Origin of the sequence: Neobacillus sp. NPDC093127, assembly GCF_044754175.1 — a bacterium.
In the GTDB taxonomy this organism is placed as follows: domain Bacteria; phylum Bacillota; class Bacilli; order Bacillales; family Cytobacillaceae; genus Neobacillus.
Genome location: NZ_JBIVOP010000009.1, coordinates 1 through 204,843, shown reverse-complemented (window position 1 = coordinate 204,843; position 204,843 = coordinate 1). Strand labels below are relative to the sequence as shown.

227 protein-coding genes, 1 other RNA gene, 1 riboswitch and 1 other annotated feature are annotated in these 204,843 nt (G+C 40.2%); of the genes, 40 read left to right on the top strand and 188 right to left on the bottom strand.

Translation table 11 applies throughout. The features are described 5' to 3' along the window. Positions 1 to 327 precede the first annotated feature (327 nt). Both ACIQCO_RS14730 and ACIQCO_RS14725 read right to left on the bottom strand, forming a co-directional pair. Positions 328 to 897, bottom strand: coding sequence for an isoprenylcysteine carboxyl methyltransferase family protein (locus tag ACIQCO_RS14730; RefSeq protein ID WP_400429817.1), 570 nt, complete (start codon positions 895 to 897; stop codon positions 328 to 330). Further along, complete coding sequence (locus tag ACIQCO_RS14725; protein WP_400429816.1) at positions 898 to 1,986, bottom strand: type III polyketide synthase; 1,089 nt, start codon at positions 1,984 to 1,986, stop codon at positions 898 to 900. A 679-nt stretch (positions 1,987 to 2,665) separates the two neighbouring features. Here ACIQCO_RS14725 and ACIQCO_RS14720 point away from each other — a divergent pair. From ACIQCO_RS14720 to ACIQCO_RS14710, 3 genes are read left to right on the top strand one after another with little or no spacing between them, the layout of a single operon-like run. After that, positions 2,666 to 2,815, top strand: a complete 150-nt coding sequence (locus tag ACIQCO_RS14720; RefSeq protein ID WP_400429814.1) for a cytochrome c oxidase subunit 2A — start codon at positions 2,666 to 2,668, stop codon at positions 2,813 to 2,815. A gap of 21 nt (positions 2,816 to 2,836) precedes the next feature. Further along, positions 2,837 to 3,313 (top strand): cytochrome c oxidase subunit II, encoded by a 477-nt coding sequence (locus ACIQCO_RS14715; RefSeq protein ID WP_400429811.1) that lies wholly within the window; start codon positions 2,837 to 2,839, stop codon positions 3,311 to 3,313. Continuing rightward, positions 3,313 to 4,980, top strand: a complete 1,668-nt coding sequence (locus ACIQCO_RS14710) for a b(o/a)3-type cytochrome-c oxidase subunit 1 (RefSeq protein ID WP_400429808.1) — start codon at positions 3,313 to 3,315, stop codon at positions 4,978 to 4,980. The genes ACIQCO_RS14715 and ACIQCO_RS14710 overlap by 1 nt, the downstream gene beginning before the upstream one ends. Positions 4,981 to 5,016: 36 nt before the next feature. On the opposite strand, the gene ACIQCO_RS14705 is transcribed toward ACIQCO_RS14710, so the two are convergent. The 3 genes from ACIQCO_RS14705 to ACIQCO_RS14695 form a co-directional block, all read right to left on the bottom strand. Beyond that, the gene (locus ACIQCO_RS14705; protein ID WP_400429805.1) at positions 5,017 to 5,937 is read right to left on the bottom strand and encodes a DMT family transporter; all 921 of its coding nucleotides are present in this window, start codon (positions 5,935 to 5,937) and stop codon (positions 5,017 to 5,019) included. Then, positions 5,934 to 7,436: a carboxypeptidase M32 gene (locus ACIQCO_RS14700; protein ID WP_400429802.1), complete on the bottom strand. Its 1,503-nt coding sequence runs from the start codon at positions 7,434 to 7,436 to the stop codon at positions 5,934 to 5,936. Before ACIQCO_RS14700 ends, ACIQCO_RS14705 begins: the two co-directional genes overlap by 4 nt. Positions 7,437 to 7,643: 207 nt before the next feature. Further along, the gene (locus tag ACIQCO_RS14695; RefSeq protein ID WP_400429799.1) at positions 7,644 to 7,877 is read right to left on the bottom strand and encodes a DUF2249 domain-containing protein; all 234 of its coding nucleotides are present in this window, start codon (positions 7,875 to 7,877) and stop codon (positions 7,644 to 7,646) included. A 117-nt stretch (positions 7,878 to 7,994) separates the two neighbouring features. On the opposite strand from ACIQCO_RS14695, the gene ACIQCO_RS14690 reads away from it, so the two are divergent. Continuing rightward, positions 7,995 to 8,147, top strand: a complete 153-nt coding sequence (locus tag ACIQCO_RS14690; RefSeq protein ID WP_400429796.1) for a hypothetical protein — start codon at positions 7,995 to 7,997, stop codon at positions 8,145 to 8,147. 267 nt (positions 8,148 to 8,414) lie between these two features. Here ACIQCO_RS14690 and ACIQCO_RS14685 read toward each other — a convergent pair whose 3' ends face one another. Then, positions 8,415 to 9,917: an RNA-guided endonuclease InsQ/TnpB family protein gene (locus ACIQCO_RS14685; protein WP_400429793.1), complete on the bottom strand. Its 1,503-nt coding sequence runs from the start codon at positions 9,915 to 9,917 to the stop codon at positions 8,415 to 8,417. A 465-nt stretch (positions 9,918 to 10,382) separates the two neighbouring features. On the opposite strand from ACIQCO_RS14685, the gene ACIQCO_RS14680 reads away from it, so the two are divergent. From ACIQCO_RS14680 to ACIQCO_RS14660, 5 genes are read left to right on the top strand one after another with little or no spacing between them, the layout of a single operon-like run. After that, on the top strand, positions 10,383 to 11,075 hold the full coding sequence (locus ACIQCO_RS14680; RefSeq protein WP_400429837.1) for a Crp/Fnr family transcriptional regulator: 693 nt from the start codon (positions 10,383 to 10,385) through the stop codon (positions 11,073 to 11,075). A 31-nt stretch (positions 11,076 to 11,106) separates the two neighbouring features. After that, positions 11,107 to 11,340, top strand: coding sequence for a DUF2249 domain-containing protein (locus ACIQCO_RS14675; protein WP_400429791.1), 234 nt, complete (start codon positions 11,107 to 11,109; stop codon positions 11,338 to 11,340). A 17-nt stretch (positions 11,341 to 11,357) separates the two neighbouring features. Then, complete coding sequence (locus ACIQCO_RS14670; protein ID WP_400429788.1) at positions 11,358 to 11,564, top strand: DUF2249 domain-containing protein; 207 nt, start codon at positions 11,358 to 11,360, stop codon at positions 11,562 to 11,564. Positions 11,565 to 11,578: 14 nt separating this feature from the next. Next, complete coding sequence (locus tag ACIQCO_RS14665; protein WP_400429785.1) at positions 11,579 to 12,823, top strand: hypothetical protein; 1,245 nt, start codon at positions 11,579 to 11,581, stop codon at positions 12,821 to 12,823. 13 nt (positions 12,824 to 12,836) lie between these two features. Continuing rightward, on the top strand, positions 12,837 to 13,136 hold the full coding sequence (locus ACIQCO_RS14660) for a metal-sulfur cluster assembly factor (RefSeq protein WP_400429783.1): 300 nt from the start codon (positions 12,837 to 12,839) through the stop codon (positions 13,134 to 13,136). 37 nt (positions 13,137 to 13,173) lie between these two features. Here the strand turns inward: ACIQCO_RS14660 and ACIQCO_RS14655 are convergent, their stop codons facing one another. The 8 genes from ACIQCO_RS14655 to ACIQCO_RS14620 form a co-directional block, all read right to left on the bottom strand. Further along, entirely contained in the window at positions 13,174 to 15,096 is a 1,923-nt protein-coding gene (locus ACIQCO_RS14655) for an ATP-dependent DNA helicase (protein WP_400429780.1), read from the bottom strand. Positions 15,097 to 15,120: 24 nt separating this feature from the next. Beyond that, positions 15,121 to 16,272 carry a THUMP domain-containing class I SAM-dependent RNA methyltransferase gene (locus ACIQCO_RS14650; RefSeq protein WP_400429777.1) on the bottom strand — a complete coding sequence of 384 codons (1,152 nt, stop codon included), beginning with the start codon at positions 16,270 to 16,272 and terminating at the stop codon, positions 15,121 to 15,123. Positions 16,273 to 16,443: 171 nt separating this feature from the next. Beyond that, positions 16,444 to 16,843, bottom strand: an RNA gene (gene rnpB, locus ACIQCO_RS14645) — RNase P RNA component class B. Positions 16,844 to 16,924: 81 nt separating this feature from the next. Then, positions 16,925 to 17,227, bottom strand: coding sequence for a cell division regulator GpsB (gpsB, locus tag ACIQCO_RS14640; protein ID WP_400429774.1), 303 nt, complete (start codon positions 17,225 to 17,227; stop codon positions 16,925 to 16,927). Positions 17,228 to 17,352: 125 nt separating this feature from the next. Next, entirely contained in the window at positions 17,353 to 17,910 is a 558-nt protein-coding gene (locus ACIQCO_RS14635; RefSeq protein WP_400429835.1) for an SLOG family protein, read from the bottom strand. A 132-nt stretch (positions 17,911 to 18,042) separates the two neighbouring features. Further along, a complete protein-coding gene (locus ACIQCO_RS14630) occupies positions 18,043 to 18,396 on the bottom strand; it encodes a CotD family spore coat protein (protein ID WP_400429771.1) in 354 nt (117 codons plus the stop codon). Positions 18,397 to 18,809: 413 nt separating this feature from the next. Continuing rightward, positions 18,810 to 20,075: a ribonuclease H-like domain-containing protein gene (locus ACIQCO_RS14625; protein ID WP_400429768.1), complete on the bottom strand. Its 1,266-nt coding sequence runs from the start codon at positions 20,073 to 20,075 to the stop codon at positions 18,810 to 18,812. Further along, complete coding sequence (locus ACIQCO_RS14620) at positions 20,075 to 22,369, bottom strand: DEAD/DEAH box helicase (protein WP_400429766.1); 2,295 nt, start codon at positions 22,367 to 22,369, stop codon at positions 20,075 to 20,077. Before ACIQCO_RS14620 ends, ACIQCO_RS14625 begins: the two co-directional genes overlap by 1 nt. 401 nt (positions 22,370 to 22,770) lie before the next feature. On the opposite strand from ACIQCO_RS14620, the gene ACIQCO_RS14615 reads away from it, so the two are divergent. Both ACIQCO_RS14615 and ACIQCO_RS14610 read left to right on the top strand, forming a co-directional pair. Then, a complete protein-coding gene (locus ACIQCO_RS14615) occupies positions 22,771 to 23,469 on the top strand; it encodes a Crp/Fnr family transcriptional regulator (RefSeq protein WP_400429764.1) in 699 nt (232 codons plus the stop codon). Between the two features lie 96 nt (positions 23,470 to 23,565). Continuing rightward, positions 23,566 to 24,069 (top strand): Hsp20/alpha crystallin family protein, encoded by a 504-nt coding sequence (locus ACIQCO_RS14610; protein ID WP_400429762.1) that lies wholly within the window; start codon positions 23,566 to 23,568, stop codon positions 24,067 to 24,069. A gap of 34 nt (positions 24,070 to 24,103) precedes the next feature. Here ACIQCO_RS14610 and ACIQCO_RS14605 read toward each other — a convergent pair whose 3' ends face one another. Beyond that, positions 24,104 to 24,661: a YppG family protein gene (locus ACIQCO_RS14605; RefSeq protein WP_400429760.1), complete on the bottom strand. Its 558-nt coding sequence runs from the start codon at positions 24,659 to 24,661 to the stop codon at positions 24,104 to 24,106. A gap of 188 nt (positions 24,662 to 24,849) precedes the next feature. On the opposite strand from ACIQCO_RS14605, the gene ACIQCO_RS14600 reads away from it, so the two are divergent. Continuing rightward, entirely contained in the window at positions 24,850 to 25,059 is a 210-nt protein-coding gene (locus ACIQCO_RS14600) for a YppF family protein (RefSeq protein ID WP_400429757.1), read from the top strand. A 38-nt stretch (positions 25,060 to 25,097) separates the two neighbouring features. Here ACIQCO_RS14600 and ACIQCO_RS14595 read toward each other — a convergent pair whose 3' ends face one another. The 3 genes from ACIQCO_RS14595 to ACIQCO_RS14585 all read right to left on the bottom strand — a co-directional run bounded on the left by ACIQCO_RS14595 (position 25,098) and on the right by ACIQCO_RS14585 (position 27,130). Then, positions 25,098 to 25,457: a YppE family protein gene (locus tag ACIQCO_RS14595; protein WP_400429755.1), complete on the bottom strand. Its 360-nt coding sequence runs from the start codon at positions 25,455 to 25,457 to the stop codon at positions 25,098 to 25,100. A gap of 81 nt (positions 25,458 to 25,538) precedes the next feature. Further along, complete coding sequence (locus ACIQCO_RS14590; RefSeq protein ID WP_400429752.1) at positions 25,539 to 25,814, bottom strand: hypothetical protein; 276 nt, start codon at positions 25,812 to 25,814, stop codon at positions 25,539 to 25,541. A 338-nt stretch (positions 25,815 to 26,152) separates the two neighbouring features. Beyond that, on the bottom strand, positions 26,153 to 27,130 hold the full coding sequence (locus ACIQCO_RS14585; protein WP_400429749.1) for a DUF2515 domain-containing protein: 978 nt from the start codon (positions 27,128 to 27,130) through the stop codon (positions 26,153 to 26,155). Between the two features lie 190 nt (positions 27,131 to 27,320). Between ACIQCO_RS14585 and recU the strand changes: the two genes are divergently transcribed. Continuing rightward, on the top strand, positions 27,321 to 27,923 hold the full coding sequence (recU, locus tag ACIQCO_RS14580; protein ID WP_400429746.1) for a Holliday junction resolvase RecU: 603 nt from the start codon (positions 27,321 to 27,323) through the stop codon (positions 27,921 to 27,923). Positions 27,924 to 27,967: 44 nt separating this feature from the next. Continuing rightward, on the top strand, positions 27,968 to 30,562 hold the full coding sequence (locus ACIQCO_RS14575) for a PBP1A family penicillin-binding protein (protein ID WP_400429743.1): 2,595 nt from the start codon (positions 27,968 to 27,970) through the stop codon (positions 30,560 to 30,562). Between the two features lie 15 nt (positions 30,563 to 30,577). Here the strand turns inward: ACIQCO_RS14575 and ACIQCO_RS14570 are convergent, their stop codons facing one another. The 18 genes from ACIQCO_RS14570 to ACIQCO_RS14485 form a co-directional block, all read right to left on the bottom strand. Further along, positions 30,578 to 30,940 (bottom strand): YpoC family protein, encoded by a 363-nt coding sequence (locus ACIQCO_RS14570; protein ID WP_400429741.1) that lies wholly within the window; start codon positions 30,938 to 30,940, stop codon positions 30,578 to 30,580. Beyond that, positions 30,933 to 31,595 carry an endonuclease III gene (nth, locus tag ACIQCO_RS14565; RefSeq protein WP_400429739.1) on the bottom strand — a complete coding sequence of 221 codons (663 nt, stop codon included), beginning with the start codon at positions 31,593 to 31,595 and terminating at the stop codon, positions 30,933 to 30,935. The genes ACIQCO_RS14570 and nth overlap by 8 nt, the downstream gene beginning before the upstream one ends. Positions 31,596 to 31,651: 56 nt before the next feature. Continuing rightward, complete coding sequence (locus ACIQCO_RS14560; RefSeq protein ID WP_400429737.1) at positions 31,652 to 32,350, bottom strand: DnaD domain-containing protein; 699 nt, start codon at positions 32,348 to 32,350, stop codon at positions 31,652 to 31,654. Between the two features lie 123 nt (positions 32,351 to 32,473). Then, complete coding sequence (locus ACIQCO_RS14555) at positions 32,474 to 33,661, bottom strand: pyridoxal phosphate-dependent aminotransferase (protein WP_400429834.1); 1,188 nt, start codon at positions 33,659 to 33,661, stop codon at positions 32,474 to 32,476. Positions 33,662 to 33,693: 32 nt separating this feature from the next. After that, positions 33,694 to 34,167, bottom strand: coding sequence for a cell wall elongation regulator TseB-like domain-containing protein (locus tag ACIQCO_RS14550; protein WP_400429735.1), 474 nt, complete (start codon positions 34,165 to 34,167; stop codon positions 33,694 to 33,696). A 12-nt stretch (positions 34,168 to 34,179) separates the two neighbouring features. Continuing rightward, the gene (locus ACIQCO_RS14545; protein WP_400429733.1) at positions 34,180 to 34,350 is read right to left on the bottom strand and encodes a YpmA family protein; all 171 of its coding nucleotides are present in this window, start codon (positions 34,348 to 34,350) and stop codon (positions 34,180 to 34,182) included. A gap of 305 nt (positions 34,351 to 34,655) precedes the next feature. After that, the gene (locus ACIQCO_RS14540; RefSeq protein WP_400429731.1) at positions 34,656 to 35,507 is read right to left on the bottom strand and encodes a ComEC/Rec2 family competence protein; all 852 of its coding nucleotides are present in this window, start codon (positions 35,505 to 35,507) and stop codon (positions 34,656 to 34,658) included. A 52-nt stretch (positions 35,508 to 35,559) separates the two neighbouring features. Further along, on the bottom strand, positions 35,560 to 38,364 hold the full coding sequence (gene dinG, locus ACIQCO_RS14535; protein ID WP_400429728.1) for an ATP-dependent DNA helicase DinG: 2,805 nt from the start codon (positions 38,362 to 38,364) through the stop codon (positions 35,560 to 35,562). 103 nt (positions 38,365 to 38,467) lie between these two features. Continuing rightward, positions 38,468 to 38,851: an aspartate 1-decarboxylase gene (gene panD / locus ACIQCO_RS14530; protein ID WP_400429725.1), complete on the bottom strand. Its 384-nt coding sequence runs from the start codon at positions 38,849 to 38,851 to the stop codon at positions 38,468 to 38,470. A 33-nt stretch (positions 38,852 to 38,884) separates the two neighbouring features. Then, entirely contained in the window at positions 38,885 to 39,733 is an 849-nt protein-coding gene (gene panC / locus ACIQCO_RS14525) for a pantoate--beta-alanine ligase (protein ID WP_400429722.1), read from the bottom strand. After that, the gene (panB, locus tag ACIQCO_RS14520) at positions 39,730 to 40,566 is read right to left on the bottom strand and encodes a 3-methyl-2-oxobutanoate hydroxymethyltransferase (protein ID WP_400429719.1); all 837 of its coding nucleotides are present in this window, start codon (positions 40,564 to 40,566) and stop codon (positions 39,730 to 39,732) included. The genes panC and panB overlap by 4 nt, the downstream gene beginning before the upstream one ends. A gap of 259 nt (positions 40,567 to 40,825) precedes the next feature. Next, positions 40,826 to 41,803 (bottom strand): biotin--[acetyl-CoA-carboxylase] ligase, encoded by a 978-nt coding sequence (locus ACIQCO_RS14515; protein WP_400429832.1) that lies wholly within the window; start codon positions 41,801 to 41,803, stop codon positions 40,826 to 40,828. Further along, positions 41,788 to 42,987, bottom strand: coding sequence for a CCA tRNA nucleotidyltransferase (locus ACIQCO_RS14510; protein WP_400429717.1), 1,200 nt, complete (start codon positions 42,985 to 42,987; stop codon positions 41,788 to 41,790). Before ACIQCO_RS14510 ends, ACIQCO_RS14515 begins: the two co-directional genes overlap by 16 nt. A gap of 11 nt (positions 42,988 to 42,998) precedes the next feature. After that, positions 42,999 to 44,126, bottom strand: coding sequence for an N-acetyl-alpha-D-glucosaminyl L-malate synthase BshA (gene bshA, locus ACIQCO_RS14505; RefSeq protein ID WP_400429714.1), 1,128 nt, complete (start codon positions 44,124 to 44,126; stop codon positions 42,999 to 43,001). Between the two features lie 3 nt (positions 44,127 to 44,129). Continuing rightward, complete coding sequence (gene bshB1, locus ACIQCO_RS14500; protein ID WP_400429711.1) at positions 44,130 to 44,840, bottom strand: bacillithiol biosynthesis deacetylase BshB1; 711 nt, start codon at positions 44,838 to 44,840, stop codon at positions 44,130 to 44,132. Next, positions 44,830 to 45,249 (bottom strand): methylglyoxal synthase, encoded by a 420-nt coding sequence (mgsA, locus tag ACIQCO_RS14495; protein ID WP_400429709.1) that lies wholly within the window; start codon positions 45,247 to 45,249, stop codon positions 44,830 to 44,832. The genes bshB1 and mgsA overlap by 11 nt, the downstream gene beginning before the upstream one ends. A gap of 11 nt (positions 45,250 to 45,260) precedes the next feature. Next, positions 45,261 to 46,064: a 4-hydroxy-tetrahydrodipicolinate reductase gene (gene dapB, locus ACIQCO_RS14490; RefSeq protein WP_400429707.1), complete on the bottom strand. Its 804-nt coding sequence runs from the start codon at positions 46,062 to 46,064 to the stop codon at positions 45,261 to 45,263. A gap of 5 nt (positions 46,065 to 46,069) precedes the next feature. Next, the gene (locus ACIQCO_RS14485) at positions 46,070 to 46,408 is read right to left on the bottom strand and encodes a nucleotide pyrophosphohydrolase (RefSeq protein ID WP_400429704.1); all 339 of its coding nucleotides are present in this window, start codon (positions 46,406 to 46,408) and stop codon (positions 46,070 to 46,072) included. Between the two features lie 200 nt (positions 46,409 to 46,608). Between ACIQCO_RS14485 and ACIQCO_RS14480 the strand changes: the two genes are divergently transcribed. Then, positions 46,609 to 47,481, top strand: a complete 873-nt coding sequence (locus tag ACIQCO_RS14480) for a YitT family protein (RefSeq protein WP_400429702.1) — start codon at positions 46,609 to 46,611, stop codon at positions 47,479 to 47,481. Positions 47,482 to 47,524: 43 nt separating this feature from the next. Here the strand turns inward: ACIQCO_RS14480 and ypjB are convergent, their stop codons facing one another. The 28 genes from ypjB to ACIQCO_RS14340 all read right to left on the bottom strand — a co-directional run bounded on the left by ypjB (position 47,525) and on the right by ACIQCO_RS14340 (position 72,274). Next, a complete protein-coding gene (gene ypjB / locus ACIQCO_RS14475) occupies positions 47,525 to 48,322 on the bottom strand; it encodes a sporulation protein YpjB (RefSeq protein WP_400429699.1) in 798 nt (265 codons plus the stop codon). A gap of 77 nt (positions 48,323 to 48,399) precedes the next feature. Beyond that, positions 48,400 to 48,993: a lipoprotein heptaprenylglyceryl N-acetyltransferase LhaT gene (gene lhaT / locus ACIQCO_RS14470; RefSeq protein ID WP_400429696.1), complete on the bottom strand. Its 594-nt coding sequence runs from the start codon at positions 48,991 to 48,993 to the stop codon at positions 48,400 to 48,402. Between the two features lie 59 nt (positions 48,994 to 49,052). Beyond that, positions 49,053 to 49,838 (bottom strand): menaquinol-cytochrome c reductase cytochrome b/c subunit, encoded by a 786-nt coding sequence (locus tag ACIQCO_RS14465; RefSeq protein WP_400429693.1) that lies wholly within the window; start codon positions 49,836 to 49,838, stop codon positions 49,053 to 49,055. A gap of 61 nt (positions 49,839 to 49,899) precedes the next feature. Continuing rightward, positions 49,900 to 50,574: a menaquinol-cytochrome c reductase cytochrome b subunit gene (gene qcrB, locus ACIQCO_RS14460; protein ID WP_024030495.1), complete on the bottom strand. Its 675-nt coding sequence runs from the start codon at positions 50,572 to 50,574 to the stop codon at positions 49,900 to 49,902. Between the two features lie 3 nt (positions 50,575 to 50,577). Beyond that, positions 50,578 to 51,084: a QcrA and Rieske domain-containing protein gene (locus ACIQCO_RS14455; RefSeq protein WP_066089270.1), complete on the bottom strand. Its 507-nt coding sequence runs from the start codon at positions 51,082 to 51,084 to the stop codon at positions 50,578 to 50,580. Between the two features lie 147 nt (positions 51,085 to 51,231). Beyond that, complete coding sequence (locus ACIQCO_RS14450; RefSeq protein ID WP_400429690.1) at positions 51,232 to 51,690, bottom strand: YpiF family protein; 459 nt, start codon at positions 51,688 to 51,690, stop codon at positions 51,232 to 51,234. A 104-nt stretch (positions 51,691 to 51,794) separates the two neighbouring features. Then, complete coding sequence (locus tag ACIQCO_RS14445; protein ID WP_400429688.1) at positions 51,795 to 52,361, bottom strand: ReoY family proteolytic degradation factor; 567 nt, start codon at positions 52,359 to 52,361, stop codon at positions 51,795 to 51,797. Positions 52,362 to 52,393: 32 nt separating this feature from the next. Beyond that, positions 52,394 to 53,659, bottom strand: coding sequence for a tetratricopeptide repeat protein (locus tag ACIQCO_RS14440; RefSeq protein ID WP_400429686.1), 1,266 nt, complete (start codon positions 53,657 to 53,659; stop codon positions 52,394 to 52,396). Positions 53,660 to 53,685: 26 nt separating this feature from the next. Then, entirely contained in the window at positions 53,686 to 54,582 is an 897-nt protein-coding gene (locus ACIQCO_RS14435; RefSeq protein ID WP_400429683.1) for a hypothetical protein, read from the bottom strand. Positions 54,583 to 54,686: 104 nt separating this feature from the next. After that, positions 54,687 to 55,976, bottom strand: coding sequence for a 3-phosphoshikimate 1-carboxyvinyltransferase (aroA, locus tag ACIQCO_RS14430; protein ID WP_400429680.1), 1,290 nt, complete (start codon positions 55,974 to 55,976; stop codon positions 54,687 to 54,689). 26 nt (positions 55,977 to 56,002) lie between these two features. Then, a complete protein-coding gene (locus tag ACIQCO_RS14425; protein WP_400429677.1) occupies positions 56,003 to 57,109 on the bottom strand; it encodes a prephenate dehydrogenase in 1,107 nt (368 codons plus the stop codon). Positions 57,110 to 57,145: 36 nt separating this feature from the next. Further along, on the bottom strand, positions 57,146 to 58,234 hold the full coding sequence (gene hisC, locus ACIQCO_RS14420; protein ID WP_400429675.1) for a histidinol-phosphate transaminase: 1,089 nt from the start codon (positions 58,232 to 58,234) through the stop codon (positions 57,146 to 57,148). Between the two features lie 51 nt (positions 58,235 to 58,285). Next, positions 58,286 to 58,657 carry a chorismate mutase gene (aroH, locus tag ACIQCO_RS14415; protein WP_400429673.1) on the bottom strand — a complete coding sequence of 124 codons (372 nt, stop codon included), beginning with the start codon at positions 58,655 to 58,657 and terminating at the stop codon, positions 58,286 to 58,288. Between the two features lie 17 nt (positions 58,658 to 58,674). Continuing rightward, a complete protein-coding gene (aroB, locus tag ACIQCO_RS14410; RefSeq protein WP_400429671.1) occupies positions 58,675 to 59,745 on the bottom strand; it encodes a 3-dehydroquinate synthase in 1,071 nt (356 codons plus the stop codon). Continuing rightward, positions 59,745 to 60,917 carry a chorismate synthase gene (gene aroC, locus ACIQCO_RS14405; RefSeq protein WP_400429830.1) on the bottom strand — a complete coding sequence of 391 codons (1,173 nt, stop codon included), beginning with the start codon at positions 60,915 to 60,917 and terminating at the stop codon, positions 59,745 to 59,747. Before aroC ends, aroB begins: the two co-directional genes overlap by 1 nt. Positions 60,918 to 61,084: 167 nt before the next feature. Further along, entirely contained in the window at positions 61,085 to 61,531 is a 447-nt protein-coding gene (gene ndk / locus ACIQCO_RS14400) for a nucleoside-diphosphate kinase (RefSeq protein ID WP_024030642.1), read from the bottom strand. Positions 61,532 to 61,625: 94 nt separating this feature from the next. Beyond that, a complete protein-coding gene (gene hepT / locus ACIQCO_RS14395) occupies positions 61,626 to 62,588 on the bottom strand; it encodes a heptaprenyl diphosphate synthase component II (protein WP_400429669.1) in 963 nt (320 codons plus the stop codon). Between the two features lie 41 nt (positions 62,589 to 62,629). After that, entirely contained in the window at positions 62,630 to 63,334 is a 705-nt protein-coding gene (locus ACIQCO_RS14390) for a demethylmenaquinone methyltransferase (protein WP_400429668.1), read from the bottom strand. A 6-nt stretch (positions 63,335 to 63,340) separates the two neighbouring features. Continuing rightward, positions 63,341 to 64,162, bottom strand: a complete 822-nt coding sequence (locus ACIQCO_RS14385) for a heptaprenyl diphosphate synthase component 1 (RefSeq protein WP_400429666.1) — start codon at positions 64,160 to 64,162, stop codon at positions 63,341 to 63,343. A 194-nt stretch (positions 64,163 to 64,356) separates the two neighbouring features. Continuing rightward, a complete protein-coding gene (mtrB, locus tag ACIQCO_RS14380) occupies positions 64,357 to 64,593 on the bottom strand; it encodes a trp RNA-binding attenuation protein MtrB (protein WP_024030638.1) in 237 nt (78 codons plus the stop codon). Positions 64,594 to 64,628: 35 nt separating this feature from the next. Next, positions 64,629 to 65,195 (bottom strand): GTP cyclohydrolase I FolE, encoded by a 567-nt coding sequence (gene folE / locus ACIQCO_RS14375; protein WP_400429663.1) that lies wholly within the window; start codon positions 65,193 to 65,195, stop codon positions 64,629 to 64,631. 295 nt (positions 65,196 to 65,490) lie between these two features. Then, a complete protein-coding gene (gene hbs / locus ACIQCO_RS14370; protein WP_024030636.1) occupies positions 65,491 to 65,763 on the bottom strand; it encodes a non-specific DNA-binding protein Hbs in 273 nt (90 codons plus the stop codon). A gap of 363 nt (positions 65,764 to 66,126) precedes the next feature. Further along, positions 66,127 to 67,605, bottom strand: coding sequence for a stage IV sporulation protein A (gene spoIVA, locus ACIQCO_RS14365; RefSeq protein WP_400429660.1), 1,479 nt, complete (start codon positions 67,603 to 67,605; stop codon positions 66,127 to 66,129). A 379-nt stretch (positions 67,606 to 67,984) separates the two neighbouring features. Continuing rightward, positions 67,985 to 68,695 (bottom strand): hypothetical protein, encoded by a 711-nt coding sequence (locus ACIQCO_RS14360; protein ID WP_400429658.1) that lies wholly within the window; start codon positions 68,693 to 68,695, stop codon positions 67,985 to 67,987. 25 nt (positions 68,696 to 68,720) lie between these two features. Next, complete coding sequence (locus ACIQCO_RS14355; protein ID WP_400429655.1) at positions 68,721 to 68,906, bottom strand: DUF2768 domain-containing protein; 186 nt, start codon at positions 68,904 to 68,906, stop codon at positions 68,721 to 68,723. 198 nt (positions 68,907 to 69,104) lie between these two features. Continuing rightward, entirely contained in the window at positions 69,105 to 70,160 is a 1,056-nt protein-coding gene (locus tag ACIQCO_RS14350; RefSeq protein WP_400429653.1) for an NAD(P)H-dependent glycerol-3-phosphate dehydrogenase, read from the bottom strand. Positions 70,161 to 70,181: 21 nt separating this feature from the next. Further along, positions 70,182 to 71,492, bottom strand: a complete 1,311-nt coding sequence (gene der / locus ACIQCO_RS14345; protein WP_400429650.1) for a ribosome biogenesis GTPase Der — start codon at positions 71,490 to 71,492, stop codon at positions 70,182 to 70,184. Between the two features lie 173 nt (positions 71,493 to 71,665). Beyond that, positions 71,666 to 72,274: a YphA family membrane protein gene (locus ACIQCO_RS14340; protein WP_400429647.1), complete on the bottom strand. Its 609-nt coding sequence runs from the start codon at positions 72,272 to 72,274 to the stop codon at positions 71,666 to 71,668. Positions 72,275 to 72,381: 107 nt separating this feature from the next. On the opposite strand from ACIQCO_RS14340, the gene ACIQCO_RS14335 reads away from it, so the two are divergent. Beyond that, on the top strand, positions 72,382 to 72,522 hold the full coding sequence (locus tag ACIQCO_RS14335; RefSeq protein WP_149870810.1) for a YpzI family protein: 141 nt from the start codon (positions 72,382 to 72,384) through the stop codon (positions 72,520 to 72,522). 36 nt (positions 72,523 to 72,558) lie between these two features. On the opposite strand, the gene fni is transcribed toward ACIQCO_RS14335, so the two are convergent. The 14 genes from fni to ACIQCO_RS14265 form a co-directional block, all read right to left on the bottom strand. Beyond that, the gene (gene fni, locus ACIQCO_RS14330) at positions 72,559 to 73,617 is read right to left on the bottom strand and encodes a type 2 isopentenyl-diphosphate Delta-isomerase (protein ID WP_400429643.1); all 1,059 of its coding nucleotides are present in this window, start codon (positions 73,615 to 73,617) and stop codon (positions 72,559 to 72,561) included. Between the two features lie 12 nt (positions 73,618 to 73,629). After that, entirely contained in the window at positions 73,630 to 74,769 is a 1,140-nt protein-coding gene (gene rpsA / locus ACIQCO_RS14325; protein ID WP_400429640.1) for a 30S ribosomal protein S1, read from the bottom strand. A gap of 164 nt (positions 74,770 to 74,933) precedes the next feature. Further along, positions 74,934 to 75,515, bottom strand: coding sequence for a lysophospholipid acyltransferase family protein (locus ACIQCO_RS14320; RefSeq protein WP_400429638.1), 582 nt, complete (start codon positions 75,513 to 75,515; stop codon positions 74,934 to 74,936). Further along, a complete protein-coding gene (gene cmk / locus ACIQCO_RS14315) occupies positions 75,512 to 76,192 on the bottom strand; it encodes a (d)CMP kinase (protein WP_400429635.1) in 681 nt (226 codons plus the stop codon). Before cmk ends, ACIQCO_RS14320 begins: the two co-directional genes overlap by 4 nt. Before the next feature lie 115 nt (positions 76,193 to 76,307). Next, the gene (locus tag ACIQCO_RS14310) at positions 76,308 to 76,487 is read right to left on the bottom strand and encodes a DUF5359 family protein (protein ID WP_400429632.1); all 180 of its coding nucleotides are present in this window, start codon (positions 76,485 to 76,487) and stop codon (positions 76,308 to 76,310) included. A 112-nt stretch (positions 76,488 to 76,599) separates the two neighbouring features. Next, positions 76,600 to 77,949: a germination protein YpeB gene (gene ypeB / locus ACIQCO_RS14305; RefSeq protein WP_400429629.1), complete on the bottom strand. Its 1,350-nt coding sequence runs from the start codon at positions 77,947 to 77,949 to the stop codon at positions 76,600 to 76,602. 14 nt (positions 77,950 to 77,963) lie between these two features. Further along, on the bottom strand, positions 77,964 to 78,845 hold the full coding sequence (sleB, locus tag ACIQCO_RS14300; RefSeq protein WP_400429624.1) for a spore cortex-lytic enzyme: 882 nt from the start codon (positions 78,843 to 78,845) through the stop codon (positions 77,964 to 77,966). Positions 78,846 to 78,947: 102 nt separating this feature from the next. Continuing rightward, positions 78,948 to 79,637 (bottom strand): glutamic-type intramembrane protease PrsW, encoded by a 690-nt coding sequence (gene prsW, locus ACIQCO_RS14295; RefSeq protein ID WP_400429620.1) that lies wholly within the window; start codon positions 79,635 to 79,637, stop codon positions 78,948 to 78,950. Between the two features lie 101 nt (positions 79,638 to 79,738). Further along, a complete protein-coding gene (locus tag ACIQCO_RS14290; RefSeq protein WP_400429617.1) occupies positions 79,739 to 80,695 on the bottom strand; it encodes an asparaginase in 957 nt (318 codons plus the stop codon). A gap of 6 nt (positions 80,696 to 80,701) precedes the next feature. Then, positions 80,702 to 81,673, bottom strand: a complete 972-nt coding sequence (locus tag ACIQCO_RS14285) for a YpdA family putative bacillithiol disulfide reductase (protein ID WP_400429614.1) — start codon at positions 81,671 to 81,673, stop codon at positions 80,702 to 80,704. Between the two features lie 83 nt (positions 81,674 to 81,756). Next, the gene (locus tag ACIQCO_RS14280; protein ID WP_400429611.1) at positions 81,757 to 83,034 is read right to left on the bottom strand and encodes a Glu/Leu/Phe/Val family dehydrogenase; all 1,278 of its coding nucleotides are present in this window, start codon (positions 83,032 to 83,034) and stop codon (positions 81,757 to 81,759) included. 246 nt (positions 83,035 to 83,280) lie between these two features. Further along, positions 83,281 to 83,862, bottom strand: coding sequence for a genetic competence negative regulator (locus ACIQCO_RS14275; RefSeq protein ID WP_400429608.1), 582 nt, complete (start codon positions 83,860 to 83,862; stop codon positions 83,281 to 83,283). Between the two features lie 77 nt (positions 83,863 to 83,939). Continuing rightward, on the bottom strand, positions 83,940 to 84,719 hold the full coding sequence (locus ACIQCO_RS14270) for a metallophosphoesterase (RefSeq protein ID WP_400429605.1): 780 nt from the start codon (positions 84,717 to 84,719) through the stop codon (positions 83,940 to 83,942). Between the two features lie 131 nt (positions 84,720 to 84,850). Next, complete coding sequence (locus ACIQCO_RS14265) at positions 84,851 to 85,483, bottom strand: CBS domain-containing protein (protein WP_400429603.1); 633 nt, start codon at positions 85,481 to 85,483, stop codon at positions 84,851 to 84,853. 146 nt (positions 85,484 to 85,629) lie between these two features. Between ACIQCO_RS14265 and ACIQCO_RS14260 the strand changes: the two genes are divergently transcribed. The 3 genes from ACIQCO_RS14260 to cotJC are packed head-to-tail and all read left to right on the top strand — an operon-like array spanning position 85,630 to position 86,707. Continuing rightward, positions 85,630 to 85,860, top strand: a complete 231-nt coding sequence (locus ACIQCO_RS14260; protein ID WP_400429601.1) for a spore coat associated protein CotJA — start codon at positions 85,630 to 85,632, stop codon at positions 85,858 to 85,860. Then, complete coding sequence (locus ACIQCO_RS14255) at positions 85,857 to 86,117, top strand: spore coat protein CotJB (protein WP_400429598.1); 261 nt, start codon at positions 85,857 to 85,859, stop codon at positions 86,115 to 86,117. The genes ACIQCO_RS14260 and ACIQCO_RS14255 overlap by 4 nt, the downstream gene beginning before the upstream one ends. A gap of 20 nt (positions 86,118 to 86,137) precedes the next feature. Then, positions 86,138 to 86,707 (top strand): spore coat protein CotJC, encoded by a 570-nt coding sequence (cotJC, locus tag ACIQCO_RS14250; protein ID WP_400429595.1) that lies wholly within the window; start codon positions 86,138 to 86,140, stop codon positions 86,705 to 86,707. A gap of 27 nt (positions 86,708 to 86,734) precedes the next feature. Here cotJC and ACIQCO_RS14245 read toward each other — a convergent pair whose 3' ends face one another. The 5 genes from ACIQCO_RS14245 to ACIQCO_RS14225 all read right to left on the bottom strand — a co-directional run bounded on the left by ACIQCO_RS14245 (position 86,735) and on the right by ACIQCO_RS14225 (position 91,186). Then, positions 86,735 to 87,190, bottom strand: coding sequence for a DUF2663 family protein (locus ACIQCO_RS14245; protein WP_400429593.1), 456 nt, complete (start codon positions 87,188 to 87,190; stop codon positions 86,735 to 86,737). A 102-nt stretch (positions 87,191 to 87,292) separates the two neighbouring features. Further along, the gene (locus ACIQCO_RS14240; RefSeq protein WP_400429590.1) at positions 87,293 to 88,042 is read right to left on the bottom strand and encodes a LysM peptidoglycan-binding domain-containing protein; all 750 of its coding nucleotides are present in this window, start codon (positions 88,040 to 88,042) and stop codon (positions 87,293 to 87,295) included. Continuing rightward, a complete protein-coding gene (locus ACIQCO_RS14235) occupies positions 88,039 to 88,644 on the bottom strand; it encodes a CPBP family intramembrane glutamic endopeptidase (RefSeq protein ID WP_400429588.1) in 606 nt (201 codons plus the stop codon). The genes ACIQCO_RS14240 and ACIQCO_RS14235 overlap by 4 nt, the downstream gene beginning before the upstream one ends. Further along, a complete protein-coding gene (locus ACIQCO_RS14230; protein WP_400429586.1) occupies positions 88,641 to 90,149 on the bottom strand; it encodes a RecQ family ATP-dependent DNA helicase in 1,509 nt (502 codons plus the stop codon). The genes ACIQCO_RS14235 and ACIQCO_RS14230 overlap by 4 nt, the downstream gene beginning before the upstream one ends. Next, complete coding sequence (locus ACIQCO_RS14225) at positions 90,149 to 91,186, bottom strand: YpbB family protein (RefSeq protein WP_400429584.1); 1,038 nt, start codon at positions 91,184 to 91,186, stop codon at positions 90,149 to 90,151. Before ACIQCO_RS14225 ends, ACIQCO_RS14230 begins: the two co-directional genes overlap by 1 nt. A 268-nt stretch (positions 91,187 to 91,454) precedes the next feature. Here ACIQCO_RS14225 and ACIQCO_RS14220 point away from each other — a divergent pair, with 268 nt between their 5' ends. After that, positions 91,455 to 91,703: a ferredoxin gene (locus tag ACIQCO_RS14220; protein WP_066060880.1), complete on the top strand. Its 249-nt coding sequence runs from the start codon at positions 91,455 to 91,457 to the stop codon at positions 91,701 to 91,703. Between the two features lie 302 nt (positions 91,704 to 92,005). Here the strand turns inward: ACIQCO_RS14220 and ACIQCO_RS14215 are convergent, their stop codons facing one another. The 18 genes from ACIQCO_RS14215 to ACIQCO_RS14130 all read right to left on the bottom strand — a co-directional run bounded on the left by ACIQCO_RS14215 (position 92,006) and on the right by ACIQCO_RS14130 (position 109,025). Continuing rightward, positions 92,006 to 92,581: an ECF transporter S component gene (locus tag ACIQCO_RS14215; RefSeq protein WP_400429581.1), complete on the bottom strand. Its 576-nt coding sequence runs from the start codon at positions 92,579 to 92,581 to the stop codon at positions 92,006 to 92,008. A gap of 161 nt (positions 92,582 to 92,742) precedes the next feature. Further along, positions 92,743 to 92,877: riboswitch (FMN riboswitch) on the bottom strand. Positions 92,878 to 93,018: 141 nt separating this feature from the next. Next, complete coding sequence (locus tag ACIQCO_RS14210) at positions 93,019 to 93,780, bottom strand: peptidoglycan DD-metalloendopeptidase family protein (protein ID WP_400429579.1); 762 nt, start codon at positions 93,778 to 93,780, stop codon at positions 93,019 to 93,021. 171 nt (positions 93,781 to 93,951) lie between these two features. Beyond that, positions 93,952 to 95,148: a negative regulator of sigma-X activity gene (locus ACIQCO_RS14205; RefSeq protein WP_400429576.1), complete on the bottom strand. Its 1,197-nt coding sequence runs from the start codon at positions 95,146 to 95,148 to the stop codon at positions 93,952 to 93,954. After that, entirely contained in the window at positions 95,123 to 95,674 is a 552-nt protein-coding gene (gene sigX, locus ACIQCO_RS14200; protein ID WP_066089412.1) for an RNA polymerase sigma factor SigX, read from the bottom strand. The genes ACIQCO_RS14205 and sigX overlap by 26 nt, the downstream gene beginning before the upstream one ends. Positions 95,675 to 96,070: 396 nt before the next feature. Then, positions 96,071 to 97,852: an ATP-binding protein gene (locus tag ACIQCO_RS14195; RefSeq protein WP_400429573.1), complete on the bottom strand. Its 1,782-nt coding sequence runs from the start codon at positions 97,850 to 97,852 to the stop codon at positions 96,071 to 96,073. Then, entirely contained in the window at positions 97,849 to 98,565 is a 717-nt protein-coding gene (locus tag ACIQCO_RS14190; RefSeq protein ID WP_066089418.1) for a response regulator transcription factor, read from the bottom strand. The genes ACIQCO_RS14195 and ACIQCO_RS14190 overlap by 4 nt, the downstream gene beginning before the upstream one ends. A 195-nt stretch (positions 98,566 to 98,760) precedes the next feature. Continuing rightward, positions 98,761 to 99,948, bottom strand: a complete 1,188-nt coding sequence (ccsB, locus tag ACIQCO_RS14185; protein ID WP_400429569.1) for a c-type cytochrome biogenesis protein CcsB — start codon at positions 99,946 to 99,948, stop codon at positions 98,761 to 98,763. Then, entirely contained in the window at positions 99,949 to 101,571 is a 1,623-nt protein-coding gene (gene resB / locus ACIQCO_RS14180) for a cytochrome c biogenesis protein ResB (RefSeq protein WP_400429566.1), read from the bottom strand. Positions 101,572 to 101,592: 21 nt separating this feature from the next. After that, positions 101,593 to 102,117, bottom strand: coding sequence for a thiol-disulfide oxidoreductase ResA (gene resA / locus ACIQCO_RS14175; protein WP_400429563.1), 525 nt, complete (start codon positions 102,115 to 102,117; stop codon positions 101,593 to 101,595). Between the two features lie 99 nt (positions 102,118 to 102,216). Next, positions 102,217 to 102,954 carry a 23S rRNA pseudouridine(2605) synthase RluB gene (gene rluB / locus ACIQCO_RS14170; protein WP_400429557.1) on the bottom strand — a complete coding sequence of 246 codons (738 nt, stop codon included), beginning with the start codon at positions 102,952 to 102,954 and terminating at the stop codon, positions 102,217 to 102,219. Between the two features lie 216 nt (positions 102,955 to 103,170). Then, positions 103,171 to 103,707, bottom strand: a complete 537-nt coding sequence (locus ACIQCO_RS14165; protein ID WP_400429555.1) for a spore maturation protein — start codon at positions 103,705 to 103,707, stop codon at positions 103,171 to 103,173. A gap of 6 nt (positions 103,708 to 103,713) precedes the next feature. After that, the gene (locus tag ACIQCO_RS14160) at positions 103,714 to 104,301 is read right to left on the bottom strand and encodes a nucleoside recognition domain-containing protein (RefSeq protein ID WP_066089436.1); all 588 of its coding nucleotides are present in this window, start codon (positions 104,299 to 104,301) and stop codon (positions 103,714 to 103,716) included. After that, positions 104,294 to 105,439 (bottom strand): D-alanyl-D-alanine carboxypeptidase family protein, encoded by a 1,146-nt coding sequence (locus ACIQCO_RS14155; protein ID WP_400429552.1) that lies wholly within the window; start codon positions 105,437 to 105,439, stop codon positions 104,294 to 104,296. Before ACIQCO_RS14155 ends, ACIQCO_RS14160 begins: the two co-directional genes overlap by 8 nt. A gap of 139 nt (positions 105,440 to 105,578) precedes the next feature. Then, positions 105,579 to 106,475, bottom strand: a complete 897-nt coding sequence (locus ACIQCO_RS14150) for a superoxide dismutase (RefSeq protein ID WP_400429550.1) — start codon at positions 106,473 to 106,475, stop codon at positions 105,579 to 105,581. A 107-nt stretch (positions 106,476 to 106,582) separates the two neighbouring features. Next, positions 106,583 to 107,071 (bottom strand): YpuI family protein, encoded by a 489-nt coding sequence (locus ACIQCO_RS14145; RefSeq protein ID WP_400429548.1) that lies wholly within the window; start codon positions 107,069 to 107,071, stop codon positions 106,583 to 106,585. Between the two features lie 82 nt (positions 107,072 to 107,153). Further along, positions 107,154 to 107,573, bottom strand: coding sequence for a hypothetical protein (locus ACIQCO_RS14140; protein ID WP_400429828.1), 420 nt, complete (start codon positions 107,571 to 107,573; stop codon positions 107,154 to 107,156). Between the two features lie 105 nt (positions 107,574 to 107,678). After that, positions 107,679 to 108,266 carry an SMC-Scp complex subunit ScpB gene (scpB, locus tag ACIQCO_RS14135; RefSeq protein ID WP_400429546.1) on the bottom strand — a complete coding sequence of 196 codons (588 nt, stop codon included), beginning with the start codon at positions 108,264 to 108,266 and terminating at the stop codon, positions 107,679 to 107,681. An 18-nt stretch (positions 108,267 to 108,284) separates the two neighbouring features. Beyond that, on the bottom strand, positions 108,285 to 109,025 hold the full coding sequence (locus ACIQCO_RS14130) for a segregation/condensation protein A (protein WP_400429544.1): 741 nt from the start codon (positions 109,023 to 109,025) through the stop codon (positions 108,285 to 108,287). A 209-nt stretch (positions 109,026 to 109,234) separates the two neighbouring features. Here ACIQCO_RS14130 and ACIQCO_RS14125 point away from each other — a divergent pair, with 209 nt between their 5' ends. Together ACIQCO_RS14125 and ACIQCO_RS14120 are read left to right on the top strand one after the other, a co-directional pair. Continuing rightward, positions 109,235 to 109,321, top strand: coding sequence for a YjcZ family sporulation protein (locus ACIQCO_RS14125; protein ID WP_101650965.1), 87 nt, complete (start codon positions 109,235 to 109,237; stop codon positions 109,319 to 109,321). 182 nt (positions 109,322 to 109,503) lie between these two features. Continuing rightward, complete coding sequence (locus ACIQCO_RS14120) at positions 109,504 to 110,013, top strand: DUF309 domain-containing protein (protein WP_400429543.1); 510 nt, start codon at positions 109,504 to 109,506, stop codon at positions 110,011 to 110,013. Between the two features lie 28 nt (positions 110,014 to 110,041). Here the strand turns inward: ACIQCO_RS14120 and ACIQCO_RS14115 are convergent, their stop codons facing one another. Further along, positions 110,042 to 110,392 (bottom strand): GNAT family N-acetyltransferase, encoded by a 351-nt coding sequence (locus ACIQCO_RS14115; protein ID WP_400429540.1) that lies wholly within the window; start codon positions 110,390 to 110,392, stop codon positions 110,042 to 110,044. 482 nt (positions 110,393 to 110,874) lie between these two features. On the opposite strand from ACIQCO_RS14115, the gene ACIQCO_RS14110 reads away from it, so the two are divergent. Continuing rightward, complete coding sequence (locus ACIQCO_RS14110; protein ID WP_400429538.1) at positions 110,875 to 111,738, top strand: DUF1002 domain-containing protein; 864 nt, start codon at positions 110,875 to 110,877, stop codon at positions 111,736 to 111,738. A gap of 38 nt (positions 111,739 to 111,776) precedes the next feature. Here the strand turns inward: ACIQCO_RS14110 and lysA are convergent, their stop codons facing one another. The 18 genes from lysA to ACIQCO_RS14020 all read right to left on the bottom strand — a co-directional run bounded on the left by lysA (position 111,777) and on the right by ACIQCO_RS14020 (position 127,644). Then, positions 111,777 to 113,081 carry a diaminopimelate decarboxylase gene (gene lysA / locus ACIQCO_RS14105; protein ID WP_400429535.1) on the bottom strand — a complete coding sequence of 435 codons (1,305 nt, stop codon included), beginning with the start codon at positions 113,079 to 113,081 and terminating at the stop codon, positions 111,777 to 111,779. A 153-nt stretch (positions 113,082 to 113,234) separates the two neighbouring features. After that, on the bottom strand, positions 113,235 to 114,716 hold the full coding sequence (locus ACIQCO_RS14100) for a spore germination protein (protein WP_400429533.1): 1,482 nt from the start codon (positions 114,714 to 114,716) through the stop codon (positions 113,235 to 113,237). After that, positions 114,667 to 115,278 carry a stage V sporulation protein SpoVABEA gene (gene spoVAEA / locus ACIQCO_RS14095; protein WP_400429531.1) on the bottom strand — a complete coding sequence of 204 codons (612 nt, stop codon included), beginning with the start codon at positions 115,276 to 115,278 and terminating at the stop codon, positions 114,667 to 114,669. The genes ACIQCO_RS14100 and spoVAEA overlap by 50 nt, the downstream gene beginning before the upstream one ends. 90 nt (positions 115,279 to 115,368) lie before the next feature. Next, positions 115,369 to 115,794, bottom strand: a complete 426-nt coding sequence (locus tag ACIQCO_RS14090) for a stage V sporulation protein AB (protein ID WP_400429529.1) — start codon at positions 115,792 to 115,794, stop codon at positions 115,369 to 115,371. Then, positions 115,781 to 116,404, bottom strand: coding sequence for a stage V sporulation protein AA (locus ACIQCO_RS14085; protein WP_400429527.1), 624 nt, complete (start codon positions 116,402 to 116,404; stop codon positions 115,781 to 115,783). The genes ACIQCO_RS14090 and ACIQCO_RS14085 overlap by 14 nt, the downstream gene beginning before the upstream one ends. Positions 116,405 to 116,496: 92 nt before the next feature. Next, positions 116,497 to 117,255: an RNA polymerase sporulation sigma factor SigF gene (sigF, locus tag ACIQCO_RS14080; protein WP_066089476.1), complete on the bottom strand. Its 759-nt coding sequence runs from the start codon at positions 117,253 to 117,255 to the stop codon at positions 116,497 to 116,499. Positions 117,256 to 117,267: 12 nt separating this feature from the next. Continuing rightward, positions 117,268 to 117,708: an anti-sigma F factor gene (gene spoIIAB / locus ACIQCO_RS14075; RefSeq protein WP_066089479.1), complete on the bottom strand. Its 441-nt coding sequence runs from the start codon at positions 117,706 to 117,708 to the stop codon at positions 117,268 to 117,270. After that, complete coding sequence (gene spoIIAA / locus ACIQCO_RS14070) at positions 117,709 to 118,059, bottom strand: anti-sigma F factor antagonist (protein ID WP_024026752.1); 351 nt, start codon at positions 118,057 to 118,059, stop codon at positions 117,709 to 117,711. Between the two features lie 295 nt (positions 118,060 to 118,354). Beyond that, entirely contained in the window at positions 118,355 to 119,530 is a 1,176-nt protein-coding gene (locus tag ACIQCO_RS14065) for a D-alanyl-D-alanine carboxypeptidase family protein (protein WP_400429523.1), read from the bottom strand. A gap of 147 nt (positions 119,531 to 119,677) precedes the next feature. Then, the gene (locus ACIQCO_RS14060; protein ID WP_400429521.1) at positions 119,678 to 120,982 is read right to left on the bottom strand and encodes a pyrimidine-nucleoside phosphorylase; all 1,305 of its coding nucleotides are present in this window, start codon (positions 120,980 to 120,982) and stop codon (positions 119,678 to 119,680) included. A gap of 33 nt (positions 120,983 to 121,015) precedes the next feature. Further along, positions 121,016 to 121,837: a purine-nucleoside phosphorylase gene (locus ACIQCO_RS14055; RefSeq protein ID WP_400429518.1), complete on the bottom strand. Its 822-nt coding sequence runs from the start codon at positions 121,835 to 121,837 to the stop codon at positions 121,016 to 121,018. 4 nt (positions 121,838 to 121,841) lie between these two features. After that, positions 121,842 to 123,032, bottom strand: a complete 1,191-nt coding sequence (gene deoB / locus ACIQCO_RS14050; RefSeq protein ID WP_400429515.1) for a phosphopentomutase — start codon at positions 123,030 to 123,032, stop codon at positions 121,842 to 121,844. 287 nt (positions 123,033 to 123,319) lie between these two features. Continuing rightward, positions 123,320 to 124,213 carry a site-specific tyrosine recombinase XerD gene (xerD, locus tag ACIQCO_RS14045; protein ID WP_400429512.1) on the bottom strand — a complete coding sequence of 298 codons (894 nt, stop codon included), beginning with the start codon at positions 124,211 to 124,213 and terminating at the stop codon, positions 123,320 to 123,322. 5 nt (positions 124,214 to 124,218) lie between these two features. Next, positions 124,219 to 124,446 (bottom strand): YqzK family protein, encoded by a 228-nt coding sequence (locus tag ACIQCO_RS14040; protein ID WP_400429510.1) that lies wholly within the window; start codon positions 124,444 to 124,446, stop codon positions 124,219 to 124,221. 136 nt (positions 124,447 to 124,582) lie between these two features. Further along, the gene (gene fur, locus ACIQCO_RS14035) at positions 124,583 to 125,047 is read right to left on the bottom strand and encodes a ferric iron uptake transcriptional regulator (RefSeq protein ID WP_400429507.1); all 465 of its coding nucleotides are present in this window, start codon (positions 125,045 to 125,047) and stop codon (positions 124,583 to 124,585) included. A gap of 108 nt (positions 125,048 to 125,155) precedes the next feature. Further along, positions 125,156 to 125,803 (bottom strand): stage II sporulation protein M, encoded by a 648-nt coding sequence (gene spoIIM / locus ACIQCO_RS14030; protein ID WP_400429504.1) that lies wholly within the window; start codon positions 125,801 to 125,803, stop codon positions 125,156 to 125,158. 126 nt (positions 125,804 to 125,929) lie between these two features. Beyond that, positions 125,930 to 127,093: an endonuclease Q family protein gene (locus ACIQCO_RS14025; protein ID WP_400429501.1), complete on the bottom strand. Its 1,164-nt coding sequence runs from the start codon at positions 127,091 to 127,093 to the stop codon at positions 125,930 to 125,932. Then, positions 127,090 to 127,644 (bottom strand): NUDIX hydrolase, encoded by a 555-nt coding sequence (locus ACIQCO_RS14020; protein ID WP_400429498.1) that lies wholly within the window; start codon positions 127,642 to 127,644, stop codon positions 127,090 to 127,092. The genes ACIQCO_RS14025 and ACIQCO_RS14020 overlap by 4 nt, the downstream gene beginning before the upstream one ends. A gap of 72 nt (positions 127,645 to 127,716) precedes the next feature. On the opposite strand from ACIQCO_RS14020, the gene mciZ reads away from it, so the two are divergent. Both mciZ and ACIQCO_RS14010 read left to right on the top strand, forming a co-directional pair. After that, entirely contained in the window at positions 127,717 to 127,848 is a 132-nt protein-coding gene (gene mciZ / locus ACIQCO_RS14015) for a Z-ring formation inhibitor MciZ (RefSeq protein WP_400429497.1), read from the top strand. Positions 127,849 to 127,912: 64 nt separating this feature from the next. Beyond that, a complete protein-coding gene (locus ACIQCO_RS14010) occupies positions 127,913 to 128,824 on the top strand; it encodes an aldo/keto reductase (protein WP_400429495.1) in 912 nt (303 codons plus the stop codon). A gap of 26 nt (positions 128,825 to 128,850) precedes the next feature. Here the strand turns inward: ACIQCO_RS14010 and ACIQCO_RS14005 are convergent, their stop codons facing one another. From ACIQCO_RS14005 to ACIQCO_RS13990, 4 genes are all read right to left on the bottom strand, one after another. Next, positions 128,851 to 129,120, bottom strand: coding sequence for a YqkE family protein (locus ACIQCO_RS14005; protein WP_400429492.1), 270 nt, complete (start codon positions 129,118 to 129,120; stop codon positions 128,851 to 128,853). 284 nt (positions 129,121 to 129,404) lie between these two features. Further along, positions 129,405 to 130,073 carry a CoA transferase subunit B gene (locus tag ACIQCO_RS14000; RefSeq protein WP_400429490.1) on the bottom strand — a complete coding sequence of 223 codons (669 nt, stop codon included), beginning with the start codon at positions 130,071 to 130,073 and terminating at the stop codon, positions 129,405 to 129,407. 23 nt (positions 130,074 to 130,096) lie between these two features. Continuing rightward, positions 130,097 to 130,786, bottom strand: a complete 690-nt coding sequence (locus ACIQCO_RS13995; protein ID WP_400429487.1) for a CoA transferase subunit A — start codon at positions 130,784 to 130,786, stop codon at positions 130,097 to 130,099. 29 nt (positions 130,787 to 130,815) lie between these two features. Further along, positions 130,816 to 132,003 carry an acetyl-CoA C-acetyltransferase gene (locus tag ACIQCO_RS13990; RefSeq protein ID WP_400429826.1) on the bottom strand — a complete coding sequence of 396 codons (1,188 nt, stop codon included), beginning with the start codon at positions 132,001 to 132,003 and terminating at the stop codon, positions 130,816 to 130,818. Between the two features lie 143 nt (positions 132,004 to 132,146). Between ACIQCO_RS13990 and ACIQCO_RS13985 the strand changes: the two genes are divergently transcribed. From ACIQCO_RS13985 to ACIQCO_RS13975, 3 genes are all read left to right on the top strand, one after another. Further along, positions 132,147 to 133,052: a hydroxymethylglutaryl-CoA lyase gene (locus tag ACIQCO_RS13985; protein WP_400429484.1), complete on the top strand. Its 906-nt coding sequence runs from the start codon at positions 132,147 to 132,149 to the stop codon at positions 133,050 to 133,052. 78 nt (positions 133,053 to 133,130) lie between these two features. Continuing rightward, positions 133,131 to 133,271, top strand: coding sequence for a hypothetical protein (locus tag ACIQCO_RS13980; RefSeq protein ID WP_400429481.1), 141 nt, complete (start codon positions 133,131 to 133,133; stop codon positions 133,269 to 133,271). 124 nt (positions 133,272 to 133,395) lie between these two features. Continuing rightward, complete coding sequence (locus tag ACIQCO_RS13975) at positions 133,396 to 134,316, top strand: alpha/beta hydrolase (RefSeq protein WP_400429478.1); 921 nt, start codon at positions 133,396 to 133,398, stop codon at positions 134,314 to 134,316. 22 nt (positions 134,317 to 134,338) lie between these two features. Here ACIQCO_RS13975 and ACIQCO_RS13970 read toward each other — a convergent pair whose 3' ends face one another. Beyond that, complete coding sequence (locus ACIQCO_RS13970) at positions 134,339 to 134,671, bottom strand: iron-sulfur cluster biosynthesis family protein (RefSeq protein ID WP_400429476.1); 333 nt, start codon at positions 134,669 to 134,671, stop codon at positions 134,339 to 134,341. 149 nt (positions 134,672 to 134,820) lie between these two features. On the opposite strand from ACIQCO_RS13970, the gene ACIQCO_RS13965 reads away from it, so the two are divergent. Beyond that, positions 134,821 to 135,027, top strand: a complete 207-nt coding sequence (locus ACIQCO_RS13965) for a CDGSH iron-sulfur domain-containing protein (protein WP_400429475.1) — start codon at positions 134,821 to 134,823, stop codon at positions 135,025 to 135,027. Between the two features lie 39 nt (positions 135,028 to 135,066). On the opposite strand, the gene ACIQCO_RS13960 is transcribed toward ACIQCO_RS13965, so the two are convergent. Together ACIQCO_RS13960 and ACIQCO_RS13955 are read right to left on the bottom strand one after the other, a co-directional pair. Then, positions 135,067 to 135,402 carry a YolD-like family protein gene (locus ACIQCO_RS13960; RefSeq protein WP_400429472.1) on the bottom strand — a complete coding sequence of 112 codons (336 nt, stop codon included), beginning with the start codon at positions 135,400 to 135,402 and terminating at the stop codon, positions 135,067 to 135,069. Positions 135,403 to 135,464: 62 nt separating this feature from the next. Then, the gene (locus tag ACIQCO_RS13955; protein ID WP_400429470.1) at positions 135,465 to 136,724 is read right to left on the bottom strand and encodes a Y-family DNA polymerase; all 1,260 of its coding nucleotides are present in this window, start codon (positions 136,722 to 136,724) and stop codon (positions 135,465 to 135,467) included. Between the two features lie 149 nt (positions 136,725 to 136,873). Between ACIQCO_RS13955 and ACIQCO_RS13950 the strand changes: the two genes are divergently transcribed. Further along, positions 136,874 to 137,065: a YqzH family protein gene (locus ACIQCO_RS13950; protein WP_400429468.1), complete on the top strand. Its 192-nt coding sequence runs from the start codon at positions 136,874 to 136,876 to the stop codon at positions 137,063 to 137,065. 68 nt (positions 137,066 to 137,133) lie between these two features. On the opposite strand, the gene ACIQCO_RS13945 is transcribed toward ACIQCO_RS13950, so the two are convergent. Then, positions 137,134 to 137,931, bottom strand: a complete 798-nt coding sequence (locus tag ACIQCO_RS13945) for an SDR family NAD(P)-dependent oxidoreductase (protein ID WP_400429466.1) — start codon at positions 137,929 to 137,931, stop codon at positions 137,134 to 137,136. A 33-nt stretch (positions 137,932 to 137,964) separates the two neighbouring features. After that, positions 137,965 to 138,927: an MBL fold metallo-hydrolase gene (locus tag ACIQCO_RS13940; protein ID WP_400429463.1), complete on the bottom strand. Its 963-nt coding sequence runs from the start codon at positions 138,925 to 138,927 to the stop codon at positions 137,965 to 137,967. A 203-nt stretch (positions 138,928 to 139,130) separates the two neighbouring features. Next, positions 139,131 to 139,355, top strand: a binding site (T-box leader). 76 nt (positions 139,356 to 139,431) lie between these two features. On the opposite strand from ACIQCO_RS13940, the gene proC reads away from it, so the two are divergent. The 3 genes from proC to namA all read left to right on the top strand — a co-directional run bounded on the left by proC (position 139,432) and on the right by namA (position 142,593). Then, on the top strand, positions 139,432 to 140,274 hold the full coding sequence (proC, locus tag ACIQCO_RS13935; protein WP_400429461.1) for a pyrroline-5-carboxylate reductase: 843 nt from the start codon (positions 139,432 to 139,434) through the stop codon (positions 140,272 to 140,274). 75 nt (positions 140,275 to 140,349) lie between these two features. Then, positions 140,350 to 141,498, top strand: a complete 1,149-nt coding sequence (locus ACIQCO_RS13930; protein WP_400429459.1) for a glycosyltransferase family 2 protein — start codon at positions 140,350 to 140,352, stop codon at positions 141,496 to 141,498. Between the two features lie 75 nt (positions 141,499 to 141,573). Further along, on the top strand, positions 141,574 to 142,593 hold the full coding sequence (namA, locus tag ACIQCO_RS13925; protein ID WP_400429457.1) for an NADPH dehydrogenase NamA: 1,020 nt from the start codon (positions 141,574 to 141,576) through the stop codon (positions 142,591 to 142,593). Between the two features lie 98 nt (positions 142,594 to 142,691). Here the strand turns inward: namA and ACIQCO_RS13920 are convergent, their stop codons facing one another. Further along, entirely contained in the window at positions 142,692 to 142,922 is a 231-nt protein-coding gene (locus ACIQCO_RS13920) for a hypothetical protein (RefSeq protein ID WP_400429454.1), read from the bottom strand. An 88-nt stretch (positions 142,923 to 143,010) separates the two neighbouring features. Further along, positions 143,011 to 143,934 (bottom strand): ribonuclease Z, encoded by a 924-nt coding sequence (rnz, locus tag ACIQCO_RS13915; RefSeq protein WP_400429825.1) that lies wholly within the window; start codon positions 143,932 to 143,934, stop codon positions 143,011 to 143,013. Between the two features lie 209 nt (positions 143,935 to 144,143). Between rnz and zwf the strand changes: the two genes are divergently transcribed. Further along, a complete protein-coding gene (zwf, locus tag ACIQCO_RS13910) occupies positions 144,144 to 145,625 on the top strand; it encodes a glucose-6-phosphate dehydrogenase (RefSeq protein ID WP_400429823.1) in 1,482 nt (493 codons plus the stop codon). A gap of 44 nt (positions 145,626 to 145,669) precedes the next feature. On the opposite strand, the gene ACIQCO_RS13905 is transcribed toward zwf, so the two are convergent. The 4 genes from ACIQCO_RS13905 to mce all read right to left on the bottom strand — a co-directional run bounded on the left by ACIQCO_RS13905 (position 145,670) and on the right by mce (position 150,206). Beyond that, positions 145,670 to 146,947 (bottom strand): DNA polymerase IV, encoded by a 1,278-nt coding sequence (locus ACIQCO_RS13905; RefSeq protein ID WP_400429451.1) that lies wholly within the window; start codon positions 146,945 to 146,947, stop codon positions 145,670 to 145,672. 85 nt (positions 146,948 to 147,032) lie between these two features. Next, positions 147,033 to 148,154, bottom strand: coding sequence for a tripeptidase T (locus tag ACIQCO_RS13900; protein ID WP_400429449.1), 1,122 nt, complete (start codon positions 148,152 to 148,154; stop codon positions 147,033 to 147,035). Positions 148,155 to 148,242: 88 nt separating this feature from the next. Beyond that, positions 148,243 to 149,793, bottom strand: a complete 1,551-nt coding sequence (locus ACIQCO_RS13895; RefSeq protein WP_400429446.1) for an acyl-CoA carboxylase subunit beta — start codon at positions 149,791 to 149,793, stop codon at positions 148,243 to 148,245. Further along, complete coding sequence (gene mce, locus ACIQCO_RS13890) at positions 149,790 to 150,206, bottom strand: methylmalonyl-CoA epimerase (RefSeq protein ID WP_400429443.1); 417 nt, start codon at positions 150,204 to 150,206, stop codon at positions 149,790 to 149,792. Before mce ends, ACIQCO_RS13895 begins: the two co-directional genes overlap by 4 nt. Positions 150,207 to 150,367: 161 nt before the next feature. Between mce and prli42 the strand changes: the two genes are divergently transcribed. Beyond that, positions 150,368 to 150,463, top strand: coding sequence for a stressosome-associated protein Prli42 (prli42, locus tag ACIQCO_RS13885; protein ID WP_152681152.1), 96 nt, complete (start codon positions 150,368 to 150,370; stop codon positions 150,461 to 150,463). 45 nt (positions 150,464 to 150,508) lie between these two features. On the opposite strand, the gene ACIQCO_RS13880 is transcribed toward prli42, so the two are convergent. From ACIQCO_RS13880 to ACIQCO_RS13840, 9 genes are all read right to left on the bottom strand, one after another. Further along, complete coding sequence (locus ACIQCO_RS13880; RefSeq protein WP_400429822.1) at positions 150,509 to 151,021, bottom strand: L,D-transpeptidase; 513 nt, start codon at positions 151,019 to 151,021, stop codon at positions 150,509 to 150,511. A 51-nt stretch (positions 151,022 to 151,072) separates the two neighbouring features. Further along, a complete protein-coding gene (locus ACIQCO_RS13875) occupies positions 151,073 to 152,032 on the bottom strand; it encodes an aromatic acid exporter family protein (protein ID WP_400429441.1) in 960 nt (319 codons plus the stop codon). Positions 152,033 to 152,092: 60 nt separating this feature from the next. Further along, positions 152,093 to 152,815: an amino acid ABC transporter ATP-binding protein gene (locus ACIQCO_RS13870; RefSeq protein WP_400429438.1), complete on the bottom strand. Its 723-nt coding sequence runs from the start codon at positions 152,813 to 152,815 to the stop codon at positions 152,093 to 152,095. Beyond that, positions 152,808 to 153,467 carry an amino acid ABC transporter permease gene (locus ACIQCO_RS13865; RefSeq protein WP_400429435.1) on the bottom strand — a complete coding sequence of 220 codons (660 nt, stop codon included), beginning with the start codon at positions 153,465 to 153,467 and terminating at the stop codon, positions 152,808 to 152,810. The genes ACIQCO_RS13870 and ACIQCO_RS13865 overlap by 8 nt, the downstream gene beginning before the upstream one ends. Positions 153,468 to 153,538: 71 nt before the next feature. Further along, positions 153,539 to 154,321, bottom strand: coding sequence for a transporter substrate-binding domain-containing protein (locus ACIQCO_RS13860; protein ID WP_400429433.1), 783 nt, complete (start codon positions 154,319 to 154,321; stop codon positions 153,539 to 153,541). Between the two features lie 228 nt (positions 154,322 to 154,549). Next, complete coding sequence (locus ACIQCO_RS13855; protein WP_400429430.1) at positions 154,550 to 154,987, bottom strand: BrxA/BrxB family bacilliredoxin; 438 nt, start codon at positions 154,985 to 154,987, stop codon at positions 154,550 to 154,552. Between the two features lie 73 nt (positions 154,988 to 155,060). Then, positions 155,061 to 156,185 (bottom strand): methylmalonyl Co-A mutase-associated GTPase MeaB, encoded by a 1,125-nt coding sequence (meaB, locus tag ACIQCO_RS13850; protein WP_400429428.1) that lies wholly within the window; start codon positions 156,183 to 156,185, stop codon positions 155,061 to 155,063. Then, positions 156,185 to 158,383, bottom strand: coding sequence for a methylmalonyl-CoA mutase (gene scpA, locus ACIQCO_RS13845; protein WP_400429427.1), 2,199 nt, complete (start codon positions 158,381 to 158,383; stop codon positions 156,185 to 156,187). The genes meaB and scpA overlap by 1 nt, the downstream gene beginning before the upstream one ends. Beyond that, positions 158,364 to 160,238 carry a methylmalonyl-CoA mutase family protein gene (locus ACIQCO_RS13840; protein WP_400429425.1) on the bottom strand — a complete coding sequence of 625 codons (1,875 nt, stop codon included), beginning with the start codon at positions 160,236 to 160,238 and terminating at the stop codon, positions 158,364 to 158,366. The genes scpA and ACIQCO_RS13840 overlap by 20 nt, the downstream gene beginning before the upstream one ends. 241 nt (positions 160,239 to 160,479) lie before the next feature. On the opposite strand from ACIQCO_RS13840, the gene ACIQCO_RS13835 reads away from it, so the two are divergent. Both ACIQCO_RS13835 and ACIQCO_RS13830 read left to right on the top strand, forming a co-directional pair. Next, positions 160,480 to 160,815, top strand: coding sequence for a PadR family transcriptional regulator (locus ACIQCO_RS13835; RefSeq protein ID WP_400429820.1), 336 nt, complete (start codon positions 160,480 to 160,482; stop codon positions 160,813 to 160,815). Continuing rightward, on the top strand, positions 160,808 to 161,473 hold the full coding sequence (locus ACIQCO_RS13830; RefSeq protein WP_400429423.1) for a DUF1129 family protein: 666 nt from the start codon (positions 160,808 to 160,810) through the stop codon (positions 161,471 to 161,473). The genes ACIQCO_RS13835 and ACIQCO_RS13830 overlap by 8 nt, the downstream gene beginning before the upstream one ends. Before the next feature lie 92 nt (positions 161,474 to 161,565). Here ACIQCO_RS13830 and ACIQCO_RS13825 read toward each other — a convergent pair whose 3' ends face one another. The 8 genes from ACIQCO_RS13825 to ACIQCO_RS13790 all read right to left on the bottom strand — a co-directional run bounded on the left by ACIQCO_RS13825 (position 161,566) and on the right by ACIQCO_RS13790 (position 171,965). Then, the gene (locus ACIQCO_RS13825) at positions 161,566 to 162,867 is read right to left on the bottom strand and encodes a dihydrolipoamide acetyltransferase family protein (protein WP_400429421.1); all 1,302 of its coding nucleotides are present in this window, start codon (positions 162,865 to 162,867) and stop codon (positions 161,566 to 161,568) included. A gap of 16 nt (positions 162,868 to 162,883) precedes the next feature. Beyond that, the gene (locus ACIQCO_RS13820; protein ID WP_400429418.1) at positions 162,884 to 163,867 is read right to left on the bottom strand and encodes an alpha-ketoacid dehydrogenase subunit beta; all 984 of its coding nucleotides are present in this window, start codon (positions 163,865 to 163,867) and stop codon (positions 162,884 to 162,886) included. A gap of 12 nt (positions 163,868 to 163,879) precedes the next feature. Further along, the gene (locus ACIQCO_RS13815) at positions 163,880 to 164,881 is read right to left on the bottom strand and encodes a thiamine pyrophosphate-dependent dehydrogenase E1 component subunit alpha (protein WP_400429415.1); all 1,002 of its coding nucleotides are present in this window, start codon (positions 164,879 to 164,881) and stop codon (positions 163,880 to 163,882) included. Positions 164,882 to 164,916: 35 nt separating this feature from the next. Further along, positions 164,917 to 166,338, bottom strand: a complete 1,422-nt coding sequence (lpdA, locus tag ACIQCO_RS13810; RefSeq protein WP_400429412.1) for a dihydrolipoyl dehydrogenase — start codon at positions 166,336 to 166,338, stop codon at positions 164,917 to 164,919. Positions 166,339 to 166,360: 22 nt separating this feature from the next. Further along, entirely contained in the window at positions 166,361 to 167,479 is a 1,119-nt protein-coding gene (buk, locus tag ACIQCO_RS13805) for a butyrate kinase (protein WP_400429409.1), read from the bottom strand. Between the two features lie 240 nt (positions 167,480 to 167,719). Then, entirely contained in the window at positions 167,720 to 168,829 is a 1,110-nt protein-coding gene (gene bcd, locus ACIQCO_RS13800) for a branched-chain amino acid dehydrogenase (protein ID WP_400429407.1), read from the bottom strand. Between the two features lie 23 nt (positions 168,830 to 168,852). Continuing rightward, a complete protein-coding gene (yqiS, locus tag ACIQCO_RS13795) occupies positions 168,853 to 169,758 on the bottom strand; it encodes a phosphate butyryltransferase (protein WP_400429405.1) in 906 nt (301 codons plus the stop codon). A 131-nt stretch (positions 169,759 to 169,889) separates the two neighbouring features. Then, positions 169,890 to 171,965, bottom strand: coding sequence for a sigma 54-interacting transcriptional regulator (locus ACIQCO_RS13790; protein ID WP_400429403.1), 2,076 nt, complete (start codon positions 171,963 to 171,965; stop codon positions 169,890 to 169,892). A 189-nt stretch (positions 171,966 to 172,154) separates the two neighbouring features. Here ACIQCO_RS13790 and ACIQCO_RS13785 point away from each other — a divergent pair, with 189 nt between their 5' ends. Further along, positions 172,155 to 172,388: a DUF2627 domain-containing protein gene (locus ACIQCO_RS13785; protein WP_400429400.1), complete on the top strand. Its 234-nt coding sequence runs from the start codon at positions 172,155 to 172,157 to the stop codon at positions 172,386 to 172,388. 209 nt (positions 172,389 to 172,597) lie between these two features. Here the strand turns inward: ACIQCO_RS13785 and ACIQCO_RS13780 are convergent, their stop codons facing one another. After that, the gene (locus ACIQCO_RS13780; RefSeq protein ID WP_400429398.1) at positions 172,598 to 173,326 is read right to left on the bottom strand and encodes a glycerophosphodiester phosphodiesterase; all 729 of its coding nucleotides are present in this window, start codon (positions 173,324 to 173,326) and stop codon (positions 172,598 to 172,600) included. Positions 173,327 to 173,363: 37 nt separating this feature from the next. Between ACIQCO_RS13780 and ACIQCO_RS13775 the strand changes: the two genes are divergently transcribed. Further along, the gene (locus tag ACIQCO_RS13775) at positions 173,364 to 173,513 is read left to right on the top strand and encodes a YycC family protein (protein WP_400429395.1); all 150 of its coding nucleotides are present in this window, start codon (positions 173,364 to 173,366) and stop codon (positions 173,511 to 173,513) included. A 39-nt stretch (positions 173,514 to 173,552) separates the two neighbouring features. Here ACIQCO_RS13775 and spo0A read toward each other — a convergent pair whose 3' ends face one another. The 22 genes from spo0A to spoIIIAA form a co-directional block, all read right to left on the bottom strand. Next, entirely contained in the window at positions 173,553 to 174,344 is a 792-nt protein-coding gene (gene spo0A / locus ACIQCO_RS13770) for a sporulation transcription factor Spo0A (protein ID WP_400429392.1), read from the bottom strand. 327 nt (positions 174,345 to 174,671) lie between these two features. Next, positions 174,672 to 175,961, bottom strand: coding sequence for a SpoIVB peptidase (spoIVB, locus tag ACIQCO_RS13765; protein WP_400429389.1), 1,290 nt, complete (start codon positions 175,959 to 175,961; stop codon positions 174,672 to 174,674). A gap of 173 nt (positions 175,962 to 176,134) precedes the next feature. Then, positions 176,135 to 177,823 carry a DNA repair protein RecN gene (gene recN / locus ACIQCO_RS13760; protein WP_400429386.1) on the bottom strand — a complete coding sequence of 563 codons (1,689 nt, stop codon included), beginning with the start codon at positions 177,821 to 177,823 and terminating at the stop codon, positions 176,135 to 176,137. 15 nt (positions 177,824 to 177,838) lie between these two features. Next, positions 177,839 to 178,288, bottom strand: a complete 450-nt coding sequence (gene ahrC / locus ACIQCO_RS13755) for a transcriptional regulator AhrC/ArgR (protein WP_400429384.1) — start codon at positions 178,286 to 178,288, stop codon at positions 177,839 to 177,841. A gap of 144 nt (positions 178,289 to 178,432) precedes the next feature. After that, on the bottom strand, positions 178,433 to 179,263 hold the full coding sequence (locus ACIQCO_RS13750; RefSeq protein WP_400429381.1) for a TlyA family RNA methyltransferase: 831 nt from the start codon (positions 179,261 to 179,263) through the stop codon (positions 178,433 to 178,435). A 3-nt stretch (positions 179,264 to 179,266) separates the two neighbouring features. Continuing rightward, positions 179,267 to 181,162: a 1-deoxy-D-xylulose-5-phosphate synthase gene (gene dxs / locus ACIQCO_RS13745; RefSeq protein WP_400429379.1), complete on the bottom strand. Its 1,896-nt coding sequence runs from the start codon at positions 181,160 to 181,162 to the stop codon at positions 179,267 to 179,269. A 166-nt stretch (positions 181,163 to 181,328) separates the two neighbouring features. Beyond that, positions 181,329 to 182,222: a polyprenyl synthetase family protein gene (locus tag ACIQCO_RS13740; protein WP_400429376.1), complete on the bottom strand. Its 894-nt coding sequence runs from the start codon at positions 182,220 to 182,222 to the stop codon at positions 181,329 to 181,331. A 3-nt stretch (positions 182,223 to 182,225) separates the two neighbouring features. Next, the gene (locus ACIQCO_RS13735) at positions 182,226 to 182,459 is read right to left on the bottom strand and encodes an exodeoxyribonuclease VII small subunit (RefSeq protein WP_400429374.1); all 234 of its coding nucleotides are present in this window, start codon (positions 182,457 to 182,459) and stop codon (positions 182,226 to 182,228) included. Beyond that, positions 182,449 to 183,807 (bottom strand): exodeoxyribonuclease VII large subunit, encoded by a 1,359-nt coding sequence (gene xseA / locus ACIQCO_RS13730; protein WP_400429371.1) that lies wholly within the window; start codon positions 183,805 to 183,807, stop codon positions 182,449 to 182,451. The genes ACIQCO_RS13735 and xseA overlap by 11 nt, the downstream gene beginning before the upstream one ends. A 79-nt stretch (positions 183,808 to 183,886) precedes the next feature. After that, complete coding sequence (gene folD, locus ACIQCO_RS13725) at positions 183,887 to 184,744, bottom strand: bifunctional methylenetetrahydrofolate dehydrogenase/methenyltetrahydrofolate cyclohydrolase FolD (RefSeq protein ID WP_400429369.1); 858 nt, start codon at positions 184,742 to 184,744, stop codon at positions 183,887 to 183,889. A 36-nt stretch (positions 184,745 to 184,780) separates the two neighbouring features. Beyond that, positions 184,781 to 185,179, bottom strand: coding sequence for a transcription antitermination factor NusB (gene nusB / locus ACIQCO_RS13720; protein WP_400429367.1), 399 nt, complete (start codon positions 185,177 to 185,179; stop codon positions 184,781 to 184,783). A 202-nt stretch (positions 185,180 to 185,381) separates the two neighbouring features. Further along, positions 185,382 to 185,789, bottom strand: a complete 408-nt coding sequence (locus tag ACIQCO_RS13715) for an Asp23/Gls24 family envelope stress response protein (protein WP_066089685.1) — start codon at positions 185,787 to 185,789, stop codon at positions 185,382 to 185,384. 21 nt (positions 185,790 to 185,810) lie between these two features. Next, complete coding sequence (accC, locus tag ACIQCO_RS13710) at positions 185,811 to 187,166, bottom strand: acetyl-CoA carboxylase biotin carboxylase subunit (RefSeq protein ID WP_400429363.1); 1,356 nt, start codon at positions 187,164 to 187,166, stop codon at positions 185,811 to 185,813. A gap of 19 nt (positions 187,167 to 187,185) precedes the next feature. After that, on the bottom strand, positions 187,186 to 187,701 hold the full coding sequence (accB, locus tag ACIQCO_RS13705; protein WP_400429360.1) for an acetyl-CoA carboxylase biotin carboxyl carrier protein: 516 nt from the start codon (positions 187,699 to 187,701) through the stop codon (positions 187,186 to 187,188). Between the two features lie 1,102 nt (positions 187,702 to 188,803). After that, positions 188,804 to 189,355: a SpoIIIAH-like family protein gene (locus ACIQCO_RS13700; RefSeq protein WP_400429357.1), complete on the bottom strand. Its 552-nt coding sequence runs from the start codon at positions 189,353 to 189,355 to the stop codon at positions 188,804 to 188,806. A gap of 15 nt (positions 189,356 to 189,370) precedes the next feature. After that, positions 189,371 to 190,021: a stage III sporulation protein AG gene (gene spoIIIAG, locus ACIQCO_RS13695; RefSeq protein WP_400429354.1), complete on the bottom strand. Its 651-nt coding sequence runs from the start codon at positions 190,019 to 190,021 to the stop codon at positions 189,371 to 189,373. Next, positions 190,014 to 190,643 carry a stage III sporulation protein AF gene (gene spoIIIAF / locus ACIQCO_RS13690; protein ID WP_400429351.1) on the bottom strand — a complete coding sequence of 210 codons (630 nt, stop codon included), beginning with the start codon at positions 190,641 to 190,643 and terminating at the stop codon, positions 190,014 to 190,016. The genes spoIIIAG and spoIIIAF overlap by 8 nt, the downstream gene beginning before the upstream one ends. Positions 190,644 to 190,656: 13 nt before the next feature. Then, positions 190,657 to 191,856, bottom strand: coding sequence for a stage III sporulation protein AE (gene spoIIIAE / locus ACIQCO_RS13685; protein ID WP_400429348.1), 1,200 nt, complete (start codon positions 191,854 to 191,856; stop codon positions 190,657 to 190,659). Positions 191,857 to 191,869: 13 nt separating this feature from the next. After that, positions 191,870 to 192,259 (bottom strand): stage III sporulation protein AD, encoded by a 390-nt coding sequence (gene spoIIIAD, locus ACIQCO_RS13680; RefSeq protein WP_172800905.1) that lies wholly within the window; start codon positions 192,257 to 192,259, stop codon positions 191,870 to 191,872. Between the two features lie 16 nt (positions 192,260 to 192,275). After that, complete coding sequence (spoIIIAC, locus tag ACIQCO_RS13675) at positions 192,276 to 192,479, bottom strand: stage III sporulation protein AC (RefSeq protein ID WP_007084610.1); 204 nt, start codon at positions 192,477 to 192,479, stop codon at positions 192,276 to 192,278. An 11-nt stretch (positions 192,480 to 192,490) separates the two neighbouring features. After that, positions 192,491 to 193,006 (bottom strand): stage III sporulation protein SpoIIIAB, encoded by a 516-nt coding sequence (gene spoIIIAB, locus ACIQCO_RS13670; RefSeq protein ID WP_400429345.1) that lies wholly within the window; start codon positions 193,004 to 193,006, stop codon positions 192,491 to 192,493. Next, positions 193,007 to 193,930 (bottom strand): stage III sporulation protein AA, encoded by a 924-nt coding sequence (gene spoIIIAA / locus ACIQCO_RS13665; RefSeq protein WP_400429342.1) that lies wholly within the window; start codon positions 193,928 to 193,930, stop codon positions 193,007 to 193,009. A gap of 214 nt (positions 193,931 to 194,144) precedes the next feature. Between spoIIIAA and ACIQCO_RS13660 the strand changes: the two genes are divergently transcribed. Beyond that, positions 194,145 to 194,816 carry an SIMPL domain-containing protein gene (locus ACIQCO_RS13660; RefSeq protein ID WP_400429339.1) on the top strand — a complete coding sequence of 224 codons (672 nt, stop codon included), beginning with the start codon at positions 194,145 to 194,147 and terminating at the stop codon, positions 194,814 to 194,816. Between the two features lie 34 nt (positions 194,817 to 194,850). Here ACIQCO_RS13660 and ACIQCO_RS13655 read toward each other — a convergent pair whose 3' ends face one another. From ACIQCO_RS13655 to ACIQCO_RS13595, 13 genes are all read right to left on the bottom strand, one after another. Next, the gene (locus ACIQCO_RS13655; protein WP_400429336.1) at positions 194,851 to 195,363 is read right to left on the bottom strand and encodes a TlpA family protein disulfide reductase; all 513 of its coding nucleotides are present in this window, start codon (positions 195,361 to 195,363) and stop codon (positions 194,851 to 194,853) included. Between the two features lie 48 nt (positions 195,364 to 195,411). Next, entirely contained in the window at positions 195,412 to 195,543 is a 132-nt protein-coding gene (locus ACIQCO_RS13650; protein ID WP_082805081.1) for a CcmD family protein, read from the bottom strand. 12 nt (positions 195,544 to 195,555) lie between these two features. Further along, positions 195,556 to 196,317, bottom strand: a complete 762-nt coding sequence (locus ACIQCO_RS13645) for a cytochrome c biogenesis protein (RefSeq protein WP_400429333.1) — start codon at positions 196,315 to 196,317, stop codon at positions 195,556 to 195,558. Positions 196,318 to 196,320: 3 nt separating this feature from the next. Further along, a complete protein-coding gene (locus ACIQCO_RS13640; RefSeq protein WP_400429331.1) occupies positions 196,321 to 197,001 on the bottom strand; it encodes a heme exporter protein CcmB in 681 nt (226 codons plus the stop codon). Continuing rightward, positions 196,998 to 197,702 (bottom strand): ABC transporter ATP-binding protein, encoded by a 705-nt coding sequence (locus tag ACIQCO_RS13635; protein ID WP_400429328.1) that lies wholly within the window; start codon positions 197,700 to 197,702, stop codon positions 196,998 to 197,000. The genes ACIQCO_RS13640 and ACIQCO_RS13635 overlap by 4 nt, the downstream gene beginning before the upstream one ends. Positions 197,703 to 197,724: 22 nt before the next feature. Beyond that, positions 197,725 to 198,720: a hypothetical protein gene (locus ACIQCO_RS13630; RefSeq protein ID WP_400429325.1), complete on the bottom strand. Its 996-nt coding sequence runs from the start codon at positions 198,718 to 198,720 to the stop codon at positions 197,725 to 197,727. Then, the gene (locus ACIQCO_RS13625) at positions 198,717 to 199,091 is read right to left on the bottom strand and encodes a hypothetical protein (RefSeq protein WP_400429322.1); all 375 of its coding nucleotides are present in this window, start codon (positions 199,089 to 199,091) and stop codon (positions 198,717 to 198,719) included. Before ACIQCO_RS13625 ends, ACIQCO_RS13630 begins: the two co-directional genes overlap by 4 nt. Before the next feature lie 12 nt (positions 199,092 to 199,103). After that, positions 199,104 to 199,610, bottom strand: coding sequence for a cytochrome c-type biogenesis protein CcmH (locus tag ACIQCO_RS13620; RefSeq protein WP_400429319.1), 507 nt, complete (start codon positions 199,608 to 199,610; stop codon positions 199,104 to 199,106). Position 199,611: 1 nt separating this feature from the next. Further along, positions 199,612 to 201,594 (bottom strand): heme lyase CcmF/NrfE family subunit, encoded by a 1,983-nt coding sequence (locus ACIQCO_RS13615; protein WP_400429316.1) that lies wholly within the window; start codon positions 201,592 to 201,594, stop codon positions 199,612 to 199,614. 25 nt (positions 201,595 to 201,619) lie between these two features. Beyond that, positions 201,620 to 202,072: a cytochrome c maturation protein CcmE gene (locus tag ACIQCO_RS13610; RefSeq protein WP_400429313.1), complete on the bottom strand. Its 453-nt coding sequence runs from the start codon at positions 202,070 to 202,072 to the stop codon at positions 201,620 to 201,622. 13 nt (positions 202,073 to 202,085) lie between these two features. Next, entirely contained in the window at positions 202,086 to 203,144 is a 1,059-nt protein-coding gene (locus ACIQCO_RS13605; protein WP_400429310.1) for a hypothetical protein, read from the bottom strand. A 234-nt stretch (positions 203,145 to 203,378) separates the two neighbouring features. Further along, entirely contained in the window at positions 203,379 to 204,062 is a 684-nt protein-coding gene (locus ACIQCO_RS13600; protein ID WP_400429307.1) for a c-type cytochrome, read from the bottom strand. Between the two features lie 9 nt (positions 204,063 to 204,071). Further along, positions 204,072 to 204,524, bottom strand: a complete 453-nt coding sequence (locus tag ACIQCO_RS13595) for a PCYCGC motif-containing (lipo)protein (RefSeq protein WP_400429305.1) — start codon at positions 204,522 to 204,524, stop codon at positions 204,072 to 204,074. Between the last annotated feature and the right edge of the window lie 319 nt (positions 204,525 to 204,843).

The window sequence follows — 204,843 nt, the reverse complement described above, 5'->3', positions numbered from 1 at the left end:
ACGGTAAGTACCTTGCGCCTCCTTAGTGGTTGGTCGATGTGTACCCCCACAGTGGACTTTCACCACCTAGATAGTTGCCATGCCTGGCACACCAGCAAAAAGGCCAAGGTATGGATCCTTGGCCAATTAAATAGTTATTCATTATTGGGTAACATTCTTTAAGACGTGCTTCATGACAAATGCATAGATTAAAATCGTGCCACCAACAAACGCAAACGCCATATGTAACACCTTCCTTATCAGTCTACCTGAGAATGATTTTCATTGTTGCCTTCATTTTAGCATGGCTGATAATCATTTTCAATATCCGCAGTGCATCTGTCACATTTATTTAACAATCCTTGGGATAAACCGATGGCAGTCTTGAAAGACTTCGTCATATTCCGTAAACATTCTAAGCGCTTTCTCTTCCTCATGTATCCGGATTGACAGGATCATGAAGTTGAATATCGAAAACAACAGTGCCGTATAGAAGGCATTAAACAGCAGCGGGACGACAAGCAGCTCCGTCGCGACAACAAAATAATTAGGATGCTTTAAAAAGCGGTATGGTCCTTTCCTGATTACCAGCGCATGCTTTAAGACAAGTATTTTTGTATTCCAAAACTTTCCGAGTGAGGAAATGGCCCAGCCTCTTATGAACTGCGCAAGTATAAAAATAGCTAGAAATATTGGCCATATCGGTGATAGTCCGCGATTTAATAAAATTTTTTCGGAACAAAGAGTAATGAAAAAAAGCAGGTGCATAAAGACCATATACTTATAGTGCTTGTTACCAAATTCTACGGCTCCCTGCCGCTTCATCCATATTTCATTTCTTTTGGCGATAAAAAGTTCCACAACACGCTGAATGGCGATGAAACCAATTAATAGAACAAATGGAAGAAGATTCTTCATTTACATCCACCTCAAAAGAAGTAATTCTGAACTAAACCCCGGACCAAGAGCGGTTCCAAGTCCAATTGCGTCTTTAGGAATGTCCATCTCCATATATCTCCGCAGCACATAAAGAATAGTTGCCGAGGACAAATTTCCAAACTGTTTTAAAACTTCAAGCGATACCTCGGTCATGGAAACTGGAATATCTAACGCCTTCACGTAAGCATCGATGACTTTTTTTCCACCGGGATGGGCAATAAAGCAGTCTATTTGTTCAAGTTCGATTTCATGCTCATCTAAAAATCCTTTGACATTCGGCTTTAGCCATTCCTCGACAATATGGGGAATATCACGAGAAAACAGGACAAATAAACCTGTATTTCTTATTTCCCAGCCCATCACGTCCAAAGAATTAGGCATGAGGGTCGATTGGGTGGCGATGATGGAAGGTGACGACGCCTTCTTGCTAATAATCTTATGGTTCACAGCATCGCCGCAAACTAATGCACAGGCAACCCCATCAGCAAAAAGAGAAGTTCCAATCAGATTACTTTTCGAAAGGTCATTCCTCTGAAACGTCAAGCTGCAAAGCTCGACTGACAGAACAAGGACTTTTGCTTTAGGGTAAGCCAAGCAATATTCATAGGCCCTTGATAACCCGGCAGCCCCTCCTGCACAGCCCAGCCCCCAAATCGGTATCCTTTTCGTATGCGGATTAAAAGGCAATTGATTCATTATTCTTGCTTCAATACTTGGGGTTGAAATCCCGCTTGTTGATATGAAAAAAATGGCCTCGACCTCTTCGTAAGCAATCGGTCTCTTAAGAAAGTCTTGATTGTTTAAGCATTTGACAATCGCTTCTTTTCCAAGTGTGACTGCGGACTCTATATAAGCATGATTCTTCTCTTCAAAAGAATGGTTTTCTTTAAACCATTCTAGCCCTTTCGCAAAATGTCTTTTTTCAATTTGTCCATTTTGGAAGGCCTTCATTAGTCTCTCAATATCTTTAAATGATTCAGCAAAAAGCTCTCTGGCAAATTGCGACGCTTGATCTTGGTTAATTTCATATGGAGGAATAACCTCTGCAACTGAAATAATCGTAGGCATCATCATACTCCTTCAACGGTCGTAAGGGTATTTTTACCAATTAACCAATAATTATTCATATGACTCAAAAGACAAAAAAAAGCTCCCCATGTAGGGAAGCAAACGTTTTGAAGGTTGTTGTTGTTGTGCACTTCAATTATAGCGCGGATTTTACAACACATCATTACACAATCTTTTCCAGTGGTTTATTAAGTGCCTAACTGATTATTTTTCTGATTGTTTTTGAACTTCGATTTTTATTTTGTTTCCCGCAACTAACCCGCAAATTTTACAGATTGCTGCTTCATTATATAGGAGCCGGCATTTTTCACAATAATACTTCTCCACAAAAACACACTCATTTCTCAAGGAAAATAGGACATTTATTTTTATCATATTTTAACTAATTTGAAATGTGACTCCCATTTTTTAAAAAACAGGAATTCGAAGTATGTGAAGTGTTTATCAATTACTTTTATCACAGGTAAGGTGTGATTGTTCACATTTTATTCACATTTACTCGATGTTAAATGTGATATAAATCACTGTTACATCAAGTTTTTACCATTACCATAGTAAATATCTAAGGAATGAACAATTTGTGAACTTACAAATTTAGTATTTTACTTTCACAATTGTTTTGTATGATGAAAGAGAACTAATTTAGTTAATTTTCTATTTTCGGAAGGGAGTCTTGGGGATGGCAAAAACGGAACTGAAAACAAATCAAAAAACAGAGATGGAAGATCGCTCTTCTCTCAAAGGGACATTAGCATCTGTTTTCTTTTTAGGAATCTTTATCATTGTTACATGGGTAAGTGTTTATTACCTATTCGTAGATCGTTTTTAACTTTTTAGGGGGGAAAAAAGTATGCACATGCATAAATTAGAAAAAATCTGGCTGATTTTCGGGATAAGCTGCCTGGTCATTTTTTTGACAGTCGTTGGGGTTAGCGCCTTCTATCTAGGCAACAAACCGCCAAGCTGTTTAACCACCGTTAATCCGGAAACGGTTGGTCAAGAAAAACCATTTAATGAACCAGGCCTGCATAAAGTAGATGGGAAAGCTTGGGAATATGAATTAGTCTACGTCGCATCAGCTTTCTCTTATAATCCAGCACAAGTAGAAGTCCCGCTTGGGGCAAAGGTTAAAGTAATTGCTACCACAAAGGATGTTATACACGGCTTTGAAGTAGCTGGAACAAATATTAATATGATGCTTGAACCTGGCTATATCAGTGAATATACAACAACATTTGACAAAGCAGGCGAATTTTTAATTGTTTGTAACGAATACTGTGGTGCTGGACACCATTTAATGTTCTCAAAGATTGAGGTGGTAAAATAATGATTACTTCTACAGCTGCAAAAGTAAAAGTTGACCCGCGTGATGCAAAGCTTTCCATGGCACACTTTTTTGTTGCCTTTTCGGCGCTTGCCCTTGGCGGATTAATGGGGCTCCTGCAAACTCTTGTCCGTTCCGGCAAATGGGAGCTTCCATGGGGAATTGATTATTATCAAATCTTAACAGTACATGGTGTATTAATGGGTCTTGTTTTAACTACTTTCTTTATTATGGGATTTCAATATGCGGCGGTGAGCCGAACAACAGGCGGACACTCGAATGCCGCTAGACGGACTGGCTGGATTGGCTTCTGGATCATGTTAGTCGGTACATTAATGGCAGCAACAATGGTTCTTCTGAAGGAAGCATCTGTACTGTACACTTTCTATGCTCCACTAAAAGCACACTGGATTTTTTACTTGGGCTTAACCTTTGTGATTATCGGCAGCTGGATTGACGGTGCAGCACAAATCATGACATATGCGAGATGGCGTAAAAATAATCCTGGTCAACCAAGTCCATTACTAAGCTTTATGGCAGTAATCAATACGGTTATGTGGATCGTTGCTACATTAGGTGTTGCTGCTACGGTTTTATTCCAATTACTTCCTTGGTCACTTGGATTAGTTGATACTGTTGATGTCCTAGTCAGCCGTACATTGTTCTGGTATTTTGGTCACCCATTAGTGTATTTCTGGTTACTGCCAGCGTACATGTGTTGGTATGCGATTATTCCTAAAATTATTGGCGGAAAAATTTTCTCAGATTCACTAGCACGTTTATCGTTTATCCTGTTCCTGCTCTTCTCGATTCCGGTTGGTTTCCATCACCAATTAACAGAGCCGGGAATTGATCCTGCTTGGAAGTTCTTCCAGGTAATCCTTACTTTCATGGTTGTAATCCCTTCATTAATGACGGCGTTCTCTCTATTCGCAACATTTGAGAGATATGGACGCAGCAAGGGAGCAACAGGTTTGTTTGGCTGGTTTAGAGTACTCCCATGGGGCGATGCACGCTTTATCGTTCCTTTCATTGGGATGGCTGCATTTATTCCTGCCGGTGCAGGTGGTATTATCAATGCTTCCAACCAAATGGACCAAGTCGTGCATAACACGATTTGGATTACTGGTCACTTCCATTTAACAGCAGCAACATCGGTTGTGTTGACGTTCTTTGGAATTTCATACTGGTTAGTTCCGCATTTAACAGGACGTAGATTAACAAAAGCTATGAATAAATTAGCGATTATTCAGGCATGGGTTTGGTTCATAGGGATGGCCTTCATGTCAGGGTCGATGCATATCCAAGGGCTGCTGGGCGGACCAAGACGTTCTGCATTCTCCACTTACGGCGGTTCCGAGCAAGCGGCTGAATGGATCCCTTACCAAATTGCCCAAGCAGTTGGCGGGACGATTTTATTCCTTGGTATAATTCTCGTTTTAATCATTTTTGTAAATCTAGCTTTCTTTGCTCCTAAAGGGGAAGAGGAATTCCCTGTTGCTGAAGCAGAAAACCCTGAAGAAAAAGCACCAATGGTGTTTGAAAACTGGAAATTATGGCTTGGCATTACCGCAGCTCTCATTCTTTTCGCTTACACGATACCGTTTATCGATATCATCCAAAACGCACCACCAGGTTCTAAAGGATTCCAGACCTGGAATAAGTGGTGATAAGAAAGTGAAAATCTTGTAAATGCAGAAAAGGCTTCAATCGACGTCGATTGAAGCCTTTTCCTTTTGTATTTTACTAAAAGACCCTTTAGGAAAGTTAATTAATAAAACAGATAATAGGATGATAGTCGATCCAATCCCTTGGATTATCCCAAAACCTTCTCCATAGAGTAAAACACTTAATAGAGTTGCGATAACCGGTTCGACCGTAGCAATGATAGCCGCTTTACTGCTTTCTATCTTCTCAAGCCCTTTTGTATAGCATAAGTAAGCAATGACTGTAGGAAAAAGCCCCAGACCTATTCCATATATAAGAACATCTCCTGTGGCAAGCACACTCCCCTTCTTCCACAGTCCGGTTATTGGAAGCAAGGTAATCGCTGCAACAATAAACGTGTAAAGTGTAACGGTAAATGGCCGATATTTTTTCAAGGCAAATTTCCCAAATATACTGTAAAGTGCGTAGCCAAAACCAGCACCAAGCCCTGTTAATAGGCCTGCGGCGCTAATTGTGGCTGCATCGGTCACATTAAGTCCAGCAATCAAGACGTAGCCTAGAATTGTTCCTGTGACCGAAATAAGTTTGACCGACTCCATTTTTTCCTTTAGAAAAAAATAGGATAATACGGTGACGAACGCCGGAGCAGTATACAATAAGATCACGGCAATCGATAAATTCATTTGATTAATGGCCGAAAAATAGCACCAGTTAAATAAAACAATACTGCAGATACCCGTACCAATAAATAGCGGAACATCAGTGAAGCTTATTTTCAAATGGCCCCGGTATTTTACGATTCCAATTAATGCTAGTAAAACAGCTGCTGTCACTACTCTGACAGCAACAATTTCCATCGGAGTAAATCCAAGGCTCGTTAATTTTCTAACAAAAATAGCAATGATTCCCCATAACCCTGCACTAACGGCGATTAAAACGATGGGAAGGGTTTTCTTCAATTCAACTGATAAACCTTTCCATATTTCTCATAAAGGTAATCAATTAAATATTTAGCATTTAAGTCTTCACCTGTTACATCGTTTACTATTTCCAGCGGCTTTTTCAATTTTCCAAAGCGATGGATTTTTTCCGTCAGCCATTCCTTAATTGGGAGTAAATCCCCTCCCGCTACTAATTGGTCAAAATTCGGAAGCTCCTCGAGCATTTTATGCTTAAATTGAGCTGCATACATATAACCCAAGGCATACGAAGGGAAATAACCAAAACTTCCTCCTGCCCAATGGACATCCTGAAGAACACCTTGAGCGTCGTTTTCAGGTCGAATGCCTAAGTACTCTTCATACATATTATTCCAAATTTCAGGAAGATCTTTGACCTCGATTTCATCATTAAATAACCCTTTTTCAATTTCATAGCGAATAATGACATGGAGCGGGTAGGTTAATTCATCTGCTTCAATTCGAATGAAGGATGGCTTGGATTCATTAATCGCCCGGTAAAAGTCTTCTATTTCCACTTGATCAAACTGACCGTTTGCATATGTTTTTAACAGTTCATAGTTGTTTTGCCAAAATGAAAAACTTCTTCCTACAATATTTTCATAGAAAAGGGATTGTGATTCATGAATCCCCGTTGACGTTCCTGTGCAAAGTGGTGTCCCAATCAAGTCTTTTGAAACATTTTGTTCGTATAAGGCATGACCACCTTCATGAATCGTACCAAAAACGGCTGTACGGAAGTCATTTTCATCATAATTGGTTGTTACGCGAACATCACCAGGATTTAAACCGGTGGCAAAAGGATGAACCGTTTCATCCAGTCTGCCTGCATTGAAGTTATACCCCATTTTCTCTAGGACCTTTAAACTGAATTCGCGTTGATTTTCTTTTGGAAATTCTTCAAATAGAAAGTCCGTTTTAGGTTTATGAGCCGAGTCTGAAATCTGCTTGACCAAAGGAACAATATTATCCCTTAGTTCACCAAATATTTGATCCAAAACGTTCATCGTCATACCTGGTTCGTACATATCTAATAAGACATCATACTTATTTTCTTCATGGCCCCAATAGCTGACGAACTGTTTTGTCATGGCAACCAGCTTTTCTAAGTAAGGACTAAACAAAGCAAAATCAGCTTTTTCCTTTGCTTCCTCCCAAACACTTTCCGCCCTAGATTGGAGAATTACAAACTCTTTGTATTCTTCCGCAGGTATTTTCTTATTTCGATCGTAATCTTTTTTGCATTCTTCAAGAATTTTCCTAGTCGTTTCGGACATTTGCTGTTTAGATAAATTAGCTATGTATGCTGCCATTTCTTCAGAAGTAGACATTTTAAAGACTTCTGATGATAACATTCCAATTACTTTAGACCTTTGCGCCGCCCCCTGCTTAGGTGCCCCTGTTCTTAGATCCCAATAAATTAATCCTAATGCTTCGTTATAGGCAGACATTTTTTTCACATATTCTAAGAACTCTTTTTCTATCTGTGTAACATTCATCGAAGTTCCCCCCTTTTATATCCAAATTTTATCATACTTTTCTGAAAAGTAGAAAGGCGAAGAAATAAAAAAGACAACAGAAATAAATTTCTGTTGTAAAATATATTTATAGGGAAAAGAGGATGTTACTTGGAACGGAAATATTCACGTAAAATGCATAGAGAGAGTTAAGTAAACTAAGGGTTTTTACATTCCTTAGATTACAAATTACTTCTTGCTAATTGCCACTTTCCAAGTTTCCGGACCTTCTTCTTGGTATTCCCAAGAAAATTGTTCAGGTCTTTCCATCATGAACTGATATAAAAGCGGTCTAGGATCATGGTCGTTGACAATCATCATCGTCTCGCCAGATGCTAATTCGTCAAATCCATTAAAGATGGTTGGATGTTTTTCGCGTGGCGGGAAATCTGGCACATTGATAATCTTTGCATAAGTTTGCATTATTACCACTCCTTTTAGTTTGCTAACTTCTCTTTTATTATAAGGAAACATCGTCTTCGTCTTAGTGCGTGGTATCACACTTTAAAGATGATTTTGTTAATACAGGGGGTAGGACATATGCGGGAACTAATTGGAACTTGTAAGAGCTGCGATAAAGAGATTTATTGTTTGGATGGCTTCTTTAATGGTGTCATTACCGAAGAAAAAGAGAATTATTGCTTTGAATGCTATGAGAAATTGGCCAAAAATGATGAAAACCCGCAAAGCTGAACTTTGCGGGTTTTCCTTCCTTATTCTTCATCAAGAGCTAAGTCTTTAACCGGAAGCTGTTCGCCCTCTTTATGCGTTGGTTTACGCAAATGAAAGATTGCTTTCACACAGAATAACAATAATACTATTACACTGATAAGGAAAATGGTGTCACGCACCGCACGCCATGTTAATGGGTATCCCCATAGATAAAGCTAGGGGTTTCGAAAGAATAGGCTAAAAAGCCGCATTGTCTTTACGTGGGCTACCACAGGTCCCGCTAATACATCAGGCCGAAGCCTTCAGCTTTGCTTTTTTCTTACTTTTCAAGATGATGATCTTCATAGGAGATTGAAGGAATTGTTTTTTATCAAGTCCTTCAAAGGCACCACCAACATGTTTCCGAACAATATTGAAAGCCCCATTTACGTCGGCGTGTATTTGAATCTTTGACCCTGTGATTTTGTAAAAGGCTCTTTTCACTCGTTTTCCGCTAAAAGTTGTTTGGTGTTCTTCACCAAATGTCGGAATCGGGTCCTTTGTTAAAAAACAAGACTTGGAGGTGTAGCTTTCTTCGCGGATAATGACCTGAATTCCTTTGCGTTCGGCTTTGTAGCGAATCATGTCAATAAATATTGTGTAGGGGATTTGGATGAAGGTTTGTTTTGTTGATTTTCTCATGTTAACGTCTAATTTCCACCCCGGATTTTTACCAATAATGATGGTGTCGATGTCTCTTTCTAGGGCAATAGTAACCACTTTAACACTTGCCTTGTGTAAGAAATCCATCACTCGATTGTATCTTTTTCGGTCCAATGCAACCAAACGTTCGGTTGTAAATACGCCTTCCTTGTGACTCTTTCCGTTTCGAATGATACCCATGTAATTGGCTCGTAATTTATTATAGTATTGATTGATGGATTTTAACCATGTGCCCTTGATAAGCAGAGGTTTAAGCCCTAAGTTATCGACAATAGTTGCCAGGTTATCTACTCCTAAATCAATACCCATTACTTTTTTCGGTTCGAAAATGAATTTATTGATTTGTTCTGCTGTTCTTACAATCGCCTTTTCTTGCTGTTCAGCTTTGAAAACGACTTCCACAACATATTGACCATAGGAAGGTACGATTCGAATCTGTTGCAGCTTTCCTTCTGAAAGGGCTACCTTTCCTAATTTCAGTTGAAAGCTTGTTCCCGGTAACTTGAGAACATTTCCTTCTTTGATTTCTGTGATTTGATTCGTTAAATAACACGTTGTTCTGCCTGTTTTTGGTTTATATTTTGGAATCTTTGGTTTACCCGAAAAGCAGCCTGGATTTATTTTGTATTTTTTCGATGCTTCGAAAAAACTCTTCCAATCATCAAATACTTTTCTCATCGTTTGTTGATTAGACTGTGAGGGCATGGAAGTGTAATCAACCTGCTTCATGACTTTAAACAAGGCCTCAACAAGACAATACCCAATGAACGATTGATTCTTGGTTGGCATTTTAAAGAGTTTTAGCTTCGGTTCGATTTCTTTGCCCTTTTTATCTACTTTCTTAGGCTTTTTCATTTCCTTTTCATAGTGTTTCTGTCGAATTTCATTCATTATCGGTAAATATGTTTCGATATCCATCAGAACTTGCAGTTGATTGTCATTTTTCTTTTCTGCCTTTAAAGCTGTATATACCTGTCGAACATAGTAATTTGTAATGTTATACAAATTTTTCGCTTTGAAGCAGAGAGAATCGCAATATTCGAATAGTTCATGATTTGAATGGATTTGTATTTTATAGGCGCTATACATTCTTTTCACCTCCCCAAATAGGAATATATGTTCTTATTTTATCAAATAGGTTGATAGAATTCAATGAATTTGCCTCTTCAAAAAATAAAAAAACTGCTTATATCCCCATATTTGAAGCTAGGGTTTTACGCTGCTTTCAGATAATTAAAATCGACTTCAAAAGTGCATTTTTATTTGTTTTCAGCACTTTTTGGGCCTTTGTTCCCCTTTGTATTTCCATGCCATATTCATCCTTTCTCGTTTTATCACATTTCGTATTTTAACTTTGAATAAACCTTCACATAGTGCTGCATTTCATTTCCTCTTATTGATATTTAGCACACTTCTCAATGTTTTTTCACAAAGTTGTCACATTGAGAATTATTTTCAATAAAAATGAATTACCTATGATGGAGGTCACATTATTAGTGTGAAATCATTGCTACAATGAACCTAATTCGAATTACTAATATGAAGGTGATGTTAATGAAGCAAGAGGACATTATTAAACGGTTGTCCGCTGTACCAATCTTTAGAGAATTGTCAGCAGAAGAACTTACACCGTTCGTAAGAATTGCTCAATCGCGTTTTTATAAACAGAAGATGTATGTGTTTATGCAGGATGACCTTCTCGACCGAGTGTTCTTTATTCATAGTGGAAAAATCAAAATTTATAAAACGGATCAATCAGGCAAGGAACAGTTGATCTCTGTTCTCGAACCAGGAGAAATGTTCCCGCATGCTGGCTTTTTTCGCAAAGGAAATTTCCCAGCCCATGCGGAAGTGATGGAAGATGCCAATCTTATCGTAATTCCAATTGATAAATTTGAAGAAATCCTTATTTCCTACCCGGAACTTTGCATAAAGCTTTTTAAAGTGTTGGGCGAAAAGATCGTTGACCTGCAAGGAAGGCTGGAGGCACAAGTTCTCCATAATACGTACGAACAAATTATTTTACTGCTTATCAGGCTATGTAAATCAAATGGTGAAAAAGCGGGAGAACTATTTAAGCTGACAACCCAGTTCACCAATCGGGAATTGGCCAATATGATTGGCACTTCCAGGGAAACGGTGAGCAGGGCCATCAATCATGTGAAGAAAAAAGAGTATGTTTCTCAGGATCAAGAAGGGTTTTACCTAATCAACCGTGAGGCGTTGCAACAAGAGCTTTTCTATTAAAGCGATAATAAATATGAGGAGATGTTAGCAGATGGAACAGAGAATCATTGAACTTGACGTACGCGAGGATTTGAAAAATAAAATCGAACCCTTTCAAAAAATTATGGAGGCTATAACGCAGCTTGGGGCAAATGATATCTTTATCCTTCATGCACCATTTAAACCTGTCCCGCTTTTCGCTGTGTTAAAAGCAAAAGGTTTTAGCCATGAAGAAGAAGAACTGGAGAAAAAGCATTGGAAAGTAACGTTTACGAAAAAAGCATAAAGGAAAGGTGATATCGAATGATTTTAGATAATCGGGGATTAGAGCCGCCCCAGCCGATGATGAGAACGTTAGCTGCCTTGGAAACGCTTGGTGAAAACGAGGTTTTGACGATTATTAATGACCGAAGGCCCATGTTTCTTTACGAGCAGCTTGAAGAACTGGGCTATCAGCAGCGAACAGAACCACAAGAGGACGGAAGTTTTAAAATTGAAATTTTTCGCTAAGAAGGTGAACCATCATGCTTCCTCAAAACATGGGAAGTGAAACAAATATTAAGCTCCCTTTTTCATTTATCTTTTTTAGTATAATTGCTCTAGTATTTTCACAAATACTGCTTTTAGTAAATGGACATATGATGGTGGACGGAAGTTTTCGAATTCCGACCATTTGGTCCTCAGCTCATTTATTAATCCTTGGCTGGGCGTTAATGGTGGCAATGGGGGCAATGTATCAGCTCGTCCCTGTCGCGTTTCTTACAAACATATGGAATGAAAAATTTGGCTTTATCCAATTTTTCGTAACAGCAGTAGGAATTGCGTCGTTTTCAAGTATGCTTTATTGGTCACCGCAAAAGGCCGTCATCCCAGGGGTCCTTACCTTACTTAGTATAGTAATGTTTTTATTTCAAATGGTGATGACCTTAAAAAGCCAGGCAAAACCAACTATTCTCACCGCTTTTGTTGGTTCAGCATTGATTTGCTTGTTTCTAACTATTTTCATGGGAATAACCTTAATTTATTGTTTAAAAACAGGGATTGGAATCGAATACTATCAAACAATTTTTAAGATTCATCTATTAATGGGGATAACAGGCTGGTTTACGTTATTAATCTTCGGATTCTCCTATAAGATGGTGCCGATGTTTTCCTTATCTCATGGGTTTCCGATGGTTCAAGCGCGATATGTTTATGGAATCTATGTTTCCGGCCTAGTGATTACGATTATTTTTTTCATTTCCGATAATAGTGTTCTCTTGAAAATTGGCTTCTTTTTACTCTTGGTTGGATTTTCAATTTTCAGCTGGCATATAAGCATCATCATAAAAAAAAGATTAAAGAAAAAACTGGATAAACCGTTTACGTTCGCGTTAATGGCGATTGGCTTTGGAAATCTCATTCATTTGGCAGCCTTTATCGTCCTATGGACAAAGTCATTTTCAGTGCTTGCTGGCCCACTGATTTATGGCTATTTATTACTGTGGATTGTCCTAAGTATTGTTGGATATTTATATAAGATTGTTCCATTCCTTTGGTGGACGTATAAATATAGTCAGGAAATCGGTAAAAATGCGGTTCCGTCCTTAAAGGATATGATGAACGAGAAGATAGTTGTTCCGTTATTTTCGTTATTCATCGCAGCCGTTTTGATCGTCTTTGCTGCCTTCGTCATTAAAGCAGCAATCCTATTTAATATCGGTCAGTTTATCCTATCAATTGTGTTTATTCTTATTTCATACAGTATTCTTAGCGTCCTAAAAAAATAGTGAGGTGTTTACCTTGAATTTAAAAGAAAAAGTCCTTAATGAGTTAAAAACGGTATATGATCCGGAGTTAAATATTAACGTTGTTGATTTAGGATTAATCTATAATGTTGAGATTACCGATGATGCCGACGTTACCATTACAATGACACTGACAACTCCTGGGTGCCCGCTCCATGACAGTATTACAAAAGGTGTACGCTATTGTGTGGAAGGAATCGAGGAAACAAGAAATGTGGAGGTCAATCTTGTCTGGGAACCTGCTTGGTCGCCTGATAAAATGACCGCTGAAGGTAAAAGTTATTTGGGCAGATAAAAATAAAGAGGAAGCGCCTACTAATGGCGCTTCCTCTTTATTCTATTGCCTCGGTTGGCAGAACTTCTTTGATTCTTTCTAACACACTAGGGGTGATATCTTCGTCCAATAAAATATGAACCGTCCCCTGATCCTGTTCACTCCGAATCAACCGCCCTACTCCCTGACGCAGCCGGAGGAGCATATATGGTAGATCCACCTCTAAGAAAGGATTATCTGCCCCATCTCTCTTTGCCGTAAAAACGGGGTCGTTTGGAGGAAATGGCAGCGAAAAAATTATCACATTTTCAAGCGATCTGCCAGGGACATCAAGACCTTCCCAAAGATGAATCGAACAAAGAACCGCATGTTCTTCATTTTGAAATTTCGACACGAGCGTGCTAATTTCTTCATCCCCCTCGAAATAAATCGGGTATGGGACTGCCTTAGAAAGCCTTTCCTTCACATGGTTCAGCTCGTCTTTATTATTTAACAGAATGAGCGCACGGCCTTCTGATTGGCGCACTTGTTCAAGCAGATAGTCTGTTTTTTTGTCAATATCAATGTTTGCAAACCTTGGCAGGAATAGCTTCATTTTGTCCTCGTAGTCAAAAGGAGATGCGACCGAGAAGGATAAGTATTCCTTCACACCAAGACTACTTGTAATATAATCGAACGATTTTTGATTTGCCAGTGTCGCAGACGAAAAAACAAATGGCTTTTTCTGTGAGAACACCTCATCGCGCATCACTTCTTCGACCATTTTTGGCATGATTACAAGCGTCCGTTCGCCCTTATCCTCTTCAAACCATGTGATTCCGTTCACTTCCTGAAGAAATAGCGATAATGAGTAAGTAATTTGCTCCAAATACTCCTCTACAATTTTCAGGTCATACTCATTAATAACATATAACTCACTTTCAAAGACCAGCTCTTCCTCCAATGTTTGCAAGGTTGAAAGTAGTTTTCGACAAGATTTCATTACTAATGGATGTTTGGTAATGACTTGTTTTTCTGAGCCTAGTGATAGTGCGGAGAATTGAGAAATCGCATCGAAAAATGCTTCATTTTCTAATAAAGCCTCTTCAATCGTATACAACGTCTTCTCTCGCACTTCGTTTTCCATTAACCTTGTTAAGAGGGTATCTAACGTATAATCGGTAAAGCGGTAGCTTAACGCTTTCTGTGCTGCATATTCAAGCAGGTGACCTTCATCAAAAACAACAGAAGAATGCTCCGGTAATAGTGGCAGCTGCCCTTCCCGCTTTCGCGATTCCTTTGTCCAAATATGCTCCATATAAAAATCATGAGAACAGATGATTAAATCGGTTGAATGCCGATAAAAATCCCGATGTAAGGTTAGCCCGCAGCGATGGCGCTTTTCACAGGCAAAGCAATCCTGAAGAGGATCCCAATTAACAGCAGACCATCGTTCATCTGACAAAGTAGGATAATCTCTCCTATCCCCATATTTTTCAAACGACTGCATCGACCCAGCCGTGTGAACGAAATCAGGGAGCTGCTGATAAATGTCAGAAATTTCATCAGAGAAATCATTATTCCTTACCTGGTCTAACTTTTTTAAACAGAGATATTGATCCCGAGATTTTGCCAGTCGAACATCAATATTCAGATTCAAAACCTTTTCTAATTTGGCGATATCGCCTTCTTTTTTGACAAGCTGCTCAATTAAAGTTTCATCCGCACACGCAATAACAGCAGGCCGATTCGTGTATCTTGCGTACATTATTGCGTAAAGTAAATAAACAATCGTTTTCCCTGTTCCGACTCCCGCTTCAGCAAAGATAACTTTTTTATCTTTAAACGCCTTTTCAAGCTGAAAAGCCATGAAAATTTGCTCATCCCTAAGTTCGAAGCCGGCTTCCGGCAAAATATCATAAAATAAGTCGCCAATCCATTCGCTTAATTTATCATAAAACGATTCTGTCTTTGTAACCTCAAATGGCATTCGATTCTGCATTATATTCCCCCCATAAAAAACCGTCTATTTCACGATTGTATTTTGACGCGGGGGCTTTTTACCCCAGTATTGATAAAGGTCCGTCCGGATAAAACCATTAAAAAGCTTTCTCTTTTTTGTTGCCGGCTTCCCGTAAAATTGCTCAAAGTCTTCATTTGACGTCAGGATATATTTGGACCATGTATCAAGTTTGTTGAAGGCCTGGCCCATTTCCTTATACATCTGCTCGACAGCCTTTTTCTCTCCGAGTCTTTCGCCATATGGCGGATTCCCAATAATAACCCCGTATTCCTTGGTGGTGGTAATATCTCTAACCTGCATTTGTTTAAAATGAAGGATGTCCGCAAAACCAGCCTCGACCGCATTTTCTTGAGCCATTTTCACCATTCTGTGGTCAATATCTGTACCCATTATATCTAGCGGCTGGTCATATTTTGCCAAGTCTTCTGCTTCTATCCGGGCATCATCCCATACTTTCGCCGGAATCCACTTCCAGCCCTCTGATGCAAATTCCCGGTTAAAGCCCGGAGCGATATTTTGTCCTATCATTGCTGCCTCAATCGGAATGGTCCCGGAACCGCAGAAAGGATCAATAAAAGGATGGTCAGCCTTCCAATTGGTTAACAAAACCAACGCAGCTGCCAGCGTTTCTTTTAATGGTGCCTCCCCTTGCTCTAAGCGGTAGCCGCGTTTGTGCAGGCCCTGACCGCTGGCATCAATCGTAATCGTAGCAACATCCTTTAACAAAGCAACTTCGATGCGGTAAAGAGCACCCGTTTCCTCAAACCAGCCGTCACGCTTATAATGTTTCTTCATCCGTTCAACCACTGCTTTTTTGACGATTGCCTGACAATCGGAAACGCTGAACAACTTTGATTTGACCGACTTCCCAATGACAGGAAATTCCGCATCTTCAGGAAGATATTTTTCCCATGGAAGTGCCTTCGTCTTCTCAAACAATTCATCAAAAGTGTATGCCTTAAATTCGCCAACTTTTATCTTGATTCTGTCTGCCGTCCGCAGCCATAAATTACTGCGGGCAATCGCAGATTCATCCCCAGAATAAATAATCTTTCCATTTTCCACTTCACAGTCGTAACCTAACGCCCGTACCTCTTTGGCAACAAGAGCTTCGAGACCCATCGCCGCAGTAGCAATTAATTGATAGTTTCCCATATTTTCACCCTTAATCCATTTCAAGTGTATGTATGTTTGTGCTTCCTATGTACTTGGTTTATCAGATTCATTATTGACAAAAAGAAACAAAGGGATGCAGTTTTCGCCAATAAAAAAGCTCCCCATATTAGGAGAGCCGTTTATAATCCAGCAAAATTCCCATTAATAACGTTCTGTAAGCCATGTTCTGTACCATAGTACTGCAAACGGCAGTAATGCCTCGTACTTAGGTGGTAATCATCTATCTACAGATTCACATTGGAACCTGTCCTTCTCCTTGTTGAATTCCTCAGAGAAAGTGCCCCTACCATTATTTGGGTTTCTCGCTCGTGGGGTTTACCCGTTCCACCCTTTCCATTTCCAGAAAGGCTCCGTCACTGTGGCACTTTTATAGGTATTCATACCATATCCAAAGGACTTAGGTATTTTCCCGGCCGTCAACTGAGTCTTGACTCAGCTGCCCTAGCTTATGATTTCGCTAGGCACGAACACTACGAGCATCTCAGCTCGTGCGAGCATGGACTTTCCTCTGCAAGGAAGCAAATGCTTCTTACAGCGATTACCCGAACGTAATTAATGAATACATTTATTATTATATGTATTTCATGCTGTTTATTCAATAGTTTTTATTAGGAAATCCCGGGATAATCTGTTAATCGTAAAGTTTATTGCCAAAAACATGTTTTTCTAAATTGGATAAACGCTTTAAAATGTCAAAGTTCGTTGTTCCAGCTGGCTGTGCCACTGGCTGCCTTTTTGAAGAATCCTCGAGCTGTTTACGCAGTCTAAGATTTTCTTGCTGCAGGTCCTCGACCTCCTGATGAAACGTTTCATAATCCTTAATAATTAAATCCAAGAATTTATCCACATCTTCTTGCTTGTAACCACGTACACCTGTTTTAAACTCTTTTTCCAAAATATCCTTAGCAGTTAATTTTACTTTATCGGATAGCATCTAAATCACCTCAAGTTTAGCCAATCATTCACTATATTTTTTCAAAAATAACCTCTTTTGTCAATTTTCTTTGGTTACAAAGATTACAATCAATTTAATATATGAACAGAATACGTAAACATTCCTTAAAAATCAGTCTGTTTGTACTGTTCTTCCTCAACAATCATTTGTAAGTCGTAAAAAGTAATAAGCTCAAGCGGAAAAGCATTTTCCTTTTGATAGTGTATTGCCATTTCATATAGATATTTTGGGCTTCCTTCCTTTTCATGATCATAAAGAAGCAGGAGTCCATCGCTTTTTTCAATAAAAAATTGATTTTTCAAGCGAAATTGCCATGGTTTCTCATAGCCTTTTTTTATAACTGAATCAATAAAATCTGCTCGGGCAAGCACAGATTCATACCATTCCTTATTATTTTCCTTCCATGAAGCCTCTTGATCCAGAAAAGGAGTAATTACCGCCAGCTTTATATCAGGAAAATCTGTTTGTAAATCAAAAATAACTTCAGCCGCCCACAGTTCCACACCTAATTGACCACTGATCAGCACCCATTCTAATCCTTCTTCAACCAGTGGTATTAAAGATTTCTTGATCGCTGCCTTGATAAAAAGAACAGAAGGATGGTCATTCTTAAATATACCTAATTCAAAGGGTTTATAACCTGAAATGGCCAGCACTTTAATCAAAAACGTTCCCCTCAGCTCAAAAAAATTTTTTAAATGGACAAACATTTTTATACAAATAGCATATCATATTAGTAAATAAACGTTAAAAAACAAGGGCTAAGAAGCCCTTGCAATCAACATTACTTGCACTTAAGGTCTAGGACCCATGAATGGTCCTGGTCCGAAGCCTGGGCCTCCTGGTCCGAAGCCTGGGCCTCCTGGTCCAAAGCCTGGGCCTCCCATTCCAAAACCTGGGCCTCCTGCTCCAAAGCCTGGCATTCCGCCTGGTGCACATGGGTTACAGCAGTTAATATGTTGACTACACACATCTTCGCAGCATGAAGCTGTTTCACAACAGTAATGTTTATGTTGGTACATATGGTGATTGACTGTTGTAACATGTGTTGGATGGATGTGTGGCACCACCGTTGTTGAGAACGTATGGTTCACAATTTGATTCGTCGGATGAATGACTGGCGGCGTAAAATTGGTTCCAAGATACATATAATGCTCTCCCTTCAAATATTCTGTTTACATTAACAGCCTATGTTGAAGGAGTTACTCTTGTACTAATGAAAATACCTATTTTTCACTAATCAGGATGATTATTTCCAACTTCTACCCTGCCTAGGTTTCTTATAATAAGGAATAGAAGCTATCTTTTAAGTTTGTAAACACAAAGGCAGTCAAACATACGACAATAAAAAACAAGAATAATATTGCTTTGTACATAATCCCAGCTCCATAAGTTTTTTAGTCGTTTTATTGTTCAATCCAACTTCACATTTTACCTGATTTAGCTTTGATAAACAATATCGAAACGCAGATTTTTTGCAGGATTTATTACAGATTTGTGGCAAATAATCGAACTTTGCTGAAAATAAAATTTTCATCGGTATTTTTGACGAATTTTGCGCTTACCCAGGAAATTTAGCATATTTTCTCTTTAAGCGATTTAGCCTTTCATGAAGCTGTTCCACAGTCATATGACTAGGTAATTTTACTGATTTTTTAGATTGTGTTATGAACAAAAGGGCCTTTTGACAGTAATCAATAGCTAGGTGGTAATCTTTTAATCGATGTTCATGGATTTTTGCAAGCTCTAAACAAGCTTCCAAACTCATTCGATTATCACCACAGTCGACAACATCCACGAACAATTTTCTTGCAGCTTCCCAATCGCGGTCCTTTTTGCTCTGAAAGGCCAAGGTAAGCTTTGCCTTAAAGGAAGTCATATCATTGCCAGTGGTCAGTTTACCCAATACTTGTTCCGCCTCACTCTTTTCTCCTAATGAGGCAAACCAGCGCCCCACTTCATAGGATTCGGGTCTAGACTGAAACGCATCGATTCCACTCAGTTGAAAGGTAAGGTGTGTATATAGCGTAATAAGTGATAAAATATCAATTTCATTATGCTTTAAAATTCCAAGCATGCCATCGGGTGTTTTACTTTCAATAAAATCAAAATAGATCATCGGCGCCAAAAATCCGGGAATATCATCGACTCTTTCTACTCCTAAAACCTCTTTTTCAACAACAGCTAATTTCAAACGCTCCAATTTATGTTTCCATAACCTTCTTGCCGCATGGAATAAATCAAAATGACCAAATGCAGGCAGCTTTGGTACATGCTCCCTCACAAGCGTATGCCTTGTTTTGACTTGTGGCCAGTCAAACGATTTTCCATTATAGGTTACCAGCGTTTTATAATTCACCTTTTCTAAAAAACTTTGATATAAAGGAACTTCGGCACCCGGGTGCGGCAGGATATGCTGTCTTAATACAAGCTGTTCTCCAGAAACGCTGGCATAACCAAGGAGAAAGATGGTATTTCCCACACCGCCGCCAAGTCCAGTCGTTTCTGTATCAAAGAAGAATAGTTCCTCTGCCAGATGCCCACGTGCAGATAATGGGTGATTGACAGGCCGCTTGTTCCATATGTCCACCGCGGTAAGAAAATCCTGGAAACAATAATGTCCATGCTGCTGTGAAAGCGGGTATTTCACTTCCCTAATTAAGCAGTAATCTTGGCCGAGGAAATAGGGAAACACCCCTTCTTGGTCCCATCTTTCACGAAATGGTATTTCAATCTTACCCGGTTCAGACAGGTTATCGATTTTTATAGACTGGCTCCCCCCTGATAGATGAGGTTTTAAGCGATTCAATTTACTTTTTAACGACATTACTGCACTTCCTTGTCCAATTCAGACGGTTTTAAAAAAGAATGAATAATTTTTAATGTATCCTGTTTAGCTGTTTCACTTACCGTATCTGCCCCAATACAGGATGGGCAGCCGGAATGACATGGACAGCGGTCAATCATTTTTTTTGTTTCGGCAAATACTTCTGGCATCCCGCTGTGGATTTTTTCACTTAAGCCAATCCCCCCCGGATAACGATCATAAAAGAAAATCGTTGGCTTCTCATTATGGTCAGCCTTTACTTGCGGAATGACATGAATATCCTGCGGGTCGGCCATTACAAATAACGGAGCAATATGATTTAACGCATGTGCGGCTCCGACAAGTCCTTGTTCAAGTCGTTCATGCCCAATATCAGCTAACGGCTTATTTAAAGAAATCCAGGCCGCATTCGTGTGAAGCTCTTCTTCCGGAAGATGGATTGGTCCTGACCCAATGTTTTCATGGGTCTCAAATTTGATTTTCTTAAAAATCGTTGCCATAGCCCGGACGCTGACATCCCCAAAGCCGATTTCGGCATCATCAAAGGTTTTGAGCTTGTCCTCCTCTAATACCTTTAATTGGACAGCTAAATTGGCATCGGTATAATAGTCGACATCCACTTCCCTGACAAATGCCTTCTTTTCGTCCCAATCAAGCTTCTCAACTTGGAATTGTGTCCCTTGATGTAAATAAATAGCTTCATCATGGAGAAGCGTCATCGCGGAAAAGCGGTCCATTTCTCCAATGACTTTTACATTTGCCACATCGGATTGATCAACAATAATCACATTTTCCTGTGAAGCCGATCGTAAACTAATGTTATGTGCCGGAAAAGAATCATTCATCCAGTACCATTTATCGCCGTTACGATAAAGAACTCGTTCCTCTGTTAAATACTCCAGCAATTCTTCCGTTTCGACATTACCAAACTGCTCCCCGGCATTAAACGGAAGTTCATAGGCAGCACATTTCATATGATCAATTAAGATGATGAGATTATCCGGATTAATTCGAGCTGTTTCCGGACTTTTATTAAAAAAGTAATCAGGGTTCTGGATAATATACTGATCAAGCGGACTTGAGCTGGCGACCATGATGACAAGGGCCTCCCCATGCCTCCTTCCTGCTCTTCCAGCCTGCTGCCATGCACTAGATATCGTACCTGGATAGCCTGTCATAATGCAGACCTGGAGTGCTCCAATATCTACGCCTAACTCCAGTGCATTTGTGCTGACGACGCCGTAGATTTCACCAGATCGGAGTCCCTTCTCAATTTTTCTTCGTTCTGTTGGCAGATAGCCGCCCCGATAGCCCATAATGGATTTAGCCCCTAATTGGTTTTTCACCAATTCCTGTAAGTAGGTCAAAATAATTTCGACCCTGACTCTGCTTCTTGCGAAAACAATCGTTTGAATTTTATTTTTTAATAGTTCACCGGCAATTTTCCGTACCTCTAAGGTAGCACTTCTTCTAATATTTAACGGCTTATTCACAATCGGCGGGTTATAAAAAAGAAAATGCTTCGTCCCGCTCGGCGAACCGTTGTTATCAATTAAGCTCATTGTCTCTTCCGTTAAGTTTTGCGCCAGCTCTAATGGATTGGCAATCGTCGCCGAGGTACAAATAAACACAGGGTCACTTCCATAATAGCGGCAAATACGTTTTAATCTTCTAATAACATTGGCAACATGGCTTCCAAATACGCCCCGATACGTATGCAGCTCGTCAATAACGACAAACTTAAGATTTTCAAACAATGACACCCATTTCGTATGATGCGGCAAAATGGCTGAATGGAGCATATCAGGGTTGGTAATAACCACATGCCCTGCCTTCCTGACCTTTTGACGGATATTTGCCGGTGTATCTCCATCATACGTATAGCTGTTAATATCGGCGCCTGCAGCTTGAATCATTTCATTGATTTCACTCTTTTGATCCTGTGCCAATGCTTTTGTTGGGAACATATAAAGAGCTCTTGCACTTGGATTCGCTAATATAGTTTGCAACACAGGAAGATTATAGCAGAGTGTTTTTCCGGAAGCCGTCGGCGTTACCGCAACGATACTTCTACCTTCCTGAATCTGATCATATGCAGACCTTTGGTGGGAATAAAGCTGTTCAATCCCCCTGCTCTCAAGCGCCTTTCTTAAAAGCGGATGTAAGTCTTCAGGCATTGGAACCGATTGTGCCGGTTTCTCTTCAATTGTCTGCCAGGTAACGATATTTTCTTTAAATTCATCATTTATCTTTAATTCTGCCAGTATTTCCGGCAAGCTTTTTTTTATCTTCATTAACCTCACCCCAATACCTCTATTCTAGCGAATGAACGTTCGCGATAAAAGCAATATACAAAAATTTTTTCTTCCAACCCCACCGGTATCATTTTCCAAGAACAGATGAAAACAACTTTGGCTCCTATTACTTTAAATTTAGGCTGTGTTAAAGAATATTGTTGATTTTGATTACAATGTTGATTGGAGTGGAAGGCGCGAGACTCCTGCGGGAGCAGCGGGACAGGTGAGACCCCGCAGGCGCTTTAGCGCCGAGGAGGCTCACCGCCCGCCCCGCGGAAAGCGAAGCGCCTGGAACGGAAATCAACATCCACATTTAACACAGCTTTAATTTAAAATAAACTATTGGATAAATCTTTGTTACAATAGATAGTAACTGAAAATAATTTGAAGGTGATAGAATGAGGATAGAAGAAATTAAAAGGGTACTTTCTGATTTCACTCTTTTTCGCGAATTAAATGAGTTTGAATTATCTAAGATTACCGATATCGCGATTGCAAGGGATTGGAAAAAGCAAAGCCATGTTTTCCTCCAAGGGGACCCGCTTGAAAACGTCTATTTTATTTATGATGGGAAAATCAAAATTTACAAAAGTGATATCAATGGCAAAGAGCAGATTGTCGCCATCATGAAAAAGGGTGAGATGTTTCCCCATGTCGGTTTTTTCAGAAAAGGGGATTACCCTGCCTATGCAGAGGTTCTTGAACCATCCAAGCTGATTGCCGTGCCGATTTCCCAATTCGAAACGGTCCTGATTGAAAATCCTGAGCTGTGTATTAAGGTGTTTAAGGTACTTGGCGAGAAAATCGTCGATTTGCAAAATCGGCTTGAAGAACAAATTCTTAATAATACTTATGAACAAATTATTAAACTGCTGATCCGAATTGCGCAGAAACACGGTGAGGAACAAGACGATGGGACCATTCTTCTAAAGTCCGAATTTACCAACAAGGACCTAGCCAATATGATTGGAACGACGAGAGAAACGATTAGCCGGACATTAACAAAAATGAAAAAAGAAGAATTAATTGAAGTAGATGATGAAGGAAACATGATTGTCGATGTTGAGATTCTTATGGAAGAAATCAATTTAATTTAAGTATGAAGGACTCGCCAATCGTTTGGCGAGTTTTTCTTTTAGCAAAATATGACGGCACCTACCTAGTTCTTACAGCATATGATAAGGAGTGAAATAATGGAAAGAGAGGGAATGTTAATGTCATCCATGCCTCCAAATGAAAAAAACAACCCTAAAATGCCGTTGCCTGAACCTTTTCGTGACTTGGTGAAATCAATGAACGATTTCTTCACAGAGAAACCAGTCCGTGGATTTTTACAATCGATTGATGATTTTTTCAATACACCATTTCCCGCTGCAGTTGGTTTTCCCGTAAATTCAGTTGAAACTGGGAAGGAACATATCATTACGGCTGAGCTTCCCGGTGTTAAAAGAGAACAAATTCATTTAAATATTACCGGGAATTATTTAACCATTTCTGTTGAAAATAATGAATTAGAAACCGAGGAAGACGACCATAACCAAGTTTATCGCCGCAAGTTTATGCGGCAGCAATCTTCAAGAACGATTTCCCTTCCCCATGCGATTAATGAAAAAAAGGTAAAGGCCTCTTACCGAGATGGTTTATTACAAATTCGCATCCCCCAAGAAAAAGGAAAAATTATTGAAATTGAAGAATAGGAAAAGACGGCTATTACGATAGCCGTCTTTTCCATTATACTTTAAAGATTCCCCCAAATCCTTTGACAAGGGAGGAGACTTGGGTTACTGCGTTCATCATTGTACCTGCGGTATTGACCATTTTATTAACATCCACTGTCCCATCCTGTGACTTGAAGGAATTCATAAATGATTGCACGCCGCCGGGTTGTTTTGGTATGTTAATTTGCTTGGGGTAAGGGTTCATCATTGGATAACCATTCATTGGCATGTATGATTGATGGTTTACTTTGTCATCCTTTGGTGCAAGTGGATTGTGGAATAAAAATTGTGAATCCTTTTGCGTGTATGGCTGGTTAGGGTTGATCATATTTTGGGGGTTAAATCCCGGATTAAAGGCTTGACCATGGTGCTGGTATTGCGGGTAGTAGGAATTATGTTGTTGGTAACCCATCCACTCGTAATTTTGCGGCTGAGTTTGATAAGGATGCGGCTGATTGCGATTTAAATTTAAAGGCTGCTGACTCCCATGGTAACCAATTGGAACTTGGTGCATCATTTGCCCCGAGAATCCATAATTTAAGTAATTATTTGGTCTTTTAATACCAAGCATGGGCAAACATCTCCTCTGTATATTCTCTATTACACATTATGAAGGGAAGAAATGAAAGGTGATTATTTTGAAACTTTCAACAATGTCTAATTAAGGGGAATCCTGTCTAAAGTTTAAATATTTGAAAAACTAAGCTTTTCCATTATTTCGTGTTACGATGGAAAAAATGATGAAGGAGGAGCTATTTTATGGATATCCATGAATTAAAAAGCAAATTTATTCAATGTCGGGATTACAATACAGATGATGTTAACGCACTAATGGATTTTGCTAAGAAAGCTTATATTCAAAACGAAATTAGCATTAAAGAATATCGCCAGCTTGTTCGTGAACTTGAAAACCAAGGCGCAGTAATACCTGAAACCGATAATGAAAACTCCCTCATCGAAAATACTTGATTCAAATAAAAGAGATGCTTTTCAACAGCATCTCTTTTCTATTTCATAACCTCTTTTAAAATTTCCTGCAGGAAGAATTCTACGGTTCGATTGGTATCTAAGAATCTCTTTTTACTTGTGTTCGAAAAAAAACACTGTACGGAAAGCAGTTCAAGATGTTCTGCTGTCATGTCGATTTGCTTTAAATGTATATGTTTGGGTGAAGTATCTGCGAGCCACTTTATCATAATTCCTTTCCACTGGTCTGTTAATGCCTTAACTTCATCGGCAAACGGTTTAATGACCTCATGAAAATCCCTAGTTGTTCCTGTTTCCCTTGCCTCCTGATAATACTCTAAAAATAAACGATTATGCTGGAGAAGAGTTTCTGTAATGTGGATGATTTCTTCAGACATCATATCGTTATCCCCTCCTATAAAATAAAAAAGCAGCAATATTAGCTTATGCTGCTTTCATTCAATACCACTATTTTGCCGGAATTAATATCCTAATTCAAGCTTTAATGTTTTTGAAAGCTGATTTGGATTGAAATCAGCGATTTCTTCATTATATATTGGGTCTATCTTATTTAACGTTTTTTCCATAAAAGCTAGTTTCTGAATCGGTTTCATTAATTTCCGTTGTTCTTCCATGTTCAAACGAACTCGTTGCTCGGAGAAAGATGCCTCGAGAACGGACTCCAATTCTTCTAATTGATCGTATATTCCTGTCAGCATGGTCAGCAGTTGTTCCTTATCAGCTAATGACTTCTTCATTTATTAAACCCTCCTCGCACTATTTTATTAGGTAGTATTCTCCTTCTTTAATCCGCTTCCTTCTTGCTTGACAAAACTAGAAGCAATTCGTCAAAGATAGTGTCAATACTGCCTCTAATTGCTGACAGTTCGACATAATCCTTAATTCGCATGAAAAAATACAAAATCGTACAAGCTATAATCGGAGGTGTTATAATGTCCAACAAGAAAAAGCAAACCAATAAACAAACACAATCAGAAGCAGAAAAAAGAGTTGGCTATGGCGATAAAAAAATGGAAGGGCCAGATCGTCCTTCTACATAATGGGAATAAAAAAAGCAAGGAATGCCTTGCTTTTTTTATTCCCACTTTTTTATCTGTAATACTTTTTGAATGGAGAGTAGTAGTTGCAGCTGGTTCGACTTTGCGAAGTACCAGTCAGTAAGATGGATGGGGTGCTGATGCCTTACAGGGAAATATAGCCATACTGGGGAAACCTTTCTTCGCAAACTCCAATCATCAAAAACATGCTGATGATGAGCAATAACTGGGAAGCTCATTCGCAGCATCGGTGTGTTCCGGACGGTCTTTATTTTGAAATATTGTTCATAGTCATATCTGGAACCTGTATGCGGTGTTTTTTCCGCGAATTCAAAAAAATAGGGAAAAAGCCGGGGATGGAAAAGAATCTCTGCAAGTCTTTTTCCTAAGTTTATTCTCTTCGAAAGAGATTTGAAGCCATTCACACTAGCCCCATAGACTTCGCCACCACAAGTTGGAAACAAGACGCAGCTAAAATGGAGCCAGTCCTGAAAGGAAAAAATCAGCGAACGGAATACCTTTTTCCTATAAACAGGATGATCGATAACTGGTGTTTGTATCACATTTTGCTCATTAATGATTAAAGCGGTTGTGAGCCTATCCTTGTCGTTTTCTTTCCAATATCTTTGCCATTCTTTTTGAATAAATGATGAAACATTGAAATATGGAAGTAAATGAAACATTGGCCGATTTATTTTCGTCGAATATTGATAGACCAATAATTGTGGGTATACATCGTGAAAAATGAGCCAATTAGCTCGCTCATACGTTAAGAAAAGCTGCTTTCTTGTTTTAGCTGCGATCAAATGGGGAAATATTGAACCTGCAAGGTCACACATATTCCAGCCCCCATTTCTTGATACCATACTTGCAAGGAAAGACCAAATTATATCCGGATTCTTCTTAAAATAGGTTAGATAGGCAGCGGTTCTAGAAATATTATCGATATTCTTTTTATCCGTTTCACTTTGAATTTGACGAATGATTGTTTGTTCCTGTATCGTAAAATGATTCATAGTATCTTCCCTTACGATTTTTTTAATAGAATATAAGTTAGATGGGTTTATCGTTTTACGAAAATTGAATCATGCTTAACTTTGACAAACACGGTACAATTGATATTAGGGTGTGTCTGCAAAGGTTTTTTATACACGCCAATCCCGCAAAGATTTGATATGATAGGGAATAGTTTGAGAGGTGCAAAACATGGACTTTAACTATCCAAACGGAAAAAGGTACACACCAAATGAAATTGGGACTGCTAGAACTGGGGGAAATAGAAAAAACAGCTCATATAGTAACCGCGGGATGACACTCGAGGATGATTTAAACGAAACGAATGAATTTTACCGAGAAAGAAAAATTGCCGTCATTCATAAAAAACCGACACCAGTGCAAATCGTCCAGGTTGATTATCCTAATCGCAGTGCAGCAGTCATTAAAGAAGCCTATTTTAAACTTGCTTCAACTACCGACTATAACGGCGTCTATAAAGGAAAATATATTGATTTTGAAGCAAAGGAAACACAGAACCCAACCTCTTTTCCATTAAAAAATTTTCATCAGCATCAAATCCAGCATATGGAGGAAGTCCTTAATCAAGGAGGCATTTGTTTTGTTATTCTGCGCTTCTCAAGATTTGAGCAGGTGTATTTGCTTGAAGCCAAACACTTGTTATCTTTTTGGGAAAGAATGGCCAATGGGGGAAGAAAATCAATCACAAAAGAAGAAATTGAACAAACGGGACATCACATTCCACTTGGATATCAACCAAGAATTGACTATATTAAAATCATAGATAGATTTTAACCATTTTAGATAATGGTTAGAGGTTAGAAAGGAAGGAAATTACTATGGCTGAACAATATAAATCAAGAGAGGAGCGCCGAAAGAAACTCCAATCCAAAGGAAAGCCAAAAACCAAGAAAAAAAAGGGCGGGATATTTAAGAAAATTTTCCTGAGCCTAGTTGTTCTTGGAATCGTTGGTATATTGGCTGGAGTTGGTGCTTTCGCCTATTTAGTAAAAGATGCTCCGAAACTTGACCCAAAACTATTAAAAGACCCCATCCCTTCGAAGATTTTAGATAAAGATCAAAAACTGTTTTTAGAAGTGGGTGCTGTTAATCGCGAATATGTTAACTATAAAGATATACCAAAGGTACTTGAAAATGCCGTTATCGCAACTGAAGACTATCGTTTTTACCAACATCATGGGATTGACCCGATCCGTCTCGGCGGTGCTGTTTTGGCTAATTTCCAGCGTGGATTTGGTGCAGAAGGCGGCAGTACAATTACACAGCAGGTTGTTAAAAATGTATTTTTAACGCGGGATAAAACCTTAAAACGAAAAGTTCAGGAGGCCTGGCTTTCTTATAAACTTGAGCAACAATATACAAAGCATCAAATTTTCGAAATGTATGTGAATAAAGTCTATGTATCTCGAAACAGCAATGGACTTGCCACGGCAGCAAAAATCTATTATGGCAAAACATTAAAAGAGTTAACGTTAGCAGAGGCTGCGCAAATTGCCGGGATGCCGCAAAGCCCCAACAATTACAATCCATTTGACCATCCGGATTTAGCTGAAAAAAGACGAAATATTGTTTTAACATTAATGGAGCAGCATGGATTTATTTCAAAACAAGAAATGGAAGAAGCCAAAAAAGTTTCCGTTGCAGCCACTGTATTGAAACCGGAACAGCGTACTGTGGACGAAAAGCCTTTCGATTCTTTTGTCGATGCGGTTATTGATGAAGTGAAGGAAAATACTGATCTTGATATTTTTACAGATGGGTTAACAATTTATACAACAATTGATCAAAATGCACAAAAATATGTTTATAATATGCTTAATACAAATGACATTATTAATTATCCTGATGAGGAATTCCAGGCTGGCATTTCCCTTCTTGATACGAAGACAGGCGAAATCCGCGCCTTAGGCGGCGGCAGGAACCAACAGGTAAAGCGCGGCTTTAACTATGCAACTGACACAAGGCGTCAGCCCGGATCTACTATCAAACCCGTGCTTGATTATGGCCCAGCAATTGAACACTTAAATTGGGGAACCTTTGAAATGATTGAGGATAAACCAATGACCTATTCCAACGGGAAGAAGTTTGGAAACTGGAACCAAACATATATGGGGCCAATGACAATTAGAACGGCTCTGCAATTATCTCGAAATACCCCCGCAGTCCAGGCATTGCAACAGGTTGGTTTGGATAAAGCGAAGGATTTTGCAAACAATCTTGGGATTCCTTTAAAAGAAATTTCTGAAGCCTACGCCATTGGCGGCTTTGAAACGGGTGTTTCGCCGCTTCAAATGGCAGGCGCATACAGTGCTTTTGGTAATAAGGGCATATACACAAAGCCGCATGCAGTCACGAAAATTAAATTGCGAGATGGAACAGAAATAAGTACTGCACCGGAACCAAAGGTGGTCATGAAGGATTCAACCGCCTTCATGGTTAGCGATATGCTAAAAAGCGTTCTCGTCTCTCCTGGGACAGGAACAAAGGCAAAAGTCCCTGGCCTTCCGATTGCCGGTAAAACGGGGACAACGAATTATACCGCTGAAGATATGGAAAAATATAATATCAAGTCCAGTTCTTCTGTCCCTGACGCCTGGTTTACTGGTTTTACGACCAATTATACTGCCGCTGTTTGGACCGGATATAAGGACAGGACAACGCCAATTTCAACGGTTGAAGGCCGAAGCATTGCCCAGTTACTTTTTAAAAATGTAATTGCCTACGTCTCAAAAGATATCGACACTCCTGATTTCACTATGCCTAATAGTGTGGAAAAAGTCAGAATTGAAAAAGGCTCAATGCCGCCAGCCCTAGCCGGCGAGTTCACACCGGCTAGTGAAGTAATAACCGAATATGCTGTCAAAGGACATTTACCAAAAAAAGTATCAGAGAAATATAACAAACTTGATTCTCCGGTTAATGCTGCAGCTAAATATGACGAAGGCAAAAATGAAATTACCTTATCTTGGGATTACAAAACGGGTAATGATAATGTAACCTTCGATGTAACCGTTGATAACGGGGCTGGTCAAAAACATTTTCCAGTTACAGGTAATACTTTAACCATCCCTGCTGTAGTTCCAGGAACTAAGTATACCTTTACAATTGTCGCGATTCGCGGCGATAAAAAGAGCGACCCGGCCACAGCTGCGATTGACATACCAAAACCAGTTGATGAAAATAATCAAGAGAATGATAAGGGTAAGGGTAATGATAATGGCAATGGTCAGGGGAATGACCAAGGGAATGATAATGGGAATAATAACGACAAGGATAAAGATAAGGATAAAGATAAAGATAAAGATAAAGGCAAAGGAAATGGCGGGAACCAGGGTAATCCTGGCGATCCCCCTCCCGTTACTCCCCCTGGAAACCCAACAGGCGGCCAGGGATCAGGATCCCGTGAATCTTAAAGTAAAAAAAATCGTCTAGGCCTTTGGCCTGGACGATTTTTTCATAGCCCTATGTTTTACAAAAAGTTTTTCTTGTTCAACCATCAGTTCCGACAACTGCCGAAATGAATGATATAAGCTTGGACGTGACTTAATAAACGCTAATCTCTCCTCAATATTAACGGGCTTTAAATCAAATTGATTAAAAGGAATACTAGCACCTAAGGACACAGGTAGTCCGTTTGAAAGAAATAATAATTGCACATATAAATTAATTCCCTGCTCCATCAATTCCTGAGTACTTCCGAGATGACGTTGATGGAGTAATGCCTCCAGCTGTTCTCTCCGGTTGCGCCATTCCACTAGTAACTCTGATACTTCCCGCTCTTGATTACCCATTAACGGCAGCCTTCGCTTTCATCCTTTTCTTCCCTTCTCTGCACAGCTCTAACAATGGGCAGCTTGGGCATTGGGGGTTTTGTGCCTTACAATGATACCTGCCAAAGAAAATTAACCGGTGATGAGTCACAGACCACTCCTTAGCCGGAATTTTTCTCATCAGTGTCTTTTCTACCTCCAGAACTGAATCCTTCCAGCGGCAAATCCCCAGCCGCTTACTCACCCTTTCCACATGGGTATCGACCGCAATCGCCGGGATGTTAAAAGCCACCGACACGACCACATTGGCTGTTTTCCTGCCCACACCAGGCAGCTTGGTCAATTCATCACGATCCATCGGGATTTCGCCGCCATATTCATCTAGAACCATCCGGCACAGGCTTTGAATATTTTTTGCTTTATTTCGATAAAGACCGATGGAACGAATATCATTTTGCAATTCTTCAATTGAAACCTGTAAATAATCTTCAGGTGTTTTATATTTTTCAAACAAATCTTTTGTGACCTTATTGACTAAGACATCCGTGCATTGTGCTGATAAAGACACTGCAATGATAAGTTCAAATGGATTAGCATGATTTAATTCACAATGGGCTTCCGGAAACATTTCACCCATTTGATCCAAACAATAACGGATTTCAGTATTATTAAGCATAATATCACCCCTTCGACAAAATAAAAACGAGGGGGTCTCCCCTCGCTTATGAATGATTATTGTTCTAGCCAATTATAAAAAGGGACAGAAGGCTGCTGTGATTCAACTTTTGGATTTATCTTTTGCGTTTGCCTTTGGCGGAATTTTTGTCCGTGATTTTTTGCCTGCTCAATCGTTCTAATTCCACTTTTCTTCCATTCAAAAAGAATTCTATCAATATAGCGGAAATTTAATTTTCCCGACATTACAGCTTCCCTTAGCGCAGCTTTTATAATGATAGGATCATGATGATCATCATCCATCCACATCCCAAGCGACTCACATTCAAAGGGAGATAACGGGCGGCCAAACTCCTTCTCAAAACAAGTATATAGATCGGTCTCTTCAGCTTTCTTATCCATTTCTTTATTTGTTTTGTTGTTAATTAGGAACTGGTCTACGAGTTTTCCCCACAAAGGTTTCACCGAATATTTTTCAAAACGAATGCCTTCATTCGAATATTCATCAGTGATTTCAATAAAACCTCTTTGAATCAGCCTTCTAAGCATTTCGTTACAGTCTGACACGGAAATCGTCATCCGTGCTGAAAGTTCTTCTGGAGTAGGAAATTCATGTCCCTTTTCTAAAAAGGTTAGAATATTTAATAAAAGAACAAGTTCAATTTCATTTAGATTAAGTTTACGATACTCTGAAAATAATAAAGCAGGTACTGTAATATTACCTTCATAGATCCATGATAATATGTTGGATTTCATCTTTAGGACACCTCCTGATAAGTATACCATGAACAAACAATTCGAGTAAGAAGATTGGGTATCCATCTTTGGAAAGCAAAAAGCCTGCCATTTGCAGACTTTTTGTTAAACCTCTAAAGAAGATTATATCTTAACTTTCGCCGTAACAAACTGGTGTATTCTGGAAACTGCGTTTTCTAATTGTTCTAATGAAGTCGCATAGGATAAGCGAATATTATCAGGTGTGCCAAAACCTGACCCAGGGATGACGGCTACTTTCGCTTCAACTAATAATGCCTCGGCAAAGTCATCGACATGAGGAAAACCAGTCATCTCGGCTGCTGCCCTAACATTTGGATAAAGATAAAAAGCCCCTTGCGGCTTAACACAAGTAAAGCCAGGTATAGCTACTAATTTATCATAAATAATCGCTAATCTTTTTTCAAATGCCAGACGCATCTCCTCTACAGCCTCCTGCGGACCATTGTAAGCAGCAATTGCCGCATATTGAGCGGTCGTTGTAGGATTTGAGGTACTATGACTAGCTAAATTAGTCATTGCTTCAATCACCTGTTTATTGCCGGCAGCATAGCCAATTCTCCAGCCCGTCATGGAATGTGACTTGGATACACCGTTAATGATAATCGTTTGCTCTTTAAGCTCTGGTGAAAGTTCGGCAATCGAAACATGCCGGGCCTCTCCGTAAATAAGCTTTTCATAAATTTCATCAGAAACGATTAAAACGTTTTCCTCTAAACAAATTTTGCCTAGTTCCAACAGTTCTTCCGCAGTATATAAAACACCTGTCGGATTACTAGGAGAGTTGATAATAACCGCTTTTGTCTTTTTTGTAATTGCCTTAAGCAATTGCTCTGGTGTTATCTTAAAATGATTTTGTTCAAGCCCCTCAATATAAACCGGGACACCACCTGCCAATTTAACTTGTTCAGGGTAGCTTACCCAATAAGGAGCAGGAATAATAACCTCATCTCCATCGTTTAAAAGCACCTGGAACAGGGTATAAAGCGCATGCTTTGCTCCGTTACCGACAATGATTTCATTCGGTTTATAGCTAAGCCCTTGATCGGTTTCAAACTTCTTGATGATCGCCTTTTTAAGGGCAGGTAATCCTGCTGAAGGAGTGTACTTTGTATGCCCCTCATTCATTGAACGATAGGCTGCCTCCAAAATATGGTTAGGTGTATTAAAGTCCGGCTCCCCGGCACCTAACCCAATGACATCGACTCCCTGTTCCTTTAATTCCTTTGCTTTAGCCGTAATGGCTAATGTTGAAGAAGGGGTTAATGCCAGTACCCTATCTGCTAATTCTATTTCCATTCCTCTTCCTCCCGTCTCCAGTGATGCTATAGGTTCTCAATCTTTTTCAGCCACTCACCAGTTTCAAAGTCAATATAATAATAATTTATTAAATTATTTTCAGAACGGTAATAAATTTCCCATAATGGGATATTTTTTTCCATTCCCAACCGGACTGAGATGATTTTTTTTGGGTTTTTTTCTTCTAATAATTTTTGAATGGCTTCCTCTTTAGATAGACCATCACTTGCTTTTTTTACAATCAGATTCTTACTCTTTTCGGGAATCCAAATGATAATTTCTTCGCCCTTTTTATCTTTCCCTTCAATTACATCAACTGTTTCTAAGCCGCTATAAATATGAAAATCTACCACTTTGCTTAATGCAGTCTTTTCATTTGCCAGCGCGACAGCCTTTTTTTCAGCGGCTTTTACAGGTTCCACTGATGAAAAATATACTTTTATTGAAATTCCCAAAACAACTACAATGAATAACACGAGAAATAAAATCCATTTTTTCATTTAATCACTTCTTTATGTACGATATATGGTAAAAATCGCTTTATTTTTATCTTCTTTATCAAGGGCTAGTCCAAACATGAGGTCCTTATCTTTTAAGCTTCGATTAAGGGCATCAACAACCTTATACAAATCCGGACTATACTGGATTTTAATTGTTGAAATAATATCAATTTTACTTTCCATCCATATTCTCCTCTTTTTCTAGAATCTTCTCAATTATTATAACAGGAATATGCCTTTAACGGATGGTGATTCACGGCTAATATAGAAGATTTTTTTATAGGCTGTGTTAGAAGTGAATGTTGATTTCCGTTCCAGGCGCTTCGCTTTCCGCGGGGCGGGCGGTGAGCCTCCTCGGCGAATTGCGCGCCTGCGGGGTCTCACCTGTCCCGCTGCTCCCGCAGGAGTCTCGCGCCTTCCACTCCAATCAACATTGTACTCAAAATCAACAATGTGCTTTAACATAGCCTTCTTATAAAAGCCTGCACTTATTCTTCTGGTATGATTGGGATGGTAATGACTTCATAATTTGTTTTAGTTAATTTAATCGTTGTCGCAGCCTGTTTTTTTGTTAAATAAATCTCCGACCATGTATCATGCAAATCGTCAAGGATGTCACGATCGAGCTTTTGCTTTTCTTCTGTAAAAAGGATGGCTATTTGCGGATTAAGATATTCAATCAATTTTCCGGATAAAGAGTCTTCCTTAGTATAAAGTGGGAGCTTGAAAATATTGACATCCTTTAGATTTTTCTTAAGGAGGATTTGCTCTGATTGATGGCTGCATGAGCTCATCAAAAAAATAGTGTGTTTAAAAAATTGCAGAGTTAAATCCATACCTTCTTCTTTTTCATGGCCACTGAACTGGACTTCAGCCGTCATCTGCGGGAGAATTTCCTTCTTTGCCCCTGACCCCCAAGGTAAGATAGAAATTTGTTTTATTTGCTCTAAATTTCCTGTCAGTTGGTTGGAAATCTCGCGCGTAGTAATTATTTCTTTAATGTTATATTTAGCTATCAGCTGATTGAGTTTATCGAAAGATTGTTCCTGTCCGTTGTTTGTCAGAATTAAGGCTGAGATTTCTTTTACACCATAAAGACTTAACCAAGCTTCCAATTCTGCTTTTGACCCTTTACCCCCGGCATTAACTAATATATTTTTATCATTTGGGCCTTGGAGCAATATTGCTTCCCCTTTAGTAAGACCCAAAAAAGACACAGCCGCTTCATCTTCCTTTAACTTTAAATCAATGTTTTCAACCTTTTCGGAAATAAATGGTTCTGCATGTACTGAAAAAGTGCCTATAACAAATAGGGTCATTAACATTAGCAATATTCTCATACACATTCCTCCGATTTATTCACTTATAGGATGTGATGAATTTCCAATATTATCATAACCAAGAATGAATCAACTCAACCAATTCATTAATCGTTCCATTTTTTACAGGGACCTTCGGGATTGATTTCAAAAAAGCTTTCCCGTATTTGGTCGTTACAATGCGATGGTCAAATACAATCATAATTCCTCGGTCTTTTTCGGTACGAATCAAGCGCCCAAACCCTTGCTTAAAGCGAAGAATCGCTTCTGGCAGGGAGTATTCAGAAAAGGCATTTCCGCCCTGCTCACTAATTAATTGGCATTTCGCCTCAGTCAGCGGCTCCTCCGGTGAACTAAACGGGAGCCTGACGATAACAAGACATGATAAATCTTCACCTGGGATGTCTACACCTTCCCAAAAACTGCTTGTCCCCAGTAATATCGCCTTATCATAGCGCTGAAAATTCCGTGTTAGCCGTGTACGGCTGCCACTGGTAATTCCTTGGGCTATCAGAACATATTCATTTAGAAAGCCGCTTTCTTTAATGAGCTCATACGTTTTCTTCAGCATGTCATAAGCCGTAAACAGGAGCAGCATTCTTCCTTTTGTCGCTTCAGCGATTGTGATAATATGTTCGGTTATCGCAATGACATATTCATCCAACGAAACCGAATTTATGGCCGGCAAGTCTTCAGGAATGAATAGTTGAACCTGATTTTTATATTCAAATGGTGAAGGAATCGATTGTTGAACAGTTACGTCGGCATTAAGACCTAATTCTTTCATGATATAGCTATAAGAATGATTAACCGTTAGAGTGGCAGACGTAAGGACAACTGCCTTTTTAACTTGAAAAAATTTTTCCCTAAGCTGATCTGCCACAAAAGCAGGCTGTGCCAAAAAGGTGGTGATATTTTGTGGTGAGCGGGTATCCATTTCAATCCATTTTACATCCTTGGATTCGTTTAAAAAGCACTTCATCACCGTCTTCCTTAACTCCGACAGTTCCTGGCCGAATAAATAGAGTTCTTCCAATTTATTCTCTTCCGCCGCTGTTAAGGTACCTTTCGCTCTCTTAATCGAGTCGAGGCGGTCCATTATTGCTGAATGTAAATCCTTCAGTAAGAAAGCAGTTCTTTCTGCACTATGGACAAGTGCACTTCTTTCCTTTCCGCTCTCTAAATGAGAAAATCGTACTTTTACCCGATTAAACCCTTTTTTATTTGCCAGCTTCGCTTTTGCATAAACGGCAATTAGCTTAAAAAATTCATCCATTTCATAAGTAAGATCGATGACCATCTGGTTCAACTCAAAGGTATGAGGCAGTTTTGCCTTTTGTCTAGAAGTGACAGCCAATAGACCTTCCATCTCATAAAAGAGTTGTTTTTGCTCATATTGTCCAAATTGACCAATCATCAACCTTGCGGATAGGTAATCAAGAGAATGGCCAAAAAAATGGCTCGCAACTTTCTCAAGGTGATGGCCTTCATCAATGATCACATAATCAAAGGCAGGTAAGATGGAGCCTTCTCCTTTAATATCACTTAATAACAAGGAATGGTTAGTAATAATAATATCAGCCGCTTGCGCATCCCTTTTTGCTTTTTGATAAAAATCCTTTTCCTGCCAATCTTCCTTCTGTGAAAAAATAGGTGCTTCATTTTTGATTTTATTCCAGTAAATAAAACCACCGCTGGAAAGATTTAATTCATCCTTATCTCCGGTTTCTGTTTCAGTCAGCCAGACGAGAATTTGCATTTTTGTTAAGGTGGTATCATAATTATCATTTTCATCCATCAATGTCTGCGAAAACTTTTCTAAACTTAAATAATGGTTTCTTCCCTTAAGAAGCACCGAGTTTATTTTAAAGGGAAGGATTTTTTCTAAAAGCGGAATTTCCTTTTTTAGAAGTTGTTCTTGCAGTTGAATCGTATGTGTACTGACGACAATAGGAGCTTTTGTTTGTTTTGAAAACCAGGCAGCAGGCAGCAGGTATCCAAGAGATTTACCTACCCCGGTACCAGCTTCGATTAGAGTATGTTTGTCATTTTGAAATGCTTGATAAACAGTGTCCATCATTCTAAATTGGCCAGTCCTTTTCTCAAAGAACTCAAAGCCTTGTTTAACAACCCCAATTTTCTCTTCCTCAGTTGATGGGTACTGACAATCTATCTTGACTCCTTCGTCATAGTCCACTAAAGGAGTCCGTTTCTTTAATGCTAAATTTCGATAAATTTCAATAGAATTGGGTAATTCCTCCGCGTCCATATCCTTATTGACTGTTATTTCATCGAGCATCTGCTGCAAATCGCTTTTTAGCGCGCCTGATAACTGTGTAAGCTGCTTAAGTGTTACCATCGGCAGCGATGATAATCGTTTTAGCAGAATAAGAAATAATTCGGCGGTAACCTGGGCATCGCTATCAGCCTGATGCGGGTGGTCATGCTGCAGGTTTTCTTTCTCCGCTAAATCTGTTAGCTTATAACCATCAGCTGTAGGAAAAAGAATTCTTGCCATTTCCACCGTATCAAGAACAGGGCCATAAAATCCTTCTATTCCGGCTTGGATTAATTCTTCTTGAAGAAATGATAAATCAAAAAGCACATTATGTGCTACAAAGTAAGCCCCGTCTAGCATAGACATGACCTTCTCAGTTATTTCAGCAAACAACGGGGCATTCTTGACCATTTCATCATTGATACCGGTCAGTTCTTCGATAAAAGCAGGTATCGATTTTTGCGGATTAATTAGGGCCGAAAATCTATCAGTGATGGTTCCATTTTCAATGACCACAGCACCAAATTGAATGATTTTATCGCCCTTTTTCGGCAAGTTTCCCGTTGTTTCCAAATCAATTACAACAAATTTATTTGACATTCCATTAACACCCCGGACCTTCGTTCATTAAACGGTATCATAAAAAAACAAAAAAGGAAACAAACATACCCGGCAAGTAAAAAAATCCCCGAAAATCGGGGACTTACATAACTGTGAGTGCAGGTTCTTTATGGATCAGTTCTTTAATGCGATTGTTTTCATCCATGATTGCCACTCGTGGATTGTGAGAGGCTACCTTTTCTTCAGCTATAATCGCATAAGAAATAATGATAACAATATCACCTTTTTGGACAAGGCGGGCTGCCGCGCCATTTAGGCAAATAACACCGCTGCCTCTTTCACCGGGAATAATATAGGTTTCAAGCCGGGCACCATTATTGTTATTGACAATTTGAACTTTTTCATTCGCTATCATGCCAACAGCATCTAAAATATCCTCATCTATTGTAATACTGCCTACATAATTTAAATTAGCTTCTGTTACGGTTGCTCGATGGATCTTACCGTTCATCATAGTACGAAACAAACGAATTCCTCCCCTGTTGTCACTTTTTCAAGTCTAATCTAGATGAATTATGAAATTATCGATTAAGCGAACCTTAGTAAATTTTACAGCGACCGCTATGATTATGGAACCCTCTATTTTTTCCAATGGTTTTAACCTTGGATAAGAGAAAATTTCGACATAATCAATTTGTCCGTTTGATTCACTTGTAATCATTCCACTGATTAACTCGATTAATCGAGAAGGATTTTGTTCACCTTGATTAATGGCTTCCTTTGCCGCAACTAAGCTTTTATAAAGCACGGCTGCCTGAATTCTTTCCTCAGGTAAGAGATTGACATTACGGGAACTTTTTGCCAGCCCATCCTGTTCTCGAACAATGTCGACGGCAATAAGCTCGACTGGGAAATTAAAATCAGAAATTAAACCGTCAATAACAGCCACTTGCTGTGCATCCTTTTTACCGAAATAGGCTCTATCCGGCATCACGATGTTAAATAATTTTGTGATGACAGTGGCAACACCGTCAAAATGACCGGGACGGGATTTCCCGCATAAAACATCGGTCCGTTCTTGAACCGTCACTCTTACGGATAAGTCATTGGGATACATTTCATCTACTGACGGGTAAAAAAGGTAATCAACCTGCTCACTTTCGGCTAAGGCCTGGTCACGCTCAAAATCGCGGGGATATTCCGCATAATCCTCTGTTGGACCGAACTGTAAAGGATTGACAAAAATACTGATGACGACAATATCATTTTGCTGCCTTGCTTTCTTGATCAGGGTTAAATGACCTTCATGCAGAAATCCCATTGTTGGGACAAAGCCAATCGTTTTTCCTAACCCTTTTTGTTTCACGATTTCTTCTTTTATTTCCTTAATGGTGGTAATAACCTTCATTCCTTGCCTCCATATAGTACCTTTAGTTCTTCTTCCTTCATCGTAAAGGTATGTTTATCTTCCGGAAACCGATTATTTTTCACATCTGCTGCATAGGCTTGAATCGATTCAATCATAAACGGATTAACGGAATGGTATTGTTTGACAAACTTCGGCACTCGTTCCACACCATAGCCTAAAATATCATGATAGACAAGAACCTGGCCATCCACATTGATTCCAGCGCCAATCCCGATCACAGGAATGGAAATGGACTTTGCCACTTCCTCTGCCAGCTGCTTCGGTACACATTCCAAGACAACAGCAAAGGCACCTGCTTCTTCACACCCTTTTGCATCTTCGAGTAACTTTTTCGCTGCATGCGCATCTTTGCCTTGGACCTTATAGCCACCCAAAACACCAACGGATTGCGGTGTTAGACCAAGGTGGGCACAAACAGGAATTCCTGCCTTTGTAAGGGCCGAGATCTTTTCAATAACCTCGTCGGCTCCTTCAAGTTTTACAGCGTGAGCGCCGGTCTCCTGAATGAGTCTGCCTGCGTTTATTAATGTATCTCTAACTGATAGATGATAGGTCAAAAATGGCATATCTACGACAATAAATGTATCTTTTGCTCCGCGTTTAACTGCTTTCGTGTGATGAATCATATCCTCAATTGTTACTGGGATAGTAGAATCGTAACCTAGAACCACCATTCCAAGTGAGTCGCCAACTAAAATAACGTCAACTTCACCCTGTTCAGCTTGTTTAGCAGATGGATAATCATAGGCAGTTAACATGACAATCTTCTCGTTCTTTTCCTTCATTTTCAAAAAATCTGTTGTCTGCTTCATCTTTTTCCCTCCTTTTATAATGGGAGAGGCGATAAAACGGATTCGAAGAGCAAATAAAAAGATCCTTCTGAAGGCAGAGGATCTTTGTTACTCTTTTGCGTGTTCCATCCCTCTGTCCCGGTCCGAAAAAACGGATCTAGGCAGAAACCTTTTTTATTGTTATCACAAGACGGTGCAGTTCCCAAGGATACTGCCCATTGAAATTATCATACAAAATGTACATACTACATGCAAGGAATATTAATCTTAATGATACGATTCATAGTTCGATATCTGCAGAATAAACATGGTGGATGACACCAGATTGGTCCTCTATTTTTAAAACACCTTCATCGGTGATGCCCAGTGCTGTTCCTTCAATTACGTTTGTTAACGTTCTTGCCTTCAATTCTTTGCCGATACTGACTGCATAGCTTTCCCATAAAAGCTTAATCGGAAAAAAGCCTTTCTCTAAATAGAGTAGATACAATTTTTCAAAATGTTTAAAAACACTTCTAATTAACGCTGCCCGGGAAATCGTCTCCCCTTTTTCAATCGCTAGTGAGCTGGCTATTTCTTGAAGCTCATCTGGGAATTCCTCTTTCCGCTGGTTGACGTTAATGCCAATTCCAATAATAATGGAATGTATTCTGTCCGCTTCTGCCTGCAGTTCTGTTAAGATCCCTGTTACCTTTTTTCCATGCAGTAATATATCATTGGGCCACTTTATTTCCGGCTGCAGTCCGGTAATTTCTTCCGCCGCCTGAACAACTGCTACAGCTGTTAATAGTGTCAATTGCGGGGCATTGGTCAGCGGGATATTTGGCCTAAGTATAAGACTCATCCAAATACCTGTATATTTTGGTGAATGCCATTTTCTGCTCATTCTGCCTTTACCGGATCTTTGCTCTTCCGCAATAATAACCGTTCCTTCCGGTACATCCTCAGATGCGAACTGATGGGCAATTTTTTGTGTCGATTCGACACTTTCTTGATAGTGAATGTTCCTGCCGATGAATTCCGTTGTCAAGCCAAGTCTTATTTCATCGGCGGTTATCTTTTCCGGTGTTTTTAGAATCCGATAGCCTCTATTTCGAACAGCCTCTAATTCAAAGCCTTCTTTCCTTAATTCCTCAATGTGCTTCCACACAGCCGTCCTTGAGCAGCCAATTACCTCAGCAAGATGCTGCCCGGATAAATAGACGTCGCCGGCTTTAGTAAAGGCATCAAGTAACTCTTTTCTTAATTCGGACTGCACGTCAATAGCCACTCCTTAATCTTTTGTTTATTATTTTCCAATTCCCCTGCCACGATTGCCGCTTCTATCCTCAATAGCGTCTCTTTCAGCCAGGGTCCGCCGCTTTTTTCGAACCATTCCATCACATCGTTTCCTGTGACATGTATGTCAGAGACATGCTTGATTGGCAGCTTCTCGTACAGGTCTAACCAATGATCCATTGAATCTGTTTCAGTTATCCCGTTAATGACCACGTATAGCTTTTCAACGGATAGGATGTTGTCATGACCTGCCCTATATAAATCATAAACGGACCATTCCTGCTGTAGTCTTTTTTCTAGGAAGAGCAGCATTTGTTGTATTTCTCTTATGTCTTTAATTGGCATGCGCCACTCTCTTAAAAATGTCCCGGCCGACTTTTCCATTATTTCTAAACAAAAAAGCAATATTGACCACATTTCATTTTTATTTAGACTTTCACATTGAAAGTTTAACAATTGCTTTAATTGCTGTTTCTTAGTCGCCAAACCCGGCAAATAAAGAAATAGATTCGTATCAAGCAAAACCTTGATTGCTTCCTTCTGATTCTTGCCATTTAAAAGTTTTTCAAACTCTGCTTTTTTTCTTTCAACAGCAATATTCTTAAGTAAATCAATCTGCTTGATTAATGCCGTTATCGTATCCTTTTCAATTGTAAAAGCGAGCTGGCTTACAAACCGAACCGCACGCAACATTCTTAACGCATCTTCACCGAAACGTTCTTCTGCCTTACCAACTGTTTGAATTATTTTATCTCTGATCGCAGTCTGTCCATCAAAGGGGTCAATTAGTTTTCCATTTCGATCCATCGCAATCGCATTCATTGTAAAATCCCTGCGCTTTAAGTCATCTTGAAGATTACGGATAAACGCTACCTCTTTCGGCCGGCGATAGTCCTGATAGTCCGCTTCCGTCCTAAAGGTGGTAATTTCATACGATCCGCCGTTAAATAACACAAGCACCGTTCCATGCTCAATTCCAATATCGACCGTTTTCAGAAAGATGGATTTCACTTCATCAGGTGTTGCCGATGAAGCAATATCTACGTCGCTAATCCTTCTCTTTAAAAGGAAATCCCTAACGGAACCGCCAACAAAATAGGCCTCGTAGCCGGCATCCTCTAATTTCCTTAACACAGGATTGGCTGATAAAAAAGGTTCAATCATCATACTTCACCTTAATTCATTAATTTAAAATATAATTGTTCATATTGTTCAACAATTTTAGCGGCATTGAAGGTTGTTTTAACCGTTTCAACTGATAGCTTGGAAAACTGCTGATGAAGATGTTGATCATTTAACAGCGTAATTGCTTTATTTGAAATCTCTTCTATGTCTCCTACATCACAAATAAATCCTGTTTCTCCGTGCAAAATGACTTCTGGGATTCCGCCAGCATTTGTCCCAATACACGGAACGCCACAGGCCATTGCCTCTAACGCTACCAGCCCAAAGCTTTCCTTTTCCGAAAGTAACAGCATCAAATCACTGATGGAATATAATTCCTCAAGATTCTCTTGTTTTCCAAGGAAAAGAACCTGGTCCTCTAACCCGAGCTGCCTTACTTGTTTACAAACTAACGTCATTTCAGGTCCGTCTCCAACTAACAATAATTTCGCCGGCATAGTGGCGGAAATTTTCGCAAAGGTTTTCACAACATCCTGGACGCGTTTTACAGCCCGAAAATTTGAGACATGGATGATCACTTTCTCTTCTTCTTTAATCGCGTATTCTCCCTTAAGTGTACTTGCATCCCTTTTATGGTAGATTCGCTCATCAATAAAATTATAGACAGTTTCAATTTGCTGATCCGGATTGATTAGCTCATAGGTTTGATCAACTAGCGCCTTGGAAACAGCGGTCACAACATCAGATTTTTCGATACCGAACTTAATCGCATCTGTTAATGATGGATCATACCCTAATACTGTTATGTCTGTACCATGTAGTGTCGTGACAATTTTTATATCTCTGTGACTCATTTGCTTCGCTAATATCGCACATACCGCGTGGGGAATGGCATAATGAACATGAAGCAAATCTAATTTCTCCCGATTTGCTACCTCCGCCATTTTACTTGCCAGGGCAATATCATAAGGCGCATATTGAAAAACAGAATATTGATTGACTTCGACTTGATGGTAATAAATGTTATGGTACATTTTATTAAGCCTGAAAGGAATGCTTGAAGAGATAAAGTGAATCTCATGGCCCTTTTCTGCCAGCATTTTCCCAAGCTCTGTGGCTACTACACCTGATCCACCCACGGTTGGATAACAGGTAATCCCAATTTTTAGTTTCCTCATCTTTCAATCTCCTATCAAATCTTGCTTCAAAAGGATTGGAACCTTTGTTTTAAAGCCTTCTGCAAAGGGAACGCCAACCAATTTACCAAACATTCTTTCCCGTGCTTCAACTGTTTCAATATAGCCATTGACGAGCGGCGTATTGAAGCTTTGGTCTGTTTGTTCAAATTGGCTTTTATATGCCCTTAATGCAGCCAGCTTTTTGTCAATAAACATTGTGACATCAGTGGTAAAATCCGGCTTATGGAAACCATTAATCATATAAAAATGCAGTTTATCCACTCGGTGCGGTCCGTTACCTTCTTCTGTGTGATATTTCTTAATGCCAGCTGAAAAAACCGCCTCCTCCACAAGGCGGGCACAATTCCCATGGTCAGGGTGGCGGTCCTCAAAATAGGGAGCAAAGACAACTTGAGGTTTGTATGTTCGAATGATACCGGCAATCTTCCTTATGTAATCATCATTTAAGAACAAGCCCCTATCAGGTAGTGCCAGCGAAGTCCGTAAGCAAACACCTAAAATTTCAGCGGCAAGGCTCGCTTCTGCTTTTCTTAACGTGACATTTCCGTTGGAGGAAAGATCAGCATCTGTTAAATCACAAATACCGATACGTTTCCCTTCAGATGCCAGTTTCGCTATCGTACCTGCCATGCCAATTTCCACATCATCAGCATGGGCTCCGAAAGCAAGAATATGTAACGGTTTAACCTCCATTTACTTCACCATTTTCTTTAACGATATTTCTCCAATCGATTAAGCCCAGTTCTAAACCTCTAATTAATAATTCTGCCGTTCCCATATTGGTTGCAAGTGGAATGGAATATACATCACAAAGTCTGACAAGTGCGGTCACGTCCGGTTCATGAGGCTGAGCTGTTAACGGATCGCGAAAGAAGAAAATTGCATCCATTTGATTTTGGGCAATCCTTGCACCAATTTGCTGATCACCGCCAAGCGGACCGGATTGATAGCGGGTAATGGACAATCCCGTAGCTTCATTAATTCGTAAGCCGGTTGTGCCCGTTGCAAACAGAGTATGTTTCTTAAATATTTCTTGATAGGCTGTTACAAATTGGACAAGATCATTTTTCTTTTCATCATGGGCGATTAAGGCTATATTCATTATTTTGACTCCTAATCTAAAATATTTTCAAGTCCATAAACAAAATTATTTTGTTTCATTACTGTTTCGACAGCTACTCTCACGCCTGACATAAAGGAGGCACGATTGTAGGAATCATGGCGAATGGTTAATGTCTGACCATCAGAGCCAAATAAAACCTGCTGATGGGCGATGAGTCCTGGCAAGCGGACAGAATGAATATGCATCCCATCATAATCCGCCCCTCTTGCACCTGTTAGCGTTTCTTTTTCATGGATGTGACCCTGTTTTTTGGTCTCTCTAACAGCTGAAATCATCTCTGCTGTTTTCACTGCTGTCCCGGATGGTGCATCTAGTTTTTGGTCATGGTGCAATTCGATAATTTCAACATCATAAAAATATTTTGCAGCCATCTGCGAAAATTTCATCATCAGCACGGCCCCGATTGCAAAGTTTGGCGCAATGATGCAGCCTAATTCTTTTTCGCTGCAGATAGCTTCCAATTCCGCTAAATTTTCTTTTGTAAAGCCAGTTGTGCCAACAACTGGGCGAACATTATGTACCAATGCTGTTTTGGCGTGGTACATGCCTACTTCGGGTGTGGTTAAATCTATTAATACGTCTGCTTCTACTTCTTGCAGGCATTTTTCAATATCAGTATAGATTGGTACATTTGAAATAGATTGAAACCCTGCTACATCACTTAACATCATGCCATCATGCTTGTGATCAAGGACTGCGGTTAGTTTAAAATGATCTGCAGCGGTTACCAGTTTTACAGCTTCAGTACCCATCCTGCCACGCGGACCGGCAATGATTATTTTAATTTCATTCATCGTATTCACTCCTGCTCAATTCTTGTCCAACGGTCTGAATCTCTTGTTTTAAATTTATCCATGACATAATTATGGGCATCTTCCATGTCAATCTTTAAGGCATTGGCCATGCATATGAGAACAAACAGAAGATCGCCAAGTTCTTCTTCAATAGCTTTTTCAGTTTCACTGGTTTTCTTCGGTTTTTCACCGTAATAATGGTTTACTTCTCTCGCTAACTCTCCTAATTCTTCCGTTAATCTTGCGAGCATTGCTAGAGGACTAAAATAGCCTTCTTTGAATTGGCCTATGTAGGCATCAACTTCCGCCTGAAGGTCCTTCATTGTCTTCTTATGTACTGTCATTTTCTCAACACCTCATTTCTACTGCATATATCACATTAATAAATGTTATTTATTCATGTTTATGTTAGCTAAGTTAGGGTTGATTTACAAATATTTTCGTTTCTATCACCTCTTTTTCTCATCTCATTGCCCTAGCGCAATTAATTCGCTATAATAAAAACCGCCACAAGAGAGAAATATATGGTAGAGGAGGACTGTTTATGGTATTTGGCCTTAAAATTAAGAATATTCTATTTATCCTGCTTGGTGCAGCCATCATGTCGTTCGGTCTAGTCAATTTTAATATGCAGAATAAGCTGGCTGAAGGCGGGTTCACAGGAATTACCTTGATTTTTTATTTCTTGCTCCATTGGGATCCTTCTTATACAAACTTGCTTCTTAATATCCCTTTATTTTTTATCGGCTGGAAGTTATTAGGACGGAACGCTTTCTTATATACCATTTTAGGAACAGTTGGGGTTTCGATTTTTTTATGGATATTTCAGCGTTACTCGATTGATATGCCGCTGCAAAGCGATTTAACCTTAGCTGCTTTGTTTGCAGGTGTCTTCACGGGGATTGGCTTAGGAGTCATCTTCCGTTTCGGAGGAACGACAGGCGGGGTAGATATTATTGCAAGGCTCGTCCAAAAATATGCAGGTTGGAACATGGGAAAGACAATGTTTATCTTTGATGCCTGTGTTATCGCTCTTTCATTGTTTACATACCTAAATTATAAACAAGCTATGTACACACTTGTTGCTGTCTTCGTTGGTGCAAGAGTGATTGATTTCATGCAGGAAGGTGCATATTCTGCCCGGGGTGCGATGATTATTTCTGAGAAAAATGAACAAATTGCCGCAAAAATTATGGATGAAATGGAACGAGGAGTTACCGCATTAAGGGGATATGGATCCTATACAAAGAGTGACCGTGAAGTTTTATATTGCGTCGTCGCTAAAAACGAAATTATGCGTTTGAAAAATTTGATTACCTCCGTAGATCCGCATGCATTTATATCGATTTCTGTTGTCCATGATGTCCACGGAGAAGGCTTTACACTTGACGAAAACAAAATGCCAATTGGAAATTAAAAAGCGCAAGCGCACTGACAGCAGTGCTTGCGCTTTTCTTATATCAATCCTTGTGATCTCTTGAGCGGTCTTTTTTCCATCCTTTGTCTCCTTGGTACTTGCGCCAGCCGACATAGGATAATGTCATGATAATAATGCTTCCTGTTGAGATAATAACCCACCACAGTGAAGGATCTGCCTCATCTTCTGCCATATTGGCAAAAAGATTTTTCAAGTCGGTATCGAGGGCTTCCAGCTGCTGCTGGCTTTTTGCATTATTGACAACCTGCGAACGATATTCGTTAATAAAATCAATCCGTGCATCCAGCCTTTGAATCGTTTCTGCAGGTACATCTATTTTCATACTCGGATAAATGACATTGTATAAGGATAAAAAGCTATTGAAATTGGTATGAAAATGGGCGGTATCACCATTAATAGCTGCATCCTTCGCCTGATGAAAGGCGGTCATCACTTGCTCTTCCATTTCTGTCCATAGGGGTTGATGACTTGTCGCGATAGCATCAATAACAAGCCGGAATTTAGTTAATTTATTTATTCTTTCCTCATATTTCATGTTGGGACTAACCGCTGCTTCCATCGCTTCATCATGCGAGGTGTGAACAATTCTTACTTCATCAACAGATAAGGGCTTTGTAATACCAGAAATACTCGTGAACTGGTCAGAAAAATAATCAAGCATTTTTTTAGCATCTTCATACCGATGAAACTTCACCATTTGGAGAGCTTCATCAGAAATATCATCGAGCCGCTCCATGGGCGATTGCTGTTCGGCGACTGCAGTTATGGGAGTGAGCATAATAATAATTGCAAATAAAAGTAACCAATTGATTTTCAACAATCCTTGTCCCCCCTTTCATTACTAATAAAATGTATGTAGGGGTGGACAAGGTTAGACCACTAATTAGAGAATCAAACTTATTTTATTTCAAGTTTAAATCGATTAGGACGGATCGAGAAATAGTAAGCAAGTCCAATCGAAAGAATAGACAGCCAAAACGTGAAATAGCCAATTTGTGGTATATAATCATCTAGCATATGGTAACTTGGCAGCATGAAAAAGACGTAATCAATTACATCATTATGCAGCGTCCAGATTGCTGTTACGATTAAATGCCACCATTTAAAACGGTAAAACGGTGCATACAATAACCCTTGGACAGCCATTGCAAAATGGGAAAAAATCAACATATAGCCAATCCAATCAAGCTTCCCATCAACGAAATAAACGAGGACATTCATGACAACTGCCCATATTCCATATTTAAACAGGGTCACAATGGCAAGCGCTTCCATTAAAGGCCAGTTTCTCCCCATCAAAAAAGCAATTAAGACAAAAACGAAAAATAAACTTGCTGTCGGACTGTCGGGAACAAATGGGAGAAAAATGGCTGGTGTTTCTTTAAGCTGCCACCCATACCAATAATATCCGTAAGCAGTACCGGCAATATTGACAATGAGTAAAAGTCCGAGAATAGACCTATTTGCCAAGAGAGGATAAATAAAGCGCACAAATACTCCCCTTTTCAATAAAAAAGCTGACGATTCCCGTCAGCCTTTTTATCATTTAATTATTTCTTACCAATTTCTGCGATAAATTCAGATAGCTTTTTAAGCTGTTCGTCATTACCTTTAAAAATCCCTGCAGGCATTGTACCGCCTGGGCCTTTTTTACCTTCTACAGCAATTTTTGCTACTTCTTCAGCTGATAAGCCAGTACCAATTAATGTTGGTGCTCCAGCGCCGCCTTGAAAACTATCACCATGACAGGTAATACACGCATTATCAGTTGCAATTTTGTAGCCATCACTTGTTTTATCAAAATCTACTTTCGCAACGATTTTACCTTGGCGTTCAGCTGCGGCCCAGTCATGTGTTGCAACAGATTGCCACGTTAAAAATACGGTAGCTGCTATTGCCAACAACATAAATGATGTTGCAAGCGGACGCTTCAGTGGACGACGTTCCGGTCCGACATCAAGGAACGGTGCTAATAATAAGCCGCCAAAAGCGAGTCCTGGAATGACCATAGCTCCAATAACCGTATATGGGCCAGATGCATATGTGTATTTCAGCAATTGATATAAGAACAAGAAATACCAGTCTGGTAATGGAATATAACCTGTATCGGTCGGATCCGCAATCCTTTCAAGCGGAGCCGGATGTGCAACTGTTAGGCATAAATAGCCGACAAGAAAAACGGCACCTATCATCCATTCTTTTAAAAGGAAGTTAGGCCAGAATGCCTCTGTTTTACCAGGATATTCTGAGTAATCTTTTGGAAGCATCGTTTTACGTGATTCAGGTGCTGGTACACGTGAGTCACCGACGAACTTCATACCTTTACCGCGATGCATTGAGCAATCCCCCTCCTTTTTTTCGTATTGATTAGAAAAAACTTACAGCTTAAACTTTATTTTAAAGCGGTCCGGAAATACCTTGTTTACGAATCATAATGAAGTGAGCTCCCATTAGCCCGAGCAATGCTCCTGGCAGGAAGAACACGTGGATTGCAAAGAAACGGGTTAATGTTTGAGCACCTACAATATGTTCATGACCTGCTAATAATACTTTAACATAGGAACCAATGAACGGTGTAGCCTCAGCAATTTGCAGACCAACTTTGGTAGCGAATAACGCTTTCATATCCCAAGGTAATAAGTATCCGGTAAAGCCTAAACCAAGCATGACGAAGAAAATAAGTACTCCGACAATCCAGTTTAACTCACGCGGCTTTTTATAAGCACCCTGGAAGAAGACGCGTAATGTATGTAAAAACATCATGACAAGCACTAAACTTGCACCCCAGTGATGCATTCCACGTACAATTTGTCCAAAAGCAACTTCATTTTGCAGATAATAAACAGATTCCCATGCATTTTTAATATCCGGTACGTAGTACATCGTTAAAAACATACCAGAAAGAATTTGAATGACTGTTACGAAGAATGTCAGACCGCCAAAGCAGTATACAAACGCTGAAAAATGATGCGCCGGGTTAACATGCTCAGGTACTTCATGGTCTGCGATATCGCGCCACAAAGGCGTAATATCTAAACGTTCATCGACCCAGTCGTAAATTTTGTTTAACAATGATTACGCCTCCTTCCGTGGTTTAGCTTTTCCTAAGTATAGGTAACCATCTTTTTCTTTGTATGGATATACATCTAGCGGTGCTAATGGTGGTGTATTTGGAACATTTGTACCGTCTTTTGTATAGCGGCCATAGTGACATGGACAGAAGAATTGATCTGGATGTTCTTTATCCGTATTCCAGTTAACCGTACAGCCTAAGTGTTTACATACAGGTGATAGTGCGATAATTTTTCCATTATCATCCTTATAGACCCAAGCAGTTTCCGTAACTTCAGACTCATACCAGGCATCCTTTTGCTTAAATTTAAAGTCAACACGAACAGGTTCTTTAGTTATTTCCGACACCTTTTTCGGAGTAGGAATAAAATCTCCACCGGCTTCCGCCTTTAAAACAGGATCCACTGCAAATCGGACCATTGGCATTAACATCCCTGCAGCCATAAAGCCGCCCACACCTGTTAAAGTATAACTTAAAAATTGCCTTCTTGAAACGCGTTCTTTACTCATGCTTATCCCCCCCTCTATTCACGAAGTTAAGTCCAGCGGACAATTATTAAACACATATAAAACTAGGACATAACAATGATATATCAATCTACAGGCAAGGTCAATATCATACTATTTTAAAAACATATAATCTAAATAGTTTTACCCTTATTCCTGCCATTTTTGCGTAAAGAGAATTAAAAGCTGTTTTACTTGACTATTAATTATTTCCACCTTTTGGGATTCAGTCATCTGCTCCAGCAGAAGTGATGGAAGCCAAATTAATGCACCGCCTAATTTCTCCTCATGTGCTTTCCATTCTATATCGGAAGTTAGGTAAAATATGTGTTTAAAATCACCTTTTACGATATTTTCCTCCCAGTTCTGTAAATCATTCAAGACTTTTTCACTATTTTCATTTTTTAAATATGTAAATGGAGGAAATAATAATAATCTCCCGGTAAACTGCCTTTCTAACTGGCTTGTTAACAGCGTGATAAATTCCGCAGCCGCGGCTGATTGCTTCATTTCACCTCCAAACGAAATTGAATAGATGGGAATAACAGCCGTATCCACATACTCCTTGGCATTTAAATAAGTGTCAATATCTTGTGGTATCCATTTCATTTTTCGCACCTGCCTTTTTGCTTCACTATTCCTATAATACCATTATCTCCTATAACTATAAAAAGAAAATGTAAAAGTTATAAAAAAAACAAAAGGAAGTATGCTTATCGCAAACTTCCATTTTGTTCTGCCATTGTTAGTTTATTTAATTTTTCTGTTAGCATTCGAAATGCCTTACGATCTTGGTTATCAAGTGCTTCATCAATTAATTGCAGCAGCTTTTCTCGTTGAAAGCGTTCAATACTATGCTGTAACAATTGTTCTGCAATGATTCCATCCTTTTCATTCACTTGCAGATGTTTTGGGACAAAGGGGTTTTCCTCAAGCACCGCTGCATATTGATGTGCTTGATTTGAAGCATGGAAGTTTAACTGAATAAATATATCCTCGTCGCGATTGAGCCGAATATCATGGAAAGATTTTTCAGCATCCGTTGTCATCACATTTTCTTTATAAAAACGAAATGGCACTTTATCCACACAATGTGTAGACATAATCAAACCACGCGGACAATACTGTGCTTGCTCAACAAAATGAACCTTTTCCATTAGTTGGTCGTGGCTCATTAAATAATTGAGAATCCAAACACATTCTCTTCTTTTTAATTGATAATGATTTAAAAACCAGCGAATAAAGTCCTTCTTCTCGTTGACAGAAACAGGGGTTGCCATGAAAGTTTCCCTCCTCTGCATAATCAGCTTTTTTAGTCCTTTACATCGGTAAGACGATCAAGCATTTCCATATACTCAACATTTGTTGGATCCTCAATTAGCAGCTGTTTAAAAATTTCGGCGGCTCGGTCGGTTTTTCCTTCCTCAATTAGAAAATATCCGTAATCAAGCAAGAATGCTTCATTATTCTTAAAAAAAGTATATGCACTTTCATATTTGTCTAATGCGTGTGAGTACTCCTCTAATTTTTGAAAACTAAGCGCAGAATCCCATAAAATCTGGGGCTCCTCATCTTCAATAATGTCTAGTTGAGAAATTAACTCAAGGACATCCTCATATCTTTCCTGTTGAAAAAAGAGTTTATTTAACATAAGCGCTGCTTCAGTGAATCCCGGATCTAAGGCCAGTGACTCCCGGAAGTATTGCTCGGCATCCGCATCTTTTCCGAGTTTTACCGCTGTTTTCCCACCGTAGAAAAATAATTCTTTATTAAATTCATCCTGTTTAATACCTTCTTGGATTGCGTGTAAACTGTTTTCCAGCTCTTCTTCCCGTTCATATCCGATAGCAAGATGTAAATAGAGTGAATGGTATTCTGGATCAAGCGTCTTTAATTCATTGAATTTTTCTATGGCAGTTCGATTATAGCCTGCCTGCAGCGCTGTAAATGCATAGCCGAATAATGTGTTTATCTCCAATTTTCCATCGAGCGCCTTATCATAGTAAGCCAGCGCTTCCTCAAAAGCCCCTGATCCGCTTAAAAGGTCTGCCATCCGCCCATGTATATTAATGCCGGCCATTTCGTTTTCTTCTCTTAAAACCGTTTCATAGGCATTCATTGCTTTGGCAATTTCACCAAGTTCTCCGTAAAGCTCCCCTAAAGCAAAATCAATAATGACTTCATCCGGCAATATTTTTTTTGCCTGTAATAATTTTCTTTCACACACTTCATAAAGTCCTTGGAGTTGATAAAGGTCTGCTAACAGTAATAGTGATTGTGCAAAATTAGCATCCTGTTCTGAAATTCTTTCCAGGACAAGAATCGCTTCCTCCTCTTCTCCGGCTTCTACTAATATTTCTCCCAGCAGGACAAGAAGTTCGCCTTCTTCAGGGTAAATTTCCAGAAGGTTTTCAATTAGTTTCTTTGCTTCATCTAAAAATCCATATTGGTATAATTCTTCTCCCAGGAGAAATTTTTCCTCGGGCAGACCACTTTTTAATATCACATTATATTCATCTAAAGCTTCATTATGTTGGCCCTGCTCTAACATGTTAATAATTTTATTTACTCTATCCATTGGCTTTAACCTCTTTTCCCCCTTAATTACAAAGAAAAATAAGATGGGGTTCGCACCTTTACATGTTCTCCATATCCTGGTTTAAATAAAACCTTTGCCCCTGTCCGAACAATCTTTCCTTTGTGAACTGTAACTACAAGTCTATCACCATGATAATGAAATAAATTGACTTCATCAACATTATTGATTTCTCTTCCTTTTAAATATAAGTTATAGCTTAATTCCGTCCCTTGCATCAGGCTTGCTTTTTGTGGAAATAAACCAACCTTATTTAGTACTGTGGCAGGCAATGGCTGGTTTTCTTCTATTTCCTCATAAATTGCAGGTATTTTTTCTTTTACCATTATACCTTTCCATTTCGACAAAACAGCCCTCGCTTCCTTCTTCTGATAGGAAGAAATTATTGGAATCAAGGGGCTGTTAAACGGGAATATGGCTTCCCTTATCCATCCCCATGGCACATTTTCCAATTGACCTGGATCCTCTAGTTCAACAAAGATTGCTGGGATTTTTTCTTTCTTACAAATTCTCATTAGACTCGGAGTAATTAAGCGTATTGGGATTCTTATCCCGATGATAAAGTCAACAGGACACCCCACCAGCGCTGTTTTTATTTTCTTGAATTTTTCTGTTAATTCATTTTCGTAGGAAACATCAACATATGTAAATAAGGTTGTACCTCCTTTCTTCAAAAATTGGTCAATTAAATAATTTTTCAATTCCTGAAAGGATTCTTTATAAGGAATTTTGGAATTAAAAAGGACAAAAGATGGGGTCATAATAAAGGGTTCAACATTCATTTTCATCACCCGATAATGATTAAAACTAGTTTGAATTTTGGTTATTCGTTCTTCTGAAATTAAAAGCGAACATGTAGTTAATTTCCTGTCTTTAAGGATGTTGGCATTTTCAATGATATACATTGTCTGACCACCCGCTTTCCTTCTTTAAGACAAGCTATGCACTAATGTCAGAAACTATGACTTAGTCCGTTACCAAAAAGTAAAAGCTGCACATAGGGCAGCTTTTACTTAGCGAGGTTATTTATATGGTTAAAAAAGTTCGGGTAGGAAACGGAGATTGCTTCAGGATTCTCTAGGATGACCTCTTGATCACATAGAAGGGCAGCGATGGCAAGCATCATCCCAATCCGATGATCACCATGACTTGAAACAGTTCCGCCTTTGAGCTGCGATTGTCCATGGATAATCATCCCGTCATTCGTTGCCTCAATCGAAGCCCCTAATTTTTTTAGTTCTTGGACAACGGTATCAATTCGATTCGTCTCTTTTACCTTTAATTCTTCCGCATCTTTAATGATTGTCTTCCCTTCAGCTTGCGTTGCCAGTAAGGCAATGATTGGAATCTCATCTATGAGTTTTGGGATTAAATCGCCTTCTACAACAGTTCCCTTAAGTGCGGAGGTTTTAATAATGAGGTCACCAAATGGTTCAAATCCGTTCTCATCCTTCTGAACAATCTGCAAATCCGCACCCATTTTCTTCATGACCTCAATAATTCCTGTTCGTGTTGGATTTAAGCCAACATTTTTCAAATCAATTTCACTGTTAGGCACAACGGCACCGGCGACAAGAAAAAAGGCAGCTGAGGAAATGTCACCAGGAACATGGACCGTAGCAGCATGAAGCTTTTGTCCGCCTTTAACCGAAATCAATTGGTTATCCGTTGTAATTTCACCGCCGAATTTACGAATCATTCTTTCGGTATGATCCCGGGTTTGTGCTGGCTCGTGGATGGTACTTACCCCATCAGCTTGCAGTCCCGCTAGGAGTATCGCTGACTTCACCTGGGCACTAGCTACCGGCAGTTGATAGTTAATCGGTGTTAATCGCTTGCCACGAAGAGAGATGGGCGTATAGGCACCGTTCTTTCTTCCATCAATTTTAGCACCCATATTGGTTAAAGGGGCCGTGACTCTGGTCATTGGCCTTTTTCCGATTGAGTCATCACCAATAAGAGTGGAGAAAAACGGTCTTCCAGCAAGTATCCCCATTAATAAACGAATGGTTGTTCCGGAATTGCCAACGTCCAAAACTTCATCAGGTTCAGTTAAACCCTCAAACCCATTACCAAAGATGCGAAGCTCATTTTCTTCTTCCTCGATGGAAACCCCAAGCTTTCGAAAACATGATATCGTACTATAACAATCATCACCGGGAAGGAAATTAGTTACCCTTGTTTCACCAAAGGCAATCGAACCAAACATGACGGACCTGTGCGAGATCGATTTATCTCCAGGAATGGTTAGCTCACCAAATAACCGATTTATATTTGTCTTAAGTTTTAATGACGCCATAAAAAATCACCTTTTTTAAAATCATTTTATGAACCAATAGATGTGGCAAAGCTGGAATAAGTATCAATACAACGTTCTGCCCGCTGCCGATCCTCTTCCGTTTGAAAACTAATAACCAAAACTCCATTTATATCTTCTCTAGTTTCTAAGATGCGAATATTGGTAATGCTGATTTTTTCTTTTGCTAAATACCCTGTTATTTCAGAAATCACGCCCGGATAATCAGGTACATCAACAAACAAATCATAAAAGGCAGGGATTGCTCCTTTTTCTTTCATTGGCAGCCCGTCACGAAATTGTTTTGCCTGGTTGAAATAATTAAAGATTGCCGAACTATTTTCATTTTCCAGCAGGATTTTAACACCCTTCATTTCTTCCTGCCATTGATTTAGCAGCTCGATTAATATCTCACGGTTGTGCAGCAAAATATCCTTCCACATTTCCGGACTACTTGAGGCAATTCGAGTAATATCCCTAAATCCCCCTGCAGCCAGGCGTGGGATGAGACTTTCCGCTTCGGAAAGTCTTTCTGTCTGCCGAACGATGGAGGCAGCAATGATATGCGGGAAATGGCTGACAATCCCTGTAAGATAGTCATGATTTTCAGGCGTAATCGTCAAAAACTTTGCCTTTGTCCCCAGTAACCAGCCTTTTAATTGTTCTACTTTCGCTTCCTCAATCTGCTCATCTGGTGTTAACAAATAAAAGGCATTTTCAAATAATATTTCTTTTGCAGCTGAAACCCCACTTTTATGCGAACCAGCCATTGGATGCCCGCCAATAAAAGTGATTCCCCGTTCCTTCAAGCTGGCGGTACTTTCGACTATTTTCCGTTTAGTACTGCCTGTATCGGTAATAATTACGTCTGGATGAAGGGGCAGTTTAGCCAGCATCTGAAGAATTTCTTTCGTTTCGTTTACAGGTGCAGCAATAATGATTAAATTGGCATCGATTGCACCATCCTCAATGGTTTCCGCTATTTCATCAATGACACCCAGCATTTTTGCCAGTCTAGACTGTTCTTTATTAATATCAAATCCAACTATCGTAGCTTCGTTATGTTCCTTCTTGATACATAATGCCAAGGAACCGCCGATTAATCCTAAGCCAATTACAATAACACGGCCTTTCAAAGAATATTCCCCCAATTGATCAAAAAGCATCTCTGATTAGTTCCTACCAAGAAATTCGCTTAATGCTTGTAGTACACCTTCATTTTGTTCAGATGATCCAACGGTAATTCTTACAGCAGTTGGGAAACCAAGCGCTTTACCGGAGCGGACAATATAGCCTTTCTCTTGTAAAAATTGAAAAACCTCATCCCCGTCAACTTTCATATCAATTAAAATAAAATTAGTTTGTGATGGATAATAGTACAATTGGTTTTGTTCGCAAAAATCATAAAATTGTGATAGACCCTGTCTGTTTTTCTCCTTGCAACCTTCGACAAATTCTTGGTCCTTGATTGCCGCAATTGCTCCCATCTGCGCTAATGAATTAACATTAAATGGCTCTCTTACTGGCTCAAGTGCTTTTATAATTGCTCGATTTCCTACCCCATAGCCGACCCTTAAGGCAGCCATTCCATAGATTTTCGAAAAGGTTCGAAGAACAATTAAATTTTCATACTTCCGTGTTAACTCGATGGAATCATAATAATCTTCAGCTACTACATATTCATAGTAAGCTTCATCGAGAACGACAAGGATATGCCGAGGAACTTTATCTAAAAACGGAATTAATTTATTTTCCGGAATATATGTACCAGTTGGGTTATTTGGGCTGCAAAGCCAAATAACATTTGTCTGTTCGTCTATAGCCGCAAGCATTGCCTCCAAATCATGTTCACCATTGATTAAAGGTAATTCCTTAACGACTGCTCCTTCGATGACGGCGTTGTGTTTGTATTGCGAGAATGTTGGAGCGGCCATAATCGTACTTGCATTAGGATGGAGCAGCGATCTTGAAATAATTTGGATAAGGTTATCTGAACCATTCCCTAAAATGAGTTCTTCCTCATCAACATTCAAAAATCCAGAAAGCTCCTCTCTTAATTGAGTGGCATAGCCGTCAGGATAAATAGCCAACCGCGAAAGGTTTGTTTGCAGGACCTCAAGTACCCCAGGTGAACAGCCAAACGGGTTTTCATTGGAAGCAAGCTTGACAATGTTCTCCAGATTAAATTGTTTTTTGACAGCATCAATTGACTTTCCCGGCTGATACGGTGTAAGTGTCAATAATTGCTCTTTCCATCTCATTTTCTCCACCCTTTCAATATTTCTTAGCCAAAATGAAAAGAGATTCTTTCACTATGGCAAACTATTACCTAAGTCTGGTCTAAGTACCTTAGCTTCTTTTAAATAAACATGAATTATTTCTTCTTGGGAAAGATCGGTATTTACATGTATCATAATTCTGACACACATGTTCAATGAATGAGGAACCTGCATTTCCCGCATGCACATGACCGGTACGTAAGTCCAGCCCGTAAATGTCCGCAATGCTTTAGCCGGAAAGGCGGCATCAATATCTTCAGTAGTTGAGATAAATACGGATGCAACTGAATCAGGCTTAATCTGATTAACTTCAATTAATTTTGCCAGAAGTTCTTTGGTGGCAGGAATAATCGCTTCCTCTGTATTGCTATTAACCGTCGTGGCTCCCCTCACCCCTCTGATCATAAGAAAAATCCTCCTTGTTAAAAACGTTTAAGTTCATCTAATAAAATGGTTTCCGATATTTTCTGAAGCTTCGGTTGTCCCAATTGCTCTAGTAGCACAAATCGAATCGAATCACCAACCGACTTTTTATCTTGTTTCATTTTGCTTACTAATTTTTCAAAGGATAGTTGACCTGGAATTTTTGTAATATAGCCTAGCTTTTCTACCCATTCTATAAATTCTTCTAAATTGAAGGATAGACCCAGTAGCTTTTTACTTAATTTCAAAGCAAAAATCAGCCCAATCATTACAGCTTCCCCATGAGTAAAATTTCCATAACCCATTTCTGATTCAATCGCATGCCCTAGCGTGTGACCCAAGTTTAAGTAAGCCCGAATTCCCGTCTCTCTTTCATCCTGACTAACAAACTCATTTTTAATCTTAATCCCTTTTATTAACAAATAAGATAGTTGATCCAGGGTGATTAAATTAAGGTCATCAATATTATTTCGCAGCCATTCATAGAATCTGGCATCAGAAATCAGTGCATGTTTAATCACTTCCGCAAATCCGGAACGGATTTCATGTTCAGGCAGTGTAGTTAACAGCTCTAAATCGTAAAAAACGGCTTCAGGCTGATAAAATGCCCCAATCATATTTTTCCCAAGCGGGTGATTGATCGCAACCTTCCCGCCAACGGAACTATCATGTGCTAAAATAGTAGTCGGGACCTGGATAAAAGGGATTCCTCTCATAAAGGAGGAGGCAACGAAGCCTGATAAATCCCCTACCGCTCCACCACCAAATGAAAGAACCACAGATTTACGGTCGAGATGATTTTCAAGGGCGGTTGAAAGGGCATCATAATAAACTTCAAAGGTTTTCGTCTTTTCACCGCTGGGTCCTCTGTAAATAATCGGCTCCCACGATTTTAGCGCGAGCTGTAATTTTTCAAGATGAAGCTTAGCAACCGTTTCATCTGTAATAATTAATATTCTGGTAAGGTCCGGAAAATGATTAGCTAAAAAGGTGCCCAGCTCGTTCCTCACACCTTTTCCGACAAAAACATAATATTTTTTCGACACTGTTTGGATGTGGATCGTATCCATTAAAACTCCCTCGCATATTCCCGAGTTCTCTTGATTTCTTCTGCAAAGGTCTCAAAGCGGTCGCTGTAAAATTGTTCGACGAGAGCGTTCGCAAGCTCCCATGCGACAACACTTTCAGCAACAACGGCAGCTGCAGGAACGGCGCAACTGTCAGAACGCTCAATACTGGCAGCAAACGGCTCTTTTGTTTCTATATCCACACTCATCAATGGTTTATATAATGTCGGAATCGGTTTCATCACGCCTCGGACAACAATCGGCATCCCTGTCGTCATTCCGCCTTCAAATCCTCCAAGCCGATTTGTTTTGCGATAGTACCCCTTTCCTTGTTCCCAGGCGATTTCATCATGAACTTCGCTTCCAGGCTTCCTGGCTGCCTCAAAGCCAATTCCAATTTCTACTCCTTTAAACGCATTTATACTCATAATAGCAGCTGCTAATTTTCCATCCAATTTACGATCATAATGAACATAACTTCCAATACCTGCCGGCATCCCAGTGGCAATCACTTCCACGACACCGCCAATTGAATCACCGTTTTTCTTCGCTTCATCAATCGCTGTCATCATTTCTTGCTCTACATTTTGGTCTGAGGTCCGTACCGGTGATTTTTCCGTCCGTTCTTTTAAAGCTTGCAATGGTAACGTGCTGTCAACGTTTGCTTTGACTCCGCCGATTTCAACGACGTGGGCGACAAGATCGACCCCCACTAACGATAAAAGTTTCTTGGCTGCGGCACCAGCTGCCACCCTAACGGTTGTTTCACGTGCAGACGACCGCTCAAGCACATTTCGCATATCACGATGTCCGTATTTAATCGCTCCGTTTAGATCAGCGTGGCCAGGCCTGGCACGGGTTACCTTCCGTTTTATTTCATCCTCTTGTCCTGCTTCAACGGCTTCAATGCCCATTATATTTGTCCAATGCTTCCAATCGTTGTTTTTGACCACTAAGGCAATCGGAGATCCAAGTGTGTAGCCATGACGAACACCTGAAACAATTTCAGCAGTATCCTTCTCAATCTGCATTCGTCTCCCGCGTCCATAGCCTTTTTGCCGTCTGGCAAGCTCCTCGTTTATATCCGCAGCTTCAAGCGGCATACCCGCCGGCAGGCCCTCTAAAATTGTTGTAAGCTGCGGACCATGGGATTCACCTGCTGTTAAGTATCTCATTCCCATCCTCTTTCCCCCTTCAACTCATTAAAGAATTATGTATCAATATATCATATCATTTACAATAAACCTAGTATAACTATTCAGAAAAGCAAGATAAATTTTTTGTAATCGATATCAAAAAAGACACTTGTATAATAACTATACAAGTGCCTTTTCTTTGCAAATTAATAAATCCATTCGTTAACTAATTTGGAATACTCAACAACCCCAGTATCTTTAAAGAACAAGCCAATTTCACGCTCTGCACTTACAGGTGAATCAGAACCGTGAATGACATTCTTACCTACCGTTAGTCCAAAATCACCGCGAATGGTACCAGGTGCTGCATCCTTCGGATTAGTAGCACCCATCATTTGGCGAGCAGTTGCAATCACATTTTCTCCTTGCCATACCATTGCAAATACTGGACCAGAGGTAATGAAATCAACTAATTCACCGAAAAACGGCCGTTCCTTATGCTCACCATAATGTTCTTCGGCAAGCTCCTTAGGAATACTCATTAATTTAGCTCCGACTAGCTGAAACCCCTTTTTTTCAAAACGAGCAACCACTTCACCAATTAAATTACGTTGAACTCCGTCAGGCTTTACCATTAAAAATGTTTTTTCCATGAATTCCACTCCTACATCTTTATGTATATTGATTATTAGCTCAAGAACAAGCCATGGAAAATGGTATCATTTTTTCGAATATTTCGCAAGGTGATTAATATTTTCTTCTCCCGATGAATCTGGCGATGTCTTTGAGAGTCTTTTTCGCTTTATTGGCCGGTAATTCCTCTAAAATAGCTAGGGCCTTACTTAGATAGCGATCACTAAGGTCAACCGATTTTTCAATCGCACCCGACTGCTTAATGAGGGTAATAATTCTTTGAATATCCGCGGATTCCATTTTCTCATGAACCTTTTCAATTTCAATGCGGTTTGCTGCATTTTCCAAGGCGAAAAGGGCTGGGGCCGTAATATTCCCTTGCAAAAGGTCACTGCCTGCAGGCTTTCCGAGTTCTTCTTCCTTTGCCACAAAATCTAAAATATCATCCGTTATTTGGAATGACATCCCCACATAATATCCGAAACGGTAAAGTTTCCTATGGATGGCCTCGTCTACATCAGCAGCGATTGCCCCTATCTGGCAGCTTGCAGCAATCAGTAAGGCCGTTTTTCTTTTTATTCTTCGCAAATAATCGCGGAGATTTTGATTAAAGCGGTACTTGTCCCTGATTTGCTGAATTTCACCAACCGTTACTTCAACCATTGTATCTGCTAAAATTTTATGAGCCTCAGCTCGGTCCAGGTTGGCCATCAATTCCAGGGCAAGGGCAAAAACAAAGTCACCCGTATACATGGCAATTTTGTTATCCCATTTAGCTTTGACCGTCGGCTGTCCCCTGCGCAGGTCTGCATCATCGATAACATCATCATGAACAAGGGAAGCCATATGGATTAGTTCAAGAGCTACCGCCACATTTTTCATCACATTAATATCATAATGACCAAATTTACCAGCGAGCAAAACAAAAACAGGACGAATTCTTTTTCCTCCGGCTTGTAAGGTATGCATAGAAGCTTGTTTCAAAAGAAGAGAGTCCGCCTGGATTGTCTCTTCTAGTTTTTTCTCGATTATATTAATATCCGAATTCAAAAATGAATACATCATTTTTAATTTCATTTGTATTCACCCAGCTTTTCATCCTGTCTACATTCCATCATCTATTTCTTGTAACCTATATGAACCGCGGCTGCACCGCCGCTATATGATTTGTATTTTACATTATCAAAGCCTGCCTGTTCAAACATGCGCGCAAGCTCTCTCATTCCTGGAAAATCACGTGCAGATTCCTGAAGCCAAGAATATTCTTTATAGCTCTTCGCAAATAATTTACCGAACATCGGCATAATAAAACGGAAATAAAAATAAAAGAGCTGTCTATAACCAATTAATGTAGGCTGTGAAGTCTCAAGACAAACACCAATACCGCCAGGTTTTACAACGCGATGCATTTCTTTTAATACCTTTAGGTAATCCGGTACATTTCTCAATCCAAAACCAATCGTAACATAATCAAAACTGTTATCTTCAAAAGGCAGCTCCATGGCATTGCCATGAACCAATGTAACTTGGGTTAGCCCTATCTCTTTAACCTTTTCAATCCCTACATTGAGCATATTCTGGCTAAAATCCAGCCCAGTTACTTTCCCGGAAGGGCCTACGGCATCTGCTAACGCAATCGTCCAATCAGCCGTCCCACAGCAAACATCGAGTGCTTTTGAACCAGGCTGTACATTCATTCTTTTCATGGTGTCTTTACGCCACTTGATATGCTGTTGAAAACTAATTACAGAGTTCATTTTATCATAGCTATCGGATATTTTTTCAAAAACATCATGAACTCGTTCTTCTTTCGACTGCTGCATCTCTGATTACCCTTCTTCCACAAAAGTTTTTGCAATTGGCTGATGCTGACTGATAAGAAAAGAAATTCTCTTCTCTAAATAATCATTTAAATATGGAAGTTGTTGAATTCCTTTTTCAATGACTTGTTTGGATTGGTCAAGATAGCTGTCACAAATCATTAATAATTGATCACGAAGCTCAATGGAAATATCCGCTAATTTCAATTCACCCTTTGGATAAATATCCCTCATTAACACCTCGAATATGATTGAGTTCCCCGTATGAATAAATTGCTTTCTTTCTGTAAGCAAACGTTTAAAAAATAGAAGATTGCTAAGAAACCCATTCCATAAATCCACTTTAAAATATTCAGCAAGCCTTTCAAATAATGAACTTTCTATCTGCATAATACTTGTCATCAGTTTTTCAATTCCGCCCGTTTGCTTTTGATAGACAAGGATTTTATGTTCATTAACTTCCTTAATCCCTTTTGCAAGGGTCTTAATCACCATGATATCCTTGGAATCTGCCAGCAGTTTATAATACATGCCGCTAAAATAGTCTCCTGCAAGAACCGTCAACTGCCGTTCTTTTTCAACTTCAGACGTATTCGTAATATGTTCATGAGTATCAAGGGCAATTTGAACCAGCATTGTTGAAAGGCAATAGTTTTGCATTTGGTTAAAAGACAATTCGAGGCGGTCCATAATTGAGATAAGAATGAGAAGCTTATCTTCGTCAATAATTGGAGTTTCAATATATTCGAGTAGGTAAGAGTCAAAAACTTTCTTTTCGACCTGCTCTCTAATACTAATGAATTTTTGTCGAATGTCCGGCAATCTAATCACCCTTGCTTCCCCAAAGTATTATGTCTATATGTATTCTTATTTCCCAAGTTAATAAGTAAAATTCTTGCCATTCAATAAGGGCCTTTTCTCCCAAATCCTATAAGCAAGGCAGTCACCATTATATCACAAAAGATATTTAATGGGCAGGAATTCATAAAATAATTACATTCCGCCTACAGGAAATAAACACCTTATTATTTCTTCATTTCACTTTCTACTTCACCAAATTGAGTAAGTATTTTCGCATTTCCCCTAATTTTAATTGCCGATGTATGCTCTGTAAATTGAGCAATAAGCACTTCTCCCTTATCCAGTTTTTCTGAGTGATGAAATTTTGTATCGGTTCCTCTTGTTAATCCAATCACACTGACTCCATCATCAATTGCCTTTATGACCACAAAATCACTATTTTGCTGGTTGCGCTTTTCCATTTAATCCACTCCAAATTTATTTGAAATAATCGGAACTAATATTTTATTAACGAAAGCACTTCTGACCTGGCAATTGCATCGTCTGCAAGCACTCCGCGAACAGCAGTGGTAACTGTTTTGGAGCCAGGCTTTTTAACGCCGCGCATCGTCATGCACATATGCTCTGCTTCGACCACCACCATGACCCCATGGGGATCTAACTTCTCCATCATGCTGTCTGCAATCATTGAGGTAATTCTTTCTTGCAGCTGCGGTCTTTTGGCAACGGCTTCTACGGCTCTTGCAAGTTTACTTAAGCCAGTAACTCGCCCATTTTGCGGAATATAGGCTACATGTGCTTTTCCAAAGAAAGGGACGAGATGATGTTCACACATTGAATAAAAAGGAATATCTTTAACCAGGACTAACTCTTCGTGGTCTTCACTAAAAATCGTCTCAAAATGCTGCTTTGGATCCTCGTTTAAGCCGCTAAAAACTTCTTCATACATTTTTGCCACTCGTTTTGGTGTATCAAGTAATCCTTCACGGTTTGGGTCTTCACCAATTGCTTCTAATATTAGACGTACCGCCTCTTCAATTTGGGTACGATTCACTTCTGACATACTAAATTCCTCCTAGGCGTATATCTGTCATGTATAGATGACAAATACATATTAGCACAATCGTTTCCGTGCAGGCAAAAAATTAAAGCGGAAGCGCCTTGATCAGGGCCGACAAGCATAAGACGAGCCGGTGAGAAGGATGTTTTTTAACCTTCTTGCCGGATTGGCTGTAGACCATCGAGGCCCTAGGCGCTGGAGCTAGACAGTTGTCAAAGTTCAGAAATAGAAAAAAGGCCATGAACACCGCCATGACCTTTTTGCTTTAGCAATCCGCTTAAAGCAATAATTTATGTAATTATTTTACTGCATCTTTAAGCGCCTTACCTGGTTTGAAAGCTGGAACTTTGCTTGCAGCGATTTCGATTTCCTCGCCTGTTTGAGGGTTGCGGCCTTTACGGGCAGCACGCTCACGTACTTCAAAGTTTCCAAAACCGATTAATTGTACTTTATCACCATTTTTTAAAGCATCTAAAATCGCATCAAAAACAGCATCAACTGCTTTAGTAGCGTCCTTTTTTGAAAGTTCGCTTGCTTCAGCAACTGCGTTAATAAGTTCTGTCTTGTTCATGCCATTCACCTCCTCCCAAAGAAATTATCAAGATTCGTAAATAAGAATACTTATCTACATTTCTAAACAATTTTTCTAATTTCTATACGTCATAGCACGGTTTAATTACCAAAGTAATCCAAATTAACTGCTTTTGTAAATTAAATCTATTTTATTTATAAAAACCCTTATGAAATAAAGGTTTTCAACACTATAACGTAATTCTGTTAAAAGATTATCACAATCAATTCAGCATATCAAGAAGATTTCATGAAATAATGGTAATCTTTTCTTTTGTTTAGCGAAATTCCGCTCATTTAGGCTAATTCTTTCCAAATTTGGAGGAAAACAAAAAAAAAGGGACTCCGTCTGGGAGTCCAAAATCTAGAGGATAATGGCAATTAAGCCGCCTGACCCTTCGTTTATTATTCTTTCTAACGTTTCTTTTAATTTATATCTGGCATTCTCCGGCATCAAGGAGAGTTTTGCTTGGATCCCTTCTCGGACAATGGAACTCAAACTGCGGCCGAAGATATCCGAGTTCCAAATCGATAATGGGTCGTCCTCGAAATCCTGCATCAGATAGCGGACTAGTTCCTCGCTTTGTTTCTCTGTCCCGATAATTGGCGCAAATTCCGATTCCACATCCACTTTAATCATATGAATTGATGGGGCTACCGCTCGTAACCTAACACCAAAACGAGGCCCTTGACGAATAATTTCTGGTTCTTCAAGGCTCATATCTGATAGGGTTGGTGAGGCAATCCCGTAGCCCGTCTGTTTAACCATTTTCAGGGCGTCGGCAATATGGTCATATTCTGCTTTCGCATGCGCAAAATCCTGCATTAATTCAAGTAAATGATCTTTTCCTCTTATTTCGATACCAACGATTTCTTTCAAAATATCATCATATAATTCATCTGGAGCAAATAAATCAATTTCCGCAACACCAGAACCCATTTCAATCCCGGCCAAACCAGCTCGCTCAATGAATTCAAAGTCACTAAATTGCTGAACGACTCGATCAACATCTCTTAATCTCTTGATATCCTTAACCGTTTCCTTAACGGCATCCTGATAGCTTTCACGGAGCCAATGGTTTTCTCTTAATACCATCACCCAGCTTGGAAGGTTTACGTTGACTTCGAGAACCGGAAATTCGTAGAGTGCTTCACGCAGGACATTAAGAACATCACTGTCGCGCATACTCTCAACACTCATCGCGATGACAGGGATATCATATTTATCTGCTAAACTCGATCTTAGGGTTTCCGTGCTCGGATGATAAGGCTGAGCACTGTTAACGACCATGATAAAAGGTTTACCCACTTCCTTTAGCTCGTCAATGACTCTTTCTTCTGCCTCAATATAGTTACTTCTTGGTATTTCGCCGATTGTTCCATCAGTGGTCACAACTACCCCGATTGTCGAATGTTCCTGGATAACTTTTCGTGTGCCGATTTCGGCTGCTTCGTGAAATGGAATTGGCTCCTCATACCAGGGTGTATTAATCATTCTTGGGCCATTTTCATCCTCGTATCCTTTAGCACCCGGAACAGTATACCCCACACAGTCAACCAGCCTGATATTAACATTTAACCCTTCGTCGACATGAACGGTTGCTGCCTGATTGGGGACAAATTTCGGCTCCGTTGTCATAATCGTTTTCCCTGCCGCACTTTGCGGCAGCTCATCCTGCGCCCTCGATCTTTCTGCTTCACTGTTTATATTCGGTAACACAACAAGCTCCATGAATTTTTTAATAAATGTTGATTTCCCCGTACGTACAGCTCCTACTACTCCTAAATAAATATCGCCGCCTGTTCTTTCGGCAATATCTTTAAAAATATCAACCTTTTCCAAGTGATTCCCTCCCGATCATAGACTAAAGTGGGATAATATCATCCATTTAGATATTTTTGGACAGTATATATTTATGACGTTGTCCTATCTTTTTATGACACTTTTTTAAAAATTTTTACCCCCTTATTAAAATAAAGACTGTGTTAAATGTGAATGTTGATTTCCGTTCCAGGCGCGAGCGGTCCGCGGGGCGGGCGGTGAGCCTCCTCGGCGCTAAAGCGCCTGCGGGGTCTCACCTGTCCCGCTGCTCCCGCAGGAGTCTCGCTGTATCCACGTCCAATCAACATTGTGATCAAAATCAACAATATTCTTTAACACAGCCAAAATAAAAAAAACCCTCTCCTACAATATATTTCATAGGAAAAGGGTTATGACAAAATTATTCTTCTAGGAATACAGGCTCTTTCGTTTTCGCATCTAGCGTATAAGGCAGTGAATATGCCGGGACAAACATGGAGTCATTCACCAAGATAGAGCGAATATCTTCTCCTGGTTTAAACTGTTTGTCCGTTTTCTTAAGTTCCTGATAAAGGTCGGGGCGATAATCAACAAATACCTCCGCATTTCCTGTAATAACTAAGGAGAGGTTTTGATTCGTATATGGGCTGACAACATACGGAGGGCTTTCAAAGCCTAATTGTTTAAAATCAAGCGAATAAACATTTTTGGCTATTTGTTTTTTATAGGGCGGATATCCTTTTGATCTTATTCTTAAGTTTATATCACGAATTGTTTCTGTCATCCTTAAATCTAACAACTTTACAGTTGGATTTGTTTCTACATCAACAAGTACGTATTGAAAAATGCCACCGCTTTCAAACGCATTTCCTGGCGGCTCAGCCATATACTTTGGGGTAATTCTTTTAAATTCAATCGGATATTTTTGATAAATTGGCGTGTCTGCTTCCTTTGTTTTGATTGGCAGAATACCGCTATTGTCCTTCTGAAAGTCATCCACTGCCGTTTGTACTGCTTGGATTTGATCTTTATATGGGATTTGGTTCTGTGATAATTCCTCCTTTGGGTACATACATCCCGACAAAAAAATTGCTGTTAACATAATCAGACAGCCTAGCGTCTTTCTCTTCATAAAATCACCTTTAAATTTATGTAATTTAATATAATAAAACAATGAGCAACGTAATTCCAGCAACAATCATAAATAAATAGGCAAAAATGGCTGAGATAATACGGAGTACCCCTTTTAGCTTATAGCGGCTTAAATAAATGGTCATAATCGCAAGAAACATAAACCCCATCCCTGCAATCGAAATCCACATTTTCAACATACCAGGTGACAACAAAATCCCCCCCTTATTCCAAAAATTAATTATAACATAGTAATAAAAAAAAACTGAAGTAAAGAGGGGCGAATTCTTTACTTCAGCAATGAGGACTAAATAACCCGTTCTCCAGCGTCATACTACCAGGATGCTTCGTTGCATTGTATGCAATCTAGATAAAAAGCGCATCATTTGAACGCCTAATTTTTTTATATTTTAATCTTCAATATTTCTTTCCTCAAGAACATTTACTAAATCTTCCATTTCATGGGTTTTGCCGCGGGCCATTAACACATCTACCGCGTCCTTTGCGTTTTTCCCATTAAATAAGACATCATAAAGAGCAAAGGTAATCGGCATCTTAACATTATACTTTGAAGCGAGCTGATAGGCGGCTTTTGTTGTCCTTACACCTTCAACCACCATTCCCATACTATCAAGAACCTCGTCAAGCGTTTTACCCTTGCCAAGCATATTTCCTGCTCTCCAGTTCCGCGAATGGACACTTGTACAAGTAACAATTAAGTCGCCAATTCCTGTTAATCCGGAAAATGTTAACGGATTAGCCCCCATTTTTGTCCCAAGTCGAGCTATTTCAGCAAGTCCGCGGGTCATGAGCGCGGCCTTAGCATTATCACCATAGCCAAGCCCATCCGTTATCCCTGCAGCAAGGGCAATAATATTCTTTAATGCACCGCCAATTTCAACTCCGATGACATCGGAATTGGTATAGACGCGAAAATTATGGTTGATAAATAAATCTTGGACTTTTTCAGCGGCTTCCATATTTTCCGAGGTAACCGTTACCGTCGTAGGATGCCTTAAGCTAACTTCTTCCGCATGGCTTGGACCTGAAAGGACGACGACGTCTTTTAACAGTTCTTTTGGCATTTCTTCTTTGATCATTTCTGTAATCCGCAAAAGTGTGTCTGGTTCAATCCCCTTGCTCACATGTGCAATTATGACAGGCCCAGCTTGTACAGCACGCATTTTCCCAAGAACTTCTCGTATCGCCTTAGTAGGAACGGCTAGAATAGCTGTTTCCACACCCATTAAGGCATCACTTAACGAAGCGTAACCAACGATTAATTCCGGCAGATCAATTCCAGGTAAATATTTTTTATTTGAATGAAATTCATTGATTTCCTTCACCTGGTCTTCATTATGGCTCCAAAGACGGACCTCATGGGAATTATCGGCTAACACCATCGCCAGAGCTGTTCCCCAGCTTCCCGCGCCTACAACGGCTATTGCAGTTTTTTTATCCTGCATTACATTACACCCGCCTTATCTTTATTTTCTTTCTCTCGCATAAATTTTAATAGGGGTTCCCTCGAAACCAAACGCGTCCCTAATTCTATTCTCGAGAAAACGCTCATAAGAGAAATGCAGTAATTCAGGTTCATTGACAAAGACAACAAAGACAGGGGGTTTGACCGCTACCTGTGTTGCATAATAAATCTTTAGGCGTTTCCCTTTGTCGCTTGGTGTCGGATTCATCGCTATGGCATCCATTATCACATCATTTAACACACTTGTTTCAACCCTCATCGAATGATTTTCACTTGCTGAATTGATCATTGGAAGCAGGGTATGAATGCGTTTTTTTGTTTTTGCTGATAAAAACACGATTGGAGCATAACTCAAGAATAAGAAATGTTCTCTAATCTTTTGCTCTAACTCTTTCATCGTCTTTTCGTCTTTTTCAATCGCATCCCATTTATTGACCACGATTACAATTGCTCTGCCCGCTTCATGGGCATACCCGGCAATCTTCTTGTCCTGTTCAATGATACCTTCCTCTGCATTGATGACAACTAGAACAACGTCTGAACGTTCAATCGCCCGTAATGCACGGAGGACACTGTATTTCTCCGTACTCTCATATACTTTTCCTTTTTTCCTAATTCCGGCTGTATCGATAATGACATACTTATCGCCATTATATGTATACGGAGAATCGACTGCATCACGAGTGGTGCCAGCAATATCGCTGACGATGACACGCTCTTCACCTAGTATTGCGTTGACAAGGGAAGACTTTCCGACATTTGGCCTTCCTATTAAGGAAAACTTGACTACATCATCAGCATACTCGATGGGCTTGTTTTTTGGAAAGTGTTTGGCAGCCTCGTCCAATAAATCTCCTAGACCAAGTCCGTGTGAACCGGAAACAGGGATTGGCTCACCAAAGCCTAATGAGTAAAAATCATAAATTTGTTCACGCATTTCCGGGTTATCAATTTTATTAACCCCTAATACAATCGGTTTCTTAGACTTATATAAAATTTTTGCTACTTCTTCATCAGCAGCTGTTACCCCTTCTCGTCCATTTGTTAAGAAGATAATCACATCTGCTTCATCAATTGCCACTTCTGCCTGTTGACGAATTTGCTCTAAAAACGGTTCGTCACCAATATCGATTCCACCAGTATCAATGACATTAAAGTCGTGTGTCAACCATTCTCCAGAACTATAAATCCGATCTCTTGTTACTCCTGGAATATCCTCAACAATGGAAATTCGTTCGCCAACAATTCGATTAAAAATCGTTGATTTCCCAACGTTGGGCCGTCCTACAATGGCAATAACAGGTTTAACCATTACACTCGCCATCCCTTCTCTTATATATTACACAAACATATTGTTATGTTAGCATTATTCCATTAAAGTTCTTATTAAGTAAAGAAACCCTTCTTTCATTTAGAAGGGCCTAACTATATTATTTTATCAATGTTATTCCTAACTAGCAATGGAAACCATAATATGAACTGATTTTAAGATGATTTTTGTTTTCCTTTTTCAAAAAAATGGACATGATTTTGGAAAATATAACCTGCGTTTTCTAATAAGCTCCAACCCACCAGCAATGCGGCAATTAAAGAACAAACATCTAAATAAGCAAAAGCCCCGACAGAATAGGGAAATTGAAGCTTATTTAAGATATAGGCATATAAGAACTCCCCTTGCATGGTGCCGCTCACGATAATCAACAAGCGGCCTTTTAACGTTTTTTGCAAGAGAATGGCAAGGTAGCCAAAGCATATCCCCATCATCCATTCCTTCTTAAAGATAACCCAAATTGGATCAAAAATTTCGAACAAATGGAATGTAACATAGGCAATTGACACAATTAATGAACAGATAAAAAAATAAAAGATAGCACCTAGTTTTTCCCGACTGTAAAATACATAAGAAACAACTAATAAAAATATACCACTCGCATGCAATTCCAAACTGTCAATGCTAAAATGATAATTCGATAAAATGATTACGGTTAGAACGATAATCGACATTTTTAAACGATATGTGTTTTGCTTATTTAGGATAAACGTCATATAGACCCAGAACGCCCAGCATATCCAATAAAACATGATCCCTTCCATTCCACACACCTCCTATTATTCACATTATTGGTATTCTTTATGTATTTTCATACTCCCCTGAATAATATTTCCCCTGTGAATCATCTTATAAAGAGGAGGTGTGGATAATGGGAAGAGACCGCCAAGAGAAAAAATTAAAAGCAAGCAGGAGAGTAGAATCCGACCGGGACCAAGCATTACACTATCCTGGTGCAACCAAGCTTTCAAGTCCTGAGGAAGCTCGAGGTTTAAACGACGGTAAAAAATAAATAACACCAAAAAAGCTCTCGCGGGTGCGAGAGCTTTTATTTAATTGAACGCTGGCTATACCGTTTCGTATCTATTCCTCTTTGGTGCAGCCAATGGTATGTATCACCGGATATTACTAACGGAGCATTTTGTAAATCTGATATCGTTTTCGCCCCTAAAGCAGTCATAATCATCGTTAATTCTTTATGGAGGGTTTCGATTTCTTCCTGAAGGGCGGCAATTCCCTTCTCTACAAGAATTCGCAAGAAATATCCTGCAATACCAATCGCATTTGCTCCTAATGCTAACCCCCTGGCAATGTCATATCCAGTGGTAAAACCTCCTGAACCGATAATCGTTACTTGATTAGGAATCGATGCCGCTTCAATGATTGAGACTGGAGTCGAAATGCCCCAATTATTAAAAAACGAGAAAGTCTTCTCACGGCGCTTATTTTCTATTTCTGCAAAATTTGTTCCTCCAGAACCGCCAACATCAACCGCTGTGACACCGACGGAAGAAAGGGTTTCAACAGTTTCCCTCGTCATCCCAAAACCGACTTCTTTGACGATGACTGGAACATCCACCACATTGACAATAGACTCGATTCTATTTAACGCACCAGAAAAATCCCGATCCCCCTCTGGCATGGTTAGTTCTTGAATGACATTCAAATGGATTTGCAGGGCGTTTGCTTCAATCATATCGATAGCCGCTCTCGCATTCTCCGTTGTTGCTTCGCTGCCAATATTAGCGATGATAATACCATTAGGATTCTCTTTTCTAACTATCCCATAAGTATACCTTTCTGCTTTATCCTTTAGAGCAGACATCTGTGAACCTACAGCCATAGCTAACCCGGTATTTTTAGCAGCAATTGCAAGCTCCTTGTTAATCTGAAAGGTTTTTTCACCGCCGCCGCCTGTCATTGCATTGATAAAAATTGGCGAACTTAAATAAAGTCCGCCAATTGAATGGTCTAATCGCACGTCGAATACATTGGTATTCGGCAGGCTATGGTGAAGAAATTTAATATCATCGAAGTCTGTTGCAGCGTCTTGCTTATTTTCAAGAGCGAAGCGGATATGGTCCCATTTTCGTTCTGATCTGGACAAGTAAAATCACCATTATTTTCTTAGATTCTTTAATTTGTCTCCAATAACTTCACCAAGCTGGAAGCCTTTTGATTCTTCAGGAAGCTCATAATCAAGGTTTTCTTCAGCCTCTTTTTCAAGAAGTTCTTTTATGCTTAATGATAACCGTTGATCATTCTCATTAGCATCTAAAACCTTAACTTTAACTTCTTGTCCTTCTTTAAGAACCTCATGCGGTGTTCCAATATGCTTATGAGCAATTTGAGAAATATGAACAAGACCCTCAACACCAGGAAAAACCTCAACAAAGGCACCGTAAGAGACTAATCGTTTCACAGTTCCTTCTAAAATACTTCCTTTCGGTGCTTTTTCGGCAATATTTGTCCATGGTCCAGGAAGTGTTTCCTTTATCGATAAAGAAATTCTTTCGTTATCACGGTCTACACTTAATACTTTAACTTGAACCTGCTGGCCTTCGTGAACAACATCTGATGGCTTATCAACGTGTTCATAGGATAATTGGGAAATATGGACCAGACCGTCGATTCCGCCAATATCAACGAAAGCTCCAAAATCAGTAATTCGTTGAACCCTGCCATCGATTATCTGTCCTGCTTGTAATGCACCTAGACGATTTTGTTTCTGTTTCCCTTTTTCTTCTTCAACAACTGCTCGATGCGAAAGGATTAAGCGGTTCTTTTCTTTATCAAGTTCAACGATTTTAAAGGTAAGATTGGAACCCTTGTAATCGCTGAAATCCTCGACAAAATAGGATTCTACAAGGGAGGCAGGGACAAAACCGCGAACGCCAAGATCAACAACAAGACCACCTTTTACAACGTCTTTTACTTCGGTTTCAAAAACCTCGCCGCTTTGGAACTTTTGTTCTAAGTTCTCCCACGCCTTCTCGGCATCTACTTTTCTTTTTGAAAGAATCAATGCCTCTTCTTCTACTTTTAAAACTTCCAGTTCCAGTTCATCACCTTCATGAACCGCATCTGATGCCTTTTCAATATGAAGGCTTGAAAGCTCACTAATTGGGATAATTCCATCAAGTTTACTGCCTGGAACAGCCACGAGCACCTGTTTCTCTTCTACTTTAGTAACTTGTCCAGTTACTTTGTTCCCAATTTCAAAGCTTTTCACTTCTACTTGATTTAACTCTTCCGACATATGTATTCCTCCTTAATCCATTTACATCTAAATATAATCTATATATGCTTTGATGATGGCCAAGAGCCTTCACCACATATAAAAAACAAAGTTAAAAAAAGAATATTCGAAAAAAGTCTCTTTTTAATAACTTCTTACAAATAGGCTCTTTTGTCAAGCAGAAGCTATTGATGCTCTTTTATTAGTTTTGCAATTTCAGACATAATTAATTCAGTAACCTGTTCCGCGGATGCCTTGGTTCTTCTCATTTCTTCCATTGCTATCGGTTTTCCGTATACTACCCTTAACTTATGTAAGGCTTTATACGGTCCGATAACGGCACAAGGAACCACCAATGCATCTGTTCGTAATGCGAAAAATCCTGCTCCTGAAAGTCCTTTACCTAACTCCCCGGTCTTACTTCTTGTCCCCTCCGGGAAAAGTCCAAAAACGTGGCCATCTTTTAAAACTTTCAATCCAGACCTAAGTGCCTCACGATCCCCAAATCCCCTTTTTACTGGGAAAGCATTACATTTTCTAACGATTTCTCCCAACACTGGGACCCGAAAAATCTCTTCTTTCGCCATATAGTGAACAGGCCTAGGTGCCATAATTCCCACAATTATCGGATCAAAATTATTGATATGATTGGAACAAAGAAGAACTCCGCCCTCTTTCGGGAAATTTTCAACGCCAATTGCCTCAACTCTGTACCATGGTTTAAAAATCCCATAAACAACCGATTTTGCAAACCCGTAAAACGTCACCCTAATCCAATCCTTTCTTGTACAATTGCCATTATTTTTTCTACAACATCAGGAATGGTTAAAGAGGTTGTATCGATTTCAATTGCATCATCGGCCTTTTTCAAAGGAGCTATCTCTCTCTCTGAATCGATTTTATCTCTTTGTGCAATTTCTTCTTTTAATTTATTTAGGTCGGACGGGAAGCCCTTTTGTACATTTTCAGTATGACGGCGGACGGCTCTTTCATCAACACTGGCAAGTAAAAAGATTTTTACTTCTGCACCTGGCAGGACATGCGTTCCGATATCACGTCCGTCCATTACAACACCGCCTTCTGTGGCAAATGCTTGCTGCCTTCGGACCATTTCTTTGCGAATCAACAGATGCTTTGCGACATACGATACAGAATTGGTTACTTTTGAAGAACGAATCTCATGTGTTACATCCTTATTATCAAGAAATACTAATTGACCATTATTAGAGGGAAGTAATTTAATTTCAGTTGATAATAATGTATCAAATAAAGAAGCTTCCTCTTCCAAGTTAAGCTCGTTAACGATTGCTTTATATGTTAATGCCCGGTACATTGCACCCGTATCGATATAAATGTAGGAAAGCTTTTCTGCGACAATTTTTGCTACTGTGCTCTTTCCGGCCGCAGCAGGGCCGTCAATTGCAATTGATAATTTCTTTTCCATAAATCCTCCTAAATACAATTATGATAGTCTCCTTTGTTGTCTTCTATATATTTTACCATAAGATATCGAAAAGCTTCTTTTTTAAATTCAAAAAAATAAAGCAGAATCACCTGCTTTATTTTCCCTGAAAAGTTTGGAGAATTTCTGTAAAAGTATTTTCATTGACTCCTTCGTATTTAGTCAATTGTTTTATTTGCGGGAGAATATCGAGTTGATGAAAAATTAGCTGCGAAAAAAATAAAAAAATAAATTGGATGATAATAACCTTGATTAAAAGACTTTCAATCCGTTTCATAGCATTCACTCCAACATCAATATATCCATATTATTGGGGCCATTGATTTTTTTTATTCCTCGCATGAATTGTAATAGCGAAGAAATAGGAAAAGGAAAAGCAGCTGCTTTTCCTACAGAACATCATTGTATATTGCCTCGGCATTTTTCAGTTTTTCAACCTCTTCTTCAATGCCATTAGTGGCATTTATAAAGATTCGGTAGGTGTCATTTCCAATTGTTCCAAGGAATTCGTAACAGAGTACCTCCTCATTCAGATCATTGACAATATATGCTTGCCGGTCCTCCATTACTTTAAAGTTCGGATTTACCTTGCTGCGAGCCTGCTCAACAGAAAGGGCGGGTTTTTCAATTTTTCTAGTTTGGAATGATTTTAAATACTCTTCCGCTGATAGGCCGACAATATCTCCATTATCCAGTGCCACTTTCACTTTTACAGCTTCAGTATAAATTCTAACCCCATTAATATTCGTAACAAAGTTGAAAACACCGATATTATCATATTGTGTACTTTCAAACACTTCTAAATTTTTTAAGCCTGTTTCTTTTAAGAAAGCTGCTGCCTTATTATCAGCTTCATTTAGACTGAGAACTTGTTTTTTGATATCCCGGTTATTAATAAACCAAATCGGATGGCCAGCCTTTTTGGTAATATCCATGCTTGCTTCTTGAGCAGTTTGTTTATTTTTTATTGATACACTATAAAAACCGTAATCTGCGCCTTTTCCATTTTCGGTTACTTTTACCTTCGCATTACCATTAAACTTCATATAATTTTTAGCAATCTTGATTGCTTCTTGACGGGAAATGGTTTTTCCTTTTATCTTTTTGAAATTTTCATCCTTCTTTTGCATGTTAGCAAAGGTTGGCCCCTGGTCTGATTCTTCATACCCGGTTACTGTTTTTTCAACCGTTTTGAAGCCGTCAATGATGGTATTGTCGGTTGATTCTTTTCCTGATGCAAGCGCAAGCTCAACATCCATCCAGCGCAGATTATTTTTCAGAACCATATGCTGCACATTTCTAAGCTCGCTTTGGATATCACCTGACTGTTTATAGAGAGTCTGTAATGTGTTATATTCATGCGTTGATAAAGGTTCCTTTTCCAAATCCCTGACAGCCGTTCGATAACTGAAATTTCCAATATTCGCGAGAAATTCTTCCGTCTTGTTAAATGGTAATAGTGTTAATGGCAGCTGCCCAACGTCACCATGTGCCTGCGAGGTTAGTCTCCACACCTCAACTAATGATGGAGATAACGAATGTCTGGAGTTCATGGCAAGCGTTGTTCCAATTTTATCGTGTAATAAATCCATTCGGTAGGAAAGATTATGAAACGCCCGTTGATAATTGTTTTCTGCATTTAATAGAACAGCGTTTTTCTCCTGATGTTCTTGATAGCCCCAATAGGCTGTTCCCGCGACACCCGCTGCTAGAATACCAATTAATATGCCTCTAATCAATTCTATTCACCTCTCTACTTGCAAAAAATATGCTGCCCAATTCGTTTTATTTGCGGTCTTCCCCATATCCACCCGCTAGTGGCTGTATCTGGATTAAAATAATAAAGGGCCGCACCAGTTGGATCCCAGCCATTTATCGCATCCAAAACCGCTTTCTTTGAAGTTTCATTTGGTGTCAGCCAAATTTGCCCATCAGCTACAGCAGTGAACGCTCCCGGCTCAAAGATGACACCAGACACTGTGTTCGGAAACGATGCACTATTCACTCGGTTCAGGATAACTGCCGCAACAGCAACTTGACCGATATATGGTTCACCTCTTGATTCTCCGTGAACAGCATTCGCCATTAGGCGGATATCATTTTGTGAATAGCCATTTGGAACGTTAGCTGCAGTGGGTTTTTTCGGCGCTGCTTGCTTCACAGGTGCTTTAGCTGCTGGTGTTTTGGCTGCCGGTGCTTTAGCTGCTGGCGCTTTGGCTGCCGGTGCTTTGTTACCGGGAGCACTTTGCTTGCTTTGGTCAACACCCCCGTAATGGGTAAATTTTTTCCCGGAATTGATTTGTTTTTTTACAAACTGCTCGTTGTATTTGCTGGCTTTGGTCAATTTTGCCTTTGTTCCTGTCCCAGCCAATCCATCAATTGGCAGCCCAAATTCATATTGGAAGTTCCTTAACGCCCAATACGTACTCCAACCAAAAACTCCATCAATTTTCCCATTATAGTAGCCAATATATTGAAGCCTGGATTGCAGTTCAATGACATCGTCGCCAACAGCTCCTTTTTGGATTACCTGTTTGGAAAAAGCATGAACCTCATTATTTTCCAAACAGGACAATGGCACTATAAGAAAAAAAGATACGATAAAGAATTTTTTTAGGATTTTTTTCTTTAACATAGAATAATAACCCCCATTGTAAATCTTTTTAGCAGTAACCCTATTTTTTGTTAGATTGGTGTTTTTATTCCAAAAAAGTAGAAGAATTCAAAAAACCCTTCATCAGGAATGAAGGGTTTTTTGAACGGGATATTGTTTTTTAAAATGATTGGCGCTCAATATTTTCGCTTTTTTGACCTTTCTTAAGCCAAACCACCAAAGGAAAATCATAAATGGAAAAATAATAAACACCCAATGTTCAAGTGATATCAAAATAAAATCATAGGATCCATGCAGAAGAAATGGCAAAAGCAGCGAAAGGATGACCCATTTAGCTTTATGCCCTTCGGTAAACTTTGCTTTCCCAATATAAAAGCCCATAATAACCCCAAACAAGGCATGGCTAGAAACAGGTAATAACGCACGCGACATTGCATGCTCAATCCCATTCGCCAGTAAATAAAAAATATTTTCAATCGTAGCAAAACCAAGGGAAACAGCCACGCCATAGACAATGCCATCAAATGGTTCATCGAATTCAACATGCTGGTAAACCGCATAAAACAGGATAAACCATTTAAAAAATTCTTCTAGAAGACTTGAGCTAAGAAAAGCATCGATAAGATGAGATTTAACCAAATGCTCTGATTCAAGGACATGCTGGATAAACATGATTGGAAACACCAACAAAGCTCCGTATAAAAAGGTTCGAAGAACAAAGGGAACTGGCTCTGGCTCATATTCATCTTTTAAATAAAAATAACTCAGTAAGGCCAGACCGGGGGCAACACCGGCTGATAAAATTCCCAGCATGATGAACCTCTTTTCAAATCGATTTTCTTCATCGTATCATGTATCCAAAATAAATTAAATAAAAGATTTCTTCCACATTGGTAACTCATATATTCTCTGAGTTAAAAATGAATATGCTTTATGCCGCTGGCAATCGCGACCGCTAATTTGATTCGTGCCTTTTTAGAGTCATTGTCGCTGCCAAGGATTACCCCTTTGTTATAAAGATCATAGGCACTGCCATCATAATCATAGGTTGTGTAAACAGAACCCTCTTCTGCACTTGTGGTGATGACCAGTTTAATCCCTGCCTCCATTGCCTTTTCGATTTCTTCCATCATCATTGGAGCCACCTGGCCACGCCCCACACCTTCGAGGACAATCCCGGCAACACCTGCCTCACGGGCAGCCCTAATAAATTTCCCATCTGCCCCAATGTAGCACTTGATGATTTCGACTTGTGGAATTGGTGATTGAATGTCAAAAAATTCTCTTTTAATTGGTTTCTGAAAGATATCGACCTGATCATTATCAATAATACCGAGATAGCCAAAGCCAAACACGTTAAATCCTTGAATATTAGAAGCATGTTCTTTTTTCACATACCTTGCCGCAAATATTCGTTCATTAAAAACGACAACGGCCCCGGCATTATGTAAATCGCTTGAACATGCTGCATAAATAGCGTGCCGCAAATTAATATAGACGTCGCTTCCCAAATCCTCGGGGGAGCGCTGTGAGCCTGTTACAACCACTGGCCTGTGGTCATTGATTGTTAAATCAAGAAAATAGGCTGTTTCCTCCATAGTATCTGTTCCGTGAGTAACCACTACACCGGAAACTTCATTATCCTTAAAATAGGCTTCAATTTTATTTTTTAGGACCACTAAATCTTCAAAAGTAATATGGATACTAGCTTTTTGAAAGACTGACTCTACAATCACTTCCATGTCTTTCGGTAAATTACACATTGCCGCCAGTTCTTCACCCGTTAACGCACCGGAAGCTAATTTACCTGAATCCTTATTTGGTTTGCTCGCTATTGTACCGCCTGTTGTTAATAAAACAACCTTTTTCATTAACTATCACCCTTTGGCTTCTTTGTCTATAATGGAGCGGGCAATTTGTCCGCCATGGAACCTGCCATTTTCAATAAAAATTTCATTAGCATTATTTCCTGCTGCAAGAACACCCGCGATATAAATACCATCTATATTCGTTTCCATTGTTTCTGGATTAAAAAGCGGTCTTCCTGATTCCAAATCAATTTTCACACCCATTGTTTTTAAAAATTGATGGTCTGGATGGTAGCCTATCATCGCAAACACAAAATCATTTGTAATCTCCTTATCTTCTCCATCCTTACGATAAATGACCTGATTCTCGGTTATTTCTTTCACCTCAGCATTAAATTCCATTAAAATTGTGCCAGCACGTACTAAAGCTTCGAATTCAGGCAGAATCCAAGGTTTAATGCTAGGGGAGTATTCTTTTCCGCGATACAAAACAGTTACGCGTGCCCCCGCCTTCACAAGCTCAAGAGCGGCATCAACACTTGAGTTTTTCCCGCCAATGACACAGACATCTTTATCAAAATAAGGATGGGCCTCTTTGAAATAATGAAAAACCTTTGGCAGGTCTTCACCAGGCACATTCAAATAATTCGGGTGATCATAATAACCTGTTGCGATAACTACATAGCGAGCACAATAGGTATGTTTATTCGTATCGATTTGAAATAAATCATCCAGCTTAGATACTTTTGTGACTCTTTCAAAACCGTTAATACGCAGCTGTTTTCGTTTAGCTACCTCTCGATAATAGACGAGAGCCTGATTTCTTTTAGGCTTATAGCTATCTGTTATAAATGGCACTTCGCCAATTTCTAACTTTTCACTTGTACTAAAAAATGTTTGATGTGTCGGATAATGATAAATTGAATTTACCAGATTACCTTTTTCAATTATTAAAGGCCTTTTCCCCATTTCTTGTAATGAAATTGCCGCTGCTAAACCACAGGGCCCTCCTCCAACAATGATGATATCTTCTATTTGCATAATCATTACGCTCCTTAAAAAACAATCAAAAAACTCCTATCGTCTATGATAGGAGTTTTTTTGCAATATTTCAATGTATTAACTTAAATCCAGCCTCTAAAACGGCTCGCCTCAGCCATTTTTCTTACACCGACCATATAGGCGGCTAAGCGCATATCGACACGGCGTGTTTGGGCAGTGTCATAAATATTTTTGAAAGATTTAACCAATATTTTTTCAAGCTTTTCTTCTACTTCTTCCTCAGACCAATAGTAACCTTGGTTATTTTGTACCCATTCAAAATAAGAAACAGTTACACCACCAGCTGATGCCAGTACATCAGGTACAAGTAAAATACCGCGCTCTGTTAAAATCTCTGTGGCTTCTAATGTCGTTGGACCATTTGCGGCTTCAACTACGATTGTCGCGCGAATGTTATGAGCATTTTCGGCTGTAATTTGATTTTCAATGGCAGCAGGAACAAGGATATCACAATCGAGTTCAAGCAGTTCTTTGTTTGTAATCGTGTTATTAAACAATTTAGTGACTGTTCCAAAGCTGTCACGTCTATCTAAAAGATAATCAATATCTAAACCGTCTTTATCGTACAACGCACCGTAGGCATCAGAAATACCAATAACTTTTGCCCCTGCATCATGCATGAATTTGGACAAAAAGCTGCCCGCATTACCGAAACCTTGAACAACAACCCTTGCACCCTCAATTTGAATGCCCTTCTTTTTAGCTGCTTCGCGGATACAGATTGTTACACCTTTTGCAGTTGCCGATTCGCGCCCATGCGAACCGCCAAGTACAAGCGGTTTACCAGTAATAAATCCTGGAGAATTGAATTCATCAATTCGGCTATATTCATCCATCATCCAAGCCATAATTTGCGAATTTGTAAAAACGTCTGGTGCAGGAATATCTTTCGTTGGCCCAACAATTTGGCTGATTGCCCTTACATATCCACGGCTTAATCTTTCAAGCTCCCTAAAGGACATATCACGCGGATCACAAATGATACCGCCCTTACCACCGCCGTATGGAAGATCAACAATTCCGCATTTCAAGCTCATCCAAATGGAAAGTGCCTTCACTTCTGTTTCAGTCACACCCGGATGAAAACGAATTCCACCCTTTGTCGGTCCTACTGCATCATTATGCTGTGCACGGTATCCCGTAAATATTTTTGTCGATCCGTCATCCATTTTAACTGGAATTTTCACTGTCATCATACGTAACGGCTCTTTCAAGAGCTCGTATACTTCTTCAGGATAACCTAACTTCTCAAGCGCTTTATGAATAACTGTTTGTGTTGATTTCAACACATCATTTTTTTCCACTTGATTAGTCTTTTCTGTACCATTTTCGGCTACCATTTGTAATCCTCCTAAGAAATCTCTTTTACGAATGTTGTCCGCTTTCAGTCACAAGTATACACGTTTAATTGATTTATGCAAGAAGAAAAACACACATTTCAATATTTTAAAGAGCGGATATGTAAACGCTGCCAACATTATTCAAACAGGAATTTTAAAGCAGCATTGCCAATTCGAATTCTTCTTTTCTCAACAAACAAAAAGGGGCGGCGGACCCCTTCGAAAAATATTTATCCTCGATAACGCTTATTTAAAATACTGTAGAATTGTTTCCACCGCTTTATTTTTAATAATTGCTTTACCGTATTCTGCTAACACGAACGGGCTAATAATGGAGGGATAGCCGTATTCTGATAAAATGCAAGCCGCCTTTTCTTTATTTACCGTTTCTGCTTTATCCATCAAAAGGTAATAGTGATTACGCATAAAATAGAGGCTGCCGCCAAATATATCTACCCTGGACAGTCTTTTTGAAACACTAATTATATCCTCAAATTCTTCAAACTCATATAATAGGTCCTCACAGCCTTCAAGCCGTACCTGCATTTCAATAAAACCATCATATAACAACTCTTCGTCATCTTTTGCTTCATCAACGGTAATAATCAAAATCATACCTTGGGCCTGTAGGGAAAATATTTCAACTGCAACAGAACCCTGTATGTCAACATCAAATTCTTCACTCGCCTCTTCGAGCATATCATGAAAGAGCTGATTCCATTTGCTTGAATCCTTCCAAATATCATCTTTGGAAAGTCCCCTTTCAAACAAATCATCAGAAGTTAAAAAAATTTTTATTTTATTGGCCGTTAAGCGTTCTAAGCGCATGCTTTTGCCCCCTGCCGTGACATAAACTTGTTTTCAGTGTATGCCTTAGGGTTCTAATGGTGAATTGTCTACATCAATCATAACCGGTCCTTACCTTTTCTTAGCGTAATAAGATGGGTTTCTGCAGGTGCTCCTAACCTTAAAGGAAGGGACGTTGTTCCATAGCCGTTACTAATTAACAGAACCGTATTCCTGAGTTTTTTTATACAGCCTCGTTTTTGAGGACTATACCCGAAGATATGGATTTGTCCCCCATGCGTATGTCCAGATAACACGAGTCGGATCTCATGTTCGGGATGGATTTTTTTAGTAATACTTGGATAATGGCTTGCTAAAATTTTGAAGCTCCCAGCTTCTGCATCTAATAGTGCCAAATCAAGCCGATCCCGGTTCTGATTCAAGTCATCTACTCCGAGTAAAGATAACTTCTCACCCTGTTCTGATTCAAAGGTAACGGCTGTATTATCTAACACCTTTATCCCAGTCTCGAGAAGGATGGCATCCAATTGATGATAATCAACTTCATAATCATTATTACCCCAAACAAAGTAAACGGGGCCAATTTGCTTTAATTTCAACAGGTTGGCTTTAACACGTTCAAAGGGTACACCCTTTTCCGTGAGATCCCCTCCGATGACGACGATATCAGCCTTCTCTTTAACGCCATTAATAATTTTGTCCGAAATGGTCCGCCTGTGAATATCCGATATAAAAAAGAGCGAAACACTACCAAATGTGTCTGGGAAGTCTGAAAAAAATAATTCGTGTTTCGTTACATCGTTTAAAAATGCTTCTCGAAGCATATATAAGAGCAGGCTTCCGCCAATAATAAACAGGACAATAAAAAGAACAACCATTTTCTCTTTTCCCCATTTCCTTACTTAAAGTTGTACGGAAATCATACCATATCAATACTAAAACTTAAAAACTTAAAATCCCTCCCATACAATGTATGAGAGGGATTTTAAATATTTCCCAATTCGTTTCATTAGTCCTCTTCAATACTTAAGATACGGAAACCATGTTCTTCAAGCTTCTTGGAAAACTTATCAATATTATCCTTCTTTTCAACCTTCATGACAATTCTCCGTACGAGTTTATCTGTTTCATCGAAAGTAACAAGTGAAATAATGTGCTCGTGGAAGTGATGGGCAATTTCCGAAAGACGGGCAATCCTGCCTTCAGTCTCAACAGATGTAAACGCAATTCTCACTCCCGGGCGATTTACCCCAAATGCACTTTCAAACGAACTTAGAACATCAGATCGTGTTACTACTCCAAGAAAATTCCGCTTGTTGTCGACCACAGCTAACAATGGGAAATCTTTCAAATTGAGAAGTGTTTTCTCGAATACTTCTCCACCCGCTAAAAACTGTTCTTGATGTGTGGCAATATCTTTAACATAAGTTGAGTTTAAATATTCGTCCTTGGTTTTGTTAGATAGAAAATAGCTTTCATAAATGGTATACCTTGTTGCAACCCCTACATATTTATCGCCGCTTACAACTGGGATTCCATCAATTTGATACTTTTCTAACATTTCTAAAGCTTCTTTTAGCGTTACACCCTCTTGTGCCGTATAACACTCATGCTTTGGTATCATCATATTTTTTACGAACAATTCCCATCACCTCAAAGTATTAATCCTTCCCTCTTAATTATACTTCGACAACCAATAGAAAAACCCTTTAATATATTAAACTTTTATGTCATGTAACAAGAAATATTTCATAATATTAAATGATGTTGAATAAAGGGAGGGCTACCATGAATACTCATCAAAAAACCTATCATCCTTACGCCAGTCCATTTGACCCTTGCAAACCATTAACTGAAAAAACTTATTCCACTCCACCTCATTTATATATGGGATTTCAACCACCGAATCTTCCACAATTTACACCTGCTGAAGCACTTAGAGCCGGCACGCTTTGGAAGGATTTCTATGACCCTTATTTTAACCCTTTTGAAAGGGCTAAAGGAGGGCTTCAAACATGAAACAGGTACCTGCCGAATATTATCCATTAATGGAGCAGCTTCAAACGGTTGATTTTATCTTGGTCGAGCTGACACTCTATTTAGACACCCATCCGGATGATTTTGAAGCAATCAATCAATTTAATCATTACGTCAAAGAAAGAAAAAAAATTAAAAAGGCCTTTGAAAGCCAATTTGGACCATTACTGCAATTTGGAAACAGCTACTCCGGATATCCCTGGAATTGGAAAGATACACCTTGGCCATGGCAAGTTTAATAAAAAGGGGGATCGATTAAATGTGGGTTTATGAAAAAAAACTGCAATATCCTGTACGTGTCAGCACCTGTAATCCGACTTTAGCAAAATATTTAATTGAGCAATATGGCGGGGCTGACGGTGAACTTGCAGCGGCCTTACGCTATTTAAATCAAAGATATACCATTCCTGATAAAGTAATTGGCCTTCTGACAGATATCGGCACAGAAGAATTTGCCCACCTCGAGATGATTGCCACGATGGTGTATAAATTAACCAAAGATGCAACACCAGAGCAAATGAAAGCGGCTGGACTTGGCGATCATTATGCTAACCATGATGGCGCTCTGTTCTATCATAATGCTGCAGGAGTGCCGTGGACAGCCTCCTATATTGCTGCAAAAGGCGACCCGATTGCTGATTTATATGAAGATATAGCTGCAGAAGAGAAAGCTAGGGCCACATATCAATGGCTCATTAATCTTAGTGACGACCCTGATATAAATGACAGCCTTCGTTTCTTGCGTGAGCGAGAAATCATTCATGCACAGCGGTTCCGTGAAGCTGTAGAAATCTTAAAAGAAGAAAGAGATAGGAAGACGATTTTTTAGAAATAAGAAGCAGTTTACGCCTGCTTCTTATTTTTTTTCGTGATAAAGGTTGATGTCGTATTTTTTTTTCATGATTTCAAAAACAATATGACGGTTTTTCCATTCTTCCTCCCTCTTCCATAAATCCTTACTGCGGTCGACGATTTCACAGCGCAATTCTTGGAATTCCTTTTCCTTTTTCTCCTTTTGTTGTCTCAAAAGATTCATAGCCCCAAACCCAATAATCGTCATACTTAATAACAAAACATTGATGGTATCATTTAAAGCAGCCGATAGCATCGCTAAAAAAGAATAAGAATAATGCTCAGCAATTGTTAAATAGAAATAAACAAAGAAAAAGAACGCAAACAAGAGTGTTCCATATACCGAAAAATAATGCCATTTTTTCGTGTCTTCAAACTTTTTCTTTCTTTTCCTTACATTTTCTAACATTTGCTTCGTTGCTTGATCGGTATTCTCAAGTAATTGGATTGGAGAATCCATTTTATCGCCCTCCATTTCTTAAGCCCCGCCCCTTTTCCATATATTCATATGAACTTGTCCTGAACAATATGTTTCTAAAACAAAAAACCGATCTAGGATCGGCTAGTTGTTTAACGGTATTTTCAAAACTTGACCCACTTGAATTTGGTCACTGGTCAGATTGTTGGCCTTCTTAATAATCTCAATTCCTTTGGCTGAATTATAATATTTCTTCGCCAGTTTATAGAGCGTTTCTTGCGGCTGGACAGTATGGTAGACCATTTTATCTTTCTTTGGCGGCGTATTAGTTTGGCTATTGGTCTTCTCTGCTTGCTGCTGACTGTTCTTTTCCGAAACCTGCTTATTCGCATTGCCTGCATTTGGTGCAGGGGGTGGAGCAGAAGATTTGGCATTAGTAGTAGTAACAGGCTGGTCAGGTTCGACCTTTGGTTCTTCGCGCTTCTCCACGGGGGTACTTAAGTCCGTATTATCATCCTTTATTTCCTTCGGTTCGTCAGATTTGTTAGATTGATCGACTAAGATTTCGTCATCTTTCTTCTGCTTTTCAAAATTGATTGGTTCATTCCACACTGAGTCTCCTGAATTTTTTTCTGTTCCATTAATTTTTTTCCCGCCATCACGATAGGAAATCACACTAAAAATGATGATAGGCAGGAGGATAAAGGACAGGACTAGTATGCGAATGACAGGATATTTTAGCTTCCATTTTGTTTTCTTTTTCTTTTGACGATGGATCTGCTCTCTCGGAGGTAATTTGTCATCCTCATCGACAATTTCATTTATTTCATTAATTTTTTGAATCCGCTGTTTCAATCTCTCCGCTTGATCTCTATATGGTTCTTCTTTGTTCACGTCGCAGCTCCCCCCTGTTCATCAGCCGTTTTTATTCGTCTTAATTTTATATATATGCCCAAAAGAAAATCGATAACAAAATGCATAACAATCGTAACCGCTAGATTTTCTGTCCACTCATAAATCATCCCAATAATAAAGCTTAGCAGGATGATATTTAAAAATAAGAACCAATTAAAAAGGTAGCGATAGTGGATAATCGCAAAAATAATGCTTGCTAAGATGAGACCAACCCTTGTTTGAATAATTCCGCGGAATAGTAATTCTTCACTAAATGCGACAAGACCGGCAATCACTATTATATGGATAAAACTTCTTTTTCTAAAAATCCTTTCATTTAGTCCTCCGTCATCATAAAAAGAAGCAGGAAGCAATTTCATTAATACGATATCAATGATAACTACAGCAACACCAGCAGGTATGCCGATAATAGCAATATTAACGTCATTCAAGTGAATCTTGCTTAAATAGGAGAAATGATCAAATAAGAGAAATCCTAAAATGAACGAAATCGCCAGAAGAATGATTTGCGTCATATATAGGTGAAAAAGTAGATCTTTATCCGTTAAACTTATGATTAATTCATTATACTTCTTTTTCATTTGCTCAACTCACGATTAGTTAAGATTTTGGCAAGGTAATCCTTCCACAACTGCTCATTTTCTTTTAGAGTTAGTGTTTGCTTTTCATTTTGGTAATCGTTTAATTTCAACCCGCATTGATCACAGCAGCAGGGAATCTTTTCCGACAATGTTTCATCAAAATATTGCAAGATTAATTCTCTCCGGCACGAAGTGGCTTCCACCCATTTTTTCATTTGAAAAATATTTTTTTTCTTAACGATTAATCTTTCTTTGATAAATTTCTTAAAATCTTCTTGTAGCTCTTCAAGCCGACTTCTATGACGATGCGGGTTGTAAACAAAGTCCTCTATCATTCTCCATTGAATTTCTGAAAAACCACCAAGCTCTTTAAACGAATTCGGCAGTTTCACTTTAACATCCACTAATCGTTGTTCATCCGCTAATCTGTTGAACAGCCAATCAATTTGCAGCTCGGAAGGTAATTCACCTTCTGCAAGATGGATGGGAAGCTGCTCATCTCCAGGTGAATACACTAATACCGCAATACTAGGAAGTCCATCACGGCCTGCTCTGCCGATTTCCTGAAGATAGGATTCCATCTGCATCGGCATGTGATAGTGAATAATAAACCGAATATTTTCTTTATTTACCCCCATCCCAAATGCACTTGTTGCACAAATTACATCAAGCTGTCCGTAGATAAATTGTTGTTGGATCAAAATTCTTGAATTTTGATCCAAACCACCGTGATAGGGCATTGCCCGGCAGATCCCTTTATCTACTAGTAATGATGCCATTTGTTCTGCCGCTTTTTTGCTTGAAAAATAAATGATTCCTGGTTTTTTCAGACTTGTTACCAGCTCTATTACTCTGTCTTGCTTATCATGATAGTCGGTTACGTTTTCAACATACATCGCTATATTCGGGCGGTCAATCGTCGATTCTATTTTGTTTATTTCTTTTATTCGAAGAGAAGCAATAATATCCTCTCTTACCTTGCTTGTCGCTGTCGCGGTAAGCGCAAGGGTAAGGGGATTTCCTAATTTTTGACGAATGTCACCCAGCTTTGAATAGTCTGGACGAAAATCATAACCCCACTGTGAGATACAATGCGCTTCATCAACAACAAACAATGAGATGTCAAGGTCTTGCAGTCTTCTCATTATAAAGGGAATCCGGAGCATTTCGGGCGATAGGAAAATAAACTTGTAACTGTTTAACCTGCTAATTACATTATTTCTTTCTTCTGTTGTAAGAAATGAATTCAAGGCAATGACTCTTTTTTCGCCAAACCGTTTAAATTGCTCTACCTGATCCTGCATGAGGGAAAGAAGCGGGGAAACAATTAAGATTTTCCCTTTTAATATTAGCCCAGGAAGTTGGTAACACAACGATTTACCTGTACCTGTCGGCAGCATCGCCAATGTATGATTTCCGGCTAGAATGGATGAGATTACTTCCTTCTGCCCTGTTTTAAAAGAATGATAACCAAAATGCTTTTCTAAAATACTTTCTAATTCCATTACCGATCACCATACTTCGCCAGCACTAGCCTTATTTGAAAATAAGTGGCTGCCGGCACTTTCTCCCTTATCAGCTTAAGTTTTTTAGTAGCTGAATGTTTGGATATTTCAAGAATTTTCGTTTGCAGCTCTGAATTCACAAAAGGATCAATAGTGAAATCATCTACATTTAATGCAAATTCAACAAAATGATCTTCAATTGTACTTAACTTCAGATGCCTATAATTTGCAATCATCTCAGGTGAATATCCTTGATTTAATAGTTTTTGCGTTTTCCTTGAAGAGAGTGTTAATTCATTTTCTTGCTTTAAATCGTGTAGTAAAAAGACTAAAACCGTAAAGCGATTAGCATTATCGTTAATTTTTTGAATCAAGTAATGTAGTGTATTTATGAACCCGATATGGTAATCGTGATATTCCAGCTGTAGTCTTTTAGCTGTCTGTGAAGCAGTTAAGCCAATCTGCTGAAAACCTGTCAGCCGAAACACCAATTGCGAGGGGTCGATTTCATTGGTGTTATCAAGGCATTCGACGAGCTCGGAATAAACAATTGTCCCAATTTCCTTCCTTGGTACTTTTATTTCTTTTAATACAGATTTCAGCCATTGATGAACCTGCTTATTTTTTTGGATAGGTATGTATCTTGTTTCTTGGAAAACAAGATTCGAAGTGACCTGAATAAATAAACTCAGCCTTTCCCAAAACAGCGTTGTGAGTGGGTGATACTCCCAGCCATTTAAATATTCGGGTATTGGATGGCTTCCTAAAAAAGACTTGCCAGCGGGCGTAAGAAGGAATCGCTGCTCACCATCATTATAGATCCACCCGCTTTCTTGCACCCATTGAATTATGTCTTCGAAGGATTCTCTTGATAGGGATTCGTATACTCCAAAAAAGTTTTTCAAAGAAAATAAGTGGGCATCTTGGATGGTTTGAGATGATTTTTTTCCGTTCAAAAGGTGAAAGATGGAATATATCGTCCTTTCTCCGTTTAATTGTGTTAAACAGTACAGAATTATTGATGCTAATTTCGCCACCCAAGCTCCTCCTCCCACACTTTTTTCGAATAATCTCGACAAAATGTCCTTTTTTTCTTATTTTATTCTACCATGAAATGATGATTCTTGTTGTCCGAAATTGTGGAAGTTTATTAAATTCAATTAAACAAACAATAGTATTTAAAAGCATTTTTCTATTGAAAAGTTGCTCATACAGTTTTACAATAGATATGAGTAATGCGTTTCCATTTTCACAATGGAAACCGAGGAAGAATAATTTTGTTATATTACTGGGAGGTTTTTTTTCATGGCAAAGTATACAATTGTGGACAAGGAAACTTGCATCGCTTGTGGGGCATGTGGCGCTGCAGCACCAGATATTTATGATTATGATGATGAAGGCATTGCATTTGTAACTCTTGACGATAATGAAGGTATCGTTGAAATTCCAGATGTGTTAATCGATGATATGATGGATGCTTTTGAAGGCTGCCCAACTGATTCAATCAAAGTTGCTGACGAATCATTTGATGGCAATCCAACTAAATTCGAATAATATTTTGTTAAGAATGTATTATTAAGCTACTAGCCCCCGCCTTTTTAGGAGGGGGTTTTTTTATTGGCTGTGTTAAAGAATATTGTTGATATTGATAACTATGTTGATCTTCGTTACAGGCGCGAGACTCCTGCGGGAGCAGCGGGACAGGTGAGACCCCGCAGGCGCTTTAGCGCCGAGGAGGCTCACCGCCCGCCCCGCGGAACGCGAAGCGCCTGGAACGGAAATCAACATTCACTTTTAACACAGCATTTTTATTAAAAAAAAGGCAAACAGGAGGAATCCTGAATGCCTTTCATTTACTATGCACTTTTTATAGTTGAAAATTTATTAATCCACGCCTGCATCCGGGTGAACAGCAACATAAAGACGAAAGACATGATAACTCCTTTTATGATATTGAACGGCAGGATTCCAGGTACCACATAGTTACGCATGTCAGGAAAATCTAAGAGGGCCGTATAGGCTGGGAGTATAAACAGATAATTTAATACACTCATCATAACCGCCATTGTGGTCGTGCCAAGTATTAACGCAAGTGTCATGCCCTTCCTCGTCTTTATTTTATTGTATACATAATATGTCGGTAAGATAAACAGAATACCCGCCAGAAAATTAGCAATATGGCCTACTGGAATCCCTGTTTGACTCCCGGCCGCAATATAATTTAGAACATTTTTGAAAAACTCAACTAATATTCCTGCAATCGGTCCAAAGAGTAACGTTGCAATCAATGCGGGGATATCGCTGAAATCGATTAATAAGAAACCTTGGAATGGCGGCAATGGAAAATTTAATAGCATTAAAAGATAGGCGATACTGCTAAGCATTCCTATTGTCACCATCGTTTTTACCTTTGTGTTCTTTGTGTTCTTCATTTTCCTCTCTCCTTTTTTGATCCATCGCTTAAGGAAGAGAGGTTCAGCAATTCAGATACCCTTGTAAAAAAAATACCCTCAAGATTTATTCTTGAGGGAGATTTACGAAGGCATGCTTAATAAACGTTCACCAATAAATATTTTTTGAACGTCTGCAGAACCTCCATCTTCTCCCATCCAGACTATACTGTCGGCTTTGGAATCTCACCAAATCCTGCCAAAAAAGGCTCGCGGGCTTAGAGTATTAGCTACTCAATACCGCCGATCGGGAATTTCACCCTGCCCCGAAGATAGATCGATATTAAATTACATGTTTATTATACTGGAGAAACGTCATTTTGTTAAGCGAAAGATTTCAGGTTTCTCTTTTTGGCTTGTTTTTCAACAATTCCGCGACAAAACCCGTGGACATATTTGTCCACGGGTCATCTGATAAATCATTGAATAACCAATACTTGTGTCGGTCTAATAAGATCAGAAGTAAGGTGGTTTATTTCTTTTATTTTCGTTATGGTAATCTTTTGTTTTTTTGCAATGGAGTACAAGGTATCGCCTTGTTTGACGATGTAGGTGGCAGCCTTTGATGAAATACTTGATTGTGATTTGCCCTCAACTTCCGGATGGAAGTTGGAACTTGCCGCTAAAACGTTTTCAACAATGCTTGCAATTCCACCCTGTACAGCTTCGCCGACGTCCGCTTTTCCAAGAAGACTTTCCGGATCCATTGCATATCTCTTATCATATCTCCATTCCATTTGATGGGTCTCAAAATGGAGATGGGTTCCGGTGGCTACTCCGGTTCTCCCCATTTTCCCGATGACTTCACCTTTTTTTACCGTTTGGCCAGGTATTACAGTCCGTTTATTTAAGTGGGCATAAACGGTTACCAAATGACTTGGATGTTTAATAAATACCACATTCCCGTATGTATTAGAATAATAGGCTTTCACTACTTCTCCACCGTCAACAGCCAGCACCGGAGTATCGATTTTCCCGGCTATATCGATTCCTTTATGTTTTCCCTGCCTCGTTCCAAATGTATCCGATATTACACCGTCTGCCGGCCAAATCCAGCGATCCTTCATTTCTTTTGTCTCGAGCCTACCCGCAGCCTCCGAATGTTTGCCGCCTAAGAACAATAAACTGATACAAAGTGCCATAATGATGGCAATCAAAAACCTTTTTATGTAGTCACGCATTTTTCATTTTCCTCCTTATAACTTGTCCCCACTCCCACACCATATGTTGGTTTATTCAGGTTTAGAACATATGGATTTGAGGAGCAGGACTAGAGCATACTTGTTATAATTTGGAGTACTCTTCAATTTTATGCAAAAAAAAATCAACCTATCTCGGTTGATTTTAAAATTCTAATGAATATCACGGAGGTTTGGAGCTACTGGCACCTTGGTCTCCTTTGTTAAATCAAATGGTCCAAGATGTGTTAATCGTGAATCCTTGACAACTACTTTTTCCAAGCCGAATTGTTTAGCTGTTAACAGCAGCGCCTCAAACGAAGCTAACGTAAGCTGGTCATCCTTCATCTCAATAATGTCCTTAAATGAAACAAATAATGTTTTGTCGATTATTGTTACATCGGATAACGGCTGTAAATGCTCCAGAGAGCTTGTTAACTTGTACGTGGGGTTATTGGTCTTCATATCCGCAAAGGCACTCTGAATATCGCTATAAGTACCTCTTGAAGGCGCTAAAAATGGCAAATTGCTTCCTTCGGGAAAATGAAAGAAAAAGGCATGTTTTTTCACATCAATAATATCATGATTTTTTACTCTACCCTCATTACCGAACTCAATACCTTTTTCGTTATTTGTAAAGAAATTCAACTTTTTAATCGTGCTATTTGAGGATACATCATTATTTAAGGTTTTAATAAAACTGGTTTCCTCTGTTGATCCTTGTCCGTACTGATGATCATTCGGAACTACAACGTCTACACTATTCGTTTTTTCATCGAGATTCATCGAAAGTTTGAGCGGATAGTAATCAGACAATCCCCATTCCTCTTCCTTTAAGTTCGCCATATTATCAACAAATTGTGTTAGCCAAGACTTATCCTTTTCGGCAGGAACGATGATCGATACAGGAACGAGAATCTGCGCCTGTGAGTCTGGAATCCAATAGGTTAATACCCTTCCATCCCCCACTTCATCCTCATAGACTGCTGTTTTGATGCTGGGTGCACTCATAAGCTCCATTTTTTTGTCGTTCGTTTCAGAAACCGACTTATTTGGTGTAGAAGCTTGATCTTTCATTGCAATGGTTGAATCCTTTTCAGCTGATTTCATTGCTTGGCTGTTCCCTGATGATTTTTCCTCCTGTGCGGTATCAAACGAGAAATTTGTCCCATCGATCATTTTCGGAACTAAGATGAAAAAAAGCAACAATGCCGCCACAGCAGCCAAGCCTGGTAACAGCCATGTTTTCGTTTTACGTTTATTTAGTGAAAGATTTTGGTAAATGTCACGAGGATCGCGATGATCTTTAATTTTTGGCATTTGCATTAATAGTTCTTCGAGCTCTCTATCGCTCCACTCCGACTTTTTCACTAGTTACCGCCTCCTTTTCATAGGACATTTCCATCTGCTTCTTCAATACCTTTAAGGAACGATGTTGCGTTGTTTTAACTTTACTTTCCGTCCAGCCTAATGCTTTAGCTGTTTCAGCAATAGATAAATCCTGCAGATAGCGCAAAATAATGACTGCGCGTTGATCCATTGTGCAAAATTCAAGACATTTATAAATCCATTTGATTTCTTCTTTCTGGACGGTAATCTCTTCTGGTATTGGATACTCATCTTTTACCTGATTAGTTGACCAATCAAATTTTTCGAGTAATTTTTCTTTCCAGCCCTTTTGTTTACGGAAAAAGTCGATAGCTACATTCCTAGCAATCGAAAACAGCCATGTCTTTTCACTGCTTTTTCCTTCAAAACGATCATAAGACTTAAATACCCGAATATAGACTTCTTGAACAAGATCCTCTGCATGTTCTTTATTTCTGACCATATAAAATAGAAATTGAAAAACGTCATGATGATATTTTTGATAAAGTTCCTCGAAAACGGAGTCCATCATTTCCCCTCCCCGTTCATAATATTAGTCGTTTTCTATGTATAAAAGGTTACACCCTATTAATATAGACTTTTTTTAGCCGAAATGGAAGGTATTAACTGAAAGTAATTGTTTTAATGATGGAAGGATTATTTGAAAAAGCTCATCCTAATGGATGAGCTTTAATTAATATCAGAATTTATAACATTGAACTTTGAGAATTGTCTAGCTTCAGCGCCCTAGCGGCTAGTGTCCTTCGCTCTCCGCCCTATGATAAGTCAACATCGGTTCGCTCCGCTCACCGTGTTTCCTTTATCTCAGTTGGAGCGCTCCAGGCCATACGCCGCTGAACAGGGCGCTTGCGCTTTTCTTATGTTCCTCGTGAATCAAGAACAATCGGCAAATTACTTGTTAATCTTACTTTTTTCGAGGGAGCAGGAAGGAGAATGTCGTTCCGATCCCGACTTTACTTTGAACCGAGATATGGCCTCGATGTGCATCGATAATATTCTTTGCAATCGCAAGCCCGAGCCCGGTACCAGCTCTCCCCCTTGTCCTTGCTTTATCTGCTTTATAAAAGCGCTCAAAAACAAACGGTAAATCTTCTTCTGGGATACCGGAGCCAGAATCTTTTACTTCCATCCTTATGCCATTATCTTCTGAAGTAATCGTAACCTTAACTGACCCTTCTCTTGGTGTATGCCTAATCGCATTATCAATTAAATTTGTTAAAACCTGTTCAATTCGATCAGGGTCAAACGAGACAGAAGATATTACCTTCTCTATTTCAGCATCCAACTGAATGTCATGGTCTTTTGCCAACCCTTGAAACTTATGAATAATTCTGCTGATGAATGGCGCAAGATCTATCTCTTCCATGGTTAATTGTAAATGTCCAGCTTCCATCCGCGCCAGATCCAAAAGTTCATTAACAAGCCGGCCCATCCGTAATGATTCATCATAGATGACCTTTGCCATTTCCTTCTTTTCTTCCTGTGATTCAGCAATATCGTCTACAATCGCTTCACTATAGCCCTGGAGCATGGAAATCGGTGTCCTAAGTTCATGTGAAACATTGGCAATGAAATCCTGCCTCATCTTTTCTAATTGTCTTTCCTCCGTCATATCCCTTAAGACAGCAACAGCACCGCGGATAAACTGGTTACTATATAAAGGACTCACCAAAATGACCCAATGCCGGCCTTGAAGTGAAATTTCACCAATTTGCTCCTTTTCAGTATCAACAGCTTGTTGAAAAAGCTCCATTACCTGGGATGGAATAGCCTCCGAATCCGTGGTAACTCCACCTTTTTCATAATACCAATATTGGAGAAATCGATCTGCAGGAGGATTAGTGATTAAAATCGTGCCATCCCGATTAAAGGTGATGACTCCATCTGCCATACTGCTTAAGATACTGGCAAGCTGCTCTTTTTCCTGGCTGAGGGCATTCATGTTGAACTTTAACTGCCTGCCCATCTGATTAAAGGCCGTCGCCAGCTCGCCAATTTCATCATGAGTAAGGATAGGAACCTTCGTATCGAATTTCCCTCTCGCCACTTCAAACGCAGCCTCTCTCATTTTTCTAAGCGGTGCAGTAATTCGTGTGGATAGAAAAAAGGCAAAAATAGTTGTTAGAATAATGGCAACACCCGCAACAAGAAGAATAAACTTTGTCGTTGAATGTGTGGTTTCCTGCATCACTTCTAACGATTGATAAATAAATACAGCACCATTTTTTTCACCTGGCAGATGTAGCGGAACACCTATTATTGAATAATTAGTGCCTGATGCCCCATCACTAGCCGAAAGGTCAGAAACTTTTTCAACCGTTGTGTTTTTGTGAAACACCTTTGATAATTCAGGATCACCTTTAATATCTGCTAGCGATAATTTTTTTGCACTTTCTGTATTCGGAGAGTAATAAATTTCATCATCATTTTTTACTATGACTACTTTAGTTACATCATCGATAATTTCCCAAGATATTTCTAAACCAAGAGGTAATTTATCGTTTGGATGTACTTCTAGGACGTGGGCAATTTTTTCAGCTGTATGGGTTAAATCCTTCTTGGTTTGTTGGATATTATAATTTTGGAAGAACTCAAGCAGCATGACTGTTAAGATAAACAAGATGAATGAAACTAGTAAAAGGATGGTAAACCAAAGTTTACCTACAACACTTCGTAAAAAGGTCATTCATTAACTACCTCAAATTTGTAGCCGACTCCCCAAACCGTTACAATCATTCTGGCGGCTTGTTCGGAAACCTTGTTTAATTTTTCTCGCAGGCGTTTTACATGGGTATCGACCGTCCGTAAATCGCCAAAAAATTCATAGTGCCAAACTTCTTTCAGTAATTGTTCACGATCAAACACTTTATCCGGGGCTTTTGCCAAGAAATAAAGCAATTCATATTCTTTTGGCGTTAAACTAACTTCCTTGCCATCAGCCGTTACCCTGTGGGCATCATTGTCAATGGTCAAATGTGGAAAAACAATGACATCTTTCGTTGTCGTTTCTGTTTGCAGATAGCTTGTTTGTGATGCCCTTCTTAACAGTGCTTTAACACGTAAAACAACCTCACGCGGGCTGAATGGTTTGACAATATAATCATCTGTGCCTACTTCAAAGCCCTGAACACGATTGATTTCCTCACCTTTTGCCGTTAACATGATAATCGGAGTTGCCTTTTTTTCTCTTAGCTCACGACAAACTTCGATTCCATCCTTACCAGGCATCATTAAGTCGAGCAAAATGACATCATAATCATTTGCTGTTGCTTTGATTAAAGCCTCGTTTCCATCTTCTGCTTCATCAATTGTATACTCTTCACGCTCTAAATACATTTTTAATAAACGGCGAATTCTTTCCTCATCATCTACTACTAAAATTTTCACGTCTCGATCCATTATTAATCCCCCCATAGAGTTTATTTTACAAAATGGTATAGTTTTTTGCTATCTTTTCGTAGTATTTACTCCTATAAAAAGTGTCAATAATTTGACAACGGCAAAAATCATCAATAAAATATTTTCTTTTTTGATAAAAAGCCTTCACTTATCAGAAAGTGAAGGCTATATGGTTAAAGTGAGTTCAGCCGGAAATTAAGAACCAGCGTAGGAATGCAGACCGGCGATAATCAGGTTAACGGCAACAAGGTTAAACATAATAATAACAAAACCGATTACAGCAAGCCACGCCGATTTTTCTCCGTGCCAGCCTTTGGAGAGACGAAGATGCATAAAGGCAGCATAGAATAACCAAGTGATTAATGCCCAAACCTCTTTCGGGTCCCAGCCCCAGAACCTAGACCAAGCCATTTGTGCCCATATCATCGCAAAAACCAGCCCTCCGAGAGTAAATACTGGGAAACCAATTAACACGGATCGATAGCTAATTTCATCAACAAAGTCAAGATTAATGTTTTTCACGAGCGGTTTTAGAGCAGCGGCAATCCGCTTCCGTAAGACCAATCTAATAAAGCCGTAAAGGACTAAACCGGCCATTAATGACCAAATAACGGTATTTAATTTTTTGGCATTAATGATCGCTGGCATTTCGACAAGCGGTTTAAAGCCCTCTTTAGTCAGTAATTCTCCCTCATGTGGACCGGTAAGTGCAGGCATGGTGTATTCCATAACATTCACCTTCCCATGTTTATCCGTCCAATTAAATTTTTCGTGATAACCTGTGGCAGAAAATACTGTTGAAATGACAACAAATCCTAGTACCGCCACTAACGAAAACATCACTACTTCCAGCCAAAAATTTCGCTTGTTCGATTTTGTTTGATCAATCGCCTTGACGAGATAAATCACACCAGCTGCAAAACTAATTGCCAAGATGGCTTCTCCAATTGCTACCGTTGTAACATGAATATGGAGCCAATAACTTTGTAACGCTGGAATCAATGGAGAAATATCTTTTGGGAACATACTAGCATAGGCGATAACTAAAAGGGCCACAGGCATTGTAAATAATCCTAGCAAAGAAGTCCGATAAATAAAATAAATAACAATGAACGCACCTACAAGCGCCATCCCAAAAAACGTTGTAAACTCAAACATATTACTTACTGGAGCGTGTCCACCTGCAATCCATCTAGTAATAAAATATCCTAGCTGCGCAATAAAACCAACAATTGTTAAAGCTACAGCAATAACACCCCACTTGTTAGTTCCTTTATTTTCATTAAGCTCCTTCTTTGATTTTATCGCTCCCCCATAGAATGGGGTTGCAACTAAATAAAGAATAAAAGCAATAAACAGTAAATTACTACTTAGTGCTGCCAACTAATTCCCCTCCTTGTCCGTCTTTTCACTTTGCTGCTGATCTTCTGGCATGTTTAGTTTTGTATCCCTAAGAACCTTTTCAATTTCTTGTTTAAGGCCATACCAATTTTTGTTCGTGTGTGCCGCAATCCAGACCTGCCCATCTTTTTGTTGGATCCAAATCCGGCGATGGTTCCAGTATGCGCCTTGGATAACACCAATCATGAACAGGATTCCACCCAAAATAATCGCCCATAACGTTGAATCCTTGCGAACGATAAATCCTGAGGTATTTTTGGTTTCAATCCCCTTAAATGCCATCTTATACGTATTATCGCCAAACGGCTCAATTGTCTGCTTGATGGCAACAAAACTCGTTTCACCCTCTGGCTTTTCAGGTGAAATCATCTGAAAGACAAAAGCTGGATTATTGGGTACTCGCGTTTTCGTACTCGGCTCGCCGTCTTTGGCGAATTCAAAGTCTGGAAAATAATTAAGAATTTTTACTGCATAGCCATTTCCAAGATCATACGTTTCCTTTGGATCTTGAAGATCAATTTCCAGTTCACCAACGGATTGGTTGGTGTTTTTATTCGCCAAGAAAAAGCTCATCGCTTTTAGCTCACTTCTAAATGAGGCTTGAAAGATCGAATAGCCTTCAAAGTCTAGCGGGTGATTCACACGAACTTTATATTCCTTTACCTTCTCAAGCTTTGGCTTTTCCCCAGGCAGGTTATCGCTAACCCGTTTATAAAGGACAACATTTGATTGGTAATTTTTCACCACATCACCGGCACGTTCTAAGGCTTTTTCAAAGGTTTTATTTTGGTCTTTATCATAGTGCTGCAAAATAAATTGATTGTTTTGCAAGTAAAATGTTTCTCCCGTTTCTGGGACAGCAGCGGTTTCCCCCTCTTTCACCCACAAGTTCTCATTAACATACATCCCCGGTATAAAACGAAGCATGCCCCCGAACAAGAAAATAATTAAACCAACATGGTTTATGTACGGGCCCCAGCGGGAAAATCGGCCTTTTTCCGCTAATAAATCGCCATTTTCTTCGCGAACATGGTAGCGTTTTTCCTTTAAATGATCCCTTACAGTATTTAAGTCTTTGTCATCTATTTCGGTATTGATTCCAAATACACGCTGGCGCTTGAGGAATCCTTCATGCCGGGTTACTCTTTGCGCTCTTAAAGACTTATATAAAGGAACAACTCGGTCAAGACTACAAATGACGAGCGAAATTCCAATCATTGCTATTAATAATAAATACCACCATGAGCCATATAAATCATGGAATCCCAGTTGATAGTATAATTTCCCAAACCAACCGTATTCTTGTTCGTAATACACTTCCGGCGGCAGATCAATATACATTTTCTGCGGCAGGACTGTTCCTAAAATAGATGCAAGTAAAGTAAGGATAATCAGCCAAACGCCAACTTTTACAGACGAAAAGAAATTCCAGATTTTATCAACAATCGTTTTATTATAGGTTTGTGAACGGCGTGCACTGCCTTCGTAGCGCATATCCAGTAATTGATCCTTGTTTTCCCGTTCATCCAATATCTTACCGCACGCTTCGCATAACACGGTTCCATGTGGATTCACGTGGCCGCATTCACATTTCACATCTTTCATTCTAAAAAACTCCCTGCAACCTTATGGTTTTATTTTCTCCATAAATTCCCTAATTCTATTTTCAGTCAGCTCGCCCTTATGATATTTAACCACTTTGCCATTTTTATCAATTAAAAATGTTGCCGGCAGCGGTTCAATACCATACACATTCATGACATCCTTATTGGTGTCAATCATAATTGGGAAATCAAGCTTGAGGCGGTTCGCAAATTGATTCACGGCGAGTGCGGATTCATTGATATCAATCGTTAATACCTGAACTCCTTTGTCTTTATATTGATGGTATTGGTTATTGATATAGGGCATTTCCTTTTTACAAGGAGGACACCATGTTCCCCAAAAATTCAGGAATACTCCCTGTCCCCGATAATCAGAAAGACGATGCTTGTTTCCCTGCATATCAACTAGAGCAAAATCAGGCGCCATTTCACCAACAGCGACTTTTTGTTTACTATCTTTTGTAAAATTCGCATACAGCGTAAAGGCAACGGCAGCACCTAATACAAGCAATATTATTGTTCTTATTACCAAACGCCGTTTTTTCATAAGTACTCCCCCCAGTAAATCAGCCGTCACAGTTTGTCTAAATTATATCATTTTACAATATCGATATAGTGTTTATGAGAGAAACTAATTGTGACGATTCTATGAATTTTTTTTAGATCTATCCATTGCTAACGCCCTAAGCTGCTTTACCTCATGCGGAGTCAGTTCCCTTGCCTCGCCAGCTTTTAAACCGTTCAATGTCAAGAATCCATATCGTTCACGCTTTAATTTCACCACTTCATGACCTATCGCTTCAAACATCCTTCTAACCTGCCGATTCCTGCCCTCATGAATACTAATTTCAACAATAGCTGATTGTTTTTTCTTATCTCCTGAAAGCATTTTCACTTTTGCCGGTGCTGTTTTCCCATCCTCTAGCCGAATTCCCTTTTCTAGTTTTCTTAGGTTCTCCCGTAAAGGAATTCCCTTGACTTTGGCAACATAGAGTTTTTCAACTTCATTGCTAGGGTGCGTCAGTAAATTGGCAAATTCCCCATCATTCGTTAACAGCAATAATCCCGATGTATCATAATCCAGGCGCCCAACAGGGAAAATTCTTTCTTGATAGTTTGAAAAGAAATCTGTAACGACCTTTCGCCCTTTATCGTCACTGACACTTGAAATGACCCCTTTTGGTTTATATAAAAGAAAATAGACAGGCTCTTCCTTCTCAATTTGGATTTCATTTACTTCAATCTTGTCGGAAGAAGTAACCTTCACACCCAGTTCCTTAACGACCTTGCCATTAACCTTTACTCTTCCATCTTTTATCAGTTCCTCAGCTTTTCTTCTGGATGCAATCCCAGCTTGAGCAATCACTTTTTGCAATCTTTCCATTTAGTTCACCTCAAAATTTTTCCGAATAAGCAAGTTTGACTTTTTTCACGGTGCTTTATAAATAGGAATATCTCCTATTTACCCTCAAAGACTTTTCATCTTACTATTCTAATGAATTATGACACAATTTCTCCACTTTTCAAAGTAACGGCTTTTTTATTCATAAAGAAAAAAAGTAAGCTCCCAATTTAGAGAACTTACTTTCTTGTTTTATCTTTATTTTGTTCCAAATATTAGGACCACCACGACAATGGCGGCAACTATTCCGACTAAATCTGCTAGCAGCCCGACCTTAAGGGCGTCGCCCATTTTTTTAATTCCGACTGCTCCAAAGTAGACGGTTAATACATAAAAGGTCGTATCCGTACTTCCCTGTAATACCGATGCCAGCCGGCCAATAAAAGAGTCTGGATGATGGACGGCAATTAAATCACTTGTCATTCCAAGCGCAGCTGTTCCGGAAATTGGCCTAATGATTAACAATGGGACAATTTCAGCCGGCACTGACAGCGAATTCATTAGGGGGCGTATCCAATTCATTAAGGCGTCCAAGGCACCTGAGGCACGAAAGATGGAGATAGCAACCATCATCCCCACTAGAAACGGAATGATTGATACCGCTATTTTTATTCCCTCTTTTCCACCTTCAACAAAGCTTTCATAGGTTGGTACTTGTTTAAATGTTCCATATAATAGAATAAATCCGATTAATAAAGGGATAAAAGTTAACGAAATTATCGAGATTAGCTGCATACTTTATCATCCTTTACGGCTTCTGCGATAATAAAAATAACGGTCTATTAGAATAGCCCCTATTGCCGATATAATCGTGGCAATGATGGTTGGGACAACAATTTCGGTAGGCGAAGCTGAATTATAGTTCATGCGAATCGCAATGACAGTAGTAGGAATAATCGTTATGCTCGCTGTATTTATGGCCAAAAAGGTGACCATCGACCTGCTCGCAGAATTTTTTCCGCCATTTAATTTCTTCAGTTCCTCCATAGCTTTAATACCAAGTGGCGTTGCCGCATTTCCCAGACCAAACATATTTGAAATCATATTCGATAAAATATAGCCCATCGCCGGGTGGTTTGTTGGGACTTCAGGAAAGATGATTTTTACAAGCGGGCGAAATAATTTAGACAATCGTTCAAGCAGGCCTGACTCCTCAGCAATCCGCATCATTCCCAGCCAGAAGACAAGAACACTAATTAAACCGATACAAAGTGTGACTGCTTCCTTCGCGCCGTCAAATATGGCCTTGTTCACTTCCTCCATTGTTCCATTGAACAGCCCAAAGATAATCCCCACTATCGCCAAAAACGCCCAGATATAATTAACCATTGACGTTCACACCGATAATTGTTAGGAAAATGTTCTTGAAAAAATGAAACAATCCTTTCTTCTTTTCAGGCTCGTTTTCATAGTAAATCGGGGTTTCCTCGACCACTCTGCCATCTAAATAAACGGCTGCCTTGCCAACAATTGTTTCGGCTTTCTTAGAAGAAGACCACTTTTTCTCGGGCTTAGATACCTTATATTTCACTGAAAACAAATCTGTTTCAGCGGTTGTCGCAGGGTAGACAATTGATTTTTTCACGAACAAATGATTTTCATAGTCATTGTTTTTGCCTATATCAATTTTCCCCTTCGATACGACTTCAAACATGTCGAAGCCTTTAAACCCATTTTCATACATGGAAATATGATCATTCCAGTCATCAGGCCCATTCAAGGTTACCGCAATCAGACTCATATCTCCTTTTGTCGCGGTTGTAACCAGCGTTCTTTTCGCACGTTTGGTAAACCCGGTCTTCCCTCCAGTGCAATACTTGTATTTTGACAGCAGTCGATTTTTGTTTTTCCACTCGCGGTCCCAATTTTCCGTTGGATTCGGAGCATGATATTCCTTAGTGCCGGAAATCTTTTGAAAGGTCTTATCTTTCATGGCATAGCGCATCAAGATGGCCATATCATAGGCGGTTGAATAATGATTTTCATGATCATCAAGTCCATGAGGATTAGCAAAATGGGTATTGTACATCCCTATTTCCTTTGCCTTTTGATTCATTAAATAGGCGAAGCCATCGACACTTCCGCCCACGTATTCGGCAATCGCAACAGCCGTATCATTTCCAGACCTGAGCATCAATCCATATACGAGATCATTTAGCTTGATTTTTTCCCCTGGTTTTAAATAAACAGATGACCCTTCAGCACGAGTTGCTTTTTCACTTACCTTAACAGTTTGATTCATTTTCCCCGATTCAATTGCGAGAATGGCGGTCATGATTTTAGTTATACTGGCAATTCTCCTTTTAGTGTGGGCATCTTTCTCAAATAGGACACGGCCAGATTGCTGTTCGATTAGGACAGCACTAGCAGCACTTACTCCAAGGGAAGCATCCACCTTTTGAGGAATGTTTGCAATGAATAGTGACACCATGAGGGAAAAAATTACTAACTTTGAAATCATTCTCATCAGATTTACCTCGTCCCCTTCTTAACTGATTGACCCTTGTACAATTTTATGCGGGACAAGGTGTAATATGACTATTCGCGTTTAGAAAAAACAAAGCATCCGACGGCTGTCGCATGCTTAATTTAGGAGCTATCCATTTTTAAAGTGCCGGCCATTTTATGTCGGCTGCTTTTTCAAACTTCATTTCAACATCATGCCAATTAACAATATTCCACCATTTGTCCACGTATTCAGCCCTGTTATTTTTGTATTGGAGATAATAGGCATGCTCCCAAACATCGAGGACAAGAAGCGGGATCGTGTCCCACTGGGTCAGGAGCATATGCCGTTCTGATTGTAATACCTCTAAATGTCTTGCCCTTGGTGACCAAACTAAAAGGGCCCAGCCGGCACCTTCAACTTGTTTAGCTGCTTCTGAAAATTGGTTTCTAAAAGCGGAGAAGCTGCCAAAATATTGGTCTATTTCCTCTTTAAGGAGGCCACTTGGCATTCCACCTCCATTTGGGCTCATGTTTTTCCAAAAAATCGTATGAAGATAATGCCCTGACCCGTGAAAGGCAAGCTCTCTCGACCAATGCTTTATCAATGAAAAATCATTTGTCTCCCTAGCTTTCTTTAGCTTAAGTTCAGCTTTATTTAACCCGTCAACATATGCCTGGTGGTGCTTTTCATGATGCAGTTTCATTATTTCTTCTGATATATAAGGCTCTAATCCATTATAGGAATAAGGAAGCTCTGGGAGCGTATGGCCTCCCGGTGCAATATGTTTTTCAACTACCCAAATGGCTCCAATCCCTTTTTCTTGTTTTCTTTTAAAATATTCTTCCAACTGATCATGGATATGCTCAGCTTTTGTTTGAAGGAATACGAGCTCCTCATTTGATAACTCGCGGTCTGTGCTTTCAATTAGTTCGGCAAAATCATCAAGCTTTTCCCAAAGCTCAGAGTCTTGGCTAACCTTCTCAGAACTTAAAAACTGTTTCATTTGCTCATTCCATTCAAATAGTTCATTAACATATCGGCCAAACCGATCCATCTTATCCCTCCATTCCATTAAGTAGTCTACCTAAATGGTATGAAGGCTAAGGTTTTTTAAGAACAGATAAAAGGCTGCCCCGTTAAAAAGGACAGCCATTCGGAAGATTATTTTGTTTGAATCATTTTTGTCCGGTAATCTGTTTCATAATACTCAAGTTCTTCTCTAATCCGCTGGAATTCACCTTCAAGACTGATCAGCAGACGGGCTATGCTAGCCGGGACCTTTCGATAAAACTTAATCGAATTCCTGCCTGTGTAGGCGGACCTGCTGTCTTCATACCAGGCATCATTCTTTGGTGAGAAAAACTCTTCAATACATTGATGATAAATTTTGTATAGCGTCTTTTCCGCTGCCGCTTTTTGAAAAGGTTCACATTGCAAAATAATCGAGCAGGCATCCAAGCCTTCCTCACTATATACGATAAGCTTTCGTAAATTTGCTAAGATTAACTTCGTATAGGTCCGGTCATCCTCGATTCCTTCAATCAACTTTGTTATTGTTGTTTCATTAAGGAAATTCTCTAGAGTTGTAATAGTCTTACTTAGAAACTCTTTTACATCGTTCAGTTGTGAATTTACTAACGTATTCCCCATCGTTACCCCCCTGGAAACTTTGAACTTCGAAAACGGTCTAGCTCCGGTCCCATACGCTGCTAAACGTCCGCTTCCGCTTTTCTTATTTCGGCTGCATGATAAACTCAAGCGGCGAACGAAGCTGATAACCTTTATTTTGTTTAAGAGCTAGAAATATTTCAGGCAGTTTCTCAAAATTAATATCTTGAAAATAGGATGCAAACTCATACTTGGAATTGATATAGAGGCGTTTCCGTCCTCGCAAACCAGGATTTTTCAACAGGCAGACAAGTGCCACGATATCCTTGAACTGGACCTCATTTCCGTCTTGAACCATGATTGGGTTTTGATCGTACGGAGTAAACTCTTTAATAATTTCATCAAAATAACGAACATAAAGAACATGAAGCGTTTTTTCCTCGCCGTCTTCGGTGAACGTAACCTCACTCCGGTTAAAAAAGTCCTCAGAAGTATTTGATTGTTCCTTTTCTAATTCAAACCCTTTACACTCTTTAATTAGCAACTTAATCCCGCCCCTTATTGAAATGCTCATTCCATTTATGACAGTAAAAACCATTTTAAAAACCGTATACTTATTTTAACATAAATTTTGATTGTCGATTGAAGATTAAGAGTTAATCGTTTCCTGAAACTTAGAAAAGAATAAATCGGCTTCCTCTTGAATAAATTCATCTTCCACTTTTTCGGGGAGCTGTGGAAGTTCCTTCAAGCTTTTTAGACCAAAATAATCGAGAAACTCTTTCGTTGTACCATATAAATAAGCCCTGCCGGTGCCTTCCGCCCGGCCGACATCTGTTATTAACACTTTTGATATTAGTGTATGTAAGGGCCGCTCTGTTTTCACACCCCGAATTTCTTCAATTTCCGCTCTAGTAATCGGCTGTTTATAGGCAATGATTGCCAACGTCTCTAAAGCTGCTTGAGACAAAGTCGATGTATGCGGGGAATCTACCAGCTTCTTTAAATAGACCGCATTTTCTTTCTTGGTTGCCAGCTGATAGGTACCAGCCAGTTGGACAACCATGATTCCTCTTTTGTCATCTCGATCATATTCTTGTTTTAAACCCTCAATGATTTCACTTGCTTTTAACTCATCGACCTCTAAGACCACTGCTAATTGCTTCAGCGAAAGACCCTCATCACCAGCTGCAAATAAAAGGCTTTCGAGAATGCTCGACCAATTAATAATATCCAACCAAATCTGTCCTTTCCTTTAAAAAGCTTCTACATAAATATCTCCAAAATTTTCTTGCTGCCAGACGTCGATTTCTTTCCTTTTGATCAGCTCCAAAACGGCCAAAAAAGTAACGACTTTATGACCCTTGGCTGGAAAGGGAAATAATTCATTAAAATTCTTCCGTCCTTTAAGCTGTTTTAATTCATCCATTATTTCCGTCATTCTTGTTTCAATTGATATTTCATGGCGGGCAATTTTGGCCGCCATGGGGCGCTGAAGTTTCTTTCGTCGTAATAATTTTTGAAAAGCAGCCAGCATATCATAAAGAGAGACATTTAACTCTGACTTTCCAGGCTGAAGCTCCTTTGCAAAATCCGATAGGTCGCTTGGCGGTTTTGTATACATTAAGCCGCGTTCTTCTTCCATTGATTTTAAATCATGCGCAGCTTCTTTGTATTTCCGATACTCTATTAAACGCTCAACAAGTTCATCCCTAGGATCTTCCTCAAAAGACACTTCCAGGTCCTCGTCAGCGAAAACCTCTTCATTCTTTGGTAAAAGCATTTTACTCTTAATCGCTAGCAACGTAGCAGCCATTACCAAAAACTCACTTGCGACATCAAGTTTTAGCTCCGTCATTGTTTTAATATAGATTAAATATTGTTCCGTAATTTGAGAAACTGGAATATCATATATATCAATTTCGAGCCGGTTAATTAAATGGAGCAGCAGATCTAGCGGCCCTTCAAACGCATCAATTTTCACCTGATACGGCATTATCTCTCACCAAAATTCTAAAAAAATTTAATTCACTACATATTTACTGCGACTATAAATAGTATAGAGGATTCAATTGGGTTATCCAATAGAAAAATAACCCTACAGGGTGTTTATTACGAAAACGTGATGTTTGCCCATAACAATAGACAATTTTCTTACATATGATGACAAGGAAAAGAACAAAAACTTTTTAGGAGGTAATAAATATGGATGGCGGTTTCGGAGCCGGTTTTGCATTAATCGTTGTTCTATTCATTTTGTTAATTATCGTTGGGGCTTCCTGGGTCTATTAATATAAAATATACGGAAGTACCTGCATAGTTAGCACTGTCCCAACTGAGGACAGGACAATATTGATTAGAATAAGAGGGGACCCGTCTATCCTGACGGGTTTTTTTATTTTCGGATTCCTTTTTAACCAAGGTAATCGCCGGTGTGATAAACTGGATATAAACCACTTTATTAGGGGGATTATATGTATCCGCAAGAATACATTCAATTTTTAACCCATTTTCATGGCGACAGAGATTATTTTGAGTGTCATGAAGTACTTGAAGAATTATGGAAAAAGACAGATTCAGGCAACAAAGATTCCAGCTGGGTCGGACTTATTTTATTAGCCGTTTCAACTTATCATCACCGCAGGGGTAATTATAAAGGGGCGAAACGAACGTTAGAAAAAGCGGTGAAAATTTTTGAAACGCCGGCCAATCTTGGCTTAGATTTTCAGCAGCTTAACAATTTGTTATCAAGTCGGTTAGCGCTAATTAATACAGAAGCTGCCTATACGAGCTTTGAATTACCAATCTGTGACCCAGTCTTATTAGAAGTATGTAAAAAATCCTGTGCCAGCACTGGATTTTTATGGGGGCAAGAAAGCGATACCGCAAACATTAGCCTCATTCATCGCCATAAACTAAGGGACAGAACTGACGTTATTCGAGAACGTGATCAGTCATTAAAGATGCGAAAAGGCAGCGAATAAAACTTATTCGCTGCCTTTTAAAGGTAAACTAGCAAAAATCACACTTTTCGATAAATCCAGCTGTATTTTCGTTTGCGGTGATTTCTTTATCGGCATACATTTCCTTCAGTGCTTTAACCATCCGTTTCCCAACCCCCTGAAAACGATGGGAAGGATTTACAGAAATATGCTGAATCTCAAGGGAATTTGTATCTTTATGATACAAGACTCCAAGGAGACCAATAATGTCTTCCTCTTTCCAGAGAAAAAGCTGCCAATCCTCTTCAGTTTCATATTCCCTCATGGTTTGCTGGAGCTTCTTTAAGTCCTTTTCGTTTGGCATAAAGGACAATAAACCCATCGCAATTTTTTCCAAAGTTTTCTTATAACGAATTAACATTTAGATCCCTCATTATATCAAATAAACCGATGAAATCCCTGGTTTAGCAATAGTATATTTTTTCCAAATAAATCATTAATAAACCTTATTCATTATATGTAGTAGAATTAATAATGTTTCTCTATATACAATCATACAAAATAAATGGTAAATCATCAATGAATAATCTAGCTATCGGTTTGGTCCAATAAAAATCCAGTAGATCATTCCCCAAATAACGGATAGCCCAATAAGTATGCTAAATAAAATCCAGTTGTTCCTTTTCATTAAAAAATTTCCTCCACCAAGAGTTCTTCTGTTCTTCATTCTACACCATATAACAGAAATAATCTATTTTCTCTTACAAAATTTGCATTTCTAGCGGCAAAGTTTTTAAAACTATGAAACTTCTAGGTTAAATTATACGTTTATATTATAGGTTTCGGTTATATTATTAATGAACACTCTCTTGACTACCATGAAATGATCCAAGGAGGCAAACAATGAAAAAAGTACTTATTTTACTAATTGCCACATTTATGCTCGCAGTTCCTCTTCGTGGCTTAGCTGACATGGCTGAGGGCGACATGATTGTCACATTAGGCGAAAATTTAACAACAGAGCAAAAAAACAAGTTATTATCAGAAATGGGTGCACCGGAGGATGTTCAAATCGTAACGGTCTCAAATCAAGAAGAACATCAATATTTAGGGAAATATGTTGCCAAATCTTTAATTGGTACTAAGGCGATCTCATCCTCAGCGATTACCATTGCACCAAAGGGTTCTGGGATTACGGTTAAAACAAAGAATATCAATTGGGTTACTGATGAAATGTATGTGAATGCGCTGATTACTGCGGGAGTCAAGGATGCGGATATTTATATTACGGCACCAATTGCCGTTTCTGGAACCGCTGCGTTAACAGGCATTATTAAGGCCTACGAAATTTCAGCAGATAAAACCATTCCTGAGGAAGTTAAACAAGCGGCAAACCAAGAGATGGTTGAAACCGCCAAATTAGGCGACTCCATTGGTGATAAGAATGCCGCGGCATTAATTGCCAAAGTAAAAGAAGAAATCGCCAAGAAAAAGCCGAAAAACGATGAGGAATTACAAAAAATCATAGATCAAGCGGCTAAGGATTTAAACGTCAAGCTTAGCGATAAGGAAATGCAAAGACTGATTGACTTTTTTAATAAGCTAAAGGATTTGAATATCGACTGGAAACAAGTAAGCGATCAGCTGAATAAAGCAAAAGACCGCATTTCAAAATTTCTTCAATCCGAAGAGGGACAAGGTTTCTTTGAAAAAATCAAGCAATTCTTTATTTGGCTGATTGATGCGATTAAATCTCTCTTCTCTTAATTTGTTGAAAAAGCTGCCGGATTTCCCGGCAGCTTTTCTTATTTAAAAGGTAAATCAAGTCTTACGATGTCCTCATAGGTCTCTCTTTTTACTACAAGGGTGGCTTTCCCGTTCTCTACAAAAACAACAGCTGGACGAGGGATCCGGTTATAGTTGTTTGACATGGAATAACCATAGGCACCCGTACAAAAAACCGCAAGAATTTCCTCTGCCCCTGTTTCTGGCAAAGGTAAATCCCAAATCAGCATATCGCCTGATTCGCAGCACTTGCCAGCAATCGAAACCGTCTCATTCGGCTGTGCTAATGGTTTTTTCGCCAGAACCGCTTCATATTTTGCTTGGTAAAGAGCCGGTCTAATATTATCACTCATCCCGCCATCAACAGCTAAATATTTCCTCACACCAGGAACATCTTTAGAAGAACCTACTTGATATAACGTAATACCCGCATCCCCAACAAGGGAGCGGCCTGGTTCAATCCATATTTCCGGCATTTTCAAAGAAGATTGACTAGTCAAATTTTTAACTTCTTTGATTATTTCGCTCACATATTGCGAAGGAGGTATCGGTTCATCCTCTTTTGTATAACGGATACCAAACCCGCCGCCCAAGTTTAGTACCTTTGCTTCGAAGCCAAGCTCATTTTTCCAGACTGCCATCTGTTCAACAATTTTCTTTGCCGCAAGTAAGAAACCAGTGGTTTCAAATATTTGCGAACCAATGTGGCAATGAAGTCCCAGAACATCAAAATGTTCAAATTGAAGGGCTGTAATTAATGCCGTTCCTGCTTGACCATTTTGTAGGTCAAAACCAAATTTTGAATCTTCCTGCCCGGTTAAAATGTAATCATGAGTATGGGCTTCGATTCCCGGGGTTATCCGTAAAAGGATGTTTACTTTAACGTTTTTCTCTTTGCAAATGGATTTTAATAGTTCCATTTCAAAAAAATTATCGACCACAATACAGCCGATTCTGTTGTCCAACGCCATTTCCAATTCTTCTTTGCTTTTATTGTTTCCGTGAAAGTGAATTCTGTCAGGCGGAAAATCTGCAGCAAGAGCTGTGTATAATTCTCCTCCGGAAACAACATCAAGTGATAAGCCTTCCTCTTCTGCCAGCTGCACCATTGCCACAGTCGAAAAGGCCTTGCTTGCATATGCTACTTGAGAGTTTATGTTTTGCTCTTCAAAGGCTTGCTTAAACCCTCGTGCTCGCTCCCTCATTAATGCGACATCATAAACATATAGGGGAGTTCCAAAATCTCGAGTTAATTCTATCGTATCGACTCCGCCTATTTCCAAATTCCCAGCTTTATTCACGCCTGATGTTCCGTAATGATACATTCCCTTCCCTCTCTCCGCAACGACTCACAGTCTTAAAAGATAATAAATAAATAATAGACAGAATCCGCTAAAGAAACTGCCTATTTAAAATCCTTTATTTAATTAAAATACTTTAGCATAACAGCGGAAAAACCGCAATTATTTCTTATGTTTTTATCCTTTAGGCGGCTGTCGGAAGCGGTTCCTTGGATGCACAATACTTGGTCTCAGGTAAGACCCGGGGATTGCCCTGCGGAAGACGATTTGTAAGAATCCTTTTGGCTCAAAAGGAAGAAATGGCCAAAAATAGGGTGTATTAAGAGCCCGCATATGAACAAGAAATAGAAAAAGTAATGTTCCGCCAATGACAAAACCTGAAAGATGAAATGCTGCTGTTACAATCAAAAGCAGCATTCTCGATATCTTATTTGCCACACCTAACTCATAGCTTGGTGTGGTAAATGTACCGATACCGGCAACAGCAACATAGAGGATAACCTCAGGAACAAATAAACCAACATCAATCGCAATTTGCCCAATCAATACCGCAGCAATTAAACCCATTGCTGTTGATAGTGGTGTTGGCGTATGAATGGCAGCCATCCGCAAGAATTCTATCCCAAAATCAGCTAGTATTAGTTGAACGACAACCGGGATATTTGTTTGTTCATTTGGCCCAATAAAAGAGAGCTTTTCCGGTAACATACTAGGCTCTAACACAAATAACATCCATAACGGAAGCAGAAATATTGACGTTAACACACCTAAAAAACGAGTCCAGCGTACAAAAGTACCTGCAGCAGGTGCTTCCCGAAATTCTTCAGCATGCTGGACATGATGAAAGAATGTTGCAGGCGTGATAATCACACTTGGAGAAGTATCACAAAATATAACGACATGCCCCTCTAAGATATGCGCAGCTGCTACATCCGCCCGCTCCGTATATCTTACAATCGGAAATGGATTCCATCCCTGCTTCACGATAAACTCTTCAAGCGTTTTATCCCCCATCGGGATTCCATCAACATCGATGGCTTGTAATTCTTTTCGAAGAATATTGAGTAAATCTGCATCTGCAACATCGGCTAAATAACCAAGTGCAACATCCGTTTTCGAACGCTTCCCCACTTTTAACATTTCAAAGCGGAGCCGTCCATCACGAATTCGCCTTCTTGTTAACGCCGTATTCAAGACAATATTTTCGACAAAGCCATCACGGGCCCCTCTGACAACCTTTTCTGTATCCGGCTCTTGAGGAGATCGTCCTGGATAGCTTCTTACATCAATAATAAAAGCGGTACTTTCCCCTTCCATTACGACGGCGATTAATCCAGACAGGACCTGATCAACCACTGTATCCAGCATTTTCGTCTGTTCAACAGATTGATTCAAAAGCCGATTATCAATCACCTTAAATAGATCTGTAGACAGTTTTTCATGATCGTTGATTTCTACTAATTCTTCAATCAGTTGAATAATATAGAGGGTATCACATAAACCATTTACATAATAAATGTGAACATCTTTTTTTAGAATTTTTAATTTCCTTATCCCTATATCAAAACTGACCCCAAGCCCTGCACGTTGTTTCATATAGTGTTCAATTTCATTGACTGATTCGGGGATTGGCCATTTTTGGTCCTCTATTTGTGTCATAAAAACCACTCCTTTCAAGTATTAGCTGGACCGCTTTTTTCGTGATCGGTGAACCGACTTTGTAGGAGTCGTGTCTTGCCATTTTTCCGATATCGCCAATTCCTACTATGAGCGGAACATCCAATTCATCAAGACAGTAAACGGTATCTCCGTTTATTCTCCCGGGTTCAAGTTCCTGTATACCAAATTTATCTACTCCATTTGGGGTTAACTCCCCGTCCCGGTCGATACTTACGTCAATCCTTGTCCATTCCTCATGCCTTGATTTTGCGGCAACTGCGATCACACCTAAGACCTCGATTTCATCATGGAAAGCTACATATTTCAATGCGTTTTCACCAGCACCCTCACCGACAATCCCACTATCGTCAAACATCACCAATACGGGATCGTGTGGAGCTTTTTTAATTAAATGGACAAGTTCCGGACCAGTTAATTTGGAAGGATTCCCTTGGGACCTTGAAATACACCGTCCGCCAATCTCATGCGCCACATGCTCAATCGCCTTTTTGGCATATTCATCACCGTCAGTAACTAAAATGACACGCCTCCGAATACTCATCCTTTGATGTCCTTTCTTAGAAAAGCGTTAGCGCCTGAACGGCGACGTCCACAAGTCGTTAGGCGGATTGGGCTAGACAATTTCAAAGTCTTAATGATGAACAAAATACAGCCATTGAAAAATCGAGCCAAATATTTTCCCTAAAACAATTGCCATAATGAGGATGACAATTTCACCATCCAGCCGAATCCTTTTGGCAAGAATGGGCAGTACATTCAACACTTCTGTAAGAGCGGCTGCCAACATTCCAACAAAAACACCGCCAGTGATGCCTAATGGGATTAAAAAAAATGGTGAGATATGTAATACCGGGTCTCTTAGACTGGCAAATACCCCTGTAAGTGCTCCTAAGACCACTGCCCATTCATATTGTTGAATCATTTTCATTGTTTTGGTCAGCTGTGTCAGTCTGGGAATTATTCCAAGTACGGTGAGAAACGCAACAAACCCCGAGCCTACAGCCAATCCACTTGCAAATCCAAAAAAGCTAACGGCTAGAATATTAATCGTCGTCATTCGTTTTCTTCATACTTTCCTTGTTTTCATGGATAATGACGTAATTATCTAAATCCATCTGATAATTAAACATTTCTACTTCTAACGGGCTTGGTTCTTCGTTTAATCTTTTCTTGAATACATGATTAAAAAACAGAATCATTCCAAGACCTAAACCAAGAGAATATGGGATTTGAAAAAGAAATGGTTTTGCCTCTTTCTTACCGGTAATAATTGTATATATTTTTTCCTGTACACTTCTCATACTGACATCGTCATGAAAATTCATAATCGCCATTGCTGAACCAAAAAATAAGAGAAACCATATTAACAGAAAAAAAGGAATGGAAACTCCTTTTTTCTTATATGTTACTTCGATGATGGTTTGCGCAGGTCCAATCGTTTGAATTTCCAGTTCTCCAAACCTAGTGCTAATCATATTTATAACCTTCATGACATCAATAATGACAATATTCCGATCCGTTTCGGTTAACTGATGGACCATCATCGATTTTAAATTTGAGAGCACAGCTTCCGGGGCAATAATTTGGGCAACATCCTTTAACAGTACTTTTTCCTCCGGCTTAGATTGAACACGATTCCGCATGCGAATGTAAATTGTTTTTTCCAAAACATTCACTTCCCACACAATTATTTCCTCGTATATGTAGTATGGATAATATGTCTATTTTTCATGTAAAACAAATGAAAAAACCGTATGGATTAGAGATCCATACGGTCCTTCATTTGCTGTAAAATCTTTTTTTCAAGCCTTGATACCTGAACCTGAGAAATCCCAAGCCTTAGAGCAACCTCAGACTGGGTCTGGTCCTTATAATATCTTAAATAAACGATTAGCCTTTCTCGTTCATCCAAATCACGAATCGCTTCTTTTAAAGCAATTTTGTCAAACCATTTTCCTTCATTGCCATCATCAATTTGGTCTAATAATGTAATCGGATCACCATCATTTTCATAAACCGTTTCATGAATGGATGAAGGTGTTCTACTTGCTTCCTGTGCAAGGATAACATCCTCTGGCGACAGCTCCAAATACTCTGAGATTTCGTTAACAGTCGGAGTTCTGCCGAAATTCTTTGATAACTCATCCTTCGCTTTGCGGATTTTGTTTCCCATTTCCTTCAGTGAGCGGCTGACCTTTACGGTTCCATCATCACGAATAAAGCGCTGGATTTCCCCAATAATCATCGGTACCGCATAAGTAGAAAACTTTACATCGTAGGAAAGATCAAATTTATCCACTGATTTTAACAACCCGATACAGCCGATTTGGAACAAATCATCGGGGTCATATCCCCTGTTAAGAAAGCGCTGAACAACGGACCAGACGAGACGCATATTTTTTTCAACGATTAAATCTCTTGCATCTTGGTCGCCAGCTTGACTTTTTTTAATGAGCTCTTTAACCTCATGATCCTTTAGAAACGGTTGACTTTTTTCGTTCTTGACCTCCACATCCATCGGCAAGTCTCCTTAATTGCAAAGCATTTTGCTGGAATTTAAATGCTTCCGTAATTTAACCTCGGTTCCTCGACCTGGCTGTGTGAGAACCTCTACTTCATCCATGAAATTCTCCATGATGGTAAAACCCATACCGGAGCGTTCTAAATCCGGCTTCGTTGTAAATAATGGCTGACGAGCTTCTTCCACATCGACAATTCCTTTTCCACTATCTTTAATTGTTATATCAATCAAACTGTCCTCAATCGAAACTTGGATATAGACAATTCCATTCGGATTATTCTCATAACCATGAATGATTGCATTCGTCACGGCTTCGGAAACCACTGTCTTTATTTCGGTTAACTCATCCATAGTCGGATCAAGCTGGGCAATAAAGGCTGCAACAGTTACACGGGCAAATGATTCATTTTGACTTAAAGCACTGAACTCGAGGCTCATTTCATTCTTCATTCAGGCGACCCCCAATCTTTGCAATGCAAATTCCTCAGTCGGTTCCATTTTAATAATCTTAAATAAACCGGACATATCGAATAATCTTTGTATTGCAGGGGAAATCGCACAAACGACCATTTCACCGTGCACCTGTTTGATTTGTTTGTATCTTCCTAAAATAACTCCTAATCCTGAGCTATCCATGAAAGAAAGCTGTTCCAGATTCAAGACAATATGACGGATATCATTTTTTTCAATAATTGCTGTCGCTTTTTCACGAAGGGTATCCGCTGTATGATGGTCCAATTCACCACTTAAGCGAATAAGTAAAACGTCATTTTTGGTTTCCAATTCAATGTTAAGACTCACTATCCATAGGCCTCCTTAATCTGGTATAGTGAGTCAATTCGCCTCCAGTGCGAGTATTTCCTTCTATAAATACAAAACTAGTTGTAATTCGCTAAAAGAAGTGGACATTTTCTCAGTTTCGACAATAAGAAAAGCGCAAGCGCCTTGTTCAGCCCCGACAAGCACAAGACGAGCCGGCCGAAAGGTTGCTTTTTAACCTTTTGGACGGATTGGCTTGTGACCTCGAGGGGCTAGGCGCTGGAGCTGGACAATTCTCGAAGTCAAAAATTTATACCTTCATATCTATTAGAAATGATTATTTCCCCCCGGCCTTGGTAAACATGCCAAAAGAACGTTTATATAGGTTCCACCAGCCTGCTTCCTTTACTTCTTTTTTGGCGACTAAAGGACTTTCGAGAATTACCTTGCCGTCCTTCATTAGCTTAATTGTTCCTACTTTGTCCCCTTTTGAAATGGGGGCTTTTAGATTTTTTTGCAGTTCAATTTTTTGTTCAACATCTTTTGTCTTTTCACCTTTTTTGGTCAATAATGAAAGTGGTTCACTTGTTACGGCTTCGACAGACTTTTCTTTCCCTTTACTTACTTTTGCTTGACCAATGGTTTGATTTCGCTTAAACATTGGATGTGTCTGGTATTGACTAAAGGCATAATTAAGCATTTTTGTTACTTGCGCATTTCGTTCCTTTGAAGTCGGTGATCCAAAAACAACCGCAATTACACGCATGCCATCTTTTTGGGCAGTTGCTGTTAAACAATATTTTGCTTCAGCGGTAAACCCAGTTTTTAACCCGTCCACCCCTGGGTAAAAACGGACTAATTTATTTGTATTCACTAGCCAGAATTTTTTATCCGTATTTTCACGGAGGTAGGATTCATACATACCTGTAAATTTGGTAATCTCCTCATATTTCAATAATTCTTTTGCCATCACAGCCATATCAGCTGCTGAGCTAAAATGTCCTCCTACCGGAAGTCCCGTTGTATTTTTAAAGAAGGTATGCTTGAGGCCAAGTTCTTTTGCTTTATCATTCATCTTGTCAACAAAGGCTTCTTCAGACCCTGCAATTCTCTCGGCCATGGCAACAGACGCATCATTTCCTGAACCGATGGCAATTCCTCGCAACATTTCCTTTGTGGTCATTTCTTCACCAGGTTCAAGGAAAATTTGTGAACCACCCATCGAGGCTGCATACTCACTAGTACGGATTTTTTCATCCCAAGTAAGCTTTCCTTTATCAATCTCTTCCATGATCAAAAGCATGGTCATAATCTTAGTCATACTCGCCGGCGGCAGTTCTTCCTTACTATTTTTCTCGTAGAGGACTTTTCCGGTGTCACGCTCGATTAATATCGCAGATTTCACATTGCTGACAATATCAGCCGTCTTCTTTTCTTCAGCAGCAAAAGCCGATGGTCCCGCTAAACTTGTAAATAATATAAATGTCATTAATAAAGAGACAAATCGTTTCATTCGCATAACCCTCCATTCTTTATAGCCTCCATTTTTTCCAAAACAAACATTCTTATACAATTATTTCCTTTATTTTTAAGAAAAAAAAGGGTGTCAGGCACCATGTGAATTTTTCACATGGTGCCTGACACCCTAAACTACTTTTTGTTATTCGGTTATTTCTTCGTGAACCAGAATTGGTGCTTCTACCTTGGATGTGGAAATGTTGATATTTTCGTATAGCTTTTGTTTTACTTCATCCACGTTTTCAAAATTGCTGTAAATGGTTACTAATGATTCGCCTTTTTTGACTTGGTCGCCAATTTTCTTTCTTAGGACAAGGCCAACAGCTAAATCAATGACTGATTCTTTTGTTGCTCTTCCTGCTCCAAGGATCATCGCGGCTGTTCCTACTTCGTCTGCAATGATTTCAGAGACATAGCCGTCCTCTTTTGCCTCGAGTTCAACAACATATTTTGCTTGCGGCATTTTTGTTGGATCATCAACAATCGAGGCATCCCCGCCTTGAGAGCTCAAAAATACCTTTAATTTTTCAAGTGCGGAACCATCTTTTATCACATTTTCAAGCATTGTACGTGCTTCTGCAAGGGAGCCAGCCTTCTTAGCCAAGTAAACCATGTGGCTTCCAAGCGTTAAGCAAAGCTCTGTTAAGTCCTCAGGACCTTCTCCTTTTAAGGTATCAATCGCTTCCTTCACTTCAAGCGCATTTCCAATCGCATAACCAAGCGGCTGGCTCATGTCAGAGATAACAGCCATTGTTCTTCTGCCGACATTGTTCCCAATCCGCACCATTGCCTTGGCCAATTCTCTAGAATCATCTAGTGTCTTCATAAAGGCACCGGCACCTGTTTTAACATCAAGGACAATCGCATCAGCACCAGCAGCAATCTTTTTACTCATGATCGAGCTGGCAATCAGCGGAATGCTATCGACAGTGGCTGTTACATCCCTTAGTGAATATAGCTTTTTATCGGCAGGGGTTAAGTTCCCGCTTTGCCCAATGACTGCAATTTTATTTTTATTAACAAGGTCAATAAATTCTTCATTTTCAATTTCAACATGGAAGCCTTTGACCGCTTCTAATTTATCAATCGTTCCACCCGTATGACCTAAGCCGCGGCCGGACATCTTGGCAATTGGTACATCTAAAGCGGCAACAAGTGGTCCAAGTACAAGGGTTGTTGTGTCGCCAACTCCGCCTGTTGAATGCTTGTCGACTTTAATGCCTTCAATTTGCGATAAATCTATTTGATCTCCAGACTCAACCATTGCCATCGTTAAATCGGCTCTTTCTTTTTCGGTCATCCCTTTAAAAAAGATGGCCATCGTTAGGGCACTTACTTGATAATCTGGGATTGATCCATCTGTATAACCAGTAATAATAAAATTAATTTCTTCAGTTGATAGTTCGTGCCCGTCGCGTTTTTTCTCAATTAAGTCAACCATTCTCATCTTTATCACCACTTCGTTATAGTATTAGTCCATTTATTTTGCGATATCTTTTACAATTTCTTTTACGTATGAAAGGAAATCTGCTTTTACTTTTTCAGTTGTTTCCATAACTTCATCATGTGTTAACGGCTGATCTAAAATACCAGCTGCCATATTAGAAATACATGAAATACCAAGAACCTTCATTCCGCTGTGGCGGGCAACGATTACCTCCGGCACAGTCGACATTCCCACGGCATCACCGCCCATTCCGCGAATCATCCGAATTTCTGCCGGTGTTTCATATACAGGTCCGGGATTTCCGAAATAGACGCCTTCTTTGACATTAATGTTTAAACGGGCTGCAATCTCTCTCGCAGCGGCCCGTAAATCTTTGGTGTACGCCTCAGACATATCAGGGAAGCGGACACCGTGACGAGAATCATTTGGACCAATTAACGGATTCGTTCCCATATTATTAATATGGTCGGTAATTAGCATTAAATCACCTAGTTCAAAGCTTTCATTTACGCCGCCTGCTGCATTGGTAACAATCAGCATACCAACGCCCAGCTCTTTCATGACACGAACCGGGAAAGTCACCTTATCCATACTATATCCTTCATAGAAATGGAAACGGCCTTGCATGGCAACAACCTCTACCCCATTTAGTATTCCAAATACGAGCTGTCCGGCATGACCTTCAACTGTTGATACTGGGAAATCTGGTATCTCGTTGTATGGTATTTTAACAGGATTCTCAATTTCATCCGCTAAAACGCCAAGACCAGATCCTAAGATTAAGCCAATTTTTGGCGTATTAGCATACTTGGCTTTTAAAAAACCAGCAGCATTTTGGATTTTCTCTGTGTTCATCGCGTTATTCCCCCTTTAGTTCTTTTAAAAAGCTTTTACCGTAGTTCGGCATTTTCACATTAAAGTTTTCCGCGACGGTTGCCCCAAGGTCGGCAAAGGTTTCGCGTAAAGGAAGCTCTTTTCCTTCCGCCATACTCTTAGAGTAAACAAGCAATGGTACATATTCACGTGTATGGTCCGTGCCAGGCGCAACTGGATCATTTCCGTGGTCTCCGGTAATCATTAATAGGTCGTCTTCTTTCATTTTGGCAAACACTTCAGGCAGACGGGCATCATATTCTTCCAGCGCATGTCCATATCCTTCAGGGTCACGGCGATGGCCATATAACGCATCAAAATCAACAAGGTTGACAAAGCTGATCCCTGTAAAATCCATATCAAAGGTCTCAACAAGCTTATCCATTCCATCCATATTAGAAACCGTGCGTAAAGACTTAGTGACACCTTCGCCATCATAAATATCAGAAATTTTTCCAATAGCAATGACATCGAATCCTGAATCTTTTAATTCACTCATTACTGTTCGGTCAAACGGTTTTAAAGCGTAATCGTGACGGTTTGGTGTCCGTTTAAAGTTCCCTGGTTCTCCCAAGAATGGCCGAGCAATGATACGGCCAACCATGTACTTTTCATCGAGCGTTAATTCACGAGCAATTTTACAAATATTATAAAGCTCATCAAGTGGAACAATTTCTTCATGGGCAGCGATTTGAAGTACGGAGTCAGCTGACGTATAGACAATCAACGCGCCTGTTTTCATATGCTCTTCTCCAAGCTCAACAAGGATTTCTGTTCCGCTTGCAGGTTTATTGCCAATAATTTTTCGACCGGTGCGCTTTTCTAATTCAGAAAGCAGCTCTTCCGGAAAACCATCTGGGAATACGCGGAAAGGCGTTTGAATATTTAAGCCCATGATTTCCCAGTGCCCAGTCATCGTATCTTTCCCGTTAGAAGCCTCCATCATTTTTGTATAAAAAGCTAACGGCTTTGCTGCTTTTTCAATCCCCTTGATTTCACGGATATTGCTTAAGCCAAGCTTGCCCATATTTGGCATGTTAAGACCGTTCATTCTTTCGGCAATATGTCCAAAGGTATCCGCACCCTTGTCGCCAAACTTTTCTGCATCAGGTGCCTCCCCGATACCGACTGAATCCATTACGATGATAAAAATACGTTTATATGTACTTGCAGCCATCAATTCTTCCTCCTTTGTTAATAGAAAACGTTTGCAAATAAGACCACCATACCAATGTGCTGAGCAGGAAAATTCTCAAAGTACAAACCTTCTTACATTTTTAAAAAACAATGCGCAACGATATGTTGCCCTGTTGAAATGAGATTAACCAAAAAAAGTGAATTTATTTGTCAGAAGTCTGACATCTCTATTTTACTAAATCTCTGCAAAATTACAAGAAAAAAGCCGCCAAAATTTTCAGCTGCTTTTTAACATTTTTGTGAATGACCCCAAAAACTAGCATTCTCTTAAGCTCGCGGATGAAATTTACGATAAACATCCTTTAATCTGGTTTTTGTCACATTAGTATATATTTGTGTTGTTGAGATATCTGCGTGACCTAACATTTCTTGAACAGCTCTTAGATCCGCGCCATTTTCTAATAAATGTGTGGCAAAGGAATGCCGAAGGGTATGGGGTGTAAGCTCTTTTCCAATTCCAGCTTCGTTTGTTATCTTTTTTAAAATTTTCCAAAATCCTTGCCGGGTTAGTCGCCTTCCTTGGTGGTTTAGAAACAAAGCGTTATCGTGATGCTGTTTCGCAACAAAATGCGGCCTTCCACTTTCAAGAAATTGCTTGATGGCATCGGATGCTGTTTGTCCCAATGGAATGATGCGCTCTTTGCTTCCATTGCTGATACAACGGACAAAACCCATGGTGAGGTGGACATGTTCAATATCAAGGCCAATTAATTCGCTAACACGCATTCCTGTCGCATAAAGGAGTTCAAGCATTGCCTTATCCCTAAGGCCGTAATGGTCATTTTGCTTTGGCGCATCCAAAAGCTTCTCCACTTCCTGTAAACTCAATACTTTTGGAATCGACCTTTCATGTTTTGGCGGTTCGATAAGGACGGACGGGTCTTGCTCTGCTGCTTTATCCCGTAATAAAAATTGATGAAACGCCCGAATAGAGGCAACGTGTCTCGCTATTGTTTTTGAGGATTTCCCCTGTTCTCTTAAGAAGCTTAAAAACTGAACAATATGAACACGCTGTATATTATTTACATTCAGGATGGACTCCCTATTTTTTAAAAAATGAAGATAGTTTTTTAGATCCCGCTCGTAGGATGTAATTGTATTGTTAGCTAAACCTTTTTCAGCTAGCAGGTATTGCAAAAAATTCCTTAATTGATCTTCCATCGCATTTACTCCCCATTTAAATAAAACAACATCAGCCGATCCAACAAGGAAGAACTTTTTTCATTTACTGCATTCGAGACCTTTACCGCAGATCCTTCCGGTTCATCATAGCGATGATAATTTTGATATTCTTCAGATACCCACATGATACCATAATAAAAGAGAATCGTGCATCCAGTGAATATTATAAAAACCTTTAAGGTTTTTAGTGTAGCTTTGATAAAAGAAATCATCATACTTCCCCCATATATTCGTTTATCTATTTAAAGGTATGCCAAAATGTACAAGTTTTATACCTTTTCATAGGGAAAAGAGGGAATTTACTTGTAAAATAAAAAGCCCTTTATCATTAAAAGGACTTGGTATTCGTTATTCGGTTTTTTCTTCCTCATTATCTTTATCCTGACAACGGTAACAAATCCCATGAAAGGTTAGGCGATGATCTTTTATTTTAAAATTCCATCTTCGTTCAACGACTTCTTCCACATCTTCAAGTAAATCTTCTTGAATTTCATCAACGGCACCACATTCAATGCAAACAAGATGATGATGGAAGTGGGCGGCGCCTTCCTGGCGAAGATCGTAACGGGAAACCCCATCACCAAAATTAATTTTATCGACAATTTTTAATTCTGTTAGTAATTCCAGTGTCCGATAAACAGTTGCTAAACCAATTTCTGGCGATTTTTCTTTTACAAGGAGGTACACATCTTCCGCACTTAAATGATCCTCTTCATTTTCTAGCAACACTCGAACGGTTGCTTCACGCTGAGGTGTTAGTTTATAACTTGCTGAATGCAGCTGTTTCTTAATTCTTTCAATTCTAGTTTCCATCCTGAGGTCCCTCCCTCGCCACTGTTAATTCTCATTATAACAGATGAGAAAAGAGATTCAAAATAAAATTATTACAAAAAAGAGTTTATAATATATATTATTTAATAATCACTTTAAACTTGCTGTACTAATGATCGTTTTCATTAACCATGGTGATAGATAAGCTTCAATCCCAGATGCTGCCGAAATAAAAACCACTGCTACAAACAAAGCGAGAATATAACCTTTGAAGAACGGCAGGATGGGCTGTGCATATTTTTTCATAAATTGCTGTTTAATCATTCTCATAGAGAAGATGACTGAGAATGCTGCCATTAGAATAAACACGGGAATGATAATTAAATTTTGCGGCAGGATCGAGACAAATGCTAGCATAAAGCCATTCCAGCCCATTTGGCTTACTAGAAAACCTACCGTAAACCCGACTACCATTCCTTTAATAAACAGAAGAATGAGAATCACAGGCAGCCCGATTATGGAGACTCCCAACACCCAGATAAGCCCAATAAATTTACTATTATGGAGAAAGCTTTGTAAAAACAAGTCATTGTCTTCTGTTACTTTCCCATCAGAAACTTGGCCAAAGAATTGCGATAAATAATAGAATAAATCTTCCTTTTGGGTAATGCTCATGCTATTTACTACAATAGCCCCAAAGATGACTCCCATTAAAAATAAAACAACAATAAACAAAAAAATTGAGGAATGCTCACGGAAATAACTAGCGGCATTGGACTGGTACAAGCGTTTTTTCATCTGCGTATCCTCCTATTATTCCAAATCAGTTATTACATTCTATGCCAGTCTAGTTATTCTATGACCATATTTTAATAGATTTCATTTAAAAACCCGATAGCCAAATGCTATCGGAAATATCATTTTTTAATCGGTGATTTTCCCATATTTCCCGCCGCCGCCGGCTGCTAGGTTTACTTTTCCTTCTCTAGCTTTCATAATAAGGTCAGCAATTTTATCGGGAACAACTTCTTTTAATGCTGCAAATGGCACTTCATGAAGAATCGCCATTTCACTGCCAAAATGATTGACCAGTTTCTCCAGCAATTTCGGTCCCAAGCCCGGGATAAACTCGAGCGGCACTTGGTGAACATAGGGAGGGCGCCCTTCTGGACTTGAGTCTGCCGTCTTCAGTTCAAGAATTCGGTCGGCTACCCCTTTAATAATTTTTTTATTTCCACAAAGAGTACATATTTGATCGTCATTAGTTGCAGGATTTAGACATTCCGCACAAACGGTTTTGTGATATTTGCCAAGGTATGGATCAAGTCCATAATTGGCAACAATTTTCCGTCCATCTTCACCTTTTAATGCTTTTTGTAATTCAAGGAATGTTGGTTCCCGCATCGCAATCACCTGATATTCACGGGCTATTTTCGCAAGCGAATGGGCATCCGAATTGGTTACAAAGGAATAATCGTGTAATTCTTTAATCTGGTCTGCCATTTCGGTATTTGAGCTTAATCCAAGTTCAATCCCATCGATCAAATCAGGGTCCAACACTTCTGTCAGCGACCGGTTGACCCCTTTGCCATATAAACTTTTAAATGGCGTGAAGACATGGGCAGGAATGAAGATGCCGCCAAGTTCTTTTACTTTATTTTGTAAAATAAGCCCTGTCACATAAATCCTTTGTGAACTCAATTGAATATTTTTCAAATGACCTGAAAGCCAGGAGGAAAATTCCCTCATAACGGTAAGATTCGGAAAATAACAAAGCAGATGTATCGGACCGTTACACCCTTCATCATATATCTCTAGTTCTGAACCAGGGATGACCGTTAAATCACCAAATACTAAACCGCCATCAGGGTGTTCGACGATTTCTCCGCTATCAATCAGGCTTTCCATTTCAAGGATGACTTCTGGTGAATGGCTGTCGATAATCCCTACCATATTAAGCCCTTTTTCATGGCGGGCATGTTCAATGATATTCGTAAACGTCAATGACTTGGCCCCAGTGATTTTTACCGGCTTGCCTGTCCAGGTTCGGCCAATGTGAATATGTAAATCTACATAGTAACGATTCATTTGTTTTTCAACGCCTCTTGTAATTGTAAGTATTGAACAGCAAAAATGGTTTTCGCATCATAGATCTTTTGTTCCTTTACATATTGTTCCGCCTCATCAAGTGTTAATTCCTCAAGATTGACAAACTCATCTTCGTCAAGAGCGGCAGCATTTTCTTTTTTTGTAAGTCCTGTTGCTAAATAGACATGGACGATTTCATCGGCAAATCCCGGTGAAGTATAAAAGGAAGTTAATAATTCAAGACTTTCACATTCATAACCCGTTTCTTCCTCTAATTCGCGGCGAGCGCAAAGGGCCGGTTCTTCGCCTTTTTCAAGTTTTCCTGCCGGGATTTCCACAATCGTTCTTTCCAGCGCTTTACGATATTGTTCAACCATTAAAACTTTGTTGTCAGCTGTAACAGCCAAAATAGCGACAGCCCCCGGATGTTTAATGATTTCACGTTTCCCCTGTTTACCATTTGGCAGTTCAACATCCTGTAAATGAAGACTGATAATTTTTCCTGAAAAAATTTCTTCACTTCGGATCGTTTTTTCCTCAAGTTTGGTCATAATGATCTCTCCTGTTCTTTCCATTTAGATCTTGTCATACATTTTATCATACTTTATTTGGAGGGGTAGCGGATGAAGGTGTATGTGCATGAGAAAGGAATTATCCTTGTTGGCAAAGGTTGGGAGATGCTGCAAAAGCTTAAGGAATATAACAAAGACTATGTTTTCGTCACCGATTGGGTTCAAAATGTTACGGAAAAATAATGCCTGACATTTGTAGTCTGCCCCTTACTTTCGTAAAATTATAGAAAAAGGACGGGGTGATTTTTTGAAGAAGAGAAGGTTGGGGAATTCAGATTTGTATGTAAGCGAGTTAGGACTTGGCTGTATGTCTATTGGTACGGAAGAGAAATCGGCACAGCGAATCATCGAGGCAGCTCTTGAGGAAGGCATCAATTATTTTGATACAGCCGATTTATATGATTTTGGTGATAATGAAAAAATTGTTGGCCAGGCGTTAAAGGATGTCCGGGAGCAGGTCATTATTGCAACAAAGGTCGGGAATCGCTGGAACGAGGATCGGAGCGGCTGGGCATGGGACCCTTCCAAGGCATACATAAAGGAAGCTGTGAAAAACAGCTTAAATCGGCTTGGGACTGACTACATTGACCTTTATCAATTACACGGGGGCACAATTGAAGATCCGATTGATGAAACAATTGAAGCATTTGAAGAATTGAAAGCGGAAGGATTTATTCGTTATTATGGGATTTCATCGATTCGCCCTAATGTGATAAGGGAATATGTTGAGAAATCTGGCATTGTGTCTGTGATGATGCAATACAGTATTTTAGACCGACGTCCAGAAGAAGCAGTGCTGCCGATGCTTCAGGAATATGGTATTAGCGTTGTCACACGCGGTCCGCTTGCCAAGGGACTATTAAGTGATAAACTGTTAGAAAAGGCTTCTGAAAAGGGCTACCTAGATTATAATTATGAGGAGCTGCGAACCGTTTTGCCTATGTTAAAAGAAAAAGCAGCGAGAACTCGTTCATTTACAGAAGTTGCCCTTCAATATAATTTGGCCAATCCTGTGGTGGCTTCGGTTATAGCCGGCGCAAGCAGTCCAGAACAAATTAGGAGTAATGCAGAGGCGGTTCGAAGCCAGCCTCTATCGGATGAAGAGGTTGCTGTGATTAAAGAGTTAACGAAGGCAAGTATTTATAAAGAGCATCGTTAAAAAGGAGGGCAAATAGCTCTCCTTTTCTATTTAAATTCTTTCCAATTCATCCCGCTCTCGTTTAAAAGCTCCTCAAATGATTTGTTCTTTTCCTTTAATCGGCGTTCTTCCCGTTTTCGCTGCTCTTCCGCTTCTTTTCTTCTCTCTTCCTCAGCCTTAAGCTGGTCTTGCTGCTCTTTTAATTGCTTTATTAAGATTGGATCAATCAAATCTTTAAGCGTTACCGCCGATTCTTCTTTTTTTGGTTTAGATTGATTTTGTTGTCTCTTTTGTTTTTTTATTCTAAACGCCTCCATAATAGAAATTTCGTTCTATTATACCATTTTACTTAGTCATCCTAATATTAAAAGGCTGTGTTAAAAGAGAATGTTGATTTCCGTTCCAGGCGCGAGCGGTTCGCGGGGCGGGCGGTGAGCCTCCTCGGCGCTAAAGCGCCTGCGGGGTCTCACCTGTCCCGCTGCTCCCGCAGGAGTCTCGCGCCTTCCACTCCAACCAACATTGTGTCCAAAATCAACAATGTGCCTTAACACAGCCTATTAAAAAAGGCAGACTGTCTTATTAGTGCAGCCTGCCTTAACTATTAGAAAGCTTCTAATTTAACCTTTTCGTCCACTTCCAATGCGGCTTCTGTCGATTTAACAACATCTTCAACTGTATAGCCACTGGCCACTTCGACAAGCCTTAGTCCGGAATCGGTAACATCCATGACCGCGCGCTCAGTGATAATCCGGTTGACTACCCCTTTTCCCGTTAACGGCAGGGTGCATTGTTTTAAGATTTTCGATTCACCTTTTTTATTTACATGCTCCATTATGACAATGATTTTCTGGGCTCCGTGGACAAGGTCCATAGCACCGCCCATCCCTTTTATCATCTTACCGGGAATCATCCAGTTTGCCAGGTCGCCAGTTTCGGATACCTCCATGCCGCCAAGAATCGCTAGATTGACATGTCCGCCGCGAATCATTGCAAACGATTCAGCGCTATCAAAATAAGCTGCCCCGCTAATTGCCGTCACTGTCTCTTTCCCGGCATTAATTAAATCGGGATCAACCTCATCCATCTGAGGATACGGACCAATACCGAGGAGACCATTTTCTGATTGCAGGACAACCTGCTTATTTTCAGTTATATAATTGGCAACGAGGGTTGGCATCCCGATGCCTAGGTTTACATAATAGCCGTTTTCTATCTCTTTCTCTGCTCTAATTGCAATTCTTTCTCTGACTGAAGCCTTATCATTTGCCATTAATTTTTCTCCTTTCCCCCACTCTATTTTTTTACTGTTAATCTTTCAATTCGTTTTTCCTGTTTTCCTTCGATAATTGTCTGAACATAAATACTTGGCGTGTGAATAAAATTCGCATCCAGTTCGCCAACTTCATATAGCGTTTCCACTTCGGCAACCGTCACTTTTCCGGCTGCCGCAATCATCGGATTGAAATTCCGTGCTGTTTTGTGATAAACGAGATTTCCCATTTTGTCGCCTTTCCATGCCCTCACCAAACTAAAGTCGGCCGTTAAGGCTTCTTCCAAAAGGTATTCCCGTCCGTTAAAAATTTTTGTTTCTTTTCCTTCGGCAATCGGTGTTCCTACTCCTGCCGGTGTATAAAATGCTGGGATCCCGGCCCCGCCTGCCCGAATTTTTTCAGCCAGTGTGCCTTGCGGCGTCAATTCTACTTCGAGTTCCCCCGTTAATACCTGTCTCTCAAACTCTTTATTTTCACCCACATAGGAGCCAATCATTTTTTTGATTTGTTTATTGTTTAATAGAAGCCCAAGACCCCATTCGTCAATCCCGCAGTTATTAGAAATAACTGTTAAATCCTTCACGCCTTTTTCTGCTAAGGCTAGTATTAGGTTTTCAGGAATACCGCACAACCCGAATCCGCCAACCATTAATGTAGCCCCATCCTGAATATCAGCAACCGCATCCTGGAAGGATGTACAAATTTTCTTCATTTTGCTTTCTCCCCCTCAAATTAAAGGTATTACGCTAGTTCAACAATCGTTGCTACCCCTTGGCCCCCGCCAATACAAAGTGTTGCCAGGCCAACGTTCGCTTTTCTTCGGTTCATTTCATGAATTAACGTGACAAGTATTCTCGCGCCGCTGGCTCCGATTGGATGGCCGAGTGCAATCGCGCCGCCATTCACGTTTAGGATGTCTTTATTAAAATGGAGCTCACGGTCAACCGCCAGCGATTGTGCCGCAAAAGCTTCGTTCGCCTCGATTAATTGCAAATCCTCGATTGAAAGGGATGCCTTTTCCAATGCTTTTCTCACAGCCGGCACCGGCCCGATGCCCATGATACTTGGATCTACACCCGCACTTGCATTTGCTTTGATCGTTACTAACGGCTTTAGACCTAATTCTTCCGCCTTTTTCTTACTCATTACCACAAGAGCAGCTGCCCCATCGTTAATTCCAGAGGCACTACCTGCCGTCACACTGCCATCCTTTTTAAAAGCTGGTCGCAATCCGGCCAATTTTTCCGCCGTTGTTCCTTTTTTCGGGTATTCGTCGGTTGCAAAAACGATTGGCTCCCCTCTGCGCTGTGGAATCACAACCGGAACAATCTCATCTTTAAATTTACCTTCCTCGATTGCTTTGACGGCCTTTTCCTGACTCCATGCTGAAAATTCGTCCTGCTCTTCCCTCGTAATTGAATATTTATCTGCTAGGTTTTCAGCGGTAATCCCCATGTGATAATCATTAAACACACATGTGAGTCCGTCTGAAGTTAGCGTGTCGACTAATTTTTGATCGCCCATTTTAAAGCCGTCACGGGCATTTTTTAGCAGATACGGTGCCTGGCTCATATTTTCCATCCCGCCAGCGACGACAATATCGGCGTCTCCTGCCAAAATTGCTTGTGTTGCAAGGTGCACAGCCTTTAATCCCGAACCGCAAACTTTATTAATCGTCATCGAGGAAACGCTTTCAGGAATCCCCGCTTTCATTGCGGCCTGCCTTGCCGGGTTCTGGCCCAGCCCTGCTTGAAGAACATTCCCCATGATGACTTCATCAACTTGATCCGGCCTTACTCCAGCCTGTTCTAATGCCCCTTTAATCACTGTTCCGCCTAATTCAGGTGCAGATACATTTTTTAAACTGCCGTTAAAATTCCCAAGTGCAGTTCGAACGGCACTGACTATCACTACTTCTGTTTGGCTCATTACGTTCTCCCCTTCATCCGTCTTTACCTTTACTACTTCTAGTAAAAACACAGAAATCCTCTTATTTTGTCAAAATTTCTATAATTCTTGATTTTTTAAAATTAATACCACTACAATGAAAGTATGAACATTGGAGGGGGAAAATGATGTTTACTTTACCTAAAAAAGTAACGATTATCGAGGTCGGTCCGCGTGACGGACTGCAAAATGAGAAGTTATTCGTACCGACTGAGATAAAAAAACAATTTATCGCTGGGTTAAGAAATGCGGGACTTCAGGAAATGGAGCTGACTTCATTCGTGTCACCGAAATGGGTGCCGCAAATGGGGGATGCTGCGGAAATTGTGGCCGATTGCCTTGATCAAAATTCACGTGACATTGTCTTAGCTCCAAATCGCAAAGGGATTGAGAGGGTCTATTCCACCGATTGCCGGGCTGTTGCCGTATTTGTAGGTGTCAGCAACAGCTTTAATTTGAAAAATATCAACAAAACAACGCAGGACAGTCTGGAAGAATTGAAGCCCATTATCCATGAACTGAAAGAAAAGAATTATTTTGTCCGCGCCTGTATTTCGACAGCGTTTTATTGCCCTTATGAGGGGAAAATCAATGAAAGCCATACAGTAAAGCTTTGCCGTGAATTTGTCGAAGCGGGTGTTGATGAATTAAGCGTGGCCGATACGATTGGGATGGCGGCGCCGAATGAATCGTATTCCTTATTTTCCAAATTAAAAGCGGAATTCCCAGCAACCCTTTTAACCGCCCATTTTCATGATACCCGTAAGCTTGCCCTTGCGAATATCCTGGCTTCTTTGCAGGCGGGAGTCGACAGGCTTGATACATCTGCCGGCGGGCTTGGCGGCTGTCCATTCGCGCCTGGGGCCAGTGGAAATGCTGCGACAGAGGATGTTGTTTACATGCTTGAGCGGATGGGTATCAATACATCTGTTGATCTTAATAAGTTAATGGATGCCGTTGAAATCGTGCGCCCTCATCTTTCAAGGCCAATTGAAACCGGCTATTATCAACTTCATGGTCAAACGGTTTAGATTTATTTTTTCTTGAATAATCAATCTTCTAGTAATCCATCTTATTAAATGAGACCAGCTTGAAGGGAGACTAAGATGATGAGCCAGAAACGTGATAAAGGATCCAGTCAACAAGGAAAAAACTATGCAGACACAGCAGGCGGTGGAAAGCGGATGATTGCCGCTGAAGAACTCGAAAAGGCACTCCACCCAACGAAACGACAGAATTCAGAGCAGTAAATTTTTCCTCAAAACTAGGGAAGCCGCTCATTGATGCCAGCGGCTTTTTTCATGCTAACACATGGGCGGATCGAACTTGTTTTTCATATCCTATATAATTATTACCTCGGGAGGTGTCCTTTAATTGAAGAAGGCATTTCGAGCCCTGTTTATTTTGTTATTCTTTTGGTTTTTGCTTGCAGTGTACTTTACAAACCGTGTTATGTATATGAAAAAGAAGGATGAGGAATTTATTTTAAGGCGGGAAAAGGAAGCTGGCAGGTATAATCCCGATGAGTTTGAATCCCTTCTAAAGCGAGAGGTTGATATCCCTTCCCCATTTGGTTATACAATTAAAGCGGTTCTTGTGGAACCGCACGATTCCAACCGCTATATCATAATTTCACATGGTGTGACGGAAACGAAAATTAATTCAATTAAATATGCGAACCTGTTCTTAGAGCGCGGATTTAATGCCCTGATCTATGATCATCGACGTCACGGGGAATCCGGCGGAAAAACGACCAGCTTCGGTCACTATGAAAAATTCGATTTAAAAACGGTTGTTGACTGGCTTAAAAAAGAGAAAGGACCTGAACTTGAACTGGGGATACATGGCGAATCGATGGGGGCGGCTACGATGCTGTTATATGCTGGGCTGCTTGAAGACGGGGCAGACTTTTATATTGCGGATTGCCCATTCTCTGATTTTAAGGAACAGCTTGCTTATTTAATTAAAAAAGACTTCAAGCTCATCCCCGGTCTTTTACTTCCGATTGGCGATGCTCTCTTGCGCTTACGCGATAAATATTCGATTCGAAATGTCTCACCGATTTCGGTTATTGAAAATATCAAACATCCGGTTCTGTTTATTCACAGCCAAAAGGATGATTTTATTCTCCCCTCCATGACAAAAGACTTATTTGAGCACAAAAAAGGCCCTAAAATGCTCTATCTTGCAGCTAACGGGCGGCATGCCCAGTCTTTTAACGAAAACAAGGGGGATTATGAACGGGTTATTGATGAATTTTTGCAGAAATATGTTGATCATGCTTTACCTAGTTAAAAGACAGACTGTCCGATTGAGGTCAGTCTGTTTTTTCTTTTATTATTAAGCTCATGTGTCCATTTAAGATTTGCTGCGGACTTTTTAATTGAAAGCAATTTGTTGTTTGCGAAAAATCAATTTTCATTTGCTCATCGAAAAAAACCATTTTTGATTTTTCAAGATAAACCGTTTTGTCATTTGTTTCAATCGCGATTTCATCATCTTCTACTTCCGGAACAAACCACAAAGCCACTACCCCGTTTACAGCACAGCCACAGCCGTCCGTATCATATTTTAACTTTAAATAACCTTCCCGGCCATCCGTTCTTTCGTTGATTTTCTTTACCGCTTCCACTGTTATGTTAATTTCCACGTTTAAAGCCCCCTCATTCGGAATATGATGATTGTATCACAGATTTTTGGAGCAGCTTCTTTTTTTGCTTGCAGTCTTTTGTTTGCATTTTCCTCTTATACCAGTTAATCTCAAAGATAATACGAATAATTTTAAAAGGGGGGCTCTTTATGTCAAAAGTTCAAATCAAAGTAAATGATAACGGTTCATTAAGAATTTCAGGTGATGTGGAGCTGCTAGATGGCGAGGGTAATGTCTATACAACAAAGCCATCCTTTTCCCTGTGCCGCTGTGGACGGTCTAATAATAAACCGTTTTGCGACGGCTCGCATAAAGGGAATTTTGAATCTCAAGTTCGGGTTCCTAAAGAAGAATAGGGTAAATGTGAGCGGCTTTCCGATTTGGGGCCGCTCTTTTTACACATCTGTCAGCCGGATGTCGGCAATCGCATTAATCGGAATTCGGTGCACTTCTTCAAAGCGATCAACGACATGAAGCCTTTGTGACAGTTCATCCCAGTAATGAATTTTTCCAATCACGATTTCATAATTCCGGTTTCGGTAATGGGTAATCGTGACGAACTGATCAAATTCAATCGCTTCAGATAAGGTTTCGTTCATGAGCTCTAACTGCTGTTCATCCATTTCCTTTTTCTGTTCGTAGCCGTCTTCTTTTACCCAATCCCTGAGCAATTTCACATGCTCAGGAAGCATCATTGACGTCCATTTGATTCTGCCGCGGTCGCGAATCATACGCCTCTACCTCCTTCTGTCCAGCTCCAGCGCCTAGGGGCAAGGCGCTTCCGCTTTTCTTGCTACCTTTTATGTCCGCCAACGAGTGTTGCCCGGTGCTTAGCCGTTCCTGCAGCCGTATAAGATACAGCGCGCAGCAGGGAACCTGAGCCGAAGCGCCTGCGGACAGAATCAACCACATAGCCAAGCTCCCTCCTCTTATAGGCACCCATATCAAACAGATCGAGCTGAAGCTCGTGGTCGTCGACAATATTACTGATGGCAATCGAAATCTGCCGGACTGTCTTTCCAGTATAATGCTCATGAAACAATTCAAGGCAGACGCGGTAAAGCTCCATCGTCACATTTGTCGGCTGCTGGATTGATCTGGAGCGATGAAAACCGCCGCCAAATTCATCTTGGCTGTAGCCGACCCCGAGACTAATCGTTCTCCCAGCCTTTCGATGTGTCCGTGCTCTTCGGGCGACCTCTTCACACATTTCTAAAATAACTGCCTTAATTTCTTCTTCCTTTTTATAATCCCTTAACAGAATTTGGCTTTTTCCAAAGCTGATTTGCCCTTGGATGATTGGTGCCCCCAAATCGGAGAGGTCCACGCCCCAGGCATGATGATAAAGCTGGTTTCCCATGATGCCGAATTTTTTCTCCAGCTTTTCTAAATCATAGCGGGCCAGCTGGCCAACCGTAAAAATGCCCATCCCGTTTAATGTTTTTTCGACACGCCTGCCGATTCCCCACATTTCCCGGAGCGGTGATACGCTCCAAAGCTTCGTCTGAACATCTGCATACGTCCATTCCTCCACTCCTTTTTTCTTGGCATCGAGGTCAAGGCAAAGCTTTGCAAGTAACATATTAGGGCCAATTCCAACTGCACACGGAAGCTGAAATTCCCGCTCAATATCATCCTTTATTTTTCGAGCAATCGTATGAGCATCCCCCCACAAATCAATTGCACCATCCACTTTAATGAAGCTTTCGTCAACGCTATAGACATGAATAGCTTCTTTTGGCACATAGCGGTTAAATACACGAGAAATTTCGGTTGCAATCCGCAAATACGTTGCCATTTTCGGCTCGACAACTTGAATTCGTGGATCATTGGGAATCTCAAACAGCCGTGAGCCGGTTTTGATGCCAAATTCTTTTTTTAGCCGCGGTGAAGCGGCAAGCACGATGCTTCCCTGCCTCTCCTTGTTACCAGCAACTGCTAAATAGCAATTCAAAGGGTCGAGACCTTCCATGACAGCGGAACAGCTTGCATAGAAGCTCTTCATGTCCACACATAAAATTTTGTTTTTTGGTAACAGATTGTAATCAACCATGACTTTTCACCCTCAAGGCTTAAATATCGAACATTCGTTCCTTATCATTATATACATATCTTAAGCGAATATTCGTTCGTATTCAATGGAAATTTTTTGATGGGTTTTCAATCATAAAAAAAGATATAATGATCGGAGAGGTGCATATGATGGAGAAAAAACTTGTGATCAAAATGATTAGGAATTGTCTTAAACAGTACTACGAAGCGGATTCAATGCCGATTGGTGATAAAGATTTAGATGAGCTGACACAGCGGATTTTTCAAATAAAAGAAGACGAACCTACCGCGGATTTATTTGATATTGTAAACGATACGGTGTATGAGTTTTTAGCGAATTGACCTGATCGAGACGGGGGCAGGCACCAAATTTCCATACAAAAAGCTGCCGTGCCAAGGCAGCTTTTCATTTATTTAGAATTAAGCATTCGTTTCCCTATCCGCTCAAACAGCCGTGGAAACAGAACGTAAACAACGCTCCCCATGTTCATCCAGCGCGGCAAATTGATTTCCCGCGTTTTCGTCAGCATTCTGTCTGTGACCTTACGTGCGACGTATTCAGGCTGGAGCATGTACCGCTGTACATTTTTTACATAAGTGCCTTGTTCATCGGCAATGGTAAAAAAATTGGTGGCAATTGGCCCAGGATTCACGGATGTCACTTGCACATTGAAATCAGCAAGCTCCATCCGCAGTGAATTCGTATAGCCAAGTACGGCATGCTTCGTGGCGGAATAAACACTCGATTTCGGCGTAGCAATTTTCCCTGCCTGGGAAGCAATATTAATAATATGACCAAAGCGCCGTGCGCGCATCTTAGGCAAAACTAAACTTGTGCATGCCATCAATCCAACCACATTCACTTCAAACATCCCTTTGATTTCGTCGATTGAAGCTTCATGGGCTTCACGAAATACCCCAAAGCCGGCATTATTCACCAGGATATCAATGTCCCCGATTGTATCAAAAATCCGCTGAAAAACTGCCTCAACCTGATTCGTATCTGACACATCGAGCTGAAAAACATCCACATTGACCCGATACTTTTGCTGCAAGACGGACTGAAGCTGCTTCAGCTTGTCGATGCTCCGTGCCAGCAAAACAAGATTAGCTCCACGTGCCGCACAAAGCTTGGCAATTTCCGCACCAATTCCACCGGATGCACCGGTAATTACAATATTCTTCGCTTTTAAACGGTCCTTAACCATATGAACACCCCATCCAAGCCGGCCCCGTTCTCCTTAATGCTTAGCATAATAAAGCACGGGTTGACTATGCTTACTACTAATTTCCCCGATAGAAGCTAAATAGTCAAGCTGCGCCACTGTTTCTGATATCGTTAATAACGGTTCTCGTTGATAGACAGACGGAAATAGGCGTTTGCAAATCTCAAAAACGGTAAGTGGCTCTTCTTTCAGCCAATTTTTGACCTTCATTGCCCGTTCATGCTGGTGCAAAAGCCTTTGTTCTATCAGCTCTTTTAACTGAAAAACCTCCTTGCCATGTCCTGTATAGACGAACTGAATAGGGTACGACAACAGCTTCTTCATCGAATCATTATGCTGCAGCTGCGGCTTCGGTCTTTCTTGTTCACCAGGTACCGGCGGCTCGAGTAATGGATTGGGTGAAATATGGGCTAAGATTAAGTCTCCGCCAATCAATATTCCATCTTCCTCCCGGAAAAGCGCAATTTGACTTTGAGCGTGACCGGGTGTTTCAAGTACCTGCCACTCACTTAACCTAGGTGGGTTCATCCCCTCAACAAGATGTCCTGTCAACGATCGGTTACAGGAATACTTCAGCGTGTTTCGTAACTTAGAAAGAAACGGGAAATATTCCGCAGGCAGGCCAAACTCCTGAAAACGCTCTTTGAAAAAAGCTTCTTGTTCTTCGAAGAAGGCTTCCGTGGGATGGATCCATCGTTCATTCAGTGGATGCCCATAAACCTCCAATGAGTCTGGGAAAAAATCGAGCATCCCGGCATGGTCAGGGTGATGGTGAGTAAGGACCACTTGCTCGATATCGTTAGGGCTTAAATCCAATTCAGCCAGCTGCTCGGTAAGTGAGTTCCAGGACTCTTCCGTTTTCACGCCAGCATCAACAAGCGTTAACCGCTCTCCTTTAATTAAATAGGCATTTACATCCCCAACAGGAAAAGGTGTCGGTAAGGTTATTTTAGCTATTCCGTCTTTCCATTCTGCCATTCAAAAAACTCCTAACATTATTGTTGTATATAGAAATCCTATGAACAATTTTTGACAGTAACTATATAAATTAAAGTGTAGCGATTTTTTCACCAATTGTCATTATTCCTGCATAACTTTTTAGAAAAAATAAAAAATTCATACTATTTACCACTTGACAGACAAGCTGTTTTTCAAGCATAATCACAATTAAAATTTAATTCGTTAAAGCGATGAATAAGACTAGTAAATGAGAAATGGCGAAAGAGAGTGAAGTTCAGGCGGCTGAAAGACTTCACCGCCCTCTTAATCATTGAACCTACCTTAGGAGCAGTTAGGAAAACCTAACGTAATCCCACGTTATCGGGAGTCGAGTGAACCCAGATTATTTTTTAATAATCAGGGTAAATGAAGGTGGTACCGCGGAAGTTAGACCTTTCGTCCTTTTTGGATGAAGGGTCTTTTTGTATTTATAAAGAAAAGCTCAGGCCTCAAGACACTGAAAAGAAAAAAGGAGGATTTTTCATGAAAAAGATTGCGATTGTTGGTGCGGGTTCGATGGCAGAAGCGTTCATTTCAGGGATTCTAGAAAATGGTCTAATCAATCGAAACAATATTTGGGTAACCAATCATTCAAATGAAAAAAGGTTAGCGGGTCTTAAAGAACGGTATGGCGTTCGCAGCACCTACGATTTAAATACCCTATTTGAAGGTGCAGATATTGTTATGTTAGCAATGAAGCCAAAGGACGCAGACTCAGCCATCGAAATGATTCGCGAGCACCTGACCGAGCAAATGCTAGTCGTTTCCGTATTAGCAGGTGTTTCCATAAATACCATCGAAACATTAGCAAGAAAATCACTTTCGATCGCAAGGGCGATGCCTAATACTTCTGCTGCGGTCGGAAAATCGGCGACTGCCATTGCCGTAAATAGCCGTATCACCAATCATCAGTTAGAAACAACGAAGCAGCTCTTTGGAACCGTAGGATTAGCAAGGTTTGTAGAGGAAGAACAGCTAGATGCTGTAACAGGACTATCCGGGAGCGGACCTGCCTATATTTATTATCTCATCGAGGCAATGGAAAATAGCGCAGCCGAGATTGGTTTAGAAAAGGAAATGGCGAAGGAACTCATTGTACAGACACTGATTGGAGCAGCAGAAATGGTGAGAAACTCCCCGAAATCATCTGAGCAATTACGTCTAGATGTAACAAGTCCAGGCGGAACCACTGAAGCCGGCATTCGAGTGCTGGAGGAACACAGGGTGAAGCAAGCATTCATTTCTTGTATTCAAGCAGCCACGGCCCAATCGAAAAAGATGGGAAGCACCTTAGAAGCGCTGCTCAAGGTTGGAAAGTCCTCTTAAAAAGTGGTATGTTTGCCTCTCTTTACCTTAAACTAAACATAAGCTATTTAATTACAGGTAAAAAGGGCTGAGAAAATGGAAATCATTCTAATTGTTTTATTCACATTGGGCATTCTTGTATGGCTCGTTTTTCTTTTCGATGCGCTAATTGGGTTACGGCATTTAGATGCTCTTGAAAAAGAGCCAGAACTCGAAACAGGGCCGTTATTATCGGTAATCGTGGCAGCGCGAAATGAAGAAAACCAAATTGGTGCAAGTGTCCATAGTCAGTTGAAGCAAACCTATCGACATATCGAATGGATCCTCGTCAATGACCGTTCCACCGATGACACCGGGAAATTAATGGACGAATTGCAAGGAGAAGACCAACGGGTAAAAGTACTTCATATCAATGAATTACCTGAAGGCTGGCTAGGTAAGAATCACGCCTTGTATAAAGGAACACTTCAAGCTTCAGGCAAATGGCTATTATTTACGGATGCGGATGTGAGATTCGAAGAAGAAGCATTTGCGAAGGCGCTGCATTACTTTGAAAGATACGAGCTAGACCTTTTAACCGCAGCCCCCAATTTAAGCGCGAACCGTTTTTGGCTGAAATCGTTTGTTGCCTTTTTTCTTTTTGGATTTTCCTATTTTAAGCGTCCATGGATGGCAAACAATCCAAATTCGAAGATTGGAACTGGAATTGGCGCATTCAATCTTGTTTCCAAGGAGGCTTATGAATCCTTTGGCACGCATGAAAAAATAAAAATGAGACCGGATGATGACCTGCAGCTGGGAATGAAAATGAAAAAGGCAGGCTGCCGTCAACGAATTGTTACAGCGCTCCAATTAATTGAGGTTGAATGGTACGGTAGTTTGAAACAGGCATTTGTTGGCCTTGAAAAAAATACATTCGCTGGATTAAACTATCGAATTAGTATGGTATTCTTTTCGATTTTCGGAGTGTTTATCACCAATGTCCTCCCGTTTCTGACCATTTTTTCCACAAACAAAACGATTGTCCTTTTAAGCATAGGGAATATTGTGGCGAGCGGAATTCTTTACGTTGTCATCATTAAAAGAATGACGCTTTTCTCCCCTGCCTTGTTTCTTGTTTTACCGATTACAGCATTACTATTTATCTATTCGATTATCCGGGCAAGCTACCTTACGTTTAAACGTGGCGGGATTGTTTGGCGAGGAACAACCTACCGTTTAAGTGAGTTAAGGGAAAAAGAATAAAAAGCAGGAACACTGATTATTTTTTTACCATTTGTTATACTATAGCTGGTTAATTAATGACAGGAGGTTTATCAAATGGCCGCAAAATTATTTTCACCCTATACGATAAAAGGCTTGACGTTAAAAAACAGAATTGTCATGTCGCCGATGTGCATGTATTCCAGCCATAACGAAGACGGGCATGTACAAAACTGGCACCACACCCACTACACATCGAGAGCAGTCGGTCAAGTTGGTCTCATTATTGTCGAAGCAACAGCGGTAACACCCCAAGGCAGGATTTCACCTCAGGATTTAGGCATCTGGAGTGATGACCATGTTGAAGGCTTTCAGGAGCTCGTTGGACTAATGAAAGAACATGGTGCTAAAACGGGGATTCAACTCGCCCACGCAGGCCGGAAAGCTGTATTAGAAGGCGAAATTATCGCCCCTTCTGCAATCGCCTTTAATGAAAAAATGAAAACGCCTAAGGAAATGACAACGGCAGATATCGCCGAAACGGTTGAAGCTTTTAAAAAAGGAGCTGACCGGGCCGCAAAAGCTGGTTTTGATGTGATTGAGATTCATGGTGCCCACGGGTATTTAATTAACGAATTCCTCTCACCTCTTTCCAATAAAAGAAACGATGAATACGGCGGGTCCGCTGAAAACCGTTATCGTTTACTTCGCGAAGTGATTGATGCTGTCAAAACAGTTTGGAATGGGCCATTATTTGTTAGGGTTTCTGCTCATGATTATCATGAAGAGGGATTAACCGCAGAAGATTACATAACGTTTTCCCAATGGATGAAGGAGCAGGGTGTCGATTTAATTGATGTAAGCTCAGGGGCTGTTATCCCGGCACATATTCACGTCTATCCGGGTTATCAGGTTAAATATTCAGAGACGATTAAAAATGGGACTGACATTGCAACAGGTGCAGTAGGTTTGATTACTTCAGCGATACAGGCTGAGGAAATTGTGCAAAATGACAGAGCAGATTTAGTCTTTTTAGCCCGTGAATTACTGCGCGACCCGTACTGGCCGCGAACAGCAGCTAAAGATCTTGGTGTTACGATTGAAGCGCCAAAACAATACGAACGGGGCTGGATTTAATTAAATAAAATGATGACAAATAGATAAAAGCCACATTTTTGTGGCTTTTATCTATTAGAAAAGTTAATATTTAAAAGAAAAAAGAAGCCCTTTATTCATTAGACTTCTAATTGTTTACTAATTCTATTTATTTTTAAATCCTGTTTTGCTTGTTTTTCGCTGATAAAATCAATATCATACTTGAATGTTCTAAGTATTTCAGTTTGAACTTCAATCTTTTTATCTAGTCTGTCAATATCTTTCCTTACCTCTTTTTCTAATCGATCAAGATCACTCCTAACCTCTTTCAACTCTGAAAATATACCTTCCAGTAGCTCTCTATCTGTCATTGCCGCATCCACTCCTTTCTGAAATTATAACATATAAAAATTGTAAAAATTCCACACAATTGTTACCGAAATTTGACAACTAGAATTCCTATTTAAGTGGTATAGTTATTTCTTTAAAGTCCTCCGCTATCTCCGTGTTCGGAAATACTTCCTGCGCCTCAACGACCAATTCATGCCAAGCATTGCGGTCATAGCGCGAGCTTATATGGGTTAAGCATAACTTTTTACTCCCGGCACATTTTGCAATGTCTGCCGCCTGATGGGTTGTTGAATGGAAATAATCATGGGCAAGCTTTTCCTCCCCTTTTGAGAAGGTGGCTTCATGAATCAAAAGATCGGCACCTTGCGCCAACAATAACGCATTCTTGCAATACCGTGTATCCCCAAGAATCGCCACGACCCGCCCCTTTTGATCCGGTCCAACAAACTCACCTGGCTCAAGCACCCGGCCATCCTCAAGTGTAACCGTTTCGCCATTTTTTATGTTGCGAAATATTGGTCCTGGCTGAACTCCTGCCTCCTTCAGCTTATCAGCAAGTAATGTACCCGGTCTGTCCTTTTCGACTATCCGATAGCCATAAGAAGGAATTCCATGTTCAAGTAAGCGGGCTTCAACCGTAAACTGATCATCTTCAAAAATGACGCCCTCGTCAATTTCAATAACCGTCAACGGATATTTTAAATAAGTCTGGCTTAAGGAAAGACTAACATGAATATATTCTTTAATCCCTTTCGGACCATAAACCATTACCTCTGATTCTCCGCCTTGAAACGAACGGCTCGATAACAATCCAGGCAGTCCATAAATATGATCGCCGTGCAGGTGGGTTATAAAGATTTTTTCAATCCGCCGTGGTTTAATCGATGTATGTAATATTTGATGCTGGGTAGCTTCTCCGGCATCAAACAGCCAAACAGCCCCCCGCTCCTCAAGTAATTTAAGGGCAATTGACGTTACATTGCGCAGCTTTGCCGGCATGCCTGCACCCGTTCCTAAGAAAAATATCTCCACAATCAAAACTCCTCTCTCTCCCGTTCCTTTTTCCAATATGGTTAATATAGCACAAACTTCTTTCGATTTCTCTTCAGCCTTATTAATTTGTACATGCAAATCAATATTTTTGAGAAATCTAAAGAAAACCGTTAAATTAAAAGTAGGTTTAATAAATACATACACAAAAAATGCTGTTAAGAAAAGAGGTTTCAAACGTGGAGCAAAATATGACTTCATTAATTATGATTTTTGGGGCAACTGGTGATTTAGCAAAGCGCAAGCTGTTCCCTTCCCTTTATCGCTTATTTTCACGGAATAAATTAGATAAATTTGCCGTGATTGGTGTTGCAAGAAGGACCCTTTCTACTGATGAATTCCAACAATCTGTGAAAGACTCTGTTTTATCTGCCTTAGGGAATAAAGATAATCTTGATGAATTTGTCTCCCATTTTTACTATCAATCACATGATGTAGCGGATTCAAACTCTTACGTTTCATTAAAGAAATTTGCCGATGAAATTGATACGCATTATGACCTTGAAGGCAACCGGATCTTTTATCTGGCGATGGCACCAGAATTTTTCGGTCCAATTGCTCTTCATCTCAAATCAGATGGGCTGACAGATGTAAAAGGCTATAAACGTCTTGTTATTGAAAAGCCGTTCGGCCATGATTTACCATCTGCCAAAGAATTAAACAAGCAAATTAGAACGGCATTTTCCGAGGAAGAGGTTTATCGAATCGATCACTATTTAGGAAAAGAAATGGTTCGTAACATTGAGGTCATCCGTTTTGCCAATGCTATTTTTGAACCGCTCTGGAATAACCGTTATATCTCCAATATCCAAATTACATCAAGTGAAACACTGGGTGTTGAAGAACGTGGACGCTATTATGAAACGAGCGGAGCACTGCGTGATATGCTGCAAAACCATATGATGCAAATGGTCGCCCTGCTGGCAATGGAGCCGCCAATTAAACTGACAACAGACGAAATCCGTTCCGAAAAAGTAAAAGTGTTTAGGGCATTAAGAATGGTCGAGGGTGATGCGGTGAATGACTATTTTGTCCGCGGTCAGTATGGCGAGGGAACAATTGAAGATAAACAGGTGCCGAAATACCGTGATGAAACAATGGTGGACAAAGAATCGAATACCGAAACCTTCGTTGCCGGCAAAATCATGATTGATAATTTCCGCTGGGCCGGTGTTCCTTTTTATATCCGTACCGGAAAAAGAATGACCGCAAAATCGACGAAAATAGTGGTTCAATTTAAAGATATTCCGATGAATTTATATTATCAAACCGAAAAAATGCTAAACCCGAACCTGCTTGTGATCCATATTCAACCAGAGGAAGGGATTACCTTGCATCTTAATGCCAAAAAGGCGGGTGGTCACTTGGATGCACAAGAGGTGAAGCTAAGCTTCGCTAATACAGGCGTTCATGCGATGAACACCCCAGAAGGCTATGAAAAACTACTTTACGATTGCATGCGCGGTGATGCCACCAATTTCACTCATTGGGATGAAGTGGCCTATTCTTGGGCGTTTGTTGATAAAATCTCGGAGGTATGGGAAAAAACAAAAGCCGCCTTTCCAAATTACGAGGCAGGGTCAATGGGTCCGATAGAAGCTGATGAACTGTTAGAAAAAGACGGCAGCTTCTGGTGGCCAGTGACAAATTTAGAAGTAGATATTTGTAAATGATGCCCAAAAAGCTCCACTTTGTTTAGTCGCCAAAGTGGAGCTTTTTAGTCTTCTTCCTTTTTGTTATTAGGGAAACTGCGAAGAAAGTCCTTGTTAAAACTTGTCCCTGTACCTACATTATGTGAGGTGTCAACTTGGTGAGATCCTGCCTTCTCAATAATATTTTTCCCATACTTTTCTCGCAGATTCGAAAGGGTTTTAAACAGTGGTTCTTTTTTCGCATCCTTTTCATAGGAAAACAAATCTAATTGTTTGTAAGCATGATCATGGTCAACTAAATCATTCCCGGTAATCCCCAATAACCGAATTGCATCCCCATTCCAGGACTTTAGAAAAAGCTGTTTAGCAACCGCAGCAATATCTTCTTTGTGAAGAATAGGATTCGAAAGCTTCTTACTTCTCGTAATCGTCTTCCGATCTTTATACCGGATTGTAATGGCCAATGCAGATGCCAGGACATTCTTCCGCTTCAACCTCACTGAAACCGTTTCTGCCAATGAATCCAGTACCTGAAAAAGCTCTTGCTGATTGCTCACGTCCCTCGGCAGCGTCGTGGAGTTGCCAATACTCTTAAACTCCTCGATTGACTCCGGGTCAACTGGTCGAGAATCGATTCCATTTGCCCGCTCTTTTATTCGAATTCCGTTAATTCCAAGTAGCGTTTTAAGCTGAATTTCATTCCCTTTTGCTAAATCACCAATCGTTTGAATGCCAATCGTTGTCAGTTTTTCTGCAGTTTTTTTGCCAACCCCATGCATTTCGTTCGTGTTCAAAGGCCAAAGCACTTTTGGGATATCACGCTTACGAAGGACGGTAATCCCCATTGGCTTCTTCATATCAGAGGCCATTTTCGCTAAAAATTTATTTGGTGCGATGCCAATACTACATGGCAAATCGAGCTGTTCCATGATCCTTTTTTGGATACTTTGAGCGATTTCAATCGGACTGCCAAATTCGAAGCTTTCGGTTATATCCATATAGCCTTCATCAATTGAAACCGGCTCAACAAGGGTAGTGTATTGCCGTAAAATTTCAAACATGCCCATTGATGCGGCCCGGTACCGTTCAAAATTGGGCTTCCTGACAATTAACTGCGGGCAGAGCTTCTTCGCTTCCCATAGCGGCATTGTTGTTTTCACGCCAAATTTCCTCGCTTCATAGCTGCAGGTGACAATAATTCCTCTCCGCTCCTCTACGTTTCCCGCAATTGCTAGAGGTTTTCCCTTAAGTGTCGCGTCATAGGCCATTTCAACAGATGCATAAAAACTATTCATATCCACATGTAAAATCACTCGTCCGTTTTTCGGATACATTTCCTTCAAGCGAACACACATCCTTAAAACATTTATTCCCCTTTAGTATAGCAAAAAGGAGAACCAATGGCTCTCCTTCGTAAAATAATACCAATTATTGATTTGTCACTTCGTCGATAATCGCGAGTGTCATTTCTGCGAGTTTATATAACTCTTCAAGCGGCATACGCTCGTTTGTGGTGTGGATTTCTTCATAGCCAACGGCAAGGTTCACAGTTGGGATGTTGAAGCCATTATACACGTTAGCGTCACTGCCGCCGCCGCTATGCTGCAGTTCACAGCTGCGGCCGATTTTGCCAGCTGCTTTGCGGGCAATTTCAACGACTTGGTCGCCTTCGCCGAATTTAAAGCCAGGATACATAATTTCAACTTCTACTTCGGCACGGCCGCCCATTTCTTCAGCAACCGTTTCAAATGCTTCTTTCATTTTGCTAACCTGATCTTCCATTTTTGCAGGAATAAGCGAACGCGCTTCTGCTAAAATATCAACACGGTCGCATACAATATTGGTTGCTTGCCCGCCTTCGAAACGGCCAATATTTGCCGTTGTTTCATGATCGATTCTTCCAAGCGGCATCCTCGCAATCGATTTTGCTGCAATCGTAATTGCGGATACTCCTTTTTCTGGTGCCACACCCGCATGAGCGGTTTTTCCGTAAATAACGGCTTTTACTTTTGCTTGCGTTGGCGCAGCGACAACTACGTTACCAACCAAGCCGTCGCTGTCAAGGGCATAACCATACTTCGCTTTCAACAATGATGGATCTATCGCTTTCGCACCAAGCAGACCGGATTCCTCGCCGACTGAAATCACAAATTGAATCAAGCCATGCGGAAGATTGTTTTCTTTTAGCAGGCGGATGGTTTCTAGCATAACAGAAATACCAGTTTTATCATCAGCACCTAAGATAGTCGTTCCGTCCGTAACAACATAGCCATCTTTAATCGACGGCTTAACTCCTTTAGCAGGTGTAACAGTATCCATATGGCAGTTAAAATAAATCGGATCAACGCCATCTTTCGTTGCCGCAAGAGTGCAAACTAAGTTTCCTGCGCCATGACCAGTCACAGCCATTGTATCGTCTTCAAAAACATCGAGACCTAAATCAGTAAATTTTTGCTTCAATACCTTCGCAATCTCAGCCTCGTATTTTGTTTCTGAGTCAATCTGTACAAGCTCTAAAAATTCATTCAACAGACGTTCTTGATTCACCATTTTATTGACCCCTCCATGTTATGTACTCACTATTCCAGTATACCTCTTTCCAGTTGATATCATCAAATGAAAGAAACAGTGAGTTTACTTAAAGCGGGATATTTCCATGTTTTTTATAGGGTCTGGACTCTTTTTTATTGCGCAGCATTTCCAGTGCTTGGATAATTTTGATTCTTGTTTCCCGTGGGTCGATGACATCATCGACCATGCCTCTGCTGGCCGCCACATATGGATTCGCAAACTTTTCCCGGTATTCATCAATTTTTTGTTGTCTGGTCAGCTCTGGATTATCGCTATTATTAATCTCTTTGGCAAAAATAATATTAGCAGCCCCCTGTGGCCCCATTACAGCAATTTCTGCATTTGGCCAAGCAAACACCAAGTCAGCACCAATAGACTTACTATTTAACGCTACATAGGCACCGCCATAGGCCTTTCTTAAAATAACCGTCAGCTTTGGTACGGTTGCTTCAGAATAAGCAAATAAAATTTTCGCTCCGTGGCGGATAATTCCCCCATGCTCCTGCTTAACTCCCGGGAAGAAACCAGTTACATCTTCAAACGTAATGATTGGGATATTAAAAGAATCACAGGTACGGATAAATCGGGCCGCCTTATCAGATGAATCAATATCCAATCCGCCAGCCATCACCTTCGGCTGATTGCAGACCAGACCAACTGTTTCTCCTTTCATTCTAGCAAAGCCAACGACAATATTCCTCGCAAAATCCTTGTGAATTTCCATAAACGAGTCTGCGTCCGTTACTTGTTCGATTACTTTACGAACATCATACGGGCGAACGGCATCGAACGGAATCACGTCGGTTAAATCCGGACGATAGTCGTTTTCATGCTCCACCTCTTGTCTTGGCGGTTTTTCTTCGTTATTTTGCGGCAGATACCCGAGCAGCCTCCGAACATTTTGTAAAACTTCAGCCTCTGACTCCGCTTGAAAATGGGCATTGCCGCTGATGGAGTTATGGACATTTGCCCCGCCAAGGTCCTCTGCAGAAATTTTCTCGCCTGTTACCGTTTCAATCACTTTCGGGCCAGTAATAAACATTTGGCTTGTTTTTTCGACCATAAACACAAAATCAGTAATGGCCGGCGAGTAAACAGCTCCGCCCGCACACGGACCCATAATCACAGAGATTTGTGGAATCACACCAGAATAAATCGCATTGCGATAAAAAATATGCCCATACCCATCAAGAGAAACCACCCCTTCTTGAATCCGTGCTCCGCCGGAATCATTAAGACCAACAAATGGGGTGCCGTTTTTTGCGGCAAGGTCCATGACATTGGCAATTTTTTTCGCATGCATTTCCCCTAATGCCCCGCCGAACACTGTAAAGTCCTGTGAAAACAGATAAATTGGACGGCCGTTTACCTTTCCAAATCCAGTCACGACTCCGTCTCCAGGTCCCTTTAGCTCATCGAGACCAAAATCATTTGTCCGGTGTTCAATGAACGGATTTAATTCGACAAACGTGCCTTTGTCTACTAACAGTTCAATTCTTTCTCTCGCTGTTAATTTTCCCTTTTCATGCTGCTTCTCAATTCGCTCATCACCGCCGCCAAGCTCAACCTCTCGGCGCTTATCATACAAATCATTAATTTTTTCATAAATGTCGATCATGACCCCTTCATCCCTTTCTTCTCACAAAGCTCGTATAAAACACCGGATGATGATTTTGGATGCATAAAGGCAATATGAGCTCCCCCTGCTCCAAGCCTTGGCTGTTCATCAATCATACGAATGCCTTTTTCATTCATTTCGCTGATTCGTTCTTCAATCGATTCAACGCCAAGGGCAACATGGTGGATGCCTTCCCCGCGTTTTTCGATAAATTTAGCAATCGGACTTTCCTCCGATGTCGGCTCAAGCAACTCCAGTTTTGTTTGACCTGCTTGTAAAAACGCTACTTTGACCTTTTGACTGTCAACCTCTTCGATAGCTAGCAATGTAAGCTTCAACACATTCGTATAAAATGGAAGTGTAAGTTCAAGAGATTTCACGGCAATTCCAATATGGTCGACTTTTTTAATCATGCATACCCCTCTGTTCCAATTTTAAAATAGTTTCGACAATTATTGTATTCGGTAAAAAGTTCATAAATCCTTCCCAAAATTGCTAACTAGTTCCGTTGTCCATTTTGACTTTTCCCTGTACAATAGGAATATAGCTATTGAAGTAAAGGGAGGTACCTACATTGCAAAAAAAGAAGACAAGGAAAATCATTGTTTATTTAATGCTATTCGCCATGCTTGCCTCAACTCTCTTAATTGGAATCGGTTCATTACTATAATAAACATATTAAGAAGGGACTGTTCGAATGAACAGTCCCTTTTGCTTATTTGATAGCCCCGTTTTCCTGAGCCAGCTTTTCAAATGATTTTTTTGAAGTGATGACTAATATTTTTGTTCCTAATGGGATTAACGGAAATAGTGAAGAAACAACCTCATTCTGCGAGCGAATACATCCTTGGGAGACGTATTTTCCAATTGATGCGGGCTGATTCGTTCCATGAATACCGTAGATGCGTCCATCCGTTCCTTTTGCATCAAAGCCAATCCACCTAACCCCGAGTGGGTTTGCAGGATCCCCGCCTGGAATATTTCCCCTTCGGAAATAAGGATCTTTTGCTTTTACCGTTATCGTAAACAGACCTTCAGGTGTTAAATCCTGCGTCATTCCCGTACCGACACTTACGACCGTTTGGACTTTGTTTTCACTAATAAAGGCTAGTTCATTTCTACTTTTATTGACAATTACAAACGGGTCACCAGGAACAGGGTTCGGTCCCAGCGGCCATAGTGGTGAAAGGAAAAAAGTCATCAGGATTGGCGATAAGATTTTCAACAAACCATCCACCTGCCTTTTTTCCCTAGTTTGCTTCAAATTTCTTTCTTTCATTCACTTTCTTTTTATCGCTTGAAAGGAACTTTTAATGATTAAATAGTCGTTCATTTCGTTGACTAATTGCAGCAGTGCTGCCCTGGTTTCAAATTCCTCTCTTGTTTTCGGCAGCTCCATTTCTTCAAATTCCTTTTTCATCCCGTTTAATTTATCAATATATAGATGCGCCGTATTCCCAGGGTGAATATTTTCTGATAGTTCCACAAGAAAATCAGCAATCATTTTCCCTTGTGTTACTTTGCTAGTAATGGATGTAACAATTGGTAACACCCGCTCAATGATTTCAAATTGTTTTTCTCTCATTTTAAAATAGTGAAAATAAATATTTTCTTCCCTTAAAAAGTGATTTTCCATATCCCTTAACGCCAGCATTTTGGCTTCATCAAGCAAACGGGCACTTTCGGTAATTTCTTTGCCCTCCCAATCGCTTTCTCCTGTTCTTAAGTAACGCACCATTTCATAGAATATTATCTTAAAATTTTCCTCAATTTTACGTTGATAGTCCCCCAATATTTTTTCAATGCTTGGCATATAAAGATTAATGAGCAAAGCAACACCTATACCCACTGAAATTACCCCAAGCTCATTTAAAAAATTGGCTAGAGATATATTGTGAGCCATATAGATGTGTAAAATAATAACGCTGCTTGTCACAACACCATCTTTTGCCTTCAACATTACAAGAGTTGGTATAAAGAATACGAGCATAACCCCGATAACAAGCGGATGGTAGGCAATCCCCTCGAAAAACACGGCAGAAAAAGGCATGGCTAAAACACAGGCTAAAAATCGATCCCATGAGGTTCGAAGCGATCTCCTTTTCGTCACCTGAATACATAGAATCGTTAAAATACCTGCCGAAGCAAAGTTGTGAAGCCCGAGCTGCTGCGCGATTAAGATTGAAATAGCCGTGCCTGCAGCCGTTTTGATGGTTCGATATCCGATGCGATATTTCATATTTCATCTCTCCAAAAGTAAAAAAGATGATCCCTTAAGACCATCTTTAGCATATCCTTATTAAAGCATTTTTTGCAAGAAATCCTGTGCCCTTTTGCTTTTTGGATTGGCGAAGAATTCTTTTGGCGGGGCATCTTCAACGAGTACGCCGCCATCAAGGAACAAAACCCGGTCAGCGACTTCTCTTGCAAAACCCATTTCATGTGTCACAATCGCCATCGTCATGCCTGTATCGACAAGTGATTTCATGACCTCAAGAACCTCTTTGACCATTTCCGGATCAAGAGCAGACGTTGGTTCATCAAACAGCATAACCTCCGGCTCCATCGCCAACGCTCGGGCAATCGCCACCCGCTGTTTCTGCCCGCCAGATAATTTTGTAGGATATTCATTGGCTTTTTCCGATAAGCCTACTTGTTCCAATAGCTTATAGGCTACTTTTTCCGCTTGATCCTTTGATAGCCCTTTTACTTTAATAGGTGCATAAGTAAGATTTTGCAAAACCGTTTTATGCGGAAACAAATGAAAGTGTTGAAAAACCATGCCGACATTTTGCCGCACCTTCAGAATGTTTGCTTTTTTATCGGTAACATCTACATTTCCTACCCAAATCTTCCCCTTAGTTGGTTCTTCAAGTAAATTCAAACAGCGGAGGAAAGTAGATTTACCAGACCCTGAAGGGCCAATGATTGCTACTACTTCCCCTTTATTAATGGAGGTGGAAATGCCTTTTAGAACTTCTAGTTTTCCATAGTTCTTATACAAGTTTTCGATCTTAATCACTGCGTCTCATTCTCCCTTCAAGCGCTTTTCCTAAGAAGGTCAAGGTAATCACCATTAAGTAATAAATTAAGCCCGCTATTAATAATGGCTCAAAAAAGGAGTAGTTTTCCGCCCCCACCTGATAGGACCGGCGCATAATATCCATAACCCCGATTGTGGTGACAATCGCCGATTCCTTGGTTAGGGTAATAAATTCGTTCATTAACGCCGGAAGGATATTTTTAAGTGCCTGAGGAAGAATGATATCCCACATCATTTTTCCATACGGCACACCTAAAGCCATGGCTGCTTCCTGCTGCCCTTTATCAACAGCGAGAATTCCTGCCCTGATAATTTCTGAAATATAGGCTCCTGAATTAAGTGCAAATGACAAAATGGCCGCAGTATATGGCTCAATTTGATAGCCGATTAGCTGCGGTGAACCATAATAGATCAGCATCAATTGCAATACTAACGGTGTCCCGCGGAAAATCGAGGTATACACATCTGCAACCCAGTTAAGAATTTTTACCGAGCTAATTTTAAATAATGATAAAATGATTCCAAGTGCAAACCCTAATACCCCAGCTAATAGCACAATTTGAAGGGTAACTAAAATCCCTTTTAAAATATAGGGCATGGAGGGAATGAATTGAGTAAAATCTAAGTTCATTCATCTTCCGTCCTCTCTTTAATAAAAATATTTAGAGACGCTCAGAATCGAACGTCTCTCGCGAATCTAGTCTATTGTTCCCCGCCGAACCACTTTACAACCAATTTTTGCAGCTCGCCGTTATCTTTCATTTTCTTTAACTCTTTGTTAAATTTCGCTGTTAACTCACTGTTTTTCGGAAAGGCAATTGCAGAACCTGCTTCTTTAGGGTCATCACTAAGGGTGAAGCCTGCAAAATCTTTTTCTTTCTCCAAATACCCTTTTGCTACTGTGTCTTCAATAATCGCAGCATCAAAACGGCCTGATTTGATTTCTTGAATGAGATCTGGAATACGATTACGGTTTTCAATTTTAATCGGCACTTCTTTATTGATTTCCTGCGCTTTCCCTTCTTGAATCGAGCCAAGCTGAACACCAACCGTTTTTCCTTTTAAATCCGCAATTGATTTAATGCCGCTGTCTTTTTTAGAAACTATTAAGTGATGGGCTGTATAATAAATATCGCTGAAATCAACGTTCTTTTTCCTTTTTTCCGTTGGCGTCATTCCCGCTAGGACAAAATCGGCTTGTCCTGATTTCAAGGATTGAACTAAACCACTGAAATCCATATCCTTAACCTTGACTTCGTATCCAAGGTTTTTCGCAATTGCCTTAGCTAGATCCGCATCAAAGCCAATGATCTCATCACTTTTTCCCGTTTCAACATATTCAAATGGCGGGTAATCCGCAGAGGTTGCCATTACTAATACTTTCTTATCCCCGCTTTTCTTATTTGCTTTATCGCTCGTACCGCATGCGGCAAGCAATCCGACTGTCAGCATCATGGTAAATAATAAAATAAAGCTCTTTTTCATTTGTTTTCCTCCTATAATTTATCTGAAAACTCGAACTCTTAATAATCAGCTCATTTTCAAGATAGATAGATTATTTGATTAATAATTATTCAATGTAATGAATTTTAACACAAACTAATAATTATGCAAATATGTTTTTAAAAATTCGTATATGTTTTTTTACTGTAATTTTTTCCATAGAAAAAGGACTAACCTCCTGATAAGAGATTAGTCCTTATGATTTTTAGCTTAAAATTCTTCGCAGTATTCATCAAATTCTTTTTGCAGTCTTGAAACAACTGTCGCCGGATCAAAGCCTTCAATTTGATGTCTTTCGACCATTGAGAGAATCTTTCCATCTTTTAATAACGCAAAAGATGGTGAGGATGGCGGGTAACCGGTGAAAAAGTTTCTGGCTGTTTCGGTTGCTTCCTTATCCTGACCGGCAAAAACGGTAACCAGGTGATCTGGACGCTTATCATAATGAACAGCATGAGCAGCTGCAGGACGGGCAATGCCGCCGGCACAGCCACAAACAGAATTAATCATTACTAAGGTTGTTCCCTTTTGCGCAAGGGCTTCTTCAACATCCCCAGGTGTTTTCAGTTCTTTATACCCAGCAGACACGATTTCTTGACGTGCTTGGTTAACTACATCATTCATAAAAAAGTTAAAGTCCATGCTCATAAAAATGTCACTCCTTAGTGTTTTACATAACTACATCATACCAGTTAAAATGTGTTTTTTCCAAATGAAATGATTATTGTTTATTCGTTAAAAAGGTATTAAATAGAGTTTCAACAGCAGCGGCGACCGTCTTTTCTCCTGCAATGACTTCATTTTCTAACTTAGGCAGCTGATTTTTTACCCCACGGTGCTGATAGAAATGAAATTCGAGCTGATCGGTAATCATCGAATAAAGCCATTCTCTTGCCTGACTTTTCCTTCTCTCGTCAAACACTCCTGATGCTTTGCCTGTTTGTTCAAAGGATTGAATGACCTTCCAGATTTCACTGATTCCCTCCTCGGTCATTGAGGAACATGTATATGCCTTTGTTGCCCAGCCCTTAGTAGCTGGCTGCAGAAAGTGGAGGATGCGGTTATACTCTTTTCTTGTCTGCTCCGCTTTCTGCTTATTTGCTCCATCTGCTTTGTGAACAAGAATCGCATCAGCCAGTTCCATGATTCCCTTTTTCATCCCTTGCAATTCGTCTCCTGCTCCCGTTAGCACAAGGAGCATGAAAAAGTCGACCATATCCCGAATAATGACTTCACTTTGGCCAACCCCTACTGTTTCGATTAAAATCACATCAAAACCCGCCGCTTCACAAAGCAGCAGCGATTCCCTTGTTTTCCGGTGTACCCCGCCAAGCTTTCCCGCAGTTGGTGAGGGACGGATGAAGGCTCTTGGGTTTCTCGCCAATTGCTCCATCCGTGTTTTGTCTCCAAGAATACTGCCGCCGCTAATACTCGAGCTTGGATCAATAGCCAAGACGGCAACCCGGTGGCCGAGATCACATAAATAACTTCCAAAGGCTTCAATAAAGGTACTTTTGCCCGCGCCGGGGACACCGGTGATGCCTATGCGGATGGATTTTCCGCCATAAGGCAGAAGTTTTTGCAAGAGCTGCTGCGCTTTTTGGAAATGCTGTTCGGCATTGCTTTCCACTAGGGTGAGGGCCCTTGCCAGCAGGCTCCGATCACCTTTTAATACACCTTCATAAAGCTCATCAACTGATGGTTCCGAGTTCCTTCGTTTTTGAAAACGGATATTTTTTTGAATCGAAGCCGCTTGACCTTCATGCTCCTGACCTTTTCTTACGACACTTGAACAATTTTCAGGATTATTTGGGTCACTCCATTCCGGTTTTTGATCCGCTGCCATTACTCTGACACTTCCTCATAACCAAGTTGCTTATAAATCTCCTTGATGACCTTTTGGGCTGCAACAGGAATAATCGTCCCTGGCCCAAAGATAGCCGATGCACCGTGTTCATATAAGAATTGATAATCTTGGGCAGGAATAACTCCGCCAATAACAACCAAAATATCTTCCCGTCCTAATCTTCTTAGTTCATCCACTAACTGTGGTAACAACGTTTTATGCCCGGCAGCAAGTGAACTCATGCCAATTACATGAACATCGTTTTCAACAGCCTGTAATGCGGATTCTTCAGCCGTTTGGAACAATGGACCGATATCAACATCGAAGCCGAGATCGGCAAATGCAGTGGCAATGACCTTCGCTCCGCGGTCATGACCGTCCTGGCCCATCTTTGCCACTAATATTCTTGGTCTTCTGCCTTCATTTTCAAGAAATTCATCGGTCATTTTTTGTACTTCCGTGATTTCCTCCTCATTGTTAAACGCCGTACTATATACACCGCTAATCGAGCGGATGATGGCTTTATGTCGCCCGGCGGCCTTCTCTATCGCATCAGAGATTTCACCAAGAGTTGCCCGCACTCGGGCGGCCTGTACTGCGAGCTCCAATAAGTTTTGCTCACCTGTTTCCGCTGCCTTCGTTAAAGCCCTCAGTGCTTCTTCCACTTTATGGTCATCACGACTGGCTTTCAAGGAACCTAATTTTTCGATTTGTTTTACACGGACAGCCGTATTATCAATATCTAAAATATCAATTGCCTCTTCCTTTTCGAGGCGGTAACGATTGACGCCAATGATTGTTTCCTTCCCGGAATCAATTTGCGCTTGTCTTCGGGCGGCTGCCTCCTCAATTCTCATCTTCGGCAGACCTGTTTCAATTGCCTGCGCCATTCCCCCGAGACCTTCAATCTCTTCAATATGTGTCCAAGCTCTTTGCACCAATTCATCGGTCAATTTTTCAACATAATATGAGCCTGCCCACGGATCAATGACCTTCGTGATTCCCGTTTCTTCTTGCAAAAATAACTGCGTATTGCGGGCGATTCGGGCCGAGAAGTCCGTTGGTAAGGCAATCGCCTCATCTAAGGCATTGGTATGCAGTGATTGGGTGTGGCCCATTGCCGCAGCCTGAGCCTCAATCAGTGTTCTAGTAACATTGTTAAAAGGGTCCTGCTCGGTCAAACTCCAGCCTGATGTTTGCGAATGGGTTCTTAGTGCTAATGATTTTTCATTTTTCGGATTAAAAGTGTTCATCATCTTTGCCCAAATCAATCTTGCCGCCCGCATCTTGGCTACTTCCATGAAATAATTCATCCCAATCGCCCAGAAAAACGACAGTCTTGGGGCAAATGAGTCAATTTCAATTCCAGCCTTAAGACCTGTCCTTACGTATTCCAAACCATCTGCAAGTGTATAGGCTAGCTCTAAATCCGCCGGTGCCCCTGCCTCCTGCATGTGATAACCGGAAATACTAATACTATTAAACTTTGGCATGTATTTTGACGTATATTCAAAAATATCCGCAATAATTTTCATCGACATTTCAGGCGGGTAAATATACGTATTACGAACCATATATTCTTTTAAAATATCATTTTGAATCGTTCCGGACAGCTTATCCTGGCTGACTCCCTGTTCCTCGGCCGTTACGATAAAATATGCCAGTATAGGAAGAACCGCCCCGTTCATTGTCATCGAAACAGACATTTGATCAAGTGGAATTCCGTCAAAGAGCGTTTTCATGTCGAGAACGGAGTCAATCGCCACACCCGCTTTACCAACATCACCAACAACCCGTGGATGGTCGGAATCATAGCCGCGGTGGGTTGCTAAATCAAAGGCGACCGATAACCCCTTTTGCCCCATCGCTAGATTGCGCCGGTAAAAGGCGTTACTTTCCTCAGCCGTTGAAAACCCTGCGTATTGTCTGACCGTCCATGGACGATTGACATACATCGTTGGATAGGGCCCACGTGTATATGGCGGTAGTCCAGGAAGATCATCAAGATGCTCTATCCCCTCGCGATCTTCTTTCGTATAAAGCGGTTTTAGAGAGATTTGTTCATTTGTTTCAAACAGTAGGTCATCAATGGACGTTTCAATATCTTGTTTGGCTTTTTCTCGCCACTGTTCCTTTGTCACAAAGCTTTGATCGCTAAACAATGGGATTTTTTGAAAATCAGGCTTTTGTTTTTTCATTGGTGGTCACCTCCAGCTCGCTCAAGATTGCCGACAGAGTTTCATAGCAGTTGCTTTTCAGGTGGATAAACTGCTTAATGCCTTCGTTTATCCAATGGGATTGGTTTTCTTTTTCGGGAAGTCCAGCTAAATAAAAAAACCGCTCAGGGAATTCGGCCTTTAATGCCGCTAGGATTTCATGACCAATCGTTTCATACTGCTGATTGGTGCCGCAGATGCAAACGTACTTACTCTGCAGGTCTGAGATAAATTGTTTAGCCTCTTCTAATGATAAAATAGGATTGCTTTCTACAGCTATGACCCCGCCCGGAGCAAAAAATCCCTTCATAAAATCGAGTCTTGCTTTATGCTGTTTTAGCTCACCAAGACAAATCAAACCTACTGAAGGCTTCGCAGCTAATTTTTCTTCGATACCCTTTGCTTTTCTCCGCAATTCTTCATATGGTTCTGCCAATCTCCTTTCGGTAATGGCTTCAATTTTTTCTCCATCCGCAAAATACGGTTTCTCATTTAAAAGGGGTTTTCGAGGTACAATTTCAGCTAAATTAGCATAGACATTCGTTCCGACAATGCTTTGTTTTCTTGTTTGGATATCACTATTCTTTTTGTCATATGCAGCAGTTATTTCCTTCTGGAGCCAACTGGATTTTAATACTTCAAGACTGCCGCCTTGGGCATCGATTTGTTGGAAAAACTCCCACGCTTTTTCAGCGAGTTGATTAGTTAATGCTTCTACATACCAAGAACCGCCGGCAGGATCTATTACTTTTTTTAGATGCGCCTCTTCCTTTAAGAGCAGTTGGATATTTCTTGCAATCCTTTCGGAAAACGGTGATGCACCAGTGAGTTCATCGAAAGGACTTACATGTAAATATTGGACTCCCCCAATTACTGCCGCAAATGCTTCATTCCCTCCTCTTAGCAGGTTTACATGGGGGTCATGAACAGTTTTGGTAAAAGAAGAAGTTTCCGCAGCAATTACCATCCCACGTATTTCTTCTTTTGCACCATACAGTTCGGTTATTCGGTTCCAGAGGACGCGCGCTGCCCGCAGTTTAGCAATTTCCATGAAATAATTACTGCCAATCGCGAATTGGAAGATCATTTTTGTTAAAATTTCCTCCAGCTCTATTCCTTTTTCCTGCAGTTTTTCAAGATAATAGACTCCTGCCGCGATGGCAATCCCAAGCTCTTGAACAGCATTTGCCCCTCCTTTATGATAAGGAACAGTATCAATTAAGATTGTCCGTAAATTAGGAAATTTCTTATTTGATTGTTGAATGTTTTTTACCCAGTTATTGAAAAATTCATCGGAAATCTGTCCTGCTTCTGCAAATATGGCAAGAGGGTCGGAACCAATATATCCGCTGATTTGATCGTGGTTATCCAATTCAGCGATTGCTGCTAAAAATGCAGTTTGTAAATCCTTAGTGTTGATAGCAAATGGATATTGCTGATATGACTTTCCTAGTAAATTTACTAGGCTTTCCTCTGCTTCAAACAATACCTGCTTCACTTCAAAGGAAATAGCTGATTGCCCTTTTTCAAATGATTGTTGGAGTTTCTCTTTCAAATCTTCAGTAGTTTGATAAGTAATTCGCTGTGCAGCCTTCCATTCGTTTGTTCTATATCCAAGTGGGAAAATTCCTCTTCTGAAATCTGAACCACCTGGGAATTCTGGAAGGGGCTGCTCATTCTGTCTTGTATAAAGCGGTTTCAAAACTATGTTTTCATATGTAGTAGTTTGTAATGATTCGACGGTCTTGCCTTTTAGAGATACTTCTGCTTTTGCTTCCCATTCATGCCTTGTCATTAAGGCAAAAGACTGATTCTTTATTTTTTCCAAACTCCCCATCCCCCTTCAATTACTAATTGAAGTAAAATTCAATTAATTCTTCTAAATACTATTTTATGGTACAAATAGAATTCAGGCAATGAAAAGCGTTTTAAGAGAAGGATTGGATAATTTAAACAAAAGAGTCTTGACATATTTTGATTTACAAATTATCATAAAATCAACTACTTTGTATAACAAGGTAGTTGATTTTTACACAACTATCTTGTTATACAATATACCAAAAGAAAGGTTGCCGATCATGTCACTAAGGAGCCAATTGTTAAAAGGAATTTTAGATGGTTGCGTACTTTCTGTGATTGAGAAAGAGCCAATTTACGGCTATGAACTTTCAAAAAAACTGCAAGCGGCAGGGCTTGACGATGTAAGTGAAGGAACAATCTATCCTGTTTTACTGCGACTGCAAAAAAATGGACTTATACGAGGTGAAATGCAGCCTTCGCTTTCGGGGCCAAATCGAAAGTATTATTTTTTAACAGAGGCGGGGCGTGAAGCACTTACGGAAATTGCACTGGAGTGGGAGCAAGTCGTTTTACCAGTAAGTGTATTGTTAAAAAGGAGGAAGGGTAATGATTGAGGCTAAGCAATTGATTGAAATTAATAATCGGAGAAGGTCAGAATTAACACCTGAGAACGAAAAATATTATTCAGATTTTCTGATTTATATTCGGCTCCAGTTTTTCCTGTCCGAACAACAATCGGAAGAAGTTTTAATGGAGATATTAGATCATCTAATTGATGGACAAAATGAAGGTAAGCCTGCTTCGGTTATTTTCGGAGATGATCCAAAAGAATTCGCAGATGAAATCATCCGGCAAATTCCTAATGAGGATAAGAAAAACGTGGGAAGGCTTATTTCAGGGATAGCTCTTAACTTAGCGGGACTATTGTTAATGATTCGCGGAATTATTTTATTAATCATATCTTTCTTTAAAGATATTAATACCATAGTTTACCCACTTCAATCTCTAGTGATGCTTGGGGTAATTCTTTGTTTTAGCCTTATAGGTGTTTGGGGTATATTTAAGATTATTAAAGGCTCCGTTTTTAAAGAAAAACAAAGGAATCTGAAGGATACAGTATTATGTGGTACCATAGGTGCAGCATGTACGGGGATTACGATTGGAGTTAACTACCTGCTACCGAATTTCGGGCCATCCTTTCAGTTCACTTGGCTTGCTTCATTGATTTTAGGAGCTATTATTTTCGGATTGTCTAAGATTTTAAAATACTAAGCCACTGGGATTAGCTTGTTCTCTGCGCTTCGGGCGCTTTGACCCTTATAAACAAAACAACCGCTGCCTCAATGGCAGCGGTCATTTGTTTTTTAATAAATTGAAGTTGTTGATTTTGAAGTATTTTCGAGAATTTCCTTCACACGTTGTAAGAAACGGCCGCAAACGAGACCATCTAATACTCTGTGATCAAGGGACATACATAGATTCACCATGTCGCGAACCGCTATCATGCCATGATTCATAACGACTGGGCGCTTGACAATTGACTCCACCTGTAGAATCGCTGCCTGCGGGTAATTAATGATACCCATAGATTGAACAGAGCCGAAAGAGCCTGTATTGTTCACGGTGAATGTTCCACCCTGCATATCCTCCGATCGAAGCTTCCCTGTTCTAACCTTTACAGCAAGCTCGGAGATTTCACGGGCAATTCCCTTAATCGTTTTTTCGTCGGCATTTTTGATAACTGGGACATACAGTGCATCATCGGTTGCAACCGCAATCGAAATATTGATGTCTTTTTTCTGGATGATTTTTTCCCCTGCCCACATCGAATTGATTTGTGGGAATTCTTTTAATGCCTGTGCCACTGCCTTCACAAAGAAAGCAAAGAATGTTAAATTAAAGCCTTCTTTTTTCTTAAACTCGTCTTTTAGTGAGTTTCGATACTCAACCAAGTTAGTTGCATCCACTTCAATCATGGTCCAAGCATGTGGTGCTTCGTGCTTGCTGCGCAGCATATTAGCTGCAATCGCTTTTCGGATACCTGTTACCGGAATTTCTATGTCACCAGCAGTAACTGGGATATTCACCGCAGGTGCCGCCTGTGCTGGACTAGAAACAGGCTGCGCCACTTCTTCTTTGGCAGCCGGGGCTGCTGCAGGAACTACCGGCGCCTCTACCTTTTGTCCTGCAGCCGGAATAGTTCCCGCCTCAATCAATTTCAGCAAATCTTTCCTTGTAATCCGTCCACCCGCACCGGTGCCTGACACCTGTGTTAAATCAATGCCATGTTCTTGAGAAATTTTCAGCACTGCAGGAGAGTAACGGGCTCTGTTTCCTTGGTCTGTTTGGGCTGCGGCTGCAGCAGTCTTTTCAGGAACTGACTCTTGCTTTCCACTTGAAGATGGGGTTTCCCCGCCATTACTACCTTCAATCTCAATTGTACAAATAATTTCTCCGACTGCTAAGGTATCCCCTTCACCAGCAATTAACTCTTTAATTACACCTGTAAAGGAGGACGGGACTTCTGCATTTACTTTATCTGTCATTACCTCTGCAAGGGGGTCGTATTTATTTACTTTGTCACCTACGGAAACAAGCCACTTACTGATGGTACCTTCGGTTACACTTTCCCCTAACTGAGGCATTTTTATCTGTTCAATTGCCACTGTTCCATACCTCCTATCAATACTCCGCAAGCTCGCGCATTGCTTTTTCGATCTTTTCAGGATTTACCATAAAGAATTTTTCCATCGTTGGTGCATATGGCATTGCCGGTACATCCGGTCCAGCTAGACGCTTAATAGGAGCATCTAATTCAAATAAACAATTTTCAGCTATAATCGCTGACACTTCACTGATAATGCTGCCTTCTTTGTTATCCTCGGTCACAAGCAGGACTTTCCCCGTCTTGGAAGCAGCTTCAATGATTGCTTCTTTATCAAGAGGATAGACAGTGCGCAAATCAAGAATATGAGCGGAAATTCCATCACCAGCTAATTTCTCCGCAGCTTGAAGGGCAAAATGAACGCAAAGACCATATGTAATAACTGTAATGTCTTCTCCTTCACGCTTCACATCTGCTTTGCCAATTGGCAAGGTGTAATCATCTGTTGGAACCTCACCCTTTATTAAACGATAGGCCCGTTTATGCTCGAAAAATAATACGGGGTCGTTATCGCGAATCGCAGCTTTCAATAAGCCCTTCGCATCATATGGAGTCGATGGCATCACTATTTTCAAACCAGGCTGATTGGCAAATACTGCTTCAACCGATTGGGAATGATATAATGCGCCATGAACGCCGCCGCCATAAGGAGCACGAATAACCATCGGACAGCTCCAGTCGTTATTCGAACGATAGCGAATTTTAGCAGCTTCCGAGATAATCTGATTAACGGCCGGCATAATAAAATCGGCAAACTGCATTTCGGCAATTGGGCGCATGCCGTACATCGCGGCACCGATTCCAACACCGGCAATTGCTGATTCTGCGAGAGGTGTATCGATGACACGTTCTTCACCAAATTGCTCATATAAGCCTTGTGTCGCTTTAAATACGCCGCCTTTTACGCCAACGTCTTCTCCGAGTACAAAAACCTTTGGATCTCTTTCCATTTCCTCACGAATGGCCATTGTAATTGAATCTATATATGAAATGATCGCCATGATATGTCCCCCTTACTCTTCCGTGTCCGCATATACATATTTCATTGCTTCTTCTGGTGCTGCATAAGGAGCATTTTCAGCATAATCAGTCGCTTCATTTACCTGCTTCATCACACGGTCATTGATTTCTTTTTCCATTTCATCATTCATAACGCCGGTTTCCTTTAGATAAGCACCAAACGTAATGATTGGATCTTGTGTTTTTGCCTTTGCTACTTCATCTGGAGCACGGTAGGACCGGTCGTCATCATCAGAAGAATGCGGTGTAAGACGGTAAGAAACTGTTTCAACCAATGTTGGACCCTCGCCGCGGCGTCCGCGGTCAGCCGCCTCTTTAACAGCTTTGTATACTTCCAATGGATCATTCCCATCGACAGTAATCCCCGGCATCCCGTAACCAATCGCGCGATCAGACACCTTTTCACAAGCTAATTGTTTTTCAATTGGAACAGAAATCGCATACTTATTATTTTCACACATGAAAATAACTGGAAGTTTATGAACACCGGCGAAGTTAGCCCCTTCATGGAAATCACCTTGATTAGAAGAACCTTCCCCAAAGGTTACAAACGTAACCAGGTCCTTTCTTTCCATTTTTCCGGCAAGGGCAACACCGACTGCGTGCGGAACCTGAGTTGTAACTGGCGATGAACCAGTCACGATCCGATTTTTCTTTTGACCAAAGTGTCCTGGCATTTGTCTTCCGCCCGAGTTGGGATCTTCTGCTTTGGCAAACCCTGATAGCATTAGTTCCTTTGGCGTCATCCCAAACGTTAACACCACACCCATATCACGATAATAAGGAAGCACGTAATCTTTTTCACGGTCAAGAGCAAAAGCTGCTCCTACTTGGGCCGCTTCCTGCCCTTGACATGAAATAACAAACGGGATTTTCCCGGCACGGTTCAATAACCACATCCGTTCATCAATCCTTCGAGCTAGAAGCATCGTTTCATATATTTCCAATACTTTTTCATCACTCAAACCTAATGCCTCATGACGCTTTTCTACCATTAATTCCTTACCTCCCATTTGTTCGCCTATAATTCTTATGAATGAATCGCTTTCCCGTCAACCGCCAGTGCGGCTTCACCAATTGCCTCTGACAAGGTTGGATGTGGATGGATTGTGTGGGCGATTTCCCATGGTGTTGCATCTAATACCATCGCAAGCCCGGCTTCGGTAATCATATCGGTTACGTGTGGACCAATCATATGCACCCCAAGAATATCATTGGTCTCTTCATCGGCAATAATTTTTACAAATCCATCTGATTCTCCAAAGACAAGTGCCTTCCCAATTGCTCGGAAAGAAAATTTACCAACCTTCACTTTATGACCTTTCTCTTTAGCCTGATCCTCGGTAATCCCTACACTTGACACCTCTGGGTTACTATAAATACATCTAGAAACTAGATTGTAATCAAATGGCGACGGATCATTCCCTGCGATATGCTCTACCGCAATGATTCCTTCATGTGAGGCAACATGGGCCAGCTGCAAGCCGCCAATTACATCGCCAATCGCGTAAATATGGGATTCCTTCGTTTGAAAGAATTTATTTGTTACAATAAAGCCCTTCTCTACTTGAATTTCTGTATTATTAAGTCCGATTCCCTCCGTGTTGGCTTGACGCCCAACCGAAACGAGAAGTTTCTCAGCTTTAAATTCCTTCACTCCACCCTTAACCTCGGCAGAAATGGCAACTACGTTATCCTTAACAAGCGTTTCCGGAAGAACCTTGGCACTTGTTACGAGTTTAATCCCTTTTTTCTTCATTAAACGCTGCATTTCCTTTGAAATTTCTTTGTCTTCTGTTGGAATGATCCGGTCAGCATATTCAATAACCGTCACCTCAACCCCGAAATCAGAAAGCATTGAGGCCCATTCGATCCCAATAACGCCGCCTCCGACAATAATAATTGAACTTGGCAGTGCTTCAAGTTGTAAGGCTTCGTCAGAGGATAAGACATATTCGCCATCAATTTCAAGCCCTGGAAGTGTCCTTGGTCTTGACCCGGTGGCGACAATCACATTTTTTGGAATCAGCATTTCATTATCTTCGCCATTGTTCATTTCAACTGAAATTGTACCCGGCATCGGCGAGAAAATCGATGGCCCTAAAATGCGGCCTAACCCTTCATAAACATCAATCTTGCCTTGCTTCATCAAATGCTGAACACCTTTATGTAATTGATTGATAATTTTATTTTTTCTTTCTTGTACTTTTCCGAAATTAACCGAAACCTCGCCGGTTACAACACCAAAATCTTCACCCCGTTTTGCTGTTGCAAAAACTTCCGCGCTTCTTAGCAACGCCTTACTTGGAATACAGCCATTGTGAAGGCAGGTTCCCCCAAGTTTTCCTTTTTCGACGATGGCTGTTTTTAAGCCTAGCTGTGAAGCGCGAATCGCAGCTACATAGCCGCCTGTTCCACCGCCAAGAATGACCAAATCGTATTCTTGTGCCACTTATGTTTCCTCCCCATTCCCGCTAAATTTTTGCTGTTGTAAAATTTCCTGGATATGTCTTTACGTTTTCTTCACCACGTAAAACGCGGAGTGCACCTTCTGCAAGTGCTTGGAGTTCATTTTCACCTGGGTGAACAATCACATCAGCAATCCAATTAATCCTATCGGTGATAGATTTCACAAAGCCTTTTCCATAGGCAAGTCCGCCAGTTAAAATGATAGCATCTACTTTGCCGGACAGGACAGAACTTGCAGCACCAATTTCTTTGGCAACCTGATAGGCCATCGCGTCGTAAACAAGCCGCGCCTGTTCATCGCCAGCTTCAATCCTTCGCTCTACTTCTACCGCATCATTTGTTCCAAGGTAGCCGACAAGGCCTCCTTGACCGACAAGCCGTTTCATAATTTCTTCGCGGTAATGCTCACCTGAAAAACACAAAGCAATTAAATCCCCTGCAGGAACCGTCCCCGCACGCTCAGGGCTAAATGGTCCATCACCATGCAATCCATTGTTCACATCGACAACCCTGCCTTGTTTATGGACACCAACGGTTATTCCGCCACCCATATGAGTCACTATGAGATTCAACCTATCGTATTTTTTCCCTAATTCCTTTGCCACTCTTCTTGCCACCGCTTTTTGGTTTAAGGCATGGAAGATACTTTTTCTTTCAATTAAGGAAAACCCAGAGATTCTTGCAATCGGTTCAAGTTCGTCGACAACGACTGGATCGACAATAAACGCTGGTATATTAAGGCCTGAGGCGATTTCCGAGGCAATAATACCGCCAAGATTTGATGCGTGCTGTCCTGTATGAGCAGAACGTAAATCCTCCAGCATCCTATCATTGACTGCATAGGTACCGCCCTCAATCGGTCGGAGTAAGCCGCCTCGTCCGCAAACAGCCGATAATTTCGAAATGTTAATTCCTTCATTATCCAGTGTTTCCAAAATAGTGTTTTTTCTAAATTCATATTGATCAATAATAGTTGAAAAATTATTGATCATCACTGAGTCATGACGGATGGTTTTTTCAAAAATGGAAATTTCATTATCGAAGACTCCAATCTTGGTGGATGTTGAGCCTGGGTTGATGATGAGAATCCGATATTCCTTATCTGGCAACGTAGTAACCTCCATTTAACAAAACAATCTAAATTAAAGGCAAACGCGCTGAATTTCCCATTCAGCGCCCTGCCGTTATTATTTTACTACTATGAACTTCGATAACTGTCCAGCTCCAGCACCCAGCGGCTAGTGGACTTCGCTCTTCTCCCTACGATAAGTCAACATCGGTTCGCTACGCTCACCGTGTTTCCTTTATCTCAGTCGAAGCGCTTCAGTCCATACGCCGCTAAACGGGTGCTTCCGCTTTTCTAATTATCTTGAGATTCTATGACTTAAAATATGGTGGCCATTTTGCAGGAATTGGCTTCTGGAATTACGGATTCTGGCAATTCGCTCTTCAGCCATCCGATCTGCTGCAACATAGGTAGGAATGCCGTCACGTTTTGAAATTTCAATTACTTTTTCAATCGTCGTATAAAGCTGTTCAACCTTTTTCATTGCCCGTTCTTGGTTGTATCCATAAAGTTCATCCGCAACATTGATAACACCGCCAGCATTAATTACATAATCCGGAGCATAAACAATACCCATTTCGTGGATGATGTCCCCGTGGCGGGTGTCTTTCAATTGATTGTTAGCTGAACCGGCAATCACTCTTGCTTTCAGCTGCGGAATCGTTTCATCATTGATGGTTGCACCTAAGGCACATGGAGCATAGATATCACATTCGACACCATAAATTTCATCCGGGTCTACCGCAAGAGCGCCAAATGCTTCTACTGCACGATTTACAGCTTCTTTATTAATATCGGTTACAATCAGCTGCGCACCTTCTTCATGCAGGTATTGACAAAGAGTATACGCAACATTTCCAACACCTTGAACCGCCACTATTCTGCCTTCCAGTGAATCAGTACCAAAAGCTTCCTTCGCTGCTGCTTTCATTCCGCGATAAACGCCAAACGCTGTTACTGGAGAAGGATTTCCAGATGAACCGAAGGCTGGTGAAATTCCGGTAACATAATCTGTTTCTTCATGAATTAAATCCATATCGGCAACTGTTGTACCCACATCTTCTGCAGTAATATAGCGGCCATTCAGTCCTTGGATATAACGGCCAAATGCCCGGAACATTGCTTCATTTTTATCTTTTCGAGGATCGCCGATGATGACCGTTTTACCGCCGCCAAGATTTAATCCCGCTGCTGCATTCTTATATGTCATCCCTTTTGCTAAACGAAGGGCATCTTCAATCGCTGCTTCTTCTGATGCATATGTCCACATACGGGTTCCGCCTAAAGCAGGTCCAAGCGTTGTATCATGAATTGCGATGATTGCTTTTAATCCTGATTGCTTATCCTGGCAGAATACCACTTGCTCATAATCGTATTTTTCTAAGTACTTGAAGATTTCCATGTTCATATTCCTCCTCGAATTTTTACTTTCTATTTTTTCACACAGCATAACGCTAACGCAAGAGAGTAAAGCTTACTTTCCGCAGAATCGGCCCGCGAGGTTAACACAATTGGTGCTTTTGCTCCTGCAATTACCGCTCCAACCTTTGCCTTTGCAAAGTAAATTAATGATTTATATAACACATTTCCAACCTCAATTGTAGGAACCAATAAAATATCCGCTCTGCCGGCCACTTCACTCGAAATCCCTTTGTGTTCTGCAGCCAATGCTGAAACGGCATTATCTAACCCAAGCGGGCCGTCAACAATGCACCCGGATATTTGACCGCGTTTATTCATCATCGTTAACGCAGCGGCATCCACGGTAGCCTGCATCGCAGGATTCACTACCTCTACCGCAGCAATCGGCGCTACTTTCGGAGTTTCGATTCCAATTGCCTTTGCGAGTGAAACAGTATTTTTAATAATTTGTGCTTTTTGTTCCAAGTCAGGCGCAATATTCATTGCGGCATCCGTGACAATCGTAAATTGGTCATAACCGGGAATTTCAAAAAGGGCAACATGTGATAAAACATTCCCTGTTCTTAGACCATATTCCTTATTTAAGACTGCCTTTAAAAGGATATTGCTTGGAATATTGCCTTTCATCAAAACATTTGCTTCTTTGTTAAAAACAGCCTTAACAGCTAGTTCAGCCGCAATGGCTTCAGAATCAGCATCAACAATTTTCAGCTGATTATTATTCATCCATTCGTTCTTTTTCATTTCGATGAGTGAAGAAATTTTCTCTTTATCACCGAATAGGATAAAACGAGCAAGATTTCGGTCTAGTGCATCGATAACCGCTTCAATTACTTCAGCATCTTCTGCTGCAGCAACTGCAACCGTATTTGTGCCTTCCTGGGCTGCTTTGTCTATCAGTGAATCAAGCAACAAGTTGTCATCAACCCTTTCTCCTCTTACTGCAACTCCGATAAATTAATGTGCAAGATTCGTGCCAAAAATTTCTCCCTTGAAAACGCTTTATTCCTTTTTCATCCTGCGCAACTTTTTTCATACTATGAAAATTATTGCGTGCTATTATTTTCAAGGTTATATTTTTCAAGTTTATAATATAGATTTCTCACAGACAAGCCCAGCGTTTTGGCCGTTAAGGTTTTGTTCCCCTTTAAGCGGAAAAGCGTTTGCTGAATAATTTTCGCCTCGTATTCATCCATCATTTCTGATAACGATTGGTTTAATGTAAAAGAAGCACTGCTATAGGTTTCAGAAAGCTCATGGGTTAATTTTTTATTGATTAATTCGGGTAAATGATGGACATCGATTAATGTCTCAAAATAATTCACAAATATAATCGCCCTGCCAAGGATATTTTCTAATTCCCGCACGTTCCCGGGCCAGTCATAGCCCATCAACTGCAGTAATGCTGCTTGGGTAACCCCTTCGACATTTCGTCCATAATCACGATTGATTTTTTGAATCAGTCTTTCACATAATGCAGGAATCTCTTCTTTTCGTTTTCTTAACGGCGGGATATGTATTGGCATACGGTTTAAACGATAATATAAGTCTTCCCTAAAGGAGCTTTTTGCAATACCCTTTTCCAAATTAACATTGGTTGCTGCGATGATTCTAACATTGATGGGAATAGGCTTTGTCCCGCCTACACGGGTAATTTCATTCTCTTGCAAAACCCTCAGCAGTTTGGCCTGGGTATTGGCGGAAAGCTCACCTATCTCATCAAGAAAAATGCTGCCATTATTCGCCTCTTCGAAGAAACCGAGTTTTCCACCTCTTATTGCTCCGGAGAAAGCCCCTTCTTCGTAGCCAAATAATTCACTCTCAAGCAAGGATTCGGAAATAGCAGCGCAATTAACGCGGATAAATTTGTTATAATTCCGATCACTTGCATTATGGATAGCATGGGCAAACAATTCTTTACCAGTACCCGATTCCCCCCTTAGCAGGACGGTTGCAGGTGTTTTCGCCCCCAGCTTCGCCTGCTCAAGAGCAAGCATCATTTCATCAGATTTTCCGATAATATCTTCAAAGGTATATTTCGCTTCTAGTTTCCGGATTATTTGTCTTGCCCGGTTCAGTTCTCGGCTTAGCGATTTCAATTCTGACATATCATGAATTACCCCGACACTGCCTTTTAATTTCCCTTTTACGATAATCGGTGCCACATTGACGATGACTTCCCTCTTATTTGGACCTACCCTCATCGGTGTTCCCCGAACAGCACGTCTGGTTTTCAGCACCTTCATATGCATACTTTCCCCCTCAGAGATGTCCGCGGTAGCAGGCTGGCCGATTACTTGCTCTTTAGTGAGTCCCGTAATACGTGTATAAGCAGGATTGATGAGGATTCCACGGCCATTTTCATCGACAACAGAAATGGCATCGTCACTGGAATGGATAATCGCTTGAAGCATGGTTTGGATTTCTTTTAAATCCGTGATTTCCTCCGCCAGATTAACAACCTCTGTAATATCTTTAAAGACAGCAAAAGCGCCAATTAACGTCCCATTTTCTTCAATGATCGGAATGCGGGTCGTAATGATTTTCCGATCATTACTCAGGACCATTTCTTGGTTTGCCTCTATCCTTCTAGTGTCAAGAATGAGCGGCAGCCTCGTTGTGGGTATAACTGCAACGACAGGTTTTCCTATGGCATCCTCTTTTTTTACTCCCATTATTTCTTCAGCGCGTTTGTTAAACATGATGACCGTTCCTTGGTTGTCAATCACCATCATCCCGTCATTTGCAGCATTAAAAATCAGTTCCTGTTTATAAGATTCATTTTGATGCTTGGCGACTAGATCTTCTTTCTCTTCCATTAGCTTCGATAGTAAAAATGCAACACTTCCTGGAATTAATACTGTTTTTTTCTTTTTAGCATTTCTTAATTCTTGAAAGACGGCTTCATGACCCGTTACCTCAATGATGATATCGATATTTTCGGTAAGAAAAGGCTGCCAATGGGTCCCTGTTTTAATCCCCTCTTCTTGGGCTAATAAAATTCCCGGTGCATCAAAGTTTCGATCAATTACCACATGGACCTTTAACACTTCTGATTCTTTTAAAATTTTTAAGATTGCTGTACCGCCTTTACCGGCCCCAACAATCATAACGTTCTGCATTTTTTCTGCCCCTTTTAATTAAAGAAATATTTTTCATTCTCCCACAGGTAAAAACATGCAATTTTCTTCATCCTCTCTATTTTATTACCAAACACAATGTTTGACAAATTATTTCTATGTAATAAAATTTTCTTGAGATATAATTAGATATACCTTGTCATTATTATTAGCAATCGGAAGGAACTATTTATGATACGTATTTTTGCCCTTATCATATTATTGATCCCAGGAGCTTTAGCCGCTTTTGGGATAAAATTAATGCGTGATATGACCTTTGGGATTCTTCAGGCACCATTCCCATATTTGTGGCTTCAATTTCTTGTGGGTCTACTCTTTTTCGTCGGCGGTCTTGCGTTTGTAGCAGGATTTATTTTTCATCGCGATCAAAAGAGAAACAAGGTCCAAACTCGCTTTAAAAAATAGGCAGTGTTAAAGAATATTGTTGATTTTGGCCACAATGTTGATTGGAGTGGAAGGCGCGAGACTCCTGCGGGAGCAGCGGGACAGGTGAGACCCCGCAGGCGCTTTAGCGCCGAGGAGGCTCACCGCCCGCCCCGCGAACCGCTCGCGCCTGGAACGGAAATCAACATTCTCTTTTAACACAGCCAAAAAATAAGGAAGAAAAGAGGCCGCTATGGTCTCTTTTCATATTGTTTCCGGATTCGAAGTGCCTTAACTGTATCGTCCGTGATAATTGCCGTGCAATTAATATTAAAGAAGCGATGCATATCGGCATCTTTATTGACGGTATAGGGCCTTACTCCAATTCCATTTGCCATCGTATTAACGATGATCTTATCTGACATTGCAGAATGTTTTGGATGTATCCCTTTTGCTCTTATCGATTGTGAATAAATCCACGGCATATAAATGCCCTCAATAAAAAGCGGAGCAGTTTCAATTTCCGGCGCCAGCCGATAACTGTAAACAATACTATAGTGGTTAAAAGAGGAAATAATAATCCGATCGGAAAGGCCAAACTTTCGAACAAGATCAATGACTTTTTCTTCCATACCTTCATAAGGAAACAGACCGTTTTTTAGTTCAATATTACATAGAAGCTTGTTAGTCTTCATCCGTTCAAGGACTTCTGCCAGGGCTGGAATCGGCTCTTTTTTAACACCCTTTTTATTGGCATTTAGTTTTCTAATTTCTTTATATAAAAAGTCTTTGACAAAACCATTTCCATTCGTTGTTCGGTCGACTTTTTCATCGTGAATAACAACTAGTTCACCATCTTTCGTCATTTGAACATCGAGTTCTATCCCATCCGCTCCTGCCTTTTCTGCTTCAACAAAGGCTCCCATTGTATTTTCAGCAGAAGTGACAGCGTAGCCGCGATGTGCAAAAATCTGTGTCATGTTTTCACTTCCCAACTTTAAAATGGAGGAATTCCAAATGAAACCTTTACAACTATCACCCGAAACAGCAATCAAGCTTGCCGAAAAATTAAAGGTACCGATAGAACAGCTTATGCATATGCCCCAACATATTCTTATTCAAAAGATAATGGAATTGGAAAAGGAAAATAATAATTCTTCAAAATAAAAAGCCTCATTGCTGAGGCCTTTTATTTTATTCTTCCTTTCAAGAAGCCTTATGCTCAAGGCGTAATTTATCGGCGACCATGGCAATGAACTCTGAATTGGTCGGTTTTGCTTTTGACATGCTGACAGTATATCCGAAAAGGCTGGAAATGGAGTCAATATTGCCGCGGCTCCAAGCAACCTCGATGGCGTGACGAATCGCACGCTCAACTCGGCTTGCTGTCGTGTTATACTTTTTAGCAATATCCGGATATAATACTTTCGTGATTGAGCCAAGAAGCTCGATATCGTTGTAAACCATGGATATGGCTTCACGCAAGTATAAATAGCCTTTAATATGTGCCGGAACACCAATTTCATGAATGATGCTTGTAATACTTGCATCCAAATTTTTTGGTTTTTGTTCCACTTGGGATCGATAGCTGGACGACGAGGCCTTTCGAGTAAACGAATTACTATTACCGCTGACTTGACGAATATGATTCCCGAGATTTTCCATATCAAATGGTTTCAAAATAAAATAGGAGGCTCCAAGTTCAACAGCCTTTTTCGTTACATCTTCCTGCCCAAAAGCCGTCAACATAATGACATTTGGCAGTGATCCTTTTTTTAACTCCCGCAGGCGCTCAAGCACGGCCAAACCATCAAGATGGGGCATGATAATATCTAAAACAAGAACATCAGGGTCTACTGACCCTAACATGTCTAAACACTCCTGGCCATTATGGGCAATCCCAACCACTTCCATATCCTCTTGGGATGAAATATAATCCTCTAATAATCCAACTAACTCCCTATTGTCATCAACCACACAAACTTTAATTTTCTTCAATTCCAGTTCCTCCTCAGGTTCAACTCATCTCTATTTCATCTTAAAATCAATAATCAGCTGTAATCTCTTAATTCTATTCTAATTTACAAATTCGACAATGCAACAAAAAATCCTTTCATTTTTTTAATATTTCTTAAATTAGTGATATAATCTTATCTTTTCTTGGTTTTTCTCTTCTTTTCGACGAAATCCGCTTTATTTCCAATATAATACTGGATTTTGTCGAATATTCTTTTTGCATGAAAAAAAGCAAAATAGGGGAATTCCCCCACTTTGCTCTGATTAATGTCCAGCTTCAGCGCTAAACGGGCGCTTCCGCTTTTCTTATTAGCTAGCCTTGCTTTTTGCTGTTTCGTATATGTTAATTCCAGCTTCATTCAGCATCCATTCAATATGCACCCCATAACCTGAGGTCGGATCATTGACAAAGACATGTGTAACGGCTCCGACAAGCTTTCCATCTTGGATAATCGGACTTCCGCTCATCCCTTGAACAATTCCTCCAGTTTTTTCAAGGAGCTTAGGATCGGTTACTTTTATGACCATCCCTTTAGTAGCTGGAAACTTTTGCGGAATTGTGCTTACAATTTCGATATTAAATTCTTCTACTCGGTCGTTATTCACCACTGTTAATATCTTTGCAGGTCCCTCTTTTACTTGATGGGATAACGCTATTGGCAGCGGTTTATCCATTACGCCATTTTTTAATTCTTCATTTAATTCTCCAAAAATTCCGAACGGACTATTCTTTTGGATATTCCCAACAATTTCACGGTCATTTGAAAAGCGTGCAAGCTTTTCACCGGGATCCCCATGACTGCCTTTTTCAATAGAAGTGACGGTTGAACGAACTATTTGGCCATCCTCGACCACGATTGGTTTTTTTGTATCCATGTCTGAAATGACATGTCCAAGGGCACCATATTTTTTAGATTGAGGGTGAATGAAGGTCATTGTCCCAATCCCTGCAGCTGAATCTCTAATATATAAGCCAAGCTTATAGGTGTTTTCCCCTTTATCCTTTAAGGGGGTCAGTTTGGTGGTTATTTTTCCACTTTCTCTGCTTATGGAGATATCGAGAGCTTTACCTGTTTGTCCTGCTGTTTGTACAAACGGAGCAACATCGGTCATTTTTTCTATTTTATTGCCGTTAATTTCTGTAATAATATCCCCAATTTTTATTCCTGCAATTTCACCTGGGGACTTTTTTCCATCTGTAGTATTGATTAAATGGTGGCCAACAACTAAGACACCCACTGTATTTAATTTGACACCTATTGACTGACCGCCTGGAATGACTCGAAAATCCTTTAAGACATGTACATCGACCTTTTTTATTGGAATACCAGCAAATTCTAACAGCATTTCATTCTTGCCTTTTTCAGTTGCTTTAACCGTTACCGATTGTTTTTCCTGATCAAGTGTGTTTTTTGAATTGTGAGAATTTAGGACGGCTGATACCGGGGCAGCCTTTTTAAATGTGTAATCCTGTCCTTCAAAAACAGTAATCGTCTTTGGAATACTTAAATATTGACTCATAGGCTGAAAAAAAATAAGGCTAACTAATGAAACAAGGAGAATTCCACCAATAATTTTTCTAATTATCTCAAACCTCAAACTTTTCACTCTCCTCGCTTCTAGTTACTGCAATTAAAAATGGCTACATCTTTAATTTTGCCTCGTTCACAAGCATTTATAACTGGTATAAACATAAAAAAGCTACCCGAGATGGATAGCATTACAATTTTTCCCGAATTAATGGGCGGTATTACCTCTAAATGATTGAAATTTCACCTTATTTTATTTTCTGCCGCTAAATTTAATAATTCCTCTGCGTGTTGTTTCGTAAGTTCGGTAATTTCCGCCCCGGAGATCATCCGGCCAATTTCTTTAATTTTTTCTTCAACATTCAATGGTCTGACAGAGGTTGTCGTTCTGCCGCCTTTTTGTGTTTTTGAAATAAATAAATGAGTATCTGCCATAGCAGCCACTTGAGGTAAATGGGAAATACATAACACCTGGGAATCAATCGCAACTTTATAAATTTTTTCCGCAATCGACTGGGCAACTCTTCCACTCACCCCCGTATCTACTTCATCGAAAATGATCGAGGTCACACCTTGATGCTTGGAAAAAATACTCTTTAGTGCCAGCATGATCCGTGATAACTCACCTCCAGAAGCGACTTTCGATAAAGGCTTCAACGGTTCTCCCGGGTTGGTTGAAATATAAAACTCTACATGGTCAACGCCGTTTTTAGAAAAATGCTGAATGTCAGATTCAAACCGAATTTCAAAAACGGTTTTCGCCATATATAATTCCTTCAATTCTCTATGTATTAATCGTGTTAGCTTTTCAGCCCATTTGTGCCGAAGTTCAGTTAATTGTTTGGCTTCAAGAACTAAGTCTTTTCTAATCGAGGTTAATTCTTTTTCCAATTCAGCTATATGTGTTTCTTTGTTTTGGAGCGTTTCAATTTCTTCTTCGATTTTCGCCGCATATTCTACAATTTCATCGATTGTTTTGCCGTATTTCCGTTTAAGCTGGTTAATTTCATTTAAGCGGTTCTCAATTTCATTGAGCCTTTCCGGATCGTATTCTAAAGCATCCAATTCATTTCTTAATGAGCTTGCTGCATCCTCTAACAGATAAAAACTATTCGACACGGATTCAAAAATTTCTTTATAGTTTGAATCAAGCGCTGCTGCATCTTCGAGGTACCCCATAACCATTCCAATCCAATCAAGCCCTTTTTGATCCCCATTTAGCGCAGAGTAGCTAGATTGGATTGCTTCAAATACTCTTTCAAAATTCCCCAGTTTTCTTTTTTCCTCAAAAAGCACTTCATCTTCATGAAGTTTTAATTCAGCTTTTTGAATTTCATCTAATTGAAATTGAATTAAATCAAGGCGGTGGGCAGTCTGTTGATCATTTTCACTTAAATTTTTTAGCTTATGTAATGTCTGTTCATAACGCCGAAATACTTGCAGGTATTCATCTTCCGAGGCTAGGATTTCTTCCGAACCAAATTGATCAAGTAATTGGAGATGTTTGGTCTCATCCATCAATTCCTGATGTTCATGCTGACCATGAATATCCACAAGGGTTCGTCCAATTTCCCGCAGTGTTGAAATCGTTACAAGCTTTCCGTTTATGCGGCAAACGCTTTTTCCTGTTCGGGAAATATCACGCCGTAATACAACCATTTCTTCTTCAATATCGATCCCAAAGTCTAAAGCCTTCTTAATTACAGGATGGTCTGAATCCTCAAGCTGAAATAATCCTTCTATTTCCGCCTTTTCCTCTCCATGACGAACAAACTCTGCTGACCCTCTGCCACCTGTAAGTAAATGAATAGCATCAATTATTATCGATTTACCTGCCCCTGTTTCCCCAGTTAGAACAGTTAATCCCTTATTAAAGGAGATAGAAAGGGCTTCAATAATGGCGAAATTTTTTATTGACAATTCTGCTAACAAGGCACTCTCCCCCAATTACAGCATTTCTAGGAATCGATTGGTAACGACTTCTGTATCCTCCGGTGTTCGACAAATAATTAACATGGTATCGTCACCACATATCGTTCCTAATATTTCTTCCCAATCAAGATTATCGATAAGCGCTCCAATGGCCATTGCATTACCCGGCAAGCACTTCATGACTAACAAATGCCCCGCGGAATCAATCCTGACAAACGCGTCCACTAATGAACGTTTTAGTTTTTGCAATGGATTAAACCTTTGGTCTGCCGGCAGACTGTATTTATAACGGCCATCGAGTAATGGTACTTTAACCAAGTGTAATTCTTTAATATCGCGTGAAACTGTTGCTTGGGTTACATTATAGCCAGCACTTTTCAGTTCATCGACAAGCTCATCCTGTGTCTCAATATCATTACCGGCAATAATCTCTCTAATTTTTATTAGACGCTGCCCTTTATTCATTTTTTCACCCCTAGTTGTTAAAAACATTAGAGTATTTTGTACTAAAATGTCGTATCTACCCATATGTTAGCCCATTTTTATTACCTTGTACATTTAATCTTTTAAAATAAATCGAATAAAAGGATAGGCATCAGCCTATCCCTTTTATTCTTGCTTTGTGTGGAATTCATTATGTGCTTCCTTAACAACGTCCATGGGACTAACAGGGAGCTGAATGATGCCTGATTCCCGTTCACCTTCCCATTTAAGGTGAAGTAAAAATTCAATATTCCCATCACCGCCTGTGATCGGCGAAAAGGATAGATCTTCGACAAGGAATCCTTGTTGAACGGAAAAGGTAATGATTTTATCGATTACCTGTAAATGTACTTTTTCATCACGCACAATGCCTTTTTTACCAACCTGGTCTCGTCCAGCCTCGAACTGCGGCTTAATAAGGGCAATAATATCACTTCCAGGGACAAGAAGTGTTTTTAACACAGGCAATATTAAGCTTAGCGAGATGAATGATACATCAATTGAGGCAAAATTTGGCATTTCACCTGTTAAATCAGCAGGTGTTACATAGCGAAAGTTAGTCCTTTCCATCACCACAACACGTTCGTCCTGCCTTAGCTTCCACGCAAGCTGATTGTAGCCAACATCGAGGGCATAGGACATTTTCGCGCCATTTTGCAGGGCGCAATCGGTAAATCCGCCGGTTGAAGCCCCAATATCTAATAACACTTTATCAAGGACACTGACATTAAATATTTTCAGCGCCTTCTCAAGCTTTAAGCCACCGCGGCTGACATACTGGAGCATTTTCCCCTTAATGTTTAGCGGGATATCAATCTTAACCTTTTCTCCAGGTTTATCGAGCCGTTCTTCATTTGTATAAACCAGACCCGCCATGACGGCTCTTTTTGCTTTTTCCCTTGTTTCTATTAAACCTCGTTCCACGAGTAAAACATCTAAACGTTCTTTATTTTTCATAAGTTAAGCCCTTTGTTGTTTTTTCCTAGCCAGTTTCGAAATTCTCTTAATCACTCCGTCAGTGGTTAGACCAATCTCTTCAAGGAGGGAGCCGACATCCCCATGTTCAATAAATTGATCAGGAATTCCAAGTCTGTCAATTTGCGCATGGTAATAACCGTGATCATGAGCAAACTCAAGAACAGCACTGCCAAATCCGCCTTGCAATACCGCTTCCTCGATGGTTAGGAGCGGGAGGTTAGTTTCTAACAACTTCGTTAGCATCTTTTCATCCAACGGCTTAATAAACCGGGCATTGACCACCCTCACGGAGATTCCTTGCTTTTCAAGGGCCATCGCCGCCTCCATAGCCATCGGAATCGTCGTTCCAAAAGTTAGAATGGCTGCATCCTCGCCTTCTTTGATTACCTCCCACGTCCCAATAGGAATGCTCTTGAATTTCCCATCCATTGGTACACCGATTCCATTGCCGCGCGGGAATCTCATCGCAATTGGACCATCATCATAATTCAAGGCCGTATAAACCATATGCTGGCCCTCATTTTCGTCTTTCGGCATCATTAGGACCATGTTTGGTATATGTCTTAAAAAGGCAATATCGAATACCCCTTGATGTGTTTCACCATCAGCACCAACTAAACCGGCACGGTCGATTCCAATAAATACATTTAAGTTCTGCCGGCAAATATCATGGACAACCTGGTCATAGGCGCGCTGCAAGAAAGTCGAGTAAATCGCTAAAAAAGGTTTCATATTTTGCGTCGCTAATCCTGCTGCTACTGTTGCCGCATGCTGCTCAGCGATTCCGACATCATACATTCGTTCGGGAAACTCGCTGGCAAAGCCTTCTAGCTTCGAGCCAACTGGCATCGCTGGTGTAATCGCCACAATTCGTTCATCTTCGCGCGCGAGCTTGCGGACGGTTTCGCTGACTAAGCTGCTCCACGCTGGCGGCTGCATTTTGTTGGGCTTTACAAAGGCACCCGTGTCCATCTTGTATGGACCTGTACCGTGCCACGTACCTGTTTTATCCGTTTCTGCCGGTTGAAATCCTTTTCCCTTTTTCGTAATTACATGAAGGAGGACGGGGCCGGCGGTCTTTTTAGCATAACTAAGGTTCTCAAATAAATTGTCAAAATTATGACCATCAATCGGACCTAAATAGGTAAAACCCAGCTCTTCAAAAAACATGCCTGAAACAAATAGATATTTAAGACTATCCTTTATCCGTTCCGCAGTTGCCGCAAGCTTACCGCCAACAGCAGGCACCTTTTTCAACAGGACTTCCAGTTCATCTTTCACCCATTGGTATTTTCCAGCTGTCCGCAATTGACCAAGAATATTATGAAGTGCCCCAACATTTGGAGCAATCGACATTTCATTATCATTTAAAATTACAATCATGTCTTTTTTCTCATGGCCAATATGATTTAAGGCTTCTAGGGCCATTCCGCCTGTTAAGGCACCGTCGCCAATAACCGGTACAACGAAGGATTTTTCCTTTTTTAAGTCCCTGGCAATCGCCATCCCCATCGCAGCAGACAATGAGGTGGAACTGTGCCCTGTCTCCCATACATCATGCTCGCTTTCAATTCGTTTCGGAAAACCGCACAACCCTTTGAATTGTCTTAGTGTATCAAATTCACACGCTCTGCCAGATAAAATTTTATGGACATAGGACTGATGCCCGACATCCCAAATAATTTTATCCTTTGGACTATTAAAACATTTATGTAAAGCAATAGTTAATTCAACAACACCTAAATTCGGTCCAATATGGCCTCCGGTTACGGACAGCTTTTCAATTAAGAATTGGCGAATATCCTGACTTAAAGCCTCCAGTTCTTTATTCGACATTCCTTTTAAAAAGGACGGGTCTTTTATTTCTAACAGATCCATTTTTGGACCACTCACTTTCATACTTTTTCTGAAAAAATAGCCGCTAACACAGGTAGTGATAACGGCATTTATCAACGTTTTCTACATTGAAAACAATTATAACACACTTCATTCATTGCCTCAAATTCCCTTTATGATAAAGGGAGGAGCGCCGTAAAACCTGTTTTTAATGGTCTCTTGATGCAATTAAATCCGTTATTTCCTCTAAGAGGTTTGTATGTAAACCTGTCTTTTTTAAATGTACTTTCGCTTGGTTTATTTGCTTATCCAACGCTTCTTTTGCACCTTCCAAAGATAGTAATTGGGGGTACGTACTTTTATGATTTGCTGTATCACTGCCAACAGTTTTGCCAATTAATTGTTGATTGCCTACTAAATCAAGAATATCATCCTGAATTTGAAAGGCAAGGCCAAGGTGATGGGCAAAGGCAGAAAGGTGTTCTAATTGGCTCTCCGTTGCACCTGCCAAAATCGCCCCTGCTAACACACTAAACCTAAGCAGCTTTCCTGTCTTATGAATATGAATATAATCAAGTTCCTGAAGGGTTAGTGACTTCCCTTCGCCTTCCATATCTGCCACTTGGCCGCCAACCATTCCTTCACAACCGGCTGCTTTTGCCATTTCAATGATTACCTTTAGCAATGTGTCAGAGGAAGCGAAATCAGCAGGGATTTTCCCAATAACTTCAAAACTATAGGTTAATAGCGCGTCGCCGGCCAATACGGCTATCGCATCACCAAAAACTTTGTGATTGGTCGGCTTTCCACGTCGTAAATCGTCATTATCCATACTAGGTAAGTCATCATGGATTAATGAATAGGTATGAATCATCTCAACTGCCGTAGCTGCAAACAGACCTTTTTTCGGATCTATTCTATAGGCGTCTAATGTCGCAAATAACAATAATGGACGAATTCTCTTCCCGCCTGCTTCAAGGGAATACATCATCGATTCTTTAATAATAGGTGGAGCAAAGAGCTTATCAACCAGCTTCCGAAGCTCCATTTCCAGCAATTGTTTATATTCTTCGGCAAATGCGTCTAGTAACCTGGCTTCCAAGTTTTATTCCTCCTCATCAATCGAAAAGTTCTCCTTTCGCCCATCCTCCGTTATGATTTGAGTCAGTTGCTCTTCAACACTTTTCAATTTGTCATGACAAATTTTAGATAATTCCATACCTTCTTTATAAAAAGTAATCGCTTCTTCTAATGGAACATCTCCCTCTTCAAGCTTATCGACAATTTGTTCCAGTTTCGTCATAGCCTCTTCAAAAGTTAATTTCTTTTCATTCATCACTTTTTCCGCTCTCCTTTATATTCTCCACATTACAGTAAAGACTCCCGTCTGATAATTGAATCTGAACCCGCTCATTCACTTTAACCTGTTTCACCGTTTTAACTAGGCTGTAATCGTCGGTATAGGCTAAACTATAGCCTCGTTCCATTATTTTCAACGGGCTTAAGGCTTGTAAGGTTGACAGTACATGATTGAATTCCGTTTGTTTTTTTGAGAATATTTGAAGCATAGACCGGTTCATGTCTTTTTGTCTGCGTTTGAACTGATTTTTAGCTTCAAGTAATGCTTCGCTCGGGTGGTTTCGTTCCAAACGTTTATTAAGAATTTCATGCTGGCCTTTTTTTAATAATGATAACTTGGACGTGCCCCGGACAAGCCTTTCTGTTAATTTGTCTACTTGCTCGAGCTTCTGTTCATAGAGACGATGTGGATAGCGGAAGGCATATGATTTTTGTACCCGGTTTAACCGCTCTTTTTCAAACCGGAATTTTTCCTGCATGGCCCTTAAAAGACGGGTCTGCCGTTGCAAAATCCGGTCCATTAATTCCTCAATATGCGGAACAGCGAGCTCAGCAGCACCTGTCGGAGTCGGCGCCCGAAGATCCGCTACAAAATCTGCAATTGTAAAATCCGTTTCATGACCGACGGCCGAAATAATCGGAATCCTTGAGGAAAAAATCGCCCGGGCAACCTGTTCCTCATTGAAGGCCCATAATTCCTCAATAGAGCCTCCCCCGCGCCCAACAATCAAAACATCTATTTCCTTAATCCCATTTGCTTTAGCAATCGCTTTAACAATGGAGGGTGCGGCATTATCACCTTGGACAAGGGCAGGGAAAACAAGAATATTGGCAATTGGATAACGCCTTTTAATTGTCGTGATGACGTCTCTTATCGCCGCACCTGTTGGAGAAGTAATCACGCCAACCGTTCTCGGATACAGGGGAATGGCCTTTTTCGCTTCAAATGCAAATAGTCCCTCAGCCTCTAATCTCTGTTTTAGCTGCTCATAGGCTAGAAATAATTCTCCAATACCGTCAGGCTGCATCTCTCTAATATAGATTTGATACTGGCCGCTTGGTTCGTACACGGTAATATCGCCTTTTACAATCACTTTCATTCCGTTTTCCGGAGTATATTTCATTAACCGAGACTGGCTGGCAAACATCACCGCAAGAATTCGGGCTTTTTCATCCTTTAAAGTAAAATACATATGGCCGCTCGAATGTTGTTTAAAATTTGAAATTTCGCCTCTTACATGGACATCATGTAAATGTGGATCGGCATCAAATTTTCGTTTTATGTATTTAGTTAAAGCATTTACGGTTAGATATCTTTGCTCCTGCATAATAAGTTCCTCTTTTCAACCAATTCGCGAGTCTGTCCTTAATCTTTAGAAAATGGGAAAGATAAGGACATGATCCTGCTTAATCGCGCGTTAAACTTTGCTCGGCGGATTTTAGCGTATTATACATCAGCATCGTTATCGTCATTGGTCCTACTCCCTTTGGTACCGGTGTGATATATCCAGCCTTTTCACTCACCTCATCAAAGGACACATCACCACAAAGCTTGCCGTCCTCATTACGGTTAATACCTACATCAATGACAACCGCGCCTTCTTTAACATGATCCGCTTTGATAAAGTTAGGGATCCCGACTGCAGCAACAAGGATATCCGCTTGTTTTGTATGTAACTTTAAATCTTTGGTTTTGGAATGACAGTAAGTTACGGTCGCATGCTGATTAAGAAATAATTGCCCTACCGGCTTGCCGACAATATTACTTCTGCCGACAACGACGACGTTTTTCCCGGCAATAGATATTCCTGTTTCCTCCAGCAGCACCATGATCCCATAAGGGGTACAGGGCAAAAAGGCATTCTGCCCGGTCATCATCCTGCCGATATTAATCGGATGGAACCCATCGACATCCTTTATCGGGGAAATCGTCTCAATTACCTTTCTTTCATCAATATGTTTAGGAAGCGGCAGTTGAACTAAAATCCCATGGATGGCGGGGTCCCCATTTAATTCTTCAATTTTCGCAAGCAGGTCCTCTTCGGAAACCTCCTCTTGCATTTCAATTAATAAGGAGTACATGCCAAGTTCTTTACATGTCTTTTCTTTATTTGTTACATATGTCCGTGAAGCATGGTTACTTCCGACAAGAATAACGGCTAATCCTGGGGTTACTCCCTGAGATTTAAGGGCAGCCACATGTTCGGCAATTTCTACTTTTTTCTTCGCAGCAATTTCTTTTCCATTAATTATTTGAGCAGTCATCAATATTTCTCCCCTTTTGTGAGAGGAACCAATCAATTAATCGTTAAGAAGCTTTTGTTTCACCTTTGAAAGAACACCATTAATAAACTTGCTTGATTGGTCATCCCCGTAAATTTTGGCTATCTCTATAGCTTCATCTAAAATTACATTTTCCGGAACTTCCGTTCGAAAATATGTTAATTCAAATACAGCAATTCTTATTAGGTTTCGGTCAACGGTAGCTAAGCGATCTATCGTCCATTTTTCAAGGTTTTCACTTATCAATTTGTCGATTTCGGCTTTATGTTCGACAACGCCTAAAACGAGCTTAGAAAGATAATCGTCACCTGCCTCCCCTTCCAAAACATGTTCAATTGCGGATGATGCCTCAGTGCTGCTTACATCGATTTGAAACAGAGCCTGTAATGCTTTTTCCCTTGCTGTTCTTCTCTTCATTATACAGTTAACTCCTTTAGATATATTAAAAAAATTTGTCTATATTTCATACATAATATTGGATTAAAACAAATAAAGATGGTTTGCACATAAAAAGATAATAGCATAACTAACATGGATTCGCACTGTAAGGATCATTTTTTTTCAATTTGTATCATTGGAAAAGAAAAACCAAAGGATTAAGTTCCTTTGGTTTTACATCTTACATCTCTGAATCAATTTCGGGTTCATTCTTTTGGGTTTCAAATTGAATTCCAACAACATGAATATTTACTTCCTCTGCATCTAAGGCAGTCATATTAAGGAGCGCTTGCCGGATGTTATCTTGTACTTTCCCAGCTACAGTCGGAATCGATACCCCAAACTTCATCAAGCAGTACACATCAACCTTTATTCCTGATTCCGTCAGCTCCACTTTAACACCTTTACCGTGATTTTTCTTCCCCAAACGTTCTACAACACCCGTTGCAAAATTTCCGCGCATTGAGGCGATACCTTCCACCTCGGAAGTGGCAATCCCCGCAATGACCTCAATGACTTCAGGGGCAATTTCAATCTTCCCATGCCCGCTATTACCTTGTTCCATTTCTAATACACTAAACTCGCTCATCTTTCTGTTCACCTCCATAAATTAGCTAGACTTCATCACATCATGCAATTCCAGGAATTTCGTATTAAATCCGCCTTCTACAAATGTTTCATGCTCTAGTAATTTTAAATGAAATGGGATTGTTGTATGGATTCCCTCTATAACAAATTCACTTAATGCCCGTTTCATTCTGGAGATTGCCTCTTCCCTGCTGGGACCATATGCGATGACTTTCGCAATCATAGAATCGTAGTAAGGCGGTATCGTGTACCCCGGGTATGCAGCCGAATCAACTCGAACTCCAAAACCTCCAGGCGGCAAGTACATTTTGATTTTTCCAGCCGAAGGGAGAAAATTCTTTTCTGGGTTTTCAGCGTTGATCCTGCACTCAATTGCCCATCCTGTAAAAGTGACTTCCTGCTGTTTTATAGATAACTTTTCGCCGTTTGCCACTCGAATTTGTTCTTTAATGAGGTCGATTCCAGTGACCATTTCAGTTACAGGATGCTCAACCTGAATCCTTGTGTTCATTTCCATAAAATAAAATTTACGATTGCGGTAGTCATAGATAAATTCTACCGTGCCGGCACCTGAATAAGCAACTGCTTTTGCTGCTTTTACTGCGGCAGCACCCATCTCTTCGCGAATTTCCCCGTCTAAGGCAGGTGAAGGCGTTTCTTCAAGCAGCTTTTGCAGCCTGCGTTGGATGGAGCAATCTCTCTCGCCTAAATGGATGGTATTACCGTGAGAATCACCAAGTACCTGAATTTCGACATGACGGAAATCCTCAATATATTTTTCAATATAGACACCGGCATTCCCGAAAGCGGTCAGCGCTTCCTGCTGGGTAATATTGATGCCTTTAATTAATTCCTGTTCATTCCTGGCAACACGGATTCCTTTGCCGCCACCGCCTGCTGTTGCTTTAATAATGACTGGATACTGAATTTCTTCCACAAGTTGAAGGGCCTCGTCGATGTCATTAATAATTCCGGTGGAGCCGGGAACAATCGGTACACCAGCTTCCTTCATCGTTTCCCTAGCGATATCCTTTGTACCCATTTTGGTGATTGCCTCTGGGCTTGGTCCAACAAAGGTTATATTACATTCACGACAGAGTTCAGCGAAATCGGCATTTTCTGCCAAGAAGCCATAACCCGGGTGAATGGCATCACAAGCGGTTAGCTTGGCGACACTAATAATATTTGTAACGTTTAAATAACTGTCTTTTGATGCAGTAGGACCAATGCAATAGGCTTCATCAGCCAACTGAACATGCAATGCTTCCCGGTCTGCTTCTGAGAAAACGGCAACTGATTCAATTCCCATTTCCCGGCAGGCACGAATAATCCTTACTGCGATTTCTCCTCTATTTGCAATTAACAGTTTTTTTATCATCCTGTTACCGCTCCTTACCTTAAGGCTTTACTAAAAATAATGGCTGTCCGTATTCAACTAATTGGCCATTTTTTGCAAGTACTTCCACAATTTCTCCAGTTACTTCTGCTTCAATTTCATTAAATAATTTCATTGCTTCGACAATACACACAATGGAATCCTTCGTTACATGTGACCCTGCTTTCACATATGCATCTGCATCCGGAGTCGGAGAGGCATAGAAAGTTCCTACCATTGGTGAAGTAATCTTGTGTAGATTTTCTGTATCCGCTTCAGTGGTTGTTTCAACCTTTGGAGCTTCCTGCTTTACTTCAACTGCAGGCGCAGTTGGAGTAACAGCTGCAACCGGAATTGTTTGAACGGCAGCCGGTGCTGCTGGAGCAGCTGCTTGTATAACTGGCTGAACAGTCGTTACTGTTGCTGGACCATTCTTCTTCATCTTGATTTTAGAACCGTCATTCTCATATACAAATTCATCAATACTCGACTGGTCAACCAATTTAATCAATTCACGAATTTCTTGTACTTTTAACATTATGTAACACCCCTCGTACTACTTTAATAAACTGCTTTGAACTTTGGATACTGGCTAGCTCAGCACCCAGCGGCTAGTGCACTTCGCTAAACGGGTGCTTCCGCTTTTCTTATGACTTACTACTAATACTATAATATAATACTAAGTAAAAGTTCAATAATCTTAATCGGATTTCTCACTTTCCTCTATGCTACCATCTTAATATTTTTTAATCAAAAAGGGAATTTTTACTGTCGTTATCAATACAAAACACTATTTTTCCCTATTTAAAAATAAATAAACGTAAAAAAAAGGAAGCAATGCTTCCCTAGTTTGTCGAGAAAGGGTATTATTCTCGGCAATTTTTTACCTTGTCAGATTCTAAATACGAATTTTATTTATTTTCCCTGCAATTAGGCCTGTTGATTTCCGCTCCAGGCACTCGCTTTCCGCGGGGAGGTCCTGGAGCCTCCTCGGCGCTATGGCGCCTGCGGGGTCTCCAGTGACCTCTATATCCCGCAGGAGTCGAGTGCCCTCCGCTCCAATCAACAGGGAGGCAACTAAATCTAAAGTATTACAACACACCTTTTCTAACCTTGCTAAGTGTGTTGATAAAAAGAAGAAGAGAATCAGATGGGCGGTCATTATCCTCACTATAAAATGGACGAACTTTTCTAAAAGAAAAGAAAAATCTATATATAATAAGGCGTAGGAGGTGGTTGTCTGGAACTAATTCATCGATAGACACAAATTCCTATTCACTTTGGATAGATTCCTATGGCATAAACATTGATTTCACCACTTATTTTTATAATTTATTGGTTGAGTCGAAGTCTTTATTAATACCGCACTGTTGATTGGAGCGGAAGGCGGCGAAGACTCCTGCGGGAGCAGCGGGACAGGTGAGACCCCGCAGGCGCTTTAGCGCCGAGGAGGCTCACCGCCCGCCCCGCGGAAAGCGAAGCCGCCTGGAGCGCAAATCAACAGACCTGATGAAAAGACCGAATACTGATGAGTTTACAACAAATTAACGCGTTTAATCATTAAAGAAAACGATTGAAATAAAAGGCTATCGAAAGTTTTTCGATAGCCTAAGGAAGCGAGGCTTCCCTTTTTTTACATTTTATTTTGAAGGCTGATATTCTACTGCAACATAGTTGGTTTCATCAATTTCTTTTTTCACTTCAAGCATAATTTTATTTGCTTCTTTTACTGATGGCTTCTTCTTGGCTTTAACTGTAACGATGACTTCCGGTCCATCGGCTCTAACTAGTACATCATCATAGCCCATCGTTTTAATAAAATGTTCAAGCAATTCTTCCTTTGCCGCTGTTTCAGTTAACTTATTCATTTGATCTTTTACCTTACTTTTTTCATCTTCGGAAAGATTGGTGGAAGCTAGTTGAGTAGTTAGATCTTGTCTCTTTTCGCTGCGGATGTCTTCAAGGTCCATTTTAAGTTCTTCAAACTGAGCATCGCCCGCTACAGAAGATATGACGGATTTGCCATCCTTGGATTCGGTTTTTGTTTTACCCTGATTTTGATCTTTACCCTTTTGTTGGACAGCTGCTAGTTCATTCGTTTTTTGCTCTGGAGAGGTAATATAATAAACCGTCAGCACAACTACTAAACTTAACATTGTCAATAACCAAACTGTTTGTTTTTTTAAAAGCATGAAGAAATCCCCCTTTTATTTTTTAGGCATAACAGCGACTCTGTGGCTCGGCACTCCTAAAACCCTCGTGACTGCTTCCCTAATCCATTTTTTTACCTCGATATTTTCAACACCTTTGGCAACGACTAATACACCGCGAATCTCTGGTTTTTTTGTTTCGACTACAATTGGAACCTCTTTTTCTCCTTCACGGATTATCACCAGTTGTTCATCCGTTGAGGAATCCTGAACTTTACGCTGCCCGCCGTCACGATCTACCTCATCCGTTGTTTGTGATTTTGTCACCCGATTTTTTTCTAGTACCTTTTTATCTGTAGAATCAATGTTCACAACGACGGTAACATCATTTACTCCTAACATTTCCTGAAGTGCCTTCTTTAGTTGATTCTCATATTTTTCTTCATAATCAGCTATCGACTTATTGCCTGAACCCTTATTCAGGCCAAATGCAGCTACATCCTCGGACTCTGCTTTCCCACTTGTTGCAGCAGGTACCGCTGCAGGATTTGTGTCATTTTTGAACACAATATTGCCTACAAACATAAACGCGGCACCAATACAAAGGACTAGGATCATATACTGGTATTTACCGGGTTTCTTCTCGCCATTTTCATCAGGTTTGAGTATTTTTTTGAGCCATGATAATGGTCCTTGATTGTTATCCATTTTTCTTTTTGATCCCCCCCTCAATCGAAATCTCAACTGACTCTTCTGATACATTCCATTTTTGCGATAGAAATGCGGCTATTTGTTCTGTTTCTTCTGTTGATCCTTTGGATGGAAGAGGTGTTCCTGTGTTAATATCGATTTGTTTAATCACTTCGACTGTCTTCACGCCAGTTTCTGGCTGCTTCAGAAGAACCACAACCTTTTGGAGGTTTTCAGGAAATGCTTTGTCGCTTTCTTCGTTAATGGCAAGGTCAATTGTTTCTATCTCCAATCCGTATTGGTCCATCAACTCCTTTTTTACGTCCTTTTTCAGCTTGACAGCCATGTCTTTTAAAATATATGCACTCTGGGATGCTTGTATTTCTTTTTTCTTTAAATCTATTAAATTTTCCATATTTTTTTCCCCTGGTGCTTGATACGTTGGGATGGCGGCAAAGGCTGATTCAAAATCCTTGGAGATCAATTTAAGGATTGGGGTTAGAATAATGGCGATTAAGAGCAGTCCTGTAACCATTTTGGTATATTTCTGCATACTCGAATTTGGAAGCAGCATATCAATGACTGTCGCTAACAGGATAAACAGAATAATATTCGTTACCCACTCTTTCAAAAACTCCATTTTCTGGGCCCTCCTATCTCATCATCATCGTCAAATTTCCAGCAGCTACAATAACCGTAATACTTAAAAAGAACATCAGTGACACAATCGCTAGTGCGGCAAACACATAAATCACACTCTTACTGATAATATCCAAACAGGTAATGATTGGCCCGCCGCCTAATGGCTGAAGGATAGCGGCGGCAAATTTATAGATAAAGGCGATCATCAAAATTTTAATCGCAGGAAATGCGACGATGATTAGCAGGATCGCCACTCCGGCAATCCCAACCGTATTTTTTAACAGAACAGATGCACTAACGACTGTATCGGTTGCATCGGTAAACATTCTGCCGATGACCGGAATAAAGTTTCCGGTAACGAATTTCGCTGTCCTGATGGTTACACCATCTGTTACAGCGGCGGAAGCCCCCTGGACAGAGATAACACCTAGAAATACTGTTAAGAACAGACCCATTAACCCGATGCTCCAGTTTCTTAGCAAGGCTGCCAGCTGCGACACTTTATATTGTTCAGACATTGTACTGACAACACTAAGCAAGGTAGCTAGAAAGAGGAGCGGGAGAATAATATACTGTATGAATAAACCGCTCATATTCATTAAAAATAATATGACTGGATGGAAGAAAGCCGCGGAGACAATTCCTCCGGAAGCGGCTATTAACGCCAGCAGCAACGGCACAAGCGCAAGCACAAAGGAGATCATTGTCCCGATTGCTTCGTTCGTGTAATCGATAGCAACATGAAAACTATTAAGGGCAAGAATCACCAGCACCATATAGACGATCGAATAAGCAACCTTGCTGATTGCGCTTTTCTCGAAGGCATTTTGCATTGATTGCAGAAACATACTAAAAATCGTTAGCATGATCAACGAACCAAGTAATTTCCCATTCGCAATAAACTCATGGAAAGCAAACTTTAAAACTCCCTGCCCCCATTGTTTAAAGGAGAATTTTTTATCCCCTTTTACGAAATCATACAAGCTTCCTTTTTGGCTTTCCGGAAGAAAGCCGCCATATTTATTGGTAATATCTTCCCAAAATTGTTTTAGTTCCGCTAAGTCCAATGCTTTGAGTTGTGAATCTACTAATTCCTGCGGTGAAAGCGGGTTAGAGGTGTCTTTAGATTCTTCGGCAGCTTGGACACTAGGAATCAATAAAAAAAAGAATACAAGAATGATAATAGGAATAAACTGCAGCCTCTGCTTCAATTTTTACACCCCATTAGCTCGGAATTAGTTTGATAATGGTTTCAATTAAAACGGTTAGAATGGGAATCGCCATGGCAAGGATAATAATTTTTCCTGCTAATTCTATTTTTGAGGCGATGGCTCCTTGACCGGCATCCTTCGTTATCTGGGTCGCGAATTCAGCGATATAGGCAATCCCAATAATTTTGAGAATCGTTTCAACATAGACCATATTCACCTTGGCATTCACTGCTAACTTTTCGAGCATATGAATGATTTCAAAAATCTTATCCACTAAAAACAGAAAAATGACACAGCCAACAAAAACAACCAAAAGGAAGGCAAAATTTGGTTTTTGCTCTTTAATGATTAAGGCAAGAAAGGTTGCGATGAGAGCGACGCCGACTATTTTAATGATTTCAATAGCAGAGCCCTCCTTTCTATTGAAACAGGAATACAGATTTTATTTTTTGAAAGAGGTCGTCCACAATCGAGGCCACCTGAAACAAAATATAGATAAATCCAAACAAGGTGACCCACTGTGCGTATTCCTTTTTACCCACTTGATCAAGAACAGTATGCAAAAAAGCAACCACTATGCCAACACCGGCAATTTTAAAAATAATATCTACTTCTAAGCCCATTGCTTTTCCCCCTAAAATAATAAAATAATCAGTAATAATCCTGATAAGAAGCCCAGGCTCTTTATCATCTTTTCATATTTTGCCTGCCTGTCGATGGCATCCGCTTCTTCTCTTTCAAGATGTGTCAGCGTCAGCATAATATGTTTTTGCTGGGAAAAGCGATCATGGCGGCCAAGGGTTTCCCCAAATTGCTTCATAATTTCAAATTCTCCCTGCTTTAATGCTGTGGACTTCCAAACCTCTTTTAAACTAGTTTCCCAAGCATCCTTCACCGTTGTTTCTGTGTCTGTCAGTTTCTTTCCAAAGGCTTCAAAAAACAGGGAAAGAGGTTTTGAAAGCTGTGCAGCTAATCTCCTGGCAGCCTCATGCAGCGGTGTGTGACTATACATGATTTCCGCCTCTAGTGATTGCAGTGCCGATCTTAACGCCCTTAGCTGCTTGGGCCGGTCACTAAAATTTCGGGCTGCCTCAAACCCAGTCCAAGTCGTTGCAACAATAATGATGATCGCGCCAATTAACTTAATCATTCATGTCACTCTCACTTTTTGCTTCATTTCATGTCCATTTCCATCAAGAATATGTGTAATCGTTCCGGGCCCAGCTGCACGGCTCAAAATGACAAAGCGCTCAAAAATTCTTTGGTCAATGATGGCTCTTAGGGACGGTCGATTCCGTATTTCTTCCATGCTCGTCCCGTGTGTAGTCGTGATTAGTTTGATACCCGCATGGACCGCCTCTTGAATGGCCTCCGCATCCTCCATTCTGCCAATTTCGTCGGCAATCAAGACATCCGGGCTCATCGAGCGAATCATCATCATCATTCCTTCAGCCTTTGGACAGGCGTCTAAGACATCAAGCCGATGGCCAAAGGTTAATTGCGGTACGCCATTTACACAACCAGCAATTTCACTCCGCTCATCCACGATACCTACTTTACGAGCCTGAAAGCCTTTTGCCCTGTTCCCGGAAGAAATGATTCTTGCAATATCTCGTAACAAGGTTGTTTTCCCTGTTTGCGGTGGTCCAATGACCATCGTATGCATCCAATTCCTTTGATAAATAAAGGGGATTAGTGGTTCAGCTATCCCCACCTTTTCCCTGGCAATCCTTATGTTAAAAGAGGATATATCCCGAATCGCCTTGACCCTTCCCTCTTCAAGGATCACCTTACCAGCGAGCCCAATCCGATGTCCCCCGGAAACGGTAATATATCCTCGTTTCAGCTCTTCCTCAAGCGTGTATATTGAGAAGTGACTTATTTTATTCATTAAATGAACAGCATCTTCGGGCTGAATAAGATAGGATAAAAATCTTGGTTCTCCCTTAAGCGTCATTTCTACTGGCCGGTTAATGCGAATACGAATTTCCTCTAATTCTTCTTTTTCATTAGGAGGGATTTGGCTGATTAGCTCGGCAATTTTTTTGGGTAAGAAGTTAAGAATTGTTTCCACGAAGGTTTCCTCCTTGTCTCTCATTATTTAAAATGTATGCCTGCTTGGACGCATTATGACTTTCAAATCTGTTCATTCTTTCAAAAATTATCCTTCGATTCTATTTTCTTCATCTTTTTACTAGACAAAATAGAAGAATTTTAACAATGGAACATTTAGCAAAGTTTTGCCGTATTTTATAGAAAGCTCGAACATGTAAGGAGGAGAAAAGAATTTGTATAATTACCTGCCCCCAAGGAATGGAATTCCAGGCAAGGGACATTCATTGATTAAAGTAACCGGGGACGGAGAATTAGCAGTCCAGCCCGACACTGCCACTGTCAATTTAGGGGTCGTCACTGAAAATAAGGTGCTAATAACAGCCCAGCAGCGAAATTCTCAAGAGTCAAAAAGGGTAATCGATTCCCTATTAGCACTTGGAATTCCCCATAGTCATGTGCAAACATTCGATTACCGGATTGAATCCGATTATGATTATGAGCAGGGAAAACAAATTTTTCGAGGCTATAAAATCACTCATATAGTACAGGTGAAAATAGAAGATTTAACGTTAATAGGAAAAGTGGTGGACACTGGGGTCGAAAACGGAGTAAATTATGTCTCAAATATCCAGTTTAAAGTGAAAAACAAAGATCCTTATTACCAGCAGGCTCTTACCTTGGCATTAAACAATGCGATTGAAAAGGCGAAAACAATTGCAGCTGCATTAAATGTGACACTAGTTCCGACTCCTAGTTCGATCATCGAAGGAGGAGCCGTTGCCCAGCCCTTTTATCATCAACCGGAAACACTTGTTAAAGGGATAAGCTCCACCCAATTTGAGCCGGGACAAATACTGGTAAAGGCAAATATAGCAGCGGAATTTCACTATTTGCAGACCTTTTAAAAAAAGGATTGAACCAGAGGTTCAATCCTTTTTTCTATTCTTTCTCATATTTCTTTGCCCAATTATACAATTGCATTTCTGTAATTGCCCCATTGTAATGCTCTCGAATGACTCCCTGTTTATCAATTACAAATGTTTCAGGCTGCCCTGTGACATTATACAACTTCGAAACCTTCGCATTGTAATCAAATAAATAATTCATTCCAGCTTTATTGTTGTCGGTAACTTTTTTAATCTTATCCATTGTCTCACCGCGGTTAATCATAAGGAGGTTATATTGATTACCATAATCTTTTTGGAAAGCCTCCAGCTCTGGAAGTTCTTCCTTACACGGGGCACACCATGATGCAAAATAATTCAAAATAACAACTTTCCCCTTAAAATCAGCGAGTTTCGTGGTACTTCCATCTAAATTTGGCAGCTCGAATTGGTAAGCCTTATCGCCGACATCTGTATGTTTTCCTTTTGTTACCATACTATAACCAAAAAAGCCGAACATGCCTACAATAAGAATAAATACGAGTAATTTGATAACTCGCTGGTTCATCGTATTTTCCTCCTGACACCGATAAAATCAACAGGCTAAATCAACCTGTTATTTTTCAAGCTGCTTTAAAAACTCAATTTCCTTCTGAAGTTTGCTATGTTTCTTACCGATAATGAACATATAGCCAAAAATGACAACCCAAGCAACGGAATAAGCTCCAAACATATATTCATAATTCATCATTAATTCCTCCTACTGATCTAATTCTTCTCTTAATTTTTCTTTGTAGTGTTCGACTTTCATTTTCATCTTCTCAAAGGAAACGCCCTTTTGAAGCAGGTAAGCATAAAGAATCGTGAACGCTGTTATCGTGACAAGCAATGCTACAAGCATACTGCTTTCAATCCCGCCGCCTTGTTGGGAAGGACCGTCACCAAAGACAATTGGGTGGAACTTTGTTTGCCACCAGCGAATGGCAAAGAATACAATCGGAACGTCAGCAAAACCGATGATGCCAAAGACAGCTGAAAGCCGAGCCTTTTTATCCCAAACACCATCCATTTGGCGAATCATAATGTAGGCAATATAGATAAAGAAAAGGATTAGGGTCGTAATGAGACGCGGCTCCCAAACCCACCAGGTATTCCAAGCTGACCTTGCCCAAATTGGTCCAGTTGTTAAAACAATGATCGTAAAGACCACACCAATTTCTGCTGAAACATAGGCATACGTGTCAAAAATTCGCTTGCGCTTGATTAAGAACAAAATACTGAATACAAATGTTACGAAAAACGCCATGAAAGCAAGCCATGCAGAGCTAACATGGAAATAAAAGATTTTTTGCGCGGCATGCATCGTAGATTCTTCCGCCGCAAAGATAAAGATAAAATATAGAGATACCAGCATGGAAATGACTGTACCAGCAAACAAAATTTTTGATAGATTCGCTGATTTCACACGCTTCAACGGTGTCCCAGGGAGCATCGCTTTCTCTCGTTCGAGATTCATACTCATCACTTAAACCTCCAGCACATAATCGATTAATAAGAAACAAACAACAAAGAAGATAACATCATACGCTGTAACCAATTGAATCCAGGCAATTGCACTAGAAAGCTTTTCGACATTCGTTAAAATGATTTTCGTCGCCTGGACAACACCGATCAGGATCGGCGTTGTTATTGGAAAAAGCAGCAGCGGCAGCAGCATTTCACTGCTCTTAGAATTGGCAGCTAAGGCAGCTAAGAACGTCCCAATGGCGATAAAACCAAAACTGCCTAAGAAAACTACTAAAATAAAATAGGGTACGCTGCCGAGAAACTTGAAATCAAATAGTAAGAATAAAAACGGAATAGAAACGAGTTCAACCACGAGCATCATCGCGAAATTAGCTAAGAACTTTCCTAAGTAAATGCTCGCAGCCTCCATTGGTGCAACCAACAACCCTTGCATCGTATCGTTTCGCTGCTCGGAAATAAACGAGCGGTTAAGACCTAAGATTCCAGCAAATACGATAATGACCCAAATGACTCCCGGTATGACAGCCTTTGTTGTGTTATTAGCTGGGTCAAAGGCAAAGCTGAAAACAACAATAACAAGACCTGCAAAAATAATTTGTGTAGTTAAGATTTGTTTTGTTTTTAACTCAGAATATAAATCTTTTTTTGCAAGTAATAGCGCAGTGCGGAATAGGTTCATGATACCCCCTCCACTTGCAGCTCATATTTTTCAGAAACAAAACCTAAGTTACGATTTTCAATCTTGAAATCATCGACAATTTTGCCGTTTTTCACAATGATTATCCGGTCGCAGATTTCCGCTGCTTGTTTGAAATCGTGAGTAACCATTAATGTGGTAGCACCTTTTTCCTTCATGGAAAGAATTACATTATTGAGTATGGAAATAGCTCCCTGATCCAAACCGGTATGTGGTTCATCGAGCAGCAAAATCTCCGGATCATGGATAATCGCACGGGCGATGGCAATCCGCTGAATCATGCCGCGTGAGAAATTCTTCACTGGTTCATTTAAAAAGAATGATAACCCAACTTCCTTTACAAGCTTAATCGCTCTTTGCTCTACATCATCGACACCGTATATATTTCCAAAAAAAACAAGGTTTTCTAACGGCGAGTAATGATCATATAGCAAGCTGGAATGGGGTAAATAACCTAATAGTTTTTTGATTTCAAGATGGTTTTTTTTCAAATCCAAGCTATTAATCTTAATTAGGCCTGAAGTCGGCTTAATCAGGGTGGCCAGAACCTTAAGCAGTGTACTTTTACCAGCACCGTTTGGTCCTAATATCGCAACGGTTTCCCCTTTTTTGATGGAGAGGTCAACACCACGTAAGATTAGCTTATTATCAGCTTGCTTCGTCAGTTTTTTTATTTCAATCATAACGGTCACTCCCAACAAGCTGTTATTCGATAAAGTTCCGTAAATTTAACTTAACCTGGACTAAATGCTGTTTATAGGCGGCTAGCTTGGCATGGTACTCAGTTTCAGAGAGCTTCCCGTCACCGAAGGTTTCTTCCAGTTCGATAATCTTATCCATAATCGCCTTTTGCTTCGCCATTAACTGCTTAAAGGCCTTCTCTTCCTTGTCAGCCCCAAGTCGTTCCTCTTCTAATCTTGCTTTCCGTCTAAAGTAGGCAAAATAGGATATCCCCGCGATCAAAATAGCTCCGATAATAATCAAAAAGACGTGTGGGTTAAAACGATGTAATGGTGACTGCGCCCACATTCTTAGATGGCCGGGATTATGGAAAGCTGGTGCCGTATGGGTAACAGCACTATTTGCCCCATTTTCACTTGTTGTTTGCTTTTGTTCGGTATCCTTCTTAGCAGGCTGTACGTCTTTGTTGTAAACAAGGGAAAATGGCGAGTTCGCTTGAATATCTTCTATGGTGTAAATCCAAAAGTTCTTACCATCCATATTTAGCAGCTCTGGGCTAACGGCTTGAATCCCGCTCATTTCGAGACTGCCCTTCCCTTCTTCAACAAGGAAGATTAACGATTTTACCGTATAATCAAAGGATAAATTGATGTCCTTCCCTTTTTCTATTCTATAGCTGTAGGGAAGCTCAATCCTTTGATCTCCCGGAATTGGAGTAGTGGTAATAAAGCCTGTATCAACTTGCTTAGAAGCAATTTTATTTTCTGAAAAATCTAGATCCTTTGCTCCTTTAGGGAGAGTTACGTTTAAAACGGCCTCACTTTTTCCATCACCTTTATATTCATCAGCTGTTGTGTTTAAATAGAAGCCCCTATTATTCAAATAGGTCGAGCCATCTTCGGAAGGTCCTATAACGATATACTGCATATCAATTATGATTTTGGAATCAGATGCTGCCAAACCGTTTAACGGAATTAGCAGCATAAGTCCAAGGAGGAGAACGGTGATTTTCTTGATCACTTTCCTTCCCCCTTTTTACTTTGATAGCTTTTCATTTGCGCTTCAATTTCTTTTTCCACTTCGGCCATTAATTCTTGGTCCACTGGTTTATCTGTTATTTGTTCTTCTTCCTTCATAATGCTGGCCACTTCTGATTCGTATTGTTTCTTTAAGTTTTTGTAATCGGCGTGTGAGATTTTATCCATTTTGTACTCAAACTCTATTTCATTCAGAGTGGTCAAAAGCGCTTCTTTCGTCGACGCTAAATCTTGATTTTTAGAACTAACATGTAAATAGGTATCCCACTTAAATAACGGTGACAATATTAGAAACAAACAGACAAGCGCCAGCGCGGCTGTAAAAATCATTGAAATGATTGTGATTTCATGCATTTTACTCACATCCTAAAGATACTTTTTGCGTTCTTCATCGATCATAGAAGAAAGAATTTCCCCTTCTACTTCATCCTCGGTGTTCTCATATTCAGTGACTACTACTTCTTCTGCTCCCTTTTTCTTCACCCATTTACGAATGATAAAAAACAAAGCCGCTGCAGCTGCTCCTAATACTATAAATGGAAGAACCCAAGCCATTAAGCTAAAACCGCTTTTCTCTGGAGAAGTCAATATTTCTTCGCCATAAATATTGACATAGTATTCACGAATTTTATCCTTATCCCAGCCCTTGTTCATCATCTCAACAAGGTCTTTTTTAAACTCGGTTGTAAGATTACACGTATTGGGATCACATTCATAATGATCTTGTCCGCAGCCGCATGTGCAGGCGAATTGGGATGCGACGGCTTTAAATTCAGCAGATTTATAGTTTATTTGTCTGGCTTCCACCGGGAATATTGATCCTTGAAAGATAAACGCAATGACGAGGAGCCCTATATAAATTTTGTTTTTCATATTAAGACACCTCACTACGTACTCCTGTGTATCTCGGAGTGACATTCCCATATTTTCCGTTCCAAACCGCGAACAGAGCACCAATGACAATCATGAAGGAACCAAACCATAACCAGTTCATCATTGGATTAACCTTGACGACAAAGGTTGCTCTGCCATCATCTTCCCAAGCACTTAATACAATATATAAGTCTTCCTTAAGTGAAGAAATGATCGCTACCTCGGAAGAAGGCTGTTCCCAGTTGCCATAAAACACTTTTTCCGGCTGGAAGGAACCAAGTTTTTTACCATTTTTGAAAACGGTTATATCTGCATAAACAATATCGTTGATACCTTCTCTTTTTTGATCAAGCCGCTCGTAATTGAGTCGGTAATCCTTTATTTCAATCGATTGTCCTAAACTAACTGTCTTCATCGTCTCTAAGTCATAGTTTTGAGAGCCGATGATCCCCATAGTAATGAACGCGATGCCAAGGTGGACGATGTAACCTCCATACCTGCGGCGATTTCGTATCATCAATCGGTACAATGCAACGAAAGGTGTTTCTTTCGTCATTTTCCTTCTAGCTTTGACACCTCGGTAAAACTCTAAGTAGTGGGTGATTAATAATAGAATAATAACCCCGTAGCCAATGACTGCCCATGCTTTTTGGATACCTAATCCAACCATTAGGATCATCCCAAGAACAGCAAGGATAGCAGGTATCATGAAGTTTTTCTTGAGATTTTTTACCGTTGACCGCTGCCATGCAAGCATTGGACAAACTGCCATCACAAACATCATTGATAATAGAATCGGTGCTTCTACCTTATTAAAGAACGGCAGCCCCACTGTTACCTTTGTTCCGCGGACAGCTTCAGATACTAGCGGGAAAATCGTTCCCCAGAATACGGCAAATGCGGCACCAACTAATAATAGATTGTTAACTAAGAAGCTGCTTTCTTTAGAGACGAACGATTGGAATTCACCGGCACTGCGTTTAAGCATATTGTAGCGGCTCATTAACACATATAATGCTAGGATTACGGCTACAGCCATAAAGATTAAGAAGTATAATCCTAGATTTGAATTGGCAAACGCATGGACAGATGTCAGAACACCGCTTCGTACTAGGAATGTACCAAAGAGTGTCAATGCGTAAGAAACGATGATTAAGCTGATATTCCATATTTTCAGCATGTTTTTCCGTTCTTGAATCATCACAGAATGTAAGAAGGCAGTAGCCGTTAACCATGGCATAAACGACGCATTTTCAACTGGATCCCATGCCCAGTAGCCGCCCCAGCCAAGCTCTACATATGCCCACTGGCCGCCAAAAATATTTCCTAAACTTAAAAACAACCAAGCAATAATCGTCCAGCGTCGCGTCGCTTTTATCCAGAAATCATCAACATTTTTCAAGATTAGCGCTGCCATTGCAAAGGCGAATGGAACGGCAAGGCCGACATACCCTAGGTACAATGTTACTGGATGAATAATCATGCCAGGGTTTTGGAGCATTGGATTTAGACCTTTCCCTTCTATTGGAACGGTATTTAATAGAAGGAATGGTTTTGCTACAAACCCCAGGATAAAGAAGAAGAAAACCGCGTTAGCTAAAAGAATAGCTGAAATATACGGAACCATTGGGTTTCCTTTCATCTTCTTGGAAAAAACAATCATGACCATGTAAAGCGTCAAGAAGAATGTCCACAATAACAAGGAACCAGCGTTACCAGCCCAAAGGGCTGTTAATTTATAAATGATTGGCAGCTCACTGCTGGTATAATCATGAACGTATTCGTATTGAAATTGCGATGTTGCTAAAAGGTAGAACAAGGAAAGCATGGCAAGTGCCGCACAGACAAATAATGCAATCAAACCGCCTTTACCGCTGTTTACAAACTTCTGGTTTTTTGTACTAATTCCTAATGTGATAATGAGGAGTGAATATATTGCAATGGCTAATCCGATATAAATGGTTGCGTTAGCAAATAAAAACATTTCGTCACCTTCTTAAGTTTGCCTGTTATTTTTCTTTCTGTGGTTGATTTAACTTATCTTTATGTGTTTCAGGATCATATTCCTTTACATCTTTTCCTTCGTATTTGGAAGGACATCTTGTTTTCACTGACTCAGCTTCAAAAGTATCTTTCTTTGTCGGAGATCCTTGAAGAATAGTGATGACACCTTCAGAGAAGTTATCTGGTTTTGGTCCGTTATGAATAACATGCATAATCTGACCTTCGTTATTTTTTACATCAAATTTCAACTCAATTTTGTCGGGATTCCATTTAATTGAATCTTCCATTAATAACCCCTCTACAGTTACAAAATCATCTTTATGCTGACCCTGGGTTGCGAGCAGCTCTTTCATTGTCAACTCTACCCCACTCGAACCAGGTGTTGCTGCCATAAGTAAGAACACAATGGCCCCAGCAATTATAAAACCGCCAAGCATGACAAGCGTATTTTTTTTCATCCTTCTCACCTCATTAGATTAATTTCTTCATTTCTTCTTCGTACATTTCTTGGTCTATCTTTCCGGTTAAGAGTTTCTTGCGGAGTTCCTTTTTTTCCTCAGCATTTGCAACTTTGTTATCTCTTTTTTCAGTTGGTTTCTTTGGCTGCTGTTTAATATGTTTTGAACCCTTTGCTGCTGTATGAGATGACTTAGGGTTACCTTTCAATCCTAGGTAAACGAAGAGGCCAGCGATAATAATCGCAATTCCAATAATCGATGCACCGCCAACCCCGATAAGTGGACGTTTTGAGTTGTCCTTTCCGCCATTTAGAACTTGATCTGTTGCAGTTCCATTTACTCCTGTATGGTTTTCATCATTTGGCGGCTGTGCCTTGTTTATTGCTTCCATTGTTGATTCCGTGCCATCTTTCTTGTATGTGAAGGTATAGTTCATGTTTTCTCCGGCTTTTACATTTTTGTATTGGTAATAATAGAGCTCTTCTCCGTATTCATTTTTGGAATTGTTAGGCGCCTTCGGTTCTAATTGAATCTCCTTAGCATTCATTGGCGCATAAAAGACAACATCAAGCAGATCGATATCGGCTTTGTTGATGAGTTGATATGTAAAGCTCTTTTTGTCCTTAACATCAATTGTTTTTGTGTAATATTCGATAACAAATTTGTAAGCCTCGTTATTTTTAATTGGTTTTGCGGGTTTCCAGCTAATGATTCCCTTTTCCTTATCAACATCAAACGGACGCTGTACTTCTGGTTTATTTTCCTCTGGAAATTCTGCCACTAAAGCAGCCTCAAAGCCCTTATCATTTGCGGGAACGGAAATTTCAATTTTCCCATCATAATCTTGGCCGCTTTTGTTTGTAATCGTTCCGTACTGTCCAACTAGTAACGAAGGAACATCCTTTGATTCCCAATCCTCAGGGTAATCAAACTCTGGCATGACTTGAACCTGCATTTCCTTCATCGGAAATTTTTCTGCCTGAAAGGCTGTTTCAGCACTTGCCTTTGGCAGGATAAAACTAGAGACAAATGATGCAGTAATGAATAATGCCAACCACTTTTTCTTACACATATTAATCCTCCTTGATATGGAAAACTCATCACTAGGGAGCATTATTTTCCACTATAGTCCTCTTTGAAATAAATATAATCTTAATCCACCCCTATTTGTTGATTCACTCTTGAACATTTTGTTAAAGGATTAAAAACGTTCCCTTTTCGTCAAAAAACCACCACAAAATGTTCACATTTGAGGAAGCAGAAACGCCATTGAAAAAAAAAAAACCTCGAGCCCATTTACATGGGCTCAAGGTTTAAGGTAATCGTTTGGTGGTTCTTTATTTTCTTTTATTGAACGTATATAACTAATGATGTCCGAAATATCTTGCTTTTTTAACTGGCGCACACCTTCTAGGCCTTTTAATGACGGACCCATCCTTGTTTCTTCGCGGCCATACGCCGTAGCAATCCAGATTTGCTTATCTGTTGTAAACTTTAAATATTGTGGATTAGAAAGAGCAGTACCCATTTTTATTTTTCCAGCTCCTGCCTCACCGTGACAGTTTAAACAATAGACATTGTATTGTTTCAACCCGCGACCTGGATCACCGGAAATCGTTTTTGGCACATTAAATTCAAGCTCTTTTGTTTGCCAATTTCTCATAAACGCAGTAAGATTTACCAACTCATTTTCCGTCAACCTTGGACCGTAAGCTGGCATGGCAGTACCTTCCCTGCCATATTTCACGGAATTATATAGGTCCTTATCGGATACACTACTTAAAAAGTGCTGATTATTAAGGGCTGTCCCCGCATATGACCCCTCACCTTTTCCGTTTTCACCGTGACAAATTAAACAATTTTTGTTATAAACCTTTTCTCCTGAAGCAATGGCTTTTGAATTCTTGCTGTCAAAAATACCACTATTGCCAATGCCAAAAATAACCCCAATAATAATCAAAACATAACTTCCGATTAATATTTTTTTCATGGCTGATACCTACTTTGGTTCAGGTGTTGGTGTTGGATCTCCGGCATTTCCATATTTACCAGTAATTAATTCATAAATTTTCTTAGGGCTTTTACCATCAAGATGCAATTCTACCGCCTCCCGGGCGATATCGACACAAATATCTCAGGCGACCCCCATTGAATCCCATTCCGTAACAGCCTTATCATTTCCAAATTGATCAATGAAGCAATCTAAATTACTTTTATGTCCATCTGACATACCACAGCCGCAATAGCAGGGAACTTGTGCAACTACCTCCGGGTATTCTGTCGCCATAATATATGTTTGTTGAATCTTTTCCGGCGAACCCATAACATAATCAGGTAATGGCTTATGCTTTTTGTCAAGAGCCCATTTTTCATTGTCGAGCTTGGAACCGCAGCCTGCAACAATCAGAGCTACTGTAAAACAGAGAAATAAAAGAGTCGTAATTCGTTTCATTGTTTGTATCACCTCTTTCTATTCATTTATACAATATAATCTTATCAAAAAGTGATTAGATAAATAGTCGTTAATTCTTACTATTTAGTGAAGTTTTCAAGATATTAAAAGGTAAAATAATATATTCCTTTAAATGAAAACTTTGTTAAAAGGGAATGTTGATTTCCGTTCCAGGCGCTTCGCTTTCCGCGGGGCGGGCGGTGAGCCTCCTCGGCGCTAAAGCGGAGGGCACTGAAAAACTTACGTTTTTTTGTCTTTTCATTTTGAGGGAATATAAAAAAGGTGTCATTTCGTCTAAAATTAGCTGAAATGGCACCTT

Coding starts and splice junctions, on each gene's coding strand:
- ACIQCO_RS14730 (WP_400429817.1), bottom strand. CDS start 897: ATGAAGAATCTTCTTCCATTTGTTCTATTAATTGGTTTCATCGCCATT.
- ACIQCO_RS14725 (WP_400429816.1), bottom strand. CDS start 1,986: ATGCCTACGATTATTTCAGTTGCAGAGGTTATTCCTCCATATGAAATT.
- ACIQCO_RS14720 (WP_400429814.1), top strand. CDS start 2,666: ATGGCAAAAACGGAACTGAAAACAAATCAAAAAACAGAGATGGAAGAT.
- ACIQCO_RS14715 (WP_400429811.1), top strand. CDS start 2,837: ATGCACATGCATAAATTAGAAAAAATCTGGCTGATTTTCGGGATAAGC.
- ACIQCO_RS14710 (WP_400429808.1), top strand. CDS start 3,313: ATGATTACTTCTACAGCTGCAAAAGTAAAAGTTGACCCGCGTGATGCA.
- ACIQCO_RS14700 (WP_400429802.1), bottom strand. CDS start 7,436: ATGAATGTTACACAGATAGAAAAAGAGTTCTTAGAATATGTGAAAAAA.
- ACIQCO_RS14695 (WP_400429799.1), bottom strand. CDS start 7,877: ATGCAAACTTATGCAAAGATTATCAATGTGCCAGATTTCCCGCCACGC.
- ACIQCO_RS14690 (WP_400429796.1), top strand. CDS start 7,995: ATGCGGGAACTAATTGGAACTTGTAAGAGCTGCGATAAAGAGATTTAT.
- ACIQCO_RS14685 (WP_400429793.1), bottom strand. CDS start 9,917: ATGTATAGCGCCTATAAAATACAAATCCATTCAAATCATGAACTATTC.
- ACIQCO_RS14680 (WP_400429837.1), top strand. CDS start 10,383: ATGAAGCAAGAGGACATTATTAAACGGTTGTCCGCTGTACCAATCTTT.
- ACIQCO_RS14675 (WP_400429791.1), top strand. CDS start 11,107: ATGGAACAGAGAATCATTGAACTTGACGTACGCGAGGATTTGAAAAAT.
- ACIQCO_RS14670 (WP_400429788.1), top strand. CDS start 11,358: ATGATTTTAGATAATCGGGGATTAGAGCCGCCCCAGCCGATGATGAGA.
- ACIQCO_RS14665 (WP_400429785.1), top strand. CDS start 11,579: ATGCTTCCTCAAAACATGGGAAGTGAAACAAATATTAAGCTCCCTTTT.
- ACIQCO_RS14655 (WP_400429780.1), bottom strand. CDS start 15,096: ATGCAGAATCGAATGCCATTTGAGGTTACAAAGACAGAATCGTTTTAT.
- ACIQCO_RS14650 (WP_400429777.1), bottom strand. CDS start 16,272: ATGGGAAACTATCAATTAATTGCTACTGCGGCGATGGGTCTCGAAGCT.
- gpsB (WP_400429774.1), bottom strand. CDS start 17,227: ATGCTATCCGATAAAGTAAAATTAACTGCTAAGGATATTTTGGAAAAA.
- ACIQCO_RS14630 (WP_400429771.1), bottom strand. CDS start 18,396: ATGTATCTTGGAACCAATTTTACGCCGCCAGTCATTCATCCGACGAAT.
- ACIQCO_RS14625 (WP_400429768.1), bottom strand. CDS start 20,075: ATGTCGTTAAAAAGTAAATTGAATCGCTTAAAACCTCATCTATCAGGG.
- ACIQCO_RS14620 (WP_400429766.1), bottom strand. CDS start 22,369: ATGAAGATAAAAAAAAGCTTGCCGGAAATACTGGCAGAATTAAAGATA.
- ACIQCO_RS14615 (WP_400429764.1), top strand. CDS start 22,771: ATGAGGATAGAAGAAATTAAAAGGGTACTTTCTGATTTCACTCTTTTT.
- ACIQCO_RS14610 (WP_400429762.1), top strand. CDS start 23,566: ATGGAAAGAGAGGGAATGTTAATGTCATCCATGCCTCCAAATGAAAAA.
- ACIQCO_RS14605 (WP_400429760.1), bottom strand. CDS start 24,661: ATGCTTGGTATTAAAAGACCAAATAATTACTTAAATTATGGATTCTCG.
- ACIQCO_RS14600 (WP_400429757.1), top strand. CDS start 24,850: ATGGATATCCATGAATTAAAAAGCAAATTTATTCAATGTCGGGATTAC.
- ACIQCO_RS14595 (WP_400429755.1), bottom strand. CDS start 25,457: ATGATGTCTGAAGAAATCATCCACATTACAGAAACTCTTCTCCAGCAT.
- ACIQCO_RS14590 (WP_400429752.1), bottom strand. CDS start 25,814: ATGAAGAAGTCATTAGCTGATAAGGAACAACTGCTGACCATGCTGACA.
- ACIQCO_RS14585 (WP_400429749.1), bottom strand. CDS start 27,130: ATGAATCATTTTACGATACAGGAACAAACAATCATTCGTCAAATTCAA.
- recU (WP_400429746.1), top strand. CDS start 27,321: ATGGACTTTAACTATCCAAACGGAAAAAGGTACACACCAAATGAAATT.
- ACIQCO_RS14575 (WP_400429743.1), top strand. CDS start 27,968: ATGGCTGAACAATATAAATCAAGAGAGGAGCGCCGAAAGAAACTCCAA.
- ACIQCO_RS14570 (WP_400429741.1), bottom strand. CDS start 30,940: ATGGGTAATCAAGAGCGGGAAGTATCAGAGTTACTAGTGGAATGGCGC.
- nth (WP_400429739.1), bottom strand. CDS start 31,595: ATGCTTAATAATACTGAAATCCGTTATTGTTTGGATCAAATGGGTGAA.
- ACIQCO_RS14560 (WP_400429737.1), bottom strand. CDS start 32,350: ATGAAATCCAACATATTATCATGGATCTATGAAGGTAATATTACAGTA.
- ACIQCO_RS14550 (WP_400429735.1), bottom strand. CDS start 34,167: ATGAAAAAATGGATTTTATTTCTCGTGTTATTCATTGTAGTTGTTTTG.
- ACIQCO_RS14545 (WP_400429733.1), bottom strand. CDS start 34,350: ATGGAAAGTAAAATTGATATTATTTCAACAATTAAAATCCAGTATAGT.
- ACIQCO_RS14540 (WP_400429731.1), bottom strand. CDS start 35,507: ATGAGAATATTGCTAATGTTAATGACCCTATTTGTTATAGGCACTTTT.
- dinG (WP_400429728.1), bottom strand. CDS start 38,364: ATGTCAAATAAATTTGTTGTAATTGATTTGGAAACAACGGGAAACTTG.
- panC (WP_400429722.1), bottom strand. CDS start 39,733: ATGAAGGTTATTACCACCATTAAGGAAATAAAAGAAGAAATCGTGAAA.
- panB (WP_400429719.1), bottom strand. CDS start 40,566: ATGAAGCAGACAACAGATTTTTTGAAAATGAAGGAAAAGAACGAGAAG.
- ACIQCO_RS14510 (WP_400429717.1), bottom strand. CDS start 42,987: ATGATTGAACCTTTTTTATCAGCCAATCCTGTGTTAAGGAAATTAGAG.
- bshA (WP_400429714.1), bottom strand. CDS start 44,126: ATGAGGAAACTAAAAATTGGGATTACCTGTTATCCAACCGTGGGTGGA.
- bshB1 (WP_400429711.1), bottom strand. CDS start 44,840: ATGGAGGTTAAACCGTTACATATTCTTGCTTTCGGAGCCCATGCTGAT.
- mgsA (WP_400429709.1), bottom strand. CDS start 45,249: ATGAATATAGCCTTAATCGCCCATGATGAAAAGAAAAATGATCTTGTC.
- dapB (WP_400429707.1), bottom strand. CDS start 46,064: ATGAATGAAATTAAAATAATCATTGCCGGTCCGCGTGGCAGGATGGGT.
- ACIQCO_RS14485 (WP_400429704.1), bottom strand. CDS start 46,408: ATGACAGTACATAAGAAGACAATGAAGGACCTTCAGGCGGAAGTTGAT.
- ACIQCO_RS14480 (WP_400429702.1), top strand. CDS start 46,609: ATGGTATTTGGCCTTAAAATTAAGAATATTCTATTTATCCTGCTTGGT.
- ACIQCO_RS14465 (WP_400429693.1), bottom strand. CDS start 49,838: ATGCATCGCGGTAAAGGTATGAAGTTCGTCGGTGACTCACGTGTACCA.
- ACIQCO_RS14455 (WP_066089270.1), bottom strand. CDS start 51,084: ATGAGTAAAGAACGCGTTTCAAGAAGGCAATTTTTAAGTTATACTTTA.
- ACIQCO_RS14450 (WP_400429690.1), bottom strand. CDS start 51,690: ATGAAATGGATACCACAAGATATTGACACTTATTTAAATGCCAAGGAG.
- ACIQCO_RS14445 (WP_400429688.1), bottom strand. CDS start 52,361: ATGGCAACCCCTGTTTCTGTCAACGAGAAGAAGGACTTTATTCGCTGG.
- ACIQCO_RS14440 (WP_400429686.1), bottom strand. CDS start 53,659: ATGGATAGAGTAAATAAAATTATTAACATGTTAGAGCAGGGCCAACAT.
- ACIQCO_RS14435 (WP_400429683.1), bottom strand. CDS start 54,582: ATGTATATCATTGAAAATGCCAACATCCTTAAAGACAGGAAATTAACT.
- aroA (WP_400429680.1), bottom strand. CDS start 55,976: ATGGCGTCATTAAAACTTAAGACAAATATAAATCGGTTATTTGGTGAG.
- hisC (WP_400429675.1), bottom strand. CDS start 58,234: ATGAGATGGAAAGAGCAATTATTGACACTTACACCGTATCAGCCGGGA.
- aroH (WP_400429673.1), bottom strand. CDS start 58,657: ATGATCAGAGGGGTGAGGGGAGCCACGACGGTTAATAGCAATACAGAG.
- aroB (WP_400429671.1), bottom strand. CDS start 59,745: ATGGATACGATCCACATCCAAACAGTGTCGAAAAAATATTATGTTTTT.
- aroC (WP_400429830.1), bottom strand. CDS start 60,917: ATGAGATACTTAACAGCAGGTGAATCCCATGGTCCGCAGCTTACAACA.
- ndk (WP_024030642.1), bottom strand. CDS start 61,531: ATGGAAAAAACATTTTTAATGGTAAAGCCTGACGGAGTTCAACGTAAT.
- hepT (WP_400429669.1), bottom strand. CDS start 62,588: ATGAAATTAAAAATGATGTATTCATTTTTGAATTCGGATATTAATATA.
- ACIQCO_RS14390 (WP_400429668.1), bottom strand. CDS start 63,334: ATGCAGCAGTCGAAAGAAGAACGAGTTCATGATGTTTTTGAAAAAATA.
- mtrB (WP_024030638.1), bottom strand. CDS start 64,593: ATGGAAAAGCGCAACCAGCAAAATAGTGATTTTGTGGTCATAAAGGCA.
- folE (WP_400429663.1), bottom strand. CDS start 65,195: ATGTCAGAAGTGAATCGTACCCAAATTGAAGAGGCGGTACGTCTAATA.
- hbs (WP_024030636.1), bottom strand. CDS start 65,763: ATGAACAAGACAGAACTTATTAACGCAGTTGCTGAAGCAAGCGAACTT.
- ACIQCO_RS14360 (WP_400429658.1), bottom strand. CDS start 68,695: ATGAAGAGAAAGACGCTAGGCTGTCTGATTATGTTAACAGCAATTTTT.
- ACIQCO_RS14350 (WP_400429653.1), bottom strand. CDS start 70,160: ATGCAGGATAAAAAAACTGCAATAGCCGTTGTAGGCGCGGGAAGCTGG.
- der (WP_400429650.1), bottom strand. CDS start 71,492: ATGGTTAAACCTGTTATTGCCATTGTAGGACGGCCCAACGTTGGGAAA.
- ACIQCO_RS14340 (WP_400429647.1), bottom strand. CDS start 72,274: ATGGAAGGGATCATGTTTTATTGGATATGCTGGGCGTTCTGGGTCTAT.
- ACIQCO_RS14335 (WP_149870810.1), top strand. CDS start 72,382: ATGGGAAGAGACCGCCAAGAGAAAAAATTAAAAGCAAGCAGGAGAGTA.
- rpsA (WP_400429640.1), bottom strand. CDS start 74,769: ATGTCGGAAGAGTTAAATCAAGTAGAAGTGAAAAGCTTTGAAATTGGG.
- cmk (WP_400429635.1), bottom strand. CDS start 76,192: ATGGAAAAGAAATTATCAATTGCAATTGACGGCCCTGCTGCGGCCGGA.
- ACIQCO_RS14310 (WP_400429632.1), bottom strand. CDS start 76,487: ATGAAACGGATTGAAAGTCTTTTAATCAAGGTTATTATCATCCAATTT.
- sleB (WP_400429624.1), bottom strand. CDS start 78,845: ATGTTAAAGAAAAAAATCCTAAAAAAATTCTTTATCGTATCTTTTTTT.
- prsW (WP_400429620.1), bottom strand. CDS start 79,637: ATGCTGGGAATTTTATCAGCCGGTGTTGCCCCCGGTCTGGCCTTACTG.
- ACIQCO_RS14290 (WP_400429617.1), bottom strand. CDS start 80,695: ATGAAAAAGGTTGTTTTATTAACAACAGGCGGTACAATAGCGAGCAAA.
- ACIQCO_RS14285 (WP_400429614.1), bottom strand. CDS start 81,673: ATGCAAATAGAAGATATCATCATTGTTGGAGGAGGGCCCTGTGGTTTA.
- ACIQCO_RS14280 (WP_400429611.1), bottom strand. CDS start 83,034: ATGGTAGCCGAAAATGGTACAGAAAAGACTAATCAAGTGGAAAAAAAT.
- ACIQCO_RS14275 (WP_400429608.1), bottom strand. CDS start 83,862: ATGCGCTTAGAACGCTTAACGGCCAATAAAATAAAAATTTTTTTAACT.
- ACIQCO_RS14270 (WP_400429605.1), bottom strand. CDS start 84,719: ATGGTTGTTCTTTTTATTGTCCTGTTTATTATTGGCGGAAGCCTGCTC.
- ACIQCO_RS14260 (WP_400429601.1), top strand. CDS start 85,630: ATGAATACTCATCAAAAAACCTATCATCCTTACGCCAGTCCATTTGAC.
- ACIQCO_RS14255 (WP_400429598.1), top strand. CDS start 85,857: ATGAAACAGGTACCTGCCGAATATTATCCATTAATGGAGCAGCTTCAA.
- cotJC (WP_400429595.1), top strand. CDS start 86,138: ATGTGGGTTTATGAAAAAAAACTGCAATATCCTGTACGTGTCAGCACC.
- ACIQCO_RS14245 (WP_400429593.1), bottom strand. CDS start 87,190: ATGGATTCTCCAATCCAATTACTTGAGAATACCGATCAAGCAACGAAG.
- ACIQCO_RS14235 (WP_400429588.1), bottom strand. CDS start 88,644: ATGAAAAAGAAGTATAATGAATTAATCATAAGTTTAACGGATAAAGAT.
- ACIQCO_RS14230 (WP_400429586.1), bottom strand. CDS start 90,149: ATGGAATTAGAAAGTATTTTAGAAAAGCATTTTGGTTATCATTCTTTT.
- ACIQCO_RS14220 (WP_066060880.1), top strand. CDS start 91,455: ATGGCAAAGTATACAATTGTGGACAAGGAAACTTGCATCGCTTGTGGG.
- ACIQCO_RS14215 (WP_400429581.1), bottom strand. CDS start 92,581: ATGAAGAACACAAAGAACACAAAGGTAAAAACGATGGTGACAATAGGA.
- ACIQCO_RS14210 (WP_400429579.1), bottom strand. CDS start 93,780: ATGCGTGACTACATAAAAAGGTTTTTGATTGCCATCATTATGGCACTT.
- sigX (WP_066089412.1), bottom strand. CDS start 95,674: ATGGACTCCGTTTTCGAGGAACTTTATCAAAAATATCATCATGACGTT.
- ACIQCO_RS14195 (WP_400429573.1), bottom strand. CDS start 97,852: ATGACCTTTTTACGAAGTGTTGTAGGTAAACTTTGGTTTACCATCCTT.
- ACIQCO_RS14190 (WP_066089418.1), bottom strand. CDS start 98,565: ATGGATCGAGACGTGAAAATTTTAGTAGTAGATGATGAGGAAAGAATT.
- resB (WP_400429566.1), bottom strand. CDS start 101,571: ATGAAAGATGTGAAATGTGAATGCGGCCACGTGAATCCACATGGAACC.
- resA (WP_400429563.1), bottom strand. CDS start 102,117: ATGAAAAAACGGCGTTTGGTAATAAGAACAATAATATTGCTTGTATTA.
- rluB (WP_400429557.1), bottom strand. CDS start 102,954: ATGGAAAGATTGCAAAAAGTGATTGCTCAAGCTGGGATTGCATCCAGA.
- ACIQCO_RS14165 (WP_400429555.1), bottom strand. CDS start 103,707: ATGCAGCTAATCTCGATAATTTCGTTAACTTTTATCCCTTTATTAATC.
- ACIQCO_RS14160 (WP_066089436.1), bottom strand. CDS start 104,301: ATGGTTAATTATATCTGGGCGTTTTTGGCGATAGTGGGGATTATCTTT.
- ACIQCO_RS14155 (WP_400429552.1), bottom strand. CDS start 105,439: ATGAGAATGATTTCAAAGTTAGTAATTTTTTCCCTCATGGTGTCACTA.
- ACIQCO_RS14150 (WP_400429550.1), bottom strand. CDS start 106,475: ATGGATCGGTTTGGCCGATATGTTAATGAACTATTTGAATGGAATGAG.
- ACIQCO_RS14145 (WP_400429548.1), bottom strand. CDS start 107,071: ATGGGGAATACGTTAGTAAATTCACAACTGAACGATGTAAAAGAGTTT.
- ACIQCO_RS14130 (WP_400429544.1), bottom strand. CDS start 109,025: ATGCCGTATCAGGTGAAAATTGATGCGTTTGAAGGGCCGCTAGATCTG.
- ACIQCO_RS14125 (WP_101650965.1), top strand. CDS start 109,235: ATGGATGGCGGTTTCGGAGCCGGTTTTGCATTAATCGTTGTTCTATTC.
- ACIQCO_RS14120 (WP_400429543.1), top strand. CDS start 109,504: ATGTATCCGCAAGAATACATTCAATTTTTAACCCATTTTCATGGCGAC.
- ACIQCO_RS14115 (WP_400429540.1), bottom strand. CDS start 110,392: ATGTTAATTCGTTATAAGAAAACTTTGGAAAAAATTGCGATGGGTTTA.
- ACIQCO_RS14110 (WP_400429538.1), top strand. CDS start 110,875: ATGAAAAAAGTACTTATTTTACTAATTGCCACATTTATGCTCGCAGTT.
- lysA (WP_400429535.1), bottom strand. CDS start 113,081: ATGTATCATTACGGAACATCAGGCGTGAATAAAGCTGGGAATTTGGAA.
- ACIQCO_RS14100 (WP_400429533.1), bottom strand. CDS start 114,716: ATGACACAAATAGAGGACCAAAAATGGCCAATCCCCGAATCAGTCAAT.
- spoVAEA (WP_400429531.1), bottom strand. CDS start 115,278: ATGAGTATTCGGAGGCGTGTCATTTTAGTTACTGACGGTGATGAATAT.
- ACIQCO_RS14090 (WP_400429529.1), bottom strand. CDS start 115,794: ATGACGACGATTAATATTCTAGCCGTTAGCTTTTTTGGATTTGCAAGT.
- sigF (WP_066089476.1), bottom strand. CDS start 117,255: ATGGATGTGGAGGTCAAGAACGAAAAAAGTCAACCGTTTCTAAAGGAT.
- spoIIAB (WP_066089479.1), bottom strand. CDS start 117,708: ATGAAGAATGAAATGAGCCTCGAGTTCAGTGCTTTAAGTCAAAATGAA.
- ACIQCO_RS14065 (WP_400429523.1), bottom strand. CDS start 119,530: ATGAAACGATTTGTCTCTTTATTAATGACATTTATATTATTTACAAGT.
- ACIQCO_RS14060 (WP_400429521.1), bottom strand. CDS start 120,982: ATGAGAATGGTTGACTTAATTGAGAAAAAACGCGACGGGCACGAACTA.
- ACIQCO_RS14055 (WP_400429518.1), bottom strand. CDS start 121,837: ATGAACACAGAGAAAATCCAAAATGCTGCTGGTTTTTTAAAAGCCAAG.
- deoB (WP_400429515.1), bottom strand. CDS start 123,032: ATGGCTGCAAGTACATATAAACGTATTTTTATCATCGTAATGGATTCA.
- xerD (WP_400429512.1), bottom strand. CDS start 124,213: ATGGAAGATCAATTAAGGAATTTTTTGCAATACCTGCTAGCTGAAAAA.
- ACIQCO_RS14040 (WP_400429510.1), bottom strand. CDS start 124,446: ATGATTTCTTTTATCAAAGCTACACTAAAAACCTTAAAGGTTTTTATA.
- fur (WP_400429507.1), bottom strand. CDS start 125,047: ATGGAAACTAGAATTGAAAGAATTAAGAAACAGCTGCATTCAGCAAGT.
- spoIIM (WP_400429504.1), bottom strand. CDS start 125,803: ATGAAAAAACGCTTGTACCAGTCCAATGCCGCTAGTTATTTCCGTGAG.
- ACIQCO_RS14025 (WP_400429501.1), bottom strand. CDS start 127,093: ATGAATCGTTACTATGTAGATTTACATATTCACATTGGCCGAACCTGG.
- ACIQCO_RS14020 (WP_400429498.1), bottom strand. CDS start 127,644: ATGACCAAACTTGAGGAAAAAACGATCCGAAGTGAAGAAATTTTTTCA.
- mciZ (WP_400429497.1), top strand. CDS start 127,717: ATGAAGGTGTATGTGCATGAGAAAGGAATTATCCTTGTTGGCAAAGGT.
- ACIQCO_RS14005 (WP_400429492.1), bottom strand. CDS start 129,120: ATGGAGGCGTTTAGAATAAAAAAACAAAAGAGACAACAAAATCAATCT.
- ACIQCO_RS14000 (WP_400429490.1), bottom strand. CDS start 130,073: ATGGCAAATGATAAGGCTTCAGTCAGAGAAAGAATTGCAATTAGAGCA.
- ACIQCO_RS13995 (WP_400429487.1), bottom strand. CDS start 130,786: ATGAAGAAAATTTGTACATCCTTCCAGGATGCGGTTGCTGATATTCAG.
- ACIQCO_RS13990 (WP_400429826.1), bottom strand. CDS start 132,003: ATGAGCCAAACAGAAGTAGTGATAGTCAGTGCCGTTCGAACTGCACTT.
- ACIQCO_RS13985 (WP_400429484.1), top strand. CDS start 132,147: ATGATGTTTACTTTACCTAAAAAAGTAACGATTATCGAGGTCGGTCCG.
- ACIQCO_RS13980 (WP_400429481.1), top strand. CDS start 133,131: ATGAGCCAGAAACGTGATAAAGGATCCAGTCAACAAGGAAAAAACTAT.
- ACIQCO_RS13965 (WP_400429475.1), top strand. CDS start 134,821: ATGTCAAAAGTTCAAATCAAAGTAAATGATAACGGTTCATTAAGAATT.
- ACIQCO_RS13960 (WP_400429472.1), bottom strand. CDS start 135,402: ATGATTCGCGACCGCGGCAGAATCAAATGGACGTCAATGATGCTTCCT.
- ACIQCO_RS13955 (WP_400429470.1), bottom strand. CDS start 136,724: ATGGTTGATTACAATCTGTTACCAAAAAACAAAATTTTATGTGTGGAC.
- ACIQCO_RS13950 (WP_400429468.1), top strand. CDS start 136,874: ATGGAGAAAAAACTTGTGATCAAAATGATTAGGAATTGTCTTAAACAG.
- ACIQCO_RS13945 (WP_400429466.1), bottom strand. CDS start 137,931: ATGGTTAAGGACCGTTTAAAAGCGAAGAATATTGTAATTACCGGTGCA.
- ACIQCO_RS13940 (WP_400429463.1), bottom strand. CDS start 138,927: ATGGCAGAATGGAAAGACGGAATAGCTAAAATAACCTTACCGACACCT.
- proC (WP_400429461.1), top strand. CDS start 139,432: ATGAAAAAGATTGCGATTGTTGGTGCGGGTTCGATGGCAGAAGCGTTC.
- ACIQCO_RS13930 (WP_400429459.1), top strand. CDS start 140,350: ATGGAAATCATTCTAATTGTTTTATTCACATTGGGCATTCTTGTATGG.
- namA (WP_400429457.1), top strand. CDS start 141,574: ATGGCCGCAAAATTATTTTCACCCTATACGATAAAAGGCTTGACGTTA.
- ACIQCO_RS13920 (WP_400429454.1), bottom strand. CDS start 142,922: ATGACAGATAGAGAGCTACTGGAAGGTATATTTTCAGAGTTGAAAGAG.
- zwf (WP_400429823.1), top strand. CDS start 144,144: ATGACTTCATTAATTATGATTTTTGGGGCAACTGGTGATTTAGCAAAG.
- ACIQCO_RS13900 (WP_400429449.1), bottom strand. CDS start 148,154: ATGGTGAATCAAGAACGTCTGTTGAATGAATTTTTAGAGCTTGTACAG.
- ACIQCO_RS13895 (WP_400429446.1), bottom strand. CDS start 149,793: ATGATCGACATTTATGAAAAAATTAATGATTTGTATGATAAGCGCCGA.
- mce (WP_400429443.1), bottom strand. CDS start 150,206: ATGATTAAAAAAGTCGACCATATTGGAATTGCCGTGAAATCTCTTGAA.
- ACIQCO_RS13875 (WP_400429441.1), bottom strand. CDS start 152,032: ATGAAATATCGCATCGGATATCGAACCATCAAAACGGCTGCAGGCACG.
- ACIQCO_RS13865 (WP_400429435.1), bottom strand. CDS start 153,467: ATGAACTTAGATTTTACTCAATTCATTCCCTCCATGCCCTATATTTTA.
- ACIQCO_RS13860 (WP_400429433.1), bottom strand. CDS start 154,321: ATGAAAAAGAGCTTTATTTTATTATTTACCATGATGCTGACAGTCGGA.
- ACIQCO_RS13855 (WP_400429430.1), bottom strand. CDS start 154,987: ATGAGCATGGACTTTAACTTTTTTATGAATGATGTAGTTAACCAAGCA.
- meaB (WP_400429428.1), bottom strand. CDS start 156,185: ATGGCAGCGGATCAAAAACCGGAATGGAGTGACCCAAATAATCCTGAA.
- scpA (WP_400429427.1), bottom strand. CDS start 158,383: ATGAAAAAACAAAAGCCTGATTTTCAAAAAATCCCATTGTTTAGCGAT.
- ACIQCO_RS13840 (WP_400429425.1), bottom strand. CDS start 160,238: ATGGGGAGTTTGGAAAAAATAAAGAATCAGTCTTTTGCCTTAATGACA.
- ACIQCO_RS13835 (WP_400429820.1), top strand. CDS start 160,480: ATGTCACTAAGGAGCCAATTGTTAAAAGGAATTTTAGATGGTTGCGTA.
- ACIQCO_RS13830 (WP_400429423.1), top strand. CDS start 160,808: ATGATTGAGGCTAAGCAATTGATTGAAATTAATAATCGGAGAAGGTCA.
- ACIQCO_RS13820 (WP_400429418.1), bottom strand. CDS start 163,867: ATGGCGATCATTTCATATATAGATTCAATTACAATGGCCATTCGTGAG.
- ACIQCO_RS13815 (WP_400429415.1), bottom strand. CDS start 164,881: ATGGTAGAAAAGCGTCATGAGGCATTAGGTTTGAGTGATGAAAAAGTA.
- buk (WP_400429409.1), bottom strand. CDS start 167,479: ATGGAGGTTACTACGTTGCCAGATAAGGAATATCGGATTCTCATCATC.
- bcd (WP_400429407.1), bottom strand. CDS start 168,829: ATGAACATGGAAATCTTCAAGTACTTAGAAAAATACGATTATGAGCAA.
- ACIQCO_RS13790 (WP_400429403.1), bottom strand. CDS start 171,965: ATGCAGAACGTTATGATTGTTGGGGCCGGTAAAGGCGGTACAGCAATC.
- ACIQCO_RS13785 (WP_400429400.1), top strand. CDS start 172,155: ATGATACGTATTTTTGCCCTTATCATATTATTGATCCCAGGAGCTTTA.
- ACIQCO_RS13780 (WP_400429398.1), bottom strand. CDS start 173,326: ATGACACAGATTTTTGCACATCGCGGCTACGCTGTCACTTCTGCTGAA.
- ACIQCO_RS13775 (WP_400429395.1), top strand. CDS start 173,364: ATGAAACCTTTACAACTATCACCCGAAACAGCAATCAAGCTTGCCGAA.
- ahrC (WP_400429384.1), bottom strand. CDS start 178,288: ATGAATAAAGGGCAGCGTCTAATAAAAATTAGAGAGATTATTGCCGGT.
- ACIQCO_RS13750 (WP_400429381.1), bottom strand. CDS start 179,263: ATGAAAAATAAAGAACGTTTAGATGTTTTACTCGTGGAACGAGGTTTA.
- dxs (WP_400429379.1), bottom strand. CDS start 181,162: ATGGATCTGTTAGAAATAAAAGACCCGTCCTTTTTAAAAGGAATGTCG.
- xseA (WP_400429371.1), bottom strand. CDS start 183,807: ATGCAGGAGCAAAGATATCTAACCGTAAATGCTTTAACTAAATACATA.
- folD (WP_400429369.1), bottom strand. CDS start 184,744: ATGACTGCTCAAATAATTAATGGAAAAGAAATTGCTGCGAAGAAAAAA.
- nusB (WP_400429367.1), bottom strand. CDS start 185,179: ATGAAGAGAAGAACAGCAAGGGAAAAAGCATTACAGGCTCTGTTTCAA.
- ACIQCO_RS13715 (WP_066089685.1), bottom strand. CDS start 185,789: ATGAGCGAGTTTAGTGTATTAGAAATGGAACAAGGTAATAGCGGGCAT.
- accC (WP_400429363.1), bottom strand. CDS start 187,166: ATGATAAAAAAACTGTTAATTGCAAATAGAGGAGAAATCGCAGTAAGG.
- accB (WP_400429360.1), bottom strand. CDS start 187,701: ATGTTAAAAGTACAAGAAATTCGTGAATTGATTAAATTGGTTGACCAG.
- ACIQCO_RS13700 (WP_400429357.1), bottom strand. CDS start 189,355: ATGCTTTTAAAAAAACAAACAGTTTGGTTATTGACAATGTTAAGTTTA.
- spoIIIAG (WP_400429354.1), bottom strand. CDS start 190,021: ATGGATAACAATCAAGGACCATTATCATGGCTCAAAAAAATACTCAAA.
- spoIIIAF (WP_400429351.1), bottom strand. CDS start 190,643: ATGGAGTTTTTGAAAGAGTGGGTAACGAATATTATTCTGTTTATCCTG.
- spoIIIAC (WP_007084610.1), bottom strand. CDS start 192,479: ATGGGCTTAGAAGTAGATATTATTTTTAAAATTGCCGGTGTTGGCATA.
- spoIIIAB (WP_400429345.1), bottom strand. CDS start 193,006: ATGATTAAGTTAATTGGCGCGATCATCATTATTGTTGCAACGACTTGG.
- ACIQCO_RS13655 (WP_400429336.1), bottom strand. CDS start 195,363: ATGAACCAGCGAGTTATCAAATTACTCGTATTTATTCTTATTGTAGGC.
- ACIQCO_RS13650 (WP_082805081.1), bottom strand. CDS start 195,543: ATGAATTATGAATATATGTTTGGAGCTTATTCCGTTGCTTGGGTTGTC.
- ACIQCO_RS13645 (WP_400429333.1), bottom strand. CDS start 196,317: ATGAGTATGAATCTCGAACGAGAGAAAGCGATGCTCCCTGGGACACCG.
- ACIQCO_RS13640 (WP_400429331.1), bottom strand. CDS start 197,001: ATGAACCTATTCCGCACTGCGCTATTACTTGCAAAAAAAGATTTATAT.
- ACIQCO_RS13635 (WP_400429328.1), bottom strand. CDS start 197,702: ATGATTGAAATAAAAAAACTGACGAAGCAAGCTGATAATAAGCTAATC.
- ACIQCO_RS13625 (WP_400429322.1), bottom strand. CDS start 199,091: ATGCATGAAATCACAATCATTTCAATGATTTTTACAGCCGCGCTGGCG.
- ACIQCO_RS13620 (WP_400429319.1), bottom strand. CDS start 199,610: ATGAAAAACAAAATTTATATAGGGCTCCTCGTCATTGCGTTTATCTTT.
- ACIQCO_RS13615 (WP_400429316.1), bottom strand. CDS start 201,594: ATGTTTTTATTTGCTAACGCAACCATTTATATCGGATTAGCCATTGCA.
- ACIQCO_RS13610 (WP_400429313.1), bottom strand. CDS start 202,072: ATGAAAAAAAATACGCTTGTCATGCTTGGCGGTTTTATAATTGCTGGG.
- ACIQCO_RS13605 (WP_400429310.1), bottom strand. CDS start 203,144: ATGTGTAAGAAAAAGTGGTTGGCATTATTCATTACTGCATCATTTGTC.
- ACIQCO_RS13600 (WP_400429307.1), bottom strand. CDS start 204,062: ATGAAAAAAATATTAATCGGAAGTTATGTTTTGATTATTATTGGGGTT.